The 183,003-nt window shown below is 34.7% G+C and carries 195 protein-coding genes, 6 tRNA genes and 1 pseudogene (1 of these 202 running past the window's edge); 140 read left to right on the forward strand and 62 right to left on the reverse strand.

The features are described from left to right. The 42 genes from rpsJ to IEW45_RS04975 all read left to right on the forward strand — a co-directional run. Nucleotides 1-32, forward strand: the 3' end of a protein-coding gene (gene rpsJ, locus IEW45_RS04770; RefSeq protein ID WP_188620086.1) for a 30S ribosomal protein S10. It extends 274 nt beyond the left edge of the window; the window shows 32 of its 306 coding nt (coding positions 275-306); the start codon falls outside the window, past its left edge; its stop codon occupies nucleotides 30-32. A 109-nt stretch (nucleotides 33-141) separates the two neighbouring features. After that, complete coding sequence (gene rplC, locus IEW45_RS04775) at nucleotides 142-759, forward strand: 50S ribosomal protein L3 (RefSeq protein ID WP_188620087.1); 618 nt, start codon at nucleotides 142-144, stop codon at nucleotides 757-759. Continuing rightward, a complete protein-coding gene (rplD, locus tag IEW45_RS04780; protein WP_188620088.1) occupies nucleotides 759-1,388 on the forward strand; it encodes a 50S ribosomal protein L4 in 630 nt (209 codons plus the stop codon). The genes rplC and rplD overlap by 1 nt, the downstream gene beginning before the upstream one ends. An 8-nt stretch (nucleotides 1,389-1,396) precedes the next feature. Further along, a complete protein-coding gene (gene rplW / locus IEW45_RS04785) occupies nucleotides 1,397-1,687 on the forward strand; it encodes a 50S ribosomal protein L23 (protein WP_188620089.1) in 291 nt (96 codons plus the stop codon). Nucleotides 1,688-1,693: 6 nt separating this feature from the next. Further along, a complete protein-coding gene (gene rplB / locus IEW45_RS04790; protein ID WP_188620090.1) occupies nucleotides 1,694-2,518 on the forward strand; it encodes a 50S ribosomal protein L2 in 825 nt (274 codons plus the stop codon). An 11-nt stretch (nucleotides 2,519-2,529) separates the two neighbouring features. Continuing rightward, nucleotides 2,530-2,808, forward strand: coding sequence for a 30S ribosomal protein S19 (rpsS, locus tag IEW45_RS04795; RefSeq protein WP_188620091.1), 279 nt, complete (start codon nucleotides 2,530-2,532; stop codon nucleotides 2,806-2,808). 9 nt (nucleotides 2,809-2,817) lie between these two features. Continuing rightward, nucleotides 2,818-3,231 (forward strand): 50S ribosomal protein L22, encoded by a 414-nt coding sequence (gene rplV / locus IEW45_RS04800; RefSeq protein WP_188620092.1) that lies wholly within the window; start codon nucleotides 2,818-2,820, stop codon nucleotides 3,229-3,231. A gap of 8 nt (nucleotides 3,232-3,239) precedes the next feature. Further along, complete coding sequence (gene rpsC, locus IEW45_RS04805) at nucleotides 3,240-3,977, forward strand: 30S ribosomal protein S3 (RefSeq protein WP_188620093.1); 738 nt, start codon at nucleotides 3,240-3,242, stop codon at nucleotides 3,975-3,977. A gap of 21 nt (nucleotides 3,978-3,998) precedes the next feature. Next, nucleotides 3,999-4,418, forward strand: coding sequence for a 50S ribosomal protein L16 (rplP, locus tag IEW45_RS04810; protein WP_188620094.1), 420 nt, complete (start codon nucleotides 3,999-4,001; stop codon nucleotides 4,416-4,418). Nucleotides 4,419-4,430: 12 nt separating this feature from the next. Beyond that, nucleotides 4,431-4,622: a 50S ribosomal protein L29 gene (gene rpmC / locus IEW45_RS04815; protein WP_188620095.1), complete on the forward strand. Its 192-nt coding sequence runs from the start codon at nucleotides 4,431-4,433 to the stop codon at nucleotides 4,620-4,622. Between the two features lie 18 nt (nucleotides 4,623-4,640). Beyond that, a complete protein-coding gene (gene rpsQ / locus IEW45_RS04820; RefSeq protein WP_188620096.1) occupies nucleotides 4,641-4,898 on the forward strand; it encodes a 30S ribosomal protein S17 in 258 nt (85 codons plus the stop codon). A gap of 2 nt (nucleotides 4,899-4,900) precedes the next feature. Further along, complete coding sequence (rplN, locus tag IEW45_RS04825; protein WP_188620097.1) at nucleotides 4,901-5,269, forward strand: 50S ribosomal protein L14; 369 nt, start codon at nucleotides 4,901-4,903, stop codon at nucleotides 5,267-5,269. Between the two features lie 12 nt (nucleotides 5,270-5,281). Next, nucleotides 5,282-5,596, forward strand: a complete 315-nt coding sequence (gene rplX / locus IEW45_RS04830; protein WP_188620098.1) for a 50S ribosomal protein L24 — start codon at nucleotides 5,282-5,284, stop codon at nucleotides 5,594-5,596. Nucleotides 5,597-5,598: 2 nt separating this feature from the next. Then, nucleotides 5,599-6,150 (forward strand): 50S ribosomal protein L5, encoded by a 552-nt coding sequence (gene rplE / locus IEW45_RS04835; protein WP_188620099.1) that lies wholly within the window; start codon nucleotides 5,599-5,601, stop codon nucleotides 6,148-6,150. A 3-nt stretch (nucleotides 6,151-6,153) separates the two neighbouring features. After that, entirely contained in the window at nucleotides 6,154-6,423 is a 270-nt protein-coding gene (gene rpsN / locus IEW45_RS04840; protein WP_109568501.1) for a 30S ribosomal protein S14, read from the forward strand. Nucleotides 6,424-6,444: 21 nt separating this feature from the next. Further along, nucleotides 6,445-6,843: a 30S ribosomal protein S8 gene (rpsH, locus tag IEW45_RS04845; RefSeq protein WP_188620100.1), complete on the forward strand. Its 399-nt coding sequence runs from the start codon at nucleotides 6,445-6,447 to the stop codon at nucleotides 6,841-6,843. An 18-nt stretch (nucleotides 6,844-6,861) separates the two neighbouring features. Next, nucleotides 6,862-7,404 (forward strand): 50S ribosomal protein L6, encoded by a 543-nt coding sequence (gene rplF, locus IEW45_RS04850; RefSeq protein WP_188620101.1) that lies wholly within the window; start codon nucleotides 6,862-6,864, stop codon nucleotides 7,402-7,404. A gap of 11 nt (nucleotides 7,405-7,415) precedes the next feature. Next, complete coding sequence (rplR, locus tag IEW45_RS04855) at nucleotides 7,416-7,766, forward strand: 50S ribosomal protein L18 (protein ID WP_188620102.1); 351 nt, start codon at nucleotides 7,416-7,418, stop codon at nucleotides 7,764-7,766. A gap of 8 nt (nucleotides 7,767-7,774) precedes the next feature. Further along, complete coding sequence (gene rpsE / locus IEW45_RS04860; RefSeq protein ID WP_188620103.1) at nucleotides 7,775-8,299, forward strand: 30S ribosomal protein S5; 525 nt, start codon at nucleotides 7,775-7,777, stop codon at nucleotides 8,297-8,299. Nucleotides 8,300-8,311: 12 nt separating this feature from the next. Further along, on the forward strand, nucleotides 8,312-8,494 hold the full coding sequence (gene rpmD / locus IEW45_RS04865) for a 50S ribosomal protein L30 (RefSeq protein ID WP_188620104.1): 183 nt from the start codon (nucleotides 8,312-8,314) through the stop codon (nucleotides 8,492-8,494). 11 nt (nucleotides 8,495-8,505) lie between these two features. After that, entirely contained in the window at nucleotides 8,506-8,958 is a 453-nt protein-coding gene (rplO, locus tag IEW45_RS04870; RefSeq protein WP_188620105.1) for a 50S ribosomal protein L15, read from the forward strand. An 11-nt stretch (nucleotides 8,959-8,969) separates the two neighbouring features. Next, nucleotides 8,970-10,313 carry a preprotein translocase subunit SecY gene (secY, locus tag IEW45_RS04875; protein WP_188620106.1) on the forward strand — a complete coding sequence of 448 codons (1,344 nt, stop codon included), beginning with the start codon at nucleotides 8,970-8,972 and terminating at the stop codon, nucleotides 10,311-10,313. A gap of 7 nt (nucleotides 10,314-10,320) precedes the next feature. Further along, nucleotides 10,321-10,536 (forward strand): translation initiation factor IF-1, encoded by a 216-nt coding sequence (gene infA / locus IEW45_RS04880; protein WP_108369278.1) that lies wholly within the window; start codon nucleotides 10,321-10,323, stop codon nucleotides 10,534-10,536. Nucleotides 10,537-10,549: 13 nt separating this feature from the next. Further along, entirely contained in the window at nucleotides 10,550-10,666 is a 117-nt protein-coding gene (ykgO, locus tag IEW45_RS04885; RefSeq protein ID WP_188620107.1) for a type B 50S ribosomal protein L36, read from the forward strand. A gap of 2 nt (nucleotides 10,667-10,668) precedes the next feature. Continuing rightward, the gene (gene rpsM / locus IEW45_RS04890) at nucleotides 10,669-11,043 is read left to right on the forward strand and encodes a 30S ribosomal protein S13 (RefSeq protein ID WP_188620108.1); all 375 of its coding nucleotides are present in this window, start codon (nucleotides 10,669-10,671) and stop codon (nucleotides 11,041-11,043) included. A gap of 12 nt (nucleotides 11,044-11,055) precedes the next feature. Beyond that, nucleotides 11,056-11,439, forward strand: coding sequence for a 30S ribosomal protein S11 (rpsK, locus tag IEW45_RS04895; RefSeq protein ID WP_188620109.1), 384 nt, complete (start codon nucleotides 11,056-11,058; stop codon nucleotides 11,437-11,439). Between the two features lie 90 nt (nucleotides 11,440-11,529). Next, the gene (gene rpsD, locus IEW45_RS04900) at nucleotides 11,530-12,135 is read left to right on the forward strand and encodes a 30S ribosomal protein S4 (RefSeq protein WP_188620110.1); all 606 of its coding nucleotides are present in this window, start codon (nucleotides 11,530-11,532) and stop codon (nucleotides 12,133-12,135) included. 20 nt (nucleotides 12,136-12,155) lie between these two features. Continuing rightward, the gene (locus IEW45_RS04905) at nucleotides 12,156-13,148 is read left to right on the forward strand and encodes a DNA-directed RNA polymerase subunit alpha (protein ID WP_188620111.1); all 993 of its coding nucleotides are present in this window, start codon (nucleotides 12,156-12,158) and stop codon (nucleotides 13,146-13,148) included. A gap of 36 nt (nucleotides 13,149-13,184) precedes the next feature. After that, nucleotides 13,185-13,691, forward strand: a complete 507-nt coding sequence (rplQ, locus tag IEW45_RS04910; RefSeq protein ID WP_188620112.1) for a 50S ribosomal protein L17 — start codon at nucleotides 13,185-13,187, stop codon at nucleotides 13,689-13,691. Nucleotides 13,692-13,871: 180 nt separating this feature from the next. Continuing rightward, nucleotides 13,872-14,978, forward strand: coding sequence for a glutamine-hydrolyzing carbamoyl-phosphate synthase small subunit (carA, locus tag IEW45_RS04915; RefSeq protein WP_188620113.1), 1,107 nt, complete (start codon nucleotides 13,872-13,874; stop codon nucleotides 14,976-14,978). Nucleotides 14,979-15,110: 132 nt separating this feature from the next. Then, nucleotides 15,111-16,400: a phosphopyruvate hydratase gene (gene eno, locus IEW45_RS04920; RefSeq protein WP_188620114.1), complete on the forward strand. Its 1,290-nt coding sequence runs from the start codon at nucleotides 15,111-15,113 to the stop codon at nucleotides 16,398-16,400. A 160-nt stretch (nucleotides 16,401-16,560) separates the two neighbouring features. Continuing rightward, a complete protein-coding gene (locus tag IEW45_RS04925; protein ID WP_188620115.1) occupies nucleotides 16,561-18,540 on the forward strand; it encodes a tetratricopeptide repeat protein in 1,980 nt (659 codons plus the stop codon). Nucleotides 18,541-18,542: 2 nt separating this feature from the next. Continuing rightward, the gene (locus tag IEW45_RS04930) at nucleotides 18,543-19,304 is read left to right on the forward strand and encodes a LytR/AlgR family response regulator transcription factor (RefSeq protein WP_188620116.1); all 762 of its coding nucleotides are present in this window, start codon (nucleotides 18,543-18,545) and stop codon (nucleotides 19,302-19,304) included. A 57-nt stretch (nucleotides 19,305-19,361) separates the two neighbouring features. Further along, nucleotides 19,362-21,284, forward strand: coding sequence for a DUF7619 domain-containing protein (locus IEW45_RS04935; RefSeq protein ID WP_188620117.1), 1,923 nt, complete (start codon nucleotides 19,362-19,364; stop codon nucleotides 21,282-21,284). Nucleotides 21,285-21,465: 181 nt separating this feature from the next. Next, nucleotides 21,466-22,749 (forward strand): citrate synthase, encoded by a 1,284-nt coding sequence (locus IEW45_RS04940; RefSeq protein WP_188620118.1) that lies wholly within the window; start codon nucleotides 21,466-21,468, stop codon nucleotides 22,747-22,749. A 172-nt stretch (nucleotides 22,750-22,921) separates the two neighbouring features. Continuing rightward, complete coding sequence (locus IEW45_RS04945) at nucleotides 22,922-23,836, forward strand: dimethylarginine dimethylaminohydrolase family protein (protein WP_188620119.1); 915 nt, start codon at nucleotides 22,922-22,924, stop codon at nucleotides 23,834-23,836. Nucleotides 23,837-23,853: 17 nt separating this feature from the next. Next, nucleotides 23,854-24,789 (forward strand): citrulline utilization hydrolase CtlX, encoded by a 936-nt coding sequence (gene ctlX, locus IEW45_RS04950; protein WP_188620120.1) that lies wholly within the window; start codon nucleotides 23,854-23,856, stop codon nucleotides 24,787-24,789. A gap of 10 nt (nucleotides 24,790-24,799) precedes the next feature. After that, entirely contained in the window at nucleotides 24,800-25,213 is a 414-nt protein-coding gene (locus tag IEW45_RS04955; RefSeq protein WP_188620121.1) for an RrF2 family transcriptional regulator, read from the forward strand. Between the two features lie 74 nt (nucleotides 25,214-25,287). Further along, complete coding sequence (locus IEW45_RS04960) at nucleotides 25,288-25,530, forward strand: DUF2061 domain-containing protein (protein ID WP_188620122.1); 243 nt, start codon at nucleotides 25,288-25,290, stop codon at nucleotides 25,528-25,530. Beyond that, the gene (locus tag IEW45_RS04965; protein WP_188620123.1) at nucleotides 25,520-26,239 is read left to right on the forward strand and encodes a phosphoadenylyl-sulfate reductase; all 720 of its coding nucleotides are present in this window, start codon (nucleotides 25,520-25,522) and stop codon (nucleotides 26,237-26,239) included. Before IEW45_RS04960 ends, IEW45_RS04965 begins: the two co-directional genes overlap by 11 nt. A gap of 2 nt (nucleotides 26,240-26,241) precedes the next feature. Continuing rightward, nucleotides 26,242-27,147 (forward strand): sulfate adenylyltransferase subunit CysD, encoded by a 906-nt coding sequence (cysD, locus tag IEW45_RS04970; protein WP_188620124.1) that lies wholly within the window; start codon nucleotides 26,242-26,244, stop codon nucleotides 27,145-27,147. 6 nt (nucleotides 27,148-27,153) lie between these two features. After that, complete coding sequence (locus tag IEW45_RS04975; RefSeq protein WP_188620125.1) at nucleotides 27,154-28,398, forward strand: sulfate adenylyltransferase subunit 1; 1,245 nt, start codon at nucleotides 27,154-27,156, stop codon at nucleotides 28,396-28,398. A gap of 78 nt (nucleotides 28,399-28,476) precedes the next feature. On the opposite strand, the gene IEW45_RS04980 is transcribed toward IEW45_RS04975, so the two are convergent. After that, nucleotides 28,477-28,965 carry a hypothetical protein gene (locus IEW45_RS04980; RefSeq protein WP_229665893.1) on the reverse strand — a complete coding sequence of 163 codons (489 nt, stop codon included), beginning with the start codon at nucleotides 28,963-28,965 and terminating at the stop codon, nucleotides 28,477-28,479. 47 nt (nucleotides 28,966-29,012) lie between these two features. Beyond that, a complete protein-coding gene (locus IEW45_RS04985) occupies nucleotides 29,013-29,939 on the reverse strand; it encodes a hypothetical protein (RefSeq protein WP_188620127.1) in 927 nt (308 codons plus the stop codon). A 152-nt stretch (nucleotides 29,940-30,091) separates the two neighbouring features. On the opposite strand from IEW45_RS04985, the gene IEW45_RS04990 reads away from it, so the two are divergent. After that, a complete protein-coding gene (locus IEW45_RS04990) occupies nucleotides 30,092-31,072 on the forward strand; it encodes an SIMPL domain-containing protein (RefSeq protein ID WP_188620128.1) in 981 nt (326 codons plus the stop codon). Between the two features lie 20 nt (nucleotides 31,073-31,092). Here IEW45_RS04990 and IEW45_RS04995 read toward each other — a convergent pair whose 3' ends face one another. Beyond that, entirely contained in the window at nucleotides 31,093-31,725 is a 633-nt protein-coding gene (locus tag IEW45_RS04995; protein WP_188620129.1) for a MarC family NAAT transporter, read from the reverse strand. A 248-nt stretch (nucleotides 31,726-31,973) separates the two neighbouring features. Between IEW45_RS04995 and IEW45_RS05000 the strand changes: the two genes are divergently transcribed. From IEW45_RS05000 to IEW45_RS05010, 3 genes are all read left to right on the forward strand, one after another. Next, the gene (locus tag IEW45_RS05000) at nucleotides 31,974-32,432 is read left to right on the forward strand and encodes a gliding motility lipoprotein GldH family protein (protein WP_188620130.1); all 459 of its coding nucleotides are present in this window, start codon (nucleotides 31,974-31,976) and stop codon (nucleotides 32,430-32,432) included. Between the two features lie 86 nt (nucleotides 32,433-32,518). After that, nucleotides 32,519-33,619 (forward strand): carboxypeptidase-like regulatory domain-containing protein, encoded by a 1,101-nt coding sequence (locus IEW45_RS05005; protein ID WP_188620131.1) that lies wholly within the window; start codon nucleotides 32,519-32,521, stop codon nucleotides 33,617-33,619. A 73-nt stretch (nucleotides 33,620-33,692) separates the two neighbouring features. Beyond that, nucleotides 33,693-34,061 carry a CoA-binding protein gene (locus IEW45_RS05010; protein WP_188620132.1) on the forward strand — a complete coding sequence of 123 codons (369 nt, stop codon included), beginning with the start codon at nucleotides 33,693-33,695 and terminating at the stop codon, nucleotides 34,059-34,061. Here IEW45_RS05010 and IEW45_RS05015 read toward each other — a convergent pair. Beyond that, nucleotides 34,036-35,541, reverse strand: a complete 1,506-nt coding sequence (locus tag IEW45_RS05015; RefSeq protein WP_188620133.1) for a sodium:solute symporter — start codon at nucleotides 35,539-35,541, stop codon at nucleotides 34,036-34,038. The genes IEW45_RS05010 and IEW45_RS05015 overlap by 26 nt on opposite strands. A 118-nt stretch (nucleotides 35,542-35,659) precedes the next feature. Here IEW45_RS05015 and recR point away from each other — a divergent pair, with 118 nt between their 5' ends. The 34 genes from recR (at nucleotide 35,660) to IEW45_RS05185 (ending at nucleotide 72,932) form a co-directional block, all read left to right on the forward strand. Then, on the forward strand, nucleotides 35,660-36,280 hold the full coding sequence (recR, locus tag IEW45_RS05020) for a recombination mediator RecR (RefSeq protein ID WP_188620134.1): 621 nt from the start codon (nucleotides 35,660-35,662) through the stop codon (nucleotides 36,278-36,280). A 251-nt stretch (nucleotides 36,281-36,531) separates the two neighbouring features. Continuing rightward, entirely contained in the window at nucleotides 36,532-37,515 is a 984-nt protein-coding gene (locus tag IEW45_RS05025) for an SDR family oxidoreductase (RefSeq protein ID WP_188620135.1), read from the forward strand. A gap of 25 nt (nucleotides 37,516-37,540) precedes the next feature. Next, nucleotides 37,541-38,815 carry a nucleotide sugar dehydrogenase gene (locus IEW45_RS05030; RefSeq protein WP_188620136.1) on the forward strand — a complete coding sequence of 425 codons (1,275 nt, stop codon included), beginning with the start codon at nucleotides 37,541-37,543 and terminating at the stop codon, nucleotides 38,813-38,815. Between the two features lie 10 nt (nucleotides 38,816-38,825). After that, a complete protein-coding gene (locus IEW45_RS05035) occupies nucleotides 38,826-40,217 on the forward strand; it encodes a UDP-glucose 6-dehydrogenase (RefSeq protein WP_188620137.1) in 1,392 nt (463 codons plus the stop codon). Between the two features lie 45 nt (nucleotides 40,218-40,262). Further along, nucleotides 40,263-41,276, forward strand: coding sequence for an NAD-dependent epimerase (locus tag IEW45_RS05040; RefSeq protein ID WP_188620138.1), 1,014 nt, complete (start codon nucleotides 40,263-40,265; stop codon nucleotides 41,274-41,276). Between the two features lie 88 nt (nucleotides 41,277-41,364). Continuing rightward, entirely contained in the window at nucleotides 41,365-42,552 is a 1,188-nt protein-coding gene (locus IEW45_RS05045; RefSeq protein WP_188620139.1) for a UDP-N-acetylglucosamine 4,6-dehydratase, read from the forward strand. Nucleotides 42,553-42,557: 5 nt separating this feature from the next. Next, on the forward strand, nucleotides 42,558-43,700 hold the full coding sequence (locus tag IEW45_RS05050) for a LegC family aminotransferase (RefSeq protein WP_188620140.1): 1,143 nt from the start codon (nucleotides 42,558-42,560) through the stop codon (nucleotides 43,698-43,700). Beyond that, complete coding sequence (locus IEW45_RS05055; protein ID WP_188620141.1) at nucleotides 43,690-44,316, forward strand: acetyltransferase; 627 nt, start codon at nucleotides 43,690-43,692, stop codon at nucleotides 44,314-44,316. The genes IEW45_RS05050 and IEW45_RS05055 overlap by 11 nt, the downstream gene beginning before the upstream one ends. 3 nt (nucleotides 44,317-44,319) lie before the next feature. Continuing rightward, complete coding sequence (gene neuB, locus IEW45_RS05060; protein ID WP_188620142.1) at nucleotides 44,320-45,342, forward strand: N-acetylneuraminate synthase; 1,023 nt, start codon at nucleotides 44,320-44,322, stop codon at nucleotides 45,340-45,342. After that, entirely contained in the window at nucleotides 45,339-46,499 is a 1,161-nt protein-coding gene (neuC, locus tag IEW45_RS05065; protein ID WP_188620143.1) for a UDP-N-acetylglucosamine 2-epimerase, read from the forward strand. The genes neuB and neuC overlap by 4 nt, the downstream gene beginning before the upstream one ends. Next, nucleotides 46,496-47,380: a methionyl-tRNA formyltransferase gene (locus IEW45_RS05070; RefSeq protein WP_188620144.1), complete on the forward strand. Its 885-nt coding sequence runs from the start codon at nucleotides 46,496-46,498 to the stop codon at nucleotides 47,378-47,380. The genes neuC and IEW45_RS05070 overlap by 4 nt, the downstream gene beginning before the upstream one ends. A 14-nt stretch (nucleotides 47,381-47,394) precedes the next feature. Further along, complete coding sequence (locus IEW45_RS05075; protein ID WP_188620145.1) at nucleotides 47,395-48,066, forward strand: PIG-L deacetylase family protein; 672 nt, start codon at nucleotides 47,395-47,397, stop codon at nucleotides 48,064-48,066. 23 nt (nucleotides 48,067-48,089) lie between these two features. After that, a complete protein-coding gene (locus tag IEW45_RS05080; RefSeq protein WP_188620146.1) occupies nucleotides 48,090-49,136 on the forward strand; it encodes a nucleotidyltransferase family protein in 1,047 nt (348 codons plus the stop codon). Then, the gene (locus IEW45_RS05085) at nucleotides 49,136-49,822 is read left to right on the forward strand and encodes an acylneuraminate cytidylyltransferase family protein (RefSeq protein WP_188620147.1); all 687 of its coding nucleotides are present in this window, start codon (nucleotides 49,136-49,138) and stop codon (nucleotides 49,820-49,822) included. Before IEW45_RS05080 ends, IEW45_RS05085 begins: the two co-directional genes overlap by 1 nt. A gap of 19 nt (nucleotides 49,823-49,841) precedes the next feature. Continuing rightward, nucleotides 49,842-51,284, forward strand: coding sequence for a lipopolysaccharide biosynthesis protein (locus tag IEW45_RS05090; protein WP_188620148.1), 1,443 nt, complete (start codon nucleotides 49,842-49,844; stop codon nucleotides 51,282-51,284). Beyond that, entirely contained in the window at nucleotides 51,274-52,311 is a 1,038-nt protein-coding gene (locus IEW45_RS05095; protein ID WP_188620149.1) for a polysialyltransferase family glycosyltransferase, read from the forward strand. The genes IEW45_RS05090 and IEW45_RS05095 overlap by 11 nt, the downstream gene beginning before the upstream one ends. A gap of 1 nt (nucleotide 52,312) precedes the next feature. After that, nucleotides 52,313-53,536 carry an EpsG family protein gene (locus IEW45_RS05100; protein ID WP_229665894.1) on the forward strand — a complete coding sequence of 408 codons (1,224 nt, stop codon included), beginning with the start codon at nucleotides 52,313-52,315 and terminating at the stop codon, nucleotides 53,534-53,536. 15 nt (nucleotides 53,537-53,551) lie between these two features. Continuing rightward, on the forward strand, nucleotides 53,552-54,655 hold the full coding sequence (locus tag IEW45_RS05105; RefSeq protein ID WP_188620151.1) for a polysaccharide (de)acetylase: 1,104 nt from the start codon (nucleotides 53,552-53,554) through the stop codon (nucleotides 54,653-54,655). Between the two features lies 1 nt (nucleotide 54,656). After that, nucleotides 54,657-55,763: a hypothetical protein gene (locus IEW45_RS05110; protein WP_188620152.1), complete on the forward strand. Its 1,107-nt coding sequence runs from the start codon at nucleotides 54,657-54,659 to the stop codon at nucleotides 55,761-55,763. Further along, on the forward strand, nucleotides 55,760-56,872 hold the full coding sequence (locus IEW45_RS05115) for a CapA family protein (RefSeq protein WP_188620153.1): 1,113 nt from the start codon (nucleotides 55,760-55,762) through the stop codon (nucleotides 56,870-56,872). Before IEW45_RS05110 ends, IEW45_RS05115 begins: the two co-directional genes overlap by 4 nt. 22 nt (nucleotides 56,873-56,894) lie before the next feature. After that, the gene (locus tag IEW45_RS05120) at nucleotides 56,895-58,382 is read left to right on the forward strand and encodes an asparagine synthase-related protein (protein ID WP_188620154.1); all 1,488 of its coding nucleotides are present in this window, start codon (nucleotides 56,895-56,897) and stop codon (nucleotides 58,380-58,382) included. Nucleotides 58,383-58,570: 188 nt separating this feature from the next. Then, the gene (locus IEW45_RS05125) at nucleotides 58,571-59,587 is read left to right on the forward strand and encodes an ATP-grasp domain-containing protein (RefSeq protein WP_188620155.1); all 1,017 of its coding nucleotides are present in this window, start codon (nucleotides 58,571-58,573) and stop codon (nucleotides 59,585-59,587) included. A 4-nt stretch (nucleotides 59,588-59,591) separates the two neighbouring features. Beyond that, nucleotides 59,592-60,716 (forward strand): glycosyltransferase, encoded by a 1,125-nt coding sequence (locus tag IEW45_RS05130; RefSeq protein ID WP_188620156.1) that lies wholly within the window; start codon nucleotides 59,592-59,594, stop codon nucleotides 60,714-60,716. A 1-nt stretch (nucleotide 60,717) separates the two neighbouring features. Beyond that, nucleotides 60,718-61,881 (forward strand): glycosyltransferase family 4 protein, encoded by a 1,164-nt coding sequence (locus tag IEW45_RS05135; RefSeq protein ID WP_188620157.1) that lies wholly within the window; start codon nucleotides 60,718-60,720, stop codon nucleotides 61,879-61,881. After that, a complete protein-coding gene (locus IEW45_RS05140; RefSeq protein ID WP_188620158.1) occupies nucleotides 61,881-62,999 on the forward strand; it encodes a glycosyltransferase family 4 protein in 1,119 nt (372 codons plus the stop codon). Before IEW45_RS05135 ends, IEW45_RS05140 begins: the two co-directional genes overlap by 1 nt. A 2-nt stretch (nucleotides 63,000-63,001) precedes the next feature. Continuing rightward, nucleotides 63,002-63,634 carry a sugar transferase gene (locus IEW45_RS05145; protein WP_188620282.1) on the forward strand — a complete coding sequence of 211 codons (633 nt, stop codon included), beginning with the start codon at nucleotides 63,002-63,004 and terminating at the stop codon, nucleotides 63,632-63,634. A gap of 7 nt (nucleotides 63,635-63,641) precedes the next feature. Continuing rightward, nucleotides 63,642-63,866 (forward strand): acyl carrier protein, encoded by a 225-nt coding sequence (locus IEW45_RS05150; RefSeq protein ID WP_188620159.1) that lies wholly within the window; start codon nucleotides 63,642-63,644, stop codon nucleotides 63,864-63,866. Nucleotides 63,867-63,877: 11 nt separating this feature from the next. Next, nucleotides 63,878-64,936 carry a 3-oxoacyl-ACP synthase III family protein gene (locus IEW45_RS05155; RefSeq protein WP_188620160.1) on the forward strand — a complete coding sequence of 353 codons (1,059 nt, stop codon included), beginning with the start codon at nucleotides 63,878-63,880 and terminating at the stop codon, nucleotides 64,934-64,936. Next, on the forward strand, nucleotides 64,933-65,715 hold the full coding sequence (locus IEW45_RS05160; RefSeq protein ID WP_188620161.1) for an SDR family NAD(P)-dependent oxidoreductase: 783 nt from the start codon (nucleotides 64,933-64,935) through the stop codon (nucleotides 65,713-65,715). The genes IEW45_RS05155 and IEW45_RS05160 overlap by 4 nt, the downstream gene beginning before the upstream one ends. A 26-nt stretch (nucleotides 65,716-65,741) precedes the next feature. Further along, on the forward strand, nucleotides 65,742-66,395 hold the full coding sequence (locus IEW45_RS05165; protein ID WP_188620162.1) for an acetyltransferase: 654 nt from the start codon (nucleotides 65,742-65,744) through the stop codon (nucleotides 66,393-66,395). A gap of 94 nt (nucleotides 66,396-66,489) precedes the next feature. Then, nucleotides 66,490-67,632, forward strand: a complete 1,143-nt coding sequence (locus tag IEW45_RS05170; protein WP_188620163.1) for a DegT/DnrJ/EryC1/StrS family aminotransferase — start codon at nucleotides 66,490-66,492, stop codon at nucleotides 67,630-67,632. Between the two features lie 65 nt (nucleotides 67,633-67,697). Beyond that, the gene (locus tag IEW45_RS05175) at nucleotides 67,698-69,677 is read left to right on the forward strand and encodes a polysaccharide biosynthesis protein (protein WP_229665895.1); all 1,980 of its coding nucleotides are present in this window, start codon (nucleotides 67,698-67,700) and stop codon (nucleotides 69,675-69,677) included. 83 nt (nucleotides 69,678-69,760) lie between these two features. Further along, on the forward strand, nucleotides 69,761-70,534 hold the full coding sequence (locus tag IEW45_RS05180; RefSeq protein WP_188620164.1) for a polysaccharide biosynthesis/export family protein: 774 nt from the start codon (nucleotides 69,761-69,763) through the stop codon (nucleotides 70,532-70,534). A 7-nt stretch (nucleotides 70,535-70,541) separates the two neighbouring features. Then, on the forward strand, nucleotides 70,542-72,932 hold the full coding sequence (locus IEW45_RS05185; RefSeq protein ID WP_188620165.1) for a GumC family protein: 2,391 nt from the start codon (nucleotides 70,542-70,544) through the stop codon (nucleotides 72,930-72,932). A gap of 37 nt (nucleotides 72,933-72,969) precedes the next feature. Here IEW45_RS05185 and IEW45_RS05190 read toward each other — a convergent pair whose 3' ends face one another. The 3 genes from IEW45_RS05190 to IEW45_RS05200 form a co-directional block, all read right to left on the reverse strand. Next, nucleotides 72,970-73,710: a tyrosine-protein phosphatase gene (locus IEW45_RS05190; RefSeq protein WP_188620166.1), complete on the reverse strand. Its 741-nt coding sequence runs from the start codon at nucleotides 73,708-73,710 to the stop codon at nucleotides 72,970-72,972. Nucleotides 73,711-73,780: 70 nt separating this feature from the next. Then, on the reverse strand, nucleotides 73,781-74,908 hold the full coding sequence (locus IEW45_RS05195; RefSeq protein ID WP_188620167.1) for an Lnb N-terminal periplasmic domain-containing protein: 1,128 nt from the start codon (nucleotides 74,906-74,908) through the stop codon (nucleotides 73,781-73,783). A 14-nt stretch (nucleotides 74,909-74,922) separates the two neighbouring features. After that, nucleotides 74,923-75,996: a putative type IX sorting system protein PorV2 gene (locus tag IEW45_RS05200; RefSeq protein ID WP_444542657.1), complete on the reverse strand. Its 1,074-nt coding sequence runs from the start codon at nucleotides 75,994-75,996 to the stop codon at nucleotides 74,923-74,925. A gap of 101 nt (nucleotides 75,997-76,097) precedes the next feature. Between IEW45_RS05200 and IEW45_RS05205 the strand changes: the two genes are divergently transcribed. Genes IEW45_RS05205 through IEW45_RS05215 form a run of 3 tightly spaced genes read left to right on the forward strand, consistent with a single transcriptional unit; the run spans nucleotide 76,098 to nucleotide 78,157 of the window. Further along, the gene (locus IEW45_RS05205) at nucleotides 76,098-76,847 is read left to right on the forward strand and encodes a CDP-alcohol phosphatidyltransferase family protein (RefSeq protein ID WP_188620168.1); all 750 of its coding nucleotides are present in this window, start codon (nucleotides 76,098-76,100) and stop codon (nucleotides 76,845-76,847) included. After that, complete coding sequence (locus tag IEW45_RS05210; protein WP_188620169.1) at nucleotides 76,847-77,725, forward strand: glycoside hydrolase family 25 protein; 879 nt, start codon at nucleotides 76,847-76,849, stop codon at nucleotides 77,723-77,725. Before IEW45_RS05205 ends, IEW45_RS05210 begins: the two co-directional genes overlap by 1 nt. Before the next feature lie 60 nt (nucleotides 77,726-77,785). Further along, a complete protein-coding gene (locus IEW45_RS05215) occupies nucleotides 77,786-78,157 on the forward strand; it encodes a 2-dehydro-3-deoxyphosphooctonate aldolase (RefSeq protein ID WP_188620170.1) in 372 nt (123 codons plus the stop codon). A gap of 4 nt (nucleotides 78,158-78,161) precedes the next feature. Here IEW45_RS05215 and lptB read toward each other — a convergent pair whose 3' ends face one another. Genes lptB through IEW45_RS05235 form a run of 4 tightly spaced genes read right to left on the reverse strand, consistent with a single transcriptional unit; the run spans nucleotide 78,162 to nucleotide 81,116 of the window. Beyond that, nucleotides 78,162-78,947, reverse strand: a complete 786-nt coding sequence (gene lptB / locus IEW45_RS05220; RefSeq protein WP_188620171.1) for an LPS export ABC transporter ATP-binding protein — start codon at nucleotides 78,945-78,947, stop codon at nucleotides 78,162-78,164. Nucleotides 78,948-78,964: 17 nt separating this feature from the next. After that, nucleotides 78,965-79,324, reverse strand: coding sequence for a carboxymuconolactone decarboxylase family protein (locus tag IEW45_RS05225; protein ID WP_188620172.1), 360 nt, complete (start codon nucleotides 79,322-79,324; stop codon nucleotides 78,965-78,967). A gap of 2 nt (nucleotides 79,325-79,326) precedes the next feature. Then, on the reverse strand, nucleotides 79,327-80,145 hold the full coding sequence (gene tatC / locus IEW45_RS05230) for a twin-arginine translocase subunit TatC (RefSeq protein WP_188620173.1): 819 nt from the start codon (nucleotides 80,143-80,145) through the stop codon (nucleotides 79,327-79,329). A 5-nt stretch (nucleotides 80,146-80,150) separates the two neighbouring features. Then, entirely contained in the window at nucleotides 80,151-81,116 is a 966-nt protein-coding gene (locus IEW45_RS05235; RefSeq protein ID WP_188620174.1) for a KpsF/GutQ family sugar-phosphate isomerase, read from the reverse strand. Nucleotides 81,117-81,205: 89 nt separating this feature from the next. On the opposite strand from IEW45_RS05235, the gene IEW45_RS05240 reads away from it, so the two are divergent. Further along, entirely contained in the window at nucleotides 81,206-83,401 is a 2,196-nt protein-coding gene (locus IEW45_RS05240) for a RecQ family ATP-dependent DNA helicase (protein ID WP_188620175.1), read from the forward strand. 69 nt (nucleotides 83,402-83,470) lie between these two features. Here IEW45_RS05240 and IEW45_RS05245 read toward each other — a convergent pair whose 3' ends face one another. Next, nucleotides 83,471-83,710: a hypothetical protein gene (locus IEW45_RS05245; protein ID WP_188620285.1), complete on the reverse strand. Its 240-nt coding sequence runs from the start codon at nucleotides 83,708-83,710 to the stop codon at nucleotides 83,471-83,473. 89 nt (nucleotides 83,711-83,799) lie between these two features. On the opposite strand from IEW45_RS05245, the gene IEW45_RS05250 reads away from it, so the two are divergent. From IEW45_RS05250 to IEW45_RS05285, 8 genes are all read left to right on the forward strand, one after another. Then, nucleotides 83,800-84,855, forward strand: coding sequence for a DUF2891 domain-containing protein (locus IEW45_RS05250; RefSeq protein WP_188620176.1), 1,056 nt, complete (start codon nucleotides 83,800-83,802; stop codon nucleotides 84,853-84,855). Nucleotides 84,856-84,959: 104 nt separating this feature from the next. Further along, on the forward strand, nucleotides 84,960-85,622 hold the full coding sequence (locus IEW45_RS05255) for a TetR family transcriptional regulator C-terminal domain-containing protein (protein WP_188620177.1): 663 nt from the start codon (nucleotides 84,960-84,962) through the stop codon (nucleotides 85,620-85,622). 12 nt (nucleotides 85,623-85,634) lie between these two features. Beyond that, nucleotides 85,635-86,945, forward strand: coding sequence for an ABC1 kinase family protein (locus tag IEW45_RS05260; protein WP_188620178.1), 1,311 nt, complete (start codon nucleotides 85,635-85,637; stop codon nucleotides 86,943-86,945). Nucleotides 86,946-87,104: 159 nt separating this feature from the next. Beyond that, nucleotides 87,105-87,644: an isopentenyl-diphosphate Delta-isomerase gene (idi, locus tag IEW45_RS05265; RefSeq protein WP_188620179.1), complete on the forward strand. Its 540-nt coding sequence runs from the start codon at nucleotides 87,105-87,107 to the stop codon at nucleotides 87,642-87,644. A gap of 13 nt (nucleotides 87,645-87,657) precedes the next feature. Then, the gene (locus tag IEW45_RS05270) at nucleotides 87,658-88,068 is read left to right on the forward strand and encodes a 6-pyruvoyl trahydropterin synthase family protein (RefSeq protein WP_188620180.1); all 411 of its coding nucleotides are present in this window, start codon (nucleotides 87,658-87,660) and stop codon (nucleotides 88,066-88,068) included. A gap of 1 nt (nucleotide 88,069) precedes the next feature. Further along, nucleotides 88,070-89,035 (forward strand): type I phosphomannose isomerase catalytic subunit, encoded by a 966-nt coding sequence (locus tag IEW45_RS05275; RefSeq protein ID WP_188620181.1) that lies wholly within the window; start codon nucleotides 88,070-88,072, stop codon nucleotides 89,033-89,035. Nucleotides 89,036-89,089: 54 nt separating this feature from the next. After that, entirely contained in the window at nucleotides 89,090-89,359 is a 270-nt protein-coding gene (locus IEW45_RS05280) for a hypothetical protein (RefSeq protein WP_188620182.1), read from the forward strand. Nucleotides 89,360-89,438: 79 nt separating this feature from the next. Beyond that, nucleotides 89,439-89,512 (forward strand) — tRNA-Thr (locus IEW45_RS05285). 57 nt (nucleotides 89,513-89,569) lie between these two features. On the opposite strand, the gene IEW45_RS05290 is transcribed toward IEW45_RS05285, so the two are convergent. The 8 genes from IEW45_RS05290 to IEW45_RS05325 form a co-directional block, all read right to left on the reverse strand. Beyond that, the gene (locus IEW45_RS05290) at nucleotides 89,570-90,304 is read right to left on the reverse strand and encodes a DUF4369 domain-containing protein (RefSeq protein ID WP_188620183.1); all 735 of its coding nucleotides are present in this window, start codon (nucleotides 90,302-90,304) and stop codon (nucleotides 89,570-89,572) included. A 125-nt stretch (nucleotides 90,305-90,429) separates the two neighbouring features. Beyond that, a complete protein-coding gene (locus IEW45_RS05295) occupies nucleotides 90,430-90,714 on the reverse strand; it encodes a hypothetical protein (protein ID WP_188620184.1) in 285 nt (94 codons plus the stop codon). A gap of 129 nt (nucleotides 90,715-90,843) precedes the next feature. Then, nucleotides 90,844-92,238 carry an alpha/beta hydrolase family protein gene (locus IEW45_RS05300; protein WP_188620185.1) on the reverse strand — a complete coding sequence of 465 codons (1,395 nt, stop codon included), beginning with the start codon at nucleotides 92,236-92,238 and terminating at the stop codon, nucleotides 90,844-90,846. Between the two features lie 11 nt (nucleotides 92,239-92,249). Next, the gene (locus IEW45_RS05305; RefSeq protein WP_188620186.1) at nucleotides 92,250-92,825 is read right to left on the reverse strand and encodes a YIP1 family protein; all 576 of its coding nucleotides are present in this window, start codon (nucleotides 92,823-92,825) and stop codon (nucleotides 92,250-92,252) included. Continuing rightward, on the reverse strand, nucleotides 92,822-93,106 hold the full coding sequence (locus tag IEW45_RS05310; protein ID WP_229665896.1) for a DUF2089 family protein: 285 nt from the start codon (nucleotides 93,104-93,106) through the stop codon (nucleotides 92,822-92,824). The genes IEW45_RS05305 and IEW45_RS05310 overlap by 4 nt, the downstream gene beginning before the upstream one ends. A 117-nt stretch (nucleotides 93,107-93,223) precedes the next feature. After that, the gene (locus IEW45_RS05315; RefSeq protein WP_188620187.1) at nucleotides 93,224-93,505 is read right to left on the reverse strand and encodes a DUF2805 domain-containing protein; all 282 of its coding nucleotides are present in this window, start codon (nucleotides 93,503-93,505) and stop codon (nucleotides 93,224-93,226) included. Nucleotides 93,506-93,770: 265 nt separating this feature from the next. Then, entirely contained in the window at nucleotides 93,771-94,124 is a 354-nt protein-coding gene (locus IEW45_RS05320; RefSeq protein WP_188620188.1) for a DoxX family protein, read from the reverse strand. A 22-nt stretch (nucleotides 94,125-94,146) separates the two neighbouring features. After that, nucleotides 94,147-95,052, reverse strand: coding sequence for an EamA family transporter (locus tag IEW45_RS05325; protein WP_188620189.1), 906 nt, complete (start codon nucleotides 95,050-95,052; stop codon nucleotides 94,147-94,149). A gap of 137 nt (nucleotides 95,053-95,189) precedes the next feature. On the opposite strand from IEW45_RS05325, the gene IEW45_RS05330 reads away from it, so the two are divergent. Beyond that, complete coding sequence (locus IEW45_RS05330) at nucleotides 95,190-95,795, forward strand: murein L,D-transpeptidase catalytic domain-containing protein (protein ID WP_188620190.1); 606 nt, start codon at nucleotides 95,190-95,192, stop codon at nucleotides 95,793-95,795. A 6-nt stretch (nucleotides 95,796-95,801) separates the two neighbouring features. On the opposite strand, the gene IEW45_RS05335 is transcribed toward IEW45_RS05330, so the two are convergent. Continuing rightward, nucleotides 95,802-96,209, reverse strand: coding sequence for a DUF2721 domain-containing protein (locus tag IEW45_RS05335; protein ID WP_188620191.1), 408 nt, complete (start codon nucleotides 96,207-96,209; stop codon nucleotides 95,802-95,804). Between the two features lie 120 nt (nucleotides 96,210-96,329). Between IEW45_RS05335 and IEW45_RS05340 the strand changes: the two genes are divergently transcribed. Continuing rightward, a complete protein-coding gene (locus IEW45_RS05340) occupies nucleotides 96,330-96,866 on the forward strand; it encodes a pyridoxamine 5'-phosphate oxidase family protein (RefSeq protein WP_188620192.1) in 537 nt (178 codons plus the stop codon). Between the two features lie 32 nt (nucleotides 96,867-96,898). On the opposite strand, the pseudogene IEW45_RS14890 reads toward IEW45_RS05340, so the two are convergent. Next, nucleotides 96,899-97,045 (reverse strand): annotated as a pseudogene (locus IEW45_RS14890) (DUF2721 domain-containing protein); the annotation flags it as partial. Nucleotides 97,046-97,171: 126 nt separating this feature from the next. Here IEW45_RS14890 and IEW45_RS05345 point away from each other — a divergent pair. Next, the gene (locus IEW45_RS05345) at nucleotides 97,172-97,675 is read left to right on the forward strand and encodes a hypothetical protein (protein ID WP_188620193.1); all 504 of its coding nucleotides are present in this window, start codon (nucleotides 97,172-97,174) and stop codon (nucleotides 97,673-97,675) included. A 22-nt stretch (nucleotides 97,676-97,697) separates the two neighbouring features. After that, the gene (locus IEW45_RS05350) at nucleotides 97,698-97,844 is read left to right on the forward strand and encodes a hypothetical protein (RefSeq protein ID WP_188620194.1); all 147 of its coding nucleotides are present in this window, start codon (nucleotides 97,698-97,700) and stop codon (nucleotides 97,842-97,844) included. A 64-nt stretch (nucleotides 97,845-97,908) separates the two neighbouring features. On the opposite strand, the gene htpG is transcribed toward IEW45_RS05350, so the two are convergent. After that, nucleotides 97,909-99,795, reverse strand: a complete 1,887-nt coding sequence (htpG, locus tag IEW45_RS05355) for a molecular chaperone HtpG (RefSeq protein ID WP_188620195.1) — start codon at nucleotides 99,793-99,795, stop codon at nucleotides 97,909-97,911. A gap of 370 nt (nucleotides 99,796-100,165) precedes the next feature. Here htpG and IEW45_RS05360 point away from each other — a divergent pair, with 370 nt between their 5' ends. Further along, nucleotides 100,166-100,615, forward strand: coding sequence for a lipocalin family protein (locus tag IEW45_RS05360; RefSeq protein ID WP_188620196.1), 450 nt, complete (start codon nucleotides 100,166-100,168; stop codon nucleotides 100,613-100,615). Nucleotides 100,616-100,650: 35 nt separating this feature from the next. After that, nucleotides 100,651-101,343, forward strand: a complete 693-nt coding sequence (locus tag IEW45_RS05365) for a YiaD family glycine zipper/OmpA-like lipoprotein (protein ID WP_188620197.1) — start codon at nucleotides 100,651-100,653, stop codon at nucleotides 101,341-101,343. Nucleotides 101,344-101,423: 80 nt separating this feature from the next. Here the strand turns inward: IEW45_RS05365 and IEW45_RS05370 are convergent, their stop codons facing one another. Then, nucleotides 101,424-102,044, reverse strand: a complete 621-nt coding sequence (locus tag IEW45_RS05370) for a hypothetical protein (RefSeq protein ID WP_188620198.1) — start codon at nucleotides 102,042-102,044, stop codon at nucleotides 101,424-101,426. A 290-nt stretch (nucleotides 102,045-102,334) separates the two neighbouring features. Here IEW45_RS05370 and IEW45_RS05375 point away from each other — a divergent pair, with 290 nt between their 5' ends. The 4 genes from IEW45_RS05375 to IEW45_RS05390 all read left to right on the forward strand — a co-directional run bounded on the left by IEW45_RS05375 (nucleotide 102,335) and on the right by IEW45_RS05390 (nucleotide 106,838). Further along, nucleotides 102,335-103,291: an ABC transporter ATP-binding protein gene (locus IEW45_RS05375; RefSeq protein WP_188620199.1), complete on the forward strand. Its 957-nt coding sequence runs from the start codon at nucleotides 102,335-102,337 to the stop codon at nucleotides 103,289-103,291. A 95-nt stretch (nucleotides 103,292-103,386) separates the two neighbouring features. Next, on the forward strand, nucleotides 103,387-104,400 hold the full coding sequence (locus tag IEW45_RS05380; RefSeq protein WP_188620200.1) for a 3-oxoacyl-ACP synthase III family protein: 1,014 nt from the start codon (nucleotides 103,387-103,389) through the stop codon (nucleotides 104,398-104,400). 88 nt (nucleotides 104,401-104,488) lie between these two features. Continuing rightward, complete coding sequence (locus IEW45_RS05385) at nucleotides 104,489-105,007, forward strand: L,D-transpeptidase family protein (RefSeq protein ID WP_188620201.1); 519 nt, start codon at nucleotides 104,489-104,491, stop codon at nucleotides 105,005-105,007. 97 nt (nucleotides 105,008-105,104) lie between these two features. Then, complete coding sequence (locus tag IEW45_RS05390) at nucleotides 105,105-106,838, forward strand: family 43 glycosylhydrolase (protein ID WP_188620202.1); 1,734 nt, start codon at nucleotides 105,105-105,107, stop codon at nucleotides 106,836-106,838. 111 nt (nucleotides 106,839-106,949) lie between these two features. Here the strand turns inward: IEW45_RS05390 and IEW45_RS05395 are convergent, their stop codons facing one another. Then, nucleotides 106,950-109,364, reverse strand: a complete 2,415-nt coding sequence (locus tag IEW45_RS05395; RefSeq protein WP_188620203.1) for a TonB-dependent receptor — start codon at nucleotides 109,362-109,364, stop codon at nucleotides 106,950-106,952. Between the two features lie 166 nt (nucleotides 109,365-109,530). Here IEW45_RS05395 and argS point away from each other — a divergent pair, with 166 nt between their 5' ends. The 5 genes from argS to IEW45_RS05420 all read left to right on the forward strand — a co-directional run bounded on the left by argS (nucleotide 109,531) and on the right by IEW45_RS05420 (nucleotide 117,431). Then, complete coding sequence (gene argS, locus IEW45_RS05400; protein ID WP_188620204.1) at nucleotides 109,531-111,315, forward strand: arginine--tRNA ligase; 1,785 nt, start codon at nucleotides 109,531-109,533, stop codon at nucleotides 111,313-111,315. An 18-nt stretch (nucleotides 111,316-111,333) separates the two neighbouring features. Further along, entirely contained in the window at nucleotides 111,334-112,848 is a 1,515-nt protein-coding gene (locus IEW45_RS05405; protein WP_188620205.1) for an SGNH/GDSL hydrolase family protein, read from the forward strand. Beyond that, nucleotides 112,838-114,280 carry a LysM peptidoglycan-binding domain-containing protein gene (locus IEW45_RS05410; protein ID WP_188620206.1) on the forward strand — a complete coding sequence of 481 codons (1,443 nt, stop codon included), beginning with the start codon at nucleotides 112,838-112,840 and terminating at the stop codon, nucleotides 114,278-114,280. The genes IEW45_RS05405 and IEW45_RS05410 overlap by 11 nt, the downstream gene beginning before the upstream one ends. Beyond that, complete coding sequence (locus tag IEW45_RS05415; RefSeq protein ID WP_188620207.1) at nucleotides 114,267-115,934, forward strand: MBOAT family O-acyltransferase; 1,668 nt, start codon at nucleotides 114,267-114,269, stop codon at nucleotides 115,932-115,934. The genes IEW45_RS05410 and IEW45_RS05415 overlap by 14 nt, the downstream gene beginning before the upstream one ends. A 105-nt stretch (nucleotides 115,935-116,039) precedes the next feature. Then, a complete protein-coding gene (locus IEW45_RS05420) occupies nucleotides 116,040-117,431 on the forward strand; it encodes a peptide-N-glycosidase F-related protein (RefSeq protein WP_188620208.1) in 1,392 nt (463 codons plus the stop codon). A gap of 87 nt (nucleotides 117,432-117,518) precedes the next feature. Here IEW45_RS05420 and IEW45_RS05425 read toward each other — a convergent pair whose 3' ends face one another. Genes IEW45_RS05425 through IEW45_RS05435 form a run of 3 tightly spaced genes read right to left on the reverse strand, consistent with a single transcriptional unit; the run spans nucleotide 117,519 to nucleotide 121,534 of the window. Beyond that, nucleotides 117,519-120,071: a TonB-dependent receptor plug domain-containing protein gene (locus IEW45_RS05425; protein WP_188620209.1), complete on the reverse strand. Its 2,553-nt coding sequence runs from the start codon at nucleotides 120,069-120,071 to the stop codon at nucleotides 117,519-117,521. Next, nucleotides 120,055-120,966 (reverse strand): FecR family protein, encoded by a 912-nt coding sequence (locus tag IEW45_RS05430; protein WP_188620210.1) that lies wholly within the window; start codon nucleotides 120,964-120,966, stop codon nucleotides 120,055-120,057. Before IEW45_RS05430 ends, IEW45_RS05425 begins: the two co-directional genes overlap by 17 nt. Nucleotides 120,967-121,012: 46 nt before the next feature. Then, nucleotides 121,013-121,534, reverse strand: coding sequence for an RNA polymerase sigma factor (locus IEW45_RS05435; RefSeq protein WP_188620211.1), 522 nt, complete (start codon nucleotides 121,532-121,534; stop codon nucleotides 121,013-121,015). 651 nt (nucleotides 121,535-122,185) lie between these two features. Here IEW45_RS05435 and ffh point away from each other — a divergent pair. Next, nucleotides 122,186-123,526: a signal recognition particle protein gene (ffh, locus tag IEW45_RS05440; protein ID WP_188620212.1), complete on the forward strand. Its 1,341-nt coding sequence runs from the start codon at nucleotides 122,186-122,188 to the stop codon at nucleotides 123,524-123,526. 85 nt (nucleotides 123,527-123,611) lie between these two features. Then, nucleotides 123,612-124,496, forward strand: coding sequence for a bifunctional 5,10-methylenetetrahydrofolate dehydrogenase/5,10-methenyltetrahydrofolate cyclohydrolase (locus IEW45_RS05445; protein ID WP_188620213.1), 885 nt, complete (start codon nucleotides 123,612-123,614; stop codon nucleotides 124,494-124,496). A 70-nt stretch (nucleotides 124,497-124,566) separates the two neighbouring features. On the opposite strand, the gene IEW45_RS05450 is transcribed toward IEW45_RS05445, so the two are convergent. The 5 genes from IEW45_RS05450 to rimO form a co-directional block, all read right to left on the reverse strand. Next, the gene (locus tag IEW45_RS05450) at nucleotides 124,567-125,412 is read right to left on the reverse strand and encodes an SDR family NAD(P)-dependent oxidoreductase (RefSeq protein WP_188620214.1); all 846 of its coding nucleotides are present in this window, start codon (nucleotides 125,410-125,412) and stop codon (nucleotides 124,567-124,569) included. Between the two features lie 88 nt (nucleotides 125,413-125,500). Next, on the reverse strand, nucleotides 125,501-126,406 hold the full coding sequence (locus IEW45_RS05455) for a helix-turn-helix domain-containing protein (protein WP_188620215.1): 906 nt from the start codon (nucleotides 126,404-126,406) through the stop codon (nucleotides 125,501-125,503). A gap of 77 nt (nucleotides 126,407-126,483) precedes the next feature. After that, nucleotides 126,484-127,311: a 23S rRNA pseudouridine(2604) synthase RluF gene (gene rluF, locus IEW45_RS05460; RefSeq protein ID WP_188620216.1), complete on the reverse strand. Its 828-nt coding sequence runs from the start codon at nucleotides 127,309-127,311 to the stop codon at nucleotides 126,484-126,486. Nucleotides 127,312-127,382: 71 nt separating this feature from the next. Beyond that, on the reverse strand, nucleotides 127,383-127,799 hold the full coding sequence (locus IEW45_RS05465; protein WP_188620217.1) for a hypothetical protein: 417 nt from the start codon (nucleotides 127,797-127,799) through the stop codon (nucleotides 127,383-127,385). A gap of 68 nt (nucleotides 127,800-127,867) precedes the next feature. Beyond that, entirely contained in the window at nucleotides 127,868-129,184 is a 1,317-nt protein-coding gene (gene rimO / locus IEW45_RS05470; RefSeq protein ID WP_188620218.1) for a 30S ribosomal protein S12 methylthiotransferase RimO, read from the reverse strand. A gap of 164 nt (nucleotides 129,185-129,348) precedes the next feature. Between rimO and IEW45_RS05475 the strand changes: the two genes are divergently transcribed. The 4 genes from IEW45_RS05475 to IEW45_RS05490 are packed head-to-tail and all read left to right on the forward strand — an operon-like array spanning nucleotide 129,349 to nucleotide 131,912. Continuing rightward, nucleotides 129,349-130,455 (forward strand): hypothetical protein, encoded by a 1,107-nt coding sequence (locus IEW45_RS05475; RefSeq protein WP_188620219.1) that lies wholly within the window; start codon nucleotides 129,349-129,351, stop codon nucleotides 130,453-130,455. Between the two features lie 49 nt (nucleotides 130,456-130,504). Further along, nucleotides 130,505-130,960 carry a T6SS effector amidase Tae4 family protein gene (locus IEW45_RS05480; RefSeq protein WP_229665897.1) on the forward strand — a complete coding sequence of 152 codons (456 nt, stop codon included), beginning with the start codon at nucleotides 130,505-130,507 and terminating at the stop codon, nucleotides 130,958-130,960. A 5-nt stretch (nucleotides 130,961-130,965) separates the two neighbouring features. Further along, entirely contained in the window at nucleotides 130,966-131,364 is a 399-nt protein-coding gene (locus tag IEW45_RS05485) for a hypothetical protein (RefSeq protein WP_188620221.1), read from the forward strand. Between the two features lie 14 nt (nucleotides 131,365-131,378). Then, nucleotides 131,379-131,912 (forward strand): hypothetical protein, encoded by a 534-nt coding sequence (locus tag IEW45_RS05490; RefSeq protein WP_188620222.1) that lies wholly within the window; start codon nucleotides 131,379-131,381, stop codon nucleotides 131,910-131,912. An 83-nt stretch (nucleotides 131,913-131,995) separates the two neighbouring features. Here IEW45_RS05490 and IEW45_RS05495 read toward each other — a convergent pair whose 3' ends face one another. Together IEW45_RS05495 and IEW45_RS05500 are read right to left on the reverse strand one after the other, a co-directional pair. Then, entirely contained in the window at nucleotides 131,996-133,486 is a 1,491-nt protein-coding gene (locus tag IEW45_RS05495; RefSeq protein ID WP_188620223.1) for an OmpP1/FadL family transporter, read from the reverse strand. Nucleotides 133,487-133,558: 72 nt separating this feature from the next. Next, nucleotides 133,559-134,644: a hypothetical protein gene (locus IEW45_RS05500; RefSeq protein ID WP_188620224.1), complete on the reverse strand. Its 1,086-nt coding sequence runs from the start codon at nucleotides 134,642-134,644 to the stop codon at nucleotides 133,559-133,561. 104 nt (nucleotides 134,645-134,748) lie between these two features. Here IEW45_RS05500 and proS point away from each other — a divergent pair, with 104 nt between their 5' ends. The 5 genes from proS to IEW45_RS05525 all read left to right on the forward strand — a co-directional run bounded on the left by proS (nucleotide 134,749) and on the right by IEW45_RS05525 (nucleotide 137,360). Continuing rightward, nucleotides 134,749-136,224, forward strand: a complete 1,476-nt coding sequence (proS, locus tag IEW45_RS05505; protein WP_188620225.1) for a proline--tRNA ligase — start codon at nucleotides 134,749-134,751, stop codon at nucleotides 136,222-136,224. 75 nt (nucleotides 136,225-136,299) lie between these two features. Then, nucleotides 136,300-136,371: transfer RNA gene (locus IEW45_RS05510), tRNA-Glu, on the forward strand. Between the two features lie 46 nt (nucleotides 136,372-136,417). Then, nucleotides 136,418-136,492: transfer RNA gene (locus IEW45_RS05515), tRNA-Glu, on the forward strand. Nucleotides 136,493-136,528: 36 nt separating this feature from the next. Continuing rightward, nucleotides 136,529-136,780, forward strand: a complete 252-nt coding sequence (gene rpsT / locus IEW45_RS05520) for a 30S ribosomal protein S20 (RefSeq protein ID WP_188620226.1) — start codon at nucleotides 136,529-136,531, stop codon at nucleotides 136,778-136,780. Between the two features lie 253 nt (nucleotides 136,781-137,033). After that, nucleotides 137,034-137,360 (forward strand): hypothetical protein, encoded by a 327-nt coding sequence (locus tag IEW45_RS05525; RefSeq protein WP_188620227.1) that lies wholly within the window; start codon nucleotides 137,034-137,036, stop codon nucleotides 137,358-137,360. A 21-nt stretch (nucleotides 137,361-137,381) separates the two neighbouring features. Here IEW45_RS05525 and IEW45_RS05530 read toward each other — a convergent pair whose 3' ends face one another. From IEW45_RS05530 to IEW45_RS05540, 3 genes are all read right to left on the reverse strand, one after another. Beyond that, the gene (locus tag IEW45_RS05530) at nucleotides 137,382-138,377 is read right to left on the reverse strand and encodes an endonuclease/exonuclease/phosphatase family protein (RefSeq protein ID WP_229665898.1); all 996 of its coding nucleotides are present in this window, start codon (nucleotides 138,375-138,377) and stop codon (nucleotides 137,382-137,384) included. 166 nt (nucleotides 138,378-138,543) lie between these two features. Next, nucleotides 138,544-139,689: an alanine racemase gene (alr, locus tag IEW45_RS05535; RefSeq protein ID WP_188620229.1), complete on the reverse strand. Its 1,146-nt coding sequence runs from the start codon at nucleotides 139,687-139,689 to the stop codon at nucleotides 138,544-138,546. 13 nt (nucleotides 139,690-139,702) lie between these two features. Beyond that, nucleotides 139,703-140,821, reverse strand: coding sequence for an amidohydrolase (locus IEW45_RS05540; protein WP_229665899.1), 1,119 nt, complete (start codon nucleotides 140,819-140,821; stop codon nucleotides 139,703-139,705). 184 nt (nucleotides 140,822-141,005) lie between these two features. Here IEW45_RS05540 and IEW45_RS05545 point away from each other — a divergent pair, with 184 nt between their 5' ends. The 4 genes from IEW45_RS05545 (at nucleotide 141,006) to wecB (ending at nucleotide 146,674) form a co-directional block, all read left to right on the forward strand. Beyond that, on the forward strand, nucleotides 141,006-143,378 hold the full coding sequence (locus tag IEW45_RS05545; protein ID WP_229665900.1) for a glycoside hydrolase family 95 protein: 2,373 nt from the start codon (nucleotides 141,006-141,008) through the stop codon (nucleotides 143,376-143,378). A gap of 191 nt (nucleotides 143,379-143,569) precedes the next feature. Continuing rightward, the gene (locus IEW45_RS05550; protein ID WP_188620231.1) at nucleotides 143,570-144,436 is read left to right on the forward strand and encodes a polysaccharide deacetylase family protein; all 867 of its coding nucleotides are present in this window, start codon (nucleotides 143,570-143,572) and stop codon (nucleotides 144,434-144,436) included. Then, nucleotides 144,411-145,562: a glycosyltransferase family 4 protein gene (locus IEW45_RS05555; protein WP_188620232.1), complete on the forward strand. Its 1,152-nt coding sequence runs from the start codon at nucleotides 144,411-144,413 to the stop codon at nucleotides 145,560-145,562. Before IEW45_RS05550 ends, IEW45_RS05555 begins: the two co-directional genes overlap by 26 nt. Next, the gene (wecB, locus tag IEW45_RS05560; protein ID WP_188620233.1) at nucleotides 145,559-146,674 is read left to right on the forward strand and encodes a non-hydrolyzing UDP-N-acetylglucosamine 2-epimerase; all 1,116 of its coding nucleotides are present in this window, start codon (nucleotides 145,559-145,561) and stop codon (nucleotides 146,672-146,674) included. The genes IEW45_RS05555 and wecB overlap by 4 nt, the downstream gene beginning before the upstream one ends. Before the next feature lie 240 nt (nucleotides 146,675-146,914). Here wecB and IEW45_RS05565 read toward each other — a convergent pair whose 3' ends face one another. The 5 genes from IEW45_RS05565 to IEW45_RS05585 all read right to left on the reverse strand — a co-directional run bounded on the left by IEW45_RS05565 (nucleotide 146,915) and on the right by IEW45_RS05585 (nucleotide 151,352). Continuing rightward, entirely contained in the window at nucleotides 146,915-148,000 is a 1,086-nt protein-coding gene (locus IEW45_RS05565) for an alkene reductase (protein WP_188620234.1), read from the reverse strand. A gap of 21 nt (nucleotides 148,001-148,021) precedes the next feature. Continuing rightward, nucleotides 148,022-148,918, reverse strand: coding sequence for an NAD(P)H-binding protein (locus IEW45_RS05570; RefSeq protein WP_188620235.1), 897 nt, complete (start codon nucleotides 148,916-148,918; stop codon nucleotides 148,022-148,024). Nucleotides 148,919-148,967: 49 nt separating this feature from the next. After that, entirely contained in the window at nucleotides 148,968-149,549 is a 582-nt protein-coding gene (locus IEW45_RS05575; RefSeq protein WP_188620236.1) for an SRPBCC family protein, read from the reverse strand. Nucleotides 149,550-149,642: 93 nt separating this feature from the next. Beyond that, nucleotides 149,643-150,395: a pirin family protein gene (locus IEW45_RS05580; protein WP_188620237.1), complete on the reverse strand. Its 753-nt coding sequence runs from the start codon at nucleotides 150,393-150,395 to the stop codon at nucleotides 149,643-149,645. Nucleotides 150,396-150,407: 12 nt separating this feature from the next. Beyond that, a complete protein-coding gene (locus IEW45_RS05585; RefSeq protein ID WP_188620238.1) occupies nucleotides 150,408-151,352 on the reverse strand; it encodes an NAD(P)-dependent alcohol dehydrogenase in 945 nt (314 codons plus the stop codon). A gap of 180 nt (nucleotides 151,353-151,532) precedes the next feature. Here IEW45_RS05585 and IEW45_RS05590 point away from each other — a divergent pair, with 180 nt between their 5' ends. Both IEW45_RS05590 and IEW45_RS05595 read left to right on the forward strand, forming a co-directional pair. Further along, a complete protein-coding gene (locus IEW45_RS05590) occupies nucleotides 151,533-152,090 on the forward strand; it encodes a Crp/Fnr family transcriptional regulator (protein WP_188620239.1) in 558 nt (185 codons plus the stop codon). 77 nt (nucleotides 152,091-152,167) lie between these two features. Further along, on the forward strand, nucleotides 152,168-152,980 hold the full coding sequence (locus IEW45_RS05595; RefSeq protein WP_188620240.1) for an SDR family oxidoreductase: 813 nt from the start codon (nucleotides 152,168-152,170) through the stop codon (nucleotides 152,978-152,980). A 107-nt stretch (nucleotides 152,981-153,087) separates the two neighbouring features. Here the strand turns inward: IEW45_RS05595 and IEW45_RS05600 are convergent, their stop codons facing one another. Both IEW45_RS05600 and IEW45_RS05605 read right to left on the reverse strand, forming a co-directional pair. Beyond that, nucleotides 153,088-153,810 carry a helix-turn-helix domain-containing protein gene (locus IEW45_RS05600; protein ID WP_188620241.1) on the reverse strand — a complete coding sequence of 241 codons (723 nt, stop codon included), beginning with the start codon at nucleotides 153,808-153,810 and terminating at the stop codon, nucleotides 153,088-153,090. Nucleotides 153,811-153,894: 84 nt separating this feature from the next. Then, nucleotides 153,895-154,005 (reverse strand): helix-turn-helix domain-containing protein, encoded by a 111-nt coding sequence (locus IEW45_RS05605; RefSeq protein WP_373283165.1) that lies wholly within the window; start codon nucleotides 154,003-154,005, stop codon nucleotides 153,895-153,897. 258 nt (nucleotides 154,006-154,263) lie between these two features. On the opposite strand from IEW45_RS05605, the gene IEW45_RS05610 reads away from it, so the two are divergent. From IEW45_RS05610 to IEW45_RS05625, 4 genes are all read left to right on the forward strand, one after another. Beyond that, complete coding sequence (locus IEW45_RS05610; RefSeq protein WP_188620242.1) at nucleotides 154,264-155,133, forward strand: helix-turn-helix domain-containing protein; 870 nt, start codon at nucleotides 154,264-154,266, stop codon at nucleotides 155,131-155,133. Nucleotides 155,134-155,202: 69 nt separating this feature from the next. Continuing rightward, entirely contained in the window at nucleotides 155,203-155,970 is a 768-nt protein-coding gene (locus IEW45_RS05615; protein ID WP_188620243.1) for an MBL fold metallo-hydrolase, read from the forward strand. Next, entirely contained in the window at nucleotides 155,970-156,383 is a 414-nt protein-coding gene (locus IEW45_RS05620) for an ester cyclase (RefSeq protein WP_188620244.1), read from the forward strand. The genes IEW45_RS05615 and IEW45_RS05620 overlap by 1 nt, the downstream gene beginning before the upstream one ends. A gap of 52 nt (nucleotides 156,384-156,435) precedes the next feature. Then, complete coding sequence (locus IEW45_RS05625; protein ID WP_188620245.1) at nucleotides 156,436-156,987, forward strand: cysteine hydrolase family protein; 552 nt, start codon at nucleotides 156,436-156,438, stop codon at nucleotides 156,985-156,987. Nucleotides 156,988-157,047: 60 nt separating this feature from the next. On the opposite strand, the gene IEW45_RS05630 is transcribed toward IEW45_RS05625, so the two are convergent. Next, nucleotides 157,048-157,944: an SDR family oxidoreductase gene (locus tag IEW45_RS05630; RefSeq protein ID WP_188620246.1), complete on the reverse strand. Its 897-nt coding sequence runs from the start codon at nucleotides 157,942-157,944 to the stop codon at nucleotides 157,048-157,050. Between the two features lie 105 nt (nucleotides 157,945-158,049). Here IEW45_RS05630 and IEW45_RS05635 point away from each other — a divergent pair, with 105 nt between their 5' ends. After that, nucleotides 158,050-158,388 carry a winged helix-turn-helix transcriptional regulator gene (locus tag IEW45_RS05635; protein WP_188620247.1) on the forward strand — a complete coding sequence of 113 codons (339 nt, stop codon included), beginning with the start codon at nucleotides 158,050-158,052 and terminating at the stop codon, nucleotides 158,386-158,388. A 249-nt stretch (nucleotides 158,389-158,637) separates the two neighbouring features. On the opposite strand, the gene IEW45_RS05640 is transcribed toward IEW45_RS05635, so the two are convergent. The 3 genes from IEW45_RS05640 to IEW45_RS05650 all read right to left on the reverse strand — a co-directional run bounded on the left by IEW45_RS05640 (nucleotide 158,638) and on the right by IEW45_RS05650 (nucleotide 158,949). Then, a tRNA-Leu gene (locus IEW45_RS05640) sits at nucleotides 158,638-158,719 on the reverse strand. Nucleotides 158,720-158,770: 51 nt separating this feature from the next. Beyond that, nucleotides 158,771-158,843: transfer RNA gene (locus tag IEW45_RS05645), tRNA-Lys, on the reverse strand. Between the two features lie 33 nt (nucleotides 158,844-158,876). Then, a tRNA-Lys gene (locus IEW45_RS05650) sits at nucleotides 158,877-158,949 on the reverse strand. Nucleotides 158,950-159,080: 131 nt separating this feature from the next. Here IEW45_RS05650 and IEW45_RS05655 point away from each other — a divergent pair. Beyond that, a complete protein-coding gene (locus IEW45_RS05655; protein WP_229665902.1) occupies nucleotides 159,081-159,593 on the forward strand; it encodes a shikimate kinase in 513 nt (170 codons plus the stop codon). Here IEW45_RS05655 and IEW45_RS05660 read toward each other — a convergent pair. Genes IEW45_RS05660 through IEW45_RS05670 form a run of 3 tightly spaced genes read right to left on the reverse strand, consistent with a single transcriptional unit; the run spans nucleotide 159,590 to nucleotide 161,069 of the window. Next, nucleotides 159,590-160,084 (reverse strand): phosphoribosyltransferase family protein, encoded by a 495-nt coding sequence (locus tag IEW45_RS05660; RefSeq protein ID WP_188620248.1) that lies wholly within the window; start codon nucleotides 160,082-160,084, stop codon nucleotides 159,590-159,592. The two genes, IEW45_RS05655 and IEW45_RS05660, sit on opposite strands and share 4 nt — an antisense overlap. Nucleotides 160,085-160,093: 9 nt before the next feature. After that, nucleotides 160,094-160,678, reverse strand: a complete 585-nt coding sequence (locus tag IEW45_RS05665) for a methyltransferase (protein WP_188620249.1) — start codon at nucleotides 160,676-160,678, stop codon at nucleotides 160,094-160,096. Then, nucleotides 160,671-161,069, reverse strand: a complete 399-nt coding sequence (locus IEW45_RS05670; protein ID WP_188620250.1) for an RNA-binding S4 domain-containing protein — start codon at nucleotides 161,067-161,069, stop codon at nucleotides 160,671-160,673. Before IEW45_RS05670 ends, IEW45_RS05665 begins: the two co-directional genes overlap by 8 nt. A gap of 79 nt (nucleotides 161,070-161,148) precedes the next feature. On the opposite strand from IEW45_RS05670, the gene IEW45_RS05675 reads away from it, so the two are divergent. Next, nucleotides 161,149-162,042, forward strand: a complete 894-nt coding sequence (locus IEW45_RS05675; protein WP_188620251.1) for an FKBP-type peptidyl-prolyl cis-trans isomerase — start codon at nucleotides 161,149-161,151, stop codon at nucleotides 162,040-162,042. A gap of 66 nt (nucleotides 162,043-162,108) precedes the next feature. Here IEW45_RS05675 and IEW45_RS05680 read toward each other — a convergent pair whose 3' ends face one another. The 3 genes from IEW45_RS05680 to IEW45_RS05690 all read right to left on the reverse strand — a co-directional run bounded on the left by IEW45_RS05680 (nucleotide 162,109) and on the right by IEW45_RS05690 (nucleotide 164,610). Beyond that, complete coding sequence (locus tag IEW45_RS05680) at nucleotides 162,109-162,549, reverse strand: hypothetical protein (protein WP_188620252.1); 441 nt, start codon at nucleotides 162,547-162,549, stop codon at nucleotides 162,109-162,111. Nucleotides 162,550-162,705: 156 nt separating this feature from the next. Continuing rightward, nucleotides 162,706-163,659 carry a transketolase family protein gene (locus tag IEW45_RS05685; RefSeq protein WP_188620253.1) on the reverse strand — a complete coding sequence of 318 codons (954 nt, stop codon included), beginning with the start codon at nucleotides 163,657-163,659 and terminating at the stop codon, nucleotides 162,706-162,708. 102 nt (nucleotides 163,660-163,761) lie between these two features. After that, a complete protein-coding gene (locus tag IEW45_RS05690; protein ID WP_188620254.1) occupies nucleotides 163,762-164,610 on the reverse strand; it encodes a transketolase in 849 nt (282 codons plus the stop codon). Nucleotides 164,611-164,781: 171 nt separating this feature from the next. On the opposite strand from IEW45_RS05690, the gene tgt reads away from it, so the two are divergent. The 6 genes from tgt to IEW45_RS05720 all read left to right on the forward strand — a co-directional run bounded on the left by tgt (nucleotide 164,782) and on the right by IEW45_RS05720 (nucleotide 172,231). Next, nucleotides 164,782-165,912 carry a tRNA guanosine(34) transglycosylase Tgt gene (gene tgt, locus IEW45_RS05695; protein ID WP_188620255.1) on the forward strand — a complete coding sequence of 377 codons (1,131 nt, stop codon included), beginning with the start codon at nucleotides 164,782-164,784 and terminating at the stop codon, nucleotides 165,910-165,912. A 106-nt stretch (nucleotides 165,913-166,018) separates the two neighbouring features. Then, entirely contained in the window at nucleotides 166,019-167,095 is a 1,077-nt protein-coding gene (locus IEW45_RS05700) for an LptF/LptG family permease (RefSeq protein WP_188620256.1), read from the forward strand. Further along, complete coding sequence (locus IEW45_RS05705; RefSeq protein WP_188620257.1) at nucleotides 167,082-167,969, forward strand: DMT family transporter; 888 nt, start codon at nucleotides 167,082-167,084, stop codon at nucleotides 167,967-167,969. Before IEW45_RS05700 ends, IEW45_RS05705 begins: the two co-directional genes overlap by 14 nt. 77 nt (nucleotides 167,970-168,046) lie before the next feature. Then, the gene (locus IEW45_RS05710) at nucleotides 168,047-169,000 is read left to right on the forward strand and encodes an acetyl-CoA carboxylase carboxyltransferase subunit alpha (protein ID WP_188620258.1); all 954 of its coding nucleotides are present in this window, start codon (nucleotides 168,047-168,049) and stop codon (nucleotides 168,998-169,000) included. A gap of 161 nt (nucleotides 169,001-169,161) precedes the next feature. After that, nucleotides 169,162-170,715: a replicative DNA helicase gene (gene dnaB / locus IEW45_RS05715; RefSeq protein WP_188620259.1), complete on the forward strand. Its 1,554-nt coding sequence runs from the start codon at nucleotides 169,162-169,164 to the stop codon at nucleotides 170,713-170,715. Nucleotides 170,716-170,968: 253 nt separating this feature from the next. Next, a complete protein-coding gene (locus IEW45_RS05720; protein WP_373283167.1) occupies nucleotides 170,969-172,231 on the forward strand; it encodes an asparagine synthetase B in 1,263 nt (420 codons plus the stop codon). A gap of 325 nt (nucleotides 172,232-172,556) precedes the next feature. Here IEW45_RS05720 and IEW45_RS05725 read toward each other — a convergent pair whose 3' ends face one another. Further along, nucleotides 172,557-172,874, reverse strand: coding sequence for a hypothetical protein (locus tag IEW45_RS05725; RefSeq protein WP_188620260.1), 318 nt, complete (start codon nucleotides 172,872-172,874; stop codon nucleotides 172,557-172,559). Between the two features lie 102 nt (nucleotides 172,875-172,976). On the opposite strand from IEW45_RS05725, the gene IEW45_RS05730 reads away from it, so the two are divergent. Beyond that, entirely contained in the window at nucleotides 172,977-173,486 is a 510-nt protein-coding gene (locus IEW45_RS05730) for a DUF4833 domain-containing protein (RefSeq protein ID WP_188620261.1), read from the forward strand. Between the two features lie 95 nt (nucleotides 173,487-173,581). Here the strand turns inward: IEW45_RS05730 and rplT are convergent, their stop codons facing one another. The 4 genes from rplT to thrS form a co-directional block, all read right to left on the reverse strand. Then, entirely contained in the window at nucleotides 173,582-173,926 is a 345-nt protein-coding gene (gene rplT / locus IEW45_RS05735) for a 50S ribosomal protein L20 (protein ID WP_188620262.1), read from the reverse strand. 97 nt (nucleotides 173,927-174,023) lie between these two features. After that, nucleotides 174,024-174,221, reverse strand: coding sequence for a 50S ribosomal protein L35 (gene rpmI, locus IEW45_RS05740; RefSeq protein ID WP_188620263.1), 198 nt, complete (start codon nucleotides 174,219-174,221; stop codon nucleotides 174,024-174,026). A gap of 47 nt (nucleotides 174,222-174,268) precedes the next feature. Next, entirely contained in the window at nucleotides 174,269-174,820 is a 552-nt protein-coding gene (infC, locus tag IEW45_RS05745) for a translation initiation factor IF-3 (RefSeq protein WP_188620290.1), read from the reverse strand. A gap of 23 nt (nucleotides 174,821-174,843) precedes the next feature. After that, on the reverse strand, nucleotides 174,844-176,796 hold the full coding sequence (gene thrS / locus IEW45_RS05750) for a threonine--tRNA ligase (protein ID WP_188620264.1): 1,953 nt from the start codon (nucleotides 176,794-176,796) through the stop codon (nucleotides 174,844-174,846). Nucleotides 176,797-177,223: 427 nt separating this feature from the next. Here thrS and IEW45_RS05755 point away from each other — a divergent pair, with 427 nt between their 5' ends. Continuing rightward, the gene (locus IEW45_RS05755; protein ID WP_188620265.1) at nucleotides 177,224-179,371 is read left to right on the forward strand and encodes a catalase; all 2,148 of its coding nucleotides are present in this window, start codon (nucleotides 177,224-177,226) and stop codon (nucleotides 179,369-179,371) included. 82 nt (nucleotides 179,372-179,453) lie between these two features. On the opposite strand, the gene IEW45_RS05760 is transcribed toward IEW45_RS05755, so the two are convergent. Then, nucleotides 179,454-179,900, reverse strand: coding sequence for a DUF2231 domain-containing protein (locus IEW45_RS05760; RefSeq protein ID WP_188620266.1), 447 nt, complete (start codon nucleotides 179,898-179,900; stop codon nucleotides 179,454-179,456). A gap of 87 nt (nucleotides 179,901-179,987) precedes the next feature. Then, on the reverse strand, nucleotides 179,988-181,823 hold the full coding sequence (locus IEW45_RS05765; protein ID WP_229665903.1) for a trehalase family glycosidase: 1,836 nt from the start codon (nucleotides 181,821-181,823) through the stop codon (nucleotides 179,988-179,990). 435 nt (nucleotides 181,824-182,258) lie between these two features. On the opposite strand from IEW45_RS05765, the gene IEW45_RS05770 reads away from it, so the two are divergent. Then, on the forward strand, nucleotides 182,259-182,714 hold the full coding sequence (locus IEW45_RS05770; protein WP_188620268.1) for a hypothetical protein: 456 nt from the start codon (nucleotides 182,259-182,261) through the stop codon (nucleotides 182,712-182,714). The last annotated feature ends 289 nt before the right edge of the window (nucleotides 182,715-183,003 follow it).

Raw genomic sequence — 183,003 nt, forward strand, 5'->3', positions numbered from 1 at the left:
CTAGTGGTGTTGAAGTAGAAATAAAAGTGTGATAATATAAGAATAGAGTATAAAAGGATTGAGTATTGGGGGAACTCTTTACTCAATTCTTTATTCTCATATCTATAAGAAATTTATTTTTTTTAATTAATAATTATATATATGTCTGGGTTAATTGGTAGAAAAATTGGCATGACCAGTATTTTTGATGAGAACGGTAAAAATATACCGTGTACAGTAATCGAAGCTGGTCCATGTGTAGTTACCCAAGTCAGAACCAATGAGGTTGACGGGTATAAAGCGTTGCAACTTGGTTTCGATGACAAAGCAGAAAAGCATGTAGGTAAAGCGGCTGAAGGTCACTTTAAAAAAGCAGGTACTTCTGGTAAAAAGAGAGTCGTTGAATTCAAGTATTTTGAAGAAGAACATAACTTAGGTGATGTTTTAACTGTAGATCTTTTCAAAGAAGGAGAATTTGTAGATGTACAAGGAGTATCTAAAGGAAAAGGTTTCCAGGGTGTTGTAAAACGTCATGGCTTTGGTGGTGTAGGTCAAGCTACTCACGGTCAGCATAACCGTTTAAGAGCGCCTGGTTCTATTGGTGCGTCATCTTACCCTTCAAGAGTATTTAAAGGTATGCGTATGGCAGGTAGAACAGGAGGAGAAAATGTAACAGTACAAAACCTTACAGTTTTAAAAGTGGTGGCAGAGAAAAACCTTCTTGTAGTTAAAGGTGCTGTGCCGGGCCATAAAAACTCGTATGTAATCATTCAGAAGTAATGGAAGTAAAAGTATTAGATATCAACGGAAAAGAAACTGGCAGAACGGTTAACCTTTCTGATTCAGTATTTGCAATAGAGCCTAACAAGCATGCTGTATACCTTGATGTTAAGCAGTATCTTGCAAACCAAAGACAAGGTACTCATAAAGCTAAAGAAAGAGCTGAAATAACAGGAAGTACTCGTAAGATAAAGAAACAAAAGGGTACAGGTACAGCACGTGCCGGTAGTATAAAAAGCCCATTGTTTAAGGGTGGGGGTACTGTTTTTGGTCCTAGACCAAGAAGTTACTCTTTCAAACTTAACAAAAGTCTTAAGCGTTTAGCCAGAAAAACAGCGCTTACTTTAAAGGCGAAAGATTCTAATTTAGTGATTGTAGAAGATTTTAATTTTGATACCCCAAGTACTAAAAATTTCATTAATGTTTTGAAAGCTTTAGGGTTAGATAATAAAAAATCGCTATTTGTGTTGGGTGGTTCAAATAAAAACGTATATTTGTCGTCACGCAATTTAAAATCCTCTAGTGTTGTAACTGCTTCAGATTTAAACACTTACGCTTTAATGAAAGCGGATAGTTTAGTGCTTACTGAAGGTTCTGTAGAGGGAATTGTAGAAAATTTAAGCAAATAACATAAGTTATGAGTATTATAATTAAGCCTATCATCACTGAAAAAATGACCAAAGACGGAGAGATTTTTAACCGTTTTGGTTTTGTTGTTGATAAAAAAGCAAACAAAATCCAGATAAAAAATGCTGTTGAGGCTGCTTATGGGGTTTCGGTTGTTGATGTTAACACAATGAATTACAGAGCTGATAGATCTGTTAAATACACTAAGAGTGGTTTAATATCAGGAAAAACAAGTGCTTATAAAAAAGCAGTTGTTCAGGTACAGGAAGGTGAAACAATAGATTTTTATAATAATATCTAATAGAAAATGTCAGTTAGAAAATTAAAACCTATTACCCCGGGTCAGCGTTTTAGAGTTGTAAATAGCTTTGACACTATTACAACTGATAAGCCGGAGCGTTCATTACTCGCACCGAAAAAAAACTCAGGAGGTAGAAATAGTCAAGGAAAAATGACCATGCGTTATGTAGGCGGTGGTCACAAGAAAAGGTATCGTATCGTTGATTTTAAAAGAGCTAAAACAGGTGTTGAGGCTACTGTTAAAACAATTGAATATGATCCAAACCGTTCAGCGTTTATTTCTCTTGTAGAGTATGCTGATGGTGAAAAAACTTACATTGTAGCTCAAAACGGGTTACAAGTAGGTCAAACTGTAGTTTCAGGAGAGGATGCAATGCCGGAAATCGGTAATGCTTTACCTTTAAGTAAAATTCCTTTGGGAACTGTTATATCTTGTATTGAGCTACGTCCTGGTCAAGGTGCTGTAATTGCACGTAGTGCCGGTACTTTTGCTCAGTTAATGGCGAGAGACGGTAAGTATGCTACAATTAAAATGCCTTCTGGAGAAACAAGGTTAATCCTTTTAACATGTAAGGCTACAATTGGTGCAGTGTCTAACTCAGATCATCAGTTAGTAGTATCTGGTAAAGCAGGTAGATCTAGATGGTTAGGTAGAAGACCAAGAACAAGACCAGTAGCGATGAACCCGATAGATCACCCAATGGGTGGTGGTGAAGGACGTTCTACAGGTGGTCACCCACGCTCTAGAAAAGGTCTTCCGGCTAAAGGTTACAGGACTCGTTCTAAAGTTAACCCGAGTAATAAGTATATTATAGAACGTAGAAAAAAATAATTGATTAAGATATGGCACGTTCATTAAAAAAAGGACCTTACGTTCACTATAAATTAGAGAAAAAAGTTCAAGAAAATGTAGAGAAGGGTAATAAATCAGTTGTTAAGACTTGGTCTCGTGCATCTATGATTACCCCTGATTTTGTTGGGCAGACTATTGCAGTACATAACGGACGCCAGTTTGTTCCTGTATATGTTACTGAGAATATGGTAGGTCATAAACTAGGAGAATTTTCACCAACAAGATCTTTTAGAGGTCACGCAGGTGCAAAAAATAAAGGTAAAAAATAATAAGAAGCTATGGGAGTTCGAAAAAAAGAAAGAGCGAATCAGATAAAAGAAGCTAAAAAGCATGTTGCTTTTGCTAAGCTTAATAACTGCCCAACTTCGCCGCGTAAAATGCGTATAGTTGCAGATTTGGTAAGAGGACAAAAAGTAGAAACGGCTCTTAATATATTAAAGTTTAACAGTAAAGAGGCTTCTCGTAAACTGGAAAAACTTTTGCTTTCAGCTATTAATAACTGGCAGCAAAAGAATGCTGAAGAGAGCTTGGAAGATGCTGGTCTTTTTGTGAAAGAGATAAGAGTTGATGGTGGTGCTATGCTAAAAAGACTTAGACCAGCTCCTCAAGGTCGTGCACACAGAATTAGAAAGCGTTCTAACCACGTAACAATCGTGCTTGGAGCTATTAACAATAATACACAAAGCAATTAATAAACAGTATGGGACAGAAGACAAATCCAATAGGGAATCGCCTTGGTATCATAAGAGGATGGGACTCAAACTGGTATGGTGGAAATGATTACGGTGATAAACTTGCCGAGGATCATAAAATCAGAAAGTACATCCATGCTCGTTTATCAAAAGCGAGTGTATCAAAAGTAATTATCGAGAGAACTCTTAAGCTTGTAACCGTTACTATCACCACAGCTCGTCCTGGTATCATTATTGGTAAAGGCGGTCAGGAGGTAGACAGGCTAAAAGAAGAACTTAAGAAAATTACTGACAAGGAAGTTCAGATTAATATTTTCGAAATTAAAAGACCGGAACTTGATGCTAACCTTGTTGCAGCTAGCGTTGCTCGTCAAATTGAAAACAGAATTTCATACAGAAGAGCAATAAAAATGGCTATTGCAGCTGCAATGCGTATGAATGCAGAAGGAATCAAAATTATGATTTCTGGTCGTTTAAACGGTGCTGAAATGGCACGTTCGGAGATGTTTAAAGATGGTAGAATACCTTTGTCAACTTTCAGAGCGGACATTGATTATGCACTTGCAGAAGCACATACTACTTATGGTAGAATGGGTATAAAAGTGTGGATCATGAAAGGTGAGGTTTACGGTAAGAGAGATCTTTCTCCGTTAGTTGGTATGGATAAGAAATCCAAATCATCAGGATCTCGAGATGGAAGACCGGGAGGTCGTGACGGTAGATCTAACCGAAGCAAAAGAAAGTAATTATTTTAAACTAAAGAAGACATGTTACAGCCGAAAAGAACAAAATACCGTAAGGTACAGAAAGGTAGAATGAAAGGAGTGTCTGGAAGAGGACACCAACTTTCTAATGGTATGTTTGGTATAAAATCTTTAGATGCGTCTTTTATTAATTCCCGTCAAATCGAGGCTGCTCGTATTGCAGCAACTCGTTATATGAAAAGGGAAGGTCAATTGTGGATTAAAATATTCCCGGATAAGCCTATTACTAAAAAGCCTTTAGAGGTACGTATGGGTAAAGGTAAGGGTGCAGTTGAATACTGGGCTGCAGTTGTAAAACCAGGAAGAATTATATTTGAAGTAGGTGGAGTACCCATGGCTGTTGCTAAAGAAGCATTACGCCTTGCTGCACAAAAACTTCCTGTAAGAACTAAGTTTATTATCGCCAGAGATTTTGAGGCATAATTCAACGATATTATGAAACAATCAGAAATAAAAGATCTATCTGCAGCTGAGTTACAAGATAAACTTGGTGAATTAAGAAAGACATATGCCGATCTAAAATCAGCTCACGCTATATCTCCAATAGATAACCCATTACAGATAAGAACTGTAAGAAGATCTATAGCAAGAGTAGCGACTGAGTTAAGCAAACGAGAATTGCAATAATTGTATTCTAGCTGAAAGATGGAAAAAAGAAATTTAAGAAAAGAACGTGTAGGTGTAGTAACGAGCAACAAAATGGTTAAATCCATAGTTGTATCTGAAACTAAAAAGATAAAACACCCACTATATGGTAAGTTCGTGTTAAAAACTAAGAAATATGTTGCGCACGACGAAAAAAATGACTGCAATATTGGAGACACTGTGAGGATTATGGAAACTCGTCCTCTAAGTAAATCTAAATGTTGGAGATTAGTAGAAATCATTGAAAGAGCGAAGTAATTATGGTACAACAGGAATCCAGATTAAAAGTAGCAGACAACACCGGGGCTAAAGAAGTTTTAGCGATCCGTGTGTTAGGAGGGACTAAGAGACGTTATGCCTCTGTTGGAGATAAAATTGTAGTTTCAGTAAAAGATGCTGCGCCTAACGGAAACGTTAAAAAGGGTACAGTTTCTACTGCAGTTGTTGTTCGTACCAGAAAAGAGGTAAGAAGAGCGGATGGCTCATACATCAGATTTGATGACAATGCTTGTGTATTGTTAAATGCAGCTGGTGAAATGAGAGGAACTCGTGTTTTCGGTCCTGTAGCAAGAGAACTTCGTGAAAAACAATTCATGAAAATTGTATCATTAGCACCTGAAGTGCTTTAATCGATTAAAGATATGATAAAGCTAAAGATAAAATCAGGAGACACAGTAAAAGTTATCGCAGGAAACAATAAAGGTTCTGAAGGTACAGTAGTACGTGTTCTTCGTGAAAAAAACAAAGCGATCGTTGAAGGTGTGAACATGGTAAGTAAGCATACTAAGCCAAGTGCACAAAGCCCTCAAGGTGGTATAGTTAAGAAAGAAGCTCCTATCCATATTTCTAATCTTGCACTTGTAGACCCTAAAACAAAGGAGACTACAAAGGTAGGTGTTAGAGTAGAAGGAGATAAGAAAGTGAGATTTTCAAAAAAATCTAATCAAGTTTTATAGTGATGGCTTATATACCAAGATTAAAAAGTGAATATAAAGAGCGTGTAATAAGTGCTCTTACGGAAGAATTTGGCTATAAAAACGTAATGATGGTTCCTAAACTGGAAAAAATCGTTTTAAGCCGTGGAGTTGGAGCCGCTGTATCAGATAAAAAGTTGATTGATTACGCAGTAGATGAGTTAACAAAAGTTACTGGTCAAAAAGCAGTACCTACTATTTCTAAGAAAGACGTTGCGTCATTCAAATTAAGAAAAGGTATGCCTATCGGAGCTAAAGTTACTCTTCGTGGAGAGAGAATGTATGAGTTTTTAGATAGACTTATTACAGTATCGTTACCACGAGTAAGAGATTTTAACGGTATTAAAGCTACCGGTTTTGACGGAAGAGGTAATTATAACCTAGGTGTGACTGAACAAATCATTTTCCCTGAAATTGATATTGATAAAGTTAACAAAATATCAGGTTTAGATATTACATTTGTAACTTCTGCTGCTACTGATAAAGAAGCAAAGTCGTTATTGGCTGAATTAGGATTACCTTTTAAAAAGAATTAAGATATGGCTAAAGAATCAATGAAAGCCCGCGAGGCAAAAAGAGAGGCACTGGTTGCTAAATATGCTGAAAAAAGAAAAGCTTTAAAAGAAGCTGGAGATTATGAAGCATTACAAAAGCTTCCTAAAAATGCTTCTCCTGTACGTCTGCACAATCGTTGTAAGCTTACAGGAAGGCCAAGAGGGTATATGCGTCAATTCGGTATTTCACGTGTAACATTCCGTGAAATGGCAAACCAAGGATTGATACCGGGAGTTAAAAAGTCAAGTTGGTAATTAAGATTAAAAGGTAAAAAAATGTACACAGATCCTATAGCAGATTTTTTGACCAGGGTAAGAAATGCAGTTAGAGCAAACCATAAAGTGGTTGAAGTACCTGCATCTAACCTGAAAAAAGAAATCACAAAGATTTTATTTGATCAGGGATATATTTTAAGTTACAAATTTGATGATAGCTCTGTACAGGGTACAATCAAAATAGCTCTTAAGTATGATAAAGATACTAAAGAGCCTGTAATTAAAGATATCCAGAGAATTAGTAAACCAGGTTTACGTAAATATGCAGGTTCAGCTAACCTACCAAGAATCCTTAACGGATTAGGTATTGCTATTGTTTCTACATCAAAAGGATTGATGACTGGTAAGCAAGCTAAGCAACTTAATGTAGGTGGTGAAGTAATTTGCTACGTATACTAATATTTAAAGACTTATACGATGTCAAGAATAGGTAAAAGTCCAATTACAATACCAGCGGATGTAACTGTAGAAGTTAACGGTGATGTTGTTAAGGTAAAAGGAAAAAAAGGAGAGCTTACTCAAGAAATATCTGATGTTACTGTAAGCGTTGAAGATGGTAAGGTTACTGTAGAAAGACCATCTGAGAGTAAGGAACATCGCGCTAAGCACGGTTTATACAGATCTCTTATTAATAATATGATTATTGGTGTTTCTGAAGGATTCACTAAGCAATTAGAGTTAGTAGGGGTAGGTTTCAGAGCGTCTAACCAAGGGCAGAAACTTGATATAGCATTAGGTTTCTCTCATAATATTGTTTTAGACATAGCTCCTGAAGTTACTGTGGAAACTATATCTGAGAAGGGTAAGAACCCTATAGTGAAATTAACTTCGCACGATAAGCAGCTTGTAGGACAAGTAGCGGCTAAAATCCGTTCTTTCCGTAAGCCTGAACCATACAAAGGAAAAGGTGTTAAGTTTGTAGGTGAAGTAATAAGAAGAAAAGCAGGTAAATCAGCATAAAAGTAAAAGCTATGTCATTAAAAAAATCTGAAAGAAGACAAAGAATTAAGTTCAGAATCAGAAAGATTGTAAGCGGTACTGCTGATAGACCAAGACTTTCTGTTTTTAGAAGTAATAAAGAAATCTATGCCCAAATCATAGACGATGTTAATGGTGTAACGTTAGTAGCAGCTTCTTCGAGAGAAAAAGAAATTACTAAAGGTACTAATGTTGAAACTGCGTCAGCTGTAGGTAAGCTTGTTGCAGAGAGAGCAAAAAGTGCTGGTATTGAAACTGTTTCTTTTGACAGAGGCGGTTACCTTTACCACGGACGTATTAAATCATTAGCAGAAGGTGCTAGAGAAGGCGGACTTAAATTCTAAAAAAAATTATGTATCATAATTATAAAAACGTAGAACTAGTAAAACCAAGCGGACTTGAACTTAAAGACCGTTTGGTTGCTGTAAATCGTGTTACTAAAGTTACAAAAGGTGGTCGTGCTTTTGGTTTTTCTGCTATTGTTGTAGTAGGAGATGAAAATGGTGTTGTAGGTCACGGACTTGGAAAGTCTAAAGACGTTTCAGAAGCCATTGCAAAAGCTGTAGAAGACGCTAAGAAGAACTTGGTAAGAATACCGCTTTCAGGACAGTCTGTTCCGCATGAGCAAAAGGGTAAATTTGGTGGTGCACGTGTACTATTAATGCCTGCTTCTCACGGTACCGGAGTTATTGCCGGTGGTGCGGTACGTTCAGTACTTGAATCAGTAGGTATACACGATGTATTATCAAAATCTCAGGGTTCATCAAACCCTCACAATGTTGTTAAAGCTACTTTTGATGCTTTATTACAAATGAGAAGTGCTGTTGATGTTGCAAAACAAAGAGGTATTTCTTTAGATAAAGTATTTAAAGGTTAATTCAAGGAAATTATGGGAAAGATAAAAGTAAAACAAGTAAGGAGTCAAATAAACTGCCCTAAAACCCAAAAACTTACATTAGAGTCTTTAGGACTACGTAAGTTAGGACAGGTTGTTGAGCATGAAGCTTCTCCTTCTATCCTTGGAATGGTAAACAAAGTTAAACACTTGGTTTCTGTAGAGGAGACTAACTAATAAATACAGAAATGGATTTAAGTAACTTACAACCGGCTGAAGGTTCAGTTCATAATAAGAACAAAAGAGTAGGTAGAGGAGAAGGTTCTGGTCGCGGTGGAACATCAACACGTGGTCATAAAGGAGCTAAGTCTCGTTCAGGATACTCTAAGAAAATAGGTTTTGAAGGTGGTCAAATGCCATTACAAAGACGTGTTCCTAAGTTTGGTTTTAAAAATATCAACCGTAAGGAGTATGCAGGTGTAAATCTAGACACACTTCAAACCCTTGTGGATAATGGAGTTATTACTGATACTGTTGATTTTTCAGTATTTGTAGAAAACCGCCTGGCTACTAAAAATGAACAGGTAAAGATTTTAGGAAGAGGGGAGCTTAAGGCAAAACTAAAAGTAACTGCTCACAAATTTACTGCTACTGCAAAAGCTGCTATTGAAGCTGCCGGAGGAGAGGCTGTAACTTTATAATCTTTATAAAAATGAAGAAATTTTTCGAAGCGTTTATCAATGTCTGGAAGATTGAGGAACTAAAAAACAGAATTTTAGTAACTCTGGGATTATTACTTGTGTACCGTTTTGGTGCACACGTAACACTTCCGGGTGTTGATGCAACAAAATTAAACAGCTTAACAGATCAAGCTCAAGAAGGTATAGGGTGGCTTATTGATGTATTTACAGGTGGAGCGTTTTCGCAAGCATCTATATTTGCATTAGGTATTATGCCTTATATCTCTGCATCCATTGTAGTGCAGTTAATGGGTATTGCAATACCTTATTTACAAAAATTGCAGAAAGAGGGAGAGAGTGGAAGAAAGAAAATAAATCAGATAACAAGGTGGCTAACTATACTAATAACTTTAGTACAAGGTCCAGGTTATATATACAACTTATATAGAACCTTACCTGGAGACGCTTTCTTATTACCATCTGATTCATTCCCATTCCTTTTCTCATCTGTAGTTATACTTACTACAGGGACTATATTTGCTATGTGGCTGGGTGAAAAAATTACTGATAAAGGTATTGGTAATGGTATTTCACTATTAATTTTGGTAGGTATTATTGCGAGAATGCCTCAGGCATTTATACAAGAATTTGGTACTGTGGTAACCAACAATAATGGTGGTCCTTTAGTACTGGTTCTGGAAATAGTTGCATGGCTATTAGTTATTGTAACTTGTATATTGCTTATTATGGCAGTGCGTAAAATTCCTGTACAGTACGCAAGGCGTACAGCTTCAGGTGAGTTTGAGCGAGATGCTATTGATGGCAACAGACAGTGGATACCTTTAAAGTTAAACGCTTCGGGAGTTATGCCAATTATATTTGCTCAGGCTATTATGTTTATTCCTGCTGCTTTGGCAGGTTTATCAGAGTCTGATACTGCTCAAACAATAACTGCACAGTTCCAAAATGTGTTTGGTTTAGCCTATAATTTGGTCTTTGCACTGTTAATCATAATTTTTACGTACTTTTACACCGCAATTACGGTTCCTACCAATAAAATGGCTGATGACCTTAAGAGAAGTGGTGGGTTTATTCCTGGTGTTAGACCAGGAGTCGAGACAGGAGACTATTTAGATAGAATCATGTCACTAATAACATTCCCTGGATCTTTATTCCTTGCTATAATAGCAGTTTTACCTGCAATAGCAGTAAGTTTCGGAATACAATCACAGTGGGCGTTATTTTATGGTGGTACATCATTGTTAATTATGGTTGGAGTTGCAATTGATACTATTCAGCAAATCAATTCATACTTGTTGAATAGACATTATGATGGATTAATGAAAAGTGGTAAAAATAGAAAAGCAGTAGCTTAATAGTTTTATGGCAAAACAAGCAGCAATTGAACAAGACGGGTCAATTATAGAAGCATTGTCAAATGCAATGTTCCGTGTAGAATTAGAAAACGGGCATATAGTTATAGCTCATATTTCCGGTAAGATGCGTATGCACTATATTAAGTTGTTACCTGGTGATAAGGTAAAGCTGGAAATGAGTCCTTATGATTTGTCCAAAGCAAGAATTACATACAGATATTAAAGAGCTATTTAAGATGAAAGTAAGAGCATCAGTAAAGAAAAGAAGTGCCGACTGCATTGTAGTACGCAGAAAAGGCAGGATATACGTTATTAATAAAAAGAATCCTAGATTTAAACAAAGACAAGGATAATTATGGCGAGAATTGCAGGGGTAGATGTCCCAAAAAACAAGAGAGGAATTATCGCTTTAACCTACATCTTCGGTATTGGTAAAAGCAGAGCTAAAGATATTCTGGAAAAAGCACAAGTTAGCGAGGACAAAAAAGTTAACGAATGGAATGACGATGAAATAAGCGCTATTCGTGATGCAGTTTCTTACTACAAGATAGAAGGTGAACTTCGTTCAGAAATTTCATTAAACATTAAGCGTTTAATGGATATAGGTTGTTACAGAGGTATAAGACACAGAGCTGGTTTACCACTTAGAGGTCAACGTACTAAAAACAATTCAAGAACAAGAAAAGGTAAGAGAAAAACTGTTGCTAACAAGAAAAAAGCAACTAAATAATAAGTAGTTAGTATGGCTAAAGCGAGTACAAAAAAGCGTAAGGTTGTTGTAGAATCAACAGGAGAGGCTCATGTATCTGCAACTTTTAATAACATAATAATTTCACTTACTAACAAAAAAGGTGAAGTTATTTCTTGGTCTTCTGCTGGTAAAATGGGCTTTAGAGGTTCTAAAAAGAACACTCCATATGCTGCCCAAATGGCTGCTGAAGATTGTAGTAAAGTTGCTATTGAAGCTGGACTTAAAAAAGTAAAAGTTTACGTTAAGGGTCCAGGTAACGGTAGAGAGTCTGCTATAAGATCTTTACACAACGGAGGTATAGAAGTAACAGAAATTATTGATGTTACTCCACTACCACATAACGGATGTCGTCCTCCGAAAAGAAGAAGAGTTTAATTTATTTTATAGTATAACCAAAAGTGGGAGTAAAGGATTATCGGAGGATGAGACCTGAATTCATAGTCCCCTGCTTATTAATTTTTAGAAATGGCAAGATATACTGGTCCTAAAACTAAAATCGCTCGTAAATTTGGCGAGGCGATTTTCGGAGATGACAAGTCTTTCGAAAAAAGAAATTACCCTCCTGGGCAGCATGGGAATGCTCGTAGAAGAGGTAAAAAATCAGAATACGCTATCCAGTTAATGGAGAAGCAAAAAGCTAAATACATATATGGTGTTCTTGAAAAACAATTCAGAAATCTATATGAAAAAGCAGCAGCTACAAAAGGTGTAACAGGTGAGGTTCTTTTACAATTATGTGAAGCCAGACTTGATAATGTAGTTTACAGAATGGGTATTGCTCCTTCAAGAAGAGCAGCAAGACAAATTGTTTCTCACAGACACGTTACTGTAAATGGAGAAATTGTAAATATACCATCATACCACCTTAAGCCGGGAGATAAAGTAGCTGTTCGTGAGAAATCAAAATCTCTTGACGCTATTGAACGTTCTTTATCTAATTCATCTCAAGTTTACGAATGGATTACTTGGAATAACGAAACTAAAGAAGGTACTTTTGTTTCAGTTCCTGCAAGAATACAAATTCCTGAAAATATAAAAGAACAACTTATTGTTGAGTTGTATAACAAATAAAAATTCACATTAGTCGTAATATGGCATTATTTAATTTTCAAAAGCCCGATAAAGTTATCATGATCGATTCTACTGATTTCGAGGGGAAATTCGAATTTCGTCCTTTGGAACCAGGTTATGGATTGACTGTTGGTAATGCACTAAGAAGAGTTTTGCTTTCTTCATTGGAAGGTTATGCAATTACTTCTGTTCGCATTGAAGGAGTAGAACATGAATTTTCTACAATTCCCGGGGTTGTTGAAGATGTTACAGAAATAATTCTTAACTTAAAACAAGTTCGTTTTAAGCGCCAAATAGAAGACATAGATAACGAATCTGTTACTGTTTCTTTTACAGGAAAAGACCAGCTTACAGCAGGTGATTTCCAAAAGTTCATCTCAGGCTTCCAGGTATTAAACCCTGAGCTTGTTATCTGTAACATGGACAGCAGCATTAATATTAACCTTGAACTTACTATTGAGAAAGGTAGAGGCTATGTTCCGGCAGAAGAAAATAAAAAGCAGAACGCACCAATAGGTACAATTTTTACAGACTCTATTTATACTCCTGTAAAAAATGTAAAATATACAATAGAAAACTTCCGTGTAGAGCAGAAGACTGACTATGAAAAGTTAGTTTTTGAGATTATCACTGATGGTTCTATTCACCCTAAGGATGCACTTACTGAGGCAGCTAAAACGCTTATACACCACTTTATGCTGTTCTCTGATGAAAGAATTACACTTGAGGCCGATGAAATTGCACAAACAGAATCATATGACGAAGAGTCATTACATATGAGACAATTGCTTAAAACTAAGCTTGTTGATATGGATCTTTCTGTTAGAGCGCTTAACTGTCTGAAAGCGGCTGAAGTTGATACACTTGGAGATCTTGTATCTTTCAACAAAAATGACTTAATGAAGTTCCGTAACTTCGGTAAAAAGTCGCTTACAGAGCTTGATGAGCTTGTAGCTTCTAAAAGCCTTCACTTCGGGATGGATCTAAGCAAATATAAATTAGATAAAGAATAATCTGAATCATTTTTTTGATTCACATTACTGATAGCAATGAGACACGGTAAAAAAGTAAATCACTTAGGCAGAAAGCGCGGGCACAGAAAAGCTATGCTTGCGAATATGGCCTGTTCACTTATAGAGCATAAGCGCATCAACACTACTGTTGCTAAGGCGAAAGCACTTAAGCAATTTGTTGAGCCTTTAATCACAAAGTCTAAAGAGGATACAACTCATAACAGACGTGTAGTTTTTTCATACCTTAAAAATAAGTATGCTATTACTGAACTTTTCAGAGAGGTAGCTGATAAGGTTGGAGATCGTCCTGGAGGATATACAAGAATTATTAAGCTTGGTAATCGTCTTGGTGATAACGCTGATATGGCTATGATTGAGCTTGTAGACTTTAACGAACTATACAACGTTACTAAGAAAGAAGCTAAAAAATCTACTCGTCGTGGTAGATCTAAAAAAGCTTCTAACGCTGAGGCGACTGCAGAAACTACTGCACCTGCTGCACCGGAAACAGATAACGAAGAAAATAAGGAAGCTACTGAATAATTATGCTACAACTTATTTTTCAATAAATATTATAAAAAAGGATAAACTGTTTAGTTTGTCCTTTTTTTTTACCATGTTGCTAAGTAACTATAATATAAAAATGCTGTCATTTTTAGTAATAGATTTTTAGTAACAATTTTTTAAAGTAAATTTGCACGCAACACAACAACAAAACAGATAATGAAATATTCTAACAGAAAAGAGGCTGTACTACTTTTAGCCGATGGGACTATTTTTTACGGAAAATCTATAGGAATTGAAGGAACAACATTTGGCGAAGTGTGTTTTAACACAGGTATGACAGGGTATCAGGAAATTTTTACCGATCCTTCTTACTTCGGACAGATAATGGTAACTTCTAATCCTCATATTGGTAACTATGGTACCAACGAAGAAGAGGTAGAGGCAGATAAAGTAATGATTTCGGGATTGGTTTGTAAAAACTTTAGCTTTAATCATTCAAGAGTTAACTCTACCCAGAGTTTAAAAGAATATTTTGAAACAAACAATCTGGTTGCTATTTCTGATGTTGATACAAGAGCACTAGTAAGCTACATTCGTGATAATGGAGCTATGAATGCTGCTATATCAACAGATGGTACTTCTATAGAAGATTTGAAAAAGCGATTGGCAGAGGTGCCTGATATGAAAGGACTGGAACTTGCCTCTAAAGTTTCTACAAAAGAGCCTTATTTTGTAGGTAATCCTGATGCTAAATATAAAATATCAGCTCTTGATTTAGGTATAAAGAAAAATATTCTTCGCAACCTTGCTAAAAGAGATTGTTATATAAAGGTATTCCCTTATGATGCAAGCTATGAAGATTTAAAAAGTTTTGAGCCTGACGGGTACTTCCTTTCTAACGGTCCCGGTGACCCGGCTCCGCTTATCGTAGCACAGGAAACAGCTAAAAAGATATTAGCTGAAAATGAACCTGTCTTCGGTATTTGTTTAGGGCATCAGGTATTAGCACTTGCTAATGGTGTATCTACTTATAAAATGTTTAATGGGCACAGAGGTATAAATCACCCGGTAAAGAACCTATTAACAGGAGAAGGAGAAATAACATCTCAAAACCACGGTTTCGCAGTAGTACGTGAAGATTTAGAAAAACATCCTGAATTAGAGATTACTCATGAGCATGTAAACGATCATACTGTGGCGGGAATGAGAATGAAAAATAAAAACTGTTTCTCGGTACAATATCACCCTGAAGCCGGTCCCGGTCCACACGATGCAAGCTATCTTTTTGATACGTTTATAGAAAATATTGAGAAATCTAAATAACAGGAATAAAAATAGTGCTAATTAAAACGTTTGCGTTTATAAGTTTTTGTGAATTAGCATAATTGGTATGTTAAAATATATAAATTTGTTTTTATATAAAAAATCGACCAAAAAATAATAAAATCAAAACTCATGAGTATTATAATTAAAGTACACGCAAGACAGATACTTGATTCACGCGGAAATCCTACTGTTGAAGTAGATGTAATTACCGAAAACGGAATACTGGGAAGAGCTGCTGTTCCTTCAGGAGCTTCAACAGGAGAGCACGAAGCTGTAGAGCTGCGTGATGGTGGAAATGCTTATATGGGTAAAGGAGTTGCTAAAGCTATTGAGAATGTAAATACTATTATTGCAGATGAGCTTGTAGGAACTTCAGTATTTGAGCAAAATGCTGTCGATATGCTAATGATTCAGCTTGACGGTACTCCAAATAAATCAAAACTGGGTGCAAATGCTATTTTAGGTGTATCACTTGCTGTTGCAAAAGCTGCCGCTAATGAATTAGGTATGCCGTTATACCGCTACGTAGGTGGTGTATCTGCAAATACACTCCCTGTACCAATGATGAACATCATTAACGGAGGTTCACATTCTGATGCTCCTATTGCATTTCAGGAGTTTATGATTATGCCTGTAAAAGCTGAGAACTTTACGCATGCAATGCAAATAGGTACAGAGATTTTCCATAATCTTAAAAAAGTACTTCACGGCAGAAATTTAAGTACTGCTGTAGGTGATGAAGGTGGTTTTGCGCCAACACTTGATGGTACTGAGGATGCTCTTGATACTATTAAGCAAGCTGTAGAAAATGCAGGTTATAAATTTGGTGAAGAAGTAATGATTGCTCTTGACTGTGCTTCTGCTGAGTTTTATGTAGACGGAAAATATAACTATGCTAAATTTGAAGGCGATACAGGTGTGGTAAGAACATCTAAAGAACAGGCAGAATATCTTGCTGAACTTGCTTCAAAATACCCTATTGTTTCTATTGAAGACGGTATGGATGAAAATGACTGGGAAGGATGGCAATATCTTACAGAGCTTATAGGTGACAAAGTGCAACTTGTAGGAGATGACCTTTTTGTTACTAATGTAGAGCGTCTTTCTACAGGTATAGAAAAAGGTATTGCGAACTCCATACTTATCAAGGTAAACCAAATAGGTACATTAACTGAAACTATTGCTGCTGTAAACATGGCACACAATGCAGGTTATACATCAGTAATGTCACACCGTTCAGGAGAAACTGAAGATAATACTATTGCAGACCTTGCAGTGGCATTAAACACAGGGCAAATAAAAACAGGTTCGGCTTCACGTAGTGACCGTATGGCTAAATACAACCAGTTATTAAGAATAGAAGAAGAATTAGGCGGAGTAGCTTATTTTCCGGGAATGAATGCTTTTAAAGTAAAGTAATAATAAATTCCTTATCATAATATAAAAAAGTAAACCCTGCCGATTGGCAGGGTTTACTTTTTTATAGTGCTCAAATTCTAACTCATAAACTTCAAATTCTAAACTATATGCTATTCCTAGTACTAATATTATAACTTTGTTGAGTTATAACGTATGGCTTATGAGGAGTACAAGTTTATTATTAATGCTGTTGACCTTGTTGTTGGCAAATACTGCGACGGCACAAAACAAAGTGGTTGATAGTTTATTTACAGAACTGGATAAAGCTAATACTATAAAAAAGAAAGTACGCCTATATAATTTAATAGCAGCAGAATATACCAGTATAGACCCTGTAAAACTGGAAGAATATGCTACTAAAGCATTAGAACTTGCGAAACAGGAGGAAGATTTAAAAGTAGAACAAACTGACTCCTGGCTTAACTTGGGTAATGCTAATATAATGCAGAGTGATTACCCTGAAGCATTAAAATGTTTTACTAATGCACAGTATATACTGGAAAATCTTATAGCATCGCAAGAGGAGAAAAATCAGCGTTTGTATGATGATTTGGCAAGTATATACGGTAGTATAGGTGTAGTGTTTTCAGAGCAAAATAACTATTCCAGAGCATTGGAGTATTATTTTAAATCCTTAAATATTTATCAGGAAACCGATCAGGATTATATCGTAGCAGTACTCTACAACAACTTGGGTATTGTCTATAAAAGCCTGAAAGAATATGAAAAAGCACTGGAATATTTTAAAAAAGCACTTACACTTCAAAAAGAAATAGAAGATTACGAAAGTGTTGCTATAACTACTACTAATATTGGTAATGTGTATTTAGCACAGGGTAATAATACAGATGCTCTTAGCTACTATAAAAAAGCAGAAGAAGCACTGCAAGAATATGGTAACAAGCGTGCACTTGGAGAGCTTTATAACAGTTATGGAAATTATTATACGAAGAAAAATAATTTTATAAAAGCTGAAGAATATTATAAAAAAGCACTGGATATATTTAACGAAACAGGCGAAAAATACGGCGCTTCTGCAAGTTTAGATTATTTAGGCAACCTGTATGCTGATAAAGGCGATAAACAGCAGGCATTGCAATATTTAAATCAGGCAGTGGCTTATGCTGTTGAAATAGATGTGCAGGAACAGATACGTGATTCTGAGAAAAAGATAAGTGAGCTTTATGAGAAATCGGGAGAATATAAAAATGCTTTAGAACACTATAAAAACTATATTGCTGCAAAAGACAGCATAAACAACGCTGAACATATAAAGAACATGGTTCGTGAAGAAATGAACTATGAAATGGAAAGGAGAGAAGCAGAGCAAAAAATAGAAGCTGAAAAACGTGAGGCTATATATAAGGAGCAAGCCGTGCGCCACAGGCAGCAAATGCTATTTGCAGCAATAGCATTAGTATTACTTTTTATTATTGCTTTTGTGTTTTATAACAGGTTACAACTTAAAAAAACACTTACCCTGCAACGTGATTTAGCAGAGTACGAACAAAAAGCATTACACTTGCAAATGAATCCGCACTTTGTGTTTAACTGTTTGGGTTCTATTTCCAGTTTTATAGTGCAAAACGGTAAGGATTCAGCCATAAAATACCTTTCAAAATTCAGTAAGCTCATGAGGCTTACATTGGAATATTCAAAAGAATCGCTTATTCCTATAGATAAGGAAATTGAAGGCTTGCAAAATTATTTAGAGTTAGAGCAACTACGCTTTAACCAAATGTTCGATTTTTCTATCAGTAAAGATCCTAATATAGAAGATGATATGGCAATTCCGCCATTGTTATTACAACCTTTTGTAGAAAATGCTATTATACACGGTATTATACCTAAAAAAGAAAAAGGATTTATTACCATTGATTTTAAACTGGAAGCTGAAAAACTGGTATGTACTGTAATGGATAATGGTATCGGTTTTTCTAAGTCCAAAAAAATGAAAGAAAACTCAGTTACTGTACATAAATCTATGGCGTTGGAAATAACCCGTAAACGTTTGGAAGTAATACAGGCATTTACAGCAAAAACGTCTCAAGTAGCTATTTCGGAATTACATAATACTGAAGGTGAGGTTACAGGAACTAAAATAATATTAAATTTACCTATACAATACGTGTCTAAATAATTATGATAACAGCTTTACTTATAGATGATGACAGTAATTTAAGGAATGGTATGAAGGGGCTGCTGTCAATGTATGCGCCTGATATTTCTATACTGGGAGAGGCAGATAGTGTAAAATCAGGCATTGAAGCTATTGAAGAGCATCAGCCGGATGTAGTGTTTTTGGATATTCAACTGGGCGATGGTACCGGTTTTGATATACTGGAGCAAATAATGCTTAAAAAGGGTAGTATAAATACCCATGTAGTATTTATAACAGCACATGAAGAATATGCTGTAAAAGCTTTTAGGTTTAGTGCGCTGGATTATCTTTTAAAACCGGTAGACCCTGAAGATTTACATGCCGTTATAGAAAAAATAAAAAAAGTACTTGCAAATAACGAGACATTTGCCCATATAGATTTATTGCTGGAAAACATCAGTAAAAAAGTAGATAAATTTAAGCGAATAGCGCTATCTACAGCTGAGGGTATTCATTTATTTGAAGTTAGTGATATTATAAGATTGGAGTCTCAGGATAATTATACTAAATTTTATATTCAGAATAATAAACCTGTTTTAATATCTAAAACCCTTAAAGAATATGAAGATTTACTTTCAGAACAAGGGTTTGAACGGATACACCAGTCGCATTTAATAAACCTTGCCTATTTAAGGTCTTATATTAAAAAAGATGGGGGGTATGCTGTAATGGCAGATGGTAGCCATTTACCTATTTCGCAACGAAAAAAAGAACGATTGCAGGAGTTATTACGCTCATTGTAAACATAAAATAAAAAATTGCCTACTTTTGTTAGTCAACCATCATAAAATTAAATGGTTATGAAAAAGATTTTACCGGTTTTATTTATATTATTATCTGCTGTAGCTTCGGCACAAATAGTTAATATACCCGACGCCAACTTTAAAAATAAACTGCTTGATGCTAATACTGTAAATAATATTGCTTTTAATAGTGATAATGAGCCTATGGTTATAGATATTAATGGAGATTACGAAATACAGGTTTCGGAAGCAGAAGCAGTATGGAGTCTTGATTTATATTATTCAGGAATAAACTCATTACAAGGTATAGAGGAGTTTGTAAATCTTAGATCATTAGTATGCTCATCTAATGCAATAACAAATTTACCGCTGGGAAATCTTGTAAATCTTGAAAGTATTGACTGTTCTAATACAGGAATAACAGCGCTTGATTTAAGCGAAGCCCCAAACTTAGCCAGCTTTACTGTAGATAACTGTGCAGCCTTACAGCATATAAATATAAAAAACGGAGCTTTTTTAGTATCTCCTGAACTTTGTACAGCGAGTAATACAAATAATTTAACCTATATATGTATAGACGAAAATGAAGAAACTGTTTTAACAGGTTGGTTTACAAGTTTAATCCAAAATACATATTGTAGTTTCACTCCGGGAGGAGACTATAATACTATAAATGGAGCAGTCTCTTTTGATTTAGATAATAACGGATGCGATGCTTCTGATGGAGTACAGGCTTTTGTTAAACTAAATATAAACGATGGCACAAATGAGTATTCAGTATTTACAAATACAGCAGGAGAGTATAATTACTATACAGGTGCCGGTAACTATACTGTAACACCCTCTTTTGAAAATGAAACCTCTTTTACTATTTCACCTGCTTCAGGAGCAGCAAACTTTCCTGTAGTAGATAATTCTGTTTCAACTCATAACTTTTGTATTACCCCGGCAGGTACACAAAATGATATTGAGGTAATAATGGAGCCTATTACACAAGCACAACCGGGACAAAATGTTACGTATAAAATAGTATATAAAAATATAGGTAACACTACTGCATCGGGTAGTGTGAGCTGTAACTGGGATGCAGACTTACTTGAGTATGTTTATATAAACCCTATGGCAGATGTTATTGGTACAGGTACTTATACCTGGAATTATACAGATTTAAAACCTCTTGAGAACAGAGAGATAACAATGATATTAAATGTAAATAATACTATAAGTGTAGGAGATGTAATGCCGTTTAGTGCTTCGGGAGATGTTGCAGGGGGAGATGCAAACCCATCTGATAATTATTTTGAATTAGACCAAAGGGTAGTAAGTACATATAACTTTAATAATATAACTTGTATACAGGGTGAAACAGTACCATCTGAAAATATAGGAGAGTATTTACATTATGTAGTTACATTTACAAATACAGGAATATCTGATGCTGATAATATAGTTGTGAGGCATCAACTGGATGAATCTCAATTTGATTTAAGTACATTGCAACTTATAAATAGTTCGCACGATGTACAAGCAAGAGTGGAAGAGGGAATAGCAGAATTTATTTTTAAAGATGTTACTATGGCTACAGAAGACCATGGTAATATCCTGTTTAAAGTAAAAACACGTCCAAGCCTTATGGTTAACGATGTAGTTACTAATTCGGCAGAGATTTTCTTCGACTATAATGAGCCTTTAACTACAAATAATGCTAACACAACATTTGAGACATTAAAAGCAAATGTATATCAACTTGACAAGTCAGTTAAATTATACCCTAACCCTGCTAAAAATAAAGTGCAGGTATCGGCTGATACACAAATAAACACTATTGAAGTGTTTGATATACAAGGTAGGTTGTTATATAGTATTCCGGCAGGAAGCAGCGAACATGAAATTGATATGTCAAAACGTTCTTCAGGAATCTATTTTGTAAGAATTATCACAGAATTTGGCAGTACCGTTGAGAAGTTGGTTATAGAATAATTTTTATTGATAGTACTATAAATTTAAAAAATCATCAAAAGTCAATAGTATAATGCTATTGACTTTTGTTATATAGGTGCAGAATTAACGATTTTAATAAGTAATTTACTTTACAAATACATTCTAATTTATTAAATTCGCACGAACTATTATTTTCAATAATTATAACATCACTACCAACATGTCAAATATAGCTACATTGGAGATTGATGGCAAAAAATATGAGTTCCCTTTAGTCGTGGGAACCGAGAACGAGGTTGCCATTGATATTAAAAAATTGCGCGGAGAAACAGGCGCTATTACTCTTGATCCCGGGTATAAAAATACAGGAGCTTGCGAAAGTGAAATTACTTTCCTTAACGGTGAAGAAGGGATTCTTAGATACAGAGGGTATTCTATAGAGGATTTAGCATCAAAGTCTAATTTTATAGAAGTTTCATATTTACTTATTTTCGGTGAGCTTCCTACAGCTGCTGAGCTTGAAAAGTTTGAAAAAACAATTAAAAAGTATACGCTTGTAAATGAGGAGATGAAAAACATCATAGATGGTTTTCCTAAAACAGCACACCCTATGGGCGTGTTAGCTTCTTTAACAAGTGCTCTTACTGCTTTTAACCCTAAAGCAGTAGATGTAAGTAACGAGAAAGATATGTATGAGGCTATATGTAAAACTATAGCTAAGTTTCTTGTTATTGCTACATGGACGTACAGAAAAGCAATGGGTTACCCATTAAACTACTACGATAATGCACAAGGTTACGTAGAAAACTTTATGCAGTTAATGTTTGCTTTACCTACAGATAAGTATAAAGCAGACCCTGTAGTTGTAGGTGCGTTAGATAAGTTATTTATCCTTCATGCAGACCACGAGCAAAACTGTTCTACATCTACAGTACGTATGGTAGGTTCATCTCATGCTAGTCTTTTCGCTTCTATTTCAGCAGGTGTATCAGCACTTTGGGGACCACTACACGGTGGTGCAAACCAAGCGGTACTTGAAATGCTTGAAGAAATACAGAACAATGGCGGCGATGTTGAAAAATACATTGCAAAAGCAAAAGATAAAGACGATTCATTCCGTTTAATGGGCTTTGGTCACAGAGTATACAAAAACTTTGACCCAAGAGCAAAAATCATTAAAAAAGCTGCTGATGATGTATTAGGAGCATTAGGTGTTGAAGATCCAATACTTGATATTGCTAAGAAATTAGAGCAGGCAGCATTGGAGGATGAGTACTTCAAATCAAGAAACTTATATCCAAACGTAGACTTCTACTCAGGTATTATATACAGAGCTATGGGTATACCAACACAAATGTTTACAGTGTTGTTTGCTATAGGTCGTTTACCGGGCTGGATTGCACAATGGAAAGAAATGCGCTTAAGAAACGAGCCTATTGGTAGACCTAGACAAGTATATATAGGTGAAAACTTAAGAGATTTTAAAGCTATCAACGAGAGATAACAATAATTAACTCAGGTTATATCATTAATTTCCCGATTGTATATGCAATCGGGATTTTTTTATATTATTAAAAAACAGAATGTTTTATAGATAATTTTTAAACTATCTATACACAGAGTTAGTGTTATTTAAGGATACAATTTTCTATATTTGCTCAAAAGCTAAAAAAAGTATGTTACAACTAAATGTAAAAAACGAAACTTCACGTTTACGTTCAGTAATATTAGGAACAGCAGAAAGTAATGGACCGACACCACAGGAACATGAAGCTTATGACCCTAAGTCGTTAGAGCATATAAAAGCAGGAACATATCCTGTTGAGGCAGACATGATAAAAGAAATGGAAGCCGTTAATGAAGTTTTTAAAAAATATGATGTAGAGGTTTTCAGACCTGAAATTATAGAAGATTATAACCAGATTTTTACCAGAGATATTGGTTTTGTTATAGATGATACTTTTATAAAAGCAAATATATTACCTGAAAGAGAACGTGAACTGGATGCAATTCAGTATGTTTTAGATAAAATAAATCCTGCCAAAATAGTACGCCCGCCGGAAGAAGCACATATAGAAGGGGGAGATGTAATGCTTTGGGATGACCATATTTTTATAGGTACCTATAAAGGCAGTGATTATAAAGATTATATTACCGCACGTACTAACATACATGGCGTTAACTTTATAAAAGAATTATTTCCTCATAAAAAAGTAAAAGAATTCGACCTTGTAAAATCACGTATTGAACCAAGAGATAATGCACTGCACTTAGACTGTTGTTTTCAGCCTGTAGGTAAAGATAAAGGCGTAATTTATAAAAGTGGCTTTAGAGAAGAAGCAGATTATATGTATCTTGTAAACTTATTTGGTAAAGAAAACCTTTTCCATATAGAGCGTGAAGAAATGTATCATATGACTTCTAACTTCTTTTCTATAGATACAAATATTGTAATAATAGAAAAGAACTTCAAAAGGTTAAAAAACTGGCTTACAGAAAGAGGATTTACTGTAGAAGAGGTACCTTATGCAGAAATATCTAAACAGGAAGGTTTATTACGTTGTTCTACCCTACCTTTAATTAGGGACTAAATTTTATACAGATTAAAATGAAACAAAGTACTGATACTATATTAATGATACGCCCTGTATCATTCAGAATGAATGAACAAACAGCGGTAAACAACTATTATCAAAAAGTACTGAATAATACTTTACCCGAAACTGTAAATGTAAAAGCACAACAGGAATTTGACGCTTTTGTGGATAAACTAAAAGCAGTAGGAGTAAATGTAGTAGTAGTAGATGATACTAAAGGCCCGGATACACCGGATTCTATATTCCCGAATAACTGGGTATCTTTCCACATTAACGGAGACGTAGCTTTATACCCGATGTTTGCAGAAAACAGAAGAGGGGAGCGTAGGGAAGATATATTGGTAATGCTGGAAGATGAAGGTTTTATAATTGAAAATATAGTAGATTATACTGCTGCTGAAATAGATAATGTTTTCCTGGAAGGTACAGGTAGTATAGTTTTAGACAGAGTTAATGCTAAAGCCTATTGCGCTTTATCGCCACGAGCAGATGAAGAGCTATTAATAGAGTTTTGTGAAGACTTTGAATATTCGCCTATAATATTTGAAGCTTACCATAATGTAAACAATGAGCGTAAACATATATATCATACTAACGTAATGATGTGTGTGGGCGATACTTTTGCTGTTATTTGTGCAGATTGTATAGATGATAAAAAAGAACGCAAAGCAGTACTAAGCAGCCTGAAAGAAGATGGTAAAGAAATAATATTCTTAACCGAAGAGCAGCTTAACCATTTTGCAGGTAATATGTTACAGGTTACAGGTAGAGATAATAAAACTTATTTAGTAATGAGTAATTCCGCTTATGGTATTCTTACTAAACAACAAATTGAACAAATAGAAAAACACACCGAAATACTTACAGCAAATTTAGATACTATTGAAGCCTGTGGCGGAGGTAGTGCACGCTGTATGATGGCAGAAGTGTTTTTACCAAAACAGTAATTTTTTATTTATGCTGTCAAAGAAAACAAAATATGGGTTAAAGGCTCTTATCCACATTGCTAAAAATGGTGGAAAAGGGCCTGTACTTATATCCAGTATTTCGGAGAAGGAACGCATACCTAAAAAATTCTTAGAAGCGATACTGCTGGACCTTAAAAAATTTGGAATACTAGGTTCCAAAAAAGGAAAGGGTGGCGGATATTATCTTTTAAAAGAACCTAAGGACGTATCTATGGCTACGCTAATACGTGTTTTAGATGGTCCTATAGCAATGTTACCTTGTGTCAGCCTTAATTTTTACGAGCGTTGCGAAGATTGTCCTGATGAACAAATATGCGAGCTAAACCGCTTTATGGCTCAGGTTCGTGATAATACACTAACCCTTTTACGCCAAAAAACATTACATGATTTAGCCATGCTGTAAATTTTTTTCTATTAATAGTCTATAAAATCTATAGAGTATAAGTATATTTGAAAAAAATTAAAAATAACCCCACTATGCTGGACTTATTAAAAGAAAGAAAAAGCCTTTCAATAAAAGACAGTCCTAAAATATCTGCTATAAAAGCAGTTACATGGCGAATGGTAGGTACTATAGATACTATCGTTATTTCATACCTGCTTACGGGAAATGTAACCATAGCTTTTTCAATAGGAGGAGTTGAGGTTTTCTCTAAGATGGTACTGTATTTTTTACATGAAAGAGCTTGGGCAAGAATTACAAAGAAAGATGGAGAGTAATAAACTTGAGTATTTAAATAAAGCTATAGAAGGGCTACCGCTAAAGGAAGCTATAGCTTTTATTATAGAAAATTTTGAAGGCAAAAAAGTCTTCTCTACTTCTTTTGGTATAGAAGACCAATTGCTAACGCATTGTATAGCGCCCCATATTGATGAGGTTACGGTTTTTACTCTTGATACAGGCAGGCAGTTTAATGAAACGTATGAAGTATTCCAGAGAACATTAACTAAATATCCTCAACTGGATATTCAAACCTATTTTCCTGAAGAAGCAGATATAAAAGCTTACGTAAATAGTTGTGGTATAAATGGCTTTTATAATAGTATTGAAAACAGGAAAGAATGCTGTCGCATACGTAAAGTAAAACCATTGCAACGTGCTATAAAAGGAGCCGATTTATGGATAACAGGTTTGCGTGCAGAACAATCTGCTAACAGAGAGGAAATGCAGTTTTTAGAATGGGATGAAGCAAATCAACTCGTAAAATTCAACCCTTTACTGCACTATAGCTTAAAAGAAGTAGAAGCTGAGGTTGATTTATACAATATACCTGTAAACAGCCTGTATAAACAAGGTTATTTAAGCATAGGCTGTGCGCCTTGTACCCGTGCTTTAGCTGAAGGTGAAGATTTCAGAGCCGGACGCTGGTGGTGGGAAAACGGAAAAAAAGAGTGTGGTTTACACATTCATTCAGATAAAAATTATTGATAATGACAGCATATAAAGAATCACATTTACAAAGGCTGGAGGATGAGAGTATTTATATTATGCGTGAGGTAGTGTCACAATTCCGTAAACCGGTTTTGTTATTTTCAGGAGGTAAAGACTCTATAACATTGGCACGCTTGGCGCAAAAAGCATTCTACCCGGCAAAAATACCATTCCCTTTTTTACATATAGATACAGGACATAACTTCCCTGAAACCATAGCATTTCGTGACCAATTGGTAAAAGAATTGGGTGTGGAGCTTATTGTACGTTACGTACAGGATAGTATAGACCAGAATAAAGTACAGGAAGAAACAGGTAAATATGCCAGCCGTAATGCATTGCAAACGGTTACCCTGCTTGATGCAATAGAAGAATTTGGTTTTGATGCCTGTATGGGGGGTGCCCGCAGAGATGAAGAAAAATCAAGAGCGAAGGAAAGGATTTTTTCAGTTCGTGATGATTTCGGGCAGTGGGATGCCAAAAAGCAACGCCCTGAACTATTCAACATCTTAAATGGTAAAATTCAGTTTGGGGAGAATGTACGTGCTTTTCCTATTAGTAACTGGACAGAGGAAGATGTTTGGCACTATATAGCGCAGGAAGAAATAGGGTTGCCATCAATATACTTTGCACATAAGCGAAAACTGGTAAAGCGTGATGGTGCTTATTTAGCCTATTCGGATTTCCTGAATATTGTAGATACAGATGAAATTACAGAATCAACAGTGCGGTTCAGGACGGTAGGGGATATGACCTGTACGGCAGCCTTTGTATCAGAAGCTAATACTATTGACGAAATTGTATATGAAAACAAAGCCTCTAAATCTTCGGAGCGTGGTGCGCGTATGGATGATAAGCGTTCGGAAGCTGCGTTGGAAGAACGAAAGAAAGGAGGATATTTTTAATTGAATATGGAATTATTAAGAATAAATACTGCCGGTAGTGTAGATGATGGTAAGAGTACATTAATAGGTCGTTTTTTAAACGATAGTAATGCACTTACGGTAGAGCAGGAAGCACTTATAGCGAAGAAAACGAAAGAGAAAGGTATGCAGAACCTTGACTTTTCTGTGATAACCGATGGGCTTATTGCAGAAAGGGAGCAGGGTATTACTATTGATGTAGCGCATATTTATTTCTCGTCAGGGAAGCGAAAGTTTATTGTTGCTGATAGCCCCGGGCATGTAGAATACACACGAAACATGGTAACAGGTGCTTCAAACTCTGAGGTAGCTATTATTTTAATAGATGCCCGTAAAGGGATATTGGAACAAACACACAGGCACTATTTCATCAGTAATATGTTACAGATGAAGGCTGTAGTTTTCTGTATTAATAAAATGGACTTGGTTGACTATAGTGAGGATGTATTTTTAAAAATAGCTGCTGATATAAATAAAATGACAGCGCAGTTTGAAACTACTCCTGATGTTTATGTATTACCTATTAGTTCCTTAAAAGGGGATAATGTAGTAAATCAATCAAAAGAAATGGATTGGTATCAGGGAGAAACACTTTCTCAAATCCTACATACCATAAAAACAGGAGAGATAAGCAGTAATATTTTCCGTTTTGATGTGCAGCAGGTATTGCATGTGCAAAATGATGAGTTTGTTGATTACAGAGCCTATGCCGGGAAAGTAATTAGCGGGAGTTTAAATGTAGGCGATACCGTAATGGTATTACCATCCGGTAAGCAAAGCGAAGTTAAAGAGATTAGAAAGTTTACTGATACATTAAATGCTGTACAAGCAGGCGAGTCTGTTCAGGTACGGTTAAAAGATGATATAGATATCAGTAGAGGAATGATGCTAGTGAAGCAACCAGATGATAACTTATTTGCTAAAGATATAAAGGCAAAATTAGTTTGGATGGATGAAAAACCGGCTACTCCGGGTGCTAAATACATAGTACAGGCAGGTACACGTACCACACAATGCAAACTGCAAACTATAGAAGCGATTATACCGCCTGAAAACCCAAGTGATTTACAGGATGCGAATCAATTGCTCTTAAATGATATTGCATTGGTAGCTATTAAAACGGGTGCACCTGTTTTTCTGGATGCTTTTAAGGAAAACAGAGCGAATGGTGCCTTTATTTTAATAGACCCTATGACTAATAATACTGTTGCGGCAGGATTTTTAGAACGATAATAACTTTTGTAGAGAGAAGTTAGAGATTAGTTTTATGTAGAGAAAAACCACCTGAAAAGGTGGTTTTTTATTTCTTGATTATTTTCGGACTGTTATTTTACCTAAATAGATATTTTGTACTTTTCGCACAACTTCTCCAAATTTTTTATCTTCTTTTATAACTGTAATAATTTGCTCCAGTTCTAATTTCGTAGAGTTATTTATAACCAAAGTATAGTTTACCAGCCATTTTTGAAGATAACTGTTTTGTTCTATGGGAGTAGTTTCAATATTAATGACTTGAAAACTATATTCTTCTTTTTGGTTAACAGCACTTTTTAATAGTTGAGGTATAGCAACACTCCCTTTATTATCGCCGAATATATTATATACTAACGTTTCGGGGTTTTTATATAATTTTAAAATTTCATTGGCAGTATGCGCTTTCATTTCCTCATTAAGAGTAGGGTTTGTAAGTAACTCTAAGTAGTTATAAAACTCTATAACCTTATCTTCCGCTTTACGGGAATAGGCCTCCATTGTTTTAGCCGAAAGGCTTTTTGTTTTGCTGGGTAAACTTTGTCCCATACAACAAAAGCTTATTAGTAATACGGTTATTGTGATATACTTTTTCATTATTCTTTTTGCATGTATTTAAGTGAAATAATTTTGCCCTCTTTATACTCAATATCAATTACCTCCATTTGTTTAACCAGTTTAGAAGGGGTGGTTATTTTATCTATAAACTCCTGTTTATTTAAAAACTCAACGCCAATATCCTCAAACATTACTTCTTGTATTATGGCGTTATCACTTAGTATTTCATTTAGCTGTTTTCGTCTTTTATTCCAGCCTTCAACATTTGCGTTCATATAAGCACGCAGCATCATAGCGTAATCATCAGGCTGTAAATCATACTCAAAGCTGGTTTTATTTTTATTAAAAACTACTTTTAAAGTATCTGTTTTATAATAGGGGCTTTCCGCTATAAGGGTAACAGTATCTTTTTCACTTTTTATGATAAAGCAACTATCTTTTTGATCTAGTTTTTCCTTAGTGTTATTTTCTGATTTATATAAAGTAACCCTTTCTTCAGTAATAATTTTTTGAGTGTATTTATCTTTTAAGCAAACAGTAACTTCATGCTCCGTATTTATGTTATAACCTATGCTGATTACAACAGCTAAAAAAAGTACACTTATGCTCATATATATAATATTCCTGAGTTTATTATTTTTCTTTTCAGGCTTTACGTTAACAGTTTTAGTTTGCGGACTGCCCTGTTTGTATACAAACTCTTCCCAACCTGAATAACCTACCCAACAACTAAAAATATTAAGCATATCTTTTCTGGGTAGCTTTTCATTTTTTACAGGTTTCAGATGTGTGTACACCCATTTTTCACTTACTCTTTCTTTACATTCTGTTTCAATTAAATCGATTAACTGTGCAATCTCCTGATTACCGAAATCATGTAATCCACCGGCAAAATAAGGGTAATGCTGCCGATACTTTTCCAGTATTTTTTGCTTCAGTAAATAAAAGAGTTCTATGTTATTCATTAGTTACGTCAAACTTAGTAATAGCAGCTAAAAATGCTGCTGTAAAACCACTGTAAAACTACTGAAAATAATTTACAGCCTGTGTACCTGTGTTTTACTATACCTAAAAAAGGGCTAAAAATAACTTTGCTCAAAATTTAAAACGTAGAAAAATGAAAACTATCAAAAGTAGTATTGCCTTAGCATTTTGTTTAGCAAATTTATTTAGTGCAAATGCGCAGGAAATGGGTAATGTAAATTACGGAAGTAATCGTTACCAAAATCAAAACCAACGTATGAACTCTATAGCATCAAACAACGAAAACTATATGAGTTTTACTGTAAGAGGGATTTACAACCAGAAACCCGCGGGCTATGCGGCAACTTTTGCGATAGTGCAGGTGGGTACTTCGGTGGAGGAAGTTAATGCATTGATGAATGAAAAAATTGATGCTATAAAAGAGAAGATTAAAGCGGTTGACCCTGAAATTGAAGTAATAACTGATATGATCTCCTTTGTACCTAAATATGAGTATGAGGTAACCAAAAAGCTATTCAGTAAAAAAACATATAACGAAAAACCGGCAGGGTTTGAGCTAAAAAAGAACCTTATTATTAAATATAAAAAGCGGGTTTTAGATGAAATAATGACAGCTTGTGCCGAACAGGAAATTTATGATTTAGTAAAAGTAGATTATATAATAACGAATCTTGAAAGCATAAGAGAAAAACTGGAAACTAAAATGATGACAGCGTTTGAAACTAAAATGAACTACTATTCAAAACTTTCAGGAATTGATTTAAAATCGAAACCCAGAAATGTAAGCGAAAGTTATAATTTAATGTATCCTACTGAGAGTTATAGTAGTTATTCAGCATTTTCACGTACACAATTACCTTATGAAAAAAACAGGGTGGTAAATAATACCGAAAAGAATGTAAGTTATTACTATAATCCTGTAGTGCCTAAAAACCATACGTTTGTGGTAAACCCCGAAGTTATAGAGCCATGTGTACAGGTGTTTTATGATTTTACAATAACTATTGATCTCAGGAAGCCTGAAAAAGAAGTGAAAACCGAAACTAAAACTATAGAAAAGAAAAGTGTATTTATTATTACCCACGACGGCGATGTAAAGCCTTTACAGTTTTAAAAACGGGGAACAAGAGCATTTTAGTTAAAATCTATTGCCTGTATAATGTTTACAATAGAACTGCTTATGTATTCTATACCAATAGCAATAACTATAAAACCTATAATACGCGAAATAGCTACAATTCCCGAAGCACCTAATATGCGAGACAGGTAATGTGCACTTCGCATTACTAAAAATATTACTACAGCTACGGCAGCCATTGCAAGGCAGGCCATAGTTTGCTGGGTAATAGTAGAATATTCTTCGTAAAGTGCAATAAGTAATGATATTGACCCAGGTCCTGCAAGCATGGGTATTGCAAGTGGGGTAAGGGCAATGTCATTTCTTTTTTGTGCATCGCTTTCTACCTGCTTATTAATACCTCTAGTTTTATTGAATTTGCCTGTAAGTAGTGAAAAACCTGAGTTTACAATAATAAGCCCGCCTGCAATTCTGAGAGCATCTATACTAATGCCGAAAAAAGCCAGTACATAGCGACCTATAAAAAAAGAGATAAGGAGTATTATAAAAACATTTACAGCAGCCCAAAAAGAAATGCGTGACCTTTCTGCTTTTGAGTCTTCCTGAGTAAGCCCTACAAAAATAGGCACAGCACCTAAAGGGTTTATTACCGAGAATAATGCTGCAAAAATGTATATAAATAACTCCATTAACTAGTGTTGAATTGCAAATATATTTAATTAAAAAGTAAAAAAGGTATAATTACCAACATGATTATGTTTACGAATTTATAAATGTGTATTTTATTTTTTGTAAAAATTATCCTTAAATAATCGGTATAATATAAAAATATAGTTAAAAAATTGTTTAAATTTGTTATGGGAGCTGTTTGAAAGATGTGAAAAAGGGAATTAAAGCTGAATAATAACAATTTTTATAATTTTAATATAAGAGCATTATGAAGAAACTTTTACTCCTTTTACCTGTATTACTCCTTTTTTCGTGTACTAAAACAGTAATGTACACCAAAACATTTAACGATTTTCAGGATAACCGCTGGTCTAAAACCGACATTAAAGTGTTTGATTTTGATATCAAAAAAGATATAGAATCGGCAGATATTTCTTTTATTTTTACTCATACAATAGACCCTCAGTATAAAAATGTTCACATGGAACTTGTAATAAAATATCCTGATGGAAAGAGTTATAATATTTCTCTAAACCCTCAGTTAAAAGATGACTCAGGAAATAGTTATTCGGATTGCGGAGAGAATTATTGTGAAGTTAAAATGAATGTAAAGCAGGATATGAAAATGCCTGCAGGTAAATATGAAATAACTTTGGAAAATAAATATGATGAAGATTACCTTCCTAATGTTAACAGTTTAGGTATAACCGTAGAGAGTGATGATTAATACTAAATTAATAAACTTAAAAAGACAGCTTTTAAAGCTGTCTTTTTTGCTTTAAGCTATTTGGTTAAATTATTATATTAGCGATTATGAAGTTTATCCAACTATTAATTTGTGTTCTGTTTTGTATTTCAGGAGCATATTCTCAAATATTGTCGGGGTATGTATATGATAAAAAAGAAAACATACCGCTTCAAGGTGCTTTTGTGTATTTAGATGGTACGACAATTTCAGCAAGTACAGATTCATTAGGGTATTTCAGTATTACGGTAAAAGAAAAGTTTAATACTGACCTTATAGTTAGCTATATTGGTTATAGCAACTTTACGGTTAGTAACCCTTTTCAGTATACAAAACCTATGAAAATATTAATGCAGGAAGCAGTAACTAAGCTTGATGGGTTAGTTATTAGTAAGGAGAAAAGCCCTTTTTCCCGTGAAGATATGCTTGAAGTATTTAAGGAGAATTTTTTGGGTAATTCAAGAGCAGCCCAATCATGCCAGATAGCGAATGAAGATGTAATAGCGTTTTATTTTGATAAAGAAACTAATATTCTTTACGCTAAATCGTATGAACCGTTACAGATAAGAAATAATTACCTGAAATATAATGTGCTGTTTAACCTGACCAATTTTGGGGTAAAATATACTAAAGTAACGCTTGACAGGCGTTACCAGCAAGCGGTATATTTTGCCGGAACCAGTTTTTATAAAGATATATCCGGAAGCACTTCTGCATACAAGGAAAGGAGGGCTTCTTATCTTGGATCGATAACTCATTTAATGAGAACCTTGGCTGCTGATAAATGGGAAGATGAGAAATTCGGACTTTATGTAAACGGCATGAAGGCAGACCCGAAAGAATATTTTAAAATAAAGGATACACTGGGGGTAAAAAAAATAACCGTATTACAGGGGGTAGAAAAAGCCAAACCATTAAATATTAATGTTTCCGGTGAAAGCGTTAATGATTTAAAAGAGAAACAAAAACGATACCGTAAAAGGCAGGGAGTAATATACTTTACGGTAGTTTACGATGGTAAAGAATCATATTTTACTTGCCCTAAAGGTGTTTTTTATATAGATAATAACGGGCAGTATTTCCCCATATCTAATGTACGTTTTGAAGGATATATGTCAGAGTTTAAAGCAGGCGATATGTTGCCAGCTGATTATAGTTACAGGTTTTAAAGTGTTATTGTTACCTTAAAGTGAAAAGACCTGCCAATGGCTTTTTGTAAATTTGATTATAAAATAAACGATTATGAGCAAATCAAAAAAAACATTGGTTATGGGGGCATCTACTGTTCCTACCCGATATGCATATAAAGCTATGAAAATGTTACAGCGATACAATCACCCTGTGGTTGCTGTAGGTAAGAAAGAAGATGAGCTGGACGGTATTAAAATACATAAAGGCGAAGCTGATTTTGATGAGGTAGACACGGTTACACTTTACCTGAACCCGATGAACCAGAAGCCTTACTATGATTATATAGTAGACTTAAAACCTAAACGAGTGATTTTTAACCCGGGTACAGAGAATCCTGAACTTTATGCTTTACTTAAGGAAAATAATATAGAAGTAGAAGTTGGCTGTACTTTAGTTATGCTTTCAGTAAATCAGTATTAGCAACTTTCTTTTTGCTGATACAAATTAGTAAAATAAAAGTAATAAGTCCGTTTACAATAATAAGCTCGTTGTCAAAAACGTAATCTCCAAATAGTACAGAAGAGTTCATGCTGATTAAAAGTGTTATAAAAGGAGATAGTAGGCATATTACCGGTACGGCTTTGTCATATACTGTTTTACTTTTCATAATAAGCCCGAAAGCATATAAGCCAAGTAATGGGCCGTATGTATAGGATGCAACTTTGAAAATCATACTTACTACCGAAGCATCATTTATAGCATTAAAAATTATTACTACTATAAACAGTAAGAAAGAGAACATAACATGTATGAGGTAGCGTGTGCGAATACTTTTTGTTGTATGCTCTTTTTTATCCATTTCTAAAAAATCCACACAAAAAGAAGTAGTAAGTGCTGTAAGTGCAGAGTCCGTCGTGGAGAAAGTTGCTGCCGTTAATCCCAGTAAAAATATTATAGCCGGTATCATAGCAAAATGATTAAAAGCTATTTCAGGGAAAAGTAAATCAGTTCGGGTAGCACCATTCTCTATAGGTACACTTATACCGTATTGTTCAGCGTAAATATATAATAGCGCACCTACACTAAGAAATATAAGGTTTACTACTACAAATGTACCTGTAAACGAAAACATGTTTTTTTGCGCTTCTTTTATGTTTTTACAACTGAGGTTTTTTTGCATCAGGTCTTGGTCAAGACCAACCATAGCTATTGTTACAAAAATTCCGCCCAGTATTTGTTTTATAAAATGGTAACGGCTACCTATAAAATCCTCAAAGAAAAATATTTTAGAATAACTACTGTTTTTTACGGTTTCAAAAGCTTCTGTAAAGCCAAGATTTAAACTGTTGCAGATAAAGATTATAGTAAAAATAACAGCAGTAAGCAGGAAAAATGTTTGTAAGGTATCGGTAATAATAATTGTTTTAAGTCCGCTCCTATAGGTATATGCAAAAATTAGTAATAAGGATATGAGCACAGTAGCCCAAAATGGTACACTAAAAGCATCAAAAACATAGCGTTGCAATACTATAACAACCAAATAAAGCCTGAATGCAGAGCCTATAGTACGGCTTATTATAAATATTAAAGCAGCGGTTTTATAGCTGTAATAACCAAGTCTGTCTTCTATATACCCATATATAGATGTTAAGTTCAACCTGTAATATACAGGGAGTAGTACCTTAGCAATAATTATAAAACCTATAGCATTACCCAGCACAAACTGAAAGTACTTAAACTGCTCTCCGTTTGGTGATCCTACCTCTCCGGGTACTGATATAAAGGTAACCCCCGAAAGGGCTGTCCCAATCATACCGAAGGCAACCAGATACCATTTGGAATTTTTATTGGCTTTAAAAAAAGCATCATTCCCACTATCCTTGTTACTTATAAGTCGGGAAATTAAAATAAGCAAACCAAAATAGGCTGCTATTATAATTAAAATGGTTATAGGTTGCATGTTAAGCTAAGTTTAACTACAAAGCAAATGAAAAAATCGTCAAAAAGCTATAAAGTGTAAATAAATTGTAGGCATTGTATAACAATACTGATTATTACGTTTACTAAATTTGCGAGATATGGAAATGTCGTCAAAACTATTACAAAAGGCAGTAGAAGAAATTTCACAACTTCCGGGAATAGGTAAGCGCACTGCATTACGGTTAGCTTTACATTTGTTAAAACAACCACAGGAGCAATCTTTACATTTAGCCGAGGCTATAAAGAAAATGAGAGAGGAAATTCAGTTTTGCAGAAAATGTCACAATATATCAGATGTTGAGGTTTGTGAGATATGTGCCAACCCCTCTCGAGATGAATCCTTAATTTGCGTTGTGGAAGATGTAAGGGATGTAATGGCTATAGAGAATACAGGACTGTTTAAAGGTTTATATCATGTGTTGGGGGGTAAAATATCACCAATAGACGGTATTGGTCCCGGTCAGTTAAATATAACGACATTAGTAGAAAAAGTAAGGACAGGAGTAGTTAAAGAACTGATTTTTGCCCTTAGCCCAACTATGGAAGGAGATACTACTAACTTTTATATTTATAAACAAATAAAAGGTAGTGATGTAGTGACATCTACTATAGCAAGAGGGATAGCAGTAGGAGATGAGCTTGAGTTTGCTGATGAGGTAACGCTGGGAAGGAGTATAATGCATAGGGTACCGTTTGAAAGTTCATTAAAAAATAATTAACCCGAAATGCAGGCTCTGTTAATAGACTACTGTTTCAGGTGCTTTTTTTATTAATAATTAAATGAGTAATACTGTAAGAATAGTCATGATTAATAAACGGTTTTTAAGTGAAAAACTTAAAAACAATTAATTGTTATTGAATTATTTAAAAAACTTCTAAGTATTACTATAAATAATATTGTGTTAAAGTTTAAGTATATATATTTGTAGCTTGAATATTGGATTAATGTTAAAAAAATTAACAAAAATTAATGAATAGTTCATTACATAAAAAAATCCTTATTACCGGGGGGGCAGGATTTATCGGTTCTAATTTGTGTGATCATTTTATCAATAAAGGATATAAGGTTGTAGTTCTTGATAATTTTGCAACTGGTCACAAAAAAAACATACAACATCATTTATCAAACCCAGATTTTACTTTAATAGAGGGTGATATACGTAATCTTGATGATTGTACTAAAGCAGTTGAAGGAGCAGATTATGTACTGCATCAGGCGGCTTTAGGTTCAGTACCCCGTTCTATAAAAGACCCTGCAACCAGTAATGATGTAAACGTTGGCGGTTTCTTAAATATGCTGATAGCAGCAAGAGATGCAGGTGTTAAACGTTTTGTATATGCAGCAAGCTCATCTACTTATGGTGATTCTGAATCTTTACCAAAAGTAGAAGATGTAATAGGAAAGCCTTTATCTCCTTATGCAATTACAAAATATGTAAATGAACTATATGCAGATGTTTTCAGCAGAACTTACGGTATAGAAACAATAGGGCTTCGTTACTTTAATGTTTTCGGAAGACGCCAAGATCCTAACGGAGCTTACGCTGCTGTAATACCAAAATTTGTAATGCAGTTTATGGATCATGAAAGCCCTGTGATTAACGGAGACGGTAATTACTCAAGAGACTTTACTTATATTGATAATGTTATCCAGATGAATGAACTGGCAATGACTACCAATAATCCTGAAGCTGTAAATACAGTATATAATACAGCATATGGTGACAGGACTACTTTAAATGATTTAGTAGGTTACCTCAAAGAGTTTTTATCTGATTTTGATGCTGCCATTGCAAATGTTGAAGTAGTACATGGTCCTAACAGAGCGGGAGATATTCCTCACTCGCTGGCAAGTATAGATAAAGCTAAAAAATTACTTGATTACAACCCTCAGTTCTCAATAAAGCAAGGGCTTGAGCAAGCTGTAAAATGGTATTGGGAGAACTTAAAGTAATTTTCAATTCGTTAAAAAACAACTCATGAAAATAGCAGTAATAGGGTTAGGATATGTAGGGTTACCTTTAGCAAGATTATTTGCTACTAAGTATCCTGTAATTGGTTTTGATATTAATCATAACAGAGTTGATGAATTAAACTCAGGCAAAGACAGTACACTGGAAGTAGAAGACGAACTTCTGCAATCAGTTATAGTAGATGAGCCTATATATGAAGGGAAAGGACTTTACTGTTCTACTGACCTTGATGATATAAAGGAATGTAATTATTATATAGTGACGGTTCCTACTCCGGTAGATAAAAATAACAGACCTGACCTTACGCCACTATATAAATCCAGTGAGACAGTAGGTAAGGTGTTAAAAGTGGGGGATGTAGTAGTATATGAATCTACGGTATACCCCGGAGTAACAGAAGAAGAATGTGTTCCTGTTTTAGAGCGCATAAGCGGACTGAAATTTAATGAAGATTTCTATGCAGGTTATTCTCCTGAAAGAATAAACCCCGGAGATAAAGAGCATACTGTAGAAAAAATATTAAAAGTAACGGCAGGCTCAACACCGGAAATAGGTAAAAAAGTTGATGAATTGTATAAGTCAGTAATTACTGCCGGTACACATCTTGCGCCTTCTATTAAGGTAGCAGAAGCAGCAAAGGTTATAGAAAATTCTCAAAGAGATATAAATATAGCATTTGTAAACGAGCTTTCTAAAATATTTAACTGCATGGATATAGATACCCAGGCAGTTTTAGAAGCAGCGGGTACAAAATGGAACTTTTTACCTTTCAGACCAGGACTTGTAGGAGGTCACTGTATAGGGGTAGATCCTTATTACTTAGCACAAAAAGCTCAGGAAATGGGATATCATCCTGAAATAATATTAGCAGGTCGTCGCCTTAACGACAGTATGGGAGAGTATGTAGCCTCTCAGGTAGTTAAGCTTATGATAAAGAAAGGGGTTATTGTAAATGGCTCTGACTTGTTGATGATGGGTATAACATTTAAAGAAAATTGTCCAGATGTTCGAAATACTAAAATAGTTGATGTTATAAAGTCACTAAAAGAGTATGGTATAAATGTTACTATTTTTGACCCTTGGGCTAGTCCTATAGAGGTTAAACATGAATATGGATATGATATGGTTAACGAGCTGCCTAAAGAAAAATTTGATGCTGTTGTTTTAGGAGTATCTCATAAAGAATTTACAGAAATAGATTATGCAAATATTAAAAAAGATATTGGTGTTATCTATGATGTAAAAGGTATTTTAGGTTCTTTAGCCGATAGTAGGTTGTAGAGAATATTATATGAAAATAAAAAATATATGTTGTATCGGTGCAGGTTATGTAGGCGGACCAACCATGGCTGTTATTGCCCATAAATGTCCTGATATAAAAGTTACAATTGTAGATATAAATGAACAGAGGATAGCTGATTGGAATAATGAAGATGTTAGCAAGTTACCTATTTATGAACCGGGTCTTGCAGATATAGTACTTTCAGCAAGAGGTAAAAATCTGTTTTTTTCTACAGATATTGAAAAAGCTATAAATGAAGCTGAAATGATATTTATTTCAGTTAATACCCCTACTAAAACTTACGGAGTAGGGAAGGGTATGGCTGCTGATTTAAAATACATAGAACTTTGTGCAAGGCAAATAGCAGAGGTAGCTAAAGACGATAAAATAGTAGTTGAAAAGTCTACGCTCCCTGTACGTACAGCACAAGCAATAAAAAATATACTGGAAAATACAGGTAATGGAGTAAACTTCCAAATACTGTCTAATCCGGAGTTTCTTGCTGAAGGAACAGCAATAGATGATTTATTACACCCTGATAGAGTATTAATAGGTGGTGATACTGATGAAGCAGGACAAAAAGCAATAGGAGCGTTAGTTGATGTTTATGCTAACTGGATATCAAGAGATAAAATATTGACTACAAATGTTTGGTCTTCTGAGCTTTCTAAACTTACAGCAAATGCTTTTCTGGCACAGCGAGTATCTTCCATAAACGCAATGTCTGAACTTTGCGAAAAAACAGGTGCAGATGTTAATGAAGTTGCAAAAGCAATAGGTATGGATAGCCGTATAGGCTCTAAATTCCTTAAATCATCTGTAGGGTTTGGTGGTTCTTGTTTCCAAAAAGATATTCTTAATCTTGTTTATATAGCTAAGTCATACGGGCTTAACGAGGTAGCAGATTATTGGGAGCAGGTTATTATAATGAACGACCATCAAAAAAGGAGGTTTGGAGCCAATATTGTAAAAACATTATACAATACGGTTTCAGGTAAAAAAATAGCATTTTTAGGTTGGGCATTTAAGAAAGATACCAACGATACAAGAGAGTCTGCTTCAATATATGTAGCTGATGATTTGCTTTATGAACAGGCAAATATAGCAGTATACGACCCTAAGGTAAAGGAGAAGGCTATATATAGAGACCTCAATTATCTTAGTACAAGAACTGAGGAAGAAAATAAAAAAGGAGTGACAGTTCATATAGATCCTTACGAGGCATGTAAGGATGCTCATGCCATAGCTGTATTAACGGAGTGGGATGAGTTTAAAACATATGATTGGCAAAAAATATATGATAATATGAAGAAGCCTGCCTTTGTTTTTGACGGCAGGAATATTCTGGATGAAGGTGCTTTAAGAGATATTGGGTTTATATTTCAGGGAATAGGTAAATAATGCCTACTTTTAACCTTATAATTAAACGCAATTAAACTTTATTTAATGAAGATTTTAGTAACAGGTGCTGCCGGATTTATAGGATATCATTTGTGTGAAAAGTTAGTTGCTTTAGGGCATACTATTACAGGTTTAGATAATTTGAATGATTATTATGATGTAAACCTGAAATTATCAAGACTTAAAGAACTAGGTATTTCTGATGTTCCGCAATATAATACCGGTATAGAAAGTAACATACATGCTGAAAGGTTTAAGTTTATTAAATTAAACGTTGAAGATAAGGATAATTTACCTGCGCTCTTTGAAGAAAGTAATTTTGATATTGTTTGTAATCTTGCTGCACAAGCAGGTGTACGATATAGTATTGAAAATCCTTTTGTGTATGCCGAAAGCAATCTGGTAGGTTTTTTAAATATACTGGAAGCTTGCAGAAATTACAATGTAGATAAATTAGTATACGCAAGTAGTTCCAGTGTATATGGGTTGAATGGTAAAATACCATTTTCGGTAGATGATGATGTAGATAAGCCTATAAGCCTGTATGCAGCGACTAAAAAGAGTAACGAGCTTATGGCTCATACATATAGTCATTTATTTGGAATAAAAACAACAGGGCTTCGATTTTTTACCGTATACGGTCCTTGGGGACGCCCGGATATGGCAATGTTCTTATTTACAGATGCAATATTAAACGGTAAGCCTCTGAAAATATTTAATAATGGCGAGCTTTATAGAGATTTTACCTATATAGATGATATAGTTAATGGTGTAACAGCTATTTTATTAAAAGATGTTGAAGGCGCACCTCTATATCAATTATACAATATAGGTAATTCAACCCCTGTAAAACTTCTTGATTTTGTACATGAAATTGAAAGTGCTACAGGAAAAGAAGCCAAAAAAGAATTTATGCCAATGCAACCGGGGGATGTTGAAAAAACATGGGCAGATGTATCTAAGTTAAAAAAAGATTATAATTATGAGCCTTCAACGAATATTAAAGAAGGTATCTCTAAGTTTGTAGAGTGGTATAAGCAATATTATAATTATAAATAAAATATTTTTGAAGTTTCGGGTATAGTTCAGTTCATTATTAAACTATGCGACAGAAATGATAGTAATATCAAACTAAACAACAAGTTATATGGACATTCTGTCTTTAATAGGAAGAAAAAATCTTTTATTTCAAAAAGATATAGAAAATCATCAGAAAGAATTGAGTGATGAAGTATCTAAAAGTAATTTTTTAGTAATTGGAGGTGCAGGCTCTATTGGTCAGGCAGTAACTAAAGAAATATTTAAAAGAAATCCTAAGAAACTTCATGTTGTAGATATAAGCGAAAATAACCTTGTAGAACTTGTAAGAGACTTAAGAAGCTCTTATGGTTATATAGATGGTGATTTCAGAACTTTTGCTTTAGATATAGGTTCTGTTATGTATGATGCTTTTATAGAGTCTGACGGGAAGTATGACTATGTACTTAACCTTTCAGCATTAAAGCACGTTCGTAGCGAAAAAGACCCTTATACCCTTATGAGGATGATTGATGTGAATGTGTTTAATACTGATAAAACACTTCAGCAATCTATTGATAACGGAGTTAAAAAATATTTTTGTGTATCAACAGATAAAGCGGCTAACCCTGTTAATATGATGGGAGCTTCAAAACGTATTATGGAAATGTTTTTGATGCGTAAAAGCCGCGATATAAAAATTTCTACAGCACGTTTTGCTAATGTAGCTTTTTCTGACGGTTCATTACTTCATGGTTTTAACCAAAGGATACAAAAGAAACAACCTATTGTAGCTCCAAGCGATATAAAAAGATATTTTGTAACACCACAGGAGTCAGGCGAGTTATGTCTTATGTCAACTATTTTTGGAGAAAACAGAGATATATTTTTCCCAAAACTTAGCGAAGATTTACACTTGATAACATTTTCGGAAATAGCTGTAAAATATCTTAATGCAATAGGGTATGAACCATACCTGTGTAAAGATGAAGATGAAGCACGTTCGTTGATTCATACATTGCCTCAAGAGAAAAAATGGCCTTGTTTATTTACAAATAGTGATACAACAGGTGAAAAAGATTTTGAGGAATTCTTTACAGATAAAGAAGTTCTTAATATGGAGCGATTTGATAATTTGGGTATTATTAAAAATGAACTTTTTGTAGAGGATGAAAAGCTTAAACATTTTGAAGAGAAACTGGCAGGAATGAAATCTTCTTTAAAATGGTCAAAAGAAGAAATTGTAGACTTATTCTTTTATATGATACCGGATTTCGGGCATAAAGAGACAGGTAAGTATCTTGACTCAAAAATGTAGTAGAAATGAAACATATAGAAAATACGATATCTTTTATTAAAGATTTATATGGTGCTGATGCTTTCATTCCTTTACATGCTCCGAACTTTAGTGGAAATGAAAAAGAGTACTTATTAAATACTATAGATAGTACTTTTGTATCATCAGTAGGAAAGTATGTTGATGAGTTTGAAGAAAAAATGCAAAGTATTACAGCTGCTGCAAAAGCTATTGCAGTAGTAAATGGTACAGCAGCACTTCAGGTAGCTTTACGTTTAGCAGGTGTGCAAAGTGGAGATGAAGTGATAACACAGGCACTTACTTTTGTAGCAACTGCCAATGCAATAGCATATAATAATGCTACTCCTATTTTTCTGGATGTAGATTTAGACACTATGGGACTTTCTCCAAAAGCAGTTGAAAACTTTTTAGAGGAATATGGAGAGCTGAGAGAAGATGGATGTTATAATAAAAAGACAGGTAAAAAAATAGCTGCTTGTGTGCCTATGCATACATTTGGCTTTCCTGTGCATATGGATGAATTAATCGCAGTATGCGAAAAGTGGAAAATACCTATTGTAGAAGATGCAGCTGAATCTTTAGGAAGTGAATATAAAGGAAAGCCTACAGGTAGTTTAGGAAAACTAGGTGTTTTTTCTTTTAACGGAAATAAAATAGTAACATGTGGCGGTGGCGGAGCTATAGTAACTAACGATGAGGATTTAGGTACAAGGGCAAAATACCTTACCACGACAGCAAAAAAGCCACACCCTTATGAATATGTGCATGATATGTTGGGTTACAATTACAGAATGCCTAACCTTAATGCTGCATTGGCGTGTGCACAACTCGAACAATTAGATGGGTTTATCTCTAAAAAAAGAGAAATAGCCTTAGCATATAAATCATTTTTTAATGGTTCGGGTATAAAGTTCAGGACAGAAACGCCAGATACTAATGTCAATTACTGGTTGATGTGTGTGGAGCTTGAAAACAAAAAAGAGCGTAATCTTTTCTTAGAGGAAACAAATGCTAATAGCGTAATGACAAGACCGATATGGCAACTTATGTTTAGATTACCTATGTATGAGCATTGCCAAAAAGACACACAGGAAAACGCTATATATTTAGAAGAAAGAATAGTTAATATACCAAGTAGTGTACGATAGTAAAGCATTGATATTAATAGGTTATTCCGGTCACGGTTTTGTTGTAGCCGAAGCTGCTAAAGCAGCAGGTCTTAACCTAACACACTATGCTGAATTAAATAAACTTGAAATTAACCCTTTCGATTTAATTTATATGGGATTTGAAGGAGATGAATCCTTTAACGGTTGGGAAACAAATCATAACTATATCCTAGGTATAGGAGACAATAATATAAGAGTTAAAATTGCTCAAAAACTCGAAGCAAAGGGTAAAGAGTTGAGTAATGTAATACATCCTGACGCCTCTATAAGTACGAAAGTGAATATAGGTAGCGGAAATTTTATAGCACGCAATGTAGCAGTAAACCCTTTAGCCAATATTAGTAACTATTGTATATTAAATACTGGTAGTATTATTGAACATGAGTGTAGTATAGAAGATGGCGTACATATAGCTCCCGGTGCAGTGCTGGCAGGAAATGTAAGTGTAGGAGAAAAAAGCTTTGTAGGAGCTAATACAGTAATAAAGCAAGGAATTAAAATAGGAAGAAATGTAACTATAGGCGCAGGTGCTGTAGTAGTTAAAGATGTTCCTGATAATAAAATAGTTTACGGTAATCCGGCAAAAATTAAATAATCTATGAGTAAAGTTGTAATTATTGCAGAAGCAGGAGTTAACCATAATGGTAGCTTTGAGAATGCTATGAAATTAATTGATGCAGCAGCTGAAGCAGGTGCTGATTATGTTAAATTTCAAACATTTAAGGCTGATAAGATAGTAAGTAAAACAGCACAAAAAGCCGATTATCAAATTAAGAATATTAACGATAATGACAATTCGCAATATGCTATGCTCAAAAAATTAGAAATGCCTGAACAATGGCATTATGATTTGAGTGAATATGCAAATTCGAAGAATATAAAGTTTCTGTCAACAGGCTTTGATGAAGGAAGTATTGATTTTCTTGACGAGTTAGGTGTAGATCTTTATAAAATTCCTTCCGGTGAAATCACTAATAAGCGTTACCTTCAGCATATAGCAAGAAAAGGTAAGAATATAGTGGTTTCAACAGGTATGGCAACAATGGATGAAATAAAACTTGCTGTTGAGATAATAATGGCAGAAGGAATAACTAAAGATAAAATTTCAGTTCTTCATTGTAATACAGAGTATCCTACCCCTATGAAAGATGTGAACCTCAAAGCTATGAATACAATAGGTGAGGAGTTAGGAGTGAATATTGGATATTCCGATCATACTTTAGGGATAGAAGTTCCTATAGCAGCTGTTGCATTAGGTGCTAAAATAATAGAAAAACACTACACCTTGGACAGAAGTATGCCCGGACCTGACCATTTAGCCTCTTTAGAGCCTGAAGAGTTAAAAAGTATGGTTACCGCAATACGAAATATTGAAGAGGCTACAGCAGGAAGCGGAATTAAGGAACCTAGTGAATCGGAGAAAAGAAATATTGAAATTGTAAGAAAAAGTCTTCACTTTAATAAAGATGTTCAAGAAGGACAAAAACTAAAAGAAGAAGATTTAATAGCTATACGTCCCGGTACGGGTGTTAACCCATTAAGAATAGATGAATTCATAGGGAAAGAACTTAAAACCTCAGTAACAGCATATACTCCAGTGTTAGAAAACTATTTTGTATGAGAAAAATTTGTGTAGTTACCGGTACCAGAGCAGAATATGGTCTTTTATACTGGACCATGAAAAAACTTCAGGAAGACCAAGATGTAGAACTTTCTGTAGTTGTTACAGGCATGCACCTTTCTCCGGAGTTTGGACTTACTTATAAAAAGATAATTGAAGATGGTTTTACAATTACTGAAAAAGTAGAAATACTTCTTTCTTCTGATACATCAGTTGGAGTGTCTAAAAGTATAGGTCTGGGAGTTATAGGTTTTTCTGAAACCTTTAGTAGATTATCACCTGATGTTATACTGGTTTTAGGAGACAGGTTTGAAATTTTTGCTGCATGTACAGCTGCTATGATTGCTAAAATACCTATTGCCCACTGCCACGGTGGTGAGGCAACAGAAGGCTTAATTGATGAAGCTATAAGACATTCAATTACAAAAATGTCTCAATTACATTTTACAAGTACTGAAGAGTACAAACAAAGAGTGATACAGTTGGGTGAACAACCTAAAAATGTATATAATGTAGGAGCTTTAGGAATTGAAAATATAAATAAACTTACTCTTTTAAATAAAGAGCAATTTGAAGATTCTATTGACTTTAAATTAAAAGAAAAAAACTTCCTTATAACATATCATCCTGTAACATTAGATTATTTTTCTGCGGAACAGCAGTTCAGGGAATTATTAGCTGCTCTAGATAAGATAAAGAATGCTTGTTTAATATTTACTAAGCCTAATGCAGATACTGATGGCAGAATAATTATTGAACTTATAGATGAGTATGTTGCTAAAAATACATCTAAAGCTATAGCATATACATCGTTAGGGCAATTAAGATATCTTTCGGCAATACAATATATGGATGCTGTAATAGGTAATTCTTCCAGTGGTCTTATCGAAGTACCTTCTTTTAAAACACCTACAATTAATATTGGAGACAGGCAACAAGGTAGAGTTAAAGGAGTGTCAGTTATAGATTGTGAAGCTAATGAAGCCGATATAGTCTCCGCTATCGAAAAAGCTCTTTCTTCTGAATTTAAAATGTTGCTTAAGGATTCTCATAATCCATATGGGAGCAAGAATTCTTCAACTGAAATAGTAAAGGTTTTAAAAGAGGCTAAATTAGAGAATATTATAAAGAAGAAATTTTACAATATAAATCAATGAGAATAGTTTTTATAGGATCTGTAGTTTTTTCAGCAAAAGCTTTAAAAGAGTTAATCAAAATAAATGCTGATGTAGTAGGAGTTGTTACTAAACAGGAATCAGCATTTAATAGTGATTTTGTGGATTTATCTACTATAGCACAAGAATATGACATTCCATATTTATATGTAAAAAATATAAATAGTTCGGAAAGTATTGAATGGATGCAGTCTCTACAACCAGATGTTATATTCTGTTTTGGTTGGTCTAATTTAATCAAGAAAGATGTTTTAGAGCTATCTCCGTTAGGGGTTATTGGTTTTCACCCTTCTTTATTACCATATAACAGAGGCAGGCACCCACTTATATGGGCTAAAGTACTGGGCTTAACTAAGACAGGTTCAACATTTTTCTTTATGGATGAAGGAGCGGATACAGGAGATATATTGTCCCAAAAAGAATTTGATATAGCATTTGATGATGATGCAGCTGTTCTGTATGATAAAATGACCGAAACAGCAATGAAGCAAATTGTAGAGTTTCATGATCAATTAAAATCTAACACATATAAAAGAGTTAAACAGGATACCAGTGTTGGGAATAATTGGCGTAAAAGAGGTGCGAAAGATGGTGCAATTGATTTTAGAATGGAAACAAAATCTATTTGTAACCTTGTAAGGGCCCTTACTAATCCTTATGTTGGAGCTCATATAGACTATAAAGAAGAAAGTATAAAAGTATGGAGCGTTGAACCAGGTGAGTATAATGAATTTAATATAGAGCCTGGAAAAATACTGCAAATTGCAGATGATAAAATTGAAATAAAAACGGGCGATAGCTCTATATGGCTAGTAAAACATGATTTTAATGAACTTCCTCAAGTAGGGTCATATATACAATAAAAAAGAATAAATAAATGAAAAATGTAATTGTAATTTCAGCTCACCCCGATGATGAAACACTTGGCGTAGGAGGAACAATGTTAAGACATGTTGCGAATGGAGATAAAGTTTTTTGGCTTATTATAACAAATGTTTTTGAAGAGCAAGGCTTTTCTGAGGAGAGAGTTTCCAGTAGACAAGAAGAAATTAAGAAGGTTGAGGAAATGTTTGGAATTACTAAGACATTTATGTTAAATTATCCAACAATGAGTCTATCATCTTCGAGTATAATTGATATGGTTCCTAAAATATCAAAAGTTTTCGGAGAAGTACAACCTGAAATAATTTATAGCTTAAACAGAAGTGATGCTCATTCTGATCATCGTGTGATATTTGATGCTACTATGGCTTGTACAAAGTCTTTTAGATACCCTTTTATAAAGCAAATTTTAATGTATGAATGTATTTCAGAAACTGAGTTTGCACCGGCTTTGCCGGAAAAAGCTTTTTTACCTAATTATTATGTAGATATAACAGATTATATAGATCAAAAATTAGAAATAATGAAAGTTTTTGAATCAGAGATAGCACCTTCACCATTTCCTCGCTCATTAGAAAATATTAAAGCTTTAGCTCATTTTAGAGGCGCCAGTGTAGGAGTAAATTATGCAGAGGCATTTCAGCTAATAAAATATATTGATAAATAAATATTTATAACATCACTATTACTATGCGAAACTATAAAGACCATTTGTTAAAAGCAGGATCTACCATAAAAGATGCCCTTATAAAATTAGATGCTTTAGCTAAAGACGCTATTATTTTTATTGTGGATGGAGAGAACAGACTTTTAGGTTCGCTTACAGATGGAGATGTAAGGAGAGGTTTAATAAAAGGAATTACTATAGATCATCAAGTAGATGAAATCATTCAGCCTAATCCTCGCTACATACGCAAGGGAGAGCAGGATATAAAAAAGGTTATAGAATATAGAGAAGGTAATTTTAGAATAGTACCTATTGTTGATAAAGAGTCTAAAATAGTTAATGTAATTAACTTTAGAGAAATGCGTTCCTATTTACCTGTAGATGCAGTTATTATGGCAGGAGGCAGAGGACAAAGGCTTAGACCTCTTACTGATGATACACCAAAGCCTTTATTAAAAGTAGGGGATAAGCCTATAATGGAGCATAACGTTGATAGGCTGGCGTTATATGGTATAGATGATTTTTGGATGTCAGTTAAGTATTTAGGGGAAAAAATAGAGCAATATTTTAAAGATGGAGCCTCCAAAAATGTCAATATTAAATATGTGTGGGAGACAGAACCTTTAGGAACTATCGGAGCTGTTTCTTCAATAGAAGATTTTGAGCATGATTATATACTTGTTACAAATTCAGACTTATTGACTAATTTGGATTATGAGCATTTTTTCTTAGATTTTATGGATAAAGATGCTGATTTTGCTGTTGTATCGATACCATATCAGGTAAATGTTCCTTATGCAGTTTTAGAAACAGAAGAATCAAAAATTAAGAGCTTCAGAGAAAAGCCAACTTATACTTATTATTCTAACGGAGGTATATACCTTATGAAGAAAGACGTTCTTAAGTATGTACCTAAGGATACCTTTTTTAATGCTACAGATCTTATGGAGACTCTTATAGGTAAAGGTTATAATGTAGTTTCTTATCCTCTTTCAGGTTATTGGTTAGACGTAGGGAAACATGAAGATTTTGAGCAGGCGCAGAAAGATATAAAGCAAATTAAATTTTAATGAAACCATTAGTAGTTATACCTGCAAGAGGAGGGTCTAAAGGGGTTCCTGGTAAGAATTGGAAGGAGCTTAATGGGAAGCCTCTTATTCATTACACTATAGAAGCTGCAAGAGCTGTTTTTGAAGATAGTTGTATATGCGTATCAACAGATTCGGAAAAAATAAAAAAAGTTTCTGAGTCAACAGGACTAAATGTGCCTTTTTTAAGACCGGATTACTTGGCCACGGATAATGCAGGTACTTATGAGGTATTATTACATGCAATTAATTATTACGAACAAAAGAGTTACTTTCCTAATGTGATAGTATTACTTCAGCCTACTTCTCCTTTTAGAAATTCAAACCATATTAAGGAGGCATTAAAGCTATATAATAACAATTATGATATGGTTGTTTCTGTAAAAGAAACAAAATCGAATCCATATTATGTGCTTTTTGAAGAGAATGATGAAGGATGGCTGGAAAAATCAAAAAAGGGGGATTTTACCAGAAGGCAGGATTGTCCTAAAGTATGGGAATACAACGGAGCTATATATGTAATTAATGTTGAAGAGTTAAAAAAAGTGTCTTTGGCAAATTTAAAAAAGGTTAAAAAATATGTTATGGATGACATTAGCTCTCATGATATTGATAATAATCTTGATTGGAAATTTGCAGAAGTTATAGCTAGCGATATTTTTCTTTAATTAAATTAATAATAAAAACTTGGGAGAATCACCTAAAAATAATTTTTTCTGGTCTATATTGATTCAGTTTTCGTTTCAAATAGTCGGTTTTTTCGTTACAATTATTCTAACAAGAATTTTAGATCCAAAGGATTTTGGTATAATAGGTATTCTAACAATTTTTATAACTATATGCCAGAGTATTTTAGATGGAGGTTTAACCGCTAGTTTAATTCGTACAAAAGACATAACAGAAGAGGATTATTCTACTGTTTTCTATATAAATCTAATATCAAGTCTTTCATTATATTTAATAATTTTTATATCTGCTCCATATATTGCAGATTATTTTGATACACCTCAAGTTACGAGATTACTTAGGGTTCATGCTCTAATACTTATAATATCAGCTTTTACAATAACCCAATCTGTTCGGTTAAATAAAGCATTACAGTTTAAAACTCAGTTTAAGTTACTGTTACCTAGTTTGGTAGTTAGTGGTGCGACCTCAATAGCCATGGCATATAATGGTTTTGGGGTGTGGAGTTTAGTTTGGAAGGAAGTAATATTTTCTAGTTTAACAAGCGTTCAATTATGGTTTTATTCTCAATGGGTTCCTATTAGAGTGTTTTCAAAAGAAAAGTTTAAATATCATTTCTATTTCGGGTATAAACTTTTAATTACAGATATTCTATCTAAAGGTTTTCAGCAATCATATAAAGTAGTATTAGGTAAAATATTTTCAGTATATCAGTTAGGTTTATTTACGAGATCCCAAACAATGGCAGAACTTCCTAATAATATTATATTTAGTGCTATAAACAGGGTAATGTTTCCGTTGCTTTCAAAGGTCTCTACTGAGGATGAAAAGCTAAAAGATGCTTATAGTAATATTATAAGAACAGTAGTTTTTATTGTTGTTCCTTTATTATGTGTGCTTGGGCTGGTAGCAGAACCTTTATTTACTGTTTTAATAACTGAAAAATGGTTACCTGCAGTTCCTTATTTTCGTATTTTGTTATTGGTGGGTGCTATATCTCCTTTACAATTGTACTTACTTAACTTATGCAAAGTTAAAGGGAGAAGTGATTTAGTTTTAAAACTGTCAATTGTAGAATATGTTTTTATAAGTTTAGGGTTAGTTTCAATTTATTGGTTTGGGCTGTATGGTTTGTTATATGGTATGGTTTTTAGCTCGGTGGCTAAAGTTGCAGTTACTATGTATGTTGCCGGTAATTTGGTAAACTATACGGTTAAAGAACAACTTAGAGATATTTATCAGCCTTTTTTGTTAGGAGGTATTAGTGTAGGTTTGACTATTTTTATTTTAAATTTAGGAATTAATATTCGTCATAATATATTACTTATAGTATTTGTAGCTGTAATATTTTACATGTTTTTTTTAATAATGTCTTATTTTTTAAAAAATCCTGTTCTTTATAAAGCAATAACTCTTATTAAAAACAAACTCAATGCTAAATAATCTATTTATAACTAAAACCCCTTATCAGTATTTATCAGCAATAAATATTTGTAACGTAGTATATTCCTCGAAAGAATTTTATAATGAAATATATTTTTTTCCTAAAGATAATAATAGTGTTTTTTATGAAAGTAAGGAAAACTCTTTACCTTTCAACGGTATAATTAGGAGTATTGGTACAGAGGAAAAAATTTCATTTTATAAAAGTATAAGAAAAAATAAATACGAGCGCGTGTTTTTTTTTCAAGAAAATGATATTTTAAATAAGTATGTTTCATATCATTTAAAAAAGCAAGGAACAATAATATGTTTAGGTCCCGACGGAACCAAACCATATGCTGTGTTTGATAAAAGTCATGAACTATTATCAATGCTAAAGGATACTAATAAAGACTATATGTATTTGATTAAAAATAATTTATTATTTCCTAGAATATTTTGGTCAAGATACTATAGATATGGTGCGAGTAAGATAATAGATGAAGTATGGTTACAGCACCCTGAACTATTTGATAAAAAAAAGAATAAAACTAAGGGAGAACTAATAAAAATGCCGGAATTAGAAAATTCTACTATAGAAATAGTAAAAAAAACTATGGTGGGAGAAGATATGAACCTTCCGGATTTGAATAAATGTATTATATATTTTAATCAACCAATTTGGTCTAAGAAATTAATAGACAAAGAGATAGAAATACTTAATTTTCTGTCAAATCATCATAACACTCTTCCGCTATATTTAAAACTCCACCCATTAACTCCTGAAGAAAATTTAAAGAGAATTAAAGAAGTTAAAGGAATTAATATCATATATAATAAAATTCCTGCAGAGGTATATATAAATCATGCAAAAGATAGTATCATGCTTACTCCTTGGTCTACGGCATTAATGCATGTTTTAGGTGAGAGAAATAAATATTATTATTTATATCCGGAGTTTCAAAGAGTGAATGATTATAGGCTTAATCAAATAAATTTAATACCTTTTCCACACTTGCAAGTTTTAAATAATATTGAGGATTTGTAGAATGAATCATGTCCAGTTAAAAAATACAGGTTATAACAAGCTAATAAGCCTTTTTATTTTGGTTTTATGGCCATTTATGGCTTTACTTGTTGCTGTAAGAAATTTTAAAAGTTCATTTTCGAAAACACTATTGATAGGAGTAGTTGCTTTTATTGGAATGACAGCTAACAGCGAAGGCGATTTAGAAAGGTATGAAGCTATTTATCATATTAATTCCAACCTTACAATAGGTGAAATGTGGACTAATTTAATAGGTTTACAAGATGGTAAGTTTTATATTAGTGCTTTTGCTTTTCTCTTAAACTTATTTACAGATAATTACCATATATATTTTGCTTTTTTATACACTATTTTTGGGTATTATTTAGTAAACTTTGTTTATCTTTTTTTTGATGAAAAAGTTATAAAAAACACTAAATTATACGGGTTATTGTTTTTTATATCTTTTGCTCTTTTCTTTTCTATTAGAAACTCCTTAAATCTAGCTTTTTATACTGGGGTAATTTACTACATGTATTTTATCAGTAAATCAATAATACTGAAGAAGAATAAATTTTTACTTTTTTTACTGTTAACCCCTTTATTTCACTTCTCTCTTGCTATTTTACTTATACCTACATTTTTATATGTATATCTAAAAAATAAGCCAATAACTTGTGTTATTTTAGTTGTAATAACTTTAGGATTAAATCAGTCGAGTATAACAGGCATTATACAACAATATGCCAACTCTAATAAAGGAACTATTATAGAAGATAAATACAGAAGTTATGCCAGTGAGGATGGTATGGAACGTTTAGAAGAAAGATATAGAAAAGGGGAACTTAACTATAATTGGAAACTGAAACTTTTAAATACCACTAGAGAAATAATAATTGATTTTTTTTCAAAAATAGGTGTGTTCCTTATTTTCTTTTATAGGAAGAAACTAGGGCTAAAGGAAGAAAAATTAAATATGCTTTCATTAGTATTATTATTATGGGCTACTTGTAATTTAACAGTTAATTTTAGTAATGGTGATAGGTTTTTAATTTTGTTTTCTGCAATGGCATATGCACTTTTTATTATGATGTTAGAAGACGTTAAAAAGATAAAGCTTTACTATATTTTTACTCTTATATTAATTCCATTATCATTATTTTTTGGAGTTATGAGTTTATATGCATCAAATAAATTTATATCAGAATATTTTTATTTTTCTAATTTTTTAATTGAACTATTTTAGTTAAACTGAAAATAAATGAAAATCTTAAAAACAATATCTAATATTCCCGGTTGGAGAACAAGTAGAAAGATAGTAGTTATAGAGTCAGATGACTGGGGTAGTATTAGGATGTCTTCTCAAAGTTCATATAATGCACTTGTAAAAGCGGGTCTTAACCTTAGTAAAGGAGCAGGAGGACGCTATAATATGTATGATACCTTAGCTTCAAAAGAAGATTTGTCAATGCTGTTTGAGGTGCTAACCTCAGTGAAAGATAAAAATAATGCTTCTGCAAAAATAACAGCAGTAAGTTTAGTTGCAAATCCTGATTTTGAAAAAATTAAGACAAGTGGGTATAATGAATATTTTTATGAGCCCTTTACTAAAACTTTAGAAAAATATAATAGAATCGATGCATTTGAACTTTGGAAAGAAGGGAAAAATTCAAATATTTTTGTTCCTGAATTCCATGGTAGAGAACATCTTAATATTAGTGCTTGGATAAGAGCATTGAAAAAAGGAGATAAAGATGCATTGTTAGCATTTGAAAATGGAATTTGGGGATATACACGTAAACAAGGAGAAATAGAATTTCAGTCAGCTTTTAATCTTGAATTTAGTACTGATGTAGATTTACAAAAAGAGGTTATAAAAGATGGACTAAATTTATTTAAAGAATTACATGGTTACAAAGCCAGATTTTTTGTTCCACCCAATGGTCCTATTAATAATAGTTTAGAGCCTATAGCTGCAGAAAATGGTATTGAATATATGTCATCTCCTAAAATACAAACTGAAGTTTTAGGTGAAGGTAAGATAAAAAAGCATTTTAGATATATAGGGAAGAAAAATAAATATGGACAAACGTATATTACCCGAAATTCATTTTTTGAACCTTCGGGGACTTCTAAAGATGAAGTAGATAGTTGTCTTGCTGAGATTGAAATGGCTTTTAAGTGGAAAAAACCGGCAATAATAAGTTCGCATAGAATAAATTATATTGGCGGATTAAGTTCTTCAAAGAGGGACAAAAGTTTAGAGGAATTAAAAGAGCTTTTACAAAAAATAGTAAAGAAATGGCCAGATGTAGAGTTTATGACTTCATCTGAACTAGGAGATGTTATAACTAAACGAGATTAATATGAGGAAGTTGAAAACAAAGATAGGTCAAATATTATTTAATTCTCAAGGTTGGCGAACAAAGCGAAAAATAGTAGTTATAGAATCAGATGATTGGGGGAGTATAAGAATACCTAACAAAGAAGTGTTAAATGAACTAAGATCCTCGGGAATACAAGTTGAAAAGTGTTCTTATGTTCAAAATGATTCTTTAGAGGACAATGAAGATATGGAAGCGCTTTATAACATAATTGAAAAAAAAGATAATAAACCTGTTATTACCGCAAACTTCTTAACTGCAAATCCTGATTTTAAAAAAATAAAAGAATCTGGGTTTACTAGCTATTTTAATGAATCTATTGATGAAACTATATTAAATCGTCCAAATTCGGATAAAGTAAAAGATTTATATACTCAAGGTCAAAAAGCCGGTTTTTTTATTCCTCAGTTACACGGGCGCGAACATTTGAATATAAGCAGGTGGATGACAGACTTACAAAATAATAATGAAGAAACCAGACTTGCTTTTGAATTAGGCGTATTTGGCATAAGTAATAATGCTGTAAAGCAAAAAAGATGGAGTTACCAGGCAGCTTTTGATAAGGTTGAAAATGATTTTGGTATTTCCCGAGTAAACATTTTAAAAGATGCTGTAGAAGACTTTGAACGTATGTTTGGTTTTAAATCAATAACCTTTATTGCTCCAAATTATGTATGGGATAGTAAAATAGAAGAAATCACGTCTCAGCTACATATAAAGTATTTACAAGGAGGTAATATGCAAAGACAACCATTGGATACCTCTGGAAGATATGCTGTTAAAAAAAATGTTTTGGGGCAAAAAAATAAATTTGGTCAAAGATATTTATTTCGTAACTCATCATTTGAACCTAGTGCAGATTTAAATAAAGATTGGGTAAATAGCTGTTTAAGCGAGATTAAAAGTGCTTTCTTTTGGAATAAGCCAGCTGTAATATCTATGCACAGAGTTAATTTTATAGGCTCTATAAATCCTGAAAATAGGGAAAGGAATTTAAAATTATTCTCTGAACTTGTAGATGCTATTCAGAAAAATTGGCCAGAAGTAGAGTTTATGTCATCAGATCAATTAGCAAAACTAATAAAATGAAAATTTTAATTACTGGGGATTTTTGCCCTATTCATCGAGCTGCCAATATTTTTGAAGGAAATGATATTTTTGGTGATTTTAATAGTATAATAAGTGAGTGTGACCTTAATATTACTAACTTAGAGTGTCCTTTGACGGAAGCTTCTACGCCTATTAATAAAACAGGCCCCACATTAAAATCATCTTTCAAATATGCAAAATTCCTGAAAGATTCGAAATTTGATTTAGTTACCATGGCTAATAATCATATAATGGATTATGGTGCTAAAGGTATAGAAGAAACAATAACGGCATTAAATAATAATTCTATAGATTATGTTGGAGCTGGGAAAAGTACTGATGAAATAGCTATAATATATAAAACTATAAAAGGTATTAAAATAGCTTTTGTTAATGTATGTGAGAATGAATGGTCAACAGATGAAAGAGGCGGTTATAAAGCTAATGGTTTTTCTGAAATAGAATCATTTTACACTATAAAAAAAGCTAAACAAAATGCTGATTATGTAGTTTTAATTCATCATGGAGGTCACGAAATGTATAATTTACCCAGTCCTAGATTAAAGAGTGTATTACGTTATTTTGTTGATTGTGGTGCCGATGTCGTAATTAACCATCATACACATTGTGTTGGGGGGCACGAAGTATATAATCAAAAGCCTATTTTTTATTCGTTAGGTAATTTTGTTTTCGATAATCCCAATCAAAGAGACTCAATTTGGAATTATGGTATGGCCGTAACCCTAAATTTTAGCAAAGATAACTTTAATTTCACTATTGATTATTTTGAACAATTCAATAAAAATGCTTCATTGCGTGTAGTTAAGGAAAGCGATTTGCCATATAGCATTGATGAAGTTAACAGGATTATTCAAGACGATGAATTACTTAAAACTAGCTTTGAAAGTTTTATAAATGAAAAGCGTAAATTATTTAATTCATTTATTGAACCGGTTAGTTCTAAGTATTATAATGCTCTTAAAAATAGAGGTTTATTACCAAGTTTGTGGAGTAAAAAGAAAAAAGAATATTTAAAAAATTTAATAAGTTGTGAATCTCACAGAGAGATATTACAAGAAATTTTAAAAGAAGAGACTGTTAACACTTAAGTTTTTAAATTCTGCTCTGTATATGGACGATATAATAAAACTATTTAATCACTCGAATCATTTAGGAGCATTTAATACATTTACTTATACTGATAAGTCAGGTTTATTACATTTTAGTCAAAACATACAGGAGATTATTAATAATTACCCAGACATACTTACTATCAATTTAAGTTCTATAATAGGCGTTCTTAGCAAAAACTATATGCTGGGAGATACTACTCTAATTAATGGTATATATCGTTCACCATGGATGGGATATCCCGATAAATCTAAATCTCAGTGGCTTTTTTACGATGTCCCTAATCATAAGGAAAACTTCGAATCTAAAGAAAAAGTTGCTGAAAAATTATTCAATTTGCTCTGTGAAGAAATAATTGAATATGTAGGCGATAAAAAGAAGATAGGGGTTTTGTTAAGTGGAGGTATGGATAGTAGAATTTTGGTGGGGTGTTTAAATCATCTTATAACAAATAATACAATTAAAATAGATGAGGTTATAGGTTTTACATGGGGATTAGAAAGGAGTCGAGATGTTGAATATTCTAAAAGAATTACTACTAGTTTAAATTGGAAGTGGAAGCACTATAATGTTTCTGCTAATGATTTATGGGAAAACTATAAAATAGCAGGCGTTAGAGGTTGTGAATACTCCGGCATCCATCTCCATGCAATTTCTAAAATAGCTAAAGATAGTGATTTAGTTGATGTTTTTCTTGCAGGTAGTTATGGAGATAGTGTTGGAAGAGGAGAATATTCAGGAATGACAGTTTTAAAATTAAAGCCTATCCATTCAGGAATAAATAATTCAGACCGTTTATTATGCAATAGTTTATATAATAAATCAAAGAGTTATATAAATAATGAGATTGAAAAATATCATATGCTATTTCCCAGAGAGAAAAAGTATATGAGGAATGAGTTAGACTATCAATTACATTATATGAGGAGAATGCTAAATCCTTGTATGGAATTAATAAACGAAAGAAGAAAATTACACCAAATATTTACAAACCCTAAAGTTTTCGGCTATATATGGAGTTTAGATCCTAGTATACGTGATAACGATATTTATTATAATATACTTAAAATGTTCCCGCCAGAGATATCTGATGTGCCATGGGCAAGGACTGGAAAACGATATGGCTACGATAATGATACTCCTGATGATTATACAAAGAAACACCATGAATATGATGTTATTATACAAAAAGATCATCTTGATAGAATTCAAGACTTTATAAATGAGAATAAAAACTATTTACCTTTTTTCAATTTAAAAGCAGTAAATTGTATTCTTAATGAAATTAGAAAATATCCATATGGTAATTTCGATTATTTAGAAAAAATCACATGGATTATATCTTTCATACACTTTATAAAAGTACATGAAGAAAGAATTAATCTTGAGGGAGATATCACTTCAGGCTCCGTAAGTGATGTAGTAAAAGCTAAAATTAATTATTACTTGCACACAAGAACCAGAAGTTTAAAAAATCGATTTAGATAAGCTTTACGCTTAAAAGAAGTATATATTGAATTATTGTTTTTATTTATTATTATCTTTTTATTCTTAATAAAACTAAAATAGGGTTGTATATAGTAATATTGTTAATAGTTTTGCATGACTTTATAAAAGCATAAAACAGAGATGGAGAGGGTTATGAAATATGAAATTAAAGAATTGATACTATTTTAATGGAAAAATTAAAAATTGCGATTCATAATAGCAAAAATGGCTTTCATCCAAGGTGGATAAAGTATTGTGAAAATAAAAATATTCCTTTTAAGTTGGTGAATTGCCATGATGACGATATAATTTCTCAACTTGAAGACTGTAGTGCTTTATTATGGCACTTTCACCATAATAGTGTTAAAGATTCACATATTGCCCGACAAATTTTATTTTCATTAGAACAGACAGGGTTTAAAGTTTTTCCTGATTTTAGAACGTCATGGCATTTTGATGATAAAGTGGGACAAAAATATCTTTTAGAGAGATTAGGAGCTCCTTTCGTTCCCTCGCATGTTTTTGTAAACAAGAAAGAAGCATTAAACTGGGTGTCAACAACCAATTATCCTAAGGTTTTTAAACTTAAAGGAGGTGCAGGCTCTCAAAATGTTCTTCTTGTTAATTCCCGAGAACAAGCAAAAAAAATAGTAAAAAAAGCATTTAGCTCCGGTTTTTCTAATTATAATGCATGGGGTAGTTTAAAAGAGCGTACCCGTATGTGGAGATCGGGTAAGGCTTCTATTTTTGATGTAATTAAAGGTATTGCCAGAGTAGTAAAACCTCCGGAGTTTGCTAAAGGGCTTGGTGTAGAGTATGGTTATGTCTATTTTCAGGATTTTATTCCTAATAACGATTCTGATACCCGAATAATTGTAATTGATGGAAAAGCATTTGCCTTAAAGCGTTATGTTAGAGAAAATGATTTTAGGGCTTCAGGTTCAGGATTTTTAGGTTTTGATAAAAAATTATTTAATGAAGACTGTATTGCCTTGGCATTTAAATTAACAAAAGGATTAAATGCACAATGTGTTGCTTATGATTTTATTTTTGATAGTAATAAACAGCCTCTTCTTGTAGAAATTAGTTACGGTTTTAGTCCTGATGCGTATGATGTATGTCCGGGGTATTGGGATGAAAGTTTACGCTGGTTTGAAGGAGAATTTAACCCCCAAGGGTGGATAATAGACTCTTTAATCAAATAAATTAATGGAAACTAAAAAAACAAAAATTTGTTTTGTAGTACCCTCTTTAGACCCAGGTGGTATAGAAACTTACTTATTACGATTTTTAAAACATACTTCTGGAAGCAATTTTGAAGCAGTAGTAATTGTTAGGTCTGCTAAAAAAGGCTCTTTAGAAGAGAATTATAAAGAATTAGGTGTTAGAGTATTTAGAATGCCTTTGGGATATTTTAATCCTATTAAAGCATGGAATTACTACAAATTATTAAAAAAAATAACCCCTGATGTGATTTGTGATTTTAATGCGAATTTTGCCGGATTGTCGCTTCGTATTGCAAGATTTGCTAAAATTGAGAAACGTCTTGTTTTCTACAGGCAAGGTAAGAATCATTTTCAGAAATCATTTTTCAGAAATCTTTATAATGATTGGAGTAAAAATCTAGTATATAATGAGTCAGAGCAAATACTCTCCAACTCCAAAGCTTCCTTAGACTTTTTCTTTCCTAATTGGCAAAATGAAAATAGGTTTAAGGTTATTTATAATGGTATTGATGCTACTCCTTTTATAGAAAATATTGATAATAGTATTTTAAAGAACCAACTTAACATTCCTGTTGATGCATTTGTTATAGGCCATTCAGGAAGGCTTGATCCTGCAAAAAATCATGATACGATACTAAAAGTCGCAAAAAAACTTATTAGTAAACACGATGATATTTATTTTGTGTTGTGTGGGCTTAATACAGAAAAACTTATTTCAGAAGTAAGAGAACTAGGTATTGATGATAGGGTAAGACTTTTAGGTTATAGGAGTGATGTGCCAAATGTAATACAGATTTTTGATGCGTTTTACTTTCCTTCAATTACTGAAGGACAACCAAACTCACTTATAGAAGCTATGCTTGCCGGAGTTCCTTTTGTAGCATCAGGCATTAAACCTATAAAAGAAATAATACCGTTACATCTACATCAGTATCTTGTTGATGCTTTTGATATATCTAATGCAGTATCTGTTTTAGAAACTATAAAAGATGATGGAGTATGTGATATAGATGACACCCAGAAATGGGCGATAAATTTTTTCTCTCCCGAAAAGAGATTTAAAGAATTCTTAGAATGTTTACAAAAAAATAACAATAGTCTGGCTTAATATGAAAGTTTTATTTGTACATGATGGTCCTATTTTATGTAATGAAGCTCAAAATGTTTTTTATGGGGTTCACTATAGAGATGAAATTATAGAACGTTACAGTTTTTTTGGAGATAAAGTATCTTTTTTAATGCGTCATAAAGTCGTTTCAGATGAGGATGGAAAAAAGTACACTAAAATATCACATCCTGCATTTCGTTTTATATCAGTGCCTAATTTTAAGTCCATAAGCACAATGGCTTTAAAAGCTAAGGCAGAAGATATTATAGAAAATTCAGTTAAAAGCCATGACATTATATTGTTGCGTTTACCAAGTGCTAATGGTGTGCTTGCATATAAATATGCTAAACGGTTTAATAAACCTATTTTTGTAGAAGTTGTTGCTTGTGTATATGATGCTCTTTGGAATTATGATTGGAGGGGTAAATTATTAGCAGGTCATAAGATGAAAAAATATAAAAATATTATAATGAATTCATCCCATGTCCTCTATGTTACACAAAACTTCCTACAAGAAAGATATCCCTCTAAGGGTAAATCCATAGGCTGCTCAGATGTACTTATTAAAAAAATGGATGAATCTGTTATAGAACAGAGGTTGCACAATCAAGAAAATAGAAAATCTCTAACATTAGGAACGGTTGCAGCTATAGATGTGCCATATAAAGGTCAGGCTGAAGTAATAAAAGCAATTGCAGAATTAAAAAAACAAAATATATTAGTTAGATATAAAATTGTTGGGCAGGGAAGCCCTAAAAGATTAAATAATATTATAAAAACATGTGGAGTTGAAGATTTAGTGGATATTGTCGGTCCTATAAAACATGATGAGGTATTTAAATTTATAGATGGATTAGATGTTTATGTACAGCCAAGTAAAACCGAAGGTTTGCCAAGAGCGGTAATAGAGGCTCTGAGTAGAGGCTGTCCTTCAATAGGGTCTAGAGCTGGAGGTATTCCGGAATTAATTCAGCCAGAGCTGCTGTTTAATCCAAAATCAACATCTGAAATAGTTGAGGTTATAAAGAAAATATCAAACAAAGATTTGCAGAAAAGGATATCAAAAGAAAATTTTGAAAAAGCAAAAGAATATCAGTTTGAAATAATTAATGAAAGAAGGAAATCTTTTTATAGAGAATTTAAGGACGATTATAATTTAATTTGATGAAAAAGAAAGTACTTTTTACGGCATCTATAGCAAAACACTTGCTTAGATTTCATTTGCCTTACTTGCAGTGGTTTCAAGAACAAGGATATGAAACTCACGTAGCTTGCGAAGGTGATGAAAATGTACCGTATGTTGATAAACAATGGAATGTTCCTTTTATCAGAAGCCCTTTTTCAGTAGGGCATATAAAGGCATATAAAATATTAAAAGGAATAATTGATAGTGAGCAATATGCTATGGTTCACTGCCATACACCTATGGCAAGTATTGTTACCCGATTAGCAGCAAAAGATGCCAGAAAAAAAGGAACAAAGGTTTTATATACTGCACATGGTTTCCATTTTTATAATGGTGCTTCTTTGATAAACTGGCTTACATATTATCCTGTAGAAGTTCTTGCAAGTGCACAAGCTGATGCTGTTGTAACGATTAATAGCGAGGACTATAACAGAATAAAAGAAAAAGGAAGTAAGAAAACAGAATACTTCCTTATTCCGGGAATTGGCGTTGCTAAGAGTAAGTTTTTTCCTGTTAAACATGATGAGAAAATAAAATTAAGAGAAAGCAAAGGATTTAAATCCGAAGATATTATAGCAGTTTATGCTGCTGAATTTATACATAGAAAAAACCATCAGTTTTTAATTGAAGCTATTTTAAAACATAAAGAAGAATTTCCAAATTTGAAACTGCTTTTTTGCGGGAGAGGGGTTTTAAAAGATAAGATGGAAGCATTGGTGCGGGAAAAGAAGTTAGAGTCTGTTGTTTTATTTATGGGATTCAGGAATGATATTGACGAAATATTTAAAATGGCCGATATAGGGATTTCTTCGAGCAAACAAGAAGGGTTAGGACTTAACCTTGTAGAAGAAATGATGTGCGAATTGCCTATCTTAGCCACTGTTGATAGGGGGCACAAGGAAATTATAAGACACGATGTGAACGGATATTTATTTGCACAGCAAAGCGAATCAGAATTTATTAAATATTTAAAAGAACTTTATAATAACGAGCAGCTTAGAAAAGATTTTGGTAAAGAATCTATAGCAATAGCCGAAAATTTTGAGATAATAAACTCTCTTGCTGTTATGAGTTCAATTTATAAAAAGTTTCTATAATGTTGTATTCAGGATTTTTAAAACCCTTGTCTGATTTTATTATAGCGTTTATAGTACTTCTTGTATTGTCGCCGATAATATTGCTGCTTGTAATACTGCTTGCCATTTTTAATAAAGGCAGTGTATTCTTTTTTCAGCAGCGTCCGGGTAAAAACGGAAAAGTATTTAAGGTTATCAAGTTTAAAACTATGAATGATAAAAAGGGTGCCGATGGTAATTTGCTTCCTGATGCGGTACGTCTTACCAAAGTAGGTAAGTTTGTGCGCACAACCTCGTTAGACGAACTTCCGCAGCTTATAAATGTAGTAAAAGGAGATATGAGCCTTGTAGGACCAAGACCGTTATTAGTTAAATATCTTCCGCTTTATAATAAAAGACAAGCCCGAAGGCATGAAGTTAGACCGGGTATTACAGGCTGGGCTCAGGTAAACGGAAGAAATGCTATATCATGGGAACAGAAATTTGAGCTGGATGTATATTATGTAGATCATCTTTCTTTGGCATTAGATATTAAAATTATATATTTAACCGTCCTTAAGGTTATTAAAAGAAGCGATATAAATACCGAAGGTGTTGCAACCACTATACCGTTTACAGGTACAAAAAAAGAAAACTCTCAACAAAACTTAAATTAATTATATAATGGAAAATAAATTTATTGAAGCCCTGCAGGAAGCGTTAGAAATGGAAGATCAGGAAGTAAATTTTTCTGATGCGTTTAGAGATTATGATACATGGGATTCTCTAAGCAGGCTTTCCCTTATCGCTGTTTTAGATAGTGAATTTGATGTGCAAATTGAAGATGAAGAATTTGCAAAACTTATTACAGTACAAGATTTGTATGATGCTGTAATGGCTAAACAATAAAAAAACATTTTATGGCTTTACTTGAGTTTGAAAATATAGGTATAAAAGGTATTAGCGCTGCTGTTCCTAAAACAGTTATTGATAATTATAAATATACCGAACATTTCCCTGCCGAAGATGTTAAAGATATTGTAGATAAAGTCGGGATATATGAAAGGAGGTTTGCAGATGAAAATACCTGTGCTTCTGATTTATGCTATCATGCTGCTGAAAAGCTTATTGCTGACATGCAAATTGATAAAAGTGAAATAGATTTACTTGTGTTTGTTTCGCAAACAGGCGATTATCGTATGCCGGCAACATCTATAATACTACAAGACAGGTTAGGACTCAATAAAAGTACTATTGCTTTTGATGTAAATTTAGGATGTTCAGGCTTTGTATATGGTCTTTCAATAGTATACAATTTTGTTCAGCAAAACGGTATTCGTAAAGCTTTATTATTGGATGGAGAAACAAGATCTCGTGTATATAGTTCTAAGGACAGAAAAACAGCTTTCTTGTTTGGAGACGGAGGTGTCGCAGCTATAATTGAAAAGGGAGATGAATTTGGTAAGAGTTACTTTTCTTTAAATTCAGACGGAGGGCGTTCTTCGCTTATAAAAGTCGATGCAGGAGGATACAGAAATCCGAGTACTCCGGAAACCCTAAAAGAAAAAGTAGTTGATGAGTACGGTAATATTCGTTCGGATGAGCATGGTTATATGAATGGTGCAGATGTGTTTAACTTTGTGCTTGCAGAAGTGCCAAAAGATATAAAGAGAACATTTAAGTTTGCCGAAAAGGATATGTCTGAACCAAACTACTTTGTTTTTCATCAGGCAAATAGTTATATGAATCAATATTTACAGAAGAAATTAAAACTGGAGGCAGATAAAGTGCCTGCTTCAGTAAATAAATTTGGGAATACTTCTTCAGTATCAATACCATTAACAATAGTTTCAGAACTTAAAGATAAACTGGCGGGTGAAAAAGAATTGTTTTTATGTGGTTTTGGTGTTGGTATGTCATGGGCATCAGCATTAATTAAAACAAACAATTGCCACGTTAGTGATATAGTAGAAATATGAGTCGCAACAACGAAGAGCTTAGCCCCTTTAGCCTTGAAGGTAAATTAATAGCTATTACAGGAGCTTCATCAGGAATCGGCAAACAAATAGCAATTACTTGTAGCAATCTTGGCGCAAGCTTAGTATTGTTTGGCAGAAACAGGGAGCGTCTTAATCAAACTGTAGGAGAATTACAGAACCCTGATAAACATATTGTTTTTGAAACAGATATCAATGACTTTGAAAAAGTAAAAAATGATGTAAAGGAAGCAGTGTCAATTAAAGGGAAGTTTAGTGGTTTAGTAAATTGTGCAGGTGTTTCGCCAACAATGCCTTTAAGAGCTACATCCGAAACAAAAATGCAGGAAGTTTTTAAAACTAATGTAGTTGCAGCAATGAATCTGACTAAACTTATATGTAAACCTGCTAATTTAAATAAAGAAGGCGGAAGCATAGTGTTTATAGCTTCTGTTATGGGATCTGTAGGAGAAATTGGGAAATCTCTGTACGGTATGAGTAAAGGAGCACTTATTGCAGGAACAAAATCGTTAGCTGTAGAATATGGAGCAAAAAACATACGTTTTAATTCTATATCGCCGGGCGTTGTAGTAACTCCGATGTCTATGTCTTCGGAATATAGTAAGGACGAAAAAAAATTACAATTTGTAACTGATTTACACCCATTAGGTTTAGGTAAGCCGGAAGATATAGCAAATGGGACGGCTTTTTTACTTTCTGATGCCTCACGTTGGGTAACAGGAACAGATCTTATTATTGATGGGGGGTATACTGCTAAATAGTTAAATCGCAACAATTATAACCAATTATGGATAAGTTTATTATTATAGGCGCAGGGGGGCATGCTGCTGAAATAGATGAATATTTAGCGCATGCAAATATACTGGCAGGTGACGAAAAATATGCAGTATGCGGTTTTCTTGATGATAATGCAGAAAGCTATGATGCATATAGTTTTTCCGCACCATTTTTAGGAAGTATAAAAGAGCATAAAATAGATGACTCTTGCTTTTATATAATGGGTATAGCTAATTTAAAATACAGAAAGTTAATTACTGAAGATTTTAAATATAAAGGAGCTGCTTTTAAAACTTTTATCCATCCTTTAGCGTATATATCACCGTCAGCTAAAATCGGAGAGGGTGTTGTAATAGCCCCTTATGTAAACGTAGGTCCTAATGTAGTTATTGGAGATTATACTCTTATAAACTCCAGAGCAAGTATGGGACATGATACTGTTATTGGTAAATATAATTTTATTAGCCCTAATGTTTGCTTTTCAGGATTTACCACAATAGGAGATGAAAATCTATTTGGTATTAACTCCGCTTCAATTCCTCAAATAAAAATAGGCGATAGAAACAAAATAGCGGCAGGGATGGTTGTTGAGAGAAATATAGATAATGATACCACCTACTTCCATAGGTTTAAAGAAAAGGTTTTAGCTATACCTAAACCTTAATTTTACATTGAAAATACTTAAAAATTGAATAATTAAAGTATTGAGTAAAACTGAATCTGCTACATTTGTATTAAAATAACGCGTTAATCAAGACATGGAAAACACTAAAATATGGCTTTCTTCGCCACACATGGGAGGAAATGAACAATCATATATAAACGAAGCTTTTGAAAGTAACTGGATTGCACCCTTAGGCCCTAATGTTAACGGATTTGAGCAAGATATACAAAAATATTTATCAGGAAACAATGAGGTATATGTAGCTGCGTTAAGTTCCGGTACTGCAGCATTACACTTAAGTTTAGTAATGCTAGGGGTTGAGCATGGCGATGAAGTAATATGCCAAAGTATGACTTTCTCTGCAAGTGCAAATCCCATTATGTATCAGGGAGCTACTCCCATTTTTGTAGATAGTGAGCCTGAAACCTGGAATATATGTCCTAACGCGTTGGAAACAGCTATAAAAGACCGTATTAGTAAAGGAAAGAAACCAAAGGCAATTATAGCGGTTCACTTATATGGTATGCCTTTTAAAGCAGATGAGATATTGGCTATTTCAAAAAAATACGATATACCTGTTGTAGAAGATAGTGCAGAAGCATTAGGGAGTACTTATAAAGGGAGAAAATGTGGTACTCTGGGCAATTTCGGTATACTATCATTCAATGGAAATAAAATAATAACTACTTCAGGTGGTGGTGCTTTAGTATGCCATAATGAAGAAGATAAAAATAAAACTGTTTTCTTATCTACACAGGCAAGAGACAATGCACCTCATTATCAACATAGCCATGTAGGGTACAATTACCGAATGAGTAATATTTGTGCAGGTATAGGTAGAGGGCAGATGGAAGTTTTAGACTCTCATGTTGCTAAAAGAAGAGAAATGAATTCTTTTTATAAAAATCTTTTTCAGTATAATGAAGCAGTTACAGTTTTAACTGAACCATCAAAAGATTATTTTTCTAACCACTGGTTAACAGCAATTACGATAGAGCCAAAACTATTTAAGGGTGTTACTCGTGAAGATATCAGAAAATCACTTGATGCCGAAAATATTGAGTCAAGACCTTTATGGAAACCGATGCATATGCAACCTGTTTTTGAAAAGTACCCTTATTATGGTGGTATTATTTCAGAAGAGCTATTTAAAAATGGATTATGCCTGCCTTCTGGTTCAAATTTAACAGATGAAGAAAAAAGTAGAATAGACAAAGTCATAAAGTCTTATTTATAATGCTTTTATGTTAAAAAAATATAATTTTGTGTGATTAAATATAAGAGTCCTTAAAAAATGCAGTAGTGGATAAAAAATCTAAAAAAAATATTTCAGGAGCTATAGATTATGCTTTAGGTAATACTAAGCTATGGCACACATTTCACAATTTAGGCTATTTACCTAGGTGGATTATTTTTTTAATAGATGTATTTGTTATATCTGTTACTGCTTTATTAAGCTATTTTTTAATATACAGAACAGGTGAAATTTATATTGAAAAAGATCTTTTTATAATAAGTGTACCTGTCTACCTTCTTGTAAGTGTAGTAACTTTTAGAGTATTTAGGACATATTCAGGTATAATCAGGCACTCGTCGTATATTGATGCGGTAAAAATATTCTTTTCACAATTTACGGCAGCTTTTATTTTTTTAGCATTAAATAGCCTCTATAAGTCTATCACTGGCGATTTATTGTTTCTTAATATAGGAATATTAATTAATGCTGTCTTTTCATTCTCATGTCTTTTTTTATACAGGGTTTTAGTTAAGCAATTTTTTGAAAACTATCTCAACCAATCTAAACAGTCAAACCTTACACGAGCAATAATATATGGAACTGATGCTAATGCTATAGCTGTAGCTAATGCATTAAAATCGGAAGTTCCCGGTAGGTTTAAGCTTGTTGGATTTATAGATAAATATGGGCAAAATAAGTCTAAAATGATATTAGGACTGCCTATACTTCAGCATAAAAAGAAAGCTTCTACTCTTATGCGTGTATTTAATGCACAAGCTTTAATTTTAGCTGATAAAAACCTTTCAAAGGAAGAACAGTTAACTATTGTAGATGAGTGTTTAGATTTTAATTATAAAGTTTATACTGTACCATTAGTTTCAGATTGGGAAGACCAAAAGGAAATATCCAGGAAAATTAAGAATTTCCAAATTCAGGACTTACTGGAAAGAAAACCTATAGTTTTGGATAACAGGTCTATTTCAAATCAGCTTAAAGGTAAAAGCGTACTAATAACCGGTGCAGCAGGCTCAATAGGTAGTGAAATTGTAAGACAGGTAATCCAATTCGGACCTCGCAGAATAATAATGCTGGATCAGGCAGAAACACCTTTACATCATCTTAGTTTAGAAATAAGTAAACTGGAAAATAAATCAGAATTAGTAACTATTATTGGTGATGTAAGAAAAAAAGCAGAGCTAAGTGAAATATTCAGTAGTTACGCACCTGATGTAGTGTATCATGCAGCAGCTTATAAGCATGTACCTTTAATGGAAGGCAACCCTTCTCAGGCAATTTTTGCTAATATTTTAGGCTCTAAAAATGTAGCAGACCTTGCATGTGAATATAATGTGGATAGTTTTGTGATGGTGTCTACTGATAAGGCAGTAAATCCGAGTAATGTAATGGGGGCAAGTAAAAGAATTGCCGAAAAGTACGTTCAGTCACTTCATAAAAGTGTTGTAGATTCAAAAAGCGGAAAAACAAAATTCATTACCACACGCTTTGGGAATGTTTTAGGTTCAAATGGGTCAGTTGTACCATTATTTACAAAACAAATTGAAAGTGGAGGTCCTATCACTCTTACTCACCCTGATATTATTAGATATTTTATGACTATACCTGAAGCTTGTCAACTCGTTTTAGAGGCAGGAGCTATGGGTAAGGGAGGAGAAATTTATATATTTGATATGGGCAAGCCTGTTAAAATAATAGACTTAGCCAGAAAAATGATTCGCTTAGCAGGCTTTATTCCGGAAAAAGATATAGATATAAAAATAGTAGGATTAAGGCCAGGCGAAAAGCTTTATGAGGAGCTGCTTAATGATGGCTCTAAAACATTACCTACTCACCATGAAAAAATAATGATTGCACAAGATGTTGCTGATGATTATGAAGATTTAAGAGAAAAGGTTGTTGATTTAATAGCTACGTCTAAAACATATAGTAGTCAAGAAATAGTTTCTAAAATGAAAGTAATTGTACCGGAGTTTAAAAGTATGAATTCAAACTTTGAGATACTTGATAAGGAAGCAGTTAAAAAGTGAGTTTTTACGTTATTTTAACAAACTATAGTTATAAAAAATTATCTTTGCCAAAAAATTAAAAAGATTTAATCCAATTATTTTTTATGTATAAAAGAACGTTTGCTTTATGTACTTTAATAGTAGTTATGCTTTTAACCTCATGCGCATCTAATAAAGATGTGGTTTATTTGCATAATAATTCAACAAATGAGGAGTTTGATGCTAAAAAGTATGCAAATGTGTTACAGCCTGATGATAAGTTAATAATAACTGTTACCGCAGATGAGCCATCCCTTGCTGCTCCTTTCAACTTAATGTATCTTAGTATGCAAAGTAATGAGATTAGATCAGTAGTAAATGATGATGCCCTCTTTAGTTACCTTATAGACCAAAATGGAGAAATTGATTTAGCTGGTATTGGTAAAGTTAAACTCTCTGGTCTTACAAGAGTAGAAGCAGAAAAGAAAATTAAAGAACTACTGGAACAGCAGATAAAGAACCCGGGCGTAAACCTTAGGGTGATAAACTTTAAAGTTTCTGTACTGGGAGAAGTATCCAGACCGGGACCAGTAAATGTGTCAGGAGATAGAATTACTTTACTTGAGGCTTTAAGTATGTCTGGAGACCTTACAATTTATGGTAAAAGAAAAGATATTTTAGTGATAAGAGAAGTACAGGGAGCTATTACTGTGAATTCTATCGATATTACAAGCGCTGATTTTATTAACAGTTCTTTTTATTATTTAAAACATAATGATGTAGTGTATGTAAAGCCAAACAAAACAAAAGTTAATTCCTCAGTAATTGGTCCTAATTTAACAGTAGGAATATCAGCACTTTCATTAATAGTTACTATAATTGCTTTAAGCATACGATAAATCTAAGATGCAGCAAAAACAAACTTTTTTCAAACAAGATTCAGAATTCGATCTCAAAAGATATTTTTTTCTATACCTTTCTAAATGGCCTTGGTTTGTATTGGGTGTGTTAGTAAGTATGGCTTTTGCATTTATATACTTAAGATATAGTGTTTCTGAATATAATGCCTCTGCAATTATTTTAGTTAAAGACGATAAAAAAGGAGGAATGGTTTCTGAACTCGCTGCGTTAAGTGAGGTTGATATGTTAAGCAATATCAAAAACACAGTAGACAATGAGATGGAGATAATTAAATCTCGCTCTCTTGTAGAATCGACAGTCAGAGATTTAAATTTAAACATAAAATATAAACGTAAGGCGAGAGTAAGAACTGTAGATTTATATGACACTTCACCTGTTAAAGTTGTTTTAGGAGAGGGGTCAGAAATAAAATCCAGAAAAGAGTATAAACTTCATTATTCTAGCGGTAACAAATTTATTCTGTTTGATAGTGATGATAAAAAACTTGGTGAATATAATTTTGGAGAAAGGCTGGTTAAAGATGGAATTGACTTTACTATAATAGATAAAAGTACTTTAGGTTCTGAAGTTTTTGATGTAATTATAGTAATGGAGCCTGTTTCCAGTACGGCTCAAAGATTTAAAGGAAGACTTGTAGTTAAGCAGCTTAGTGACAGAACTAGTGTTGTACAATTAACTATAGTAAACACTGTAAAAAAACGTGCTGAGGATTTTTTAAATCAACTTATAGAAAATTATAATAATGATGCTAAGAAAGATAAAGGGCAAATATTTGAAAATACAGCTGACTTTATTGATAAAAGATTAAAAATTATTAGTGATGATTTAGGAACTGTAGAAGAAAAAGGAGAGATATACAAAAAAGAAAATCAGGTTACAGATATAGTTTCTGAGGGTAATATTTTCTTGGAAAATGCAAGAGATTTTAATAGGGAGTATGTTCAAACAGATACTCAATTAAGAATTGTTGCTTCTTTAAAAGATTATGTCGAAAACTCTTCGTATGAAGACTTAATACCTTCAAATGTATTAACCTCTACTACAGATGATGCAAATACAGCTCCATCTCTTATAGAGCAATATAATACTTTAATTTTAGAGCGTAATCGTTTATTGAGTTCTGCTACTACTGAAAATAAAAGGGTAGAAAAATTATCTAATCAATTAGTTTCATTAAAAGATAATATTCTTTCAAGTTTAGATAGATTGAGTAATTCTTTAAGAATAAAAAAAGCTGATTTATCTAAGCAGAAAAAGGAAATTGATGCAAAAATAGCAGAAATACCAACTCAGGAAAAAGAGTATAAGTCTATAGCACGTCAGCAAAAATTAATAGAATCTCTATATATTTACTTGCTTCAAAAACGTGAAGAAACTGCGATAGCGTTAGCCTCTATAGCACCTAATGCAAAAATAATAGACCCTGCATTAGCATTAAACACCCCGGTATCTCCTAAAAGAAATATTGTATACCTAGCTGCTTTGTTTATAGGCTTGTTTATTCCTTTTGCAGTTGTTTACGTAATTGATGTTTTAGATACTAAAATACACTCATTAAGTGATATGGAATTACCTATTCCATATCTTGGAGATGTTCCAAGAACAGAGTCTAATAGTGAGTTAGTTAGTTTAAACAGCAGGTCAAGCACAGCAGAGTCTTTAAGGATTGTAAGAACAAACTTAGAATTTATGCTTACTGAGGTAACTGAAGGGATTGCTAAAACAATTTTTGTTACTTCCAGTATACCAAAGGAAGGTAAAACATTTATTTCTGTAAATCTGGCAGCTACTATAGCGCTATCTGGTAAGAAAGTTTTATTACTGGGTATGGATATTAGAAATCCTAAGCTGGATGAATATTTAGACTTACCTTCTAAAGGCTTAAGTAATTATCTGTCTGTTAAAGACACTTCGATAGATGATTATATTATAAAATATGATGGCTTTGATAGTTTTGATATTATTCCTCCCGGAATAATACCTCCAAACCCCGCAGAACTTTTGATGAGTTCTAAAGTAACTGAACTTTTTAAAGAATTAAAAGAAAGATACGAGTACATAATAGTTGATACAGCCCCTGTAAGTTTGGTTACAGATACACTTATTATAGCTAAGCATGCTCACTCTGTAGTTTATGTAGCCAGATCAGGATATCTGGAAAAGCAAATGCTTTCTTTACCGCAATCTTTATACGAAGAGAATAAACTTCCTAATATGGGTATGCTGCTTAATGATACTCATCAGAAAAAAGGTTATGGATATGGCTACGGTTATGGATATGGCTACGGTTACGGTTACGGAAGCTATGGTTACGGCTATGGTTCTGAAACTAAAAAAAGATCTTTTTTAGACAAAATTTTAGGACGTAATAAATAATCATAAAAAAGAACTAATAATATGATGATTCCCTTTTCTAAATACTGAAAAGGGAATTGTTTTTTAGAGCCTTTTCTAAAACAGAAGTATCTTTTAGTAATACAGGATTTTTAAAAGCAGAAGCATGTCTTGTATGATGTACGTCAGAGCCAGTGTAATCAATCATACCGTCATTTAATAACTTTTCGCAAGTTTTAAAAACAGGTTTGCCATAATACCCTGTAGTAGATAATAAATTTATCTGGAATAAACACCCTGCTTTTTTTAGCTTTTCAAATTCTTTATAGTTATTATGGTAAGCATTATAACGTTCAGGGTGTGCTAATATAGGCTTGTAGCCTTTTAGCTGTAACTCAAATAAAATATCATACAGTTGCATTGGTGGGTTCAGGTAAGACATCTCTACCAATACATATTCATCTTTTATAGTAAGCAGTTCTTCATTTTGCAATAGCTTTAAAAAAACATCATCCATTAAATATTCAGCTGCTGCTTTAAAAGGAAGTTTAATGTCTTTATTTTTTAATAATGCTTTGGTATATTCTTCCTTTTGTAAAATATCATCTTTAGTATTGTTCCAAACTCCTGTAAGTACATGAGGGGTAGTTATAAACTGAGAAAACCCATAGCTTGATAGTGTGTCAATTAGTTTCAGCGTATCTTCATTATTTTCAGCCCCATCATCAATATCAGGCATAAGGTGAGAATGAATATCTACATATCCATTAGGAATAATATCAGCTAAGCTGCTTTTATGTTTTTTCTTGAAAAAGAGCAAATTTGTTTTTTTAGAAATTTATACTGTAAAAATAATGCTTTCTCTTTTTATGTATAAATATAAAGGAAAGCTATGGTTTTTCAGGCTGACGTAAAACTCTTAATACAGTTACTACATTTAAAACAAGCAATGGTAGTATAATCACCAAGTGAGGTTTATTCAGCATAAATACCACATAAACTAGTAATGATAGAAAGTATAAGTAAGTAAATAGACTTATTATTTTTTTATTTCTGCCAAAACTAAGTAATCCTAAAATTAAAAATATTGGGTTTACTAATAAAGCATTATAGTTTTGTGTTAGTTCTGAGTGGTATGAGAATAAGCCTATTACACAAAAGAAAACGCCAATAAATCCAACTAGTAATAAATAAGTGATACGTACAATTTTATGTTTAGTAAGAAATAATAATAAGACTGTAACTAATATAAAGCTGTAAAAACTATTCCAAAATGAAAATGGAACTTCTTTATCCTTCCCTTGATATACTGTTTTAATGGGCTCAGATAGTGGTTTATCATTAATTACAGTATTGCTAACCCCTTCCATTAATTCGTTAGGTAAAAATAGCTTGTCGGCTGTTTTATCTGTTTTATAGCCAAACATTAAGTTTATACCTAGTTTTTCATAGAAATGACCATCTAAATAGTTGTATAATATTTCCCGGTTAGTCATTCCTTTATCTGACGTTTCCATAGATATATCGCCATCTATATTATCAGCAATAATATCAGCCACCATAGTGGTGCAATTCCTGTCAATAAACTTATAAGTATAAAAGCGTCTGTCGGAAGATAATATGGCATTAAGTTCGTTAGCAATACCTTGCTTTTGCGACTGACTTAAATTAAGCTCTTGCTCATAAACAGTTCTTTGGTAATATTCATATTCGTATATAAAATCTCTGTAGGATGCTACAGATACATAGTATTGTAAATCGCCCTTAACAAACTTTAAATAAAAGTTTGGAGTGCTAAAATCAAATGTGCCAAAGTTGTAAACAGTGTCTATTCCTCTTAAAGGGTCATATACCCTTATCGCAGTATGACCAAAAGTAGCATAAAGTTCCTCTCCTGTACCACAAGTTAATAAAGAAACAGAAGCCCTGTCAGATAATGGAATTTGTTGTGCTTGTAATTTCTGGAAGGGTAATAACAGGCAAAATAATAGTAGTGTTAGTAATTTTTGGCTTTGCATCGGGTAATAATTTTTTACCGGATAAAGGTACCTAAATCTACTTTAAGTGAAAAGATATTTGAATATAACGCAACACTTTGGTCACCAATATCGGTAAGGGCATAATCCACTGCTATACCTTTGTATTTAAAGCCTAGTCCTATATTAGGCTGAAAACCTATTTTCTTGGTATTATCAATTTGTTCTACATTTTGGAAATTGCCGACACCGCCCCTAACAAAAACAAGGTCTATATAACCAAACTCAAAACCTAGAGCAGGGTCTATACTAACAATGTCAGATGAAATAATATCATTTGTTTTTGCAAAACGCATGTTTAAGTTAGCAGCAGCTAAAATACTGTAGTCATAATGTATAACAAACTTTTTAGCAAAACCAAGCTGAGCTTTTGGTAGAGTAATTTCAGTAGTTTCCGGTAGGTCTTGATTTTCTCCCGGTACAGCATCACTTATAGTAGCAAATTCATCTTCGTTAATATTCCATACATTATAAGTAGTAGTAATATCTCTTAGCATTAAACCCACCTTCCAGTCATTTCGGGTTTCATACTGTATGCCAATATCAAAACCAAAACCCCAAGAGTTGGCAAACTCACCAATTACACGGCGTATAACTTTTGCATTTACACCATAATTAAGTCCGTCAAGCGGAAGTGAGCGTGCATAAGATACCGTTACACCATAATCAGCTGCTGAGAATAAACTGATACGGTTATAATCTATATTACCCTCGCTATCTATAAGTTGAGTAGTATTTAATATATCATCTACACCAAAGCGGATTACAGAAACTCCAAATGCTGAGCGGTCATCAATAGGCATAGCAAAGCCTGCATAGTCGTACTGTGCTATATTAGCAAAATAACTCGCGTGCATTAAGGCAACTTGTTGGTCTTCTACTTTAAGAAGCCCGGCAGGATTCCAGTATCCTGAGTTTACATCTGCTGTTTGGGCAGTAACTGCATTGCTCATACCGAGAGCTGCTGCATCAACACCTATATTCATAAACTCATTAGAGTACTTTCTAATAGCTTGACTATAAGTTAGCGTGAATGTTAAAATGAATAAAACTGAAAATAACTTTTTCAAAGCGTTTAATTTGTGCAAATATTGCATAAAAATCTTAATTACTAAACTCCATTTCAATTAACTTATTGTGTTAACTTTGGGCTTACTAAATTTAGAAGTCAATGGCTGTAAAGAAATATATTCCTAATTTATTTACATTACTTAACCTTTTTTCGGGGCTTATAGCACTTGTCTATGCTTTTCACAGCGATTTTAAAATGGCTTTTGTGTGGGTTTGTGCCGGTATTTTCTTTGATTTTTGGGATGGCTTTTTAGCACGTATTTTAAAAGCACAAAGTCCTGTAGGTTTACAACTGGACTCGTTAGCAGATATGGTAACCAGCGGTGTTGTGCCGGGTGTTGTTGTGTATAAGCTCCTATCTATTTCATACGGTATAAGCAGAAGTATGGATTTAGGAAATGACTTGTTATTGAGATATGTACCTTATTTAGGCTTTGTAATTACACTGGCTTCGTGTTACAGGTTAGCAAAGTTTAATGTAGACACCCGCCAAACGGAATCGTTTATAGGTTTACCAACACCTGCAAATGCATTATTTATATTAAGTATACCGTTAGTATTAGAGCAGTATTACCCTAGTGGATTTATTTTTGAGACATTAGCGAATCCTTATGTGTTAATTGGTATTTCTTTTTTAAGTGCATATCTTTTAAATGCTGAGATACCGCTTTTTTCGCTAAAAGTAAAATCATTCGAATTTAATAAAATAAAACTGCAAGTATTCTTTTTACTGTTATGTATAGTGCTAATTGTTTTCCTGAAATATCTTGGGGTAACACTTAGTATTTTAAGTTATATAATACTTTCTGTAATTAATAATAGCCTCGCTAAAAAAGAAGCTAAAGTATAATGCCACCTGCATCTAAAAAGAAAAATATAACCAAACCAAGAGTAACCCAACGCAAGAAAGTAAAGAAAGAAACTTCTGTTTGGGTAAAAATAAAGTATTGGCTTATTTTTCTTTTTGTAGCAACTTCAATAGTGCTGGGGTATACATATAGGCATGGTATTTTATATTATTTAGGCTTTAAACCCTTACATGCCGAGACACTAACTAAAGAAGAGCGCAAACTGGCAGACCTCCGCATATATGAAATAGTAGGAAGACATAAGGATAAAGTTTTTGGTTTGGATATCTCCGAATATCAAGGGAAAATAAACTGGCAGGATTTACAAAAAGCAGAGGAGGAGTTCCCGCTACATTTTATATTCATACGTGCTACGGCAGGTAATGACAGGACTGACCTACAGTTTAAAAATAACTGGAGAAAAGCAAAAGCCAATGGATATATAAGAGGGGCTTATCATTATTACCGTCCTGATGAAAACTCACTGGAGCAAGCTGAAAGATTTATTAAAACGGTAAAACTTCAAAAAGGAGATTTACCACCTGTACTGGATATCGAGAAACTACCGAGAGACCAAACTCTTGAGAGTTTAAAGCTGGGGTTACAACGTTGGTTAAGTAGGGTGGAGTCACATTACGGCATTGAACCTATTATATATAGTGGAGAAAGCTATTATACCGACTTTTTAAAAGCCGAGTTTAGTGGGTATAAACTATGGGTAGCCAACTATAGTGTTTTTGGAGAAAAGATTAAAAGCGACTGGCATTTTTGGCAGTTTACTGATAAAGCTCAAATAAAAGGTATAGAAGGAAATGTAGATGTTAATATCTATAATGGCAGTTTGGAAGAGTTGATGAGAGAAATTATATCTGAAAAATAAATAGTGTATAAACCTAATTGCTCAATTCTTTTTTTAATTTAGGACTCTAAATAAATATATATGAATAAAATTTTATTTTTCTTCTTAGCCTGTATTCTTTTAGGTTGTGCCTCTTCAGGTACTGCAACATCAAAAGTGGCTGATGATTATGGTTATTCTGAAAGTAATCCTATTAAAGTTGGAGGCTTTTCCAATGGTCCTGCTAATGAAAGAGCGTACTTACAAAGATTAAGAACAGTAGACGGTAAGTCAATTTCTTTTGAAAGGCGAGGTAGTTGTTGTATGTTCGAAACTAAAAGCTCTCCTTTTGGCGGAGGTATGCTTGATATATATGAAATTAAAGTAAAAGGAGATACGGTTAAGAAAATATTATACTTAAATATGTATGATAAGGGTAAACTATATGCTCCTAAAGGTTTTGTTTTAAAATAACGAATTAGAAGGTTTCCTCGTCTGGTATTTCAGGCGAGTCAATCTTTTGCTGGAAGTCCAGTTTCTTTTTACGTAACTCAAAGTTTTGCCCTAAGTACACTTTACGTACCATTTCGTCCTGTACCAGTTCCTCCGGTACACCGGCTTTTAATATACCACCTTCAAACATAAGGTAGGTTTTATCGGTAATGGCAAGTGTTTCCTGTACGTTGTGGTCTGTTATAAGTATACCTATATTTTTGTTTTTAAGCTGGGCTACAATACGCTGAATATCCTCAACCGCTACAGGGTCAACCCCCGCGAAAGGTTCATCAAGCAGAATAAATTTAGGGTCTGTAGCAAGAGCACGTGCTATCTCGGTACGTCTACGCTCACCACCGGATAAAAGGTCACCTCGGTTGGTGCGTATATGTTGTAGTGAAAATTCATCAATAAGCGATTCCATTTTAGCTTCCTGCTCTTGTTTAGAGAGTTTAGTAAGCTGTAGTACACTCATTATATTATCCTCAATACTTAACTTTCTAAAAACAGATGCTTCCTGAGCAAGATAACCAATACCGTGTTGTGCCCTTTTATACATAGGGAAATCGGTAATCTCCATGTTGTCAAGGTAAATTTTGCCGCTGTTAGGTTTTACTAAACCTACAATCATGTAAAAAGAGGTGGTTTTACCCGCACCGTTAGGACCCAAAAGCCCTACAATTTCCCCTTGCTTAACCTCAACAGAGATGCCTTTTACTACGCTACGACCTTTATATTTCTTTATTAAATTATCTGCTCTTAAAATCATGTTTTTTCTTTTTGTTGCTATTCGCTTTTTGCAGCATTAGCTTCCAGTGCTTCCCAAAACTCGTATGCTCTTCTCAGGTGTGGTATTACAATAGTACCGCCCACAAGCGTTGCAATACTTAGTGCTTCCATAACCTGTTCCTTGCTTAAACCTTGCTTGTAGCAGGTTTCCATGTGATATTTTACACAATCATCACAACGTAATACTGCCGATGCTACTAAACCAAGCAGCTCTTTAGTTTTTACGTCAAGAGCACCCTCTGCATAAGCATTAGTATCAAGGTTAAAGATACGTTTTATAACCTTATTATTATCTGCCAGTAATTTTTCGTTCATTTTCTGCCGGTAGTCGTTAAACTCCTGTACTGCATCAGCCATAATTATTCTGTTTTAGCTTTTCTGTTCATTCTCGCAGAAATAAGAATACTTATTTCATATAATATTACCAATGGTATTGTTACTATTGCCTGGCTTACAATATCCGGAGGTGTTACAATAGCCGATATAATTAGCATAGCTACATAAGCATAACGCCTGTATGTTCGTAATGTTGTAGCAGTAACAAGCCCTATTTTAGACAGGAAGAATATTATAATAGGTAACTCAAAAACCAAACCACAGGAAATCGCAGTTGTTTTAATAACACTGAGGTAAGAGTTTAAGTCAATATCATTTTTAACTACATCACTAATGTTGTAATTACCTAAAAAATTTAGCGATAAAGGCATAATTACATAGTACCCGAATACTACCCCCATAAAGAATAGTAGTGAAGTGAAAATTATAAATGAAACAGCATATTTTCTTTCTTTTTCATATAGTGCGGGACTTATAAACTTCCAAAACTCCCAAAGTATAAAGGGGAAGGCAAGAATAAAACCTACTGTTAAGGCTGTCCATAAATCGGTGCTGAACTGCCCGTCCAGCGTGCGGCTTTGTATTTCAAACGGAAGTTCTTCCATACAAAAGCTCTTATCGAAATCATACTTATTGGCAAGATCACAAAAAAACTGATAGGTGATAAAATCGCCTCTTTTCGGAGCAAATATAATTTCATCAAAAATAAAATCGCTGAAAGTAAAGGCTATACCGGCACATATTATAATTGCTATAGTACTGCGTACCAGTAACCATCTTAGCTCTTCTAAGTGATCCATAAAGGACATTTCCCCCGGACCTTTTTTTGTTTTCTTTGCCATTTAGTTTATATAATTCCTTCTTTTAAAATATCGTGTAGGTGCAGTACTCCTTTGTATTCTCCCTCATCAGCCACTACAAGCTGAGTGATTGAAAAGTTTTCCATACGGTTAAGAGCATCTACAGCCATATCGGTAGTTTTTATTGTTTTAGGGTTTTTGGTCATAATATCCGCAGCGGTTACACCCGCTATATTATCGCGGTCGTTAAGCATACGGCGTATATCTCCATCTGTAATAATACCCACAATTTTATTATTTTCCAAAACTGCTGTTACCCCAAGCCTTTTTTCTGATATTTCTACAATAGCTTTTTTAATGCTGCAATCAGGGCTAACCTGAGGTTTGTGTGTATCATCAAGCATATCGCCTACGCGTAATAATAACTTTTTACCTAATGCACCACCAGGGTGATACTTAGCAAAATCTTCCCCTTTAAAGTTGCGTACTTCCATAAGGCATACTGCAAGTGCGTCACCCAATACCAGTTGAGCAGTTGTACTGTCAGTAGGAGCCAGGTTGTTAGGGCACGACTCTTTTTCTACATACGCATGTAATATGTAATCAGATTCTTTACCTAAAAAAGAGTTTTTATTGGCGGTCATACCTACTAGTATATTACCGAAACGCTTTAAAAGCGGAACAAGTACTTTTATTTCAGGGCTGTTACCACTTTTAGAGATACAAATAACGACATCATCAGGTTGTACCATGCCTAAATCACCATGAATTGCCTCGGCGGCATGTAAAAATAAAGAAGGTGTTCCTGTAGAGTTAAGTGTAGCTACAATTTTAGATGCTATTATAGCACTTTTGCCTATGCCGGTAACCACTACACGCCCTTTGCAGTTATAAATTAGTTCTGTAGCTTTGGCAAAGTCATCTGTAAGATATTGCGCTAAGCTGGCAATACTCTCACTTTCAGATAATATTGTTTTCTTGGCAGATGCCAGTATTGATGCTGTATTTGTCAAACTTTGTTACTATTTAAAAAGTTGTGAATATTAAAGATTTTTGTATCTTTAGGTTCTGCAAATTTATGTAAATTACGATATAATAAATAATGGATTCAACCGAAATTGACTTACATAAAGAGTTAAAAAAATATTTTGGTTTTAACAAATTTAAAGGACTTCAGGAAGATGTTGTAAAAAGTATAATTTCCGGTCACAATACTTTTGTTATAATGCCCACAGGTGGCGGAAAATCATTATGTTATCAACTACCCGCTTTAGCTTTAGATGGGACTGCTATAGTAGTTTCACCTCTTATAGCCCTGATGAAAAATCAGGTAGATGCTATAAGAAGTCTTTCTGATGAACCGGGAGTTGCGCATGTATTGAACTCCTCTTTAACAAAATCTGAAGTAAATCAGGTTAAAAACGATATAACTTCAGGGCTTACCAAACTGTTATATGTTGCTCCCGAGTCTTTAACTAAAGAAGAATATGTTACTTTCCTAAAAGGAGTAGACCTTTCTTTTGTAGCTATTGATGAGGCACACTGTATTTCAGAATGGGGACATGACTTTAGACCTGAGTACAGAAACCTTAGAAATATTATAAGGCAACTGGGTGATATTCCTATTATAGGGCTTACTGCTACAGCAACCCCTAAAGTACAGGAAGATATACTTAAAAACCTTGATATGCCTAATGCTAATGTGTTTAAGGCATCATTTAACAGGGCTAATCTGTTTTATGAAGTACGCCCCAAAACAAAAAATGTCGAATCAGACATTATTCGTTTTATAAGGCAGCACAAAGGCAAGTCGGGTGTAATATATTGTCTTAGCCGTAAAAAAGTAGAGGAAATAGCTCAGGTGCTACAGGTAAACGGCATTAGTGCTGTGCCTTATCATGCCGGGCTTGATGCCAAAACACGAGCAAAACATCAGGATATGTTCCTTATGGAAGATGTTGATGTTGTGGTGGCTACTATTGCTTTTGGTATGGGTATAGATAAGCCTGATGTAAGGTTTGTAATACACCATGATATTCCTAAATCACTGGAAAGCTACTATCAGGAAACCGGTCGTGCCGGTAGGGATGGTGGTGAAGGACATTGTTTAGCTTACTATTCGTATAAAGATATAGAGAAGCTGGAAAAATTCATGTCCGGTAAACCAATAGCCGAACAGGAAATAGGGTATGCTCTATTACAAGAGGTAGTTGCGTATGCGGAAACGTCTATGTCGCGCCGAAAATTCTTGCTCCATTACTTCGGTGAAGAGTTTGATGAAGTAAATGGCGAGGGTGCTGATATGGATGATAACACCCGTACTCCTAAAAGTAAAGTAGAAGCAAAAGACCAAGTGGTTACCTTATTGGAAACCATTAGGGATACACGACAGTTATATAAAGCCAAAGAACTGGTATTTACACTTATAGGAAAGGTAAATGCTGTTATAAAATCACATAAAACAGACTCTCAACCTGTATTTGGTAAAGGTGCTGCTTTTGATGATAAATATTGGATGGCTCTAATCAGGCAAACACTTGTAGGTGGTTTAATTTCAAAAGATATTGAATCCTACGGTGTGGTAAAGCTGACAGAAAAAGGAGAGGATTTTATAAAGAACCCTACTTCTTTCATGATGACGGAAGACCACACCTATAGTGAGCAGGATGACGAGAAAACCATAACAGCAGCTAAATCTTCAGGTGCTACGGATGAGGTTCTTATAGGTATGCTTAAAGACCTTCGTAAAAAAGTAGCAAAGAAGTTAGGAGTACCACCTTTTGTAGTTTTCCAAGACCCATCATTGGAAGATATGGCGCTTAAATACCCTGTAAGTGTTCAGGAGTTGAGCAGTGTGCATGGAGTAAGTGAAAGTAAAGCAAGAAAGTACGGTAAAGATTTTGCATCACTTATAGAGCGTTATGTAGAAGAAAATGATATAATGCGTCCTGATGACCTTGTTGTAAAATCTACAGGAGCAAATTCAGGGTTAAAGCTGTATATCATTCAGAATATAGACCGAAAATTACCTTTAAATGACATAGCAGGTGCAAAAGGACTTGATATGGAAGGATTACTAAAGGAAATGGAACAAATAGTATATTCGGGAACTAAACTGAATATTAATTATTGGATAGATGAAATTTTAGATGACGAGCAACAGGAAGAAATTCACGATTACTTCATGGAGTCGGAATCAGATAATATAAAAGCTGCACTTGAAGAGTTTGATGGTGATTATGATACCGAAGAACTTCGCCTAATGCGTATTAAGTTTATTAGCGAAGTGGCTAATTAATTTCAGTATTCAGTTGCAGTTTACAGTAAAAAAGCTCGGTAATATTATAGATTACCGAGCTTTTTATTTCTAACCTTCATACACTTCGCCTCTGTGGGGTTTTAAGGCATCACGAACAGTAATCATATCGCTTTCGTTTACTACCATCCAGGCTATGGCATGCATATCAGTTATTTCCTCAAAGCCGGTAATGTTTAGCGGAAGTTTTTCAATTTGTATGTATTCCTTCAGGTGAATTTCGTGGTGCTCGGCAGTTTTTGCTCCTGCAGGACCTCTAAAATCCCATATTAGTTTTATTTGTCGCATCAGTCTGTATTGTTTGTAAAAGCAAAGGTAATAAGTTTATAAGGCTTAGTGTATAACTAAAAATCTGTATTTTTGAGAACAACCTTATTTTTATGAAAAGAATTATACTTGCAGCATTATTTGCTACCACTATAACATCAGCACAGGAATTAACTATTGAACGAGCTAATGGGCTTGCAGGCTTACCTTTAAAATGCATGCAACAGGAGTATCCTAATAAACTAAGTCAGCTTTTAGCGGATTCAACAGAAATAGCCAACCCTAAAACCTTACATCCTGCTTTTTATGGTTGTTTCGACTGGCATTCATCAGTACACGGGCATTGGAGTTTGGTGTACCTGTTAAAACATTTCCCTGAGTTAGAAAGAAGAGAGGAGATAATCAGTAAGCTGCAAACGAACCTTTCAAAAGAAAATATAGCACAGGAAATAGCGTATCTTAATAAAAAACATAATAAATCATACGAACGTACCTATGGTTGGACTTGGCTCTTAAAGTTGCAACAGGAGTTAGATACGTATAACAAACCTTTTGCACAGGAACTGGCTAAAAATCTGCAACCGCTTACCGATATTATAGCAGAACGCTATATTGAATTTTTACCAAAATTAAACTATCCGCAGCGCGTAGGTACGCACACCAATACTGCTTTCGGGATGTCATTCGCGTGGGACTATGCAGTGCATGCTAATAATCAACCGTTACAAAAGGCAATAAAAGATAATGCCCTTCGATTATTTGAAAATGATAACAATTGCCCGTTTGACTGGGAGCCGAGCGGTACCGACTTTTTATCGCCATGTATGGAAGAAATAGGTATTATGGAGCGCATTTTACCTGAAAAAGTATTTTTAAAATGGTTAAAAGATTTTGCTCCCAAGTTATTTAATAAGGATTATACTTGGAAACCAGGAGAAGTGTCAGACCGTAATGACGGGCATTTAGTACATTTGGATGGGCTTAATTTTAGCCGTGCCTGGAATTTTTACCGTTTGGCAAATACATACCCTAAACAATTTACACACTTAAAAAAGCTGGCAAATCAGCATTTGCAATATTCCTTACCCGCTATAGTAGATGGTAATTATGAAGGGGAACATTGGTTAGCTTCGTTTGCATTACATGCTTTTGAAGAAAAAGGTAAATAGCCGTATTTACTGCTTACTTTCAATTTTTTTGAACGATAATTAACAGCCGTTCAACACGTTGTTGCTGTATAATTCGGTAAATTTGTTAGACAAAATGAATTGTTATGGCAGCAAAAAAAGCAAAAATCATTACCAAACAAGATATAATAGAAAAATATACCGACTATTGCCTTGTAAACGGAAGTCAGCCGGCTACGGTGTATAAGTTTGCAAAAGACAATAGTTTTGAAGAAGCAGAGTTTTATAAATTCTTTACTTCGTTTGATGTACTAGAGCAGGAGTTTTTTAATGAAATGTATAGCTATACAATAGAAATGCTTGAAAAATCTCCGGCTTATTCAGATTTTGAAGGTACACAAAAACTATCAGCCTTTTATTTTACGTTCTTCGAGTTGGCTACAGCAAACCGCAGTTTTGTGATCTACCTTATAGGTAACGGAAAATCAAGACTTCAAAACCTTTTAAAATTAAGAGGATTGAGAAAGTCGTTTATCGCTTATGCTAATGAAGTATTAGAAAAGCCGATAGAAATAAAAGTAAAAGATGCTGAAAAGCTACAGGAAAAAGCATTGCAGGAAGGTGCTTGGTTACAGTTCCTTTCAATCTTTAAATTTTGGCTGGATGATACTTCACCAAGTTTTGAGAAAACAGATGTATTTATCGAGAAATCGGTAAAAGCGTCATCAGACCTTGTGTATAATACGCCGTTAAACAGTTTGCTTGATTTGGGTAAGTTTATCTGGAAAGAAAGGTTTACCACCGCTTAAAACCCTTTGTTTATGAAACGATTAGATTCTATACCCACAAAAAAAATTGACAGGGTATCAAAACTGGTGTCTACAGGTGTAAAGATAGGTGGGAACTACCTAAAGTACTACGGTAAAAAAATGGTAAACCCGGAACTTACTAAAGATTCTTTACATGAGGATAATGCATCTGATATATATGATGGCTTAAAAGAACTAAAAGGCAGTGCACTAAAAGTTGCCCAAATGCTAAGTATGGAAAAGAACTTACTGCCACAAAGCTATGTGGAGAAGTTTTCGCTAAGTCAGTTTTCCGTACCGCCATTATCAGCACCATTGGTTATAAAAACATTTAAAAAATATTTCGGTAAAGAGCCACATGAACTATTTGATGAGTTTAGTGCCGAAAGTATAAATGCTGCCAGTATAGGGCAGGTACATAAAGCAAAGAAAGACGGTAAAGAACTTGCTGTTAAAATTCAGTATCCCGGAGTACGCGACAGCATAGGCACTGATATTGCTATGGTAAAACCTATTGCTGTACGTATGTTTAACCTGCAAGGCACAAGCGATGAATACTTTCAGGAGATTGAATGTAAATTGATGGAGGAAACCGACTATGCTTTGGAATTAGAACAAAGTGAATTGGTACGAAAAGACTGTGCTGTGCTGGAAAACATCCGTTTCCCTAAGTACTATCCTGAATTATCTTGCGAAAAGATAATTACAATGGACTGGATGCAGGGGCAACATCTTTCGGAATGGTGTAAAGGAGAGCATACACAGGAGGAAAGAAATAAAGTAGGGCAGGCATTATATAACTTTTATATGTATCAAATACATGGTTTAAAGAAGTTTCATGCCGACCCGCACCCCGGTAACTTTTTAATAGATGAAAATGCCAACCTTATTGCTATTGACTTCGGTTGTATGAAGAAATTACCGGAAGATTTTTATGTGCCGTATTTTGAAATGATACAGCCTGAAACAGTAGATAATGATAAACTTTTTAAAGAGAAACTAATAGAGCTAGGTGTTCTACATAAAGAGGACAGTCCCGAAGAAGAGGCTTTTTTCTTCGCTATGTTTAAAGAGCTACTGTCTATATTTATAGAGCCGTATAAGCATGAAAAGTTTGACTTTGGTAAGCCTGATTTCAGTAATGCTATTGCTGCTTTGAGTGAAAAGCTGGCAAATGACAAGGTTTTACGAAAAATGAATAACAACCGAGGTTCTAAACACTTTATATATGTAAACCGTACTTACTTTGGTTTGTATAGCCTGCTGTTCGATTTAAAAGCAGAGATAAACATTTACGATTTCGAAAAATATCTTTCATCATAATAATTGTTAGTAAATTTTAATTGAAGAAGCCCGACAGTTGTCGGGCTTTTATTTTATTAATTTAGTATTGAGTAAAAATTATAAACCTTTTGTAAAAAAGGCGGGTTACTTCTGTTTAGCCGAAGTAATTTATTATTTTTGAAAGCTATTAAAAGGTATATGGCAGAAGAAAAAGTAATATTAGTAAACGAAAAGGATGAACCAATAGGGCTAATGCCTAAAATGGAAGCACACGAAAAAGCACTTTTGCACAGGGCTTTTTCTATATTTATAATAAACTCCAAAAATGAAATTATGCTGCAACAACGTGCAGCAGCAAAATACCATTCTCCGCTGTTATGGACAAATACTACATGCAGTCACCAGCGCGAAGGGGAGAGTAACATTCAGGCAGGGAACCGCAGGCTTATGGAGGAAATGGGTATACAAGCAGAACTAAAAGAGCTTTTCTCATTTATATATAAAGCACCATTTGATAACGGGCTCACCGAGCATGAGTTTGACCATGTAATGATTGGCTATTATGAGGATGCTCCTAATATTAATCCTGATGAAGCGGAAAGCTGGAAATGGATGGGTATTGACGAAGTTAAAGAAGATATGCGAGCAAATCCTGATATTTATACCGCTTGGTTTAAAATAATATTCGATAAATTCTATCATTATATAGAAGATCATAAAAATGCAATATGCAAATAATAACCATTGCACTATGAAGGTAACCGTAAGCAGAAAAGCACATTTTAATGCGGCACACAGGTTATATAGACCGGACTGGACGGAGGAGCATAACGATGCTGTTTTCGGGAAGTGTAATAACCCAAACTTTCACGGGCATAACTATGAGCTTATAGTAAGCGTAACGGGAGAAGTAGACCCTGATACCGGTTATGTTATCGATATGAAAGAGCTTAAAGATATTATATATGCTGAGGTTGAGGAGGCTTTTGACCATAAGAATCTGAATATGGATGTTCCGGAATTTAAAGACCTTAACCCAACAGCAGAAAATATAGTTGTAGTAATATGGAATAAGGTTAGAAAATGCATAAGCAGTGATAAAGACCTTGAAGTAGTACTATATGAAACACCCAGAAACTTTGTAACCTATAAAGGAAAATAATATGGAATTGTACCCGTTACTTTTTACCCCTATTTTAAAAGACAGGATATGGGGCGGAACAAAACTAAAAACAGATTTAGGTAAAGATATACCTACCCAAACTACAGGAGAAAGCTGGGAACTATCAGCAGTAGACGGCGATGTTAGTGTAGTTTCAAACGGGGCTTATGAGGGTAAAGCACTTACCGAACTGATTGAAACGTATCCTGATGCTTTATTGGGTGAAAAAGTACACAAACAGTTTGGGAGTAAATTCCCTTTATTGTTTAAGTTTCTGGATGCACAGCAGGACTTATCTATACAAGTACATCCTGATGATGAGTTGGCTAAAAAACGCCATAACTCTTTCGGGAAAACAGAAATGTGGTATGTAATGCAGGCTGATGAAGGAGCAAGAATTATTGTGGGCTTTAAAGAAAAATCAAGCCCTGAAGAATATGTTGAGCATTTAGATAACAAAAACCTTATTGAAATACTTAACGAAGTAGAAGTAAAAAAAGGAGATGTTTTCTTTTTAGAAACCGGTACTATTCACGCTATTGGTGCGGGTATAGTTATAGCAGAAATACAACAAACCAGCGATATTACCTACAGAATATACGACTGGGATAGGGTAGATGCTAACGGTAATTCGCGTGAGTTGCACGTAGAGCAGGCACTTGATGCTATGAACTACGAAACTACCGATACTAAAAAAGAATATACCAATGTAATTAATACTGCTAACGTAATGGTAGATTGTCCTTATTTTACAACTTCTTACTACCCGTTAACAGGAGAAGCTACAGAAGAAAAAGACGGACATAGTTTTAATGTATATATATGTACAGAAGGTGAATATACTTTTATAGCAGGCGGTAAAGAGCACCAATTTAAAAAGGGTGATACTATATTAGTACCTGCTGCTTTAAAAAACTATACGCTTAAAGGAGATGCTACCCTTTTGGAAATATGTATTAAAGAATAGTTTTAGAAAAAGAATTAGTTGTAATTTTGCGTCGAAATTTTAATAAAGATAAATATGGCAAGTGTTAGAAATTTAAAGAAGGATATTAACTATGTTTTCGGAGAAATCATAGAGTCAGTTTACATTTGGGAAATGGCAACTACAGGTAAGCCAACAAAAGAATCTGATGCTTTAATTGATGAAGCTATTACTACTTTTGATGCTCTTATCAGAAAAGTAAACGAAAAAAGAAATGTTGAGAATAAAAAAGAGCATTTTAAGCAGATAAATAAAGAATTGGAAGAGTCTGCAAGACAATTAGTTGATAAAGTGAACGCGCTTTAATCAAAAAAAAGTTATAAAAATTGCACATTTTTTTTTGGAAATTTGGGTAACAGAACTATATTTGCACCCGAGTTGAGACGCCGGTGTAGCTCAGCTGGCTAGAGCAGCTGATTTGTAATCAGCAGGTCGTGGGTTCGAGTCCCTCCATCGGCTCAAAAATAAAAACGCTTCAGGTAACTGAAGCGTTTTTTTATTGCTTTATATTTTCTTTTATTCGCTTTTGGCAGCTTCTACAGCTTTACGGCGTTCGGCTATATACTCCGTTAAAAGTTCTCCGTAGTATGATTTTGCTACTTTAGGCGACATGCTTTTTTGAACAGTATCTAAGTACACTATATTAACATCGTTTACTTCTGATAGTACTAAATAAGGAGCAAGTTCATAATCACCTTTATTAATAGCGTAGTTAACAGTAAAAAGGTATCTCTTTTTAAGCAAATTTTCCATTTGTTTGTCAATACTGTCTTTAATAGCTGTATTTCCTTCTTTCTCAGCTTCCATACTTTGTTCTAAAAGCTCTAAATTTTTGTTTGTAAAGCGACTTTTCATTTTCAAGTAGTCCTCATACATTTTATGATTTTCAGAGCCTGTAATCTTAGCTTTTGCAAAAAAGTTTTCGTTAGTACTGTTTATAGTCATTTCTCCCGGCTCTGCAAAAAACGGTAAACTGTTATCTATAGATTTTGTTTGTCCCCTGTCTAAAAATAGGTATAACATTTCAGGACCGTCAATATTCAGGTAACTGTCAAACGTAGCGTCTCCGTTTACAATAATGCTGTCCAGCGTGGTAAGGGTAGTATCCCTTAGTTGTTGTATATAGAGTTTACCTTTTTTAAGTCCTTTTATTTCACCTGTAATGTGCAGGTTACTATCAGGATGTTTTTCTTCGTTATTACAGGCAGCTACAATAAATAGCAGGGCAAACAGGCTTAAAGCTCTTTTCATAAATAGAAGTTGTTATTTTAAATTTTCGCAAAATAAGCAAAATAATAATTGACAGGGAAATAGCGGATACTAAAAAAAGCTACTCATTGAGCAGCTTTTTTGTTTTATGTATTTTATAACGCTTATTAGTCTTCTAAAATACGCTTAGCTATTTTAATATTACTTTTATGAATTAAATCAACTAAAAACACATTAATAGAAAGTAAACCTTTGTTATCTTTTATCTCTTCTGTAAACGAGTTTTGTTTTTTCGTTTTTAGAGTGTCCTTTACAGGGGGATCAATACTATCCTTTTTATAAACAGCTAAATATTCAGTATTGTTTGTCGCGTCGCTTTTTTGCTTCACCTCGTTACTTGCCATAACAGTACCTGTAAAGGCAAGCATAAACAGTAGTAATACTTTTTTCATAATAGAGTTGTTAGTTGTTGATTACTATATAGCAGTAATAATAGTTTATTGGTAATTAGTTATATAGTCGTATAAAGTTACTATTTGTTACAATAAATTACAATTTTAACATTTTTTATATTTAAAAAATTATCTTGACTGTTTGTTAATCCATTCAGAAATGGTTTCCAAGACTACAGGAGCTATAGTTTGTTCTATGCTTGAATATTCGTTTGGAGCACCTGTTGCACTTTCCTGAAATAAGTGGTTTAACCCCGGTAATTCTTTTACGGTAACATGTTTATTACCACTTTTTTTAGCTATATCTTTTATTGCTCCCAGGTTAGCATTAGCAGGTACTTGTAGGTCATTTTCTCCGTTTAGTGCCAGTATAGGGCATTGTACTTTTTCTATGGCAGGGGCAGGGTTATAGCGTATAAAATAACTGTACCACGGAGAAGAAATTTCGTTTATCTGTAGTGTAATGTATTGGTTTACCTGTGACTCAGGAATACCCTTAGCAATAAAAACAGGCTTTAATTCTGTTTGGTATATTTCACTAAGTTTCTCTTTTAGCTTCTTTGGGTCTTTTTCCTGCTTAACAGCATTGTAAATAGTCATGTTAATATTACCCAGTTTTGTAAGTTCTTCATCAGGCATACCCTCTGCTTTATTAATTAAATAATTTTGCAACATTAATATTTCATCGCCCGGTATAGCAGTTCCTGCAAGCATTACTATAAAAGCTACACTTTTATTTTTAGCAGCAATTATAGGCGCAATAGTACCTCCTTCGCTATGACCTATTAGCCCTACTTTATTTTTATTTATTTCAGGTCGTGATTTTAAATATTCAAAAGCAGCTTCGGCATCATCAGCAAAATCTTTTGTTGTAGCATCTTTAAATTCTCCTCCTGATTCACCTACACCTCTGTCGTCATAACGAAGTACAGCAATACCGTTTCGGGTTAAATAATCAGCTAAAACAAGAAAAGGCTTATGCTCTAATAATTCTTCATCTCGGTTTTGAGGACCACTTCCGCTAATTAAAACTACAGCAGGGAAGTTGCCTTCTTTTTCAGGTAAAGACAATGTACCTGCCAGCTCTATATTAGCTCTGGGGTTTGTGAATTTTACATCTTCAGTATAGTAAGGATAAGGCTTTTTAGGTTCCTGCGGACGCTTAGCCTTTGTTATTTCTACTTTTTCTCTACTAAAGTTTAAAGGCAACGGCTGACCGTTTTGTGTAAATGTACCTTCAATACTTTCGTTTTTATACGTACCTTCATATTTAATTGCGCCCTGTGGGATAGCGAAAGTAAGTTTGTTGTCTTTAAAGGTTGTGGTTTGCACGGGTATTCCGTTAGCACCTTGGTCAGGGCTGTCCATAGTAGCGCTGTAGCCATCATCAGTACTTGTAACATGAAGGTTTATTCGTAATTGCCCTCCGGGAAATTTAAGTAGCCCGTACCAGTCACCTGTTACATCTTGAGCATTAATTACTGATGTTATGAAGAGTATGGTTAAAAGAATAAGTTTTTTCATTTTTATAAAGTTTATAGGATAGTGTAAAATAGTATTTTAGAGATTATTTCGGTAATTAGAATTGTTACTGCAAAAAGTATTTTTTGATTTGTTGTTTTTAAGTTTGCAGCTACTTTAAAGCCATTATATAGTAATGCTATATGCCATACAATAAACACAAGTATTAGTATTGATAAGACTAATAAATATACAATCTCTGAAGGAGCGAAACGTATGTCGTAAGGGTTAGAGGTTATTACCTTTCTTTCAATATTGGATATTTTACTGCTTATGTTAATTAAAGTCAATAAATAAAAAGGTAACCTTGCCAATAGTACCGTGCTGAGGACATCTGCTATTCTTGTTTTTTTATTTATATATATACCCAACATATATAGTGTAAAGGAGAGTAATACTATATTAACTGCATTTTCTATAAAAGGTGTTTCTATGGCTACATTTGTTGCAAAATGTAAATCCAGTACACCATCATATCGAGCGTTAAACCAATAGGCAGAAAGGCTTCCCAGTACCGTAAAAACAATTCCTATAAGTATTAATTGCTTTTCAGTATACTTTTTAAAAGGATTAAGTAGTAGTGTTTTCATTCTTCGTCCGGTATTAATTGCTTTACTTTTTCAATAAGGTCATCCAGTTTATTGCGAACAGTAGGGTAGCTGTTCCCCATTTGCTGCGCCATTTTTTTAAGGCTGCCGCTGGATAAGAAAAATTGTATAATAAAATCCTGTTCCTCCTTGCTAAGGCGTAGTAATGCCGGAAGGGGGTAGTTGCCCGATACCTGAGTTTGGCATTCAGGGCACGATAGCTGTGATACCCGTAAAGGTTCTGAACAGCTGGGGCATGTACTGGGTAGTTTTGGTTCAATCATTTTTATTAAAGTGTAATTCAAAATTAATAAAATTAAATTAAACTTTAATAAAGTTAAATAATATTTTTGTTTTAGTGAATAAAAAACTCCCTGAGTAGGGAGTTTAGTAGTATATTTTTAAAACTTATTTTTTATGTAATACTTTGTGTCTAAATCATCGTCTTCAATTTCATTAAACTTTTGCGGTTTTAATTGTTTCGGTTTTTTGTTTGCCGTTTTCTTTTTCCAAAGTTCGAAACTATCAGTAGGTAACTTCTTTTTCATAATTTCTGTTACCTCTTTTTCAGATATTCCGAAATCTTTTTTTAGTACTTCAAATGGCCTTTTTTCTTCCTGAGCCACTATTACTATTTTTTCAATTGTTTCTTTATCCAGCTCTACACGATTACTCTTTTTCATCACAGGGAAAAGTTTAGTCAGATTCTTTTTAAAAAATTATTTGTTGTTAATACTAATCAATATTACTAAAAAAAGTAGTTCACTTTATAAAGAATGCATTATTTATCAGATTTTTGAAAATCATTTAAAGAAAACTTAACCTTGTTGCATTTTTTTCTGTAAAAAGTGTTTTTATATACCTTATGTAAGAAAGTTTTAAATAAAAAAGAGATTTGTTAGAGTGTTTTTGTAGTTGAGGGGGGTATAATCAACTGCCTTTAAGAGGTTAAGTGTATAGGTAAGCCCAGTACATTAATAAAAGTTGAAGAGGTAATCGGGCAATAAGTAACCATTTTGGTAACCCGAAACTTGCCTTTTTATTTGTTACCATATATACATTGGCAGGGAAAACAGCAATTAAAAGTATAATAATGCCCCATGCAGCCCAAGCTGAGAATTTAGGCACTAAAAGGAGTATCCCCAGTACCACTTCGGCAAGCCCGCTAATTATATTTACTGTTTTAGGAGAAGTAAATAGTGGCGGTATAATACGCTCATACATTTTTGGTACTCTAAAATGGTTTAAACCAGCCAGTATATAAATAACTGCCATTACACATAAGTGCCAGGGTAAAGTCATATAAATTTGGTTTTACTCAAATTTAAGCATTCTTTCGGTTTCTTTTTGTTTTAATATTCATAATTACAATAGCAGCAATTATTAAGACAATACCAATCCACTGTAAAGCAGTTACCTCTTCATTTAGAATAATATATGCCATAGTTACCGATACAGGCAACTCTAAAGATGATACTATACTACCCAAACCAAGCCCCGTGTGCGGAAAACCGGCATTCATAAGCATAGGCGGAATAATAGTCCCGAACAGGGATAATAAAATTCCCCATTTTAAAAATATAGCCATATTAAAACTGCCTGTATAGGTATAAGCAGCAAAACCAAATACGATTACAGCACCCCCCATAAGCATATACAAACTACGCTGCGGTGTAGAAAGGTGCAGGGCAATTTTGTTAGCAGTAAACATAGTAGTGGTAAATGAAGCTGCTGCAAGCAGCCCCCAGCCAACACCACGCCAGTCGGGTAGGGTATCAGTTTCAATAAGGTTAGTGGCAAGTACCGTACCTGCCAGTACAATAATGGCAGCTATGGTTTTACGTGCCGAAGGAAAGCTTTTGCTTAAAATACCTTCCAGTACTACACCCATCCATACGGTTTGCATAAGCATTACAATACCTATGGAAACAGGAATGTATCGCACCGCCAAATAATAAAACAAGCTGGTAAAACCTAGTGAAGTACCCGCAAGCATTAGCTGTTTTATATCCTTGTTTGATGCCTTTACTGTTTCTGCTTTCTTGCTTTGTTTACGGAAAGCGTTAATGATAAGCAACCCGATTAATCCCAGTATAAACTGCGATGAGGTAACTTCGGCAGTAGTGTAGCCTTCGCCGTAGGCAAGTTTTACAAAAGTGGCAAGCATACCGTAGCTGGTAGCACCTAATCCCACTAATACTAACCCTTTAAATATATTGTTTTGTGACATTTTTTTTAAATTAAAAAGCCTGCAAAGATAGGGCAAACAGTTGACCTGATAAAGCAAAGCACATATTTAAAACTTTACCAATATACTAAGCTAACTATATTTATAGTTATAAGTAGATAACCCTTATAACTAAACGAATGAAAAACAGTTTACTATTGATGCTGATAGCTTTTATAAGCTGTGCTGATGGCAAAAAGAAAGAAGATGTTACAGAAACTACCGAAAAAGATTATTCCGAACAACATAAGGAAGCCTTAGCGTTTTGCAAAGAAAAAGGGATGAGTACCGATTACTATTTTCTGATTGATATGAGTGTGCATTCCGGTAAAAACCGATTTTATACTTACAGTTTTAAAGAAGGAAAAATAACTGATAGCAATATGGTTACCCATGGCAGTTGCGATGTATATGAACCTAACCGAACAAAATACCAAAAGGCAAAATTTAGTAATCGACCTGAAAGTCATTGCTCTTCTAATGGGAAGTATAAAATAGGGAGCAGGGATTACAGTTCGTGGGGAATTAATGTAAAGTACTGGTTGCACGGACTGGAAGAAAGCAACAGCAATGCAAAAGACAGGGTTATTGTTCTCCACTCGTGGGATGCAGTGTCTGACTCTGAGGTATACCCGCGTTTTAGTCCGTTAAGTTGGGGTTGCCCTGCGGTGTCTGATGTATTTATGCGAAAATTAGATGCTAAACTAAAGCAAACCGAAAAGCCTGTACTACTCTGGATTTTATAATAAATACTATTCTTTGTTATTCGCTTCCTCTATTAAATCGCTAAGGTGTACCCGAAGCGCACGCACGGAAATACTTATTTCCCAAAAGGAAACGGCAAGCGAGGCAAGCATAAGCAATAAACTTGCTCCGAACATATATATTGCCCAGTCTTCTACTTTAAAAAATAATAGTGTTAAGGCAAATACCGAGAAAAACAGACTTAACACACCATACATCTGCATGTGGCGGATAAGTGTTAGTCGCAGGTTCAGGTTTTTAATTTCGAGTAATATGCTTTTGGTGTGGTTTTCTTCGTAGTTCTTTTTTAGCCCGCGCACTATACCTGCTATAGTAAGGAAACGGTTGGTATAGGCAAGCAGTATTAACGATGTTGCCGAAAACAGTAAAGCAGGGGTTTCTAAAGAGAGTTCCATTTCAGTTTGGTTGATTGTAATGATAAAGATAAGTGTTTCGGATTAATTTTATTATTCTGCTAACACCTGTTCATCTATATATGTTATACTTTTAATAGTGAACAAATAAAAATATACGCTATGGATTCTATTAACAAACAACAGCCGGAAGATAATTTTAAAAACCTGGCAGGAGAAGAAGCACTGGATAAGATTAAGGAATTAGCTGAAGCTGCCGGTTCCTGCTTTTTTTGTACACAAATACAAACCGGAAAGCCTTTTGATACCCGACCGATGGCTCCTGAAGTTATTGATGACGAAGGTAATTTTTGGTTTTTGAGTGCGGATGACTCCCATAAAAACAAAGAACTGGAAACGGATCCTGCCGCACAATTACTTTTTCAGGGAGGGCGATATACCGATTTTTTAAGCTTGTACGGCAACTGTACTATTAGTAAGGATAAACAAAAAATAGACGAGTTGTGGGACCCGATGATGAAAACCTGGTTTACCGAGGGTAAAGACGACCCCCGTATAACCGTTATTAAATTTACCCCCACACAGGGTTACTACTGGGATACCAAACATGGTATGGCTGTAGCTTTATTAAAAAGGGCTTATGGCGCTATAAAAGGTGAAACCTATGATGATAGTGTAGAAGGTAATATAAAGCCATAAATTAAAACTCCCGAAAGGGAGTTTTTTATGTTTTTAATCCCGCGCACTATACCTCCTATAGTAAGGAAGCATTTGGTATAGGCAAGCAGTATTAATGATATTGCCGAAAACAGTAAAGCAGGGGTTTCGAGGAGAGTGTCATTATTGTAATTTTGGTACTGTAAATGTAAGAAGAAAATATATCTACAAAATCATGACTTTTTTAAAGTTATTTTAATTATGTTAAAAACTATTATAGAATGTTAAAAAAAATATGAGCTATCTACTTTATAGATTTGTAAATTAGTGTTCTAATTTCTTTTTAAATGAAAGATAGAGTTTGGTCTTGTTTAGTAAATTGTAAATACAAATCGTTTTTAATACAGCTTTTATATAAGAAATATCAGAAAAGAGAATGGAGAATAAGCCTTTTTCTCACAATTGCCTCTTCATCAAGTATTGCGGGGTGGTTAATTTGGGATAAATTAGAATTAATTTGGACAATAATTATAGCAGTTTCTCAAGCGATTACAACAATAAGACCTTTGTTGCCATATAATAAATATATAAAAGAGCTAGGTACAAAATCTATGAAATTAGAAAATCTAAATCTTGAATATGAAAGATTTTGGGATTCAATATCTAAGGATAAATTTTCAGATGACGAAGTCGAAGATTTTTATTATGATTTAAAAAGGCAAGGAATTGAAATTTTGAGATTTAGTGATGAAGTTTTTTTTGATGTGCCTAAGAAAGTAAGTAAAGAAGCTGAAGAGAGAATGAGTGTCTTCCTTAGAAGTAATTACAATGTAAAACCTATAAATGAATAATAAACCCTAAAAAAAATAAATTATGAATGATGATAAAAAACGCAATAATGACTCCTCACAAAATAATAGAGGTGAAATCAATGGAAAGATAGAGAAAAGTAATCTACCAGATTATGAATATACTCCCCCACCTCCTTCAACAGATAATAAGCCCAATGATAAGAAATAAGAATAAATAAAAAAACCTGTGGCGAGAGCTACAGGTTTTTTCTATCATCTATTATCCAACGTTCTTATTTAATCATTTCAAAACTGCGTTTTACAAAAGCGGTAAGTTCTTCGCCTTTTAACAGGTTTTGGCTTAGTTTGGCAAGGTCTAGTGCTTGTTTTACTAATGCTTCTTTTTGTGCTTTGTCTTCGGTGTTTAGTATGCTTCCTGTAAGCTCGTGGTTGGTATTTACCACAAGGTTGTACATTTCGGGCATGTTGCCCATACCAAACATACCACCGCCACCGCTTTGGCTCATTTCTTTCATACGGCGCATAAACTCCGGCTGTGTAATACGGAACGGTGCAGCATTGCTGTCCATAGCTTCAAGCTGTACGGTATACGTAGTTTTCGGAACAATCTCTTCCAGCGTAGTTTTTAAGGTTTCTTTTTCCTCATCACTGAGTTTAGATAGTTGTTCTTCTTCTTTTTGTATCAGTTTATCTATATGGTCGGCATCCACACGCGCGAAGGTAAGGTTCTCGTTATCCGCTTCCAGTTTTTGTATCAGGTGCGATACTATAGGCGAGTCTAATAACAATACTTCGTACCCTTTATCTTTTGCTTCGGCAATGTAGCTGTGTTGCTCATCTTTATTAGAAGCATACAATACTACCAGCTTACCGTCTTTATCGGTTTGAGTAGCTGCCAGTTTTTCTTTTAGCTCATCAAGCGTAAAGTACTTTTCATCTACAGTAGGGTACAGTACAAACGCACCTGCTTTTTCGTAGAATTTAGGCTCGCTAAGCATACCATATTCCAGTACAATTTTAATATCGTTCCATTTCTTCTCGAAATCCTCACGGTTTTCTGTAAATAACGATTTTAGTTTATCCGCTACTTTACGGGTAATGTAGTTCGATATTTTTTTAACGGCACCATCTGCTTGCAGGTACGAGCGCGATACATTCAACGGAATGTCCGGACTGTCGATAACCCCGCGAAGCATGGTTAGGAATTCAGGTACTATACCTTCTACATTATCAGTTACAAATACCTGGTTTTGGTATAATTGAATTTTATCTTTCTGTACTTGTAAATCAGCCGAAAGTTTAGGGAAGTATAAAATACCTGTCAGATTGAATGGATAATCTACATTCAGGTGAATATGGAATAACGGTTCTTCAAACTGCATTGGGTACAACTCACGGTAGAAGTTTTTATAGTCTTCTTTCTCTAAGTCGCTAGGTTGTTTCGTCCAAGCCGGGTTAGGGTTGTTAATAATGTTATCTACTTCAACCGTTTCTTCTTTATAATCTTCAGGAGCGTCTTCCGGTTTTGGTAAAGTTTCTGTACGTGTACCAAATTTAATTGGCACAGGCATAAACTTGTTGTATTTATTTAAAAGCTCGCTAATGCGGTTTTCTTCAAGGAACTCTGTAGAGTCTTCTGCAATGTGAAGTATAATCTCAGTACCTCGCTCTGTTTTGTCAGCAGGTTCAATAGTAAATTCAGGGCTACCGTCACAAATCCAGTGTACAGCAGGCTCGTCTTTATAGGACTTAGTAATGATTTCCACTTTTTCGGCCACCATAAAGGCTGAATAGAAACCAAGACCAAAATGCCCAATAATACCTGAATCTTTGGCAGAGTCTTTATATTTTTCAAGGAATTCCTCAGCACCCGAAAAAGCTACCTGATTGATGTATTTTTCAACCTCTTCGCCTGTCATACCAATACCTTGGTCTGTAATATGTATTTTTTTACCTTCTTTGTCTACTTTCACCTCAATCATCGGGTTGCCATATTCTACATTGGCTTCACCTATGTTTGTAAGGTGTTTTAATTTTAAAGTAGCATCGGTTGCGTTGGATATTAACTCACGTAAAAATATTTCGTGGTCGCTGTATAAAAACTTTTTGATTAGGGGAAATATGTTTTCTACTGAAACATTAATTTTTCCTGTTGCCATAATATATAAGTGTTTTTTATATGTATTAATTTGTTGATTGTTCTTTTTCAAATAAGATACCAATTAAAACAGAGTGACAAAATGGCATTTTAGGTATGGGGTTTACTGTAAAAGTTACATTCAGTGTGTCGTAAATGTTAAAGAAATAAGGATTTAAGAAAAGATTAATATTAAGACTTTGTTTTGAGGCAATACTGTATAAAGTGCTTGTTTTATTAAAACAAAGTCAGTTGCGCTACTTTTTCTATATTTTAAATTTAATATAATTCCTGTTAAATTATATGTTTACTGTTGTAAAGTAATCTATATTCTTAGTAATTTTATCCATATAAACAGAGCAAAAAGTTAACTAATAAACCTAATAATAATTATGAAGAAAATTGTGTTTTTATGCATGATGGTTGCCTTGGTAGCTTCATGTGGTTCGCTTGACCAAAAATCGCAGGTAGGACTAAAAGGTAACTGGACTATAACACAAGTTACATATCCGGGTTCGGATTATATTAAAGTAAACTCATTTGATATTGCAGACTCTAAATGTTTTATAGGCAGTAATTGGAGTTTCGTGTCTAATAACAATAAAGGTGAAATGAGTCTTACGCAGCCGGGGTGCCCGTCCTTTAGCAGTCCTATAGTATGGACAATTACTAAAACAGGTGATTTTACATTAAAAATTACTGAGGGAGAAAAAGCTAAACGTGTATCGCAAGGATATTATTTAAAAGTAAGAAATCAAACAGATAATTCTTTCCAGCTTGTAGATAATGTAAACGTAGGCGGAAATAATGTTGAGGTTGTATACCAATTCCAAAGAAGATAAAAAATCAATAAAACAAAAAATAAAGATTTATAATTATGAAGAAGGCAAAAATTTATTTCATGTCACTGGCACTATTAGCCGGTATAGTTCTTACCTCATGTGAGGCAATGAAAAACACCAGTAACACGCAAAGAGGTGTAGGAATAGGAGCAGCATCAGGAGCAGTTCTTGGTGGTGTTATAGGTAACAATGTTGGTAAAGGTAACACTGCACTTGGTGCCATAATTGGTGGTGTTGTAGGTGGTACTGTAGGTGGTGTTATTGGTAATAAAATGGATAAGCAAGCTCAGGAAATAGACCAAGCGTTACCGGGAGCGGAAGTAGAAAGAGTGGGAGAAGGTATTAAACTGACTCTTGGTGAAAACTCTGTAAATTTTGATTTAAACAAATCAACCCTTACTTCTAAAGCAAAAGCTAATCTTGACAGACTTGTACCTGTATTTAATGAATATCCTAATACTAATATTCAGGTATTTGGTTATACCGATAGTAGTGGTAGTGATGATTATAATTTAAGATTGAGTGAGCAAAGAGCTGCATCTGTAGTTTCGTACCTTACAGGAAAGGGACTTTCATCATCAAGATTTACCACTATGGGTAAAGGCGAGGCTGACCCTATAGCAGATAATGAAACAGCTTCAGGAAGAGCACAAAATAGAAGAGTAGAGTTTGCCATTACTGCAAACCAACAAATGATAGAAGAAGCAGAGAAGGAAGCAAAACAATAATTTTTTTGAATTTGTGTTAAGTGTTAAGCAAAAAAGCTGCCTATAGAGGCAGCTTTTTTTATATGTAATTTAAAGTATTTTTATCTCCAGTCAACATCACTGCTATTTCTCCCGAAGTAATAAGTAAGTCCGAAAGAAAGGTTAAACATTTTACCGGTAAATGCATTATCCGTAGGGCTCCCGTCAGGATATTCTCCTGCAAAATTGTAATGTTGCGTAAAGTTAAGTATAAATGATGCATCCATCATAAAAGCGAAATTATCACTAATATATACTTGTGGAGTGATGCCGATGATTACATTACCTATATTATCTACCCCATTTCTATTTATCGATTTTAAAGAAGAATAACCAAGACCGCCATGAGCCAATGCATTTATATACCCGTTGGTCATGTTAGGCAGGTCTAATGTACGTCCTAAATTGTACACTCCCTGAACAGAAAATCTTTTGTAATCTGTTCCTAACTCTGGGTTACTGCCTGTTCTGAATTGGTCTAAACCAAAATCGAATTTAATACCCCAGTATTCATCTACCATATATCTAAAGCCTGCATCAAAGTGGGTAAAGCCACTAATACTTGGGTCTCCTGATGCTGCCATACCATACCCTGCTTCAAGTGAGTATTGATCAAATTTGCTTTGAGAGTAGCCAAAGTTTACTACTATCAGCATTGCAATAAAAGTTAGTTTACGTATCATAGCTTAAGTTAAATTTTTGGTAAAGATATTGTTAAGAATTAAAAATTCAATTATTTAAGTCAAAATATTTTTTTGCAGCAAACCAAAACATCTATATATACGTAAATAACTATAGGTGGATTGGAAATAATGTTTTGTATTAAGAAAACGTATTTTCATAATACATGTTATTTATTGGTTAGGTGTGAAAAAGGAGTCGCTAATAGCGGCTCCTTTTAGCTTTTTTATAAGAACTTAACTAATACAATATTGATTGTAATTCAATATTTTTGCACAGTAATAATTAAAGAATGCTTGCAGTAAAAAATATTTCTTTTGGGTATGATAAAGATACTATACTCCATCATATAAGCTTTACAGTTAACAAAGGGCAAAATATAGCCATAATAGGAGAAAGTGGGTGCGGAAAAAGTACTTTGCTAAAACTTATATATGGACTTTATGATTTAGATGAAGGCGAAATTATATACAATAATGAAAAAGTATTGGGTCCGGCTTATAATTTAGTACCCGGAATGCCATATATGAAATACCTGGCTCAGGATTTTGACTTAATGCCCTATACTACAGTAGCAGAAAATGTAGGCAAGTATCTTTCTAATTTTCATTTAAAGGAGAAAAAGCAGCGTGTACAAGAGTTGCTGGAGATAGTAGAAATGAGTGACTATGCAGATGTTAAACCTAAATACCTTAGCGGCGGGCAACAGCAACGTATAGCTTTAGCAAAAGTTCTGGCTGTAGAACCGGAGGTGCTGCTTCTTGATGAACCTTTCAGCCATATAGATAATTTCAGGAAAAATGCTTTAAGGCGTAATCTTTTCGCCTATTTAAAACAAAAAGGAATAATATGTATAGTAGCAACACACGATAGCACAGACACACTTTCGTTTGCAGACGAAACCATAGTGCTTAAAAAAGGAAAGCTAATACATAAAGTACCACCTAAGCAATTATATTTTAACCCTGCAGATAAATATACGGCTTCTCTGTTTGGGGAAGTTAATGAAATAAAAAAGGAGCTATTTACATTTACTAAGGAAGATAACGAAACCGCATTATTATATCCGCATCAATTAAAAGTTAGTGAAGACGGTCCTTTACAGGTAGTAGTAAAACAAAGCTATTTTAAAGGAAGCCATTACCTTATAAAATCAGCTTTGGATAAGCAGGTTGTGTTTTTTGAACATACAAGAAGTATAAATTCAGGAGAAAATATTAATCTGGAAGTAGTTACTAACATCCATTAAGTAGTACAAAAAGTTTAATTTACGACGCTAAATAGTGGTATAATTTTACGAATTGTTTATTTTTACCAACTTATTTTTATTAAAATCATATATCAATGTATAATTCTAAGATTTCCGGATTAGGTTATTATGTGCCTGAAAATGTAGTAACAAACGATGACCTGTCTAAAGTTATGGATACTAATGACGAGTGGATTCAGGAGCGTACCGGTATAAAAGAAAGAAGGCATGTAGTAAAAGGAGATGGCGATACTACAACCACAATGGGAGTAAAAGCAGCCCAAAAAGCAATTGAAAAATCAGGACTTGATAAAGATGAAATTGACTTTATAATATTTGCGACTCTTAGCCCTGATTATTATTTTCCGGGACCAGGTGTTTTAGTACAAAGAGATCTTGGGTTAAAAAGAACAATAGGCGCTCTGGATGTTCGTAACCAATGCTCAGGATTTATATATGCTATTTCGGTAGCCGACCAGTTTATAAAAACAGGAATGTATAAGAACATATTAGTAATAGGTTCTGAGTTGCACTCTACAGGTTTAGATATGACTACAAGAGGTCGCGCCGTATCAGTAATATTTGGTGATGGTGCAGGCGCAGCAGTATTAAGCAGAGAAGAAGATACTACAAAGGGAATACTTTCCACACACCTGCACTCCGAAGGGCAGCATGCAGAAGAGTTATCACTTATAGCTCCCGGCATGGGTAAACGTTGGGTCACCGATATAATTGCGGATAATGACCCTAATGATGAAAGTTATTACCCGTACATGAACGGGCAGTTTGTATTTAAAAATGCTGTAGTACGTTTTAGCGAGGTAATTATGGAAGGTTTAAAAGCGAATAACCTGCAAGTATCTGATATTGATATGTTAATACCACACCAGGCTAACTTAAGAATTTCTCAGTTTATACAACAAAAATTTCAGCTTAGTAATGATCAGATATATAACAATATAATGAGATATGGTAATACTACAGCAGCATCAGTACCTATTGCTTTAACCGAAGCCTTTGAAGAAGGTAAAATAAAAGAAGGCGACACAGTAGTATTAGCAGCCTTTGGTAGTGGCTTTACTTGGGGAAGTGCTATTATAAAATGGTAATTAAATTTACGATTTAATCAGATAATAAAAAGCTACCCGTAAATGGGTAGCTTTTTTTTATATTGTGCAAACTAAAAACAGGTGTTTTATGATAGTAAAATATATACTAGGAATACTATGTATTGTAATTTTTCTCCTTCTAGGTTATTATTTTTTTCCTGAAAAGAAATTACCCAAAGGCAAGCCTGTAGACCGCTTAGTAGTGTATAAAAGCAAAAGAATAATGGAAGCCTATTCAGGAAATGAGCTTTTAAAAACGTATAAAATAGCATTGGGTAAAAACCCCGTAGGACATAAAGAATATGAAGGCGATAACCGAACTCCCGAAGGAGATTATATAATAAACGACCGTAACCCTAATAGTGGCTATCATAAAAACCTAGGAGTATCTTACCCAAATAATAAAGATAGAGAGCATGCTAAACAATTAGGTAAACCTCCCGGGGGCGATATAAAAATTCATGGTTTACGTAATGGCAGGGGCTATATAGGTAAATTCCACCGCTGGAAAGACTGGACAGCTGGCTGTATTGCGGTTACCGATAGTGAAGTAGATGAGCTTTATGAAGCAGTAGTTAACAACGCAACTATAAAAATAATACCGTAATAGTATAAAATTGTATTATTTGCCAAGACTGAGGTTTTTGTATTATTGTGGGTTATAAATTTTTATAAGTAAAGTTTATTAATTCCATACAAAAATCATGTTTTCTAAAAAATACATTCATAGCACTCTAGTGTGGCTATTATTTTTAAATAGCCTTATAATAAGCGCTCAAAATAGTAACGATAAACTAACCTACTGTAATCCTGTTAATTTAAATTATCGTTTTTGTCTTGATGAACCGTCACGACGCGAAGCGGCAGACCCTGTTATTGTAAACTTTAAAGGTGAATATTTTCTTTTTGCTTCAAAATCAGGAGGATATTGGTATTCTTCTAATTTGGTTGACTGGAACTTTGTAACAACTCCTGATTTACCTATAGAGGATTATGCGCCTGCTGCTGTTGTTATTAATGATGAAATTTATTTTACAGCATCAACAAATGGCGATAAAGTACCGGTTATATATAAATCGGCAAAGCCTAAAACAGGAAGGTGGGAAGTGGTTAATAGTAATTTCCCGATACAAAATGTAGATCCTGATTTATTTCTTGATGATGATGGTAGGCTTTATTTATATTATGGTTGTTCTAATATAGAGCCTTTATATGCTGTAGAACTTGATAGAACTACCTTTATGCCGATAGGTGAACCTGTAGCCTGCATGAATGCAGATATAGAAAATAACGGATGGGAGCGCCCGGGAGATTATAATGAACGCAGTGAAAGACCATGGACAGAAGGAGCATGGATGACCAAGTTTAACGGCAAATATTATTTACAATATTCCACACCCGGTACTGAGTTTAGAAGTTATGCTGACGGTATGTACGTAGCCGATAACCCACTGGGCCCTTTTAAACTTAGCGAATATAACCCTTTTTCTTATCGACCTTCGGGTTTTGCTACAGGAGCAGGACACAGCGCTACTTTTCAGGATAATTATGGTAATTATTGGCACATCAGTAGTACCACAATATCAGTAAAACACAAGTTTGAACGAAGATTAAGTCTTTTTCCGGTATTTTTTAATGAGGATGGTTACGCCTATACCTATACAGGCTTTGGTGATTATCCCATAAGCATACCGCAACGTAAAATAGAGAATGAAGAAGATTATCTTTCAGGCTGGATGCTGTTATCGTACAATAAAAAAGTAACTGCTTCATCTTCCCTGCCAGAATATGGTGTAGAAAAAAGCGTAGATGAAAATATACGTACCTACTGGAGCGCGAAAGATGGTAAAAAGGGACAGTGGTTACAGGTTGATTTAGAAGATGTCTATACAGTTAATGCGGTACAGTTAAATTTTGCAGAACATACTACTACTATTTTAGGCAGAGATCCGGGCATATATTATCAATATATGCTTGAGTACTCTACAGATGGTAAAACATGGCAAGTGCTGGCAGATAAAACTAAAAATAAAGAGGATGCACCACATGATTATATTGTTGTGCAAAACCCTGTAAAAGCACGTTATGTTCGGGTAAAAAACTATCATACACCTTCCGGTACTTTTGCTATGTCAGGTTTTAGAGTGTTTGGGAATGGTAGTGGTGCAAAACCTGCTGCTGTTACTACTATTACAGCAGAAAGACAAACGGATAATAACTGCTCAGTAAAGCTAAACTGGGAAAAAATAGAGAACACTACAGGTTATAATATAAGGTATGGTACGGCTCCTGATAAACTTTTTCTAAATTATCAGGTATATGGTGATAATCATATACAGATAAACTCGCTTTCAAAAAAACAGAACTATTATTTTGTTGTAGATAGTTTTAATGAAAATGGTATTACAAAAGGAAGCACTATTTCAGAGATAAAATAAAAACATAGAAAAGAAAAACCCCTGCAGTATGATAAATACTGACAGGGGCTCAACTACTAAACTAAACTCTCGTATGAAAAATAATCCGTGGTTAGGTGGATTATGCTGTAATTAAAACATTTGTCCGCTGGACTGTTTGGTATTATCATCACGTTGCTTGCGTTGCATAGCTCTGTTTTTACCACCACCAAACATATAATTAATACCGAAGTACACTGATTGACTTTCCCAACGGAATTCCCCACTTTGCGGGAATGGGTTTTTAGCGTCAAACGCATAACGCATGGTGTTAAACATATCGTTAAAGCGAAGACTGAAAGTCATTTTGTTATCTAGCAATGTATAACGCGCTCCGGAGTCTATTTTGTACATTTCTTTACTGTTATTTTGCACACCGTTTACAGGACCTCTGTAAAACCCGAATAGTAAAAAGCTAAGTCTTTGGTTAACTCTAAAGTTGCTGTTAAGTCTTGCATTAAGAGCAGAAACGTCAACTTCTTTTAAAACAGATTGGTACTGGTCTTCCGTTCCCGGAACTAATTCAGAAACTAAACCTTTCTGTGAAATATTAGAAAAATCTACTGATGGCTGTACATCCCACCATTTGGTTATTTTGTAATTGGCAGAAACTTCAAAACCGTAAGCTGTGTTTCTGTCAAAGTTAGTATAGCTTAAAATCTGGTCATTTTCATTATCAGGAGTACTTTCGTCAGGATAAACAATTCTGCTTATTTCATCATTTATCAGCCTGTAATACACACCTGCCGTAACAGATGAGTTTCTGTCGAACATTCGGGTATAATTAAGCTCTACCGAGTTTGTAAACTGAGGCTCTAGGTACTGGTTACCTATTGATGTGGTTAATGGCGTGGCAAACTCCCTTACCGGTTTTGTTTGTTGCAGGCTGGGGCGGTCTACACGTCGGCTATAGCTCAATTGCAGCATATTTTTCTCATTAATAGTATAACCAAAAAATGCTGATGGATATACTGTTAAATAGTCATCATCAAAAGTAGCTTCACCATTATTAAAGTTAGCTTCTACTTTATAGCTTTCAAAACGTGCACCCAACTGGTAGCTGAATTTTGAGAACTTTTGCCCGAATGTGGCGTAAGCAGAGTATATATTTACATCGTAGGTATAATTTGAGTTTTGTAGCGCTGGGTTAGTAACATTAGGGTTTGTAGTCCTGTAGTTACTTTCGTTGTTTATTATTCTTGCCTGTGCTCCTAATTCCAGTTTCGATTTTTCATTAATAGGGTTTACATAATCTAAATTCAGCGTTATATTCTCACCTTCATCATCAACCCTGTCCTCGTAAAAAGAGCTGTCTGCATCTGTTTCGGTAGTAAAATCAGCATCCTGAGTGCTTTGGGTGTCATTAAAATTACCTTCAAAATCCAGTGTATGCCCTTCATCGTTAAATTTATGTTTGTAGGCAAGGTTGTAGGTGTTATTATGATTACCGGTGTCATATACCGCTAACTGGTTAAGACTTTCAAAACCTGAATTCTGAGGGTAAAAAATATCAGTAGCTACATTACCCACACCTTCAAAATAGTTCTGGTTAGTGTAAACGGATATTGTGTTTTTATCATCTATATAAAAGTCTAAACCAAATTTACCCAAGTAACTTTCGTTATCATTGCTAATGTCCAGTATTTGGTCAGAGTTTATGTCACGGCGTTCTATTTTACCATTATTAAAATATTTACCAAAGTTGGAGCCTAAGTTGGTAAAGAAGTTTATTTTACCAACTCTGTAATTCATATTAAGTGAGTTGTTATACTTAGGCGTTTCACCAAAAGTAATCCCTGCATTAAAATTACCGTTAAACCCGTCATTACTGTTTTTGTGAAGTATTATATTAATAATACCCGACATCCCTTCAGGGTTATATTTAGCACTTGGGTTGGTAATAAGCTCTATCTTTTTAATAGAGGTAGAAGGTATTTGTTTTAATAACTGTGCTGCCGATATATTAGTTGGTCGCCCGTCAATTAAAACCCTTACATTTTGGTTACCGCGTAGCGATATGTTGCCATCCTGGTCAACATTAACCGATGGTATGTTATTCATAATTTCCGAAGCTGTACCACCCGCAGTAGTAAGGTCGCGCCCTACCGTTATTACCTTACGGTCAATTTTCTGCTCAATGGTAGATACTTCTTTAACTATTTCCACCTCATTAAGCAACATAGCCTCTTCTTCTAAAATAATGTTGCCAAGATTTACCTTCTTGTTATCGCCTAAAAGGTTAGCATTCAGTTTTTGCGTTTTATAACCCATAAACTGAATTTCTACACTGTAGTTTTTAGGTTCAAGATTTCGTATAGTAAACTCTCCGTTTTCTTCGGTAATTCCACCTGTTACAGTAGCATTGTTTTCCTTTATTACAATACTAACATAAGGTAGCGGTTGGTTAGTAGTTTTATCGATAACCTTACCTGATATTTCCGCATTTTTTTGAGCGTAAAGGGTCGATAGGCTCCCTAGCAGGAAGCACAGCAATAACTTAAACTTCATCGTTCGTTTTTTGATTAATGATTGATGCCTATATGACAACTTAACAAGCAAAATGTTACAACAAAAATTAATTTTTTTTGAAAAAATATTCTTAGTGTTTTTAAAGTTGGAATACTCAGTGTCTTATCAAAATATAATTATATTTGCAGGTCAAAAAGCATACAAAATGGCATTAGCACAAATTATTACTCCACATATAGAAAAAGCGGTAAAAGCACTGTTTGATATCAACCTTGAAAAAGTTGAATTACAGGCTACCCGTAAAGAGTTTGAAGGGGATATAACCATGGTTATTTTCCCATTGGTAAAGCAGTTAAAAAGTAACCCTGTAGAGTTAGGAAAAAAAATAGGGGAGTACCTTGTGGAACACTCGGATATTGTAGAGCGTTTTAATGTGGTTTCCGGATTTTTAAATATTGTAATTTCCGATAACTATTACATTAACTTCTTTAATGCTGTAAAGAATAATGAGGAGTATGGTTTTGAAAAACCTCAGGAAGGCGGTAAAGCAGTAATGGTAGAGTATGCCTCGCCAAATACTAACAAACCGTTACACCTAGGGCACGTGCGTAATGTATTACTGGGCTATTCGGTAGCAGAGATACTAAAAGCTTCGGGTAAAAAAGTATATAAAACCCAAATTATAAACGACAGGGGTATACACATTTGTAAATCGATGGTTGCTTATGAAAAATTTGGTAACGGAGAAACGCCTGAAAGCGCCAATATAAAAGGCGATAAACTTGTAGGGAATTACTATGTAGCTTTTGATAAAGCGTACAAAGAAGAAATAGAGGCCTTAAAAGCAGAAGGCAAAACCGAAGATGAAGCTAAGAAAAATGCACCGATACTTGTAGAAGCACAAGATATGCTACGAAAGTGGGAGGCAGGCGATGCTGAGGTTGTAGCACTCTGGGAAAAAATGAACGGCTGGGTTTACAAAGGTTTTGATGAAACTTACGAAAACATAGGTGTTGATTTTGACAGAAATTATTACGAAAGCAATACCTACCTTTTAGGGAAAGACGTTGTAGCAGACGGACTGGCTAAAGGGGTGTTCTATAAAAAAGAAGACGGTTCGGTTTGGATAGACTTAACCGATGAAGGTCTTGATGAGAAATTAGTATTACGTGCCGATGGTACTGCTGTGTATATGACACAGGATATAGGTACGGCAATTCAGCGTGTTAAAGACTGTCCTGATGTTGGTGGTATGGTATATACTGTAGGTAACGAACAGGATTATCACTTTAAGGTATTATTCTTAATCCTTAAAAAACTGGGTTATGACTGGGCAGAGAATTTATACCACCTGTCTTACGGTATGGTTGATTTACCAAGCGGTAAAATGAAAAGCCGTGAAGGTACTGTAGTAGATGCTGATGACCTAATGACCGAAATGACTGCTACGGCTAAAAATATCTCAGAAGAGTTAGGTAAGCTTGACGGCTATGGCGACGAAGAAAAGAAAAAACTATACAAGATAATAGGATTGGGTGCGTTAAAGTATTATATATTAAAAGTAGACCCTAAAAAACGAATTCTTTTCAACCCTGAAGAGTCAGTAGATTTTGCAGGGAATACAGGACCTTTTATACAATATACTTACGCAAGGATACAGTCGTTATTACGCAGAGCAGATTTTGATTATTCATCTGCTTTAAAACCGGAAGATATAGTGTTGCAGGAAAGAGAGAAAGAGCTGTTAAAGCTGTTATTACAATACCCTGAAGTAATACAAAATGCGGCATCGGGTCACTCTCCGGCATTAATTGCTAACTATATTTATGAGGTGGTTAAAGAGTATAACTCCTTCTACCAAAGTGTACCTGTATTGGGTGCAGAAGTTGAAAACGAAAAAGTTTTCCGTATACAATTATCTAAAAAAGTAGGCGATACTATTAAGTCTGCCTTTACTCTTTTAGGTATAGGGGTGCCGGAGCGTATGTAATTAAAACCACAATTTTTTGTGAAACCTGATAAACCGTATTTCTTTCAGTCGTTTGCTATTGTAGTATTATCTATAGTGGCTTTCTTTATATTTAAACAGTTTTTGCCCCGAAAGATATTTAGCGAGCAGGATATCCCTGCCGAAAATGTATTAATAGACAGTATGGTTATTAAAGCCATACAGGAAATTGATACCACGGCTATTGTAGAGAAAGATACCGTTCCGCCTAAGAAAAAGATAAAATTTAAAAAGAAGAAAGGTATTAAATACCCTACCGAAACTTTTGACGGCTATAAAGGGCATCAACACCTTATTGCTTTTTATGAAAAACTGTTGGCGCTGGAAGAGAAAAATAAAGGCAGTGTCCGCATTGCTTATTTTGGTGACTCTATGACAGATGGCGATTTAATCGTTCAGGATTTCCGTTCTAACTTTCAGGAGCGTTTTGGCGGTACAGGAGTAGGTTTTGTTAATATAACATCAGAGTCGGCAAATGCCCGTATTACTGTAAAGCATACCTTTTCCAGAAATTGGGATGCACAGTCCTATATTAATACACAAAAACCTACCAGCCCGTTTGGGGTAAACGGGCATGTTTTCTTTACCAAGCACGATACTGTAAAACCTATATGGGTAAATTACAAAGCAGGCTATCAGGCAGGGCTTAATTGGTTGCAAAAACCTACTTTGTTTTACGGTAAATCGAATAATAAAGAAGCCGAAATAGAAGTTTTTACTAAGAATGATACCATAATTAAAAAGCTAACCCCTGAAAAGGTATTAAACACGCTTACACTATCGCAGGAGAGTTTAAAAGAGTTTAAAGCACAATTTATTGCTGCCGACTCTATACCATTTTACGGTTTTAATTTTGATGATGGTAAGGGGGTTCATGTAGATAATTTTTCAAGCAGAGGTAATTCAGGGTTGCCAATATCAATATTCAATACCCGCTTAATGCGTGCTTTTGATGAAAAATTGGGCTATGATTTAATTGTGCTGCACTATGGTACGAATGTGCTTAATTACGGCAGTTATAATTACGGTTGGTATACTAAGCGTATGGGCAGGGTGGTACAGCATATAAGGGAGTGTTTCCCTAATGCAGATATATTGATTATATCTACTGCTGATAAGTCCTCTAAATATGATATGGAGATGAAAACGGACTCAGCTGTGGTACCCTTAACATTGGCTCAAAAGAGATATGCTGTAGAGCAGGAAGCTGCTTTTGTAAATCTGTATTTACTTATGGGCGGAGAGAACAGTATGGTAGAATGGGTAGAGCAGGAAAAACCATTAGCAAATAAAGATTATACGCACTTTAATTATCGTGGTGCTAAAAAAGTAGCAGGACTTGTATACCAACAGCTAATGGATGGGTATGAGGAGTTTAAGAAAATGAAGAAGGAAAGTGAAAAAGGAACTAAGCCCAAAGGATTAACAAAAGCATCATCAGTTAAAAAAACAGATTCCCTAAAACCGGCAGATTCTTTATCACATAAAAAAGACACTATTATAAATGGTTACTAAATATTTCGCAATACTTTTTTGTGTAATAACTACAGTTGCTTTTTCACAAATAGATTCGCAAACAGATTCTTTGATTGTGCAAACGGACAGTATAGTTATTGATTCTGTTACGGTAATAGAACAGGAAACAAATTGTATTACCAATCCTAATGCACTAACTCCTATTTTTGAAAAGCTCTACACTTTGGAGCAGGAAAAAAAAGGGAAAATAAATATTGTACATATAGGAGACTCCCATATACAGGCAGATATTTTTAGTGATGTAATTCGTGTAAACTTACAATCTGAATTTGGTAATGGCGGTTTCGGTTTTTCCTTTCCATACCGTTTAGCAAAAACAAACGGTAGTACTTCGGTACGGTTTAAATCGAATATAGAGTGGGAGCACCGCAGAAATGTATACCCTCCCGAAAAAGGTATAGAGGTAGGACTTAGTGGTATAGCTTTAAATACCAAAGAAGATTTTGTTATAGAAACAGAAGTGCGAGATACGGCTTATAATTTTAATACTATTAAGTTAATTACGCCTTATAACCTCCCATTATTTGATTTAGCTACCAGCTCAAAAGATATTATTATTGAATCGAAAGAGCCTAAAGTAGTTAGCCATAAAATAAAAAGCGGAGAAGCACTTTCTGTAATAGCACAAAAGTATAATACTTCCGTCTCGGCTATTAAACAAGCCAACGATATGCGTTCTAATACCATATATGCAGGTAAAGTATTAAAAATACCTACCGGTGAAATGGAAAAGAAAACAATAAGTCGTTCGGAGTTTATACCATTGCAGTTAGAAGCTGATTCTTTGTCTTATTACTACCATAGCCAAGAAAGGTTATCAAAAATATACATACTCCCTACAAAAAGTGTAAGTCCTTATGAACTTAACGGGGTGGTACTGGAAAATGATACTCCGGGTATTATATATCACGGTATAGGGGTTAATGGTGCCAAAGCAATTGATTATAATAAATATCCGCTATTTTTTAAGCAGTTACCGGTATTACAGCCTGATTTAATTATTGTTTCGTTAGGTACAAATGAATCGTTTGAAAAAATAGAAACAGATAAGTTTATAACGGAATTAAATACTTTTATAACCAATATAAAAATAGCTAACCCAAATGCTTGTGTTTTAGTTATGACACCACCTCCGTCACTATTTAAAAAACGTTACCCTAATACTTTTGCAGGTTCATACAGCAGCGCAATACTACAACAGGAAAGCGAAACCTATTATGCCTCATGGGATTTATTTACCGAAATGGGAGGCTTATATAGTGTACCTGATAATGCTAAGAAAGGTTTAATGTCTACTGACAGGATACACTATTCTGTACAAGGGTATGTACTACAGGGTGAGCGATTCATTGAATCATTTAATAAAGCATACAATAATTTTAAACTAATGAAAGAAGATGCAGTGGATTGATATACTACCGCAAATAACATGGGAGCAAGTGCAGGGGTGGTTTACATACGACCCTTCCAGACCGTTGTTATTTAACTCAGGTTTATTTCTTGGGTTGTTTGTAGTTTTCTATGCAATTTACTTAGCATTACGTAAAACGTTTTATGCCCGCATCTTCTATGTAATCTGTTTTTCATTATTCTTTTATTATAAGTCCAGCGGTATGTACTTCCTGTTACTGATGTTTACTTCGGTAATGGATTATACCCTCAGTTATTTCCTGTATCGGGAAACAAAAGAGTCGCAACGGAAACTATATGTATGGTTTAGTGTTGTGGTTAACCTGAGCTTCTTAGCTTATTTTAAGTATAGTAACTTTTTGATAGGTAACTATAACGACTTATTTGGCGGGCAGTTTGCTTTTTATGATGTTATCCTGCCTGTAGGTATTTCATTTTATACTTTCCAGTCTATTAGTTATACGGTAGAAATTTACCGTAAAGAGATAACGCCGGCTAAAAGTTTCCCTGATTATTTATTCTTTGTTTCGTTTTTTCCGCAGCTTGTAGCAGGACCAATAGTTAGGGCTAAAGATTTTATACCTAAAATATACGAGAAACTGTCTATCACTAAAAGAGATGTAAACTACGGGCTTTTCTTAATAATAGGCGGGGTTCTAAAGAAGACAGTAATATCCGATTATATATCAATAAACTTTGTAGACAGGGTTTTTGATTCCCCTAATACGTATACTGCCTTCGAAAACCTGATGGCAACATATGGATACACACTGCAAATTTACTGTGATTTTTCAGGGTATAGTGATATGGCAATAGGTATCGCATTATTATTAGGTTTTGAGTTACCGCCCAACTTCCGTACACCCTATAAATCAATTAATATTACAGAGTTTTGGCGCAGGTGGCATATATCGCTATCTACATGGCTTAAAGATTTCTTGTATATATCAGTTGGAGGAAACAGAAAAGGAACTTTTGCAGGGTTTTTATTCCCAACATTATTTTTTGTAGGGGTAATAGTATGGGGTATAATACACTTGGAAGAAAGCTATATACCATTAATTATTGGGGTAGGAGCATTAACTGTTTTTATACTATCGCTTATTTTAGTAAAAGACAAACAGAAAACACTAACCACTAATGCCAACCTTTTAACAACAATGCTATTAGGGGGCTTATGGCACGGTGCCAGTATACGCTTTATAGTATGGGGTGCACTGCACGGTATGGCATTAATAGTACACAAGCTGTTTATGACTATTTTCCCTTTTAAGAAAGGAGAACATAAAAAACGAAGTAGTATTTTAGGTAATTTTATAGCAGGAGTACTTACATTTCATTTTGTGGCATTTTGCTGGATATTTTTCAGAGCAAAAGATTTTGACAGGGCGCTTGCCATAATACAGAATATAGGTAAAGTTAGTATTGATTTAGAACAGTGGCAAACTATTATAACAGGTTATAAACATGTTTTTCTTTTAATGCTTATAGGCTATATATGGCATTTTCTTCCTGAAAATATTATTAATGCCATGTGGAAAGCATTTAACAAAACGCCTTTAGTGGCAAAAGCTATTATATTAGGTTTTGTGTATTGGGTAGTATATGCAATAGCTTCAGCAGGACCACAACCATTTATATACTTTCAGTTTTAAATATAACAATCAAGCTTAATTTTGTTGTTAATAGTAGCGATTGCTTTCTTCTTTAAGAATATAAATTTTCATTTTCTTAAATTGCTGGCTTAAATGTAATTTACTATGAAAAAAACTTTACTATTATTAGCATTTTCGCTATCAATATTTTTTACAACTAAAACTGTAGCGCAGGAATATAACTTAAATATGTTTGACCAGGCAGTTTACTATGGTATGTATGAAGCTACCGTAAGTGAACCTGTACCTGATGGAGCTATACGAAACAGTAACTCATCATACGGTAAAAAGTTTACAGAAGAACAATTGGCTTCTTTCGGGAATACACTTACAATGACTGTTACTTTACATCCACTTTGTGATAATTATGACAGGATTGGAAACGTAAACCTTGTATTTACCGAAAAAGGTGTTACTACTTATGATTATAATGATGTTATACGTATAGAGATAGGTAGATTTATTACACCATTTATGGATTTGAGAGTGACTGACCCGGACAGTGTGCCTTATGTTTTTGAATTAGATAATTTAACAGGTGTTTTTCATAATGAAGAAATTACTTCTAACTATGATATTTGGGTAGAGCTTGAAGTATATGGTTATCAGGGAGGTCCTGGCCAGGGAGGTGCAGCTGAGGAGATACCGATTTGTGAAGGCAGAAATGATGTTTATATGGGGTCGCTTGACTTTACTTCGACTACGGATGAAACAGTAGAAGAGCCTAATTTTCTTCTACCGTTAGAACATAAGTATGAGCTTAAAAATTATACATTAGAGGGAACTGATGTATTAGGAGAAACAGTAAGAACATTAAGCTTTACACTTGAAGAGCATGTAACAGACGCTACAATACATCTTATAACATCCAATCACGGTTCTAATTCAGGAGGAGAAGAATATATAAGAAGGTGGCATTATATATATTTTGATGACGAATTAGTAGCTAATTATAAGCCCGGAGGAGTATCGTGTGTACCTTTCTTTGAATATAACACACAGCCAAGCTGTATTTATTACGATTGTTCTACAAACCCTGCGTATCCCAGACCTGATAACGATGCAGCATGGTCATGGAATAACTGGTGCCCGGGCGATAAAATTCCTAACAGAGTGATAGAACTTGGAGATTTGGAAGCTGGTGAACACAGCTTTAAAATAGATGTTCCTGATGCTCAGTTTGTAGGTGAACAAGGTTATTTTCCAATGTCAGTATATATACAAGGGCAATCAGCAACGGGAGGTCTAGCTCTTGATGCACCTGCTTTTGAAAAGGCTTCATTTAGTGTATATCCTAACCCTGTAGAAAATATAGTAACAATTTCGGCAGAAGGAAAAGAAATAGCTTTAGTAAACGTGGTAAATACTTTAGGACAAACAGTGCTTACAGGAAAGAATGAGAAAATAGACCTTTCTGAAATGCAACAAGGTATTTATGTTATTGAAGTGAAATTTACAGATGGAACAGATGCTGTAAATAAAATAGTTAAGAAATAATTTTTGTGTATTTTATATCTTGGAGTGAGAAATCCGCCGTATGGCGGATTTTTTTTATTCTCCGGTATAAAGAAAATAAAAGTTTAATTAAAAACTCAAACGTATTAAAGCGTTAGGTGTACGCTGCAGTGCAAAGGTGTTTATTACCTCTATGTCTTCCTGATTATTAATTCGGTAATAACGGTTGATTATATTTTCACGATTAAATATGTTTAGTATAGATAAACCGAATTGTAACCTAACTTTGGGTTTAATATCCCAACGATAAGATGCTGAAAAGTTAACCTGAAAAAAGCTGGCAATATTGTATGAGTTGGGGTAGTCATAAAAAATAGATGGGTTGCCGTTATTATCATATACAGGAATGTTTAGCACAGGTTTAGTATAAGGGTGTCCTGTAAACCATTTGGATCCCAGTGCTATTTTAAAGTTATACCATTCATAAATAGCAGCAGTATTTATAGTATGGCTTATCTCAAAACTATTACTAAATTTTTCAGGCTCAACATCATCAAACCTATAGGTGTTATTATTCCATGTATAGCTTAACCATGTATAAAAGTTTTTAAACTGCTTTTGCACTAAAAACTCTGTACCGTAAACCTTGTAACTCCCTTTTGACTGCACTTGTTGTAATTGATCCTGAAAAGCCTGTCCATAGGTAGTGATGCCATCTACTGTTTTGTAAAAATTATCGAGCGATACCAGCCAGCCCCTGTCTTTAAATGTAACACCCGCAGAAAATTGTTTACTGCGTTGCACAGGTACATCAATATCATTAGCCAGTACCCACCGTCTTTTTTCAAGGCCTAAAAAGTCTCCCTGTAATTCTACTACCTGAGATATTGTTTGGCTTTTGGATTCGGCTAATAATTCCACCTGCCAAGCACCATCAAACATATAGTTAAATTGTAATCGGGGCTCTATATATATTGTTTTTAACTGCTCAATATAATTAAAACGAAGTCCTGAACGAACGTATATTTTCTCTTTCTCAGGAGCATATTCCAGTTCTCCTATTAAAGCATGTGTTCTTAATATCTGGTTAAGAGTTCTGTTATTAGCAAGCATTGTCATAGTCTCATTTACCTCATCAGTATTCTCAATCTTCGTAGAGTTAAACTGATACCCGCTATGCAATGTAAACATGGGAGCTAAAGTATTACTGTTTCTGATGCGAAAGCCTCCGTCGTAAACTTTGTTTTCCTGCTTAGTAGTTTCGTTAGTTTCTATAGATTGATTGGTACTGTATACATTATAAAGTGAACCATATACATCAAAACTTGTGCTGTGTGTTTCATTCCAGTTTGTTTTAAACCCTGCAGAGCCACCATACGTTTCCTGGTCAAGGTTGCTAACAGTGGTAATTACATTAGCGTTATCTATAGTTCCCTGAGTAAAGTCTAAACGGTTATTTATACCCAATACATGGAGGTATAAATCACTTCTTTCTCCAATTTTTTTATGGTACTGCCCTGTAAAATCATAAAAGTAAAACTCCTTATCACTTTTGTAATTAACATCTGTGCTATTGGCCAGTTCTGTAACTACAGTATTTTGAAATATTCTTTCAGAGTATTTAGAATAAGTGGGTAGGTCGAGAAAATCAGTAAACGAGCGTCTTGCCGAAAGTTCTAAGTTTGCGCTATCTGATAATTTGAATTTTGTGTAAAAATCAGTATTAATCATGTTACTGCCTATAGTAGTAGAGCCATCCTCTATATGTTCAGTTCTGGAAGATATATCTACAACGCTTGAAACACTTTCTCCGTAAAATGCTGAGGTACCATTTTTAGATATTTTAACATCATAAGCTATGTTAGGGTTAATAGCGGATATTAAACCGAAAAAGTGACCTGTTTGAAATAAACGTATGCCATTCCACATAAATAGGTTTTGATCGTGTGTGCCTCCGCGAACGTTGATGTTGGAAACAGTTTCATCAATACTCATTATACCCGGTAATTGCTGCATTGTTTGTAGTACATCAGGCTCTATAAGACCGGGTAGTATACCAAATTTTTCCGGTGAAATATTAAAACTACCATCTTTCTTTTTAGATATACCTGTGGTAAGGTAACGCTCTGTAATTATTTCATCCAGCTCTATTATATTAAGTCCTAGTATTATTTGCAGGCAGTCGCCATCACTTTCTTTTGGTTCTATAACAGTAGGTATATAACCTAAGTGCCCTATGTATAGTTTTTTAGGCAGGGAAGATGAGTTGATTTCAAAATAGCCATCAATACCGCTTACAATACTTTCACTTTCATTAAATTGTACAGAAACATTTTCTATAGCATTTCCAAATTCATCAGTTATATAAGCACAAAACCTCTTTTTACGAACTGTTGCATTTTTATACACAACTATATACTCATTTATCTCTTTAAAAAACAAATTAGTTCGGTTAGTTATATAAACTAATTTAGCTTTAAGGGGAATGCGTTTTTCAGGAGGGAAAATACTATGCCCGAAAACATCTTTTTCAGTATAACTAAACTTTACACTATGCTGTTTAGCTATAGTGTCTAAAATTTGTTTTAAGGCAATACTTTTTACTTCGTCTTGTCCGTATGCACGGACCACGAAAAAAAAAACAGTGGAAAATATAAGCAGGTTTTTAATGCTTACTTTCATTCATTGGAGTTAGTATAATTTTATTACCTGTTTTCTTGGTCTTTAACTGATAAGCAGTTGTGAAAATATCTAACGCTTCATCTAAGTTATCCATAGGTAATACTCCGCTAAAGGTACTATAATTTCCTTTATTAGTCTCTATTTCAATGTTATATTGACGCTCTATTTCAGCAATAACATTATCAAAAGTTTCTTTGTGAAATTCTGCTTCATAAGTTAACCAGCCCGGTGTAGTATCAGTTTCAAATTCAACAGCTACATTTTCATTACCTTCATAAGCAATTGTTTGACCGGGTCTTAGTAATACTTCTGTACCATTACTTGATACCTTTACCTTACCTTCATAGCATGTTACTTCAAAACGATTGTTTCTGTTTTTAACATTAAACTGAGTTCCTACAACTGTAACAATCCCGTTTGGTGTTACTACATCAAACTTTTTCCCTTTCGCTACTTTAAAAAATGCTTCACCGTTAAGTTCTACCTTACGGTTATCATCCCAGTTCCATGTTTTGTATTCAGCTTGTGAGCCTGAGTTAAGCATTACTGTTGAATTATCGGGAAGTAAAAATTCAGTATGCTCCCCTGCCATAGCAATTTGGTTTGTTGTGTGGGTAGTGTAAAAAAAGAATGTTACCCCTAATGCTATTATTAATACCGCAGCAATTTTAGCAAACCACGGCGTAAGTTTCCTTACCCCTTTATTCTGGTTTCTTGATTTGGCTACGTTTTTATATATAGTATCTATATCAGCTTGTGGAGCGGTAAGCTCTGCTGAGTAATCTTTTATCTTTTGATAAGTATGATATTCAGGCGACTTTTTGAACTCTTCCAGCTCAGCACCTTCCATCTTTCCATCAAGCCATTTTGCCAATTTTATATCTTCTTCTTTCATCTTTTCGCTCTTATTTGTATGTATAACAGGTTTACTACTGTTTTCCCTACCTCATATTTTCAATTTCTTTTCGCAACTCTACCAATGCAGTGTGTATACGCTTTTCTACAGCTTTAACACTAATACCCAGCATCTCAGCAATTTCTTTATATTTCTTACCCTCAATCCTGTGTAATAAAAAAGCAGTGCGTTGTGCTTCGCTTAGGTTAGCAATGGCATTTTGCAGTTTTGTTTTAAACTGTTCCTCCTCCATTACAAATTCAGGACTTTGGTTATCAGTCCCTTTTTTAGTCGATTTTTTAGCGTATTCTAAAACTACTTTTTGGTGGGCAATGTGGTTTAAAGAAGCATTATTGGCTACTGTATATAAAAACGATTTTGCCTTTTCAGGAGGCACATCTGCGCAGTTTTGCCATAATTTAATGAAGGCTTCCTGAGTTACATCGTCGGCCTGCTCTTCATTTCCGAATTTATAGTAAAGGTAATTACGAAGTGCTTGCGCATGATTTTTAAAAAAATCAGAAAATGTAATTTCTTCACAAATACCTTTTAGTGAAGTCTTTTTCATGGAGCAATAAATAAGGCTGTCAAGGTATAAATTTTTTTTGTTCTTAAACAATTTTCAATTTTTATCTGGGTAGTTTTTTTAATAGCAAACTTTAGGAACTATCAGTATTACATTGATTTAGCTGTGTTAAAACTAACAGTGAAATTGTTAGTGTATTTTTAAAAAATAAAGAAAAGTAAAATAAAAATGTTAAAATTTAGTTTTTAAGGTAGGGTAATTTTAATTACGGCTGTTTTAGTTATATATGCCGCATAATAAATGCGGGTTTCCGAGTCGGGAGCAAAACCTTTTAAAGGTTAAAATATATAATGAAAAAGAAACCCTAGTTAACTTTCCCTACGTAGTAAAACCAATCTGTACAGATTGGTTTCTACCGGGGATAAGCTTAGAGTTACATTTTGGTTTTCTTTAAAGTTTGAATTAAAATAAAGTCTGGATATATATTTTTAGAATAGTTGTGTTTTTTTAAATATTCACGTTTTTTCCAAGAAAAGCCGATCTCTTTCCCAAGATCGGCTTTCTATTTTTATGTAAATACCGTTTTTATTAAAAAAAGACTATAATTAAAGCAGTATTTTAAATAGAGTGTTCTTTCTTTAAAAATCAAATCATTAAATTTGCAAACTTATAGTAGAAATAACTTATTGTTATATGTTTGATAATTTAAGTGATAAATTAGATAAAGCCTTACACGTATTAAAAGGGCACGGAAAGATAACCGAAGTAAATGTTGCTGATACTCTTAAAGAAGTACGCCGTGCATTACTTGATGCCGACGTTAACTTTAAAATAGCTAAAGAGTTTACCAATACAGTAAAAGAAAAAGCTTTAGGACAAGATGTATTAACTACCCTGCAACCGGGGCAGTTAATGGTGAAGCTGGTAAAAGATGAGCTTACCCAGTTAATGGGGGGCGAGACAGCTGGTGTAAACCTCTCCGGTAACCCTACGGTAATATTAATGTCAGGTTTACAAGGTTCCGGTAAAACAACATTTTCCGGTAAACTGGCTAATTTCCTTAAGACAAAGAAAAATAAAAAACCACTATTAGTAGCCTGTGATATTTACCGCCCTGCGGCGATAAACCAGTTACATGTAGTAGGAGACCAGATAGGGGTAGAAGTATACTCTGAAGAAGGAAATAAAAACCCTGTACAAATAGCTCAAAATGCAATTAACCACGCTAAAGCTAATGGTTTTAATGTAGTGATTGTCGATACGGCAGGTCGTTTAGCTATTGATGAGCAGATGATGAACGAAATAGCAAACGTTCATAAAGCTATAGAACCACACGAAACACTATTTGTGGTAGACTCTATGACGGGTCAGGATGCTGTTAATACTGCTAAAGCATTTAATGACAGACTGAACTTTGATGGGGTAGTACTTACAAAACTTGATGGTGATACACGTGGTGGTGCAGCTATTTCTATTAAATCGGTAGTAAATAAACCAATTAAGTTTATAGGTACCGGTGAGAAAATGGAAGCTATTGATGTTTTCCACCCTGCTCGTATGGCAGACCGTATTCTTGGTATGGGGGACGTTGTTTCCCTTGTGGAAAGAGCACAGGAGCAGTATGATGAAGAGGAAGCAAGAAAGCTACAGAAGAAAATTGCCAAAAATGAATTTGGTTTTGATGATTTCCTTTCGCAAATACAGCAGGTAAAGAAAATGGGTAACATGAAAGACCTTGTAGGTATGATACCCGGTGCCGGAAAAGCATTAAAAGATGTAGAAATAGAAGATGATGCCTTTAAGCATATAGAGGCTATAATACATTCAATGACTCCGGGAGAGCGTACAAAGCCTTCTATACTTGATGCTAAGCGTAAAAAGCGTATTGCAAAAGGTTCAGGAACGTCAATACAGCAAGTAAATCAACTTTTAAAACAGTTTGACCAAATGAGCAAAATGATGAAGATGATGCAGGGAGGCGGAGCTAAAAACATGATGCGCATGATGGGCGGCATGAAAGGCATGCGACCATAACAAAAATAAATAAGCATATAAAGGCGCGGGTAACCGCGTCTTTTTTAATAGTATCTATTCTATCACTAAATATAAACAACACACAATGCAATTATTAGACGGAAAGAAAACCTCAAACGACATCAAGAATGAGATTGCTGCTGAGGTAGAAAAAATGAAACAAAATGGTGAGAAAGTACCACACCTTGCCGCTGTTATAGTAGGTAACGATGGTGCCAGTCTTACTTATGTGGGGAGTAAAGTAAAAGCCTGCGAAAGAGTAGGGTTTGAGTCTACTCTTGTAAAAATGCCAAGTACAACATCTGAAATGGAACTTCTTAAAAAAATAGAAGAACTTAACCAGAATGATGATATTGATGGCTTTATTGTACAGTTACCTTTACCGGAGCAAATAGACACCCAAAAAGTTATTGAAGCTATAGACCCAAGTAAGGATGTGGATGGTTTCCACCCTGAGAACTTTGGTAAAATGGCGCTGGACATGACTACGTTTATTCCTGCTACACCATTTGGTATATTAGAACTGTTAGAGCGCTATAATGTAGAAACAGCAGGTAAACATACAGTAGTTATTGGGCGTAGCCACATTGTGGGCAGGCCAATGAGTATACTAATGGGGCGTAAAGGCTTTCCCGGTAACAGTACCGTTACGCTTACGCACAGCCATACTAAAAACATTAACCAGATAACTACACAGGCAGATATTATTATTACGGCACTTGGAGTACCAAACTACCTGAAGGCTGAAATGATTAAAGACGACGCTGTAGTAATTGACGTGGGTATCACCCGTGTGGCTGATGACACTACTGAGAAAGGCTATAAAATAACAGGTGATGTAGATTTTGAAAATGTAAGTAAGAAAGCATCATTTATTACACCTGTACCGGGTGGAGTAGGACCTATGACGATTGCTATGCTGCTTAAAAATACCCTTTTAGCAAGAGAGCAACGCAAGTTTAAAAAATAAATTTCTTAATTGTATATAAATAAAAAGCCCCGCATTAAGCAGGGCTTTTTATTTTGTAGGTTACTGTAAATTAAAAGTCAGTAGACTGGCTTACGCTTTTCCAAGCCTCTATTTCATTATGTAGCGTAGTGATTTTGTTTTCTGCCAGTTGAACAGAGTCGCTACCTAAAAGTAGGTATAACGGCGGATTATCAATATTAGCTACTTTAATTATTTCTGCTACACCTTTTTCAGGGTTTCCTTGTTGGTTACCGTTTATTTGGTTTTGGTGTACTTCCTGAACTTTTCTTACTTCTTCATAAGCAGTTATAGGGCTTTTGGCAACTGCAAGGGAGTCAGACTCCAAGAAGTTTGTTCTGAAATAACCAGGTAATACAGCCGTAACATTTATACCGAAAGGTTTACCTTCTACTTGAAGAGATTCTGTAAAGCCAAGAACAGCAAATTTAGTTGCGCAATAGATACCAAACCCCGGGAAGGCGCCTGTAATTCCTGCAATAGAGGAAATATTGAAAATATGCCCCGATCTTTGTTTACGTAAATGAGGTAGTACTTGTCTTATTACATTAAGTGAACCGAAAACATTAACATCAAAATTTGTTCTTGCTTCTTCATCGCTTAACTCTTCAAGACTACCTGTTATACCATATCCGGCATTGTTAACTACAATGTCTATTTTACCGAATGTAGTAATAGTTTTGTTTACTGCATCAGCAACACTTTGTTCATTAATAAGGTCAACTTCCAAAGGTAAAAAGTTTTCATTTGTAGTGTCCACTGCATCTTTAAGCTGTTGTAAATTTCTTGATGTAGCTGCTACTGCATCGTCTTTTTCTAATAACTGCTTAACGAATAATAAACCGAAACCTTTTGAAGCTCCGGTAATAAACCATACTTTTTTTGCTTGATTTTCCATACTGTTTTTTTGTTTAATGATTACAGTACAAAATTATGCAGCAACTAATTGTTTGTTATTGCAAGCTTCAAACTGATTGTTGCAAAAATCAAACAGTTCGGTATCGGGTAGGGGTAACTGATGTTTGCTTCTTGAAAAAATTATTAAAGTGTGAGGCTTCTTCAAAACCAAGACTGTTGCTTATCTCGGAAATATTCCAATTGGTGTGTTTTAATAATGCTTTTGCTTCAGCTATTATTCTTTCTGCTATAATTGTGGTGGTAGTTTTTCCTGTAGTATTTTTAACGGCTCGGTTTAAATGATTTACGTGTACACCTAGATCAGAGGCAAAATCACTGGCAGAGCGCATATTAAAGCGTTGAGCCGGAGTTTCTATAGGGAATTGTCTTTCCAATAATTCTTTGAAAACAGATGTTATGCGTGAGTTTGCATTGGGGTGATTGTATAACTTTTCACTTGGTTCGGTTTTTAAAGCCATGTGAATAATCTCGTTTAAATAACTACGTATCAGGTCGTATTTAAAAGCATAATCAGATTTGATTTCAATCATCATTTTTTTAAATATTTCTGTTACAGTGTCTTTTTGTTCGCTGTTTAGTATGTAAGATGGTTTTCCTCCTGCAGTAAACATAGGTAGTTCATCAAGAGAGGTTTTCATTCCTTCACTAAAGAAAGGCGTGGTAAAAATACAGAAGAAACCTGTGCTTATATCAGATAAAGCTTCCCATGTATAAGGAACTTGCGGGTTAAAAAATATTAATGTTGTACCGTCTATTTCTATACTTTTATCTGCATAGTGGTAGCGGTTATTGCCTGTTATAAGGCTTACTTTATAGTAATCTCTTCGGCTATATTGTACTTGTTTGCCAGGCAGTAAGCAATCTTCCAGTTTAAAAACATTAAAATGACCAATATTATTGCTAAGAGGCTCCTTTTCGGTTTCTCCTTTATTTATATGTTTTGAATAAAACTGTTGTAGTGATTCTGCTTCCATAATCCTGCTATATTACAAAATTCAAATCAAAAGTAATAAAAAAGCTGACTTGATAGTCAGCTTTTAGTTATACTTTTTTATTTTCTTCCAGTTCGAGGGCGTGGGCTATTGTTATTTCTTGGAGTCTTTTTAAAGCTAGTATTGTTTGATGCTTTTTGCTGAGAAGCTTTTGGTAAACTGGCTTCCTCTGTTTTGCTGCTTGGTGCTATTAGTTTGTTTAATTCTTTAATTTCTTGCGAAGTTAAATCTCTATAGCGACCAACAGGAACATCAAGTGAGATATTTATAATACGGGTTCTTTTTAGTGCGGTAACCTCATACCCCAAATATTCGCACATACGGCGTATCTGTCTGTTTAGCCCTTGTGTAAGTATAATTCTGAAAATATATTTACTTACACGTTCTACTTTACATTTTCGGGTTACAGTATCCAGTATTGGTATACCATTACCCATACGCTGAATGAAACGATCGGTAATAGGTTTGTTTACCGTAACGATATATTCTTTTTCGTGATTATTACGTGCGCGGAGTATTTTATTGACTATATCACCATCATCAGTCATAAAAATAAGCCCTTCACTGGCTTTGTCAAGGCGCCCGATAGGGAAAATTCTTTTATGATAATTAATGTAGTCTACTATATTGTGCTTTACGTCCTGATTAGTGGTACATTCTATGCCTACAGGTTTATTAAACGCTAAATAAGTATGCTTGCCTGTTTTCTCACGAATAAGTTTACCATTTATCCTGATTTCATCTTCATGGGTTACTTTAGTGCCCATTTCAGGAACTGTGCCATTTACAGTAACACGACCTTCATCTATAAGTTTATCGGCTTCCCTACGGGAACAATAACCGGTTTCTGCTATAAATTTATTGAGTCGTTTTAATTCTGCTTCCATAAATGTATTTAAAAAAAGTAAAGCCTGCATTGAGGCTTTTTAGAAGTGATTAGTTAGCGTTAAAGAATGACTTAATACTTCCTTTTATCGATTATTTCCTGGTATTTTTTAGCCTGTTCTTCTGATAACAGTTTGAAGATTTCCTTATCAATTTTTTCGCTGATCTCCCTTGCTTTGTCTTCCTTTGCTTTTCTGGGAGAATCCTCAGTTGCTATACTCATTATAGCATCTTTATTGTCGTTATATATAACTTTTACTGCCGCTTTTTGAAAATCATCAAGATTTAATTCTTTTGCTAAGCTGTTTACAGTAACCTCTACTATATCTATATTTTCAGCTCTCTTTTTGTTATTATTGCCTTTATATCTCTGTTGTGCAATATTACGATTTACTCCGCCTGTAGCACCTTGGTTATAGTACTGGGCAAAAGCCGTAGTAGTACCCGATAAAAATATAAACAGAACAAATAATTTTACAGATAGTTTCATAGTATTATAAATTACTGATTACCAAATTTACAATAAAAATAAATAATAGTTTCCTCGTGGTTAAATAATTACTTCTCCGGTTCACCATAAAGGTCAAACTCGGTAGCATCAGTAATTTTAATGTTTACAAACTCACCTGTTTTTAGGTATGTTTTAGTTGCATCTATAAGTACTTCATTATCCACATCAGGACTGTCAAATTCTGTTCTGCCTACAAAATAATTACCTTCTTTACGGTCTATTATACAACGGAATGTCTCGCCTATTTTTTCCTGGTTTAACTCCCAGGATATTTGAGATTGTAACTCCATTATTTCGTTAGCGCGTTGTTGCTTCACATCTGCAGGAACATCATCTTCCAGTGTGTAAGCATGTGTGTTTTCTTCATGTGAGTAAGCAAAGCAGCCTAAACGTTCAAAACGCATATCTTCAACCCATTGTTTAAGGGTTTGGAAGTCTTCTTCCGTTTCTCCGGGATAACCTACAATAAGTGTGGTACGTATTGCCATACCCGGTACAGCTTCCCGGAACTGCTTCAACAGTTTTGTAGTTTTTTCCTGTGTTGTACCACGGCGCATAGATTTTAGTACGCTGTCTGCAATGTGTTGTAACGGTATATCAATATAATTACAAACCTTAGGTTCGCGTTTCATTACTTCAAGTACATCCATAGGGAAACCGGTAGGAAAAGCGTAATGCAAACGAATCCATTCTATACCTTCAACTTTAACCAGGTTTTCAAGCAGTTCGGCTAGGTTACGTTTTTTATAAAGGTCAAGACCATAATAAGTAAGGTCCTGCGCTATAAGTATTAATTCCTTTACACCATTTTTAGCAAGGTTTTCTGCCTCTTTTACTAATTTTTCTATAGGTTGCGATACGTGTTTGCCACGCATTAATGGTATTGCGCAAAAACTGCACGGGCGGTCGCACCCTTCAGCTATTTTAAGGTAAGCATAGTTTTTTGGGGTAGTGGTAAGGCGTTCCCCTAAAAGTTCATGCTTATAGTCTGCTCCTAAAGCTTTAAGTAAATGAGGTAACTCTGTAGTACCAAAATATTGGTCTATGTTAGGGATTTCCTTTTCTAAATCCGGTTTGTAACGTTCAGAAAGGCATCCTGTTACAAAAACTTTATCTACTATACCTTGCTCTTTTTTCTCAGCATAGTTTAGTATCATGTTAACCGATTCCTCTTTTGCATTGTCAATAAAACCACAAGTGTTTATTACCACTATATTTCCTTCCTCATGTTCAGGAGCTTCGTGGGTAACTTCTTTACCGCTAGCTTTTAACTGACCCATTAACACCTCACTGTCATAAACATTTTTAGAGCAGCCCAGTGTTACAACATTAATTTTATTCTTCTTTAACGATTTGGTTCTCATGTACTTGAAAATTGGAGTGCAAAATTACGCTTTTTATTAACAGTTACAGGTATATAGCCGTTAAAATTTATATAGTAAGACTTTGCTAAAAAATAACGAATAAAAATAATTTTAAATAAAATAAATCGTTATTATTGCTGTAAGTCCATTATAACTAATAAATTATGAAAAAAAACTTTAAAAATATTACTGCTTATATAGTGGCATTATGTTCATTTATTGTGTTTCTATCGTGCGAAACTGAAGAAAAGGTAGAATCTCTATCAGGACAAGAAACACATTCTTCATTAATAAGTATTGATGAAGTTCTGACTAAAATCAATAGTCCGAAAATTAAAAGCACAATTAACAACCTTACTAATTCTAACTTAAAGTCTAAACTTAGCGATTTTGAAAAACCTGAGTATTTTGAAAAGATTGGTGTAACAGATAAATTCCATCAATATACACTTTACTTAAATGGTTATTCAGCAGAACGCCCTTATTTTTTGTACTATATTATTACTGTTGATACTGATTTAAAAGAGAAATCCGGTTTTTTAAGGTATACCCCCAATCAAGCGATTGCAGTTCTTGATGCAACCAAGTTTTCAGGGAAATTAGAATTATTAAGTGATGATATGGAGCTTCAGGCAGATATACCTTTTGAGCAAGGGCAACCTCTTTCTTTAGGAACAACTGTATGTGTAGAAAGTGTAATTATAAATGTTTATAATTGTAGTAACGGAGGTGAACACTCTCCAGGGGAATCATGTGCTCCGGGTTATGTAAATGATGCTTATTATTCATTTGTAGACATAGTTGAGAACTGCTGGACAGAATTTAATTATAATACAAGTCCTGGAACTTTTGTTGGCGGTGGGGGACCGGGGTTGTCAAATATAGATATATTTAATAGCAAACTTACGACTCAACAACAATCTTTTTTGGATAATAACCCAAGTATTAAGGACAAAATATATGATGGTATAGAGAGATCGGTATATGTTTCTATGGCATTATCTATGGTTGATTTAGGAATGAGAGATATGAATTTGTTTAACTTATTGTTAAATCATATAGAAGAACATAACTATTCCCAGAGTAGTACAAGGTTTGTAAGTTGGGCTCTTGATTATTTAGACAATAATAACAGTGTTTCTGCTGAGGTTTTTGAAAATCAATTTATGGGCTTGTCGGAAGGACAAGATGGAGTTTATGATGCAGAATATTGGGAAGATCCTAATTTAACTTTTCCCCCTCAAGAATTACCTTCATGGGAAGATTTTTAATAATGCTTTTCCTCTAGATAGTGACCCTTTGTATGATACACCAGAAAAAATGTATAATTCAATAGGAGGACAGGTTTTGTCAATATATTCAGGCCCCCAGACTAATACATGTGCAGTGAGATTATCAAAAGCATTAAATTATTCAGGTGTTGATATACCTCATATTCCAGGTAAAACTTTTAAAGGGGCTGATAATCTTTATTATTTTAAAGCTGCTTATGAAATTAATTTGTGGATGAGAAAAACTTTCGGAACAAACCCTGCAACCTCTTCAACACCTTATAATAGTAATCATATAAAATATACGGGGACACAAGCAGGAGAGAATGGTGTTAATTTACCTAGCTTGCTTTCTGGAAAAAAAGGTATATATTCACTATATTCAAGTAATTTTCAATGGGCTACAGGGCATGCAGATATATTATATAGTAATAGCACATGCGGTAATAATTGTCATTTTTATGATGCACCAATTGCTAGAATTGATATTTGGATACTAAATTAATTAAGATGAGAAAATATTTAATTTTTACATTGATTGTTTTTTTAGGATGTTCTACTCCTAAGTATAAAAAATTTGATTATAATACATCTGCTAATCCTTGGATAGATGCATATAAGGATCAAGTTTTTATAGCTTGCTTGAAAGAGAGTTATAGTAATGAAGAGATATTTAAACTTATAGAAAAAGAGGATGCTTATAATCCTTATGATGGTTTGGATTTAGTATCTTTCAATAACGCAAAACAAAGAGGTGAAAAAATAGCATTAAACATACCTTTACCAGTAATGTGTGAAGGTTGTGAGGACGGCATGAATTATTATATGGCAACATGTTTACATTATTATAAGAGTGAAGAGTTAGATTCTATAGCAAAGTCTGAATATCGACGTTTTATTAACCAATAAATAATTAGCACTTTGTGAAAACATTTTTATACAATCTTCTATTTATTTTGTTTTCTATCAGTTCTTTTTCTCAAGATTTTTATGAAAATGAAGTGGTTGAAAGTCAGTCAGGAGTAAAGTTTACAGAGTTGAAACTAAAAGTAAACAGGCTTGTCCCTATAAAAGATGTGTTTTTTATAGTTGATACAATTAATCAAACTAAAGATATAGAGGCAGTAAAGAAGTTAGTAAAGGAATCGAAAATTGATAATGCAGTTTTTTATTTTGCTACTATTCCCAGCGATTTATCTTTAAAAGAAAAAGAAGAAATTTTTAAAAATATCATACTAACTTTTACTGATAGGATGAAAATGGTTGAATCCCATTTATATGCCATAATGCCGGAGGATATTGCTTCTGCTTATAAAATAGAGGTTAAAGAAATGGAGACGAAAGGTTTTGGCTTTACAAATAAAATTAGAGGTTCTATGATCGATACTGATATTGATAATATACTCCGTTTTATTGTAGAGAAAAATAATCTTTTAGCTAATTGTTATGATAATTAGCAAGCAACTTTAATTATAAAATCAAAAAGCCATTCTGATAATGAATGGCTTTTTAAAATATAGTAAGTAGAAAAAATAATTAATTACAAGTCTAAAGTGTACGATAGTGTAAAGTTGTTATTAGTACTTTCCACTCTGTAAGTGTCCGTTAAACCTACCCCAAATTGTTGTCTGTCCATATCGCGCTCATACCACGTATAAGCAAAATCTAACCTTGAGTTTCCAAATGCAATTCCTACACCTCCGGAATACCCTGTAAGGTCACCAATAGTACTTCCGTTTTTATATGGGCTTTCCGCATAACGATAACCCGCTCTCAGGCTAACGTTTTTAATACGATATTCACCACCTACACGTAGTTCACCAGCCATATCCAATGTATTGTTAAGATCAAAGTTTATCGCTTCATATCCATTGGTACTGAATTTAGTGTTGCTGTAATCTTTTATAGTATAGTCAACACTCAATAAACCTGATTGACCAAATATATAAGCAAGACTACCAGTCCATGAAGAAGGTGTTTTTATAGTATAGTCATCCAGTATAAAAGTTATGTATGGGTTTACACCGTTTGTTCCGCCGCATTCAGGACAGTATGATGATATACTTTGTGTTATTTCATCTTGTAAGCGTAGCCATGCAGGAGACTCGTATGATGCACCCGCACGGAATTGTTCGGTAATTTTAACAATGCCACCTAAACTGAAAGAAACTCCGCCACCATAGGTGTATCGTTCATTATTAAAGCGTACCGATTGCAGTCCTGTAGGTACATTAGCATCTTCGTAAAACGATGATGTTTGTATGTTATCAGTAACGTGTACGTTAATATTAGCACCTAAATACACTCTGTTTTTTAATTCAGTAGCAAAGTTTAAAGCTACTTTACCATGATAACCATTTATTGAGGTGTAGTTTTCCTGATAAAAATTATTTGCAGAACTGTCATAATTAGAAACGTAGCTTGTATTATTAGGGGTATCAGCAACAGGATTAAATATATAAGCATTGTAACCTAGATATGCCTGTTGGTCTGCAAAGCCTAACTGTTCTAAATAACTGTTATTTAATACGTTTAAAGGTGTGCCGTTAGCATAATTTAAAAAGTACTGGTCTACTGAGTTATTTGGGTTTACCCCTTGCGTATAAAGCCTGTTATCAAAACTATTAGTGTTTTCGTAATTAAACCCAAGAGAAAATTTATTCATAAAAGCTTCTGGGTTTGAGTTACGAAACACAAAAACAGCACCTGCTTGGTTTAAATCAAATGTGCTGTCATCTTGTTTGGCTTTTGAACCAAAATATGTAGTAGTATTATCTACATTGTAAATTGAAAGGGTAGCAGTACCCGAATTGTAGTTATATACAGCTGAACCTGCGGGGTTAACCATAATTGCCGAAGGATCTCCACCTACAGCACCAAATGCTCCGCCCATTGCACGAAAACGCGCTGTACCGGTAAGGTTATCTATAGAATATCTTACTGCATCTGCAGCAGTGTTAAGGTCCTGCCTTTGTGCATAAGTAGTTATAGTAGTTAAACTAAAAGCAGCTAGTAGGATATGTTTTTTCATAGTATTGTTTTAATGTAGTAATGTAATTAAAAGTGTGAAGTAAATTAAATTACCCCACACTATAATATATAATTAACCTCTGCGTCCGCCGCTTCTGCTTCCACTACTTCTTCCGCCACCGGAAGATCTGCCTCCGCCAAATCCTCCTGAACTTCTTGAAGGACTTGCGTTGGAACGGCGTGAAGGTGTGTAACTTCTTGTTCTTGAAGGAGAACTGTTTCTGCTTCTTGAAGGCGTATAGTTACGGTTATTATTTCGTGTACTGTTTCTTGAAGAGTTGTTGTATATACTTCTTGATCTGCCGGCTCTTGAACTGTTATTATATCTTGAAGTGTTTCCTCTGCTTCTTACAGTAGTACCGTTTCTGCGAGATGAGTTTACAGCAGATCTGTTTCCGGTTCTGTAACTATTTGCTCTTCTTCCGCTTGTATTATAATAAGAACTTCTTCCTCCTGAATAGTAATTTGAACTTCTTCTGTTATTATAATAGCGGTTGTTGTAATTGTGGTAGTAGTTTCCGGCATATCCATAATAATAGTTTGGCCATCCCCAGCCACCATAGTAACCGGTATAAGGATATCCCCATCCCCAATTATTCCATGCAACATTCCATCCCCAAGTTCCATAACCCCAGCCGATGCCCCAGTTAGGTCCGTACCAGTTGTTGTACCAACCGCCGTAATAAGGATAGCCCCAAGTATTCCATCCCCAGTTGTTATAACCCCAGCCGGCATTGTAACCGGTGTATATGTTTACATTTACATTGTCAGGATCTTCACCCCAACCCGGGTATGCGTTATAGCTTGTAGTAGTATATGAGTTGTCTACGTAAACCGTATCATTATCCTCATCGTAAGAGCTGTACTCATCTACATCTGTAAAAGCTGTTGCAGGATATTGATTTTGCAGAGAATTAAAATATGCTTTGTAGTTCATGTTTTGCCCCGAAACATCTCCATCGGTATATTCCGATACATTACCGTCATTATAAGTGTATACAGGTTCGTTGTTCTCATCTCTGGGAACAGAACCGTATATTCCATCTGTATCATAACTTGAAGAGTTTTGGTAAGAGCTGCATGACGATGCTACTAATGCTAAAACACTCAGTATAGAAAAAATGGAAAATCGATTTAGGATGTAGTAATTAGTTTTCATATCTCTGCATTTTTTTTGTGTTAGGCTTTGCAAAATGGTTATTTTTGCGAAACTATATTATTATATAATAAATTTAAACAATATTTGTGCCAATCTAAAATAAAATGGGTAAGAACTTAACAACACGGTCAGAAGATTATTCCAAATGGTATAACGAATTAGTGGTAAAAGCCGACCTTGCTGAGAATTCAGGAGTAAGGGGATGTATGGTTATAAAGCCCTACGGGTATGCTATTTGGGAGAAAATGCAGGCAGAACTTGATAGAATGTTTAAAGAAACAGGACACCAAAATGCATATTTCCCGTTATTTATACCCAAATCTTATTTTAGTAAAGAGGCTAGCCACGTAGACGGTTTTGCAAAAGAGTGTGCAGTTGTAACACATTACAGGCTTAAAACAGGTGAGGACGGAAAGACTATTGAAGTAGACCCTGATGCTAAACTGGAAGAGGAACTTATAGTACGACCAACATCTGAAACCATTATATGGGATACCTACAGAGGTTGGGTACAATCCTACAGAGATTTACCTATTATGGTAAACCAATGGGCTAACGTAGTGCGTTGGGAAATGCGAACAAGATTGTTTTTAAGAACTGCTGAGTTTTTATGGCAGGAAGGGCATACTGCGCATGCTACCGAAAAAGAAGCTATACAGGAAGCAGAACAAATGATGAATATATATGCTGATTTTGCAGAGAATTTTATGGCTGTACCGGTAATAAAAGGTGTAAAAACAGCCAATGAGCGTTTTGCGGGAGCAGTAGAAACCTATTGTATAGAAGCATTAATGCAGGACGGTAAAGCACTACAGGCAGGAACATCGCACTTTTTAGGACAAAACTTTGCTAAAGCATTTGATGTTAAGTTTGCTAATAAAGAAGGTAAGCAAGAGCATGTATGGGCAACATCTTGGGGCGTTTCCACAAGACTAATGGGAGCTTTGGTAATGACACACTCTGATGATAACGGACTTGTTTTACCGCCAAACTTAGCACCTATACAAGTAGTAATTGTACCTATATATAGGAATGATGAGCAGTTTGATGCTATTAGTGAAGAAGCAAACGAATTAATGAAATCGTTACGCAAGCTGGGCATATCAGTTAAGTATGATAACAGAGATACCCATAAACCGGGCTGGAAGTTTAATGAATATGAACTTAAAGGCGTACCTGTGCGTATAGCTATAGGACCTAAAGATTTAGAGAATGGTACTTTTGAAATAGCACGAAGAGATAACCTTACAAAAGAGATTATAGCTAAAGATGCTGTTGTAGAACATGTGCAAAACCTTCTTGAAGAGATGCAAAAAGCACTTTTTGAAAAGGCTTTAAATTACAGGGCAGAACATATTACAGAAGTAGACAGTTTTGATGAGTTTAAAGAAGTGTTAGAAGGTAAAGGAGGTTTTATATCAGCGCATTGGGACGGAACTCCTGAAACAGAGGATAAAATAAAAGAATTAACTAAGGCTACAATACGTTGTATTCCTCTTGACAAGAAAGAGGAAGAGGGTAGTTGTGTACTAACCGGGAACCCTTCTAAAGGCAGGGTTTTATTCGCAAAAGCATATTAAAAAAACTTTTTTTGTTTTTGTGTTGCGTAAATAAAAAATAGTTGTATTTTTGCATCCGCAATACAGAAACAATGAGGCCCGTTCGTCTATCGGTTAGGACGCCAGGTTTTCATCCTGGAAAGAGGGGTTCGACTCCCCTACGGGCTACTAAAGTAGCCTAAGTTTAAAAAAGGCTCTTTTTCTGTAAAGCACCGGCCCGTTCGTCTAGGGGTTAGGACGCCAGGTTTTCATCCTGGTAACAGGGGTTCGAATCCCCTACGGGCTACCAAAAAAGATAAGTAAAGACATTTAAGTAGTAAAACAAATGGCAAATCATAAGTCAGCATTAAAGAGAATAAGAAGTAACGAGAAGAAGAGAGTGTTGAACAGATATCAGCATAAAACTACACGTAACGCTATAAAAGCGATACGTATGGCTACTGATAAAAGTGAAGCATCTGAAAAGCTTTCTTCAGTTGTATCTATGATAGACAAATTAGCGAAGAAAAACATAATTCACGCTAATAAGGCTTCAAACCTTAAATCGAAATTAACTAAGCACGTTGCAGCTCTATAATTAAGAGTTAACTGCTTATTGTAATATTACAGCAGCTCCCATAACGGGAGCTTTTTTTGTTTGTATACTATTATTTAAAAACATATTCGTAATTATAAAACTTGATGAATTGAAATAATAACTATTATTTTACTTTAAAAATATGTTTCACCTCTTATTTATGTGAAAAATTATTAACTTAGTAGATAATAACAATCTTCTCAATAAAAAATAAGAAAATATTTAAGAATTGGGGGAGTCTTAAATTATTTTTATGTTCAGGATTTTACAATTTTTCACTGTTATGGGAATAGCAGGGAGTTTTCTGCTGGCGTTTTTAAATCACGCCTATTGGGCAGAAATAGCTGTAGTAAGCGGTACTATTGCTTATGGAGTATTAACAATACTTACGCTTTTTAAAGCAAATTTTAGAATGAGGGTTCCATATATATCGGAAGTTGTACTGGGCGGATTGCTTATAGTACTCATTCGTGACGGATATACTTATGCTGGAGCACGGCCTATGCTTTACTATTTGTTTATAGCTTGCTTTATTTTACGTACAGTTTCTATTAAAAATGAAGAGCAATTAGCAGGTTAGCATGCTTACTTAAATTAAGGTTTATTCTTTACTCTTTTTTTCTTCGGCTTCTTGTATGTCGTCAGAATCAGCATGCATTTCTTCTTGCTCACTATCTGCTTTAGCCTCATACTGTACACTTATGTATATAGGAAAATGGTCCGAGCCAAAGTTACTAAGTCGCTTAATCGCATTTAGTTTAAAATCTGGAGAAATAAAAGCATGATCTAATGGGAAGCGTAAAAAAGGGTAACGGGCATGGAAACTGTTAAAAAAACCTCTGCCACGCCTCGGGTCTAAAAGTCCGCTCATTTTTAAAAATAACTTAGTGGTATGGCTCCATGCTACATCATTCAGGTCTCCTATAACAATTACAGGTAGTTTTTCTTCTTTAGCAATGTCAGCTACTATAAGTAATTCTTTATCTCTTTCAGTCGATTTTATATTTTCTCCCGGAGCAGGAGGGGTAGGATGTACACCGTGTATTATTATTTCTTTCCCGCTTTTTAAAATAACCTTACTGTGTATAGAGGGTACATCATCTTCTACTATATAATCTACCTTGTAGTCTTTTAATTCCAATTTAGAGTAAAACAACATGCCGTATGTGTTTTCTTTAGGAACCAGAATATGATAAGGGTATTTTTCTTTAAGCTCTTTTGTACCTTCTTCCCACTTTTTGTTGGTTTCCAGTAAGAATACAATATCAGGATTAGCTTTATTAACCTCCTGCAGGCAGCCGTTAGTGTTATTGTTATATTGATATACATTTGATATCATTATACTAATACTCTGGTCGGGGATACTATTCTTAGCTTTTATAACTTGCTTTTTGCCGAATATTGTAAATGGGAAAATAAGGTAAGCCAGATATAGTAAGTTAATGCTGATAGCACCTATAAGTACCCAAAATAGAATGTTATGCTTACTGTAAAAGTACGATACAAGCATTAAACAAATAACAGAAAGTACAAACTTTTGCAACCGGGGATAGTCAAATACTCTAAACGTCCAATAATCATTTCTTATTAATGACATGGCAGTAAAAGAAAGTAAAAGACAAGTAAATAGTATTAAAAAAGTATTCAATTTGTGTGGTATATGGTTGATTTATACAAATATACAATCACTAGTTTTATTAAATGTTATTTTTAATATAAAGGAAAGAATAGTTGTGCTAATATAATGTGAAAGAGAGGTGGTTTTATACCACCTCTCTTGTAATATCTAAAGGTAATCGGGTTAAAAGTTCATAATTAAGCTGGTCACTTCTTTCTCCAAACGAAGCAACACTTACCTCATATTCGCCTTGTGTACCTATTAGTGTTACTTTATCTCCACTTTTTACATCGTTTATACTGGTAACGTCTACAGCAAGACAGTTCATATTTACTAAGCCTACAACGGGAACGCGCCAGCCATTTATAATAACAACTCCTGTATTACTCAAACTTCTGCTAAAACCATGTGCATAGCCTACGGGGACAATAGCAAGTTTCATAGGGTGATGTGAGAAGAATGCCTGAGAATAACCTATAAACTCACCGGGAGGGACATTTTTAATGCTCATTACAGCACTCTCCCACGATATTATTCTTTTTAAAGGTGATTCGGTTACTTTATACTTGTTGAAATATTCTATAAGTACTTCGGGGCTTGACCAAAAACCATATTGCATTATACCTATTCTAATCATATCATAATGCATATCCGGTAAGCGTACCGCTGCTGCGGAGCAACAGGTATGTTTTATTTCAGGTTCTATTCCATGAGTCTTAAACTCTTTTACTGCTTTTTTAAATAGTATTTTTTGGCGTTTAATCCTTACATAGTTAGCAATGCTTTCAGCACCGGCAAAGTGCATGCACAAGCCTTTAAATACAAGTTTATCTGCATTGTTTTTTAAATGTGCAGCCAGTTCAGGTATTTCACCCAGCTCAAAACCGGTACGATACATACCGGTTTCCACTTCAATATGTATAAGTGCTTTTTTACCTATTTTTTCAGACAGCTTAATAGCTGCTGCAAGCCTTTCCATCGTAAACACATAAAATTCAATATTATGCTCTATAGCCCAGGCAATATCGCCTTCATCAAGCGATCCCATAATCATTATAGTACTTTCGGGAGAGGCAGCGTCATAAACTTCATAGGCTTCGTGAGCGTTAAATACTGAAAAGTGATTTACACCACACGCTTCAGCCATGGGGACATATGTTTTTATACCATGTCCGTATGCGTTGCCTTTTACAACAGCGCTTATTTTTACGTTTTTAAAATAGTTTCTTAAAAATTCCCAGTTCGATTGTAGTGCAGCTTGTTCCAGCTTTATAACCGATGATGCTTTCATTTTTATTTTTTTCTTATTGTTGTGCTTGTTTTTGTATAGTGGTAAACATTTTTATACCTGTATCGGTTATTTCGTCAGGATAATCGTAAGCAGGGTGGTGTAATGGGTAGCAATTTTTACCTGAGCCTATACCAAACATAGCTCCGGGATATATGTTGGTGAAAATACCAAAGTCTTCTCCAAACCTAAAGCCGTTTTCTATTTCCTGATATGTAAGGCCTGCTGCTTCGGTAGCTTTTTTTATTATTGCTACAGCTTCTTTATTATTCTGATTCGATTCAAAAGGTTCTATTAATTCAAAGCGGACTTCAAGCTCTTCTTCTTTACAAATTGCTTCAGCTGTACTTTTCATAGTTTCTAAAGCGTTATCTAGCCTTTCGTTGCTATCAGCTCGAACGGTTAAGTGTACACTGCCTTCTCCTGCGGATATTCCATAAGCTACTTCTCCCATTTCGGTATGTACAGGCGTTATAGTAACATATTCAGGTTTATTTTCGCTGTTCAGTTCAAGTGCTTTTAAAAGGTATTGACTCATTGCTTTTGCAGGATTTCTCCCGTTCCATGGTTCGGCAGCGTGTGCGGTATAGCCTTTAAAGTAAGTAACAAGACTTACAACACTGGAAGTAAAACTTCCTTCTTTACATACGATATTGTGAGTATCAAAACCAGGTAGGTTGTGTAAAGCGAAAACCATATCAATATTTAAGTTTTCCAAAGTTTTATCAGCTACTACATTTCGTGCGCCCCAGCCATTTTCTTCAGCAGGCTGAAATAATAAATGAATATCTCCTTTTTCAGGTCGTTTTTGGGAGTAGTGGTTTGCTACACCATACATAATAGTAGCATGTCCGTCATGCCCGCATTTATGTGATACTCCATCTGTCTGCGATTTATAATCAGTAGTTATGGTTTCCTGTATAGGTAGTGCATCAATATCTGCACGTAACAGTATGTTTTTACCGGGTAATTTCCCTTTAAAACTAACCAGTATTCCTGTAGAGGCAGTTTTCTCAATTTTATCAGTATTTAATTTACCTAACAAGTCCAGTAAATATTTTTGAGTTTCATGTTCGTTTTGCGAAACTTCCGGATGTTGGTGTAAATAACGCCTCAGTGTTGTTAAATCCTCCATAAAAATAGCTTTCTGTTTAGTTTTTGATAATAATACTAAAAATGGAGCAGGCACGAAAGTTAAATAAGAATTCTTTAGGGTTTTTCTGAATCTTTGATTTTTTATCGGCTGTAGGCAATTATGTATATTTAAGCACTGTAATAAATTTTAGTCTTAAAAAGCAATGAATAAAACACACATTTTTTTGATAATAGCTTTGTGTAGTATAAATATAATAATTGCACAGCCACGTAACTTGTTATGGTATGATAAACCTGCTTCTTATTTTGAAGAGGCTTTGGTTTTAGGGAATGGTAAGATGGGGGCTACAGTGTTTGGCGGGGTAAATTCAGATAAAATTTATTTAAATGATGCAACATTGTGGTCGGGTGAGCCTGTAGACTTGGAAGATAATACAGAGGCTTATAAGTATGTAGAACCTATTAGAGAGGCGTTGAGAAATGAAGATTATAAATTAGCAGATTCGTTAAACCATTATTTACAAGGTAGGTTTTCACAGTCCTATATGCCTTTAGGTACATTACATATCAATTTTAAAAGTCACGATACTTACACTAACTATTACAGAGAGCTTAATATTGATAAGGCAGTGGCTAAAGTGAGCTACGAAAGTGGTGGGGTTAAGTTTGATAGGGAATATTTTGTTTCTCATCCTCAACAAATTATGGCTATTAAACTAAGTAGTAGTAAAAGGAGAGCGATTAATTGTATAATAAGTTTTGAAAGTCTTTTAAAATATACACAATCAAAACAGAATCGTGTCTTGGAAGTTAATGGGTACGCTCCTTATCATGTAGAGCCAAGTTATAGAAATGTACCCAATGCTATACTGTTTGACGAAAACAGAGGTACACGTTTCACTTCTTTATTTAGAGTTTCTAAAAAAGATGGTTTAGTAGTTGTAAAGGATAATGGTATTGAGATTTCAGATTGTAGTGAAGCTATTATATATATTACAGTTGCTACCAGTTTTAATGGTTTTGATAAAAATCCCGCTACTATGGGTAAGGATAATATCTCTATAGCTTATAGAGATATGCTGAAGACAGATAAGAGTTCTTATGAGGTTTTAAAGAGTAATCATATAAAAGATTATCAATCACTATATAAAAGGGTAGTGCTAGATTTAGGTAAAACAAATGAACCGAATTTACCAACAGACAAACGGTTATTAAATTATACAGCAGGTGGTGAAGATAAGGCACTAGAAGAACTGTACTTTCAGTTTGGGCGCTATTTACTTATTTCATCTTCCAGAACTCAAGAAGCTCCTGCAAATTTACAGGGTATATGGAATCCATACATCCGTCCGCCATGGAGCAGTAATTATACTTTAAACATTAATGCGGAAGAAAATTACTGGTTAGCTGAAACCGGGAATTTATCAGAGTTACATACTCCTTTACTTAGTTTTATAAAAAATGTAGCAATAACAGGGGCTGCAACCGCAAACAACTATTATGGTGTAGGAGGTTGGGCAGCAGGGCATAATTCAGATATATGGGCGCTTACCAACCCTGTGGGTGATTTTGGTAAAGGTGACCCCCGTTGGGCAAACTGGAATATGGGTGGTACATGGCTTGCTACACACCCATGGGAGCATTATACTTTTACTCATGATAAAGAATATCTTAGAAGTGAAGGGTATCCTGTAATGAAAGGTGCCGTGAAATTTTGTTTGGAATGGATGGTTAAAGATAAAAATGAAAAATGGATTACATCTCCAAGTACATCTCCGGAAAACCTTTATGTCACTCCTGATGGGTATGTAGGTGCAACGCTGTATGGTGCGACTTCAGATTTAGCCATGATACGTGAGCTGTTCGAAGATTTTATAAAAGCATCAGAAGTATTAAGTATTGATAATACATTTACTAAAAGAGTTACTACGGTTTTAGGGGAGCTACACCCTTACGCGGTAGGTAAAAAAGGAAATCTACAAGAATGGTATTATGACTGGAAAGATAAAGAAAGTTGGCACAGACATCAATCACACCTTTTTGGTTTATATCCAGGACATCATATAACGCCAACAGAAACTCCTGAACTCGCACAAGCCTGCCGAACTTCGCTAAATATAAAAGGAGATGAAACCACAGGATGGTCTAAAGGCTGGCGTATAAACCTTTGGGCTAGACTTTGGGATGGTAACAGAGCTTATAAAATGTACAGAGAGTTGTTGAGGTATGTTGATCCTGATAATATGGAAAATAAAACGCATACAGGAGGAGGAACCTATCCTAACCTGCTTGATGCACATCCGCCTTTTCAAATTGACGGTAATTTTGGGGGAGCAGCAGCCGTAATTGAAATGCTTATGCAATCTACAGATGATAAGATATATTTTTTACCTGCCTTACCTGATACATGGCGAAATGGAAGTATAAAAGGTATTTGTGCTCGTGGAGGGTTTGAAGTAGCTATAAACTGGACTGGAGGAAAACTTACCAGTACAGAAATCAAAGCAAAAGACTCAGGTAAAATCACTTTAGTATATGCCGGTAATGAAAAATTTGTTGAAATAAACAAAGGAGAATCAGTAAGAGTGGATTGGTAGTGTGAAATAATTAATACAAATTCATCTAGTGTTATTATTGGGTTATACTTGGATTAGGGATGTGTGTTGAATACTTGTTTAAGTATGTATGTTTTAATATGTCGTTATGAATTTTGTGATTTTTAATTTGTACATTGGCGACTCTATTTTTTAGAACAAAATCTACCGTCCAAAATAAAAATTAATTATTAGTGAAGTATATCTGTTTCAGGTTTGATGTAGATACACACCTATGTTTAACGAAAGGAACTCCGAATTTAATTAAGCTCTTTTCAAAATTCGATGCTAAATGTACCTTTTTTATAACTATGGGAAGGTCTTTTAGCTATAAAGTAACAGTAGAAAAGTATATAACTAAATTTTTCTACAATAACTCTTCTCAAAAAGATATACAAGCCTATTCTATTTTACATAAACTTGGCTATACAAACTTTTTTAAAGCATTGCTACTTAACCCCAAAGTCGGTTACAATCACAAAGAATTACTTCAAAAAATTATTTTAGAGGGGCATGAACTTGGATTACATGGAGGCAAAAATCATGCAACATGGGAAAGGTATTTAAAAAAATGGTATAAAAAAGAGATAGATATTCAAATTGAATATGGTTTAATGTGCTTTGAACAATTAGGGCTTCCAAAGCCTCAATCATTTGCTTCTCCTTGCTGGCAGACTTCAGATGTGTTAAACCAATCTTTATTAAAGCATGGCTTCTCTATTGTAGCAGATACTTATTCAAGTAATGGGTTTCCTTATAGGGATAACATAGGTTTACTACAATGCCCCACTAATATATTGGCTAAAGAGCCTACTGTTGGTTTTATAGAGAACCTAAGAGTATTAGGTTATACTTCAAAGCAAATATTACACGAGTTTGAAAGACAATTGGACAGAGAAGGAGATTATAAAATGGTTTTTGATCATCCTTTTTATGTAGGAATAAAGGAGATAGAACTTCTTTCGGAAATGCTTGAAATTTGTGTAGTTAAAGGTTATCAAGTTCAAAGTTTGGAAAATATATGTAAAAAAATAAATGAAGATTTTACACATTTATCGTGAAGCTGATGAAGAAATTGGCGGAGTAGAAAATCATGTTAAGTATTTAGTTAAAGAACAAGTTAAGCAGGGTTTATACCCTACAGTACTGGCATTCATATTTTCGGACAAGAATAGTATTAGTATTAAAAAAATAGATAATATAGATTGGTATTATTTAGAATTAAAAGATCCATTTATTAACTTATTCGAAACAAGTATATCTGTTTTTATTAAACGACTATATCAAAACTTTAATACAAAACAGAAAACAGATCTCATATTAAAAATTAAACCGGATATAATACATCAGCACGACTATTTATCAAGCATAAGATTAAATAAAAAGCTGTCAAAAAACTTTCCTGTTGTTTTTACCAACCATTCAGGGGAATACTTGTGGTTAGAAAAAACAGCTTTAACCAGATATTTTCAAAAGCAATTTTTAAACTGTTTTAAAGCTATTATAGCTCCAAGTAATAATTTGTTACCTGAGAGCAGTAATAGTTATTTGATACCTAATGGTTTTAGTTCAGAGCAGTTTTATAGAGTTTCTGAAACTGAAAAAGAAGCGTTAAAAATAGAAAATAACTGCCAAGGTAAAATAGTTTTTTTATGTGCAAGAAGGTGGGCGCCGAATAAAGGTATTATTTATTTGGCAAAAGCCCTTAACCTTCTTAGTGATGAAGTAAAGCAAAAGTCTGTTTTCATATTTGCAGGTAATGAATCTGAAGGTTTCCAGGCATATAAAAAACAAATTAATCAAGAGTTATCTGAATGTTCTAATACAGACATAAGATTAATGGGTAACCTGAGTCACGAAAAATTAGCACCTCTAATTAATATGTCAGATGTAGGAGTTATTCCATCTATTATGGAAGGACTAAGTTTATTTTCACTGGAATTAATTTCTACCGGAGTCCCGGTTTTAGCCACCAATGTTGGAGGTCTTCCCGATGTAGTGAAAAATGAAGAAACCGGTTGGATTGTTTTACCAAAAAGCCCCGAAAATATTGAAAAGGAAATAACTAAAATAGTAATTAATTGGCCTGATTCTAAACTTGAAATAAATACAGAAGAATTTAAAGAAAAATATTCTTGGAAAACAGTAGCGAACTTAACCTTAAAAATATATAATAAAATTACATGAAAGTACTAGCAGTAATCGGTACTAGACCGGAAGTTATAAAAACAGTATTATTAGTTTCTAAATTAAGAGAAAAAAAAGAGTTCGAAGTAGCTTTATGCTCCACGGGGCAACATAAAGAAGTGATGGATCAGGCACTTGAAGTTTTTGGAATAAAACCTGATTATAATTTGGAAGTGATGTCAGAAGGACAAAGCCTTAGTGAACTGTCGGCTAAAATGTTAATAGGTTTGCAGAAGATAATAGCTGAATTTAAACCTGATTTAATGATATCACAGGGAGATACAGCTACATCATTTACAACTTGTTTAGCTGCTTTTTATGAAAAAGTAAAGGTAGTGCATGTAGAAGCAGGATTAAGAACGGGCGATATACGTTCTCCTTTTCCGGAAGAAATGTCTAGAAGGGTTACGGCAATGGTTTCTGATATAAACTTTGCGCCTACTGAAAAAGCCAGAGAAAACATGCTGAAAGAGGGTATACCCGAAGACAAAATTGTAGTTTGCGGAAATACAGGAGTTGATGCTTTACTTTACACCCTTGAAAAGATAAATAATGATAAAGCATTACAAAATAAATTAGAAAATAAGTTTTCTTTTTTAAATAAAGATAAGAAAACAATTGTAGTAACGGCTCACCGTAGAGAAAACCATGGAGAAGGAATTAGGAATATATGTAAAGCAATAAAATACCTTTCTGAAAAAGAAAGTGTACAATTTGTTTTTCCTGTACATCATAACCCTAATAGTAAAGGAGATATTTTAAATATATTAAGTAACGTGCCAAATGTTTTTTTAGTTGATCAGTTAGACCATTTGTCATTTGTATACCTACTTAAAAAGAGTCATTTTATAATTACAGATTCAGGAGGAATACAAGAAGAGGCTCCTTCATTGGGTAAACCTGTACTGGTTACAAGATTTTCAACAGAAAGACAAGAAGCAGTTAAGGCTGGCTCTTCGGTTTTAGTAGGACCTGTTTATCAAAATATAATAGATGAAGCAAAAAAATTAATAAACGATGTTGATTATTACTGTAGTAAAAGTAAAGTTTCCTATCCTTTTGGAGAAGGTAAAGCCATAGATGTAATAATTGATAGAATAAAGATAGTTTAAAATAAAGCCCGGAAATTAACAAATTTCCGGGTTTTTATTTTGTTAACGATGTAGTACAAAACTCAAATCAATTAATAGAAGATTTAAAACTTTTAGCTGATATTTTGGCTACTTAACAACTAAAGGCTTTTTTTAATCACTAACAAACAATATGTTATATATTATTATTGAATTTATGACACCATTGTGATCCATACTGCTCCTTTATAGCCCCATTGTGAGGGTTATAATTTGTATGTTTTAATCTTTATTTAAAAGAGGGTAATCAATATACCCCTGTTTACTACCACCAAACATCGTGGCACGATCCGGTTCATTTAATTCGGCATTGAGTTCAAAGCGTTTGGGCAAATCCGGATTGGCTAAGAATAGGGTTCCGAAAGAAACCATACTAGCGATTCCTTTTTCCAATGCTGCTTCAGCTGAAGCCTTATCATAACCCGAATTGGCAATAACCGTTTGTTTTATCTGTTTTCCGAACTGTTCCAGCTCGTCTACATCCGGGTAATGCGCAGGAGAAGGAAAAGAAGGGCTTCGTTTCATCAATTCTACATAGGCAAAATCAAGTTTGTTCAATTCCTCGATCAAATGCGTATAGGTTTTAATGGGTTCGTCTAAAATCATATCCCCGTAAGGATGTAAAGGAGAAATTTTAATTCCTAATTTTTCACCACCAACCGCATCGATCAATTCTTGCATTACTTCAACTACAAAACGAACTTTATTGGGAATACTTCCACCATAGTTATCGGTTCTTTGGTTAGAACTTTCAGCCAGAAACTGACTCGGTAAATAGCCGTTAGCCGCGTGTAGTTCAACACCGTCAAAGCCGGCTTCCATCGCATTTTTTGCTGCTTGCCCATAATCGCGAATGGTTTGCTGAATTTCTTCAATTGTAATTTCTTGGGGTGTTTCATAATCCTTCATACCCTGAGAAGTGAAATGTTGCATTCCTCTGATAGGTAAAGCTGATGGTGCCAACGGTAATTTTCCGTTTCTTTCAATGGAATGCCCCACACGCCCGGTATGCCAGAGTTGGGCAATTATTACACCACCTTTTTCATGTACCGCCTGCGTCACTTTTTTCCAGGTCTCAATTTGTTCCTTAGTGAAAATCCCCGGAGTAAGAGGGCTGCCGGTAGCTTCTTCACTGATACGTATCGCTTCGCTAAAAATAAGTCCGGCACTGGCTCGCTGCGTATAATATTCTACGGTCATTTCACCCACTACACCGTGATTATCTGCTCGGCTGCGTGTCATAGCGGCCATCGCCATTTTGTTTTTCAACGTTAAATTTCCTAACTGTGTTTTTTCTAAAAGTTTCATAATCTTTATTTTTTTAAATTGTTATTGCTGATTGTAAATTGGAAGATAAGTGTCCGCTATAAACGCTTCTGCTGTGGTAGGCGAAGTGGTGGAAGCATCTCTTTTCTGATAATTGAAGATACCGTCTTTAACAGCTAAAGCCATTTCTAGCAGATTATCAACAAAATCTTCTGAAAATCCATTTCCCAAGAATATTTGTTTGGCCTGTTCTACAGGAATTTGAACATAGGGTAATTCGGGCTGACCTATGGCCTTACCAATTAATTTGGTAAATTCGGTATAGGTATAATTTCTTGGTCCCATTACCGGTTGCACAGATTTACCGGTAAAATCAAGATTAGATAAATGCGCGGCTGCTACTTTAGCTACGTCCTGGGTGGCAACCATGGGTATGGCATGCTCACCTACGGCTGCTGTGCCGTTAATACCTTTGGATTTGACCAACCCAACGGTTCTTAGCCAGTTTTCCATAAAATAAGCAGAACGAATATGTATGACGTTTACATCTTCTAACTGATTTAATCGCACTTCTTGTTCACCGGTTCCCGCCATCATTCCATTCCCTTCGTGCATATGAGAACCCAAGCTACTCATATTTACAATGTGTTTGATCCCTGACTTTTGAATCGCTTCGATATAATTCCCGGTTACCCGTCTTTGGTAGGCTCGGGTATTTTCCGCCTTCACATTATCTGGTAAAATGAGAAAGACACTATCCGCATTTTTGAATGCCTCAGTAAGGGTCTTTACATCATTCACGTCTCCTAAAATGATTTCTGCTCCTAAGGCTTCAAAGTCTTGTAATTTATTGGGATTTCTTGCAACTAATTTTACCTGATGTTTTCCTTCCTCTAAAAGGATTTTAGCGATTTTACGTCCTACGGTTCCGGTGGCTCCCAGAATTACTATTTTTTTCATCTCTTTAAATTTTTTGTTGTTAATAATTATGTACACTACAAAGGTGCCATTAGGCTTTCTTTAAAACTTGTATCAAATTACTGTTCTGTTCATGTGTTTGCCAAGTGGTTCCTTTTTCAAGCTGTCCGCTTTCGAGATCATTTTTTATAATTTCGAGTGCGTTTTGTAATGCAGAACGTAATGGTTTTAGGAGTACCAGTTGTACCACAATCTTTGCGAGAATATTAGTGGGGACAGGGCGATAGATCCATCTAATTTTGGTGTGCTGGTTTCCTAAATCTGAGAACAACCATTCCCCCTCAATTCTTTTAAGTAATGCAGCCAGTACTTTTGATGTAAAATGCTCGTTTTTATAGGAAAATGAAGTCGGTGCATCTACTGTTAAAAGCGTTTCTTGTGAAGTGGAACCGTCTGCAAAGTAAACTGTCCTTTTCAAGCCTGCTTTATTCCATCCTTGCTTGATACTCGTATCTATAATGGCAGGAATTACTGCATTGCCTCTAAAGATGTGCATTAAATTAATAGGCGGTATATAATCGAACGCACGATATATTTTAGAATTGATGGTGGTTTCTACGATAATTTCAGGATTTGTGTTCCTAGCATTGGTGCTATTTTCTGTAGTTTTCATTTTTTGATTTTTTTAGTTATTGTACATTACAAAGATGCTGCGAACCCTGCCTGCAAACTTGTATCATATCACTGTTTTACACTTGATACATTTCTATTTGTGCAGATTGCCGCTATACATCCCACCCTCAAAATAAGTGGCATTCTTCTGAGTGATGAATAAAACGATGTCGCTGGTTTCATTAGCAGTGAATATGGGATCCTCATTTTCGATGATAGCGCTTTCGCCGGTGCTTAATTGTACATTGGTATTGACTTGAATATCTCCCTTAAACAAGTAAAATAGAAATGAAGAATTCTCGATAGCGAACTCGGGTAAAAACGTTTCTTCACCTTGTTGCAACTGCATATCCAGTATCCAGGTATTGCTTCTTATCTGTAAAGGATAATCATTTCTCTTACCCGCTATTTTCCGCCATTGGTTAATACTATTAGCTTCTGATAGTTGGTAAAATTGTACTTGTGGCTGTAAGCCTCCAGTTTCGGGTCTGATAAAAATCTGTAAACCTTCTAATACGTCACCCTCTTTCAAAGTCTTTTCTTCGTGATAAAATGTTGAACCGGCATTCATCATCATCAACTTTTGATTAGATATGATGTCCGAATATCCTTCAGAATCTTTGTGCAATACCTTACCACTTCGTAAATAGGTGAGTATTTCATCATCTCTATGCGGATGCATCGGGATGAGTGTGCCAGGCGTTATATGGGCCTGGTCTATTCTTCCAATGGTAGAGAAACCGGTATCATTCAGTTCAGGCATTACAAGTCCGGGATATAAAATCTGTATCCCCAAGCCGCCGTGCTGCTTCCCATATTTTAGTGTATTATCAATTTTTGTTAGCATGACTATGATGTATTAATTAACTTCAACAACTACTTTTCCAATGACCCCGCCCTTTTCAGCATATTGATAGGCTTCTTTAAATTGGCTAAACGGAAATACTTTATTGACTTCAATCTGCAAACCTTCATTGATTGCTTTTACGAGTTTTTCGGTTTTTTTTGTAGAAGGACTGGAAAGGACTACCATATGCTTTTTTGAAGTGAACAGATTATTGAATAGCGAAGCGATAATCTGAATGGGTTGTGGCGTAACATTTAAAAACACGCTTTTTGACTTCATAATACCCTTGGCTTTTTTGTATGTCATTTTTCCCGATAAATCGACTATTACATCATATTTGTTTTGCTGTGATAAAACATTTTCATTAGTATAACCGATGACCTTATCAGCCCCCCAATTTTTTGCATATTCCATTCCTTTGGTGCTGGTCACTGCTGTTATATTAGCATGCTGTTGTTTTAATAACTGAAGTAAAAACATCCCAAAACCTCCGGTAGCTCCGTTTACTAAAACTGAAGATTGCGGAGTGATGTTTCCCATTTTTTCTAAAGTCGTTAAAGCCGCTGTTCCTACAACGGGAATAGAAGCTGCTTGCGCAAAACTGATCGCTGTTGGTTTTTTCCACACCAATGAGGCGGTTACTGCAACATACTCGGCTGAGGCTCCTTCCTTCATTAAATTTTTTACAACGCCAAAAACTTGATCTCCCTTCTTTAGGTGGTTAACTTCCGCACCTACTTCTTCCACAATGCCGGCAAAATCAGCTCCGGTATATTTAGGAAATTTTGAGCCTGACATTAATTTCATTTCTCCCTTTCTGATTTTCCAATCCATGGGGTTGATCGAAAATGCTTTTACTTTTATCAGAACCTGATCTGGTTTAATTTCAGGCTTTGCTTGCTCTACGATTTGTAATACTTCTGTACTTCCGAATTGATTATACACGATTGCTTTCATAATACTATTTTTTAATGGTTTATATTGCTGTTACAAAGTTGCGCAGAAGAGGCTTGGTAAACTTGTATCAGATCACTGTAATCGTTTCGATCATTTTTATTGATCTTAAAAATTTTTGAGGAATACGCTTTTTACCAAATGGTAAATATCCTAACCACTGCTATTCGTACCTTTATGGTTATGAAAGAATTTATAGAATTCGTCTTACAATTCGGGGAACTGAATACCCAGCAGATAAAATTGATAAGGCAGAAAGCAAAAGAAATAACATTAGAGAAAGAGGCGTACTTTGCAGAAGCCGGGAAGGTGCTCAACGAGGTTTGTTTTGTGTTGGACGGGATTCTGAGGATTTGCTATTATAACAATAAGGGAGAAGAAATTACTAAGATTTTTGTTGAAGAAAACCATTTGCTCTACGATTTAAAAAATGCACCTTCAACCGAATATATTCAGGCGGCGACTCCTTGCAAACTATTGGTTTTTTCCAATGCTGATTGGAGAGAAATTTCGGACACCATCCTCGTTTGGGAGCCTATCATTCAAAAAATCACCAATAAGGCACTTGTGGAAAAATTACAACGGGTAAGTCCGCTCGTTGCTCAGGATGCTACGACGCGCTATTTGGAATTTTTGGAGAAATATCCAACGTTAGCCAATCGAATTCCTTTGTCCTACATCGCTTCCTATTTAGGGATTACCCAGCAATCGTTAAGCAGAATACGGAAAAATATCCGTTAAATTGCTTTTTACCAAATGGTAAACAGGTTCGTCTTTTTATACAGGAACTTTGCAGGGTAACTTTAAATAAAAAGAAAATGAAAAAGACCATTTTTATCACAGGAGCATCTTCTGGATTAGGAAAGGAAACAGCAAAATTGTTTGCTAAAAAGGGATGGACAGTCATCGCCACAATGCGCCAACCGGAAAAAGAGCCCGAACTCACTCAATTTTCAAATATTCACCTATTGAAATTAGATATTAGCAATTCCAAAGAAATAGCCGAGATTTCGGCAAAGGCAGAAGCCATAAGTCCAGTAGATGTGTTGTTGAATAATGCGGGATATGGATTAATGGGACCTTTTGAAGGAACCACCGATGACCAATTAGCGCAGCAAACCAACACCAATTTTTTAGGAACCATATTGGTAACCAAATCATTTCTTCCTTATTTTAGAGCAAGGAAGAAAGGCAGCATTTTAAGTGTAACTTCTTCAACCGCCAATATTCCCTATCCGTTTGTCGGCGTATATGCAGCCACCAAAGCTGCTATAGAAACATGGACGGAAGGATTGAGTTATGAGCTTAACCATTTTGGGATTGCTATAAAAACAATTGTTCCGGCGTATATGCAAACCAGTTTTGGAAGTAAAGCAGAACTGGTTTCCCATCCCGATTATCAGGAACTTTTTGATCACTATATTAAGGCTATGCGAGCAGATGCATCTGCCAAACGTGACACCCCTGAAAGCATCGCCGAGGTTATTTACAATGCTTCTCAAGACGAAGATTATCAGTTGCATTATACCGCAGGTGAACTTTCAGCAACAGAATATAAGTGGCTAAGAAAAGATGGAATAGAAGCTATAATGAAAAAAATGAAGCAACGTTTTTTTGGAAAAAACAGCTAAGTTTTTCAGAACCACAATTCTTTACAACCCTGAACTATGATGATTAATTTCGGGAATTATTTGATGATAATACTTAAAAATTAGTTCAACGATAAGTGCTATCTTTACTAATACACTTGAATTAAATCACTATTATGCTTAAGTGCTTTTGGAGGCATTCCAAACATTTCATACATATACTTATTAAGCTGCGGAAGGTCATAAAAACCAGTATCATAGGCTATATCAGTCAGGTTCCGGTCTTTGTCAGATAGCGTCATATAAATAGCCTGCCGTAAACGAGTCCACAACAAATACTTAGACAAGCTGCTGCCGGTTTGCTTTTTAAAGAGGGCAGCCAGCCGTGATGGAGAAAGAAAAACCATATCAGCGAATGTTTGTGGTGTGATATCCGACTGGAAATAGTTAGCTTTTATGTACTCGACAATTTTTGTGATTCTTTCATCATATTCGATATTTGGTAGTTTGGAAAGTAAGCTGTCAATTATTGTATTTACCTCCAGGCTTTCCCTGGAGGTTTGAAAGAATGAATTTGTTTGGGTTGGCGATTCAAAAACAACAGTATCCTTATTTTCTGTAAATCTGGCTTCCAGCTGCAAACCAATGGTTGAGTAAGGCTCAATATTCAATACATTTAATGTGCCTTTTTCTGCAACACAATAATGATTAACATGGGGCTTTATTAGAAAGCCATGAATACCCTCGTGCTTTGTACCGCTAATTGTCGAGGTAAAGGGCATGTCATTGGACAGCACTATCTGATACGCTGAATGATGGTGAATTTCAACGGTAAGGTTACGGGCTTGCAGGGCTAAAATAAAGGGGTTCATTATGCGGCAGTTTAAAAACAGAGATGGTAAAGCTATTGAAAATTCTTTTATACCGATACAAACAGTACTGATAATTTATAGGCATCAATTAAAAGAATTTCTAAAAGCTGTAGGAGATACGTTGGTTTTATTCTTAAATAACTTATTAAATGACTGAACGTGTTCAATCCCCAAATCAAAGGCTATTTCACTCACTGTTAAGTTTATGGCAGAAAGTTTTTACTTTGCTTTTTAAAGGAGTATTTAAGTTCTCAAATATCTACTAATATACTTTTTTACTACAGTCATAACATGTGGCTTTATATAATAAGTGAATGGAAAGGCGAACTACCTACAGTTATTCCATCTCATGCGGTGTTAAATAGAGTTGATCTGTTTGAAAAATTTTTAGAAAAATTCAGTTAGCTTTGTAGAACAATACCGTTGTAAAACAATATATTAGTAAATAGACCATTGAAAACAATTCATTTTAATAAAACAGAATGTGGGGTTGATTTTTTAATCAACGTACTTCATGATGCCGGTATAGCAGCGACTTATATGCTTCCGGAAATTCATAATTCGGATTATTTTGAGATCATTGTTTTCAAAAGAGGAAATGGTTATATATTTATAGACAATCGAAAAATACCTATTATCGATAATAGTATTGTATTTATTTCACCTTTTCAACTTAAAAAGTGGGAGGTTGACTTGGATAAACTGGATTTTACCATCTTAATTTTTAAGGAGGAATTCTTAAACGAGTTTTTTGCCGATAAGCTTTTTACCTATAAGTTGCTCTACTTTTACCAATACGATCACCCTGCTACTTTAAACTCAGATCAGGATAAAATACAAGGTATTTGCAATATTTTGCAAGAAATTAAATCAGAACTTATAGCTCCCAATCTTGATAGTGCACATATCATACGTTCCTTAATATATTATATTTTACACCGTCTTAACCGGGATTATGCTGTTGAGAACGATTTGCCTTTTCAAATGGATAGTGCCAATCATGCTTATGCATTTAAAAAATTACTGGAGGAATACATTAAAGAAAAACAGCGTGTGGAGGACTATAGCGAGCTTCTAGGAATTAGTCGTATCTCTTTGAACAAAGCGGTGAAAAAGCAATTCCATCAAACCGCTACACAGCTTTTAAAAAACAGGTTACTAACCGAAATTAAAAACCAGCTCTTGTATTCAGGTCAATCTATTAGTGAGATTGCTTATGGTTTAGGGTATTCAGAGCCCAACCATTTGATGCGTTTTTTTAAAACACAAACTGGTATAACGGCTTCAGAATTTCAATCGGGTTATCAAAATGGTAGTTCATAACCATAAATAGGTAGCCATCAAAATCTATTACCTGCCTAATTTTGTACCATCATCAAAACACAGAGAATCATGAAGGTACAATTAATTAGGAATGCTACTATGATTGTGGAATACGCAGGAAAAAGAATGCTGGTAGACCCTATGTTTGCCCAAAAAGGTGCTTTGGCTCGTGGTCCTATGCCGGCAAAAGACTGGAATTGGAGAAGGAACCCCAATAACGATTTACCAATTTCTATTGAAGAAATTATTAAGGATATTGAGTTTGTGTTTTTAACGCACCTGCACTTTGACCACTGGGATAAGTTTGCAGCAGATGCATTACCAAAAGATATAAAAGTTTTTGTTCAGGATGAAAATGATAAAAAAGTCATTGCAAAAGCAGGGTTTACCAATCTGGAAATTTTAGGCGAAAATTCAACTTTTGGTGACATTAAGTTAAGCCGAACTAAAGCGCAACACGGTAAAGGATTCATTCTTAAACTGGCAGGGCAGGTGACCGGAATGGTTTTAGAACACCCGTCAGAAAAAACACTTTACATTGCCGCTGATACCGTGTGGTATGAGGAAGTTGGAAAAACAATCAAAAAGTTCAATCCGGAAGCCATTATCGTCAATGGAGGTGACAATCGTTTCATCATTGGTGATCAATTAATCATGAGTAAAGAAGACATTTACCGTACGCACCTGGCAGCTCCGAATTCCGATATTGTGGTCGTTCATATGGAAGGGGTGTACCACAATACACTTACAAGAAAAGAATTAAGAAAGTTTGTGGATGAAAAAGATATTGCAGCAAAAATATTAATTCCCGAAGATGGAGAAACCATAAATTTCTAATGAAGAATACGCTAGAACAAAACAAACAACTGGTACATGAATTTTACGCTGCCGTAAACAAAGAAGATTATAAAGCAGCAAGTGCGTATTTACATAAAAATTTTATATTTTATGTACAGGTAGACCAACCTATCCGGGGAGCAGATGGTTTTGTAGCTTCCGAAAAGAAGAATTTTGATGCTTTTGGTGAATTTGATTTTCAGATTATAGATCTTATTGCGGAGGGTAACAAAGTAGCGGTCTATATGACTCACGAAGGGAAGCACTCTAACAAGCCACTAATGGGGCTGGAACCCAAAGGGAACAATATACGATTTTCACTAATGATGTGGCTTACTATTGAAGGCGGAAAGATTATTGAAAAACGTGCACATTTTGATAGGATGGATATTGAAGAGCAAGCAATACGATAATTTTATTCCAGATGATTAAAAGTCAATTGATAAAAAATTAAAAGAGAAAATTATGAGTAAACAAGCATTAATTCTCATAGATATTCAAAATGAATATTTTGAAAACGGCGGACTCGAATTGGTAAATCCAGTAGCAGCTAGTCTAAATGCAAAAAAAATACTGGATCGTTTTAGAGCTGAAAATTTACCAATTGCTCACATTCAGCATCGATCTGCAGATCCAGATCAAATGCCCATTTTTGTTGAAGGAACCAAAGGAGCTGAAACGCACGAGAATGTAAAACCGTTAGCAGGAGAAAAAGTATTCCAGAAGTATTATCCTAATAGTTTCAGGGAAACAGGACTGCTGGACTATCTAAAAGAAAATGAGATAACAGAACTGATTATAACAGGGATGATGACCCATATGTGTGTAGATGCTACTACAAGAGCCGCGTTTGATTTCGGCTTTAAATGTACGGTTATAGGCGATGCTTGTGCATCCAGAGATTTGGAAATTAACGGTAAAACCGTAAAAGCAGATGATGTGCACCATGCAATATTAGCGGCACTGGACTTTATCCCTGCAGATGTAACCAATACTCAGGATTATTTAGCCTCATAATTACTGACACTATAGTAAACAGGGATGGTTAAACCCATCCCCTGTTTTATAACCGTTTTTCTAGTTTTGAAAATATTCTTTATTTTCTTTAACCCATTCTTCAACAGAAGTCATTTTAACCGGTAGTTGTTGTAATACTTGATCCATATTATTATTAAATTTTGGAGGGTATGTCGTAGCATTTTGAAGGCTCTCATAGTAAGAAGCCACTGCTGCTGCACCTTCTTCACCTATAAAAGGAGCTAAAATTGCCTGAAATTCTTTTGGGGGTTGCTCATAATACACTATTTCTTCTCCAAAACCTTTAGAAAAAGCTATAGCTAATTCATTACCTTTTAAGTTTTCAAGACCGCTTACCTGAAAAGTATCTGCTTTTAGATTCTCATTGTAAATAGCTTCAACTACAAGTGCACTAACATCTTTTGAGGCAATCCAGCCAACAGGCATTGCTTCAGGAGTTGGGTAAGCTAATTTCTTCTCATTTTTAATAAAAGGAGCACAAAATGCCCCCATCATATTTTCCATGTAGATAGTAGGCTCTATAATTACGTATTCCAATCCGCTATTTATCAAATAATCTTTCACGTCCAGTTTAATATCATCGGTAGGCACGCCTATTTTTTGCTCGGGAAGCCATCCGCTGGTATTCCAAACTAATTTCTTTATGCCGTTTGTTTTGGCAGCATCAATTACATTTTTTGCGAATTGTAATCCATCAAAAGGATTAGGTAAAGAAACAGGAATCATAAACGCAATAGCATCAATACCTTTAGTAATTTCAATCATTTGAGAAGTATTACTCATATCACCTAACACAGGCTGAGCACCCGACTCCCTTAATTTATCAAAACTTTTTTCGGAACTAGTTGTAGCAATTACTGTAGCTCCTTTTTTCTTTGCTTCTCCTATTACGTTGAATTGTTGTGAGCCTGTAGCTCCAAATACTAGAATTTTCATATTTTTTATTTTAAACTTGTTCAAAATTACTTTATAACTTACTTTTGTACAAGTACTTACCTTTTAGTTGGGTGCTAACTTATTAGTTAGAAATACTGAAAATCAATGACAAATAAATTGAAAAAAAATCTGCCGTGTGATGATAATTGCCCGGTTAAAGCATCTTTAGACCTGTTAAGTGGCAAATGGACGCTAATGATCCTGTTTCAAATTAACAACAATGTGATGCGATATGGGGAACTTAAAAGAGCTGTTACAGGCATTAGTGAAAAAATGCTGATACAAGAACTGAACAAACTGGTTGAAAATAAACTGGTCAGTAAAAAGGCATATCCCGAAATCCCGCCTCGGGTAGAGTATCGTTTAACGGAATTGGGAATGAAAACACTACCTATTGTAGATAAGCTAGCAGAATTTGGACAGGAGAACTTAGTTCATAACTAATTTTATTAAATGACTATTTTATTTAAAAGCTTTTACTTCCTACCTTTTTAAGGTTAATGATGTTTTACAATCTTAAGATAAAACAGTTTATTAGGATTCGAATTCAGTTAGTCTATCTCTTTTAAAAGTTCGAACTATCTCGAAAAAATAATAATAAATAGTAGCTTTTGAAATAAATATAAAAGAAATTACCATTGAAAAAGATGATTTCAAACAAAAAAAAGGATACCGAAACAGTATCCCTTTTTGTGACCATAGCCGGATTCGAACCGGCACACCTTACGGCACCACCCCCTCAAGATGGCGTGTCTACCAATTCCACCACATGGCCTTACTGTAAATAAAAAAAGTTAAGCTATAATACATACAGCTTAACTTTTAGTGACCCGACTGGGGCTCGAACCCAGGACCCCAACATTAAAAGTGTTGTGCTCTACCAACTGAGCTATCGAGTCAGGTGCATTCAGGAAATATAAGGTCGTTACTAGTGACCCGACTGGGGCTCGAACCCAGGACCCCAACATTAAAAGTGTTGTGCTCTACCAACTGAGCTATCGAGTCATATATCATTCCCTGAATGCGGGTGCAAATATAAGAATGTATTATTAATTATTCAAAACCATTTTATTATAAATTTGTATTTTTTTTCAGATATTTATTTAACAGTCTAAAACATAGAGATTTATTATAATATGAAGATAGTTTTATGTGGATATATGGGGTCAGGTAAGTCAATAATTGCTAAATTATTATCTAAAGCACTTACTATTAATAGTATAGATTTAGATGAATATATAGAAAAACAGCAAGGAAAAACCATAAGCCATATATTTGAGGAGTCAGGAGAAGTAAAATTCAGGAAGTTAGAGCATGAGGCTCTAAAGGAAATTATGAATGGCTCTGATGATTTTTTACTGGCTATGGGTGGCGGTACGCCTTGTTATGCAGGTAATGACAAGTTTTTAAAGCAAAACGATGTTATTTCTATATACCTAAAAACCGGAATTAAAGAAATTGTTAAGAGATTGACTACTGAGATAGACAAAAGACCGCTTTTAAAGAATTTAGACGAAGAAGAACGTGAAGAATTTGTAGCCAAACATATATTCGACCGCAGTTATTACTATATGCAATCTAAACATGTAGTAACTACAGATGGAAAAACACCTGAAGCTATAGTTAACGAAATAATGAGTTTGCTTTAAATTAAGTAAGCATGCGTTTCTTCATCACTAAAAACTACTTTTATGTGTTCTTTTAGTGAGGTAGAGAGTGAAAGCCCTTTAAAATCAGCTTTAACAGGGTACTGTTTGTGATTTCGGTCTACAAGTACTGCTGTTTTAAACTTTTTAAGCGGCACTTCAAGAAAATGCTTTACACCATATATAAGCGTAGTACCTGAGTTTAATACATCATCTGCCAGTATAAGTGCTTTATTGGTATATTCGCTGGCAGGTAATGATGTTTCAACTTTACTTAGTGGGTTTTCTTTGTTTAGCTTAACCTCACATAAAGTAACTTTAAGGTCAGATATATTTTGTAATTCCGAAGCCAGTTTTTGGGCAAAAATGTAACCGTTATTAGCTATTCCTGCAATTACTATTTCATTTTCATCAACAAATGTTTCGTAAATCTGGTAAGCAATACGTTTTGTTTTATGTTCTATTTCCTGTTGTGTAAGGATTACTTGCTTCATTGTGTAGTTTTATTTTTTCTCAAATATAACAAACAGTTCTTTACCCTGCCTGCGTTCAATAGAATTATGAGCTGTTTCCATTTTTTTGATTGTAAACAACTCCCCAAAGGTTTTAGTGTATTCCTCTGCACTCCCTCCAAAGGGTGGTCCGTCTTCCGTTAATGGAAACTGAAACATCAGTCCGGCTATTTTACCTCCCGGTTTTAAAAGGCTGTGCATTTTTTCTACATACTTGTTTCGCAAGTCAGGTGACAGTGCACAGAAGAAAGTCTGCTCAATAATAAGGTCATATGCTCCTGAATGTTCAAAGAAGTCGTCGAGAAGTAAATGCTCCTCACTAAGCTCCGGTAAACGCTTCTTTATATTTTCCAGTGGAGAAGGAGCAATATCCAGTACGTAGCTGTTAGTAAAGCCCTGTTCTATTAAATATTCAAATTCATGACCGTTTCCTGCGCCGGGCACTAATATTTTTAATGATTTATCAGTAAGCTGGTCTATATAATCTTTTATAGGCGGAGTTACCTCGCCTATATCCCAAGGGGCAGAATCTGTCTGGTAACGGTCCTCCCAATAGTCTTTATTAAACTTATTCATTCTCTAAGTCAGTTATATCATCCAAATAATTATCAGAATAATCATCAATATCCCTGCGGTCTTTTTTAGTAGGACGTCCTGTTCCTTTAGCTCTGTAGTGCTTTTGCGACATTTTTAATAACTCTAAATGGTCAAAGGCATCGGCAGGAGTAGTGTCTTTGCGATAAACATCCACAAGTTTTGCACCCACACGATTGCCGGGAATATCCAGTACGGTAAGTTGATAATTAACCTGATTTTTTCTAACTGTTAGTTTATCAGTAGGGTAAACCTCACGAGAAGGCTTTACCTGCTGTCCGTTTACAGAAATATGTCCTTTTTTGCACGCTTCTGTAGCTATATTTCGTGTTTTATAGTAGCGCGTGCACCATAAATATTTGTCAATCCTCATACTATTTCCTAAAATTCCATGTTATAGCTTGTACAAAAATAACGGAAAATTGTATCTTGCGCCATTAAAAAAATTGATAATGAACAGAAATTTTAAGGTATTAAGTCTTCTTATAGCATTTGTATTAATTACAGCGGGTTGTAAAAAGGATGATGGCGCTTCTATTGAGCCGCCACGTGATTACGGAGAGCAGTATGCCGTTGAAAAACCTGAAATAGAAGATTACCTGAAAACACACTATATTGCCAGTGTAGATGCTGAATTTAACGTAGTTGTAGAAGAAATACCCGACGGGAGCGATGAAGTTTCTATCTGGGATCAGACAGATTACCCTTTACAGAGTAAAGTTGCTACATATGCAGATGTAGCGCATACTTTATATTATATAGTATTTCAGGAAGGTGTGGGGGAAAGCCCAACACGAGCAGATAATGTATTTGCAGCATACAGAGGCTTCAGGCTTGACGGTACTCAGTTTGATTATAACCCATACCCTGATACATTTTCGTCTCTGGCAGCTACTATACGTGGGTGGCAGGAAATAATTCCTTTATTTAAGGGCGGTGAATATGTAGACAACCCTGACAGTCCCGATCCTGCTCATTTTGAAAATTACGGAGCAGGAATGATGTTTTTACCATCAGCTTATGGGTACTACAATACTTCTCAAACAAATATTCCTCCATACTCACCAATAATATTTACATTTAATCTTTATGATGTTAGGTTTATAGATACTGATGGTGACGGAATACTTAACCGTTACGAAACAGAAGAAGGTATTGATATTAAAGATTATGATACTGATGGAGATGGTACACCTAACTACCTTGATACGGATGATGATGGGGATGGACATTCAACACGTACAGAAATAACAGACCCTCTAACAGGTGAACCGTATAGTTTTGATGAGATACCAACTTGTGAAGGTGGTACAATTAAAAAACACTTAGACCCTAATTGTAATTAAAAGAATATAACAACATATAAAAAAGCCTGCTCAATTTGAGCAGGCTTTTTGTGTTTATAAAACTTTTTATGGATACGAAATCCAGTCAGTAGCAGTACGACAATTCAATGTAAATTGATTATAGCTTTCTACTACAAGTCTATATTCAAAACAATTATCTGTTCCGCTACCACCATCAATACCTCCATATAGAATATAATAAGGAGTGTTAAAAATGTCTATTGTATAAGTAGTAACAGTACTACTACCAGTACAACCGGCATTTCTAATTTCAATCCATGAACTAAAAGTCCAGTCACGTCGATGGATTAATAGGGAACTCCACTGAAAAAGTAAATCGTTGTTTTGAATGTTTGTAATCGAAGGATTGATTGCATTAACATTCGTACATACAGCAAGTGATTTAGTTTGTGTTGCAACTTCATCAGTAATTTCTGTTTCTTCAGAAGAACAACTGCTAAAACTTATAGCAATAAAACAGATTGGTAATAACAAAAATTTTTTCATGATATAGTAATTTAAATTAGTTATGGATGGATGTTCTAAAGGTATTCTAAATTAACTAATTGTTTCTGTATGAATCGATTAAGAGTAGTAGATTATCGATAAAAAAAAATCCCAACCTATTTAAGATTGGGATTTTAAATATAGTAATTAATATAATTACTTTCTCTTTATAACTTTTTCAACAGCTTCAATTATAGCTTTGTCGTTAAGTTTGTATTTCTCCATTAGCTGAGCAGGTGTAGCACTCTCACCAAAACTATCGTTTACAGCAACAAACTCCTGCGGAGCAGGGTTGTTTAACGATAGTGTACGAGCAACGCTCTCACCAAGACCACCAAATATATTGTGCTCTTCGGCAGTAACTACACAACCTGTTTTAGCAACCGATTTTAATATCGCTTCCTCATCTAGCGGTTTTATAGTGTGTATGTTAATTACCTCTGCCGAGATACCTTTTTCTTCAAGTGCTTCGGCAGCTTCAAGTGCTTCCCATACTAAGTGACCTGTGGCCACTATAGTAACATCATTACCTTCGTTAAGTAATACTGCTTTACCAATTTCAAATACTCCGTTTTCAGGAGTAAAGTTAGGTACAGAAGGGCGACCGAAACGTAAGTAAACAGGACCATGGTGTTCTGCTATTGCCATAGTAGCCGCTTTAGTCTGGTTATAATCGCAAGTATTAATAACCGTCATACCCGGAAGCATTTTCATTAAACCTATATCTTCCAGTATTTGGTGTGTTGCACCATCTTCACCAAGAGTTAAACCTGCGTGAGAGGCACATATTTTTACATTTTTATCAGAGTACGCTACGGACTGGCGAATTTGGTCGTAAACCCTACCTGTAGAGAAGTTAGCAAAAGTACCCGTAAACGGTATTTTACCACCTATAGTCATACCGGCAGCCATACCTATCATGTTAGCCTCTGCAATACCTACCTGAAAGAAACGCTCCGGATGATTCTTTTTAAAAGCATCCATTTTAAGCGAACCGATAAGGTCAGCACAAAGTGCTACTACATTTTCATTTTTTTTGCCCAGTTCTTCAAGCCCTGCTCCAAAACCTGAACGTGTATCTTTATTTCCTGTATTTGTATATTTTTTCATTATTCAGAATTGAGTAATTAGTATTGAGAATTGAGATTGATAATAATAGAAATTAAATTTTTCTAATACCTCATGTCTGTCATCTCACATCTAAAAAAAAAATTAATAGTCCCCTAAAGTAGCAGGGTTTTGCTCTAGTGCTTTTTCAAGCTGCTCATCATTAGGAGCTTTTCCGTGCCATGCGTGAGTATGCATCATATAGTCTACACCATTACCCATTTCGGTATATAGTAAAACACATACAGGTCTGCCTTTTCCTGTTAAAGCCTTAGCTTCATTCATTCCTTTTATAATAGCAGCTAAGTCGTTCCCTTCTTTAATTTCAAGAACGTCCCAACCAAAAGCTTCAAATTTTATTTTAAGGTTACCCATATGCAGTACCTCGTCAGTAGGACCGTCAATCTGCTTACCGTTAAGGTCTACAGTAGCAATAAGGTTATCTACTTTGTAAGCCGAAGCATACATAATAGCCTCCCAGTTTTGTCCTTCCTGTAATTCACCATCGCCATGAAGGCTGTATACAAGGTGAGTATCGTTGTTAAGCTTTTTAGTTTGAGCCGCACCAATAGCAACACTCATACCTTGCCCTAATGAACCTGATGCCATACGTACACCCGGTAAACCTTCGTGAGTAGTAGGGTGACCTTGTAATCTTGAATCCAGTTTTCTGAAAGTAGCCAGTTCACTTACAGGGAAGTAACCGCTGCGTGCCAGTACACTGTAAAATACAGGAGATATATGACCGTTAGAAAGGAAGAAGATGTCTTCGTTAATTCCGTCCATATCAAATCCTTCTTTGCGCTCCATCAGGTTTTGGTAAAGTGCTACCAAAAATTCTGTACAGCCAAGCGACCCGCCCGGGTGACCTGAATTAACGGCGTGTACCATACGAAGGATGTCCCTTCTTACCTGAATAGCTAAGTCGTTTAGTTGTTGTGTGTTAGGTTCCATCTGTAGAAATTAGTTAAACAGGTGCAAAAGTACTTTTAATTTTATTGAGGGGCAAATATTTTGTTTCGCAAAATATGTAAGATATAAAAGGAGTCTTAATTCTATTATCTAACATCTGTAATCTATAATCTCAAATCTAAAATGTATCTTTGCAGGCTGTAAAAGAGAGCCATGAAATTTGATTTATTAGCTAACGACCCACAAAGCAAAGCCAGAGCAGGAGAAATAACTACTGACCATGGCACAATAGAAACGCCTATTTTTATGCCGGTAGGTACTGTTGCCTCTGTAAAAGGGGTGCATCAGCGTGAACTTAAAAACGATATTAACCCTGATATAATTCTGGGGAATACGTACCACCTGTACCTGCGTCCGCAACTGGATATACTGGAAAAAGCAGGCGGACTGCATAAGTTTATGAACTGGGACAGGAATATTCTTACTGATAGTGGCGGTTATCAGGTATATTCTTTATCAGCTAATCGAAAAATTAAGGAAGAAGGGGTTAAGTTTAAATCGCATATAGATGGTTCATATCATTTCTTTTCACCTGAAAATGTAATGGAAATTCAGCGTACTATTGGTGCTGATATTATCATGGCTTTTGATGAATGTACACCTTACCCATGCGATTATCGTTATGCTAAACGCTCTATGCACATGACGCACCGTTGGCTGGACAGGTGTATAGCACATTTAGAAAAACTACCGTTTAAGTATGGTTACAGTCAGGCATTTTTCCCGATAGTGCAGGGGAGTACCTATACAGATTTACGAAAGCAATCCGCAGAGTATATTGCCAATGCAGGAGCTGTAGGTAATGCAATCGGAGGGCTTTCAGTAGGAGAGCCTGCTGAGGAAATGTATGCAATGACGGATGTTGTTTGTAGTATTTTACCGGAAGATAAACCAAGATATTTAATGGGTGTGGGTACGCCTATCAATATTTTAGAGAATATTGCGTTAGGAGTAGATATGTTCGATTGTGTTATGCCAACAAGAAATGCCCGTAACGGTATGTTATTTACGGCAAATGGTACTATAAACATAAAAAATAAAAAATGGGAGGCAGATTTTTCTCCTATTGATGAAATGGGTATCACTTTTGTAGATACGGAATATACCAAAGCCTATTTACGACACTTGTTTGCTGCAAATGAATATTTAGGTAAACAAATTGCCACTATACATAACCTTGGTTTTTATATGTGGTTGGTTCGTGAGGCTAGAAAACATATCTTAGCGGGAGATTTCCGCGAGTGGAAAGATATGATGGTTAAAAATATGAGCCAAAGGCTTTAATTGAGTATAGAGTATTTAGATTTTAGAACAGAGATTTTTTAGTTAGTATGTGAGTTTATTTTGTTTTACTCTCAATACTCAATACTAACTTCTCATTACTTAGTAGATGAAAATAATAGACTGGTACATTTTAAAGCGTTATTTAGCAACATTCTTTGTAATGTTGTTATTGTTTATTCCTATTGGTATTGCCATTGATGTATCGGAAAAAATTAATAAGATACTCGATAAAGATGTGCCTTTTATAGAGGTAGCAAAGTATTACGGCGACTTTACTATTTATTTTGCGAACCTGTTATTTCCTATTTTTCTTTTCCTGTCTATTATATGGTTTACCTCTAAACTGGCTAATAATACTGAAATTATAGCCATTTTAAGCTCGGGTATTTCCTTTAGTCGTTTTTTACGCCCATATATTATAGGTGCAACCATGATATCTATATTAGCACTGCTAATGGGGTTCTTTTTTGTGCCGAAAGCCAGTAAAGGGTTTAATGATTTCAGATATACCTATTTAAAGAGTAACCCACAGGTGAGGGAGAGTAGCGATGTTTACAAACAGATAAGCGATAACGAATACATTTATGTAAAGAGCTTTAACTATGTTAATAAGCGTGGGTATAACTTTAACCTTGAAAAATTTGATGGCAATAGGCTGGAGTATAAAATAAATGCAGGTTCTATTAAATGGAATCCTGAAGACAGTACCTATACTTTGGCAGGATACTCTAAACGAACTATAGGTGTAATGGGCGATACATTGGAATCGGCTGCGCAAAAGAAATTTAAATTTAATTTTGAGCCGGACGACCTTACACCTGTAATATATGTTGCCGAAACAATGACGTTGGGCGAACTAAACCGCTTTATCGAAAAAGAAAAAGCAAGAGGTTCGGGTAACATAAATACCTATTTGGTAGTAAAATATAAAAAGTACAGTATTCCTATTTCAGCATTTATATTAACGATTATTGCTGTAGCAGTATCTTCTATGAAACGTAGGGGAGGTATGGGTATTAACCTTGCTGTGGGGATAAGCCTTGCTTTTATTTACATATTTTTTGATAAGGTTTTCGGTACAATGGCCGAAAAATCAAGTATTCCACCGTTAATTGCTGTTTGGATACCTAATATTACTTTTGGTATTCTGGCTATTTTCCTGTTACGCAATGCCAAACGATAGCTTAAGAAGTCAGTTTCAATTACACTTCATTGTATTTATTTGGGGCTTTACCGCTGTTATAGGTGCCCTTATTTCTTTAGATGCTTTACCATTGGTATGGTACAGAATGTCTATTGCGGTTATAATTGTTTTACTGTATGCCTTGTATAAAAAAGGTATATCGTTAAAAATGCCACCTGCTACAATAGCACGGTTTTTAATTGCCGGGCTTATTATAGCGTTACACTGGCTAACCTTTTTTAAAGCCATAAAAGTCTCTAATGTTTCGGTAACACTGGCTTGTATCAGTACCGGTGCATTTTTTACCTCCTTATTAGAACCCTTATTTTATAAACGAAAAGTTATAGGGTATGAGGTGTTCTTCGGGCTGTTAGTAGTCGCAGGACTTTATATTATTTTCAGGTTCGAAGGCGATTATTTTTACGGTATAGCTTTGGCATTAACTTCTGCTTTTCTTTCAGCATTGTTTTCGGTATTAAATGGTATATATGCCGTTAAGTATGACTCTACAGTAATATCAGTATACGAACTATTCGGGGGGGTATTATTTTTATCATTATACCTGTTATTCACGGGTAACTTTGATGCTGCTTTCTTTTCTATTTCACTAAACGACTGGTTTTGGCTGTTTATATTAGGCTCTATATGTACTGCCTATGCTTTTATAGTATCAGTAAAGGTTATGAAGTATATAAGCCCATACACAGTAGTGCTAACGGTTAACCTAGAGCCTGTGTACGGAATTATATTAGCACTGTTGGTATTTAAAGAGGAAGAACGCATGAGCTGGACGTTTTATGTAGGTGCTGCTATTATATTAACAACAGTGATTCTCAATGCAATACTTAAAAATTACGCCAAAAACAAAAAGTAAACACCCGGCTATTTGTTTTATGTAATTTGAATATTTTATCTTTGCCTTTCGAACCAAAAGCAAATCCTGCTTATATTATGGAATATTTAGATTTTGAATTGCCGGTTAAAGAGTTAGAAGAACAACTTGATAAATGTACGGTTATAGGCCAGGAATCGGATGTTGATGTATCTAATACATGCAAACAAATCGAGAAGAAACTGGAGGAAACAAAAAAGAAAATATATAAAAACCTTACAGCGTGGCAAAGGGTTCAGCTTTCAAGGCACCCAAGCCGTCCATATACTATGGATCACGTAAAAGGTTTAATGGGCGATACATTCCTTGAGCTTTTTGGTGACAGAAACTTTAAGGATGATAAAGCTATGATTGGTGGTCTTGGTAAAATTGGAGGACAATCGTTCATGATTATCGGTCAGCAAAAAGGATATAACACCAAAACAAGGCAATACCGTAACTTCGGTATGGCAAACCCTGAAGGGTACCGTAAAGCTTTACGCCTTATGAAAATGGCGGAAAAGTTTGGTATACCTGTAATAACGCTTGTTGATACTCCGGGAGCATACCCAGGGCTTGAAGCGGAAGAGCGTGGACAGGGAGAAGCAATTGCCCGTAACATATTTGAAATGGTACGCCTTAAAACGCCTATTATTACCGTTATAATTGGTGAAGGAGCTTCAGGAGGAGCTTTAGGTATAGGTGTGGGTGATAAAGTATATATGCTGGAGAATACATGGTATTCTGTTATATCGCCGGAATCATGTTCATCTATCCTTTGGAGAAGTTGGGAATACAAAGAGCAAGCTGCTGAAGCGCTTAAACTGACTTCTTTTGATATGAAGAAACAAAAACTTATTGATGATATAATTCCTGAACCACTTGGAGGTGCTCATTACGACAGAGAGACGACCTACAAGAACATGGAAAAATACATTACCAAAGCTTATAAAGAATTAAAAGACTTATCAACAGAAGAACTCTTAGAAAAGAGAATGGATAAGTATTTAAGCATGGGGCAATACAAAGAGTAAAAACCCTATTCGGTAACCGATATCCGAAGCCGAAACGCTTCGGATTTTTTTTGTTATCAACAATTTACTATACCTTTTTAAACAGGTTATCAACACCTTATACACTAATTGTATTAACAATTTCTTAAAGTAGGGTGTTTAAATTTATTTAATTTAGTCTCATGGAAAATATCAGAAATATGAACCCGGTACGAGTTGGTAAATCTACGATTATCAACTTGGAGAAAGGAAAGTTGCCGCCGCAAGCCGTTGATTTAGAGGAAGCTGTGCTTGGTGCGATGATGATTGATAAGAAGGGGGTTGATGAGGTTATTGATATTCTTCAGCCTGATGCTTTTTATAAAGATGCACATAAGCACATTTTTGAGGCTGTAGTTCAACTTTTTAACGATACGCAGCCAATTGACTTATTAACAGTATCTTCGCAGTTAAAAAAGAATGCGAAGCTGGAAGCAGCAGGTGGTGATTTTTACCTGATACAGCTTACACAAAAAATATCATCGTCTGCACATATTGAGTTCCACTCAAGAATTATATTGCAGAAGTTTATTCAGCGTAGTTTAATAAAAATCTCAAGTGAGATTATAGAAGAGTCGTACGATGAAACAACAGATGTATTTGACTTGCTGGATAAAGCAGAATCGAAACTATATGAAGTTACGCAAGGTAATATAAAGCGTAGTTCGGAAACAGCACAAAGTCTTGTTATACAAGCTAAAAAACGTATTGAGGACATTGCTAACAAAGAAGGACTTAGTGGTATTGCAACAGGGTTTAACGATTTAGATAAACTTACATCCGGTTGGCAACCCAGTGACCTTATTATTATAGCAGCACGTCCCGGTATGGGTAAAACAGCTTTTGTACTGTCTATGGCGCGTAATATAGCTATAGACTTTGGTCATCCCGTAGCGGTTTTCTCGCTGGAAATGTCATCAGTACAGCTTATAACCCGTTTAATATCCAGTGAAACAGGATTATCATCTGAAAAGTTACGTACAGGTAAACTGGAAAAACACGAGTGGGAGCAGTTAAGTATTAAGGTTAAAGACCTTGAAAAAGCACCCCTATATATAGATGATACCCCATCACTTTCCATATTTGACCTTAGAGCAAAGGCTAGAAGGCTAGCATCGCAATACGGTATTAAACTGATAGTAATTGACTACCTACAGCTTATGACTGCCGGAGGCGGAGGTAAAAACGGTGGTAACAGGGAGCAGGAAATTTCTACAATTTCCCGTAACCTAAAAGCACTTGCAAAAGAACTGGATGTTCCTGTTATTGCACTTTCTCAGCTATCGCGTGCGGTAGAAACACGTGGATCGAGTAAAAGACCTTTACTATCTGACCTTAGGGAATCAGGAGCAATTGAGCAGGATGCCGATATTGTATCATTTATTTACCGTCCCGAATATTATAAAATTGATGAGTGGGATGATGAAGAGCGTTCTCCTACACAAGGGCAGGCTGAATTTATTGTAGCAAAACACCGTAATGGTGGACTTGAGAATATTAGGTTAAAGTTTGTGGGTAGCTTAGGTAAATTTGATAATTTAGATGACTTCAGTTCTCCTTTTGATGAATTGCCATCGAGCATGAACGATAATGATTCTAACCAGTTTCTGGCGCAAAACTTACCTTCTGCCAACGATGCTTTTGGCAGTAATATGAATAATGATAATAAGAGAAATGACGACGAAGTTCCGTTTTAATAACCCTATATAAACCAAATTATACACATGGCAGTAAATAACGAAGAGATGTTGGTAATAACTGATGAAATGAAAGAAATTTTGGTTCATAACATTGAAGTTATAGACCCTACCGGTGAATAAGCCAGTTATTTTATTAAAACAAAAAGCGTATTAGTAATTCTGATACGCTTTTTTGTTTACTGTATAGTGCTAAACTTGCTACTAATGCGTTATACATTTTGTTATCTTTGGTGTAAATTGGATAATAATGATGATGCGAAAACTTTTTATATATACATTTTTACTTTTAATATCATTTGTTTCACGTGCCTCGATGGTATTGATACCTATGGATGATACCTCTCAGGTTAATCATTTAAAAGCCTATGGTATTACGTACTGGACGCTCGATAAAGATTATAAAGTAAGCTGGTTATTAAACTACAGAGGAGGTTCTTTTTTATTGCCGGACAGAGAGGAAATAAGAAGAGAATGTAAAATAAGAGGGGTTAGTTTTGAAATTATAACAGATGGAGAGGCTAACGCTATACTGGACGAGATAAGCAGTCCTTCTCAGAATAAAGAGACCGTAATACTGGAAAAAGCACCAAAAATAGCCGTTTATTCGCCCCCGGGAAAGCAACCTTGGGATGATGCTGTAACTATGGTACTAACCTACGCCGAAATTCCTTTCACTACTATTTATGATGAAGAAGTTTTAAATGATGCGCTGCTTTTATATGATTGGTTACACCTGCATCACGAAGACTTTACAGGGCAATACGGTAAGTTTTTCGGTGCATATAGAAATGCACCTTGGTATTTAGAGCAAAAACGTGAAGCAGAAGAATTAGCCCAAAGGCTAGGCTATAGTAAAGTGTCTGAAGAAAAAATGGCTGTTGCTGATAAAATAAGAGATTATGTAGTAGGCGGTGGGTTTATGTTTGCTATGTGTTCGGCCACTGATACTTTTGATATAGCACTTGCTGCGGAGGATGTGGATATATGTGAACCAATGTTTGACGGAGATCCTAGTGAACCAAATTATCAATCTAAAATAGATTATAACAACTCATTTGCATTTAAAAACTTTATACTGGAACGTAGCCCTATGGTTTACGAGTTTTCGGATATAGATACTACCAACGATCGAAAAATACCTTTTGAGCAGGATTACTTTACTTTAATGGAATATTCTGCTAAGTGGGACCCTGTACCTACTATGCTTTGCCAAAACCACACACAATTAGTAAAAGGTTTTATGGGGCAAACTACTGCTTACAGAGCAGACAGGGTTAAATCTAACGTGCTTGTTATGGGGATGAATAAACTTAATAACGAAGCACGCTATATTCATGGTACTAAAGGCAAGGGTATGTTTACTTTTTATGGCGGGCATGACCCGGAAGATTATCAGCATAGAGTAGGGGATGCACCAACCGTTTTAGACTTGCACCCAAATTCTCCCGGCTACAGGCTTATACTTAATAATGTATTATTCCCTGCAGCCAGAAAGAAAAAACAAAAAACGTGATTTGATTAATAATAGGTCTTAATATTTAATGAAAAGATTACTCCAAAAATATTCTCAGAAACAGCTCATTTATTTGAAAAACTATATATAAATTTTCTCTTCGCATATATACCTATTGCTATTTTACATATTATTTTTAATTTGGCGGGAGTAATTCCTGTCAATTTTAATGACGAAAAAATATATGGTATAGGAGCAGTATTAGTTATAATAATATTTTTTATGCCTTTTGCAACTCTAATTCTTACAATATGTGCATGGTCATATTTTATGATTGGAAATTTTATTATAAGAACATTAAATAAGATTTTTAATAAATCATAACTTATTCTTTAACCTTTATCGGTATTTCACCATAAGTAGAGTAGCCACCTATTTTTTCAAGATTAACATTTACATCAAGTTCATCATAGGTATTAATACCTTTAATGTTTACATCAATAACTTCGCTGTTTTTTAAGGTAACATTTATACTGCCATCTTTATTTACAGGTACTACTGCATAATCAGGGTTGCTGTTATTTTCTGTTTCTGTAGTAGCTGCATGTGCTGTAGAAATTAAATCTATTTTTTCTAGCGTGTTAATAGTAAGACAAACTGCTATTACTGTTAGGATAAATTTAGTGTATCTGTCATTTTTCATGGTTGAATTATTTATATGTTATAAGTTAAAAATACTCAAAATCATTAATGTAAACCGTTAATTTTTTATATTTGAGTACAAGGGTTTTAAAACCAATATCTCATGAAAAAATTACTATTGCTATTTGTTTACTTAATATCTTATTACACTATTGCTCAAAATGGCTACCCTATACCCGATAGTGTGTCTAACAGATTATTTTATATTCAGCATAGTAATAATCATAATACATATGTTTATGATGCCGATATTAAGAAAGGAGTATTGAATAATGATGAGCCTGTTATAGCTTATCGGATAATATATACAAGAGGCGGTATTAAGGCAGACTTAACAGGGCTACAGCGAAGATTGGCCTATGGGGTTAAGTTTAAAAAAATAGAAGACAATTCCTGTGTATTTACTTTAGCGGCATATCCTGAAAAAGAACTGTTTTTAAGAGTAACTAAAAAAGGGAGAGCCTATGTTATGGTTAACGTAAATGGTAAAAATTTAATTTTGAGCAGAATGTTTCTATTTTCTAATAAATTAGGTACAAAAGTAGATTGTATTAATTTTTATGGGAAAGACATAAAAACAGGGAAGAACATTGTTGAAAAGTTTTATCCCTAATAGTAAGAAATTTATATAATATTCAAATAAAAACCCTGCTCATAGAGCAGGGTTTATTTATTATAAGTAAGAAATATTGTGTTTATAAAACGTTCTTATTTAACTTGCTTAACTATAGCAGCAAAAGCTTCAGGGTGGTTCATAGCAAGGTCTGCAAGAACTTTTCTGTTAAGCTCTATGTTCGCTGCTTTAACTTTACCCATAAATTGAGAATAACTCATTCCGTGAAGTCTTGCGGCAGCGTTAATACGCATAATCCATAAAGAACGGAAATTTCTCTTCTTTTGCTTTCTGTCGCGGTAAGCATATTGCATTGCTTTATCTACCGCGTTTTTAGCTACTGTCCAAACGTTTTTACGTCTTCCAAAGTAACCTTTGGCTTGCTTCAATACTCTTTTTCTACGAGCTCTAGAAGCTACTGCATTTACTGATCTTGGCATAATTTTTCTTTTTTTGTAGCAGGCGCTCTTTTATATTGTTAAGAGACTTTGTGGCCATACTCCAGGGTTATTAAAATTGTTTTAACCGAAACAACAATTATTTTATTAGTAACTGTTGTTTAATACTTGTCTCATCAGATGGGTGTACCAACGTTGAATGAGTAAGTGCAAGCTTACGCTTTTTACTTTTCTTAGTCAGGATGTGACTTTTAAAAGCATGCTTTCTTTTGATTTTTCCAGAGCCTGTAACTTTAAAGCGTTTCTTAGCGCTGGATTTCGTCTTCATTTTAGGCATTTTCTTCCTGTATTTAGTTATTCTTACTTATCTCTTTATATTGTTTATTACTTCTTCTTTTTAGGAGCAATAAACATAATCATTCTCTTACCTTCTAATACCGGCATAGATTCTACCTTACCATATTCCTCAAGGTCTTGTGCCAGTCTAAGTAAAAGTATTTGTCCTTGTTCTTTATATATAATAGAGCGACCTTTAAAAAATACAAATGCCTTTAGTTTAGATCCTTCTTTAAGGAATTTTTCAGCATTTTTCTTTTTAAACTCATAGTCATGCTCATCTGTTTGAGGACCGAAACGAATTTCCTTCACAGTAATTTGTGAAGACTTTGCTTTAAGCATTTTTTCACGTTTCTTTTGCTCATAAAGGAACTTTTTATAGTCCATTATTTTACATACAGGTGGTTCAGCCTTAGGAGATATCTCTACTAAGTCCAATTCCTGCTCTTCTGCCATTTTCATGGCAGCACCTGTTTTGTAAACACCGGCTTCAACATTGTCTCCAACAAGTCGTACTTCCGGGATCTTTATGTGCTCGTTAATCCTGTGCGGGTCTTTTTTTTCAACGCGACCTCTAAAACCTCTTCTGTTGTTTCGTATAGCTATGGCTCTAAAATTTTAAATTAAACTTCAAATGGTTGTAGTACTTTATTTACCTCTTCCTGTACTAAGGAAGCAAACTCTTCAATTGACATGGTTCGGTTTGATTTACCGTCGTCACCATGACGTCGTACAGATACCGTACCATTTTTTTCTTCTTCCTCACCAACTATCAGCATAAACGGAAGTTTCTGAACTTCAGCCTCCCTGATTTTCTTACCGATAGTCTCGTTTCGGTTATCAATTAGGGCGCGAATTTCGTGATTTTCCAGCAATTGTAAAACTTTTTTAGCATAATTTTCATATTTCTCACTAAGAGACAGTATGATAGCTTGCTCCGGCATTAGCCAAAGCGGGAAGTTTCCTGCTGTATTTTCAAGCAAAATTGCAATAAAACGCTCCATTGAACCAAACGGTGCACGGTGAATCATAACCGGACGGTGTAACTCATTGTCAGATCCCTTATAAGTCAGATCAAAACGCTCCGGTAAGTTATAATCTACCTGTATGGTACCCAATTGCCACTGGCGGCCTAAAGCATCTTTAACCATAAAGTCAAGCTTAGGACCGTAAAAAGCAGCCTCTCCATATTCAACTACTGTGTTAAGATTTTTATCTTTTGCAGCATTGATAATAGCATTTTCCGCTTTTTCCCAGTTTTCTTCTGTACCTATATATTTTTCTTTGTTCTCAGGATCACGTAATGATATTTGCGCGCTAAAGTTTTCGAACCCTAATGAACCGAATACATAAAGCACCAAGTCAATTACTTTTTTGAATTCTTCATCCAACTGATCAGGAGTACAGAAAATGTGTGCATCATCCTGAGTAAATCCACGTACACGAGTTAACCCATGTAACTCACCACTTTGCTCATAACGGTACACTGTACCAAATTCAGCATAACGTTTTGGTAAATCTTTATACGACCAAGGTTTGTTATTGAATATCTCGCAGTGGTGCGGACAGTTCATAGGTTTTAATAAAAACTCTTCACCTTCGTTTGGTGTGTGTATCGGTTGGAAACTATCAGCACCATATTTAGCATAGTGACCTGATGTTACATATAATTCTTTTTGCCCAATGTGTGGTGTTACCACTTGCTCGTAACCTGCTTTTTGTTGCGCTTTCTTTAAAAAGTTTTCTAAACGCTCACGTAAAGCCGCTCCTTTAGGTAACCATAACGGTAAGCCTTGCCCAACTTTTTGAGAGAACGTAAACAACTCTAGCTCTTTACCCAGTTTACGGTGGTCGCGACGCTTAGCCTCTTCCAGCATTTGCAGGTATTCTGTAAGTTCCTTTTGTTTCGGGAATGATATACCGTAAACACGTGTAAGCTGCTTGTTCTTTTCATCACCACGCCAGTATGCACCGGCAACACTCATTATTTTTATTGCTTTTATAATACCTGTGTTTGGTATGTGACCTCCACGGCATAAATCAGTAAAAGTTGAGTGATCGCAGAAGGTTATAGTACCGTCTTCAAGGTTTTCTATAAGCTCTACTTTGTATGGGTTTTCTTCTTTTTTATACATTGCCAATGCATCTGCTTTACTCACAGAACGCATTTTAAACTCATGCTTTTCTTTAGAGATAGCAAGCATGCGGTCTTCAATCGCTTTAAAATCTTTTTCGGTAACCACATGGTCGCCAAAATCAACATCGTAATAAAAACCGTTGTCAATAGCAGGACCAATAGTTAGCTTAACACCCGGGTACATTTCCTGTATTGCCTGTGCTAAAACGTGCGATGTAGAGTGCCAAAAGGCTTTTTTACCTTCAGCATCCTTCCAAGTATATAATATTAACGAACCGTCGGTGGTCAGTGGGGTCTTGGTTTCAACGGTTGTACCATTAAAGCTGGCAGAAATAACATTTCTTGCTAAGCCTTCGCTTATACTCATGGCTACGTCCATGGGAGTTACTCCCTCGTCGAATTTCTTGACTGATCCGTCCGGTAATGTAATATTTATCATTGTTAAATTTTTATGAAGAGCAAAGATAGGGGATTACACGGAGTAGTGCAATAGATTGAAGCAAGTTATAATCATTAATATTATGTAAAGTGTTGCTTTTAAAAAGTGTATTATTGAGATAATAAGAAAGAATTAAAAAATCCGCCATTTGGCGGACTACTTAATTTACTTTTTCTTTTGTGGTGGTGTTTTACCGGGTGCAGTAGGATTATTCCCTCTGCCTTTGCCAGAGGCGTTGCCTGTTTTAGCAGGTCCGTTTTTAGGCGCTGGTTTCGTTGCCATAATTTAAAAATTTAGTTACATAAATGTATGAAATATTTATACAAGATAGATATGGTTAAAAGCCTAAATTTTTCTTAAATAATTACAGGTTGGATATTGTTTGAATAACTTTAGGTGCCTATTTAATCACCTTTAAATATTATTTATGAAAAAAAATCAACAACAAGACAAATCCCCTAAAAATGCCAAGCTGGAAGACCTGGAACGTAACAGGGAATACAGCGAAGGACAATATAACACCACCGACCAAGGTGTGCGCATTAATGATGACCATAATTCCCTAAAAGCAGGAGATAGAGGACCATCGTTACTGGAAGACTTTATTATGCGTGAAAAAATTACGCATTTTGACCATGAGCGTATCCCTGAACGAATTGTACACGCTCGTGGTTCGGCAGCACACGGTTATTTCGAAGCCTATGGCAATGTAGGGGAATATACCAAAGCTGGTTTCCTGAATGATACTTCTATTAAAACGCCGGTATTTGTACGTTTCTCTACTGTAGCGGGATTCCGTGGCAGTACCGACCTTGCTCGTGACGTACGTGGTTTTGCTGTTAAGTTCTATACACAGGAGGGAAATTTTGACCTTGTAGGTAATAACATTCCTGTATTTTTTATTCAGGATGCAATGAAGTTTCCTGACCTTATCCATGCTGTAAAACCGGAGCCTCATAACGAAATACCACAGGCACAATCGGCACACGATACTTTTTGGGACTTTATTTCCCTTATGCCCGAATCTATGCACATGATTATGTGGGCCATGAGCGACCGTGCCATCCCTAGAAGTTTACGTATGATGGAGGGGTTTGGCGTGCATACTTTCCGCTTCGTAAATAAAGAAGGTAAATCTACTTTTGTAAAATTCCACTGGAAACCTAAATTAGGTACGCATAGCGTGGTATGGGACGAAGCACTGAAAATATCAGGTAACGACCCTGATTTCCACAGGAGGGATTTATATGATGCTATAGAAAACGGTGATTTCCCGGAATGGGAACTCGGTGTACAGCTTATACCGGAAGAGGATGAACACAAATATGATTTCGACCTGCTTGACCCTACCAAATTAGTACCGGAAGAATTAGTGCCGGTTACCAAAATAGGGCGTATGGTACTTAACCGTAACCCGGATAACTTTTTTGCGGAAACGGAACAGGTGGCATTCCATCCCGGTCATGTAGTGCCGGGGATTGATTTTACTAACGACCCATTGTTACAGGGCAGGCTTTTCTCCTATACTGACACGCAGCTTTCGAGATTAGGAAGCCCTAATTTTCATGAAATACCTATTAACCGTACTATTGCTCCGATGCACAATAACCAGCGCGACGGGCACATGAGGCAGGAAATAAACGTAGGCAAGTCCAGCTATAGTCCTAATACCCTTGGCGGTGGATGCCCTTTTCAGGCAAAAATGGCCGATGGTGGTTTTGTAAGCCATCATGAACGTGTTGATGCACATAAAGTACGCGCCCGCAGCGAAAGTTTTAGCGACCACTTTAGTCAGGCTGCTTTATTTTATGAAAGCCAGAGCGAAGTAGAGCAAGGGCATATAGCTAATGCATTACAGTTTGAGCTTAGTAAAGTTGAGACCGTTGATGTAAGAGAACGTATGTTAGGAATGCTTGCAATGGTGAATAAAGATTTAGCTAAAAAAGTTGGAGAAGGACTTGGTTTAAAAGTACCTGCCAAAGTAGAGAAACCACTCAACCGTGGTATAGGGGCCGATGCAGACCCGAAAAAGCATGAGCCTAAACCTGCAGATAATAAGTATAAACCTTCTAAAGCGTTAAGCATGTTGCATAACCCGACTATAACGGATACTATTGAAACAAGAATGGTTGCCTTTATATGCGGAGAAGGTGTTAGTGAGGATAATTTGAAAAACCTTAAAAAAGCACTTGAAAATAAGGGAGCTATGGCTAAAATTGTTGCTCCGAATGCAGGAGGAATTAAGACAGATAAAGGAACTGAAATGAAAGCAGATTTTACTTTCTTCAACTCTTCTTCTGTATTGTTTGATGCGGTATATGTAGCAGGAGCTAAGAATATAGAAGCCCTTGCGGATAATAATAATGTAAAAGAATTTATTAATAACGCTTATAAACATTGTAAGGTTATTGGTTTTGGCGCTGATACCAAAAAGGTTTTAGATAAAACTATGATTGACAACGATGACGATGCCGGCGTACTTATAGCGGATAAAAAATCAGGTGATAAGTTTTCCGATGAATTTATTAGATTGCTTGGCAAGCACAGAGTTTGGGAGCGTGAGTCAAAACTATAATTTATTGAAGGTTTAGTATAAACATAAAAAAATCCGCCAAAGAGCGGATTTTTTTGTGTATTATTAATTTATGTAAAATTATTTAGGCTGCTTCCCTTATTTCGGTATGTCTTATTTCTCCGCCGGTAGTACCTGTGTTACTTCCTAAAAATATAGCTACAAGGCTTAGTGCTAAAATAATTACATTAATTACAGTGCTAAACGATTTCTCTTTTAGGTTAGCCCACAGTCCTACTAAAGCCAGTACACCAAGAGCATATGAGAAAAGTATAAAAATTTCGGCAGCCTCTTCGTGCTCGTGGATAATGTGGTGGTCTGCCAATTCCATATCTTCTACAACTTCCTCTGCACCTTCACCGGAAACCGCAGCAGGAATAGTACATATTGCTCCCAGTATAAAAACCAAACAAGCAGTACGTTTAACAATAGCCGAACGGGTAATAAATCCGCCAATTAAAATTAACAGTCCTATAATAGGTATAATAATAGGCAGGTGGTTTACTAACAGGTGAAAATGCGCGTCGTTCATAATAGTTATTTTTATAATGTAAAAATATAGTATTTGTAACTATATATAAGTAAAGCATCACAAAAAAACTACATTAGCCTGTTAACTTTAATTGAATACAACATCCGGCTTTTCCAGATTGTCCAGTTTTAAGACGTATTTTTCTGGTAATAAACTCAACCCATACTGGTATGAAGCATTCATCCATCCAAATCCGGATTTTGTAATATAGGCAAATTCTGTACCCACATTTCCATATTCAGCATATACTTTATGGGTACTTTCTACTACGTCATATTTTTCAGGTATGGTGCCGTTATAATCTACTGCATTTTGAGTAATCGTCCATAGCCAGCGGTATATCATTTCAATAGCTTCGTCTTTATAACCATAATTCATTAACCCTTTCCATAATAACATTTGGTGTGGCGCCCAGCCATAGGGGTAGTCCCATTGGCGTTGCATATCGCTACTCGCATACCTTTCAGTAGATTCTTTATTGGATGCCAAGAAACCTCCTTGTGCTTTTAGCTCCTTCATTAATAAAGGTACAAGCAGGTCTGCTTCTTCCTGTGTACATAATCCTGCCCATAGTGGGAAGAAGTTAGTAGCAGCCATAAAATCAGTACGTTCTTCCGTTTTTACATTAAAATCGAAGAAACAGTGTTTTTCATCATCCCATAAATATTGTTTCATCAGTATTTTTCGATTCGATGCTTTTTCGTGCCAATACTTATTGGTGTAACGATGACCGTTTTCGGCAGTAAACCTACCATTAAAGTAAGTACTGATTAAAAAATCAAAATCTTTCTCATATTTATATAATAATGAGTTTAAATCTACGCAATTTAAATCCGCAGCTATATCTGCCAGTCGCCATGTTGTATCGTGACCGCTTTCCCTAAGTGTACGGTCGTGCACAAAATAACGGTCAAGTTTAGCATCTTTAATTTCTCCGTTTTTATATTTCTCCTCAAAGGTTAATACTGAAAGGTCATACTTATTGGCATATTCCTGTAATATACTCCTAAAATGCCCGGGTTCTGTTTCGGGTGGAATTCCTATACCTTCGGCATAATAGCGGTTAAGCCCGGTAGATGGGGTATAGCGCTTGGTTTTCATCCATACCGTTTCATATTCCTGTATCGCTATAGAAAGCGTGTGTTTTAGCCACTTTTTATTTTCTTCTGTTTTGGGTAACTCAGCATATACCTCTCTTATAAATGAAGACAAAAATGGTGGTTGTGTACGGGTAAGGTAATAGGAACGATTCGCATTAAGTATTTTGCCGTAATATTTTATCTGATAACAAAAGTTGTCTACCATAGCCTTGGCCAAGTCAATTCTGCCATCTATAATAAGCCCTATACCTTCAAAATAACTGTCCCACCCGTACATTTCGTTAAACCTGCCACCGGGAACAACAAAAGGTACACCTTTTCCATTTTCTATTTTTAATGATAATATACCGGGGCGGCTATTTATAGAACGCACATACTCCGGTGTAATAGTAGGGGGGAGTATAATCACCTCGAGTTCTCTCCTTTTTTTTTGTAGGTTTAAAAAGTAATCGATACCCGTGCTGTCATTATAAGGTACATATATACGCTGATGGCTATCATGCACTTTTTCATCTTCTACTATCCTTTTCAAACCCTCGTCATCTACCGTTCGCGTAAGATCATCCCAAAAATGTGATTTTATACGTCTAGAAATTCTCTCTGCCGGCGGTTCCTGTATTTGGCATAATGTAATAGTAAGGTTTTCATATTCTTTTTCATTTGCAATAGCCAGTTCTTGTAGTAGGTTAGACAGATAATAAGTATTACGTAAAATAACAGTATCTCCCGCTGTGCTTACCATATAATAATCTTTAGAAGGAGCATCATCTTTAGTAATCTTATTATCGCCATCAGTATCATAACCAACTAAAAGGTCATGCATAGTCTTATTAACAGGTAAATTAAAAATTATGTTGTTTTCTACAAATTTTTTACTGCAATTCATATATAAGCTAGCTATAAGGAGGCAGGCTATAATAATAAAAGCCTGTTTAAAATTAAAATTAAGTTTATTCGGTTTAAACTTCATTCCTCCAATTATGAGTAAGTGAAATATAAAAGTAATAAAATTCTGTATGCCCATTGTATATAGTTAAAATGCTTAACATATCATTAGTATGTTTTTATTAAATTCAAAAAATATTTATAAAAGAACTAACGATTTTGTTTCAACAGCCTGCTATGTAGTGCTAATATTGGTTTTTCGTTAGGTATAGGTTAATTTTATTTTAACATTATTTAGTAATATTATATATGTTAAATTGAAAATATACATTTGGCGCAAAATATTTAAAAAACAAACAAACCATTCAAACAAATGAAAAAAATTATTACAATCATTGCGCTATTTTTTGCTGTCTCTTCATCTTTTGCTCAACTAAAAGTCACTGAGTTTAAAAAAGCAGACGTGGAACTTATAGGTAAAATAACGCCTATGGGACAAATGACCGTTAAATTGGAGAAAGAAGGAGATAAGTGTATCTTTACTTATAGAGATGCTAAATTTGATAAAATAGACAATTACAAGAGTTTTGAATTTAACGCTTCAGATTTAGATGCCCTATATGAGTTGTTCACTAACTTTGAAGGAGTAGAAAAAGGAGATCAAAAAGCAATAAGTTTAGGCGATGGAGAACGTTTAAACCTTGTTTATGATAAAATGTTAGGTAAAATGTATTTTACAATATATCATACAAACGCTGCCGGAGTAGAAGGTCAGGTACAATATTTAACTCCAAAGCAATTCAAAAAACTATTTGGTAAGAAAAAATAAATAATAGAATTTTATTAAGTATATGCTATAAAGAGGGTGTGGAAATCTCCACACCCTCTTTTATTATAAAGGTGCCTTTTCACTATATAGTATTTAATATATACAACGTTGTGCATAATAATAAAAAGCAACAAAAAAAACTTTGGTACCTAATATTAGGTAAATCAATAAGTTGAGCTAAAAAATTAAAAAAAGGTTAAAAAAACCTTAGCAAAACAGTTGCAAAAGCCAAAAAGAGTATTACATTTGCACCCGCTTACAACAACAAGCACGTACAGACACATACTGA

The organism is Flavobacterium suaedae, assembly GCF_014642915.1.
In the GTDB taxonomy this organism is placed as follows: domain Bacteria; phylum Bacteroidota; class Bacteroidia; order Flavobacteriales; family Flavobacteriaceae; genus Flavobacterium; species Flavobacterium suaedae.

Coding starts and splice junctions, on each gene's coding strand:
- rplC (WP_188620087.1), top strand. CDS start 142: ATGTCTGGGTTAATTGGTAGAAAAATTGGCATGACCAGTATTTTTGAT.
- rplD (WP_188620088.1), top strand. CDS start 759: ATGGAAGTAAAAGTATTAGATATCAACGGAAAAGAAACTGGCAGAACG.
- rplW (WP_188620089.1), top strand. CDS start 1,397: ATGAGTATTATAATTAAGCCTATCATCACTGAAAAAATGACCAAAGAC.
- rplB (WP_188620090.1), top strand. CDS start 1,694: ATGTCAGTTAGAAAATTAAAACCTATTACCCCGGGTCAGCGTTTTAGA.
- rpsS (WP_188620091.1), top strand. CDS start 2,530: ATGGCACGTTCATTAAAAAAAGGACCTTACGTTCACTATAAATTAGAG.
- rplV (WP_188620092.1), top strand. CDS start 2,818: ATGGGAGTTCGAAAAAAAGAAAGAGCGAATCAGATAAAAGAAGCTAAA.
- rpsC (WP_188620093.1), top strand. CDS start 3,240: ATGGGACAGAAGACAAATCCAATAGGGAATCGCCTTGGTATCATAAGA.
- rplP (WP_188620094.1), top strand. CDS start 3,999: ATGTTACAGCCGAAAAGAACAAAATACCGTAAGGTACAGAAAGGTAGA.
- rpmC (WP_188620095.1), top strand. CDS start 4,431: ATGAAACAATCAGAAATAAAAGATCTATCTGCAGCTGAGTTACAAGAT.
- rpsQ (WP_188620096.1), top strand. CDS start 4,641: ATGGAAAAAAGAAATTTAAGAAAAGAACGTGTAGGTGTAGTAACGAGC.
- rplN (WP_188620097.1), top strand. CDS start 4,901: ATGGTACAACAGGAATCCAGATTAAAAGTAGCAGACAACACCGGGGCT.
- rplX (WP_188620098.1), top strand. CDS start 5,282: ATGATAAAGCTAAAGATAAAATCAGGAGACACAGTAAAAGTTATCGCA.
- rplE (WP_188620099.1), top strand. CDS start 5,599: ATGGCTTATATACCAAGATTAAAAAGTGAATATAAAGAGCGTGTAATA.
- rpsN (WP_109568501.1), top strand. CDS start 6,154: ATGGCTAAAGAATCAATGAAAGCCCGCGAGGCAAAAAGAGAGGCACTG.
- rpsH (WP_188620100.1), top strand. CDS start 6,445: ATGTACACAGATCCTATAGCAGATTTTTTGACCAGGGTAAGAAATGCA.
- rplF (WP_188620101.1), top strand. CDS start 6,862: ATGTCAAGAATAGGTAAAAGTCCAATTACAATACCAGCGGATGTAACT.
- rplR (WP_188620102.1), top strand. CDS start 7,416: ATGTCATTAAAAAAATCTGAAAGAAGACAAAGAATTAAGTTCAGAATC.
- rpsE (WP_188620103.1), top strand. CDS start 7,775: ATGTATCATAATTATAAAAACGTAGAACTAGTAAAACCAAGCGGACTT.
- rpmD (WP_188620104.1), top strand. CDS start 8,312: ATGGGAAAGATAAAAGTAAAACAAGTAAGGAGTCAAATAAACTGCCCT.
- rplO (WP_188620105.1), top strand. CDS start 8,506: ATGGATTTAAGTAACTTACAACCGGCTGAAGGTTCAGTTCATAATAAG.
- secY (WP_188620106.1), top strand. CDS start 8,970: ATGAAGAAATTTTTCGAAGCGTTTATCAATGTCTGGAAGATTGAGGAA.
- infA (WP_108369278.1), top strand. CDS start 10,321: ATGGCAAAACAAGCAGCAATTGAACAAGACGGGTCAATTATAGAAGCA.
- ykgO (WP_188620107.1), top strand. CDS start 10,550: ATGAAAGTAAGAGCATCAGTAAAGAAAAGAAGTGCCGACTGCATTGTA.
- rpsM (WP_188620108.1), top strand. CDS start 10,669: ATGGCGAGAATTGCAGGGGTAGATGTCCCAAAAAACAAGAGAGGAATT.
- rpsK (WP_188620109.1), top strand. CDS start 11,056: ATGGCTAAAGCGAGTACAAAAAAGCGTAAGGTTGTTGTAGAATCAACA.
- rpsD (WP_188620110.1), top strand. CDS start 11,530: ATGGCAAGATATACTGGTCCTAAAACTAAAATCGCTCGTAAATTTGGC.
- IEW45_RS04905 (WP_188620111.1), top strand. CDS start 12,156: ATGGCATTATTTAATTTTCAAAAGCCCGATAAAGTTATCATGATCGAT.
- rplQ (WP_188620112.1), top strand. CDS start 13,185: ATGAGACACGGTAAAAAAGTAAATCACTTAGGCAGAAAGCGCGGGCAC.
- carA (WP_188620113.1), top strand. CDS start 13,872: ATGAAATATTCTAACAGAAAAGAGGCTGTACTACTTTTAGCCGATGGG.
- eno (WP_188620114.1), top strand. CDS start 15,111: ATGAGTATTATAATTAAAGTACACGCAAGACAGATACTTGATTCACGC.
- IEW45_RS04925 (WP_188620115.1), top strand. CDS start 16,561: ATGAGGAGTACAAGTTTATTATTAATGCTGTTGACCTTGTTGTTGGCA.
- IEW45_RS04930 (WP_188620116.1), top strand. CDS start 18,543: ATGATAACAGCTTTACTTATAGATGATGACAGTAATTTAAGGAATGGT.
- IEW45_RS04935 (WP_188620117.1), top strand. CDS start 19,362: ATGAAAAAGATTTTACCGGTTTTATTTATATTATTATCTGCTGTAGCT.
- IEW45_RS04940 (WP_188620118.1), top strand. CDS start 21,466: ATGTCAAATATAGCTACATTGGAGATTGATGGCAAAAAATATGAGTTC.
- IEW45_RS04945 (WP_188620119.1), top strand. CDS start 22,922: ATGTTACAACTAAATGTAAAAAACGAAACTTCACGTTTACGTTCAGTA.
- ctlX (WP_188620120.1), top strand. CDS start 23,854: ATGAAACAAAGTACTGATACTATATTAATGATACGCCCTGTATCATTC.
- IEW45_RS04955 (WP_188620121.1), top strand. CDS start 24,800: ATGCTGTCAAAGAAAACAAAATATGGGTTAAAGGCTCTTATCCACATT.
- IEW45_RS04960 (WP_188620122.1), top strand. CDS start 25,288: ATGCTGGACTTATTAAAAGAAAGAAAAAGCCTTTCAATAAAAGACAGT.
- IEW45_RS04965 (WP_188620123.1), top strand. CDS start 25,520: ATGGAGAGTAATAAACTTGAGTATTTAAATAAAGCTATAGAAGGGCTA.
- cysD (WP_188620124.1), top strand. CDS start 26,242: ATGACAGCATATAAAGAATCACATTTACAAAGGCTGGAGGATGAGAGT.
- IEW45_RS04975 (WP_188620125.1), top strand. CDS start 27,154: ATGGAATTATTAAGAATAAATACTGCCGGTAGTGTAGATGATGGTAAG.
- IEW45_RS04980 (WP_229665893.1), bottom strand. CDS start 28,965: ATGGGACAAAGTTTACCCAGCAAAACAAAAAGCCTTTCGGCTAAAACA.
- IEW45_RS04985 (WP_188620127.1), bottom strand. CDS start 29,939: ATGAATAACATAGAACTCTTTTATTTACTGAAGCAAAAAATACTGGAA.
- IEW45_RS04990 (WP_188620128.1), top strand. CDS start 30,092: ATGAAAACTATCAAAAGTAGTATTGCCTTAGCATTTTGTTTAGCAAAT.
- IEW45_RS04995 (WP_188620129.1), bottom strand. CDS start 31,725: ATGGAGTTATTTATATACATTTTTGCAGCATTATTCTCGGTAATAAAC.
- IEW45_RS05000 (WP_188620130.1), top strand. CDS start 31,974: ATGAAGAAACTTTTACTCCTTTTACCTGTATTACTCCTTTTTTCGTGT.
- IEW45_RS05005 (WP_188620131.1), top strand. CDS start 32,519: ATGAAGTTTATCCAACTATTAATTTGTGTTCTGTTTTGTATTTCAGGA.
- IEW45_RS05010 (WP_188620132.1), top strand. CDS start 33,693: ATGAGCAAATCAAAAAAAACATTGGTTATGGGGGCATCTACTGTTCCT.
- IEW45_RS05015 (WP_188620133.1), bottom strand. CDS start 35,541: ATGCAACCTATAACCATTTTAATTATAATAGCAGCCTATTTTGGTTTG.
- recR (WP_188620134.1), top strand. CDS start 35,660: ATGGAAATGTCGTCAAAACTATTACAAAAGGCAGTAGAAGAAATTTCA.
- IEW45_RS05025 (WP_188620135.1), top strand. CDS start 36,532: ATGAATAGTTCATTACATAAAAAAATCCTTATTACCGGGGGGGCAGGA.
- IEW45_RS05030 (WP_188620136.1), top strand. CDS start 37,541: ATGAAAATAGCAGTAATAGGGTTAGGATATGTAGGGTTACCTTTAGCA.
- IEW45_RS05035 (WP_188620137.1), top strand. CDS start 38,826: ATGAAAATAAAAAATATATGTTGTATCGGTGCAGGTTATGTAGGCGGA.
- IEW45_RS05040 (WP_188620138.1), top strand. CDS start 40,263: ATGAAGATTTTAGTAACAGGTGCTGCCGGATTTATAGGATATCATTTG.
- IEW45_RS05045 (WP_188620139.1), top strand. CDS start 41,365: ATGGACATTCTGTCTTTAATAGGAAGAAAAAATCTTTTATTTCAAAAA.
- IEW45_RS05050 (WP_188620140.1), top strand. CDS start 42,558: ATGAAACATATAGAAAATACGATATCTTTTATTAAAGATTTATATGGT.
- neuB (WP_188620142.1), top strand. CDS start 44,320: ATGAGTAAAGTTGTAATTATTGCAGAAGCAGGAGTTAACCATAATGGT.
- neuC (WP_188620143.1), top strand. CDS start 45,339: ATGAGAAAAATTTGTGTAGTTACCGGTACCAGAGCAGAATATGGTCTT.
- IEW45_RS05070 (WP_188620144.1), top strand. CDS start 46,496: ATGAGAATAGTTTTTATAGGATCTGTAGTTTTTTCAGCAAAAGCTTTA.
- IEW45_RS05075 (WP_188620145.1), top strand. CDS start 47,395: ATGAAAAATGTAATTGTAATTTCAGCTCACCCCGATGATGAAACACTT.
- IEW45_RS05080 (WP_188620146.1), top strand. CDS start 48,090: ATGCGAAACTATAAAGACCATTTGTTAAAAGCAGGATCTACCATAAAA.
- IEW45_RS05085 (WP_188620147.1), top strand. CDS start 49,136: ATGAAACCATTAGTAGTTATACCTGCAAGAGGAGGGTCTAAAGGGGTT.
- IEW45_RS05095 (WP_188620149.1), top strand. CDS start 51,274: ATGCTAAATAATCTATTTATAACTAAAACCCCTTATCAGTATTTATCA.
- IEW45_RS05100 (WP_229665894.1), top strand. CDS start 52,313: ATGAATCATGTCCAGTTAAAAAATACAGGTTATAACAAGCTAATAAGC.
- IEW45_RS05105 (WP_188620151.1), top strand. CDS start 53,552: ATGAAAATCTTAAAAACAATATCTAATATTCCCGGTTGGAGAACAAGT.
- IEW45_RS05110 (WP_188620152.1), top strand. CDS start 54,657: ATGAGGAAGTTGAAAACAAAGATAGGTCAAATATTATTTAATTCTCAA.
- IEW45_RS05115 (WP_188620153.1), top strand. CDS start 55,760: ATGAAAATTTTAATTACTGGGGATTTTTGCCCTATTCATCGAGCTGCC.
- IEW45_RS05120 (WP_188620154.1), top strand. CDS start 56,895: ATGGACGATATAATAAAACTATTTAATCACTCGAATCATTTAGGAGCA.
- IEW45_RS05125 (WP_188620155.1), top strand. CDS start 58,571: ATGGAAAAATTAAAAATTGCGATTCATAATAGCAAAAATGGCTTTCAT.
- IEW45_RS05130 (WP_188620156.1), top strand. CDS start 59,592: ATGGAAACTAAAAAAACAAAAATTTGTTTTGTAGTACCCTCTTTAGAC.
- IEW45_RS05135 (WP_188620157.1), top strand. CDS start 60,718: ATGAAAGTTTTATTTGTACATGATGGTCCTATTTTATGTAATGAAGCT.
- IEW45_RS05140 (WP_188620158.1), top strand. CDS start 61,881: ATGAAAAAGAAAGTACTTTTTACGGCATCTATAGCAAAACACTTGCTT.
- IEW45_RS05150 (WP_188620159.1), top strand. CDS start 63,642: ATGGAAAATAAATTTATTGAAGCCCTGCAGGAAGCGTTAGAAATGGAA.
- IEW45_RS05155 (WP_188620160.1), top strand. CDS start 63,878: ATGGCTTTACTTGAGTTTGAAAATATAGGTATAAAAGGTATTAGCGCT.
- IEW45_RS05160 (WP_188620161.1), top strand. CDS start 64,933: ATGAGTCGCAACAACGAAGAGCTTAGCCCCTTTAGCCTTGAAGGTAAA.
- IEW45_RS05165 (WP_188620162.1), top strand. CDS start 65,742: ATGGATAAGTTTATTATTATAGGCGCAGGGGGGCATGCTGCTGAAATA.
- IEW45_RS05170 (WP_188620163.1), top strand. CDS start 66,490: ATGGAAAACACTAAAATATGGCTTTCTTCGCCACACATGGGAGGAAAT.
- IEW45_RS05180 (WP_188620164.1), top strand. CDS start 69,761: ATGTATAAAAGAACGTTTGCTTTATGTACTTTAATAGTAGTTATGCTT.
- IEW45_RS05185 (WP_188620165.1), top strand. CDS start 70,542: ATGCAGCAAAAACAAACTTTTTTCAAACAAGATTCAGAATTCGATCTC.
- IEW45_RS05195 (WP_188620167.1), bottom strand. CDS start 74,908: ATGCAAAGCCAAAAATTACTAACACTACTATTATTTTGCCTGTTATTA.
- IEW45_RS05205 (WP_188620168.1), top strand. CDS start 76,098: ATGGCTGTAAAGAAATATATTCCTAATTTATTTACATTACTTAACCTT.
- IEW45_RS05210 (WP_188620169.1), top strand. CDS start 76,847: ATGCCACCTGCATCTAAAAAGAAAAATATAACCAAACCAAGAGTAACC.
- IEW45_RS05215 (WP_188620170.1), top strand. CDS start 77,786: ATGAATAAAATTTTATTTTTCTTCTTAGCCTGTATTCTTTTAGGTTGT.
- lptB (WP_188620171.1), bottom strand. CDS start 78,947: ATGATTTTAAGAGCAGATAATTTAATAAAGAAATATAAAGGTCGTAGC.
- IEW45_RS05225 (WP_188620172.1), bottom strand. CDS start 79,324: ATGGCTGATGCAGTACAGGAGTTTAACGACTACCGGCAGAAAATGAAC.
- tatC (WP_188620173.1), bottom strand. CDS start 80,145: ATGGCAAAGAAAACAAAAAAAGGTCCGGGGGAAATGTCCTTTATGGAT.
- IEW45_RS05240 (WP_188620175.1), top strand. CDS start 81,206: ATGGATTCAACCGAAATTGACTTACATAAAGAGTTAAAAAAATATTTT.
- IEW45_RS05250 (WP_188620176.1), top strand. CDS start 83,800: ATGAAAAGAATTATACTTGCAGCATTATTTGCTACCACTATAACATCA.
- IEW45_RS05255 (WP_188620177.1), top strand. CDS start 84,960: ATGGCAGCAAAAAAAGCAAAAATCATTACCAAACAAGATATAATAGAA.
- IEW45_RS05260 (WP_188620178.1), top strand. CDS start 85,635: ATGAAACGATTAGATTCTATACCCACAAAAAAAATTGACAGGGTATCA.
- idi (WP_188620179.1), top strand. CDS start 87,105: ATGGCAGAAGAAAAAGTAATATTAGTAAACGAAAAGGATGAACCAATA.
- IEW45_RS05270 (WP_188620180.1), top strand. CDS start 87,658: ATGAAGGTAACCGTAAGCAGAAAAGCACATTTTAATGCGGCACACAGG.
- IEW45_RS05275 (WP_188620181.1), top strand. CDS start 88,070: ATGGAATTGTACCCGTTACTTTTTACCCCTATTTTAAAAGACAGGATA.
- IEW45_RS05280 (WP_188620182.1), top strand. CDS start 89,090: ATGGCAAGTGTTAGAAATTTAAAGAAGGATATTAACTATGTTTTCGGA.
- IEW45_RS05290 (WP_188620183.1), bottom strand. CDS start 90,304: ATGAAAAGAGCTTTAAGCCTGTTTGCCCTGCTATTTATTGTAGCTGCC.
- IEW45_RS05295 (WP_188620184.1), bottom strand. CDS start 90,714: ATGAAAAAAGTATTACTACTGTTTATGCTTGCCTTTACAGGTACTGTT.
- IEW45_RS05300 (WP_188620185.1), bottom strand. CDS start 92,238: ATGAAAAAACTTATTCTTTTAACCATACTCTTCATAACATCAGTAATT.
- IEW45_RS05305 (WP_188620186.1), bottom strand. CDS start 92,825: ATGAAAACACTACTACTTAATCCTTTTAAAAAGTATACTGAAAAGCAA.
- IEW45_RS05310 (WP_229665896.1), bottom strand. CDS start 93,106: ATGATTGAACCAAAACTACCCAGTACATGCCCCAGCTGTTCAGAACCT.
- IEW45_RS05315 (WP_188620187.1), bottom strand. CDS start 93,505: ATGAAAAAGAGTAATCGTGTAGAGCTGGATAAAGAAACAATTGAAAAA.
- IEW45_RS05320 (WP_188620188.1), bottom strand. CDS start 94,124: ATGACTTTACCCTGGCACTTATGTGTAATGGCAGTTATTTATATACTG.
- IEW45_RS05325 (WP_188620189.1), bottom strand. CDS start 95,052: ATGTCACAAAACAATATATTTAAAGGGTTAGTATTAGTGGGATTAGGT.
- IEW45_RS05330 (WP_188620190.1), top strand. CDS start 95,190: ATGAAAAACAGTTTACTATTGATGCTGATAGCTTTTATAAGCTGTGCT.
- IEW45_RS05335 (WP_188620191.1), bottom strand. CDS start 96,209: ATGGAACTCTCTTTAGAAACCCCTGCTTTACTGTTTTCGGCAACATCG.
- IEW45_RS05340 (WP_188620192.1), top strand. CDS start 96,330: ATGGATTCTATTAACAAACAACAGCCGGAAGATAATTTTAAAAACCTG.
- IEW45_RS05345 (WP_188620193.1), top strand. CDS start 97,172: ATGAAAGATAGAGTTTGGTCTTGTTTAGTAAATTGTAAATACAAATCG.
- IEW45_RS05350 (WP_188620194.1), top strand. CDS start 97,698: ATGAATGATGATAAAAAACGCAATAATGACTCCTCACAAAATAATAGA.
- htpG (WP_188620195.1), bottom strand. CDS start 99,795: ATGGCAACAGGAAAAATTAATGTTTCAGTAGAAAACATATTTCCCCTA.
- IEW45_RS05360 (WP_188620196.1), top strand. CDS start 100,166: ATGAAGAAAATTGTGTTTTTATGCATGATGGTTGCCTTGGTAGCTTCA.
- IEW45_RS05365 (WP_188620197.1), top strand. CDS start 100,651: ATGAAGAAGGCAAAAATTTATTTCATGTCACTGGCACTATTAGCCGGT.
- IEW45_RS05370 (WP_188620198.1), bottom strand. CDS start 102,044: ATGATACGTAAACTAACTTTTATTGCAATGCTGATAGTAGTAAACTTT.
- IEW45_RS05375 (WP_188620199.1), top strand. CDS start 102,335: ATGCTTGCAGTAAAAAATATTTCTTTTGGGTATGATAAAGATACTATA.
- IEW45_RS05380 (WP_188620200.1), top strand. CDS start 103,387: ATGTATAATTCTAAGATTTCCGGATTAGGTTATTATGTGCCTGAAAAT.
- IEW45_RS05385 (WP_188620201.1), top strand. CDS start 104,489: ATGATAGTAAAATATATACTAGGAATACTATGTATTGTAATTTTTCTC.
- IEW45_RS05390 (WP_188620202.1), top strand. CDS start 105,105: ATGTTTTCTAAAAAATACATTCATAGCACTCTAGTGTGGCTATTATTT.
- IEW45_RS05395 (WP_188620203.1), bottom strand. CDS start 109,364: ATGAAGTTTAAGTTATTGCTGTGCTTCCTGCTAGGGAGCCTATCGACC.
- argS (WP_188620204.1), top strand. CDS start 109,531: ATGGCATTAGCACAAATTATTACTCCACATATAGAAAAAGCGGTAAAA.
- IEW45_RS05410 (WP_188620206.1), top strand. CDS start 112,838: ATGGTTACTAAATATTTCGCAATACTTTTTTGTGTAATAACTACAGTT.
- IEW45_RS05415 (WP_188620207.1), top strand. CDS start 114,267: ATGCAGTGGATTGATATACTACCGCAAATAACATGGGAGCAAGTGCAG.
- IEW45_RS05420 (WP_188620208.1), top strand. CDS start 116,040: ATGAAAAAAACTTTACTATTATTAGCATTTTCGCTATCAATATTTTTT.
- IEW45_RS05425 (WP_188620209.1), bottom strand. CDS start 120,071: ATGAAAGTAAGCATTAAAAACCTGCTTATATTTTCCACTGTTTTTTTT.
- IEW45_RS05430 (WP_188620210.1), bottom strand. CDS start 120,966: ATGAAAGAAGAAGATATAAAATTGGCAAAATGGCTTGATGGAAAGATG.
- IEW45_RS05435 (WP_188620211.1), bottom strand. CDS start 121,534: ATGAAAAAGACTTCACTAAAAGGTATTTGTGAAGAAATTACATTTTCT.
- ffh (WP_188620212.1), top strand. CDS start 122,186: ATGTTTGATAATTTAAGTGATAAATTAGATAAAGCCTTACACGTATTA.
- IEW45_RS05445 (WP_188620213.1), top strand. CDS start 123,612: ATGCAATTATTAGACGGAAAGAAAACCTCAAACGACATCAAGAATGAG.
- IEW45_RS05450 (WP_188620214.1), bottom strand. CDS start 125,412: ATGGAAAATCAAGCAAAAAAAGTATGGTTTATTACCGGAGCTTCAAAA.
- IEW45_RS05455 (WP_188620215.1), bottom strand. CDS start 126,406: ATGGAAGCAGAATCACTACAACAGTTTTATTCAAAACATATAAATAAA.
- rluF (WP_188620216.1), bottom strand. CDS start 127,311: ATGGAAGCAGAATTAAAACGACTCAATAAATTTATAGCAGAAACCGGT.
- IEW45_RS05465 (WP_188620217.1), bottom strand. CDS start 127,799: ATGAAACTATCTGTAAAATTATTTGTTCTGTTTATATTTTTATCGGGT.
- rimO (WP_188620218.1), bottom strand. CDS start 129,184: ATGAGAACCAAATCGTTAAAGAAGAATAAAATTAATGTTGTAACACTG.
- IEW45_RS05475 (WP_188620219.1), top strand. CDS start 129,349: ATGAAAAAAAACTTTAAAAATATTACTGCTTATATAGTGGCATTATGT.
- IEW45_RS05480 (WP_229665897.1), top strand. CDS start 130,505: ATGTATAATTCAATAGGAGGACAGGTTTTGTCAATATATTCAGGCCCC.
- IEW45_RS05485 (WP_188620221.1), top strand. CDS start 130,966: ATGAGAAAATATTTAATTTTTACATTGATTGTTTTTTTAGGATGTTCT.
- IEW45_RS05495 (WP_188620223.1), bottom strand. CDS start 133,486: ATGAAAAAACATATCCTACTAGCTGCTTTTAGTTTAACTACTATAACT.
- IEW45_RS05500 (WP_188620224.1), bottom strand. CDS start 134,644: ATGAAAACTAATTACTACATCCTAAATCGATTTTCCATTTTTTCTATA.
- proS (WP_188620225.1), top strand. CDS start 134,749: ATGGGTAAGAACTTAACAACACGGTCAGAAGATTATTCCAAATGGTAT.
- rpsT (WP_188620226.1), top strand. CDS start 136,529: ATGGCAAATCATAAGTCAGCATTAAAGAGAATAAGAAGTAACGAGAAG.
- IEW45_RS05525 (WP_188620227.1), top strand. CDS start 137,034: ATGTTCAGGATTTTACAATTTTTCACTGTTATGGGAATAGCAGGGAGT.
- IEW45_RS05530 (WP_229665898.1), bottom strand. CDS start 138,377: ATGTCATTAATAAGAAATGATTATTGGACGTTTAGAGTATTTGACTAT.
- alr (WP_188620229.1), bottom strand. CDS start 139,689: ATGAAAGCATCATCGGTTATAAAGCTGGAACAAGCTGCACTACAATCG.
- IEW45_RS05540 (WP_229665899.1), bottom strand. CDS start 140,821: ATGGAGGATTTAACAACACTGAGGCGTTATTTACACCAACATCCGGAA.
- IEW45_RS05555 (WP_188620232.1), top strand. CDS start 144,411: ATGAAGATTTTACACATTTATCGTGAAGCTGATGAAGAAATTGGCGGA.
- wecB (WP_188620233.1), top strand. CDS start 145,559: ATGAAAGTACTAGCAGTAATCGGTACTAGACCGGAAGTTATAAAAACA.
- IEW45_RS05565 (WP_188620234.1), bottom strand. CDS start 148,000: ATGAAACTTTTAGAAAAAACACAGTTAGGAAATTTAACGTTGAAAAAC.
- IEW45_RS05570 (WP_188620235.1), bottom strand. CDS start 148,918: ATGAAAAAAATAGTAATTCTGGGAGCCACCGGAACCGTAGGACGTAAA.
- IEW45_RS05575 (WP_188620236.1), bottom strand. CDS start 149,549: ATGAAAACTACAGAAAATAGCACCAATGCTAGGAACACAAATCCTGAA.
- IEW45_RS05580 (WP_188620237.1), bottom strand. CDS start 150,395: ATGCTAACAAAAATTGATAATACACTAAAATATGGGAAGCAGCACGGC.
- IEW45_RS05585 (WP_188620238.1), bottom strand. CDS start 151,352: ATGAAAGCAATCGTGTATAATCAATTCGGAAGTACAGAAGTATTACAA.
- IEW45_RS05590 (WP_188620239.1), top strand. CDS start 151,533: ATGAAAGAATTTATAGAATTCGTCTTACAATTCGGGGAACTGAATACC.
- IEW45_RS05595 (WP_188620240.1), top strand. CDS start 152,168: ATGAAAAAGACCATTTTTATCACAGGAGCATCTTCTGGATTAGGAAAG.
- IEW45_RS05600 (WP_188620241.1), bottom strand. CDS start 153,810: ATGAACCCCTTTATTTTAGCCCTGCAAGCCCGTAACCTTACCGTTGAA.
- IEW45_RS05615 (WP_188620243.1), top strand. CDS start 155,203: ATGAAGGTACAATTAATTAGGAATGCTACTATGATTGTGGAATACGCA.
- IEW45_RS05620 (WP_188620244.1), top strand. CDS start 155,970: ATGAAGAATACGCTAGAACAAAACAAACAACTGGTACATGAATTTTAC.
- IEW45_RS05625 (WP_188620245.1), top strand. CDS start 156,436: ATGAGTAAACAAGCATTAATTCTCATAGATATTCAAAATGAATATTTT.
- IEW45_RS05630 (WP_188620246.1), bottom strand. CDS start 157,944: ATGAAAATTCTAGTATTTGGAGCTACAGGCTCACAACAATTCAACGTA.
- IEW45_RS05635 (WP_188620247.1), top strand. CDS start 158,050: ATGACAAATAAATTGAAAAAAAATCTGCCGTGTGATGATAATTGCCCG.
- IEW45_RS05655 (WP_229665902.1), top strand. CDS start 159,081: ATGAAGATAGTTTTATGTGGATATATGGGGTCAGGTAAGTCAATAATT.
- IEW45_RS05660 (WP_188620248.1), bottom strand. CDS start 160,084: ATGAAGCAAGTAATCCTTACACAACAGGAAATAGAACATAAAACAAAA.
- IEW45_RS05665 (WP_188620249.1), bottom strand. CDS start 160,678: ATGAATAAGTTTAATAAAGACTATTGGGAGGACCGTTACCAGACAGAT.
- IEW45_RS05670 (WP_188620250.1), bottom strand. CDS start 161,069: ATGAGGATTGACAAATATTTATGGTGCACGCGCTACTATAAAACACGA.
- IEW45_RS05675 (WP_188620251.1), top strand. CDS start 161,149: ATGAACAGAAATTTTAAGGTATTAAGTCTTCTTATAGCATTTGTATTA.
- IEW45_RS05680 (WP_188620252.1), bottom strand. CDS start 162,549: ATGAAAAAATTTTTGTTATTACCAATCTGTTTTATTGCTATAAGTTTT.
- IEW45_RS05685 (WP_188620253.1), bottom strand. CDS start 163,659: ATGAAAAAATATACAAATACAGGAAATAAAGATACACGTTCAGGTTTT.
- IEW45_RS05690 (WP_188620254.1), bottom strand. CDS start 164,610: ATGGAACCTAACACACAACAACTAAACGACTTAGCTATTCAGGTAAGA.
- tgt (WP_188620255.1), top strand. CDS start 164,782: ATGAAATTTGATTTATTAGCTAACGACCCACAAAGCAAAGCCAGAGCA.
- IEW45_RS05700 (WP_188620256.1), top strand. CDS start 166,019: ATGAAAATAATAGACTGGTACATTTTAAAGCGTTATTTAGCAACATTC.
- IEW45_RS05705 (WP_188620257.1), top strand. CDS start 167,082: ATGCCAAACGATAGCTTAAGAAGTCAGTTTCAATTACACTTCATTGTA.
- IEW45_RS05710 (WP_188620258.1), top strand. CDS start 168,047: ATGGAATATTTAGATTTTGAATTGCCGGTTAAAGAGTTAGAAGAACAA.
- dnaB (WP_188620259.1), top strand. CDS start 169,162: ATGGAAAATATCAGAAATATGAACCCGGTACGAGTTGGTAAATCTACG.
- IEW45_RS05720 (WP_373283167.1), top strand. CDS start 170,969: ATGATGCGAAAACTTTTTATATATACATTTTTACTTTTAATATCATTT.
- IEW45_RS05725 (WP_188620260.1), bottom strand. CDS start 172,874: ATGAAAAATGACAGATACACTAAATTTATCCTAACAGTAATAGCAGTT.
- IEW45_RS05730 (WP_188620261.1), top strand. CDS start 172,977: ATGAAAAAATTACTATTGCTATTTGTTTACTTAATATCTTATTACACT.
- rplT (WP_188620262.1), bottom strand. CDS start 173,926: ATGCCAAGATCAGTAAATGCAGTAGCTTCTAGAGCTCGTAGAAAAAGA.
- rpmI (WP_188620263.1), bottom strand. CDS start 174,221: ATGCCTAAAATGAAGACGAAATCCAGCGCTAAGAAACGCTTTAAAGTT.
- thrS (WP_188620264.1), bottom strand. CDS start 176,796: ATGATAAATATTACATTACCGGACGGATCAGTCAAGAAATTCGACGAG.
- IEW45_RS05755 (WP_188620265.1), top strand. CDS start 177,224: ATGAAAAAAAATCAACAACAAGACAAATCCCCTAAAAATGCCAAGCTG.
- IEW45_RS05760 (WP_188620266.1), bottom strand. CDS start 179,900: ATGAACGACGCGCATTTTCACCTGTTAGTAAACCACCTGCCTATTATT.
- IEW45_RS05765 (WP_229665903.1), bottom strand. CDS start 181,823: ATGCATGACCTTTTAGTTGGTTATGATACTGATGGCGATAATAAGATT.
- IEW45_RS05770 (WP_188620268.1), top strand. CDS start 182,259: ATGAAAAAAATTATTACAATCATTGCGCTATTTTTTGCTGTCTCTTCA.